Genomic DNA, 230,686 nt, shown 5'->3' with positions numbered 1-230,686 from the left:
GCTTGATTTAATTAAGCTAATGAAGGTGGCACCACGGGTTTCTCGTCCTTTTTATAGGAGAGAGACCCTTTTTTATTTTCAAAAAAATATGGGAAAAACAATGATGAAGAGTAGTAAGTATAAGAAAGATGTTAAAGAGAGTCGGTGGCTGGTGTGAACCGATACATTGATTATACCGAATGGACTTCTGAGTGTAGGCTTGAACAAGAAGTATGGCCTGACGGTATCCTCCGTTACCGGGATAGAGTATAATATTGTACTCGATAAGAGAGAGTGAAGCTTCACTCTAACCTGAGGTGGTACCGCGGTTTATGAATCGTCCTCTATTTGCAAATGATCATGCAGATAGGGGACTTTTTTTTATAGAATTTTAAAGCTGAGCATTTTTCAAAAGCATCTGACTAGGAGGATTTATGATGGAAAAAAGCATTTTGTTAATCGATGAAATCCAAGGAGATACACTGACACCCATTAGTATTTATCAAAGGTTATCTGGAAAAAAGAAATTCTTGCTCGAAAGCTCATTAAAACACGAAGATTCGGGAAGGTTTTCTATCATTGGCTGCGATCCAACCTTTGAAGTTATTGGGAAAGGATTGGAAACAACTATTCTGGAAGGGGAAAAGCGAGAAATAAGAAAAGGAAGAGCACTTGACTTAATCAGCGAATTTTTGCCTGAAAAAAAAGCGCCACTTCCCTTTCAACTGCCAGTTAATGCAGGAGCTTTTGGATATGTTGGGTATGACAATATCAGACTTTATGAAAACATTGGCCCAGAAGCAAAGGATGAAATCGGAATCCCAGATGTGCATCTTATGTTTTTTGAAGATTTAGTAATTTTTGATCATTTAGAACTTAAAGTTTATTTAATTGCTAGCCCATTAAAAGACACTACAACGGAAAAAGAGTTAAAGTTCCGCCTGCAGATAAGAAAGTTAGAGATTACAGCACCATTTAAAGAAGAATCACCTGAGGTAAAGTTAACTCCCTTTCAAGCGAGTATATCGAAAGAACAATTTATGGAGAAAGTGAAGAAAGCAAAGCATTATATTTTAGAAGGAGACATCTTTCAAGTAGTTCCTTCGCAGAGAATGACAGCTAAGATAGAAGGATCGCCCTTTTCTTATTATCGTAAACTGCGTATCAAAAATCAGTCCCCATATATGTATTTCTTTGATTTTGCAGATTATGCAGTGCTTGGAAGTTCGCCTGAGAGCTTGATTAAAACTATAAATGGCAACGTCATTACCAATCCTATTGCAGGTACAAGACCTAGAGGTAAGACGAAGGAAGAGGATGCTCAGTTAGAACAAGATTTACTGCTAGATGAAAAAGAATTAGCGGAACATAAAATGCTTGTTGATTTAGCAAGGAATGATGTTGGCAAAGTGAGTAATTTTGGCAGTGTTTCTGTTGATAAGTATATAAAAGTAGAAAAGTTTAAGCATGTTATGCACCTTGTATCAGAAGTTAGTGGAGATTTAAAGAAGGATTACTCATGTGTAGATGCCCTAATTGCTTGCTTGCCTGCAGGGACAGTGTCAGGTGCACCTAAAATTAGAGCAATGCAAATTATAAATGAATTAGAAGGAACAAAGCGAGGTATTTATTCCGGTGCTGTTGGCTATTTTTCCCAAAATGGGAATATGGACTTTGCTTTAGCTATCCGTACGATGGTTATTAAAGACAAAAAGGCATACATTCAAGCTGGTGCTGGAATTGTTCACGACTCCATCCCAGAAAAGGAATATGAAGAAACAATCCATAAATTAAAATTATTTTTGGAGGGACAACATGATTTTATTAGTCGATAATTATGATTCTTTTACGTATAACTTATTTCAATATTTAGGGGAGTTGGGAGAAGAGATAAAGGTTGTTCGAAATGATGAAATAACTATAGAGGAAATTCGGACATTAAATCCTCATGGCATTGTTTTGTCTCCTGGACCAGGCAGGCCAGAAAATGCAGGCATATTAATTGAACTTATCCAATCCCTTTATCGGGAATTTCCCATATTAGGGATTTGCTTAGGGCATCAGGCAATTGGTTATGCCTTCGGTTCAGAGATAGTGAAGGCAGTAAATGTCATGCATGGAAAAACATCGACATTACAAGTTACTGGTCACCCCTTTTTCCATGCTTTGGAGGAACCGATTGAGGTGATGCGTTATCACTCTCTTGTTATAAAAAAGGATACATTAACGAATGACTTTGAGGTTTTGGCTAGTTCAACTGATGACCATGAAATTATGGCGATCAAACATAAAGATTATCCCCTGTATGGCTATCAATTTCATCCAGAATCGGTCGGGACTGAGAGCGGGAAGCAATTATTGCAAAATTTTATCAATGAAACTCGAAAGGAAGTGCAGAGATGAAACACTATGTGGAGAAAATCATGGCGAATAAGTCATTAACCGAAACAGAAATGGAAGGAGCTGCGGATCTTCTTTTTTCTGATGACATTACCGATACAGAAATTGCTGCTTTTATGACCAGTTTAAAAATGAAGGGAGAAACAGTGGAAGAAATCGTGGGTATTGTAAAAGCCGTTCGTAAACAAACCTTGTCTTTTGCTGAACCAGTCAGTGGGTGTATCGATAATTGTGGTACAGGTGGAGACAAATCACAAAGCTTTAATATTAGCAGCACTTCGGCATTTGTGTTAGCTGGAGCTGGAATTCCTGTCGCTAAACACGGAAATCGCAGTATATCTAGTAAGACAGGAAGTGCGGATGTATTAGAAGAGCTTGGCATTAAGTTAAATGTTACTCCAGAACAAAATATGCAGCAATTAGAAGAAGTAGGAATCACTTTCTTATTCGCACAACATGTGCAGCCGAAAATGGGCAGAATAATGAAGGTTCGACGAGAATTAAAACTTCCAACTATATTTAATCTGATTGGTCCATTAACTAATCCAATTTCTTTAGAAAGCCAGGTGTTAGGAATATACAGAAGCGATTTATTACTTACTTTTGCGGAAAGCTTACGGAAACTTGGTAGAAAACGAGCGGTAGTATTAAATGGAGCAGGTGGAATGGATGAAGCTTCCCTACAAGGTAGTAATCAACTTGTCATTTTACAAGATGGAAGAATAGAGAAAACCATTCTTACTCCAGATGATGTTAATCTTCCCTATTATACAAATGATCAAATACGTGGAGGCGATGCAAAGGAAAATGCAGCACTTTTATTAAAAGTGTTAAAAGGAGAAAAAGGTGCTTATCGAGATACGATCCTGTTAAACGCAGGCATTGGCATTTATACAGCAGGAAGAGCGGAAAGTATTGGAGAGGGAGTACATTTAGCAAAGGAAAGCATTGATTCTGGAGCAGCACTTTATAAATTAAACCAATTAGTAGAGGTTAGTAAAGAATTGGAAGGGGCAGGGATTTAAGTGACAACCATATTAGATAAAATTATTACCAAAAAAAGAGAAACAATTGCTGATCTTTATGAGAGAAAGGAAGTACTGCATACGAAGAAGCATTCTTTTAAAAAAAGATCCTTTATAGAGAAATTGAAGGATGCGGAAAACTTAGCAATTATAGCTGAGTTTAAACGGGCGTCCCCATCAAAAGGGGATATAAATATCGATAAAGATCCTAAGGAACAGACGAAAATGTATGAAATATATGGTGCAGATGCCATTTCTGTTTTAACGGATACACCATTTTTCAAAGGAACATATGAGGATTTGGCGGAAGTAAGAGAAACAGTAAATCTGCCGATTCTCTGCAAGGATTTTATCGTCGATAAAATTCAAATTGATTTTGCGAAATATTATGGAGCGGACATTATCCTATTAATTGCTGCAGCTTTAAAAGATAAAGAACTTCATGAGTTATATACGTATGCAACAGATATTGGACTTGAAGTGTTATTAGAGGTTCATAATGAAGAAGAGTTAGAAAGAGCTTTAAAGACGAAGGCCGAATTAATTGGGGTCAACAATCGGAATTTAAAAACATTTGAAGTAACATTAGATACTACCGAGAAGCTGGCAGGAAAAATCAAAGAAAGTGGCAGGTATATGATTAGTGAAAGCGGCATCTCCACATATGCAGATATCCAAAAAGTTAGTGGTAGCGGAGCAAATGCTATTTTAGTTGGGGAAAGTTTTATGAAAGCAGCGGATCTTGAAACGAAAATGAAAGAAATGAAAGTGTCTATAAGGGCGGAGATAGAATGAATGTAAAAATTTGCGGAATTACGACAATAGAAGCAGCAGCATGTGCTGTTAGCTATGGTGCAAGTGCAATTGGTTTTGTATTTGCAAATAGTAAAAGAAAAATAAGTGAAAAACAGGCTAAGGATATTATCGCTACTCTTCCTAAAGACTTAATGAAGGTAGGCGTTTTTGTCAATGAGTCCAAAGAGAATATAATGAAAATTGTGAATGTTACAGGAATCAATGTAATTCAACTTCATGGTGATGAAACGGCAGAATTCGCAGCAAGTTTTTCCTTGCCAATCATTAAAGCATTTAGTATTTCCACGCCAGAGGATTTAAAACAAGTGGCAGCTTATCCTTGTGACTATGCACTACTTGATAGCCCGAGAGGAAAGTATCATGGCGGAAATGGAATAGCGTTTGATTGGAATTTGTTAAAGGGTTATGACTTTGGCAATAAGAAAGTTATTCTTGCCGGCGGGCTAAACGAAAATAATCTTACGGAAGCAATAGAAACCACCCATCCATTCATGGTCGATGTAAGCAGCGGCGTGGAGACAGATGGCGAGAAAGATTTAGAAAAAATAAGAGTATTTTTAGAATTAGCAAAAACTGTTCAAATTTAAGAAAAGAGGGAGCTTATTATGACAGAAACTTATGTTTATCCAGATCAAAGCGGCCATTTTGGAATGTATGGAGGAAGATATGTTCCGGAAACACTGATGCTGGCAGTAACAGAACTTGAAGCGGAATATAAAAAGGCACAAGAAGATCCCGCTTTTCATGAAGAATTAAATAATCTCTTAAAGGACTATGTAGGCAGAGAAACACCGCTATATTATGCAGAAAATCTTACAAAATATGCTGGCGGTGCAAAAATCTATTTGAAAAGAGAGGATCTAAATCATACTGGTGCTCATAAAATCAACAACTCTCTTGGACAGGCGCTCCTTGCAAAAAGAATGGGCAAAAAGAAGGTTGTCGCAGAAACAGGAGCTGGCCAGCATGGAGTAGCAACAGCGACAGCATGTGCTCTATTAAACTTAGAATGTACGATTTTCATGGGAGAAGAGGACATACGAAGACAGAAATTAAATGTCTTTCGAATGGAGTTGTTAGGCGCAAAGGTTGTTGGTGTTACATCTGGAAGTGCTACCTTAAAGGACGCATGTAATGAAGCTTTACGTTATTGGGTAACAAATGTGATAGATACTCATTATATTCTTGGATCTGTTATGGGACCACATCCATTTCCGATGATGGTACGTGACTTTCAAAGTGTTATTGGTAAAGAAGCGAAAAAACAATACATCGAAAAAATCGGCAGGCTACCTGAGGCGATTGTGGCATGTATCGGCGGCGGTAGTAATGCAATGGGAATCTTTTACCCATTTATTGAGGAGGAAAATGTTGCTTTATATGGAGTAGAGGCTTCAGGACATGGTCTTGATACAGATAAACATGCTGCGTCATTGTCGAAAGGAAAACCAGGTGTTTTGCATGGTTCTTATATGTACTTATTGCAAAACGAAGACGGTCAAATCCAAGAAGCACACTCTATTTCAGCTGGCTTAGATTATCCTGGGATTGGTCCTGAACATAGCTTCCTACATGATATCGGTCGTGCTATCTATGAATCTGTTACAGATGACGAAGCCTTCGAAGCACTTCAATTACTTTGTAAGGTTGAAGGGATTATCCCTGCTTTAGAAAGTGCACATGCCATCAGCTATGCAGTAAAACTGGCAGCGAAGATGAATAAAGAGGAAGGAATTATTGTTTGTTTATCTGGTAGAGGAGATAAGGATGTAAATACAGTTATGGAAAGAATGGGGGAGTAAGAGGATGATAACAATTGAAGCAGCCTTTAAAGCGGTACTTGATAAAGGGGATAAAGCGTTTGTTCCATATATCATGGCTGGAGATGGAGGACTGGAAACATTAAAGGAGAAAGTACTTTTCCTAGAAGAAGCAGGTGCAACAGCTATTGAACTTGGTATTCCATTTTCTGATCCAGTTGCGGATGGACCTATTATTCAAGCAGCAGGGATTCGTTCTCTTCAAGCGGGCACTACGCTTAAAGGTGTTTTAGAAACTATACAGTCATTTAGAGGGTTAACGAATATTCCGCTTGTTATCATGACTTATTTAAACCCTATTTTAGCCTATGGAGTAGAGAAATTTTTTCAGGATTGTGAAGAAGCAGCGATTAATGGATTAATCGTTCCTGATCTGCCTGTTGAAGAAGAAGTATTATTAGAAGAAGCAGCAGCAAAATATCGTGTGGAAATAATTCGATTAGTAACCTTAACAAGTCCCTTAGATCGTATCGAAAAAATTGCCAAAAAAGGAAATGGCTTTTTATATGCTGTAACTGTTACCGGAATAACGGGATCTCGCTCAAGCTTCCATAATCATTTAGGAGCCCATTTATTAAAGGTTAAGGAAGTTAGTCCTATCCCGGTTCTGGCTGGATTTGGAATTTCTTCTCCTGAACATGTTATGAGCATGACAGAATATTGTGATGGTGTCATTGTAGGAAGTAAAATTGTACAACTATTTTCAGAAAATAAATTAGAAGAAATAAAAGCGTTAATAGCTGCTAGTAAAAAAGGGAATACATTACCTGCTATTTAAGATTGGGACATATGTGTTTTATTTAGTGATAATAGTGAACAATATGAAAAAATTGCAAAATTCTTTATTTGTTTAGGATATAAAAGAAGGTTTTAGTGAGGGCTGCTGTTTATTTACCAGCAGCTTGAATACACTTCGTTTTCCGTTGGGCTAGCTGTTACCCTATCCCACAGGGAGTCTTGGTGTATTCAGGCTGCTCTATTTTTTTCCATTAAATAAATATTTTTGGGGATTTTTAATACTCTTTTGAGAAAAATTAGAAGAAAGTATTCTATATAAAACTGATAATTAGCTTTTAGCTTAATAAAGGGATTATATATTTTAATAGAATGGCTATTTCGCCTTGTTACAATTCTTTTTGAATAGTTGCTAAAAATATATAAGGTTCATTTCCGTATTTTTAAAAGTGCTCTTTACTTTTTGCATCTATCAATTTCGACAATCTTGTTTGCGAATATAAAAACTGGAATTCAACTACATATTATTCCCCAAATTTATATTTTGATATAATCGTTTATTTTCTTTGGTCAGCGCCTTGATCAGCGGGGAAACTGCATGTTGTTTAAAAGAAAATTCCGGAATAATATAGGAAAAATATCTGGTGATTGGTCTATTTTTTATCCGTAATATTTTTAGACTCCCCATGAAAATTTCTTTTTGAATAGCATATTTAGAGAGAATTGAAATGCCTAAATCAGCTTCGATTGATTCTTTAATAATCTGTATGCTCCCAAATGACCGAATCACCGGCGGGGAGAATGCCTGATCATGAAAAAACTGATTAATAATCTGCCTCGTTCCGGAATCCTCTTCTCTTAAAATCCAAGTTTCCTCATATAAATCGCTTAATTCCACAAATGTTTCATTTGCAAATCGATGATTTTTACTGACGATGATTACTAATTCATCTTCTTTAAAAGGTGTAATGGAGAGGTGAGGGTGTGTTTTTAAAGGACTATCAATGATGCCTAAATCAATTTCTCCACGTAATAGTTGATCAACAATACGGTTGGAATTTCTAATACTTATCATTGGTTTCTCTTGATTTTTGTTGATTCTTACATTTTTAGCCATTATTTTTGGCAGTAAATACTCTCCAAATGTAAAGCTTGAACCGATGGTGAGAGGACGGCTCTTTTTTTCGGAAAGGTGTTCTATTAAATCATTTACTTCTTTGTACTCCGATAAAATTTTCTTAGCATGAAAATAAAAGAGTTCGCCTGCTTTAGTGAGTTTTACATACTTATTCGTTCTGTCTAGGAAGGTAACATTATATTTTTTTTCCAAGGCTTTAATAGAAAGTGTTACTGCTGATTGCGTAATATGTAAGCTTTCTGCGGCTCTCGTAAAATTCAGTTTTTCAGCAACGGTTACAAAGGTTAAGAGATGATAATCCAAAAAAACACGCTCCTTTATAGAACATAGAATACATGATACATTAAGATACCATTTTTCAAGATTAGCTAATATTTAAAGGCAGTTCTTCTTTCTATCTATTATACTAAAAACTACTAAAGAAAAAAGAGTAATTAATGGAATAATCTAAAAATAAAGAATATTAACTAAATTAATTTTTTCCTTTTTTAAAAATAAAAATATGCAATCAGTCGTTACTCCTATTTTCCTATTCCTCTTTAATTATTTCGAAATGATAAATATTTTTCTTGTAGAAAAAGTAAATTGCTAATATAATCAATAATGATTCTCATTACGCTCGAATCTGGTAAAAGATTACATTGTTTACTATGGAAAAATCGAAGTAAAGGAAGAATAGTATCTTGCAACAATAAAAAAAGGGGAGAAAAACTAGTTATTTGGTAAAACGGTAATTAAAACGATAGGAGTGAAGGAGAAAGATTATGATAACACGCTTTTTTACATATTATAAGCCACATAAAAAATTATTTACGCTCGACTTCTCCAGTGCAATAGTGGTTGCTTTATTAGAGCTGGCATTTCCACTTGCCGTTTCTTGGTATATTGATGAACTTCTTCCAGAAGGAAATTGGAGTAGTATTTTATCTGTAGGTGTGGGTTTGCTGCTATTATATGGTATAAGTACTTTTCTTCAATACATTGTTAACTTTTGGGGACATAAATTAGGGATTAATATTGAAACAGATATGAGAGGTCAATTATTTACTCATGTGCAAAGACAATCCTTTTCGTTTTTTGATAATACGAAAACGGGACATATTATGAGTCGGATTACCAATGATTTATTTGATATTGGAGAACTGGCCCATCATGGACCAGAGGATTTATTTATTGCCATTATGACATTTGTCGGAGCATTTTGGATCATGCTTACGATTAATATTAAACTAGCACTTATCGTTATTTTTATTGTTCCAATTCTTGTTTGGTTAATTACATACTGTAACCGAAGCATGAACAAAGCTTGGGGACAAATGTATGGAGATATTGCAGATGTCAATGCAAGAGTGGAAGATAGTGTATCTGGTGTGCGTGTTGTACAATCATTTACAAATGAAGAATTTGAGATTTCACGATTTACAGTGAATAACCGAAGATTCCGTAAAGCCAAAATCGGTGCATATAAAGTAATGTCGATTACTTCTTCTTCGGTTTATATGTTAATGCGATTTTTCACATTAGTCGTGCTAGTATTTGGTGCATGGTTAACTTTTAATAATCAGATGAAAATTGGCGAATTAGTATCTTTTATCCTTTTTGTAAATATACTGCAAAAACCGATTGATAAGATTAGTGCGATTTTGGAACTCTATCCGAAAGGAATGGCAGGATTTAAACGGTTCTTGGAGTTGTTAGATACTGAACCAAAAATCCAAGATCGGGAAGATGCAATTGAAGTAGAATCATTAAAAGGAAATATCCATTTAAATGATGTATCCTTTAGTTATGATAAAAATCCTGTCTTGAAAAATATCAATCTTTCCATTGCTGCTGGTGAAACAATTGCTTTTGTAGGTCCATCCGGAGCCGGAAAGACAACTATTTGTTCATTAATACCACGTTTTTATGATGTAAATAGTGGTAGTATTAAAATTGATGGTATCGATATTCGTGATATGACAATGAGTTCATTAAGATCACAAATTGGAATCGTACAGCAAGATGTCTTTTTATTTACAGGTACGCTGAAAGAAAATATAGCGTATGGAAATTTACATGCTACAGATGAAGAAATTTACGAGGCAGTAAGAAGAGCGCATTTGGAAGAGTTAGTGCTTAAATTACCAGATGGCTATGAAACCCAAATTGGGGAAAGAGGATTAAAGCTTTCTGGTGGTCAAAAACAAAGGATTGCCATCGCTCGGATGTTCTTAAAGAACCCGCCAATTTTAATATTGGATGAAGCAACTTCTGCCCTTGATACAGAAACAGAATTAATTATTCAAAATTCTTTAAATGAACTAGCTAAAAATCGAACTACATTAATTATTGCTCATCGGCTTGCAACTATTCGTAATGCTGATCGCATTGTAGTAGTTACTGAAAATGGGATAGAAGAAGAAGGAAAGCATGATGAATTATTAGAGCGTAATGGTATTTTTGCTAACCTTCATCGCGTTCAATATCAACGATAATCGTATGAGGCTGGGACATAACTAGCCTCTAATAAAGAGAAAGGTGAATTTGAGGGGACTCAAATTCACCTTTCTCTATTTTTTCATGTTAATTCTTCTATTATCTTAGTTAATGGCAGTGAATTTTCTTAAATTCACTGCCATTAACGCGAGACCCATTTCGTTTTCCACCTTCGATTTTCCTCGTACAGAAAATCGAGTGAAACGCAAATTAGCCTTCAAGAATCCAAAAACTGGTTCCACATCGGTTTTGCGTTTTCGATAGATGGCACTCGTTTTCTCTTCTGAAAGCTTCGCTCTCACATATTCTTTTTGCTGTTCCCATTTTTTGTTCACCATTAGTTTTCGATTGTTTCCTTCTTTTGCCTTGGTACATGATGAGCGGAATGGGCATCCTGAACAGTCTTCGCACTCGTAGATTTTGAAACTCCTTTGGAAACCTGTAGCGTCCGTTCGGACAGAATGATATTGAAATTCTAAACGTTTCTGATTAGGGCATATATATGTATCGGTTTCTTGATCATATTCCCAGTTATCAGGATTAAATGTATTTTGTTTGTACTTTTTCTTTTGTTCCTTCAAAAACATGTTATATGTTATCAGTGCTTCTCGGTTTCTGTTTGAGAGAATATCACTAAAGTTTTGTTCACTACCATAACCTGCATCTGCAACAATATGTTTCGGTAACTCGAAATAATGTTGCTCTATCTCATCTAAAAATGGAATTAACGTACGTGTATCTGTTGGGTTTGGAAATAAACTATAAGCAAGCGCATATTGACCTTCCGTTGCGATTTGTACATTGTAACCAGCTTTCAATTGCCCGTTTTTCATATAATCATCTTTCATTCGCATAAATGTCGCATCTAGATCTGTTTTAGAATAGCTATTACGTGGTCCAAAGATTTTAAGATCCTGTTGGTACTTCCGTTTTCTCAAGACAAAATCAATCAACTGTTTACGCACTTGTTTCGGGTATTTTCGTTCACTTCGTAAGGCTTTTCGTTCAGTAACGTCTGAAGATGCTTCCATTTGTTTATCATATTCGGTCACTACTTCTTCTACTTTTTGAACCATTTGAGTGAGCTCTCCAAATGATAACTGTTCATCACTTTCCCGTTCAATTTGGGGGATGATTTCGTTCTCAAGCAACTCATTGTACAACTGGTTTGACTTATCGATTAAACTCTGATGAAATTTCTCAATCGCTTTCTTCCAGACAAACGTAAATTTATTCGCATTCGCTTCAATCTTTGTACCATCGATAAATATCGCTTCTTGATCGATCAGTTTTTCTTCAATCAATTGGCAGCGAAATTGGATAAAACATTGACGGATTAAATCTTTTACTTCTGGTTGAACACGAAATCGGTTAATTGTACGATAGCTTGGTTCATACCCTTGAGCTAACCACATCATACGGATACTGTCTTTTAATAGGGCCTCCATTTTACGCCCCGAAAAGACAGATTGAGTGTAGGCACATAGAATAATTTTAAGCATCATGCGTGGATGATAGGCAGGACAACCTTCATTTCGAAGAAATGGTTCAAACGCTTCTTGAGGGATACTTTCCACTAAATGATGGACATGGAAGGCAATATCATTATTTTGTAACTTTACTTCTAAATCTAAAGGTAAAACGATTTGATTCATGGTATAATCTTTAAACATAAGGACACTTCTTTCTGATTAGATTTTGTGTGGTAACTTAATTTTATCAGAAGTTGTCCTTATTTTTTATTGTAAATAAGCAAAACGGTGAAATTTTACTTGTCGTAAAATTTCACCGTTTTTTTCGTCTGAGAGGAGGGTTTTGTCCCAGCCTCTTTTTTTATGATTTGGTCACAACAAGAAGCATCCACAATTAAATAACACAAAAAACATAGTTTAGAAGGAAATGAAAAAATTATTGTTATTAATATCCAATATGCGATATATTGGATATAAGTTTTTTGATTAACAAAAATAAGGGAGGGTAACAATTGAGGCCAATCATTTTAGGGATATTTGCAGCTTTATTTTTTGCGTTTACTTTTGTAATAAATCAGTCTATGGAAATAGGAGGAGGAAGCTGGATTTGGAGTGCTTCTCTGCGTTATTTTTTTATGGTCCCGTTATTGCTCCTAATAGTTGGATGGAGAAGGAATTTAACAGCAGTATGGAAAGAATTAAGAAGGAATCCAGTTCCTTGGATCCTTTGGAGTACAGTAGGATTTGGCTTGTTTTATGGAGGTATTTGTTTGGCAGGGGCATATGGACCTGGTTGGCTGGTAGCAGGAACATGGCAGCTGACTATTATATCTGGAACATTGCTTGCTCCCTTTTTTTATGAGCAAAAAAGGGATAAAAACGGCAGTATTCAAAATATGAGAAGGAAAATTCCTTTTAAGAGCTTAACCTTTTCTATGTTAATTGTCTTAGGTATTATCATTATGCAGCTTGAATTTGCCGTATCCATTTCCTTGAAGAATGCATTATTTTGCCTTATTCCAATTCTTATTGCATCCTTTGCCTACCCACTAGGTAACCGGAAGATGATGGAGGTGTGTGATGGGAGATTAGATGTATTTCAAAGGGTATTAGGTATGACTGCAGCTAGTATTCCTTTTTGGGTTCTATTATCAGGTGTTGGCGCGTACACAGTAGGATTACCGAGTAAGCAGCAAGTGTTTCAGTCGGCCATAGTCGCCATATTTTCCGGGATAATTGCTACCATCTTATTTTTTGCCGCAACAGATTTAGTAAAAGACAATTTGATTAAATTAGGAGCGGTAGAGGCAACACAATCATTAGAAGTTTTATTTGCCTTAATAGGAGAAGTTCTATTTCTTTCTGCCCCCTTACCTAGTCATTTAAGTTTTTTTGGTATCTGTTTAGTTATGTTCGGAATGGTTTTACATAGTGTATATTCAAGTAAAAAAATACACATAAATAGAAGCATGGAAGCATCTTCATAAATGTTATGATCGTATGTTGAAGGAAAGGTAAAAATTTTGTTAAAATCCTAATGATTTTATGAAGTTTTGTTAGACTTATCGGAATTTTTTACTTTTTTATCCCCATTCGTTATACTATGTTAATGAGTAGGGAAGGTAAATTTAGAAGTTGATTATGTTAGTCAGAAGAAATGATTTGAATTTTGTTATTACGTTGATTGGCAAAAAATTTTAAGGATTATTGCAAACAGTTTATTTCGCATAGAATGAACAAGTTCTGTTTCAAAAATCTAAGTTATGGTAAAAAAAGATAAATATACAGCTTAAGAATGCGGAAATTCTGACAGTCGTGTTTTTTGGCTATCACTTCTAAAAATAATCATTAGGAGGAACAGCAAAATGACAAAGAGGTTAGAAGACAAAGAGATTAAATTAATCGCACTAGATATGGACGGTACTTTATTAGACGAAAAAGGAGAAATTCCAGAAGAAAATAAAAAAGCGATTAAAGAGGCTCATGAACAAGGACTGCATGTTGTATTAAGTACTGGTCGAACTATTGCAACATGTAGAGATCATGCAAAAAGTTTGTTATTAAACTCTTATCTAATAACAGTAAATGGTAGTGAAATATGGGATATGAATGGTAATTTAATCGAAAGAAATCTTGTTGATGCAAGCAATATCCAATGGATGTGGGAACTAGCACAACAGCATAAAGCGAAAATGTGGGCTGCTAGTTGTGAGAAAGTCTGGGTAGATGAAATGCCGGAAGACATCAATAAATCAGAATGGCTCAAATTTGGCTATCATATAGAAGATGATAAAGTTCGTGAACAAGTATTAACTAGCTTAAACGAGAAAAAATGCTTTGAAATCAGCAATTCTTCTCCAGTAAATATTGAGGTCAATGCGCTTGGTATAAATAAAGCAAAAGGACTTAAAAAAGTGTGTGAGCTTCTAGATATTACAATGGATCAAGTATTAGCGGCTGGAGACAGTTTAAATGATATTAGCATGATTAAAGAAGCAGGAATAGGCGTTGCCATGGGAAATGCACAAGATATAGTGAAACAGACAGCAGATGTTGTTACCTTGACGAATAATGATAATGGTGTCGCTTATGCTATCAGAAAATGGGCCTTAAAAAAAGAAATGGCTGGGATAAAAAAATAATCTCTTACTGATAAATAGAACAAAAAATTTTTGGCTATTCTTATAAATTTCAAAAAACGATTGAAACAATAGTGAAAACTGCTTATAATTAGAAAAAAGAAAATCGAACGAAGCGAAAGGATTAGTATGTGAGAACCTTTCATAAAAGAGAGTGAAGTTTATAAGCTGAAAGACTTCATAATGAAAGAACACAGAACCTGCCTTTCAAGTCCTGCTGCAGTAGGCGCATTTCTTGCGTTATCAGACAAAGTGGAATCAATTTGTATATTGGTTCAATTAAGGTGGTACCACGGAAAGCTCATTTTCGTCCTTTTATGAGGATGAAAATGAGCTTTTTTAATTGGGTGAATTCGGATTAACTTAGTACGGAGGAAATCAAATGGAGAAGAAAAGAATTGTTGTAAAAATCGGGAGCAGCTCTCTTACAGATACAAAAGGTGCAATCGATCAATCAAAGCTAAGTGACCATATCGCAAGCATTGCAAAATTAAGAGAATATGGTCATGAAGTACTTTTAGTATCTTCAGGAGCAGTGGCTGCGGGCTTTGGAAAACTCGGCTATCCTTCAAGACCGGTTACATTGAAAGGGAAACAGGCAGCAGCAGCAGTTGGTCAAAGCTTGCTAATTCAAAGCTATAATGAACAATTAAGTAAGTTTGGGATTGTTCCCGCTCAAGTATTACTAACAAGAAATGATTTTTCCAAACGTGATCGCTACCGAAATGCTTATTCTACATTAACGGAATTATTAGAAAGAAATATCTTACCAATTATAAATGAGAATGACACCGTATCTGTAGAAGAATTAACGTTTGGAGACAATGATATGTTGTCTGCCCTTGTTAGTGGACTTGTCCATGCCGATCAGTTAATGATTCTCACAGATATTAATGGCTTATATGACAAAAATCCAAAAGAAGATCCTTCAGCAAAACGGATTGATTATTTGCCTGAAATAACGGTGGAATGGAAGAATGCTGCTAAAGGATCTGGTTCAAAGATTGGAACTGGTGGCATGAAATCAAAGTTGATTGCTGCAGAAACAGCTAATTCCTTAGGAGTAAAGGTTTTTATTGGAAAAGGCGAGGGAGAGAAGAAGCTCATCGATATTATAGAGGGGAAAGGAGACGGAACCTATATTGGTTCAGATGCTTTATCATCTATTAACAATAATCGACAATGGATATCCCTCCATTCTACCGTTGAAGGCAGTCTCTATGTGGATGAAGGGGCAGAAATGGCCTTGCTAAATAAAGGTGGGAGCTTGCTGCCAGCTGGTATTTATAAAGTCGAAGGGCTCTTTGAAAAAGGAAATGTTGTCGAAGTCTATGGTGAAAAAGGAGTTATCGGAAAAGGGGAAGTACTCTATTCTTCAGAAGAGCTAAAAGCTATTATTACACAAAGAGCAGAAGAAAAAACAATGATAAAACATCCAAAAATCGAAGTTATTCATCGTGATAAATGGGTGAAATTATAAAAAGGAGAGATGGAAAATGGGCGAAGTATATCAAAAAGGTAAATTAGCAAAGAATGCAAGTTATCAATTATTAAATAAGACAACAGAACAGAAAAATGCAGCTTTATCCCTTATTAGCAAGCAATTAATAGAGGACCAAGATTTAATTATAAAAGCTAATAAAATAGATCTTGAAAACGGGAAAGAAAATGATCTATCTCTTTCTGTTTTAGATCGAATTATGCTCGATGAAAAACGGATTAATAATATGGCCTTAGCACTAAAAGAGTTAATTAAACTAAATGATCCAGTCGGTGTTGTGGTAGAAAAAATTGAAAAAGAAAACGGCTTAAAAATTATTAAGAAAACTGTGCCAATTGGCGTAATGGGAATGATTTATGAGGCGAGACCAAATGTAACGATTGATGCAGCAAGTCTTGCTCTGAAAACAGGGAATAGTATTATCTTAAGAGGAAGTTCATCTGCTAAGCAATCAAATCTGGCTCTTGTTGATACAATCCATCGTGCACTGGAGAAATCCGCAATTCCAAAAGAAGCCGTCCAGCTAATTGAAGATACAAGCAGAGAAACAGCGAAAGAACTATTTCATTTAAAAGAATTTTTAGATGTACTAATCCCTCGTGGCGGCAAAGGGTTAATTGATACGGTAGTAAAAGAAGCAACCGTTCCAGTTATTGAAACAGGTGCAGGCAATTGCCATTTATTTATTGATGAAACCGCAGAGTTGAAAATGGCACTTACGATTAGTTTGAACGGTAAAATACAGCGTCCATCTGTATGCAATGCCTTAGAGACTATTTTAATCGAAACCAAATGGTTTGCTCAATATGGATTAGCTCTTTTAGAAGCACTACATCAAAATGGTGTGGAGATTTATGGAGATGACACTGTCTGCACTACTTTTTCTTTTGCAAAAAAAGCGACAGAAGAAGATTGGTATACGGAATACTCTGCTTTGAAAGTAAGTATAAAAATAGTAGATGGAGTTACAGAAGCAATTAACCATATTAATACTTATGGTACTAAGCATTCAGAAGCGATTATTACTGAAAATATTGAAAATGCAGAAACTTTTTTATCTGGAGTAGATGCTGCAGCAGTCTATCATAATGCGAGTACAAGATTTACAGATGGATTTGAATTTGGGTATGGGGCGGAGATTGGAATCAGTACGCAAAAACTGCATGCTAGAGGTCCAATGGGATTAAATGCCTTAACATCCTTTAAATATTTTATTTATGGAGAAGGTCAAGTTAGAAATTAATTGCTGGCAGTTACACCAGGGTATGTCATAGTTCACGAAGATTGGATGATGTTATTGGAATATTTAAGTATTTTATTACCTATTTTTTTTATTTTTTCCGTTGGTTTCATTGGACAAAAGATGCTTCATATTGATATAAAATCTGTTTCGGCTGTATCTGTCTATTTGATGACGCCATTGTTGTCTTTTAGTGTTTTTTATGAAACAACTTTTACAATGGACTATTTGTATATGACACTGTACGCATTAACGTTAGTATTAAGTATTGTCGCGATTGTTTACATTATTGGATTTATTAGAGGTTATTCGGTAAGAAAGACATGCGGAATGATACTATCCTCGGCATTTATGAACAACGGTAATTATGGCACTCCGCTCGTTTTATTTGTTTTCGGAGAGCCAGGCTTGCACTATGCAGTAATCTTAATGGTTATTCAGCAATTAATTATGGTTACGATAGGTGTTTATTATGCAGCAAAAGGCTCTGTTGATGATGGAAATGGGAAAGATACTTTAAAAAAAGTATTAAAAGTACCAGTTATGTATGGGGCAATTCTAGGAGCAGTCTTGCATTCTCTTCATCTACCGATTGGAGCAACGATGCTTGAGGCAATTAAGCTAGTTGGCAATGCGGCCATTCCAACCGTCATGCTTGTTTTAGGAATACAACTTGCTAATGTCCGTATAAAAAATATTTCTTATCGCCCTCTATCTATTTCATTGTTACTTAAACTTATAGTTTCGCCAGTTATTGCATGGCTGCTGACGCTTATTTTGCCAGTAGATGAAATATTAAAGCAAATAATGATTCTGCTTGCTGGAATGCCAGCAGCAGCAAACACAACCCTTTATGCTGTCCAATATGGAACAGAACCTGATTTTGTATCAAGTGCAACCTTTTTTAGCACATTAGCTAGTTTAATAACATTGCCTGTTATTTTATCTCTAATATAATCATTCTTGTAAAATTGGCAGGGGATATTTTCCTGTTAAAGATCAGAGGTGGGTTATAAGTACTCCATTCTAAATTAGACCCGAAAATTATGCGAGTATCATAAATAATGGATACTCGCATAATTATTCGGGTTTTTTTATTCAGTATTTAGGGAATAGCGTTTTGAAAAAAGAAATCGAAGGAAGCGAACCAATTCTTTCGCTAAACAATAATTAGTGGCTAAATTAAGATTCCTAGTCTTTAAAGGCATAGACGGAGGAAAAAATTAGATTGGAGAGTCCTATTTTATATTGCATTATAGCGATAGGAACGATACAATACTAACAAAGTACATTTTATTTCTAGGTAGGTGAAAATATGTTCAATAGAGAGCTAGTAAAAGGAAGTACATCTTTAATACTTCTACAGCTGTTAGCAGAAAAAGAAATGTATGGATATGAACTTGTCAAAGAAATGGAAAAAAGAAGTGATTATTCTTTGCAAGTAAAAGAAGGGACTTTATATCCTGCTCTGCATAAATTAGAAAAACAGGAATATGTAGAATCTTTCTGGAAAGAATCAGAAAAAGGACCAGCAAGGAAATATTACCGAATTACCGATTCTGGTCAGCAAATATTGGAGCAAAAAACAACAGAATGGAAAAACTTTGTGCAAACGATTGATAAAGTGATTGGGAGAAAAGGAATATGATTTCTTCAAAAGAATCCTACATGAAACAGCTGCGGGATTTACTCCAAGATCATGAGCAATCAGAAGAAATATGCATGGAGTATGAGCTACATCTAGTAGACATGTTGGAAGATATTGCTTGCGAAAAACAATGTTCAGAAGAAGAAGCGTTAATTTTGGCAATCCAAAGATTAGGAACACCACTAGAGATTGCCGCCATGTATCAAGAAGAGTTAAACATGACTGCGAAAAAAACGCAATGGAATTTCTTTTTTGCTAATTTGTTTTTCTTTGTCGGCGGAATTAGTTTGACGGTCATTTATCATCGCTTATCCAATCCAACAATCAGTAAATTATGGTCACTCTTAACCAGTATTCCTTTTTTTCTTATTGTTCTTTACTTATTCTTTTGGCTTTTACTTGGATATGAAGTGGGAAAGGAATTTGGTCTTGGCGGAAAAAAACTTTTACTGAAGACATTTTGTATTTCTTTAGTTCCTAATCTATTACTTATGAGTTCCATTGTCTTTAAGATTATTCCGTTAACACTCTTTGATCCATTATTAACACCGGAATTTGTACTTATCTGTATTTCTTTTACGATAATGTTATATCCAATATGTTATCTCGCCTTTCGCTATGGAACAACAAGATCGGTATAAGTTGTTCTATTGTACACTACCTAGTATTACTGTGTAACGAAGTTCTATTTATTTTTTTGTTTAACTATATAGATTATCTATGTAAAGGAGGAAATAGCATGAACAAGAAAAATATTATTTATTTTATAGGCTGTTTTTTACTAGCAATTATTGCAGAAATAACGTTATTTACAGAGACAATTGGAATTTCGCTTAGTATTTTTGTTGTCGTTTTTTATGTTTATTATTTTTATTTAACGAGGAAACAAACGCATACACATCGTTTAATTGGTATATATTTATTTGTGTGCATATGGCTATTAACATTGTCTTTTGTTTTCATTGCTAATCCGTATTTTTATGCCTTAAATTTTATTGTTGTTTTTAGTTTAATCGGCTTTCATACAACGTTACTAACGAGTCCTTCTTTTCTTAGTTGGAGCAATAAAGATGTTTTCTTTTATTTAAAAAAGAAAGTATCTTCTTTTTTTAAATTAGGAAAATATTTAACCTTTCTTGTGCGGAAATCGGTAAAGAGACGTGCTGATGAAAGGAATTATGTCGCTATAAAAAGAATAGTATTAGGAATGGTTATTGTAACACCGATTTTAATGTTATTAATTTTCCTGCTTAGTTCCTCAGATCAGCATTTTAACAATATGATGGTAACCATAATCACCCGGCTTTTTTCATTTCATATAGATGGAATAAGTACATTGCTACGAATAGGTTTAATATTTATTTTTCTATTACTATTCATGAAGACAATTAGTAAAAGGTCGATTATTATTCCAAGCGAAAGAAAAGGAAAACAAGGAAGATGGGAGCAAGCAACTTTATTAACTATTTTACTTTTCATTAATGGGCTATATATATTTTATACCATCGTACAATTTCAATATTTTTTCAATGATGTATTAATGAAAGGTTTTACATATGCTACCTATGCGAGAAGAGGATTCTTTGAACTTATTATCGTGACAGTGATTAACATATCAATTATTTTGTTAGTAAATAGCTTTGCTAAACAACGCACTCTTTTCTTAAAAATAATTTTATCCTTTTTAATTGCTTTTAGCTTTATCATTCTTTTGTCTGCTCATTTACGATTGTCTTTATATGAACAGGCGTATGGTTATACGTATTTACGATTATTTTCTCATTCTTTTATTTTACTATTGGCGGTGTTTTTCTCATTCACATTGATAAAAATTTGGATGGAGAAAATTCAACTTATGCGTTTTTTCTTATTGCTCTCTTTGTTATATTACTGTGGCCTGAATGTTATGGACATCGATCGTATAATCGTTAGCAAAAATTTGCAGCGGTTTGAGGAAACAAATTTAATTGATTTTACCTATATAGATTCTCTATCTTATTCAGCTATTCCGGTTCTAGTAGATTATTACGAAAAAAATCCTGATATGAAGAGGGTAAAAGAATTATTGCTTGCAAAAAAGGAACGCCTTCAGCATACAGATCAAAAATGGCAGAGCTATAATATCGTGGAAGACCGTGCAAGAAAGTTGCTTAATACAATGGAGTTGGCTAAGAAAGTGCCTGAAAATCAAAAGGAGAAAAAATATCGATTAGAAGAATAATTTTTTTGACCCCGTATCTTTTTCGCTATCTGAAACGTTCTATATATAAACAGTCAAAGGAGGGATTTATCAATGAGGATGGAAATGCAAAATATAAAAATTCTGTATCAAAAACTCGATTCCTATTGTCGGTATCTTTCTTTAGATAAATGGGAACGAGAAGATTTAATTCAAGAAGCCCTTTTAAAAGCGATGGAAAATTATAAAGATAAAGATATTACGCCTGCTTTACTCAAAAAAATTGCTGATAATCAATTGATTGATAAATTAAGAAAAAAACAAGATATTATTGGTATCCCAGTAAAGGAACCAAAAGCAGAAGAAAAAAATTTAACCTCTCTGATGCTGGCTGAATTCCTAGCTGAAAAATTGACCTTTAAACAAGGGATAATTTATCTGCTCGTAGAGGGGTTTCAATTTCGCTTAAAAGAAGTTGGAGAATTATTAAATATAACAGAAACTGCTGTGAAATCAGTATTGTTCCGAGCCAGGAATCAAGTGAAAAAAGAAACGATAATCGTTAAAAATCAGCATGATGAAGATAAGGGAAACATGCAAAGGCTGTACTATGAGGTACTAAAGAGAGAAGATCCCGCTATTTTAATTAATTCAATCTATAAAAACATCCTTTTAGCTAAAGAAGAAAAAAAATATTTGTCTCAACAGCCAATGCTTATGGCCGCATAATAATCGAATACAGGAGGTTTATAACAAATGAGTACTATTCCTTATGTTATTGAACAATCAGCAAATGGAGAAAGGTCCTATGACATATATTCAAGACTTTTGAAGGATAGAATTATTATGCTTGGAGATGAAATCAATGACCAAGTTGCTAACAATATCGTGGCTCAGCTGCTATTTCTTGCAGCAGAAGATCCAGATAAAGATATTTCTATATATATCAATAGCCCTGGCGGTTCCACCTCTGCTGGTTTTGCTATTTATGATACGATGCACTATATTAAGCCGGATGTTCGGACTATTTGTACAGGAATGGCTGGATCCTTTGGTGCGTTATTACTTCTTGCCGGTACGAAAGGCAAAAGATATGCCTTACCGAATAGCGAAATTATGATTCATCAACCATTAGGTGGAACGAGAGGGCAGGCAACTGAAATTGAAATATCTGCGAAACGAATATTAAAACTAAAAGAACATATTAATCGTATTATGGCTGAGAAAACGGGTCAAACTTTTGAGAAAATAGCAAATGATACAGAAAGGGATTATTTTATGAGTGCTGAAGAAGCAAAAGAATATGGCATTGTCGATGAGATAATTTGCGTGAAATAAAAAGAGGCTGAGCAAAAGTATTCTAACCAAATATAAAACCGAACGAATATACGACTATCCTATTAGCATCGCCGTATATTCGTTCGGTTTTTGACTTATTAAAGAAGTCTTGCAGGAGACGCGTGCAGACTTTTGTTTCGCTTTTTACGGAATAATTATGACGAAGCCTGCTATTTTATTGTGCTCTCCGGGCAGGATCTAGGATATTCTCGCAGTTCACTTAAGATAGTACCTAGTCCAGTCTAATCTAATCCCATTTAGTTAAATAATTATTTCTTTTTCTACTAATATTATACCATTACTAACACTACTATTTATAGACTAGTTTTTTAATAAATTCCCACTATACTAATATTGTTGTACAAAAATCAAAATAATTAAGGAGTGCATTGGATGGATACTAAAATAAATGCTTTAGACAATGGACCGTTTTTTCATGGTACGAAAGCAGAACTGAAAATTGGCGATTTATTAGAACCTAATCACTTATCAAATTACCAAGATAAAAAATCGAACCATATATATTTTACTGCAACATTAAATGCTGCTAAATGGGGTGCTGAGTTAGCGAGGTCTACTTCAAAAGAACGAATATACATTGTAGAACCATTAGGTGATTTTGAAAATGACCCGAACGTAACGGACAAGAGATTTCCAGGAAACCCAACCCGCTCGTATCGTTCTAAATCCCCCGTGAAAATTATAGCTGAGTTAGGCGCATGGGAAAGACATTCTGATGAAGAAATAAATCATATGCTTGAATCTTTAAAAAAGTTAAGTGAAGAAGGAAAAAATGTAATATACGATTAATCCAAATTACGATAGGAAAATTAGCGTCTAGCTTCATTTCATGTATAATAGAAAGGGCATATGAAAATATTAGGTCGGAAAGTTAAAGGTGGCAAAATGGAAATCGTAACAGTACAAATTGAAACACCATTTGAGAAAAATTTACTAAATGGAAATCCCTTAATTTATAAAGAAGCTATAAATGCTAATACTTCTCTTGAGGAAGGGCAAATAATTGACGTTATAACAAAGAAAAACAAATTTATTGGCAGAGGATATTATGCTATTCAAAATAAAGGAATTGGCTGGATTTTAACAAGAGAAAGGAACATTCCCATTGATGGTGCTTTTTTTGAAAAGCGGCTAAAAAAAGCGATTGATAAAAGAGCAGCCTATTTTAAGGATCATGAAACGACTGCTTTTCGAATTTTTAATGGGGAAGGCGATGGTATTGGAGGATTTTCTGTTGATCTCTACCAAAATTATCTGTTAATCCAATGGTACAGTATTGGCATTTATAAATATAAAAGCTGGATTATTGAATCGTTGCAGCGATTATTAGAAATAGACGGAATCTATGAGAAAAAAAGATTCGACGATAATGGAACATATATGGAAGACGATGATTTTGTGGTTGGGAAAAAAGCTGATTTCCCCATTACTATTTTAGAAAATGGGATTAAATACGCAGTAAACTTGAATGAAGGGGCTATGACAGGAATCTTTTTAGATCAAAAAGATGTTCGCAAAACAATTCGAGATCAATATGCAAAAGGGAGAAATGTTCTAAATACTTTTTCTTATACAGGGGCTTTTTCGGTCGCGGCAGCTGTCGGTGGTAGTTTATCGACTACTAGTGTTGATTTGGCAAATCGAAGCAAGCAGAAAACAACAGATAATTTTCTGTTAAATGATATTGACTTATCAAATCAAAAAATTATCGTAGAAGATGTTTTTCACTATTTTAAATACGCAGTAAAGAAACAACTTAGCTTTGATATGGTCATTCTAGATCCTCCTAGCTTCGCACGTTCAAAAAAGCATACTTTTCGCGCAGCAAAAGACTATACTAATTTACTTAAAGAAGCAATTGCCATAACCAAAAATGGCGGAATTATTGTCGCTTCCACCAATTGTGCAACCTTTGATATGAAGAAGTTTAAGGGATTTATTGATGCTGCCTTTCATCATCAGAAAGAAACATATCAAATAGTCGAACAATTTGGTTTACCTGCCGATTTTGCGAATATTAATGAGGTAACAGAAAGTAATTATTTAAAAGTTGTTTTTATAAAAAAACTAAAATAATATCTTAAAATATTATTTTTCAAAGAAGGATTTTGCTTCTAATAGCAAAGTTCTTTTTTTATGAAAAAGAAGGGTTTACGTGGTTTAAAAACACTTGTAATCTTATAAAGAAAGATTCCTTTTTCTTGGCTATGCTTTGAATAAAATATTTTTGTTTAAAAGGAGAAACGGAAAATGACAATTAAAGCAATTATTTTTGATTTGGATGATACACTACTATGGGATAAAAAAAGTGTACAAGAAGCTTTTTTTAAAACATGTAAATTGGCAGAAGAGAAATATACTATTTCGGCTGTACGCTTAGAAGAAGCTGTGCGGAAGGAAGCCAGAGCTTTATATGAAGGTTATGATACATATGAATTTACGAAAATGATTGGGATTAATCCCTTTGAAGGACTTTGGGGAGAGTTTCTTGAAGAACATGCTTCTTTTCCAAAAATGAGAGAGCTCATCCGGTTTTACCGGAAAGATGCATGGACCAAAGGATTACTAGCACTTGGAATTGATGATCCTGAATTTGGCGAAGAATTAGCGGAAGCTTTTCCAGAAAATAGAAAGAAATCTCCTTTCGTATATGAAGAAACATTTTCTGTCCTTAATCAATTAAAGGGGAAATACTCATTGTTATTATTAACGAATGGATCACCTCATTTGCAAAATACAAAGCTATCTATTACACCTGAAATTTCTCCTTATTTTGATCATATTGTAATTTCTGGCGATTTTGGCAGAGGAAAGCCTGATCCTTCTATATTTGAGCATGCTGTTTCTTTAATAGGTGTAGACAAATCAGAATGCATAATGGTGGGAGATAATTTAATGACAGATATTTTAGGAGCTAATCGGGCGGGAATTAAGTCCGTTTGGATTAATCGCGAAAAGGCTGAAAAGCAAGATGTACTGCCCACATATGAAATACATCAGCTTGAAGAATTATTCGCTATATTAGATTAAGCAAGAAGAAAAGTCTGGTCATCATAGGAGACATTTTGCCACTTATGACGACTAGACTTTTTCATTTTTTGTTCTTTATTGTGATTGTTCGTTAGGTAATATATGTCTAAAGGGAACAGGTGAAGCCAAGATGACTGAAGTATTAATAGTGCCATAGGGAATTAAGCGATCGACCAAATTTCTCATTCCGTCTATTCCAGAAACAGCTGCTTTAATAATATAACTGACAGTACCGGTTACACGGTGGCATTCAATAATGTCTGCTTCTGTTTTAATAAATTCCTCAAATGCATGTGGTTCTTCTTTTAGTTCACTGATTTGAATGTATAAAAGCGTTTCTCTCCCCAACTTTGCAGGTGAAATTCGGGCGCTGAATTCTAAAATTATACCCTTTTCTTGCAATCTTAATAATCTTTCCGAAACACTCGGGCGACTCAAAGCTAACTTTTTGGATAAATCACTAACCGTAATTCTGGCATCTTCTTGTAAAATTTTTAGTAGTTGTATGTCAACCTTATCCATTTTAATGAATACTCCTTTTTGCAAAATGAATGTAATGATGCATATATTTATGCGAAATAGAGGAAGTACAAGGTAATTACATTCATATTGGTATGTAAAAACACTTCGATATATTCTATCATTATATATGTAAGAATTCCACCCTAAAATCACAAATTTTTAGGATTTCACCGATAAATCCTCTTTTATCTTCTACTTATCATGATTACTATAGGAGTGTGTTGCATTGAGAAAAATAATAGTAATGATGTTTGGTTGTTTAATTACATCATTTGGTCTGTATTTATTAAAAGGGTCAGCAATTGTTACTGGAGGAACAGCTGGACTCGCATTAAGTATCTCTTATTTATTACCTATTTCATTTTCAATCTTATTTACTTTAATAAATATCCCGTTTTATATTTTGTCTTACTTTAAAATGGGGAAGAAATTTACGATTTCAACCATTTTAGCTGTATCGTTAGTTACATTATTTTCCTATTTGTTATCCATCATTCTACCGCCATTCGCTCTATATCCTCTACTAGGATCTATCATTGGGGGCTTTATTATTGGAATAGGAACTATTATTTTGTTTATGAATGGTTCGTCTTTAGGGGGAGCCCAAATTCTGTCTATTACACTTCAAAAACAATTTAATTGGAATATGGGAAAAACAAATTTTATTTTTGATACAATTGTTATTTTAATTGGCTTGTACAGTGTAGGACTAATTAGAGGCTTATACAGTATTGTATCAGTATTTATAATTTCCTTTATGATGAGTACCTTCAAGGAAAAAATAGCTAATAGAAATACGAGTAAAACTAATATCGAAAAAGTTACATCTGTGGTTGAAACACAATCTGTTTAACCATAGGAACCCCTATACTCCACTCCATAATATTGAGGGGTGGAGTATAGGGGTTTTGTTTTAAATCCTAAAGGTGGAGTTAGAGGAATATAACTTACTTTTTAATAAAAAGGATATTCTTTACCCTCAATATTATTATAAGGAAAAATAATTGACAGTGATAATCATTTTCATTTAAAATGAAAACAAATAACGAAAAGATTAGGAAGGTGTAAGATATAATGAAAAATGATTTCATTGTTTTAGCTCCATTTCAATATATGATCGAATGTACCTGTCCTAGACCTGAACATACTTTCATTCTTGATTTACATAAAGGAGATATAATTACCGTTACTGAAGAAAAAAAATACGTTGATTCGCTTGGCTGGCTTTTACTTGTTATGGTAAATGACTATAGTTTCTTCATGTTCATAGATGAAATAGAAGAATTTATTGCGAATAAAAAGATCACTTCCTTAATGGATATGGAATTAAGAATGAATTATTTAGAATATAAAGTAAATGAATCGTTAGATGGCTTAAATAAAGAGCAGTTTGAGCTTTTTGCCAAGGAGCTTAATACTTTAAAATCCCTTCAAAATGAGCTTGCTCTGACTTGATTATATTGAATTTTAAGAGTAATCCATTTAGATATATTGGATTGCTTTTTTGTTTTTATAAACAGAAGGGAGACAATCTAGGGAATCTTTATAAAAGAGCAAAGGAGCTCTGCATAATAGAAACAGAAGAAAATGAATTAATTTGCTCATACAGTCTTGATTATTTGCAAACGTCCTTCCGGAAGATTACAATGGGATAGTATTATGAAGAAGGCAAATGTTTGCTTAGGAGGATTATTAGATGAAAGTCAAAATAAACAGACACGCTGTTAAAGTGCTTAATCAAATGTTAGAAAAAGCTGAAGAAGGAGAAATGATTCGGGTATACATAACAGAGAATCATGGAAACCATGCACATTACGATTTAAAATTGGACAAGAAGACGGAACATGATGAAGTGGTGCAGTCTGACAAAGATATTCCCATTTTATTAGATACGAGAGATGCAGATTTCTTGGATGGTGTATGGATTCAATATTTCCATGTTCCACAGCCAGGATTCACTATTTATAATCCATCAAAAGAACAACATCATCATTAAAAAACAGGAAGTGGAAACACTTCCTGTTTTTTAATATTTGCTTTTGTCCTCATTCTAAATGAGACATTTCCATACTGACTGTTATATGTTATAATTAACTCCTAAATGAAACCTGTTCTGTATTTAATCCGTCACTTTTAAGCGTAACAGAGCATTTAAGTTTACATATTTAGTTTTTTAGGTTATATACATTAATGACATAAATGATGAGAGAATCACGAAAAAATAATATTTAGGTCTCATGTATTCCCATAAGTCCAAAGAATAATTTACAAAAAAATCCAATAGATGCTTATTGTTGGATGATTAATATAAAAAATAGATGATTCCTTAAAGATCTATCTTATTTATCTATTAATTATCGATTTTTGTTAATGAATTTTTAAAAGAATAATGATAGGATTAATGGTAATAAAGTATTTATGTTAAAAAATTTAGATTAAGGGATGGTAATCTAATGACAACAACGATAAAAGGAAATGAGAGCAGTTTACCTTTACGAAAAGATGTCAAACACCTTGGAAATATTCTTGGTGAGGTACTTATCCACCATGGTGGCCAAGAATTATTAGACAAGGTAGAAATAATTCGTAAATTAGCAAAAGAACTGCGGGAAACAAATAATGAACATACATATAACCAATTAAAGTTCGAAATGGAAAGACTAGATAAGCCAGTTCGCAGACAAGTTATTCGAGCGTTTTCGAAATATTTTCATTTGGTGAATGTTGCTGAGTTAAATCATCGTATTCGTCGTAGAAGAGAATACCAACTAAGTCAAGAAAAAGGTGTACAGCCATATTCCATTGATCGTGCAATCATGGCATTTAAACAAAAGAATTTATCTGAAGAGACCATTCAAGAAGTGTTAAATACTCTTTCGTTAGAACTTATTATTACAGCGCATCCAACAGAATCAACAAAACGTACGATTTTAGAATCGCAAAAGAGAATTGCTAATATCTTAAAACAACTTGATAACCCAATGTTGACGAAGAAAGAGAGACAGCATTTAAATGATGATCTATTTGAAGAGATAACGATCATGTGGCAGACAGATGAATTACGGCAGGAACGTCCTACCGTAATGGATGAAGTTAGAAATGGTCTTTATTATTTTGAGCAAACATTATTTGATGTATTGCCAGAAATCCATCAAGAGGTTCAGGATGCTCTGGATGAAAACTATCCTAATTTCGAATGGAAAGTACCTAATTTCTTATGGTTTGGTTCTTGGATTGGTGGAGACAGAGATGGTAACCCAAATGTAACACCTGACGTTACATGGCAAACACTGCATAAGCAAAATGAATTAGTCATCCAAAAATACATTCATGCAGTAGATGAATTGATGAAGAGATTCAGTCATTCTACTAATCGTGTTAAGGTTAGTTCAAAGCTTATTCAGACGATTATGGAGGAAGAACAGCTATATCTTACACCAGAAAAGAAATGGCCAGTTGAAAAAGAAGTTTATCGCCGGAAATTTTCAATTATTTTAGAAAGATTAAAAGAATATGGCAAATCTGAAAAAGGTTATGTGAAGGCAGGAGAGTTACTTGATGATTTATATTTAATTCAAGAAAGCTTTGCCTTGCACCAACCGAAAGCTCATCAGCAAAAAGATTTACAAAAACTAATTCGACAAGTGCAATTGTTTGGTTTTCATTTAGCCACATTGGATATTCGTAATCATAGTGGTGAGCATGAGGCAGCTATAGACGAGATTCTGCGTAAAGTCGGCATAACAGATGATTATAAAAATTTACCAGAAAATGAAAAATTAGGAATTCTTGAATCTGTTTTGAATGATCCTCGTCCTATTCTGTTATTAAACGAAGATTATTCAAATGAAACACAGGAAATGATTAGCACCTTTAACATGATTAGAGAAGCACATAAGAAGTTTGGAGAACGAGCAATTAATGTTTATTTAATCAGTATGACACAGTCGCCAAGTGATATTCTTGAAGTACTTGTATTAGCAAAAGAAGCTGGAATTTATCGACTGCATGCGGATGGAACAGTAGAAAGTCACTTAAATGTAGCACCATTATTAGAGACAATTGATGATTTAATCGCCGGTCCTGAAATCATTGAAACATTATTCCGTATGCCGGTTTATCGTGAACATTTAAGACAACATAATGACCAGCAGGAAATCATGCTAGGATATTCTGATGGTAGTAAAGACGGTGGCACATTAACAGCAAACTGGAAATTATTTAAAGCTCAGCGTGAAATTCACGAAATGGCTAGTAACTATCAAATCGGCTTGAAATTTTTCCATGGTCGTGGCGGTTCACTTGGTCGCGGCGGTGGTCCGTTGAATAAGAGTATCCTATCTCAACCAGGTGAAACATTAGGGGATGGCGTGAAAATCACGGAACAAGGGGAAGTATTATCCTCGCGCTATTTATTAGAAGATATTGCTTTTAGAAGCTTAGAGCAAGCAACTTCTACGTTGCTTATGGCAATTGCTCATATTTCTAAGGATATTAGCGAACATAAAGAGGAGAGAAATCTTTGGGAAGATTGCATGGAAGAAATATCTGCTATTGCGCTTGCAAAATATCAATCATTGGTTTTTAATGATCCTGATTTTATGACTTATTTTAAAGAAGCAACGCCTTTAAATGAAATCGGAAATTTAAAAATTGGTTCACGGCCAATGAGCAGAAAAAATATGACAACTTTTGAAAATCTTCGTGCCATCCCATGGGTTTTTGCATGGACTCAAAGTAGACAGCTGCTTCCTGCTTGGTATGCTGCTGGTACTGGATTAACTGAGTTTGCTCAGCAAAAATCAGGTAATATTGAAATTTTAAAACAAATGTACGCAAAATGGCCATTCTTCCACTCGACGATTGATAATTTACAAATGGCATTAATGAAGGCAGATTTAACAACAGCAAGAGAATATTCTTCCCTTGTGGAAAATGAAGCCATTGGTAATCGTATTTATCAAAATATTAAAGAAGAGTATGATAAGACAAGAGCTATTTTATTAGAAATCACTGGTATAGAAGAATTACTTGATCACACACCTTCTATTCAAGAGTCTGTTTATAGAAGAAATCCATATGTAGATCCATTGAATTTCTTCCAAGTTGATTTAATTAAACAGCTTCGTGACCAAGAAGTTCCTGATAAGGAATTACTGAACCAAGTTCTTTTAACCATTAATGGCATCGCTGCTGGTTTACGTAATACAGGTTGAGTTAGGATAGCCTAAAAAAAGATGAGTCTAATTTTCAGACTATAGACAAACTCCTTGAATTTTGAGGTTTTGCCTATGGTCTTTTTTTGTGATCTCTTCTAATAGGGTGTTGATTTCCGCTACTGGGGTTCGCTTTCCTTGGGGCGAGCGCCGAGCCGCTTCGTATCATACGCTCCTGCAGTGTCTCGGACTTTCTCGCATCTCCCAAAGGAGTCACACCTCTTCCGCTCCAATCAACCTGGTTTCATCAAGTTAGTCTAGAATTTTAACTGCTCTGGTTTTAAAATATAGGTAGATATTTTTTAGAGGTGAAATCATGCTTTCCAAACATTCTTCTATTCAAAGAGATCAATTAGAAATGATTGCTTAGATTAACTTGTTCCACCAAATCACTTAGTTCACAAGATGGAGACTACGCTTGACGGCCAACTGGACTTGGGTGAGTCCGGTAACAACTTAAGAAGAGTATAAAGAATAGATTAAAATACAATAAAATAACGAAAAAAGACCATATAAGATAAAAGGGGATCAGAATGAAAACATTCTGATCCTCTTTTGTCTTAGTTTATAAATATACATTCTTTTAAATAAGAGTTGATTTCCGCTACTGGGGTTCGCTTTCCGTGGGGGTCGCGCTGAGCCACTTGCAGGGTCTCAGACTGTCTCGCATCTCCCAAAGGAGTCTCACCTCTTCCACTCCAATCAATGCATAATAATTCCATTTGCATTTTCTAAATTCCTTTTGTCAACAAGCTGAGAGGAGAAATCAATATTTCTCCTCGTTTTATTTCCAAAAATTATTTATATGATGCTAAAAAGTCTTCTACCTGCTCAGGTGTTTTGGCATTGGCGCTGTGTAAGTGACCAATTTTTTCGCCGTCTTTAAAAACTAACAGGCTGGGAATCCCCATGACATCATATTTTTCTGCTATTTCAGGAAGTTCATCTTTATTTAAACTATACCATTTTTTGTCATTGTTTGCTTCCATGATTTCCCCAATGAACATATCCATTCTTGTACAATCAGGGCACCAAGTGGTAAAAAACTTCACAATATTTGTATCTCCATTGTTAATAATTTCTTCAAATGTTTCTACTGTTTTAATTTCATTCATATCTTTAAGCTCCTCATTTAAAAATTCCTAATAACTATGAAAAGTTACTACAATTTTTATTATACACATGAAAGGTATTTCTTTCCTCCAAAATGCATTCTTTTCTTTAAGCATTTTATTTGCATTATAACGTTAGAAAGATAAGAATATACAAGGTAGGAGATGAAGGATGCAAACAATAGGATATTGCCATTATAATTTATATTTATGCAGTTATTTTTTGCCCCCTTTTTTCGTTATAATAAATGAAATGTTGTCATATGATAAAGAGGGTTCATTTTGCGGTTTCAAGTAAGAGGAGGTAACAAATGAGTTCGACAAAAATAAACATTTCACCAGTGGAAAATACGTACATACGCTTAATTTTAGCAATAGAGAATATGGATAAAGAGAAATTAGTAGATTTAGGTGATTCTTATTTACTAAAAGTCAATAAGAAAAATAAAAGCGGTAACGAACTTCACTTTTCCATGCTTTTTAACAAAAAGCTTATAAACAAAGTAGCAAGAAGTACGAATCCAACTGTAAATATTACAAAAAACAAAAATCTTATCTCTCTTGAAATCACTATTATGCTTGATTTAACAGAGCCAATAAAAGAAGAGAATTTTTTCTGGATAAAAAAAGAATTTGCCAGCACTCCAGCATTTGAAATCTCCTACAAGATGAATGAAGAATATTTTGATAAGAAAATATTACAACATCTGAACAAAGAAGCTACTGAGGAAAGTACAGAAGTGTAACAAAAAAGGATCAGTTTCCGTTTTAGGAGACTGATCCTTTTTGTTAAAGGAATGATTACTTATTCTTCGATTAATCCAAGCCATTTTAAGCCATTGTAAATACCTGAATCGGTAACAGATGTGGTTGTATGCTTAGCATAGGAAAACAACAACTCATGTGCATTCCCCATAGCGAATCCTTCTCCAACTACTTCGAGCATTTCTTTGTCATTTAGACCATCTCCAAAAGCAATAGAAGCTTCTTTCTCGATTCCTAATCTTTTTAAAATAAGGGAGACAGCAAACCCTTTATTTACTTTATCACTAATAACATCATAGGAATGTCTAAATCCATCGATATTAACTTGTGATAAGTGGATATCAGGAAAATCTTCGTATAGTGAAATATCTTCCTCTCTTAAATTGATAATAGTAATTCCTAGAATATTCGCTTTTTCATCTAGAGTAAAAGCTCTATTTTGCTTTAAATGGAATTTTTCACTAAATTGTTTTGTCATTTTCTCTTCAGGGTGGGAAAGTAAATTATGAGTATTTGTATATAAAATTAGTTCATTTCCCTTTTCATTGGCAATATCTAAGTATTTCGTGACCAAGTCAGGACTCATCGGTTGTCTAAAAACATCTTTTCCATTATGTATTGCATATGCGCCATTATAACCGATAAACGATTCTATGGCGAGTGTCTCTCCAATATGTGATATTTCATGTAGTGGTCTTCCAGTTGCTAAAAAGACCTCTAATCCTTTTTCTTTCATTAATTGCACTGCTTTTTTTGTGGAATCTTGGATCGTATCTTCTGGTGTTAAGATAGTTCCATCAATATCTAGGAACAAAACTTTATAAGTGATTGACATTTTTACCTCCATTAAATTTACATTTCTTCAATACCATACTACCATATAAAAAGGACAAATGAAAAAGAGTAACCAAAAAGGGAAATTATTTGGCTACTCTTTCAGTCAATTTTACATGTTATCCATTATTTAATATTTTCCTAAGTTTGTTATTGCCAAATTTTCCACCAGGATTTCCTTTTTTCTTGAGCAGCAGCGGCATGACGAAATGTTTGGACAAGCTCTTGGAAACTTCTTTCTCTTTGTTTAATTTCTTTATTCAGTTGTTCTCTTTCTAGCTGTAACGTTTCCATAAAATATTGATCATTTTCATTTAATTGTTCCACCGTTTTGTTTAGTTCTTCATTTGATTTCGAGAGATGCTCGATCATTGATTTAATTTCTTTTGTGGATGAAACATTAGATGTCCATTGTTTCGAGTAGGTTTTTCTTTCAGCTTTTGAAATTTGGGAAAGTTTTTTGATCTTCGTTTGAATTTCTTCATATTTAGTTGTGGTCGCTTCTGCGTTTTTATGTAAAAGTTCGGAAAATTCATCTAAATGTTCGGATGTTTGTGTCTGCGTTTCCTTAACTGAATTAGTAATATGGGAAATTGTTTCTTCATGGCCAGCTTTTATTTCCTTTGAAATTGTTTCTAATACTTCCGTTTTAATCCCATTTCTAATTTCATCTTTAACTTCTTCAAGAAAATCTTGTTTATAATTTTCCAAGGAAGAAAGTAATAGGCGAAAGTTTTGTTCTGTAATTTGTGATTTCGTCGTCTCAGCAGGTTCTAAAGCATCCTTTTTAGGAAGCAATTCGACGGCTGTGTTTTCGCTTTTTTCTTTTATTTCCGCAATCTCTGCTTTCTTAGGTCTGTTAATGAGCATTGTTAATGTTTCTTTTACTTCAGCTGTTTTTCGTTTCTCTTTATATAAATTTTTCACCTCATGAAGGAGGGTTATTTCTTTTTCGGTATAAATACGCGCCCCTGTTTTTGTTCTAGGTATCACGATAATTCCTTGAAATTCCTTTTCCCATTGTTTTAACATAGTTGGGGTTGTCGTCAGTTTTTTTGATGCTTCACCTATCGTATATGCTTTCATTTCTCTCTCTCCTTTTGAATAATCAAGGTAATTTGACCATCTTTACTATATGTATTTAGAGAAGGGGGAATTAATTTCCTGCAACAAGACAAAAGCTATCAAAACTTCTGATTAGTTGACAAATTTCCCACATTTTCTATTTTAGGAAACGATATTGTTAATTCCTTTTGTTAATTTCTGTGTAGGTATGTTCATTATTGTATAAACTAAGGCAAGCGAAAAGGTGTGCTCGGAGAAAAGGGGAGACTTAGAGATGAAAAAGAAATTCTTTGTTATTATTTGTATTACTTTTATCCTTTTTATACATGCCAACCCTATACTTACAAAAGCTACTGAAGAAAATCACAAGGAATCTATCTTTCCACTTCGAATTTTAGAGACAACGGATATTCATTCTTATCTTTTAGATTATAATTACGAAGAGAAAAAGAAAACGATTGAATATGGATACAATCGTGTTGCAAGTTTAATATTGCAGGCAAAAAAAGAACAAAGAAATACAATGCTGTTTGATGTGGGCGATGTGATAAAAGGGAGTCCGCTAGCTGAATATGTAGCAAATTCGCCGATGTTTTATTCTAGTGATATTCATCCAGCCTATAAGAGTATGAATTTAATGGGATATGACGCAGCAACGGTTGGGAATCATGAGTTCAATTTCGGATTGGATTTTTTGTTAAATACGCTAATAGGGGCTGATTTCCCCTATACGAATGCTAATATTTATGTTGATGATCATAATGGATATGAACAAGATGATATTCATTTTTTTCAACCTTATCTACTATTAGATAAAAAGTTAGTAAATGATCAAGGAAAAACGGAAAATATTAAGGTGGGTGTCATAGGATTAATTACTCCAATAACCCAGGTATGGGACAAGGAGCATTTGGAAGATAAACTTATCATAAAAAATATGCGAAAAACAGCGGAAGAAATTGTCCCTCAAATGAAAAAAGCAGGCGCAGATTTAATCATTGCTTTAGTACATGCCGGTTTATATTCTGATCAATATTGGCCAAAACAAGGGAATAATGTCAGAGATATTAGCAAAGTCAAAGGAATAGATGTTATTCTTTATGGTCACTCGCATGGTATCTTTCCAGTTAAAGGAGAAAAAGGGCCAAAAGGTGTTAACCATGAAAAAGGATTGATTAATGGAAAACCGACAGTCCAAGCAGGAAACTGGGGAAATCACCTTGGGATCATTGATTTAACGCTTCAGAAGAAAAAAGGAAAATGGGCAATAGTGGATTCAAAATCAACTGCAAAACCAATTATTAGGATTATAAAAAACAAGAAAATACCGATTGTTTCCCCAATGCCGCAAATGGAATATATTCTTTCACGATATCATCAAGATACATTAGAGTATGTAAACAGTAAGCAACTATTAAATCATTTTGATTAATATATTCACGGATGTTTCAATGTACAGGCAATAAAGTTGAAGGGAAGAATGGAACAGTTTTATAGTGTAGAGAGAAGGGGTTGGATATATGGGAAAAACATTACAGGAAATAAAATATTCCGTTCTTGATTTAGCACCGATTAGAGAAGGAAGCAATGCTGCTGAAAGTTTTAAAAATAGTTTAGAACTTATTCAACAATCTGAAAAGTGGGGATATAACCGCTATTGGGTAGCTGAACATCATAGTATGCCTGGGATTGCTAGTAGTGCTACTTCCGTATTAATTGGCTACTTAGCTGGGGGTACAAGCAAGATTAGAGTGGGGGCAGGCGGGATTATGTTACCGAATCATTCGCCTTTAGTTATTGCTGAGCAATTTGGTACATTAGAATCTATGTACCCCAATCGTATTGATTTAGGTCTTGGAAGGGCTCCTGGCAGTGATCAACTGACAGCAAGAGCATTAAGACGTTACCATCAAAGTGATGGAAGTGATTTTCCAGAATTGCTAGAGGAATTAAGAACGTATTTTAAACCATACGAAGAGACAAATTTACCAGTAAGGGCTATACCAGGGGAAGGGGAAACAATACCGATTTGGCTGTTAGGCTCCAGTGACTTTAGTGCTAGATTGGCTGCTCAACTTGGCCTGCCATTTGCATTTGCTAGCCATTTTTCACCAGACTATACGATTCCTGCACTTAATACTTATTTTCATTCATTCCGTCCATCAGAAACTTTAAAGAAGCCGTATGTGATGGTTGGAGTGAATATTATTGCAGCAGATACGGATGAAAGAGCGGCATATCTTGCTACGTCTTCACAACAGCAGTTTTTAAGTCTTATTCGGAACAAGCCGGCACAACTGCAGCCCCCGGTTTCCAATATGGAGGAAATGTGGAGTACTTATGAGAAAGCTATTGTTCACAAGCAATTGAAAGCATCTATTATCGGCTCCAAAGATACAGTTACTCAGAAACTACAAACATTTTTAGCGGAAACCCAAGCGGACGAAATAATAATCAACACACAAGTGTATTCTCAATCTGAACGTCTTCGTTCATATGAAATTGTAAAAAATATTTTAAAATAAAAGGCTGAAGCAAGTACAAAATGATATTATTTCATTTTGTACTTGTTTTTGTGTATGATAAAGCTATAGATATTTTTGTCAGTTGTAAATACTTGGAGGGAACTGTTGTGAAAACAACCATGAATTTGGTTAATCAAGAAAAGATCAAACAGATTTTAAAACAAATGGTCGATGATGCTTATGCTAATATAAAAGGTGAAGAGGTTTTACTTTGTATGGAATGTTGTGACGTAGATTTATATGTTGCGGCAGAGTCTTGTGAACCATTTATGGAGGCAGTGAAAGAAAATTTTGAACTAGATGATTTAGGTGAAATTATGGATAGAGAAGCATATCACATATTAATGAGAGAACTCGATGAATACTATGTGGATTTACATGTAAAGTCTGGTTATTATGATTATTTTCCAGCAGGTACTTATAAAGTCGATGGGAGAGAAGAGGAGTCAGAAACCAGTGTTCTAGCACCTAAGGGAGTATTTTATGCGCCGTTTGAAGACGCGGTAATTAAATAGATTCATTATAAATGGAAGGCCAGGGATTTTTTTAGAATTCCTGGCCTTTATGATGGAAGTATTGGTGATTTTTAATTCAATACTTATTCAAGAATGAATCTTATAAGCCTAGATTTATTAATTTGTATGCTTTTCAGCCACCTTTTTATGTTTATCCAATTCAGAAATAAAATGGGGCCATTTTAAAATACCATCATCTTTATCAAATTCGATAATCACATCAGATACGCCTTTTTCTGATAAAATTTGCTTTTCAATTCGTTGTCTTATTTTATCGACTTGCTCAACGGTTAATTTACTATCGATTTCGATACTTAGTTCTACGTGGAAATCTTCCCCTTCTTTGTAAACTGCTAGATCTTGGATATCACGTACATCAGGATCTTTAATCGCAATATTGCCAATTGTATCTTGCATTTCTAAATCTGCTTCCCCTATAGCACCTGCAGCGTTATCTAAAAAAACTCTCCCAACAACAATAAACATAAAAATGCCGATGATAATGGATACAATGCCTTCTGCTTGTTTAAAGTTTGTATATTCACTTACTATTACTGCCGCAATTGCTAATATTCCTCCTGCTGTTGCTACGGAATCTTCTAAAAATACTAACTTTGTTGCAGGCTTGGCAGATTTTAAATAGGCAATGCTGGCAGAAAACAATTGTAAACCTCTTGTTTTTAAACCCGCTGTTGCTACAATTTCTTTCATTGCTTTAATTAAAACGGTAAATTCTAAGCCTACAGATATGGAGAGGATAATGATAATGAGTAAAAAGCCTGTTGATTCTTGTGGCTTAAGAACATGATCAAGTCCTTCGCGAATTGTTTCATAAGCCATAATTCCAACGATTAAAACAGCAAATAATAAAACAATATTGACAAGTCTGCCAAATCCTCCGGGAAAGCGTTTTGTTGGAGCTTTTTTACTTAATGCAGATCCAATAAACACAAAAAATTGATTGGCTGCATCACCAAGGGAGTGCATGGTTTCTGCAAACATCGCCACATTACCGGTGAGAAAGTAAGCAACTCCTTTTAATAAGGAGATAACGGTATTTACTAAAGCAGCAAGCAGAGCCGAACGGTTTCCATTCTTTAATAATATTAAGAATTCCTTCATTCTATCTTATACCCTTCTTCCTTAGTAAAGGTCGTGTACAAATAAAAAGAGAACTTCCCGTTTCTAACCAGCCAAAATCTAAGTGGTTATATTGTAAGGGAAGCCTCTATTAACTTCTATTTGATACTGTTGAAAAACCTTGTTCACTCATTTTTTTCGTAAGTCTATGGTGTTATCAGACACTTGTTGAATATGTATGACTAAGAAGTAGTTAATCTGGTATTATTAAGCAGATGCGCTTTTTTCAACCGCACTGTTCCAATCAGGAAAATAATGGAGCGCATGGCGCATTAAATCCGGGTGGCTTTGTTTTATCTTCTTTTTATTCATATTCATGCCATTTGAGCGTAATTGTTGAATAGCCAACATTACTTCATCGGCAGTCATGCTAATATCCATGGACCTACCTCCTTTTAAATTTATTCATATTATTTACCAGATCAACAGGATTTATTCGATTTTTCCGTAAATATTTCTTGGGAAAGCGCAAAAAGTGCGCTATAAAGACAAAAGTTGACTTTTCTCCTTGGATAATGTCGAACCCGTTAAGGAAGGGTAACACTTCATTGTACGAATGACTATTCTTTCGCTATAATTGGGAGGGGAATGAGAAAATAGAAGGACGTGATTTTAAAAGTGGATAGCAAAAGGCTGTTTATGATTCTTCCTATCGTTGTACTAATGTTTAGTTTTTTAGGGATTAATAAAGTTTCTGCACATGCTTATATTACAAATTCAAACCCTAGTGAGAATGAAATATTAAAGACAGCGCCAGAGAAGGTATACATAGAGTTTAATGAAAAGATTCAAACTGGCTTTAAAATCTTAAATGTTTTAAATTCATCGGGTGAAAGAGTAGACAAGAAAAATGTAGTCATTAATCCTGATACAGAAAAATCAATGGAAGTTGATCTAAAGTCAGATTTACCGAATGATATATATACGGTAGAATGGAGGGTTGTATCTGCTGATGGCCATTCCGTTTCTGGGATGATTCCTTTCAGCATTGGAGAATTACCTGATGGTGCAGCTTTTCCAACTCAACAGGACAATGGTAATCTAGTGAGCTTTATAAGTACGATGATCAATAAAGGCTTTCTTTATATAGGTTTTTCTATCTATATGGGATTATTGTTATTCTATACAATTTGGTATAGAAATGAAAAATTATCTGCAAAGCTAGTAAAAAGAACGAAAAAAATATCCATTATTGCTGTCTTATTCCTTGCCATTAGTATTATTAGCTCATTAGTTATTCAAACACAAAGCTATGCTGGTGTGAGTCTATTAGCTAGTATAAAGCCAAGTAATTTAATGGAAACATTGACAAGTACGAAGGAAGGAATTATTTGGATTGTACAAATGATCCTTTTGGCTATTTTATTCCTTGCACAACGATTTATTTGGACAAAAGAAGCTTATTTAGAAAGAAAGCATTGGATAATTCCCGGATTAGCATTTATAGGCATCATGCTTTCAAAAGCATTTCTTGGTCATCCTTCCAGTTCGCCTTATGAGACAGTAGCTATCGTGCTTGATTTCTTTCACTTAATAGCAGCATCTATTTGGCTTGGCGGAATGATTGTCATTATTCTCTTTTTACGAGAAGGAATATTTTCTAAAGAAGGGGAAGGACATGATTTATATTGGGCAACTATGGAGAGGTATTCATTATGGGCCCTTATTACTGTTGCGGTTTTAGCCATTTCTGGCGCAATAAATGCCTCCTTATTAATTCCTGATTTTCAGTCATTAGTAAGTACGGCATATGGAAAGGTTTTGCTTATTAAAATTGGTTTACTTGTTTTAATGTTAATTTTTGGTGCATATCACCTTGTCAGCAGACTTCTATTAAGAAAGAAAGACTTTTATAAAAAATCAATAAAAATGGAAATTACACTTGGCATATTAATATTGCTTGTAACTACGGCGTTTACTCAAATACAGACACCAACCTTGCCTATCGACCTGCCGTTCTATGAAGAAGCAGAACTTGGTTATAATGAAAATATCAGTTTATCGATCACACCTAAGAAAACAGGTGTACAAAATCAGTATGAAGTATTTGTATTTGATAATAACCGCAAGCCAATCGATCCTGTGGAACAAATTACAATTAGTTTAAGACAAGGAGAGAAAGAAATGTCTTTTCCATTAACGAAGGAAAAGGAAGGACATTATTTTGCAGAAAATCTTCAGTTAAATCAGCCGGGTAAATGGGATGTAGAAATACATGTATTAACCGATAAATTAGAATCACTGGATTATTCTTACTCCATCGACATAAGATAAAGTTTCATGAAGAGGGAAATGGGAATAGGAAAAATATTTCTTGGGAAAGCGCATAATCAGACAGGATTTTTAGGAAAAAAAGTCGTATTATAGCGAATAATATAAAAAGCAATCGGATTTGGTAACAAACAAGTCCTCCATTATTGAGGACTTTCAGACTATAGGCAATTACCTTAAGTAATTATGAGGTTTGTCTATAGTCTTTTTTCTCAGCTGTTCCTTATTATGTGGCAGTTTTCTTATCGCGATGAATTTTCATGCCAATGCACGCGAAGGGAACTTTTTTTGATGACGGAATAATATAAACGATGTCCTAAAATACCAGCGATAAAAGTTAGGATGATGTCTTTTATTAAAGGTAGAGCCATCCAACTCCACATTAGCTGGTAAGTAAATCCTTCTGGTGCAGCATACCAAACTTTATAAGCCAAATACATCCAACTAGTCCCAATTATGTAATTAATAAATAATCCAATGAAGCCGCTAAAAATATAGAATGGAATGGTTTGTTTTTTTTCGATGAAGAAACCGACAAAAAATGCTGTCATAATAAAGGCTAAAATAAAGCCAAATGATGGTCTGGTGATTACCATAAGGCCGCCCGATATCCCTGCAAAGATGGGTATTCCGATAAGACCAACAAGCATATAAACAAACATTGCCACGCTTCCCAATCTTTTACCAAGAATCAGCCCTGCAAGAATAGAGAAGAAAGTCTGAAGAGTTACGGGAACACCTCCAATGATAAGAAAACTTGTAACATTTGCTCCCACCGCCATAAAAGCAACAAATAACGCAATCATTGTTATATCTATTGGCTTCCACTGTTTCAAAATGGCCACTCCCTTTTGTTTAATTTCTGTAATTAACTATACTTCTCTAATTGATTTGTGTCAACCTAGAATATAATTTAGTTAACATATAAAAATACATATATTTTGTTTCTCTGTTCATACTAGAAATAACAAGAAAGGAGATGTTTGCATGAAAAAATTAAAATATCCATTCATAAGCATCTTTTTGGTAAGCTTATTCCTAATGCAGCTTAGCAGTCCTTTACATGGTGGTGCGGAAGAGCTGCCTTCCTATGTAAAATGGGGGAGAATTGCCATAACAAAAACACAAGAAAAATATCCTAATAGTGAAGTTACTGATTATCTGCATGTAGGCAAGGAAGATAAGAAAGGAACTTCTGTGGAAAAGTTTAAGCTAATTGTAAACAAAGATCAAAAGGAAATTGGTGTATTTGTTCATTTAACTTTTGATACGCGCACAGAACGACTATTATCGGTAGATATGAAGGAAACAAAGCCTTAATTTTCGAAAAACTCTCTAAAATAATTGGTTTTAGAGAGTTTTTTTGTTTTAATAGAAGAAAGAGAGTAAAGGGGGAGAAAAGATGATAGGCAATATACAAAAGATCATGCGCTATCCAATAAAATCATTTACTGGAGAAAGCTTGGAAAAGGCACGGATTATGTCGTATGGAATATATGGCGATCGAAGTCATGCTTTTATCGATAGAGCGAATAATAAGCATTTAACCATTACGCAATACCCTAAAATGGTTACATATAAAGCGGGCTTTTCAGGAGAAGAGTCAATAGAAAAATATCCTAATTTAACTATAACTGCCAATGATGGCTCGGAATATATTTGGGGCGAAACGGCATTATTAGAAAGATTAGAACAAGAAACGAATCGGACATTAGATTCAATCGCCTATGCTCCAACCTTTGTTCCCTTTCCAGCAATTGAAGAAGATAATCTGTTATTAATTTCCACAAAAGCTCTATCAGAATTATCTACATCATTTGGTGAATCGATTGATGAGAGAAGATTCAGAGGAAATATTGTCTATGATCTCCAAGAAAGTGACCTAAACGAACAAGATTTACTAGGGAAACAAATTAAAATCGGTTCAGATGTAATTCTGGAGATTAATAAGTTTTGTGAAAGATGTATGATCATAACAGTAGATCCTGAAACAGGCACCCGACAGCCGAAGCTATTAAAACAGATTGTTAAAGAGCGAAATAACCATTTTGGTTTATATGCAAGTGTGATTAAGACTGGAATTATTCATATTGGTGATAAGATAGCTATTTTATAAAGATGGTGCAAACATAATACTTAATTTTGTATAGTTGAACATTCTGTTATTACAGTGCAAATATAAAAACTATTTGTTTTCATCATGCTTCCAATTAATCCATCGTGAGCAAGCCTTTCTGGTACCTCAGGAACAGAGTATTCCTCCCGCCGTTTCCTTCTGTTTTAAGGTTCTATTGATAATTGGATTAACAAGTTAGTAGAAATGGTATTAATATTCAATTCAATTTTTCTAATAAAACAGGGAAGATTTTGAAACTTAATTCCTAACCATACGTATGAATTTATGAATATATAGACAAGAGTATTTGTAAAGGATGGGATTTACATTGGTTAGGAAACAAAAAGCTTCATCATTTCTGGAAAAATATTGGGTATCTTCTATTGGTGTATTTGTATTGTCACAAATATTCTTTTTTTCATCAGAAGCAACAGGATGGATACTTAAATACAGAGATATGGATGGAACAATATTCGGGAAGCTTCTTGACAGTTTTATTATCACTGAATGGTTTAATTTCTATAAAACGCCACAGTATAATCTACTCACTGTCTTTTTTGGCGTCTTTTTTCTTGTGCCTGGAATAATTAGTGCGATAGTAAAGGTTTTTACTCGCAGTAAATAATAAATACCTTTGCTGATTAAGCTGTAATAATAGATATGTATGCAAGTGGGGTAACCAACAGCAATACCTGATGTCCATATTTAACTCTGCTGCTAGATCAAAGGCTTGCTTATAGAGAAGCAGTAGGATAGTGGAAGATGGAATTGAATAGAAGAATCTATTCAGGCAGTCAAGTTATAGTTATTAACCCAGAATAGGTACCCAAATTTTATAACGGGAAGTTAGAAGATGAAAATTAAAACAAGAAAAAGTAACAGTTTTTTAAAAGAAGTATTATTTGAGATAGTTGGGGAAGTAGTCTGGAACATTTTACTATTTATACCAAGGATGGCATTTCGCCTAATTAGTAGCATTTGGTAAAATGGTTAATTAGTGAATTGCCTGTTTTTTCAATTAGTTACAAATTAAAAAGGCTATAGGAGCTTGTCATCCACTTCCATTTCAGTTTTGTAGAAGACTGGCGAAAAACTAACAAATATAGCAGCAGAAGAGTAAAAAAGCACCCTATAGGTAGACATTAAAAAGTCTACCTAAGGGTGCTTTTTTATACATAGTAATATTTTCATTTAATCAAACGTTTGATTAAATGAAATAGTATCTTGCCGTTCCAATAAAGTTATGATATAGTTACCTAGGTAATTAATTTTAGATCGGAGAAAGCAATGAACACGACTCATGATTTATTCCATTCTATCCAGCAGCTCGCACGACAATTAACCAAACAATTAAATACAGCACTTGAGCCATTTGATATTTATAGCTCTGAATGGGCAATTTTGTATGTATTAAAAAAGAATGGTCCCCTTACTCAAAAGGAAATCGCCGATTATCTATCCATAGAACCCCCTCCAGTAACACGTACCATAAAGAAGCTCGTGGAGAAAAAATATGTTCTGCAAATAAAGGGAGAAGACAAGAGGACAAATAGAGTATTTCTAACAGATTTTGCTATACAGCAGTATGCGAAATGGGAAGCAGCTGTTCTGCTAGCAAATCAGGAGTTACTTAAACAATTGCCAATCGAATCTCAAAAGACTTTACAACATATAATTTTTGAATGGATTCATTCATTAGCAATCAAGGAGGAAAAGAAGTGATTAAAGAACCATTATGGACAAAGGGATTTATCCAAATATGGGTAAGTAACTTTTTTTTATTTATGACGTTTTATTTTTTACTAGTTTCATTACCAATCTATGCGATTCGAGAATTAAATGGAAAGCAGTCTACAGCAGGTTTAGTTGTTACGGTATTCATAATAACAGCTATTCTTATCCGGCCTGTAGCTGGTAACTTGATGCAGAAGTTTGGCAAAAAAGCCATATTTGTTACATCATTACTTATTTTCTTAGTGGCAGCGGTTTTTTATTTATTTAGTGATTCTATCACTAGTTTGCTCATCGTTCGCGCATTACACGGCATTGGATTTGGTATGGCTACAACCGCTACCGGGACAATTGTTGCAGACATTTTACCAAGCTCCAGAAGAGGAGAAGGTATGGGGTATTATTCAATGAGTATGAATTTAGCGATGGTAGTCGGTCCATTTATCGGACTCCAGGCAATTAACTCATGGGGAACTTCTACCTTGTTTATATTGGCGCTAATATTTGCTTTCTTTGCGATATTAACAGGTGGATTTATGAAACTGGACTCAGATATGGAAACAGAGAGAGTAGAACAAGAAGCGAAAGTGAAAGAGAAAAAAGGAATTCAATTTGATCGAATTATAGAGAGTACGGCAGTAAAAATTAGTATCGTAGCAGCCATATTCGGTCTTGTTTATTCATCGATTCTTTCTTTTGTTTCGGTTTATGCTGAAAACAAAGGATTTATAAGTGTTTCAGGATATTTCTTTGTGGTTTACGCTATCTTTATGCTAATAGCAAGACCTTTTGCTGGTAAATGGTTTGACCGCTATGGTGCAAATAAAATTGTTTATCCATGTATCGTACTATTTTCCATCGGGATGCTTGTCTTGGGGACTGCACAATCTGAATGGATGTTCTTATTATCTGCTGCATTAATTGGCTTAGGATATGGATCAATGTTCCCGTGTCTACAAACCATTGCGATTCAGAAAGCAGCACCACATCGAAGAGGTCTCGCAACAGCTACTTTTTTATCCATATTTGATATAGGAATAGGGTTTGGCTCCTATATTGTTGGAATTATTGGTGATGCTATTGGATTAAATTCTTTCTATTCATTAAGCAGCATTTATATTTTAATCGGCATTGCTGTTTATTACTATTTGCATGGTAAAACGATTAGAAATGAAAAGACAGTAACGAAGAAAGAACAATTAAATAGAGGTGCTTAAAAAAAGACTCTCCTTTAGAAATGAAATTTTTCTAAAAGGAGAGTCTTTGTTATTATTTTGCCTTTGTAACCACTTTTATAACAGATTTGCTGACATTACCAGATGTATCTTTTGCCGTAATAGTTAAAGAGGTTTTTTCTTTTTGCTTTTTAATTTTGATAGAAAAAGCTCCTTTTTTATTTGTTTTTCCTTCTGCTAATACTTTGTTGTTTCTTTTAATGATAATGGTTGCATTTTTTTCAGCAGTTCCTGTTACTTTTGTTGTTTTCGTCGTGATCGTATTTACTTTTGGCTTAGCAGGAGCTATTTTATCTGCTACTGTAATAGTCTTCGCTTTACTTATATTTTTCGCCTTATCTGTAGCTGTAACACTGATTTTAGTATTTTCTTTTTGCTTTTTAATTTTAATCGTATACTTTCCTTTTTTATCAGCAACTGCAGAACCGAGCTTCTTTTTGCCTGCTTTGGCAGTAACAGTAGAATTAGCTTCCGCGTTACCAGTGATTTTATCTGATTTATTACTGATTGTTCCAGTTATCGTTGGGATAGGAGGTGGTGTGTTATCCACAACTTTCACGGTTGCTGGTTTACTTGTATTTTTTGCACCATCTGCAGCTGTAACAGATACAATTGTATTAGCTTTCTGTTTTTTGATTTTAATAGCGAATTTCCCACTTTTATCGGCCGTTCCTTTACCGATCAATTTCCCCTTAACTTTTGCATTAATATTAGCAAAAGGTTCACTTGTTCCTTTCAGCAAACTATCATTATCGCCAACCTTTTGAACGGTTGGTGCATTTGGAGCTTTCGTGTCTCTTTGAACAGTTGTTCTGAGGGATGTATTTGCCGTTCCATTTTTGCTTGAAAGCTGGACATACATAAGCTTATCCGCTTTTTGTAAAGGTATTTCTACTGTAAACTTGCCATTTTTGTCTGCTGACGAAGAATAGGTTTTACTGCCAAGTTTTACACTTACTTTGCTTCCTTGTTCAGCTGTCCCGGTAAGTAATCGAGTACTATTATAAACAGGATTAATTTTTGCTTTTAATTTTAGAGCACTAAAAGCAGAAAATGCGTTTAATCGCCCCCAGCCAGATACTTTATCAAAACCGATGGGATTACTACTAGCGGGTAAATCATCTGGATATTCTTCCGAAAATTCATTTTCAGGATTGTCATTTTCCTTAAAAACAATAGATGTTGTTGTTTCAATTAAATATTTTTCTACCTCTTTAGGCTTTAGCTTCCCATTTAAAGAAAGCAATAATCCAGCCACAGCAGATACATGTGGCGTAGCCATCGAAGTACCACTGTATAATAAAAGATTTCCATTGGGAACAAGACTTGGAATGTTGGAACCTGGTGCAACAAGCTTAAGCTCTTTCCCATAACTTGAATAATCAGCAACGATATCTAAATCGTTCGAAGCTCCAACGGCCGTTACATATTTGGAAGAGCCCGGATAATCAAGTCCTTCATAACCATTATTTCCACTTGCTGCAATAATAGTGACATTTTTGCTGTTGGCATATTGAAGCATGGACTCTATTACTCTACTATAACCACCACCCAAACTCATGTTGATGACTTTTGCGCCATGATCTACCGCATATTTAATTCCTTTTGCAATTTGTTCCGTATCACCAGAGCCAGATGCATCTAATATTTTGACTGGCATAATTTTTGCGTTTGAATGGATGCCAGACATAGAATAGCCATTATTTATACCTGCTGCGATAATGCCGCTTACATGTGTACCATGATTATTGTCATCATATACATTGTCTGATTCGTTGATAAAATTATAACCCGCTGTGATTTTATTTTTTAAATCGGCTAAGGAAGCATCCACACCAGTATCTAAGACAGCAATTTTCATTTGTTTAACATCAGTAGATTGTTGAAGTTGATAAAGCTTTTCAAATTGAATATCAGCACCATTTTTCCCATTTGTTTGTGCTGTGTTTTTTAATGACCATTGGTAAGGTGCAGATACATCACTTGGCAAGGATAGTAAGGTATACTGTTGTACAGGCTCTATATACTCTACTTCATTTGCGTTTTGAATCTTGTTAATAAGGGTATTAGCACTCTTCGTTGTGTATTTTCCTTCATTCAATTCAAGGGTAAACATCCAGTCAGCAATTTTTTCGCTTCCTTCTAACCCTTTAATAGATTGAGCAGAAGTTTTACCCAAACTGTTTTTCAAAGAAGAAACTGTTTTACCAGATTTCATTTTTACAATATATTTATTATTTATCTCTTTGTTCGTTATACTTGAGCTGGAAGCTCCTAATAAAGTAAAAATGTCATCAAGCGTTTTTCCTTCTATATTAGATAACTCTACTTTGTTAGCGAGGGATGAAATCTTGGTTTGTAAAGCGGTAGGAGAAGCTTCTAAGGTGATTTCATATAAATTATTTATTGCTTTTGCTTCGTTTTTTCCAATTTTATAGGTGCTGCTTGTACCATTATCTAGCAGGTTAGTGAAAATCGGTTTTAGCGCTTTTAAATTTGTTAATACATCTTGTCTTAGCTGCTTATTAAATATCATTTTCGCCGATAAAAATGGCGATACTTGATAGTATAAAGAAGATAGTTTTTTCCCATTTGCCGTTGAAGACAAAATGGTATCTCTAATAGTACGTAATTGTGTAAGGATTGTTTGGCTGTCCTTTGACTCCTTGGTACTTAATTCAACTGGACATGCTTCTTCTGCTTCAACAGTAGGAGCTTGCTTTGTATCCGTTACTTTTAAGGAAAATTGACTATTCGGTTCAGGTACTTCCTCTTCTTCTATGTATTCCTCATCATCTACGTTGGAATAATACTCAACCTTAATATAGTACGGACCTTCCCAAGCAATCGGGAAGTAAATGACGCCCTTATTATCCATAAAGCTAACGGCGTTATATTGATCGAAGGTGTTGTCTGACATAGCATTATCTTTACTTGAATATACGCTAATATTCATTTCTTCCGTCGAATTTAATTCAACCTCTAGGTGAGTTGCTTTAGTCACGACAGATTTTGGATCGATCTTAAACCATTTAACATGTTCATCTGGCTGAAAGCTCGAGGATAACTCTTTTCCGATCGAAAGAGTAGCAGCTGAAATTTCTCCTTCTGATGCTAGGATCTCTTTTGATGGCATTGCGCTTAATACTAATGTCACCGTTAATAACAAAGCAAAAATTGTTTTCCATTTACACTTTTTCATAATTTCCCCCCTATAAGTGGTATATTACAAATCTATTAAATCACCTTTCTTCCTATTTGTCCTCATATTTTTTGTATTTTTAGAAAAAATTGTATGTTATCCCTTTTTCATTTAATAAAATCGGCAGCAGATCGATATTTTCGTTTTATGAAAATCAAACCCAATTTATGTGGGAGTATGATAGAATAGTCTAGTAAATATTGTAAAGAAGGAGTTCCAAATCATATGAACGAGCCATTATTTTTTAAACCAGTATTTAAAGAAAGAATTTGGGGCGGTACTGCACTGCGTAGCTTTGGATATGATATTCCGAGTGAAATAACAGGGGAGTGCTGGGCGTTTTCTGCACATCCACATGGTCAAAGTATAGTAAAGAACGGATCATTAGCGGGTAAAAACTTAGAAGAGTTATGGGAGAATCATCATGAGCTTTTTGGTAATATAGAAGGTGACCGTTTTCCGTTATTAACAAAAATATTAGATGCTAATCAAGATTTATCTGTACAAGTGCATCCAAATGATGACTATGCAAAAGTTCATGAAAATGGAGAACTTGGTAAAACGGAATGTTGGTATATTATTGACTGTCAAGAAGGAGCAGAAATCATTTTTGGGCATCACGCGAACACAAAAGATGAATTAACAACGATGATAGCTGAAAATAAATGGGATGAATTATTAAACAAGGTACCAGTGAAAAAAGGTGATTTCTTCTTTGTACCTAGCGGAACAATTCACGCTATCGGTGAAGGAATTATCATCCTTGAAACACAACAAAATTCTGACACAACATACCGTGTATATGATTATGATCGTACAGATAGCGACGGCAATAAGCGAGAGCTGCATATTGAACAGTCAATTAACGTTACAACTGTTCCACATCAATTAGCGGCAACTACTCCAGTTGTTGAACAACAAGGAAACATGGAGATTACTAAATTTGTTACATGTGATTATTTTACAGTAGAAAAATGGGTGTTGGACGGACAGTCTACTAGAAAACAAGACCAAGATTTTTTACTATGTAGCGTAATTGAAGGCTATGGATCTCTGCAAAAGGATGGCAAAGAATTCACTTTCCAAAAAGGGGATCATTTCTTACTGCCATATAAATTTGGTGAATTTGAATTGACTGGGAAAGCAGAACTGATTGTTTCCTATATCTAAAGCGAATTTCCAAAAATAAAAAAGAGTGTCATTTGGGTACTGATCTCCAAAAGTTAGAATAACAATACTAACTTTTATCGGTAACTACCTTTGCACTCTTTTTTATTTATTTTCGGATAATATGGAGTAATGGTGCTGTATTGTCCTTTTATATCAGCCGTTCCTAACCGAATGATCGAAAATATTACCCATAGAAGAGTCTCTGCTAGTTTAGCTCTAATGCTTATAAGAAGCTGTTAAGATTTCTACATATCTATTCGAATAGGTTTTCTTTTTTCATATTTGTAATATGCTGTAAAACCTGCTTTCTTTGCTAGATTAAGAGCTTGCATGAAATCTGCGCCAACATCGTCTTTTCTATGGGAATCAGAACCAATTGTAAGTATTTCGCCACCTAACTTTTTATATAATGCCAACACTTCTATAGAAGGTAATGATTCATTTAAGCTTGTTCGCCAGCCAGAAGTGTTAATTTCTAAACCGATGTTTCTTTTAATTGCTGTTGTTAAGATAGTAGTGATAATCTCCTGATAGTCAGGGAAGTGATAGATACCTCGTGTTGGATGGGCATATCGCTTCATTAAATCAAAATGAGCGAGGACATCAATATCTGCGTATGTAACTAATTCAAGAACCTCTTTAAAATAAGTAAGATAAATATCCTCATCAGGGTGAGCATTCATATATTTACGAAGTGTTAGCCCGTGTAAATTGTGAACAGAACCAAGAATATAATCAAAAGGAATTGGTGCTAACACTGTTTTATATTGTTCACGTAATAAATGGGGTTCACATAGTTCAATTCCTAATTTAATTATTAATTGATCCTGATAACTAATTCTACATTTGTTGATGTCTTCTAAATATGTTGGCCAATTCATATGACCGTAAGTCGGGGCATTCGGATTGACAGAAAAGTGTTCGGTAAAACAAATTTCATTTATCCCTTTTCTTATAGCATTTTCACAAATATCCATCATTATTGCTTTAGAATCAAATGAATGATTGGAATGGTGATGATAATCAATATAATACATAAGAATCTCCTTTAATTTGTCAGTCGATAATGAAACCCAGCCTGTTTATTTTATCATATTTTAATAACAAACTTGAAGTTGGAAAGAGGTTCTATTATTATATGATAAAAAAGATTTCAGATAATTCCTGTTTTAAACTTACTAAACAGGTAGGAATAATGTATAATAGATGTATGAAGGTTTAGGGGGAGGAAATGATGACCGAGGTAAGATCAATCAACTGGAAAGACGATACCATTGTTTTGTCTGTTGATTATCCAAAGAAAATACAGAATGAATATAAAGTAGTGATAATGTGCCATGGGTTAATTGGCAGTAGAATTGGCGTTGATCGCTTGTTTGTTAAGGCAAGTAATGTACTGACAGAATTGGGTTATTTAGTGATTCGTTTTGATTATAGGGGATGTGGCGAATCTAGTGGTGAGTATGGCAGCACAAAATTGTCTGATTTAATCGATCAGACAGAAGCCATTATTCAATTTGCTTATGAAAAATTCTCGATAATGGAACTTATTTTACTTGGCCATAGTTTGGGTGGAGCTGTCGCTGTATTGACAGCTATCAAAGATGCACGAGTCAGACGGTTAATTCAGTGGGCTGCTGTCGGGGATCCAGCGGTTGATATTAAACGAATATTTGGAGAAGAGAGATTGTCTGAATTAGCAGAAAGAGAAGTCGTTGATTTTTACGGCTATTCTTTTTATCAAACTTATTTCGATTCTTTAATAGATTATAATCCATTAAAGAGTTGTCATAAGTTTTCAGGAGATGTTCTTCTTGTGCACGGTACTGCTGATGAGGATATTCCTTATCACTATTTGAATAAATATAAAAATGAATATTTAACTAGAAATACAGGAACTGTTGAATCCGTATTTATTGAAGAGGGAATACATACTTTCTCATCTGGCAGCCAATTTATGAAGCTGATTAATGGAACGGTTGACTGGTTAGAAAGGAAATAATTAAAAACGCAAATGGATGAAGTAGATATCCGTTTGCGTTTTTTTAAGTGAAAATAATTATTTTGCTTATTTTAATGGAAATTTATAAGTGAATAACTTAAAATGTAAATAGATGAAATGAATTTGAGGGGATAATATGGCACAAGAGCAAAGATTAATGGACATTATTCAGTATTTAAATGTGCATGAAAAAATAACAGTGGAAGAAATTTGTTCCCTCTTTCATGTTTCCAGAGATACAGCTAGAAGAGATTTAGTAAAACTAGAAGAGGAACAAGTAATTATTCGAACAAGGGGTGGTGCGCTTTTACCAAAAATTCATCGCAAAGTAGATAATTATCATAATCGATTGAAAGCTGTATCAGAAGAAAAGAAAGCAATTGGAAAATTAGCTGCATCCTTTGTTCGAGAAAATGATCATATTATTTTAGACGCCTCCACCACTGTGCAGGCAATCGGAAGTTTTATTAATCAAGAATGTACAGTGATAACAAATTCTATCAATTTGGCGGATATTTTATCAGATAAGCAATTGCCGAAAATTCACTTATTAGGTGGAGTGATGCAAAAAGAACATCGCTATTTATACGGGAATTCTGTTATTCAACGATTAGATAAATATTATGTAGATAAAGTGTTTATTGGTATTGTCGGTATATCTGAAAAAGGACTAACAATTGTCGACGAAGAAGACGGTGATGTTAAAAAGAAGATGATGCAGCAAGCAAAGCAGGTTATTGTAGTTGGTGATAATAGCAAGATAGGCATTACTGACTTTTACCAATTCGCGAATCTTTCCGATATTGATCTCTTTATCACAGATAAAGAACCGGAAGAATGGTTTATTCAGTTATTAAAGGAAAATGGTGTGGAGTTATTAGTGGCAGACAGGAAGGATGGAGAAGGATGATTACATGTATTGTAACCGATTTAGATGGCACTCTTTTAAATCATGAAAGTAAGATTAGTCCAGAAAATGCAGCCAGTTTGAAAAGTGCACAAGAAAAAGGAATAGAAGTAATTGTAGCAACAGGTCGAAACTATCCAGATGTTATGGAGATTTTCAAAGAAACTGGATTAAAAACTTGGGTTATTGGCGCAAATGGTGCGACCATTCATGATCCAGAAGGAAACCTATTTGATCATCTTCCGATGGATAAGCCAAAAGCAATGAGTCTATTACAATGGTTAGATGAGAGAGATTACTATTATGAAGTTTTTAGCAGCGATTATCTTTACTCGCCACAGCGTGGTAGACAATTAATTGCAATTGAACTTGATCGTTTATGTACGGCAAATCCTCAAATTAGCAGAGAAGAGCTTGAAAAGCATGCGACTATTCAATTTTCGCAAACTGGATTTTCTTATATTGATAGCTATAAAGAAATAGAAAATCCTGCAATTGATGTCTATAATATTTTGGCATTTTCCTTTGATAAAGAGAAGCTAGACGCTGGATGGAAAACATTCGAAGATGATTCCGCCATCACTCTTGTTTCATCTGGAACCTATAATTTTGAATTTGAGCATAAGGATGCCTCCAAAGGAAACGCATTGACAAAACTAGCGAATCACTTAGGAATTCACTTAAAAGATGTGTTAGCAATGGGTGACAGTATGAATGATCTATCGATGTTAATCAAGGTGGGATATCCTGTAGCGATGGGAAATGCAAGGCAGGATGTAAAAGATGCTTCAATAGAGGTCGCTGAAACGAATGACCAGGATGGAGTCGCAAATACGATTAAGCGGATAGTATTGTCCTCGATTACTATATAATAGGAAAGCCGCATGGATATAAGTCTTAGAATTAAATAAAACCTAAACAATTATACGGAGAAGTCATTTATAATCTCTTATGATTGTTTAGGTTTTTTAATTTGGATAAAGAAAGCTTATGTCATTATTCACAGCTTGATTACACGGCCCTTTCCAAGGGAATAGCGCAAAAATTGCTTTCTGCCATTTGTCTGCAAGGTCTTAGGCGTTTTGCTGTGTCCTATGCATATCAGCAAGAAGGGTTTAAGAAACTTGTTTGAAAATTAGTTCGATACATTGAATTTTTATAGCGAATCTATTTTAATTTATCCATATTTTTTAATTACTGCTTTAATTACAATAGATCCTTCAACTGGGAGACGCCTATTTTGTAATGGTTTGATACTATTTTTTTTAACGAGAATGAGATATAATAAGTAGGTAGTAAAAAAATAGTATCTAGTACTAATAGCAGATGATATTATTTTTGATAGCGGTTTTTATCAGCGGAATATTTGGCCATTTTAAAAATCTTACATATAGTAATGCTACACATAAATATTAGTAATTTTTACATAAAGGAGAAAGAAAAAATGTATGCATTTACGAGCAGATTTGCAAATGTTGTCTTAAAAATTTTTGGAAGAACAAAGGTAATCAATAAAGATAAATTACCGCAAGATACTGGTTATGTGGTTGCATGTTCTCATATTGGCTGGGTGGATGTGGTTGCGCTTGGTACTTCTTTATTACCAAATGAAATTCACTTTATGGCAAAGAAAGAGTTATTTAATAAACCAAAAGCAGCTAAATTTTTGCATAGTATTAATGCTTTTCCAGTGGATCGAGAAAATCCAGGCCCAAGCAGTATAAAAACGCCAGTAAAACTATTAAAGGACAAGAAGATAGTAGGAATTTTTCCTAGTGGAACAAGAACTTCTGAGGATGTGCCATTAAAAAAGGGAGCTGCTACCATTGCAAACTTGGCGAGAGTGCCTATCGTTCCAGCAGCTTATAGTGGTCCAACAGATTTAAAGGGTCTTTTAAGGGGCAGGAAAATACATGTTATATTCGGTGATCCAATTTCCTTGAAAAAGGAAGATGGTACAAAAAAAGATCCAGCTGATATTACAAGGGAATTAAGCGATGTAATGGCACAATTACAAAATGAATTAGATAAAAGAGGCGGTAAGCAATGATGAATCTACAGAAAGTGAAGGATATACTAAGTCGGTATCCTCTGCCTTTAGTAGATGAAATATTAGAGTTAAAAGAAGGCAAAATGGCAGTTGGAGTAAAGCAAATTAACAAGGAAGATACATTTGCAACGGGACAAAATCCAAATAATCCGATTATGCCAGGTGTCCTTATAATTGAAGCGATTGCTCAAGTTACTGCAGTAGCTATTCATAGTGAAGAAAAACATAGGAATAAATTTGCCTTATTAGCAGGCATAAATCATTCCAAAATTCGTAAGCCTGTATTTCCTGGGGATGAGCTTTGTATGGAAGTAATGGTTGAAAAGGTGAAAAATAGCTTTGCTAAAGCAAGAGGTAAAGCAACAGTAGCTGGTGAATTGATTTGTGAAGCAGAGTTTCTTTTTTCCTTTCAATAAGCAATGCCAATACTTGGTCACTTTCTAGAAATGGACAATCTTTCTAGAAGGTGATTTTTAATTTTTATGGAAGACTAGATAGCTAATTATAGCAGTTTTCAACAGTTTCTATCAAAATTTTACGCATCCAAAATAATGAAGAAATTTATAAATCCTCCTTAAAATAATTACAATTCCCTATCAAATATTTCATAGATTACAAGACTATTTTCTAGTAAATAGACATATATCTATAAAGAGAAAGGGGATGTACCTATATGCAAACCTCCAAAACACGTACATTAATCCAATATTTGAACACAACAATATTAGGAATCATCCTAATGTTTATCCTTATTGCGGGAATCACGACCTCTATTTTTTCCTTTAAATTAACTTCTGATAATGTTGCCAATATCTTAAAATCTGTAAATACAACGGAAATTTATACAGAAATATTTCATAGTGAAAATCATCTTTTTCCAAAATCAGATGGAAAGGGACTTTCAATCGGAAATATTCTTTTTCAAATTGCCACTAATATTCGTTTAGATGACACGCGCACACTTTTAGGAAGAGAACTACCTGCTTTGACTTTTTTTCATACTGAAATAGTTGTCGCAGAAGAAGGGACAAGTCTTGCTAATCTTCCGTTTGAGTCAACACCATCCGAAGAGCTTATGAAAAATCCTAAAGAAGTAGATGAAGAAAAAGTGGAGAAGGAAGAAAAGCCTTCAGATAACAAAGCACCAGTTACTACTCCAAAAAATAAAACAGTGTTGGTCTACAATACTCATAATCTAGAAGCCTATCTACCACTTTTAAAGAATGCAAATGAAAATGAAGCAGTCAGCTCAGATGAACGGGCTAATGTAGTTGGATTAAGTAATAAATTAAGTAGTCTATTGCAAGATGAAGGGATTGGCGTGCAATTAGATAAAACAAATATTAACCAAAAGCTTCTTGATAGAGGCTGGAATTTCTTCTCATCTTATGCCGTTTCTAAAGAAGTGGTGGAGACAGCAGTTAGCGAAAATAAACATATAAACTATTTAATTGATATACACCGAGATTCAGCAAGGAAAAAAACTACTAGTGCTACGATTAATGGCAAAAACTATGCCAAATTACTATTTATTATAGGCAATGCGAATAAAGGATATGAAAAAAATCAAGAATTTGCCAAAAAGCTTCATGCTGAACTGCAAAAAAAATACCCTGGGATATCAAGAGGCGTATTCCTTAAGGGAAAAGAAGAAGGAAACGGAGTATACAATCAGAACTTTTCTGACCGTGCTATCCTACTTGAAGTAGGTGGGATAGACAATACGCAAGGAGAATTGAACCGCAGCATTGCAGCATTTGCTGACGTATTCTCAAAGGTGTATTGGGAAGAAAATGATGCGACACAGCAATAACGAAGAAAAAGCTGGACCACCTTTTATATTGGAGGTCCAGCTTTTTTCTATTTAACTATTGATTTTATTTTGCAAATATTGTTTATACCTTCTAAGTGCAGCTTCACTTGTTAAATGAAATTGGTGCATTACCTTCTCATCGCTCACTCCTAATGCTAGTTCTTTTAATATAGCAGCATTGCGAAAATTGACTGCAGAAATTTTACGTAAACCTGCTCTTCTTACTTCATCTTTAATCATTTCTTGAATAGCGCGGACAGACAGAGCTTTTGGTTTTTGTCGATCATAATCATATTGAAAAGAATAAGAAATATTGTTAAAGGCGACAAACACAGGATCATTAGAATAATATTTTGGTCGAAGGACTTCCGGAATGGAAAAGTAGTATGCTCGTAATTTTGTCAGAATATCACTTGGAATGGCGAGAAGGAACGGATCATCCTCTCTATGCAGAGTTAGTTCTCCTTGTGCTAAGTTTACATCTTTCATTTCAATACCATGTATATCGAGAGGTGTCAGGCCAAAAGTTTTTAATAAAGCCACAATTGTCCAATTTCTTGTCAGCAGATAGTTTCGAGCCGATTTTTTGGTTCCTTCAAAATCCTTTGTCAGCAGATTTTGCAATAATTTATTATATTCTTCACTTGTAATAAAATCTTTTGTAGTCAGGGAACGCAATGGGGCAGCTTCAGCTAGTTTATGAATTTCATGGGCACAAACACATTGATGGTACATCATTAGTCTGCTAAGGACAGATGCCAGACGGCGTATTGTTGCCTGTGACAGTTGCTTTTCCTTTAAATAATGAAAGTAAGCGCGAATGTCATCAGCTCCTAATGCCTTTATTGTTTCAAATTTAGTATTTTCCTTGTATGTAGAAAGCCAGCTGAAAAATTTCTTTAAATCAGATTCGTACTGTTTTAATGTAAGTTTGCTTCGTCCAGATTGATTTAAGTTCTCCATATAGTCAAGTGCATAATCAGGCAAGGTAATCATCATATATGTTCCATCCTTCTTATGAATTTTTTTCAAACTATCCGAAATGCAATAACCTCTCTTCTTATTTTGACATAGGTTAAAGAAGGAGAGAGAAAGGGGATAATTAAATTGATTAGAATTAAAGTTGGTGAGTCTGTCTACCAATATCATACTAAATTAGAACATTATTTTTCAAAAATTAAGCATAATATCATTGGCAATAATGTAACCTTTTCTACACCTTATGGAACGCAGCAGCTGCTATATGCGGATTGGACGGCAAGCGGCAGATTATATAAGACTATTGAAGAGAAGATTATCAATAAATTAGGTCCTTATGTTGCTAATACACATACGGAGTCAAATATTACAGGTACTTATATGACTAAGGCATATAAGGAAGCAAAGCGAATTATCAAAAAGCATGTTCATGCAGACGAAAATGACATTATTTTATTCGATGGATTTGGTATGACAGGGGTTGTTAATAAATTACAAAGAATAATAGGTTTAAAGAATAGCTGTGCATGTGCGAAAAAGGAGAAAATTGCTGTAGTATTTGTCACTCATATGGAACATCATTCTAATTATTTATCATGGCTGGAGACAAATGCAGATGTCATAATGATTAAGCCAAATGACAATGGGGATGTCAGCATGGAACATTTAGAATCTTTGCTAGAGCGATATAAGGACATCCCATTAAAAATAGGGGCATTTACAGCATGCTCTAATGTTACTGGAAGGAAAACAAATTACCACGAGCTGGCAAAAATAATGCATAAGTATAAAGGCTATTGCTTTGTTGACTTTGCGGCATCAGCTCCTTATGTAGAAATGAATATGCATCCTGATAATAAAGAGGAACGATTAGATGCTATTTATTTTTCACCTCATAAATTTCTAGGTGGACCGGGAACAAGCGGAGTGCTAGTGATGTCAAAGAAGCTTATTTATTCCAGTATACCGGATCAGCCAGGAGGGGGAACCGTTGATTTTACGAATGAGTGGGGAGATATCCTCTACAAAAAAGAGGATGAAGAACGGGAAGATGGGGGAACACCAGGATTTTTACAAGCGATTAAAATAGCGTTATGTATACAACTAAAAGAAGAAATGGGAATAGAAAGAATAGCGGCTAGAGAGAAGGAGTTAATTCAATTAGCTATGTCAGAACTGAAGAAAATCAATAGAGTTCGCATACTAGAAGGAGAAAATGAAGATAGGTTAGGCATTATCTCGTTTATTTGTGAAGATATTCATTATGATTTAGTCGTACAATTATTGAATGATCGCTTTGGTATACAAGTAAGGGGCGGCTGTTCGTGTGCTGGTCCATACGGACATTATTTACTACCAATTACAAAGGAATATTCCAAAGCAATAAGCAAAGAAATACAAGAAGGAGATTTTTCCCATAAACCAGGGTGGGTGCGAATATCCTTACATCCTACAATGAGCAACGCAGAAGTATATTATATAGTGGAAGCTATTAGAAAGATTCTAAAATACCACGATGAATGGGTAAGGGACTATGTAACAAAGCCTTTCTCTTGTGAATATCAATCATTAAGAAGAGATAAATTACAGGTGAAGGATTTGTTTACGATATAAGCGGCAGCAACGAGCGGCATACATTTACTTCACTCCCTTAATAAGGGAGTTTTTAGTAAGGGGATAAATAGTTTGAAAATTTCACAAAAAGAGTTTGACTACCAATATTTTCTTTTATATAATATGATTGATTAATCAATCATTTAATAAGTGGGGAATTCAAATGGCTAAACCAAGATCTGAACAAAAAAAAGAAGATATTTATCAAGCTGCTTTAAAGTTGTTTTCACATAACGGTTTTAGTAAAACAACCATTAAGGATATTGCTGCAGAAGCAGGTGTTAGTTTTGGAACAGTATTTACTTATTATGAAAATAAAGAAACTTTGTTTACAGAATGTGTAAATAGACCTCTCCAATTATTTAAGGAGATAATAAATGAAACCAAAAATGAACTTACTGATTTAACTGAAGAAAAACTTAAATATATCATTCGAAAACATCTGAATTTATTCATGGAGTCCGAAAAAGAACTTCGTATTGTGCAATATGTGATTGGGCAGCCAGATAGATTCGCTGAAATTCATGCATTAGATGAATTTGTCGAACTATTTTTAGTTTATATTCAAGAAATTGTTCATATAGGAATGGAAAAAGGCTTCTTGCCAAAAAGTAACTCCAAAGAGGTCGGGTATGGATATCTGGCTTTCCTAATGGGAGCTCGGTTAACCTATTCAGATCATGCGCATGCTATGTTTACAAGCACATTTACAAATCAAGCTTACCGTTTATTTGGTATGGAAGGGGAATATGCCGATGATAACATTTAGCCAATTACATATTTCCCTTCGTATCCGCATGTATTTGCAGTTTATTACTTCTTTAACATCAAGTGCAATCATCCCTTATATATCTGTTTATTTTAGCTCACTAATCGGAACAACGGTAACAGGAGTAATTGTCATCATAGTCATTCTCTCTGGTATAGTAGGCGCATTAATCGGCGGCTACTTGGCAGACAGAATCGGGAGAAGAAAAATGATGATAATAGCAGAAGCGGGCATAGGAATAACCTATCTTTTTATTGCAGTCTTTAATTCACCATGGATTAATCTACCATATATAAGCGCTGGTTTATTTATGATCAATTTATTTTTTAATGGCATGTTTTTCCCTGCATCTACAGCAATGATTCATGATTTAGTATTGGCAGAGCAACGGAAATTTGTTTTTACAGCGATGTATTGGCTAGCAAATTTAGCAACCGCACTTGGTACTATCACAGGAGCATTTTTCTTTATTGACTATCATTTCTATTTCTTCCTATTAGTTGGTATTGTGTCACTTGGATCAAGCTTAGTTACCTATGTATTTATTAAAGAATCTCTTATGAAAAATAAATTTTTAAGGAGCGACAATAAATCTAAATTTACTATTTGGTCTAATTATCTTCATGTCTGGAAAGACCGGACTTTTATGATTTACTTACTTTCCTGCTTCCTTATCTTCTCTCTTGAGAGCCACTTAACAAATTATATTGCCATTCATTTAAGAGATACAATGCAAGATACTAACCTTTTTGGAATCCTTCCTGTAAATGGTATCAATATGGTGGGAATTCTTCATGCGGAAAATACTATACTGGTAGTTTTTTGTGTAGGTATTGTTACATGGATGATGAAAAAAATATCGGACAATAAGCAATATTTTATAGGAATGTGTTTATTTGTGGTTAGTTTTTGTATCCTAACCTATATCTCGTCACCATTATGGCTTATTATGATGATGCTGTTTATTTCAATAGGCGAATTGATGTATGTTCCGATTAATCAAAGCATCCTTGCAGATTTAGTGAATGAAAATTACCGTAGCTCTTATTTAGCTCTGAATGGATTGATTGGTCAAGGACAGATGATAGTAGCTGGCTTAGCAATTACGATAAGCACCCAAATTTCTGCCTTAACGATGTCTTTAGGATTATTCTCATTTGGGATATTAGGTTTGTTATTAATGATTTATGTTGTTAAAAAGGAAACAAATTCTAAAAAACAAATAAACATAACCCAAACAGTTTAAAAATCTCATTATTGATGCTATAAACATTAACGTCTGAATTTTATTTATTTAAGGAAAACGTCTATTTATAAGGAGAATCTATGTTATAATAAATGTAATTTGATAAAAAGCAAACCACAAGGGGAGCGTAATGCTGAGAGTGATCAATCGATCTGACCCTTCGAACCTGTTAGTTAATTCTAACGTAGGAATGTGGGAAGAGTTTATATAGTATTGCTATATTATTCATTTCGCGCGTTAGTTCTCCTTTTGGTCTGCAGAAAAAGGAGATTTTTTTATGAAAAATATGAAATTAGTTGTCATGATAGAAGTGGCAATCATGGCGGCAATTGCACTTATCCTTGATTTATTGCCATCTATCCCAATATTTAATACTTCGATTTCTTTTGCCATGGTACCTATTTTTATCGTTGCATTTCGCTGGGGCTTTAAAGCTAGTGCAAGTGCAGGATTTTTATGGGGGCTACTGCAAATAGTTTTTGATTTACAAGCTTTAACATTCTGGCAAGTAATTTTAGAATATTTAGTTGCATTTGCTTGTATTGGTTTTGCTGGACTATTTGCTTCCTCAATTCAAAATGCTTTAAAAACGGAACAAAAAGGATTAGCGACTGGCTTAATTATTTTGGCAGTGGTTGTTGGTGGGTTTACTCGCTATATTTGGCATTTTATTGCAGGTGTAACTGTATGGGCAAAATTTGCACCAGAAGGTATGTCACCATTTATCAATTCCTTGATTGTAAACGGTGGTTCCTACTTAGGAGCAACTATTTTATGTTCGATTATTCTTGTTCTTTTAGTAGTTTCTGCTCCGCGTATTGTACTTGATCGACCTGTAAATGGTGTTTCTAAAAATTAAAGAGTACAAAAAGAAGACGTTCCTTTAGGAGCGTCTCAGACTGTCGACAAACTCCTAATTCGGTAATTAGGAGTTTGTCTTAGTTTATAAATATACATTCTTTTAAATAAGAGTTGATTTCCGTTGCAGGGGTTCGCTTTCCGTGGGGCTCGCGCTGAGCCGCTTCGGCCTAAAGGCCTGCAGGGTCTCAGACTGTCTCGCAGATCCCACAGGAGCATTCCTGTGGGATTAGTTTCTGTGGTATTGCACAAAAAAAGATCCTCCTTTATGATGCTTATATTGAGACCAATCAACACAGCGTCAGAAGGAGAATCTATTATGAATAATACCCGTAATCACCGTTTAAATCAAGTGTCTACTTCCACTTTAATCATTGGAATTGACATTGCTAAAAATACACACTATGCATGTGCGGTGGACGATCGAGGGGTTGAGTTAAGTACCTCTTTTTCTATCCACCAGTCTCATCATGGTTTTCATCAATTTTATCTCAAGCTTCAAAATCTAAAGGCAATTCATCAAAAGGATGATTTATTGATTGGATTCGAGCCTACTGGGCACTATTGGATGAATTTAGCTGCTTTTCTTACCCAAAATGATATTCGTTTTGTCATGGTCAATCCTCTACATGTGAATCGTTCCAAGGAGTTGGATGATAACTTACAAACGAAGAATGATAAGAAGGATGCGAGAGTCATTGCTAAACTAATAACCAATGGATACTTTAGTGATCCTCGTCAAATAGAAGGAATAGAAGCAGAGCTTAGAGAAGGTTCCTCTATTCGGTGGAATCTGAAAAAGGACATTTCGAAAGTGAAGAATCGTATCATTCGCTGGACGGATCGTTACTTTCCTGAATTTAAAGTAGCATTTAAAGATTTAGGGCTGAATGCATGTGCCATATTAAAACATACCCCTTTACCAGTAGACTTAATGGAAAAAGAAATCGAGGAGTTAGTCCTTTTATACTTGGAAAAGGAAAAACTAAAGTATCCAGCAAGACCTAAAATAGCACAACTAAAGAGAGTGGCGGTACAATCTATTGGATTAACAGAAGGCTCCAATATGGCTCGTATAGAAATTTACTCTTTAATTACTCAATACGAACTTCTGACAAAGCAATTAGAACAGGTAAATGAAAGTTTAAAGACACTAGCAGAGCAACAAGCGGAATATCATTATTTATTATCAATCCCTGGCATTGGGGAAACTACCGTTATAGATTTACTAGCAGAAGTGGGTTCTCTCAAGCATTATAAACATCCACGCCAACTTATTAAATTAGCGGGATTAACCTTACGAGAGAACTCTTCTGGAAAGATGATTGGACAAAAGCGAATCTCCAAAAGAGGGAGAAGAAAGCTGCGAGCCCTTCTCTATCGTGCTGTCTTGCCTTTGATTAGAAATAATGAAACCTTTTATGATTTATATCAGTATTATATCTCTAGAAAAGAAAACCCTTTGAAGAAGAAAGAAGCATTAGTCGTTCTATGTAATAAAATGTTAAAGATTTTTCATGGACTTTGTCAGCAAGAAGTACTGTTTGATAAGGAGCGAATGAGACAAGATCTCTCTATCCTCCAACCCAAATAAAAATCTATAAGACGGTTATATTCAAAAAGATGACAGGAAAGCTGGCTTTTAGAGAGACTTACGACTTAGAGTCCATACAGGAGCATGATGCCAGCCTCTGCCTTATGATGAGACCAAACGAAGGAATGTAAGCGCGCGACGCTAAGAGACATGGGAGGGTACGTCCTCATAAGAAGAGTAGAGATACCGGATGCATCTAATAGTGTATATTTGTCAATAAATCCCTATTGGCTCTAGCGTCGCGTCCACTTACTTACCAAATATTATAATTAATGGAATAGTTAGTTAAAATATGATTCAAAGAGTTTTCCTAAAAAAATATTGGACTAAAAAAATAACGCTGTAAACGTTGGTATATCAACTTTCCTCGAGGGAGTCTCACCCCTTTCACTCCAATCAATGCATAATAATTCCATTTGCATTTCCTAAATTCCTTTTGTCAACAAGCTGTGACGTTCCTTTAGGAGCGTCTTTTCTTATCATATGGTACAATATTCCAAAAGGGAAAATCAGATTTTTAATAATGAAAGATTGCAATACGCCAATGACCACTATAATATTTAAAAATTAGAAAAGTAGGTGTGTGAAAGTGATTAATTTAAAAAATGGGTTAGCTATTCAAATTCGTCCATATAAAGAAGATGATTTTCAATCGATTCATGAATTAAACAAACTCGAACACTGGACTAACTTAGTAGAGAATAAAGAAGATACTAAGTCTGCCTGGAATCATTCGAATGCTGCCTATGTCGCAACTCTTAATGATCAATTAATAGGCTATATTAGAGGTATTACCGATCGTTCGATTACTTTGTTTATTTGCGAATTACTCATTGATCCGAACTATAGAGGGATTGGTCTTGGGGAAGCACTCTTATACTATGTACATAGTAAATACCCCTCAACCAGAGTGGAAATGCTTGCTAGCAGTACTTCTAATACTTATTATGAAAGCAAAGGCTTCCGGTCATTTTATGGATATAGGAAAACCTTCCTTGAGTACAATAAATAAGGTATTGATAAGCATATTAGAAGGTACTTCCAGAAGTGAGGTGAGAATTGGTAATGAATAATAAGAGAAATTTTATATTCATCCTTTTATTCTTATTTTTTCCATTAATATTTTTGGTTAGTTCTTTCGGTTGGAGATATATCATGCTGCAGAAAGAACTAATCGTAGTTGCAACAGACTGTTTTGCTATTTTAGGTATTTACTATGTGATTATCAGTGTTTTCTTTTCTTTTTCTGTTAAAAAGATAAATTTAAAAGATTTAGAATAGAAAAAGACATAGGAGTAGAGAATCGAAAAAAGAATGGATGTATACCGTATTCCTGAACTAGTAATAACTTTATAGAACTTAAGTAAGGGAGCCATCCTTCCGTTTGGATGGTTCTATTTTTTGTCGAATTCTGTGTTAATATGAAACTATTATCATTCGAAAATCGTCTAGATTTTGATAGAATCCGTTTGCAGGGACTACTTCAAGGAGGTAAAAATGACAGAAATAAATTATTCATTTCAAAAAAAGCCAACAAAGAGAAAATTAATTGGCGGTATTATCATAGCGGCATTAATAGTCGCTATATCTTTCATTATGCTAATGTTTTACCCATTTGGCAATAAGGATAAGGTGGATTATTTCAAAGGGGAAAATCCTGTATTATTAAATGGAGAACAAGTCGGCAATGCCATTATAGACAAGGGGACGGTTTATTTGCCGCTAAATATTTGGCAGGAAAAAATAGATGAAAGTATCACTTTTGATGAGAATAGTAATTCCGTTATTGTAACGACTAAAGATAAAGTGATCCAATTTCCGTCCGATTCTGTTTCCTATTATGTAAATAATAAAAACACTAAACTTTCCTTTCATCCATTAAGAGATGAGAATGGAACAGTTTACTTGGCCTTAGATCCATTAGCAAGCTTTTATCCAATCCAATACACTTTAGTAGAGGCTGACCATGTGGTGCTTTTAGAGGAAAATGGACAAAAAAGAGCAAGTGGAATATTTACTACGAAAAAAGTTAGAAAGGATTTCACCAGATTGCGTTCAGAGGCTGCATTACGATCTCCTTACACAGGGGAATTAGCACCTGGTGAGCATGTAACAATTGAAAAAGATGTAGATGATTTTTATTTTGTAAGAAAAGCGAATGGAATTGCTGGGTTTGTAAAAAAGCAATATGTAGATAAAGGGAAATCAGAGGTTGTTGAAGTTGAATTAGAACAGAAAGAACCTAAATTGAAGAAGGTCAATGGACCAATCCAATTAACATGGGAAGCTGTTTATTCAAGAAATCCAGATACTTCAAAGATTTCAAAAATGCACGGTGTAAATGTTGTATCCCCAACTTGGTTTAAACTGAAGGGGAATGATGGTAATGTTAGTAATTTAGGCTCAAAAGCTTATGTTAATTGGGCGCATAAACAAGACTATCAAGTGTGGGGATTGTTTTCTAATGATTTTGATCCTGATAAAACCCACGAAGTATTCAAAGACTATCAGAAAAGGCAAACGGTGATTAGACAACTCTTAGTCTATAGTGAAATGTACGATTTAGATGGAATTAACATTGATATTGAAAATGTTCGGGAAGAAGATGGCAAATATATCACCCAATTTGTGAGAGAAGCTACACCTTATTTACATGATGCGGGTCTGACTGTGTCAATGGATATAACGTTTATAGCTGGCGGAAATTATTCAGCATTCTTACAGCGAGACCATTTAGCTGAGATTGTCGATTATCTTGTTGTAATGGCATATGATGAGCATTGGGCAACAAGCCCGAATCCTGGAAGTGTGGCAAGTTTTCCATGGGTTGAAGCAAATTTAGAAACATTACTTGACATTGTTCCAAATGATAAGCTTGTCCTCGGAGTACCATTATATGCGCGACTATGGGAAGAAAAAGAAAATGGAGAATTATCCTCTAAATCACTTTCGATGGAAAGTGTGGAGGAGTGGTTAAAAGAACATAAAGTTACTCCTACCTATGATGAAGCGAGCGGTCAAAATTATGGGGAATATTATGATAAAAAAACGAAATCAACCTTTAAAATTTGGCTGGAAGATGAATTATCTTTAACGAAGAGAGCAGAATTAGTCGAAAAGTATAACTTAGCTGGACTTGCGAGTTGGTCGCGTACCTTTGCTAATGAAGCAGCATGGTCTGCTTTATCTTTAGAGAAAAAAGAACAATAAGTAATGCTTAAAAACCACTTTCCCATACAAAGGAAAGTGGTTTTTGATAGCATTTTATATCTTAAATAAATTAACTATTGTTTGTAACTCTTCAGCTAATTTTGCAAGAGATAAGGAAGAAGAGGAAATTTCCTCCATAGAAGCAAGCTGTTGTTGGGTTGCTGCAGATATATTTTGTGTCCTATTTGCGGATTCAATCGCAACATCACTTACTTCGTAAATTGTATGGTTAATAATGTCTGTACCTTCTGTAAATTTCACTAAGGCTTTCGATATTTCTTCGATTTGACCAACTACATTCTTTACAGCTATTTCAATTTTTTGAAAAGAGTTTCCGGCAATCTGCACAATATCTAATCCAGATTGAACTTCGTTGGAAGCTTTTTTCATTGTTTCAATGGTTTGCTCAGTATCCTTTTGGATCATGTGGATTAGCTTCGCAATATTTTCGGTAGAGGCTGTTGATTCTTCTGCAAGTTTTCTTACTTCGTCGGCAACAACCGCAAATCCTTTTCCGTGCTCACCAGCTCTAGCAGCTTCGATAGCTGCATTTAAAGCTAACAGGTTTGTTTGGGCTGAGATTCCGGTAATAACATCCGTGATTTGGCCAATTTCGGTTGAACGTTCATTTAAAATGCTTATTGCATCTGAAAGACTATTAACGTTTAAGTATATCGAATTCATTTGCTTATTTACTTGTTGAATAGCTTCGTTGCCTTCTGTCGACACTTCAGATGCATGCTTAACGTTTTCAGACATTTTTTCCGTATGTGCAGCAATTGAATTTGTATGTTCCGAGATTGTTGTGATGACTTGATTGCTTTCTTTTACCTTCATTACTTGTGTTTCAGAGCCAGTTGCTAATTCTTGAATAGTCAGGCTTATATGCTCACTTGCACTGCTATTTTGTTCTGCACTTGCACTAAGTTCTTCCGATGCAGACGCTACATGCTGTGAGGATTCCTGAACAGTGCTAAATACATTTCGGAGTTTCTCCGTCATTCGGTTGAAAGAGGTAGTTAGTTCACCTATTTCATCTTTTGATTGATAGGTTCCTTTTACTGTAAAGTCTCCTTGTTCTGCTTTAAATAACAAATCTTTTATTTGTTTTACTGGTCTTACAATCATACGACTGATAATAAGACTAATAAATAATAAGAGAATGAGAGCAACAATACTAATGATAAAGACAAAAATAGTAATTTTTTGTACACTATCTAAGTTTTCTTTATAAGTAGCTTCTGCAGAAGAAGCTTTTAAGTTTTGAAGCGCTGTAAGAGTGTCATTTACTTTGATTCTATATTCCTCAACATCAGTTGTAAAAATACGGTAGGCTTCTTCATTTTTATTTTGTAAGGCAAGTGAGATAACATCTTTTCTTGCATCATTTAACTTTTGCATTTCTTCGTTATATACGGTAACAAGCTCTTTTTCCTCGCTTGTTAAGTTTTCTTTTAAAAATTCAGACAACAGCTGATCCGTTTCTTGAGATGTAGCTGTTAACTGATCATTTAATTGTTTGTTTTTGGCTGAATCAGTAGTAAGTAAGAGCTCTAAAGTGTAGCCATTACTAGCTCTTGTGTTAATTCTCATCTGCATAAGATTGGATATCGGTATTAAACTTTTCTCATACATTTCTTGTGAATCTTTTGCCATATCTTTAATGTAGTGCAATCCCGTGTATCCAATAGTTCCCAGAGAAAGGGCACTTACTAAAATAATGATAAAAAGTTTCTTGGTAATATTTAGATTTTTAGTAGTTTCAAGCAGATTTCTCCTTTAAGTTAAAATAATATTTACACTACTATATCGGCAGGGATAAGCAGTATATAAGTAACTTTTGAAAATATTTTTTTCGCTGGATGTTTCTACTTTTTTTTTCTAAAAAAACAAAGGAAAAAGGCTAGTAATAAATACCAATTTTGTTTTAAAAAGAAGCGATAATGAATTAAAAAATGGAAGCACATTGTTTTTAGAGTAACTATTTTGGAAGGGATAGAGGGAATTATAATGAATAATATTGCTTCAGTGTTCAATATAAAACAATGGAAAAGCGTGCTTTCTGGGAACCGATATAAGTCTTGCGAGCATTTATTAGAATGATAAGTGGGGAGATTTAAGGTATTATTTGAAAATGATCCCTGCAGATGTTTAGATATTGCTAAAAACTTTAGGTAGGAATAAATCTTTGTAAATAATGCAATTTTCTTTTGAAGTGTGGAAAAATTTGCTATTGTTATAGTGTATTCTATTATGCTTTCCATCGTTTTTTCTTCCCTCTTTGGGGAAATATACTAGAAATGAATTGGAAAAGGAGCGATTTTAATGACAATTGAAAATCCAAGTCGAGAAGAAATTGGAAAAATTTTAAAAAAAGCGAAAAAAATTGCGGTAGTTGGCTTAAGCGATAATCCTTCCAGAACATCCTATATGGTTTCAGAGGCAATGCAAAAGGCAGGATATGAAATTATCCCCGTAAATCCAACGGTGGACGAAGTGCTAGGTGTAAAAGCAGTTAAGCAATTAACAGATATCGAGGGACATGTTGATATTGTTAATGTATTTAGAAGATCGGAATTCTTACCAGAGGTTGCAGCTGACTTTGAAAAAATAGATGCAGATGTATTTTGGGCTCAATTGGGGCTTGTACATGAAGAAACATTTCATGATCTAACAGAAAAAGGCTATACGGTAATCATGGATCGCTGCATTAAAGTAGAACATGCGATGACAAAATAGGAAACGACAAAGCAGAATGGTTGTCACTAATCATTCTGCTTTGTCGTTTGTAATAGAATAGCATTTATCCTATAAAGACTGTTTGTTTGAGTGGTTAAAACGTTATCAATTTTAAAAAAAAGAAGACAGTATTTATAATCTTATTCGTTTTTCCATAGAATCTGTGTTAACATAATATAGATAAAAAGAGGAAATCCTCTTTAAAAAAATCTTTTGCTTTTGCCATTATTGGTATAATATTGGTTTTGTCGGGAAAAAATCGAAAGATAAAATGGAAATTGAACGTGAAAAATGAGAATATGTGCTACAATACGAAATGAGAACAAATGTTCTTAATCAGACAGGTATCAACAACTGTTTATTAAAATTCGATAATTTGAAAAAAGAAGGTTAGTAGAAAAAGCCTTCTTTTAAACTCGTCTAATAAAAAGCAGGGCTGTTTTAGAATTATTGTTAACGATAGAAATTAGCTTTATATAAGAAAGTGACAAAAATTCTTAACTGCCTAATAAACAATTTTCCGATAAATGTTTTGAATCTTAGAGGATAATTCGTTTTTTAGACGAATACATAAACAATTGTTCGACATGATACATAGAAAGATACTATGTCGGATTTGTAGAAGTGAAAGGGGTATGTCAGTGGCAAAAAATCAGCAAGCATTCGAATATAATGATGATGCCATTCAGGTGTTAGAAGGTTTAGAAGCTGTCAGAAAACGTCCAGGTATGTATATCGGGAGTACAGATTCTAGAGGTTTGCATCATCTTGTATATGAAATTGTAGATAACGCAGTCGATGAAGCACTGGCTGGATATGGAGATGCAATTATTGTAAAAATTCATCGCGACAATTCCATTAGTGTCAAAGATAGAGGACGTGGAATGCCGACTGGAATGCATAAGATTGGAAAGCCAACTCCTGAAGTTATCTTTACCATTCTTCATGCTGGAGGAAAATTTGGACAAGGCGGTTACAAAACAAGTGGCGGCTTACATGGTGTAGGTGCTTCTGTTGTGAACGCATTATCAGAATGGGTTGTTGTAAAGATCAAGCGCGATGGCTTTATTTATGAACAACGTTTTGAAAACGGCGGAAAACCTGTCACCACACTAGAAAAAGTCGGGAAAACAAATCAAACTGGAACAACGATTCACTTTAAGCCAGATCCAGCGATATTTTCAACAACCACTTATAATTATGAAACGCTTTGTGAACGATTAAGAGAATCTGCCTTTTTATTAAAAGGGCTAAGAATTGAAATTATCGATGAAAGAAATAATGAGCACGGTGTTTTCCATTATGAAAATGGAATAGAAGCATTTGTTGAATATTTAAATGAAGAGAAAGATACCTTGCATCCAGTCGTAAGTCTTGAAGGCGAAAGTAACGGGATTGAAGTGGAATATGCTTTTCAATTCAACGATGGCTATTCAGAGAATGTTTTGTCCTTTGTTAATAATGTCCGCACAAAGGATGGCGGGACACATGAAGCTGGGGCAAAAACAGCCATGACTCGTATGTTTAACGAATATGCGCGTAAAGTTAATCTTCTGAAAGAAAAGGATAAAAACTTGGATGGTTCCGATATCCGTGAAGGCTTATCTGCTATCGTTTCTGTACGTGTACCGGAAGATTTATTACAATTTGAAGGGCAGACAAAAGGAAAATTAGGGACAAGTGAGGCAAGATCAGCTGTGGATGCTGTTGTTTCTGAACACTTAGCCTATTTCTTTGAGGAAAATCCTGAAGTCAGCTCCCTTTTAATTAAAAAATCGATTAAAGCGGCACAAGCTAGAGAAGCTGCTCGAAAAGCAAGAGAAGAAGCAAGAAGCGGAAAAAAACGTAAACGTGGAGAGGCTGTTCTTTCTGGTAAGCTAACTCCTGCCCAATCGAAAAACCCACAAAGAAATGAATTATATTTAGTGGAAGGAGATTCTGCTGGTGGTTCCGCAAAACAAGGGCGAGATCGCCGCTTTCAAGCTGTTCTTCCATTGCGCGGAAAAGTAATTAATACAGAAAAAGCAAAGCTTGCAGATATCTTTAAAAACGAAGAGATAAACACAATTATTCATGCGATTGGAGCTGGAGTGGGAGCCGACTTTAAAGTAGAGGATTCAAACTATGATAAAGTCATCATCATGACAGATGCTGATACAGACGGTGCACATATTCAAGTACTTCTATTAACATTTTTCTATCGCTATATGAAACCTCTAGTGGAAGCAGGTAAAGTATATATCGCTTTACCTCCATTGTATAAGGTTAGTAAAGGTTCTGGAAAAAAAGAAGTCATTGAATACTCATGGAGTGATGATGACTTGCAAGATACCATTAAAAAAGTGGGGAAAGGCTATATTTTGCAAAGGTATAAAGGTCTTGGCGAGATGAATGCCGATCAACTTTGGGAAACAACGATGAATCCTGAAACAAGAACATTAATACGAGTTAAGATAGACGATCTGGCCCGTGCAGAGCGTCGTGTCACAACATTAATGGGTGATAAGGTTGAGCCACGTAGAAAATGGATTGAATCGAATGTTGCATTTGGATTAGAAGAAGAAGGCAATATTCTCGAAAATGAAAATATTATGGTCACTGAGGAGGAGAGTCCATCATGAGTTCATTAGAGCAATACCGTGATTTACCTTTAGAGGATGTTCTCGGTGATCGTTTTGGACGGTATAGTAAATACATTATTCAAGAACGGGCGTTACCGGATGCGAGAGATGGATTAAAGCCTGTTCAGCGTCGTATTCTTTATGCGATGCATGAAGAAGGAAATACACATGATAAACATTTCCGTAAATCAGCAAAAACAGTCGGGAATGTTATTGGTAATTACCATCCCCACGGCGATTCTTCTGTATATGATGCGATGGTAAGAATGAGTCAAGAATGGAAGGTACGTAATGTCCTAATTGAAATGCACGGAAATAACGGTAGTATTGACGGGGATCCGCCGGCAGCTATGCGTTATACAGAGGCTAGATTATCGGCTATTTCTGCAGAGTTACTCCGTGATATTGAAAAAAGAACAGTTGATTTCATTCCAAACTTTGATGATACATCCAATGAACCAACGGTATTACCAGCGAAATTTCCGAATTTGTTAGTGAATGGTTCTACAGGTATCTCGGCAGGATATGCAACAGATATACCACCACATCATTTGGGAGAAGTTATCGATGGTGTGATTGAGCGCATGGATTCACCAAATTGTACAGTGGAAGACGTTATGAAACATATAAAAGGTCCAGATTTTCCGACTGGTGGTATTATCCAAGGAGTAGAAGGCATTAAAAAGGCATATGAGACTGGTAAAGGGAAAATCATTGTTCGCGGGAAAACAGAAATTGAAACATTAAGAGGCGGCAAGCAGCAAATTGTCATTACCGAGGTTCCTTATGAGCTAAATAAAAGCAATCTTGTGAAAAAGATTGATGAATTGCGTTTGGATCGTAAAGTTGAAGGAATTGCAGAAGTAAGAGATGAAACGGATCGTACAGGATTGCGAATTGTAATTGAGTTAAAAAAAGAAGTAGATGCAAACGGAATTCTAAATTTCTTATTTAAAAATACCGATCTACAGATTACCTACAGCTTTAATATGGTTGCCATTCATAATAAACGTCCAAAGTTAATGGGAATTATCGCTTTACTTGATGCTTATATCGAGCATCAAAAAGAAACGATTAAACGACGTACTGAATTCGACTTGCAAAAAGCTAAAGATCGAGAGCATATTGTGGATGGATTAATTAAAGCATTATCTATTCTTGATGAGGTTATAGCAACGATCCGCGCATCAAAAGATAAACGAGATGCGAAAAATAACTTAATGGCTGCTTTTCAATTTACTGAGCCTCAAGCAGAAGCAATTGTGTCTTTACAGTTATACCGCTTAACCAATACAGATATAACGGCATTAGAAGCAGAGGCGGCAGAGTTGGCTAAAAAAATTGAAGAGTGGACGGCAATCCTAGCAAGTGAAAAGAAATTGCTTTCGGTTATTAAAAAAGAACTAAAAGACGTAAAAAAACGCTTTGTTAGTGAAAGACGTACATTAATACAAGATGAAATTGAAGAAATTAAAATCAATCTTGAAGTCTTAATAGCGAGTGAAGATGTAATTGTCACTGTAACGAAAGATGGATATATTAAGCGCACAAGCCAGCGTTCTTATGCAGCGAGCAATGGCCAAGATTTTGGCATGAAAGATACAGATAGAATACTTGCTAAGATAGATGTAAACACAACTGAAGTCTTGTTATTGTTTACAGACAAAGGCAATTATCTCTATTTACCGGTACACGAATTGCCAGATATACGCTGGAAGGATCTCGGTCAGCATATTTCCAATATTATACCAATTGACCGAGATGAATCGATTATTAAGGCGATGCCTATAAAAGATTTTGAACAAACTCAATATCTGCTTTTCTTTACGAAAAATGGTATGGCAAAGAAAACAGAGTTGATTAACTATAAAGCACAGCGTTACTCTAAACCATTAGTTGCTATTAACCTAAAAGGAGACGACGAAGTAGTAGATGTTTTCCTAACAAACGGTAAACAAGAAGTTTTAATAGCAACTCATATCGGCTATGCCTTACGATTCCATGAAGAAGAAATCAATATCGTTGGCGCAAGAGCAGCTGGTGTAAAAGGTATTAATCTTAAAGACAATGATTATGTTGTTGCTGGTAAAGTTATAACAAATCCTCAGCAGGAAAGCGTCGTTATTATTACGCAACGCGGTTCCATAAAAAAAATGAAACTCACTGAATTTGAGTTTTCTGGAAGAGCAAAACGAGGCTTGATTATGCTTCGAGAATTAAAAGCAAATCCACACCGAATTGTTGGGATGACAATAGCTGGGGCACAAGATACCATTTATATTCAAACCGAAAAAGGCGATATTGAATCGGTGAAAACAGCAGATCTTCGTTTTAATGATCGCTATTCAAATGGATCCTTTATTATCGATGAAACAGAAGCAGGTAAAATTGTTGAATTATGGGAAGAAAAAGTTAGCGATGAGCAAGTATAAATAATATTAGAATAAGAGGTTTCTGATTCGCAAGGTTAACCTGCGAATCGGGAACTTCTTTTTATAAATGAATAAGTTTTGGATATAGGAAAAAGCGATGAAAACCTCTATTGAAGAGAACGTAGGGGGAAAAAGTGTTCATCGAATGAAAGAAAACCACTTTTGCGAAGAATGCCGGTGAAAATAGCGTTCATCAAACAAATGAATACTACTTTTTATAATACCACTGAAAATAGCAGCCTTTATCCGAGCAACCCCCGCTTTTTTAATACGAAAATCAAGAACGATAGAGCTCATTTACCTTCTAATAATAGCGCTTTACTTTATGCAAAAATCTTCTATTAAATTTTCTTTTCCTTTCTTACATGATTTTACCAAAAAAAGGACACTCTAAAAGTAATAAGACAGAGGGAGGTTTTAGCATGAGAAGGGAAATGCTTGTTGCTTTATGTGCTTTCTTTTTGATGACTTTAACTGCTATTACTGGTGTATATGCAATGGAAAAAGAAGATAAAACAAACAAATTAATTTTGGAAGAAAAAATTGATATAACTAATGATGAGCAGGAAGAAATCGTGCAATTAAAAGGAGATGCATCCGATCAGCCTGAAAATAGTAATTTCTTTAAGGAATTTTCCCTGAAGGTAACGAAAGGAAAAGATAAGGGCGCCACTCTAACAGTGGAAGGCGGATTTGATCCTACATTACATATAATCGATATAAATGATGATCATCAGAAAGAAATATTACTTACTGTTTCTGCGAATGAAAGAGGGACAGAAAAAAACTTTTATTTCTTTCAACTGCAAGGCAATCATTTAATAGAATTGGAAAAACCAGAGTTGGCATCGGTTGAAAGTCAGTTTAAAGATGCCTATAAAGCTGAAATAAAAATAAACAAAGAAAAAACATATATTTTCGATTTGTATGATCGGAGAAACCATTATGAGAAACTAGGTCTTTACCATAAAGGAAGATTAAATGAACCAACTGAATTAATTCTATCCCCTTTCTCTGAATTAAAAGTAACACGATTTAACAATCAAACGGCGATGAAAGGGAAACAAAGAATTAGTGGACTGGCGACAGTTGATACGATTGGTTACTTGGAAACTTGGTGGATATGGAAAAAGGAAGAATGGGTATTAGAAAAAGTAAAAGTGAAGGAAATTAGTTATAAAGGAACGAATCACCAATAAACAAGAGATTCTTCATTTTAAGGAGAAATAAGTAGTATAATGAAAGTACTTATTTCTTTATGAAGGGATCGAAATTATGTCATTACTTTTCTTATGTTTAAGCGCTGTACTTGGAGGATGGGTGTTTCAAGTATGCCAGCTTCCCCTGTCTTGGCTGCTTGGCCCCATGTTCAGTACGATCCTTTATGTGCGGCTTGCCAAAATCTCTCCGAAATTACCTTTCTCATTTCGAGATATCGGACTCCTTGTTATTGGCTACCTCATTGGAAGACAATTTACCAGCCAGACACTTATTGAAATGGGGACCCATCTCCCCTCTATGCTTTTCATGACGGTTGTTATGCTTGCCTTTAGTATACTTCTCGCCTTTATAACCTCAAGATTAACGCATAGTAATTTAAAATCAACTGTTGCCGGCAGTATCCCAGGGGGACTATCTCAAATGGTGGCGATTAGTTCAGAAATAAAAGGAATTGATCTCACTGTCGTTACAGTTATTCAAATAAGTAGAATTTTATCTGTCATGATTCTCGTTCCACTCCTCGTATATAGTCCGATTTTGTATGGCAATCAAGGAGTGGCAGCGGTAACATCCACTAATGGAAGCCCGGGCTATCATTGGATCATTTTCTTGATCTTATTCTTTTGCTATTTAATTGCAAGCATAGTAAAAAAGTGGAAGTTTCCAGCGCCGTTTATGATTGGTCCGATGCTTCTTGTTGCAACTATATCGATTGCTGGGATGGATGTACCTGCAATTCCGACAACTCTTGCATGTGTGGCGCAAACATTGATAGGTATTGATCTAGGTTTACAAATTAAATTTGGTAATATCGAAAACAAAGCAAAGTTTTTAAGTGTGGTAACAGTAACTTCTGCCTTACTAGTCCTTTTTTCTTTAGTACTTGGCTATATTTTAGTAAGTGTAGATCAGGATATCTCATTATTGACTGCTTTTATTGGGTTAGCTCCAGGAGGAATGGCAGAAATGGCCGTACTTGGCCAATCTGTTCATGCTAACTTGCCGATTATCACAACGTATCAGCTATTTCGATTGTTGTTTATCTTATTCTGTGTCCCAATGATTATGAAATGGGGATTTCAGCGTGTAGAAAAAAGATTAGCAGAGCGAAAAGGTTAATTTCAGCAGAAGTAATTTGTGCAACAATCTAATTGCTACTTGTAATTTTAATATCCCCTAATCAATGAAAAGAAAAAGACGAATCATTATAATTAGTATAAAATAGGATAGAAGCAAGTGGTTTGAATATTCTTATAGGAAGGAGGGAGAAAAAATACCTGTTTTAATATGCTTTGGAGATAGTATTACCGCAGGGAGAGAAACTAGAAACGAACCTGTTTTGACAGCCATGCTGGCAGATACAATCGATCATTATGAAATAATCAATGCAGGAATAAATGGGAATAACACGGTTGATGCATTAAATAGAATTGAAGCAGATGTTATCCAGAAGCAGCCTGATTTAGTAACAATTTTATTTGGTGCAAATGATGCAGCCTTTCATAAGATGATTGACTTACCCACCTATCGAAAAAATATGAGGAGAATCGTCCAATTAATTGGTCCAGACAAAGCTATTCTGATTACGCCAGCTCCCGTCGATGAAACGTTGCAGTTTGCGAGGACAAATGAGGTTTTAGCAAGATATGCAAATGCAGTTAAGGAAGTTGCCACTGAAACAGGAGCATACTTTATTGATTTTTATACTGAAATGCTCTCTTTAGAAGATTATCAGAAGAAACTAAAAGGTATACATAATGATGGTCTTCATTTTGGGGAAGAAGGTTATGCTATTTTAGTAGATTTGCTTGTAAAAAAATTACATGAAATTTAGTAGGTGGAGATATGGCATATACAGGTTCATCTTTATACGATAAGGAACAATTTTTTGAAAGTTATCGGGCTAGAAGAAATCGAGAAACAAGCCCCAACAATAGTATAGAAAGCCCTATTTTGTATGAGCTATTAGGGGAAGTAGACGGTAAATCTGTCCTTGATTTAGGTTGTGGAGATGCTCGTTTTGGTATAGAACTGTTAGAAAAAGGTGCAGCATGCTATACAGGAATAGAAGGTTCAAAGAGAATGTTTGATGAAGCTTCCCATCTTTTAAATGGCACAACTGCTTCTGTTTACCATTCTACACTAGAGGATTGGAAATTTACCAATAGCAAAGTGGATATCGTTGTCTCACGCTTAGTATTTCACTATATTAAAGACTTACAGCCAATTTTTCAGGGTGTATATGATCAGTTAAATGATAATGGTAAGTTTATCTTTAGTGTGCAGCATCCTCTATGTCTTTCTACATTTGAAAGTTCCGTTTCCTCGAAAAAAAGAACGAATTGGATTGTCGATGATTACTTTTCCATGGGAGAAAGAATTGAGCGATGGATAGACGAGGAAGTAGTAAAATATCATCGCACGATAGAGGAGTATTTTCGACTGTTAAAAGAAGCAGGCTTTAAAATAACCGACTTACGGGAAGGAATGCCAAAACGAGAAAATTTTCTGCATAAAGAAGAATATGAAAGGCGAATGAGGATTACGCTTTTCTTGATAGTATCCTGTGAAAAATAAAGCAAAGGAAGGGAGTTTCAAATGAAGAAGGAATTGAGACTGTATTTTATCAGACATGGAGAGACTCAATATAATATCGAAAAGAGAATGCAAGGGTTTTGTGATTCTCCTTTAACAGAAAATGGGATTTTACAAGCAAGATCGGTTGGTGCTGGTTTATCAGATATACCTTTTGAGGCTGCTTATGCCAGTGATAGTCAGAGAGTGTTAGATACGGCAAAATTTGCTATTGGTAATAGAAATATTCAATTAACAAAAGATGCAAGATTAAAAGAAATGAATTTCGGAATGTTAGAAGCAATGCTGCAGACAGACATTATCGCACAGCATGGAGATATAGTGGAAAGACTCTTCTCCTTTACAGATATGGAAAGCAAAGTTCAAGATGGAGAATCCTTTACTGAATTATTAGCGCGGACAAGAGCGGCTGTTGACGATATTATTGCTAAGCATAAAGATACAGGCGGCAATATTTTGGTTTTCTCTCATGGTGTTACGATTGGATTTTTCATTAAATCTCTGCTAAATATGGCTGATTACCCACACCATGATAATTGCTGCGTTTCTGTAATTCACGTAAAAGATAGTCAAATAATGGTCGAAAAAGTAGCAGATCCCTCTTTCCGTGATAATGGAAAGATGTCTTTATCTTTAAATATTGAATAGATGCTTCCCCGACACTCATGAAAATCTTGTATAAAGGAGGTGGGGAAATAGTGAAAGCTACTCCTAATAAGATACATATCATTGGTTCTGTAGCTAGTGGAAAAACAACATTAGCAAAAGATTTATCAATGAAATTACAAATTCCCTATTATGAATTAGATAATGTTGTTTGGAAACGATCAGATAGTGGAGATATTAGAAGATCGGAAGAAGAGAGGAAAGCACATTTACTGTCCATCACCCAAACAGATAGATGGATTGTAGAAGGTGTTCATAGTGAGGAATGGGTAAGTGGCAGCTTTCAACAAGCAGACGTCATTGTTTTTTTGGACACCAATTATTCTAAGCGCACCTATCGTATCGTAAAACGATACGTTAAACAGAAGCTTGGTCAAGAAAAGGCCCATTATCAGCCAAACTTAACAATTTTTTTTAAAATGTTTAAATGGAATAAGCATTTCGAGCAAGTAGGTAAACCTTTTTTCTTTCATACATACAAACAGTATCAGAACAAAATTTTTGTGATAAAAAATGAAAATGAATTGTCAGACCTATTTAGAAAATAACGATTGACATTTTTTGAAGTTTTTCCTAAAATAACAGAAAGTTTAAATTAGTTAAATAAGATAAACACGATGATTAGGAGTATTAAGAAGTAAGTATGCTAGAGAGAGCTGTCGTTTGGTGAAAGATAGCGCATATCACTTCCCAACTCGCCTAGGAGTGGTTAGGTAGAAAGGTATATCTAGACGGTTGGCTCTCGTCATTGAGCTTAAGAAGGTTCGTTTTTCTAACGAATGAAGAAGAGTGGTACCACGATAAATCCTATCGTCTCTTTTAAGAGACAATAGGATTTTTTTATACTATTTTAGGGGGAAAGGGAAATGGAAACCAATTGTTTCATATGCGATAAACATAAAGGGATTATTAAAACAGCAGGAATACCAATCTATGAAAATGAATATGTTTATGTTGGTCATATTGACAGAAAAGGCAAGGGCAGTTACCTAGGACATCTTATGATCGATTTAAAAAGACATATTCCTACACTTGCTGAGATGACAAATGATGAAGCAAAGGCGTTTGGACTTATTATTTCAAGAGTCAGCAAGGCATTAAAGGAAACAGAAAACGCGGAACATATTTACGCTCTCGTCTCAGGAAATTCGGTTCCTCATCTTCACCTTCATCTAATTGCAAGATATCCCAATACTCCTGAAAGATATTGGGGACCAACGGAGTTATATGATTGGACCGAGGCTCCGATTGCAAACGAAGAGGAAATGAGCTCTTTATGTAAAAGAATAAAAAATTACTTAGCAAATGAAGTTTTTGAGGAAGCGTAATGGAATATAAATGGGTAGGTTCTGATAAGAATTATGTAGATGAAATTAATATCCTCCATCTAAGAAATAATTTAGTACTTGGACGCTTTGGAGGAAACTCCTCTGCAGGTCAATATAAAAATGAAGACGGCTGTTTCATTTGGATAGAACGCGAATGGGAGCTTGTCATCCTCTTGGATGCACATGATTCAGCACAAAGTGCAGAATTAGTAATAAAAAGTATAGCGACAAAGAAAGAGGAGATCAAAACAATTCTACAATTACCGTTAAAGAGAGTATTCCAAGAAATTACTTCCTTTTTCTTAAACCATTTCGCAAGCAAGGAGTTTCTGGAGCAAAGCATGATGATTCAAGGAGAAACTGCGTTCTTAATCGTTGTACGAAAAGAAAACTATTTATGGTGGTTATCAATTGGCGACTGTATACTTGCACTCAATCATCCAGAACTTTCAAGATTAGGAGAATACCAGCAAAATCACCGTAGCTTTTATGAATGGATTGGGCTAAACAGTAGTTTTCATCAAGAAGTACCTTCCTATAATCAGGGTGTGAAAGAATTAAGAAAGGGAAAAACACATATCTTTCTCACTACTGACGGACTGATTGAATGTCCCAACACGGATTATCATAGGATGGAATCCATTTTTCAAGCTTTTGATTCATTTTCCAATCAAGAGAGCGTCTATTATTTATTAAAGGAAATAAAAAAGAAAAATGTCCGTGACAGTACAACGATAATATCTTGGATTGTTCATAATAACAAAGAAGCTACGATGCCAAGTGATTTTGTAAAAGGAGTGAGATAAAGTTCAAGGCACTATAAGAATACATCTTATTTTTAATCAAATAAGATGTATTTTATTTTAAATATGTTATACTTATTATAGAGTATTAATTTAATAGTATAACATATTTAAAAAGGAGCGAAGTCTATGACAATATCAGTTGCAATTAATGGCTTTGGGAGAATTGGAAGAATGGTGCTTAGAAATGCTATTAATGATCAAAGTATACATATTACTGCTATTAATGCCAGTTATCCTTCTGAAACGATAGCACATTTAATAAAGTATGACACAATTCACGGGAAGTTTCCAGGTAAGGTTGTGGCTAAAGAACATTCGATTCTTATAAATGACCAAGAGATTCTATTAGTGAATAACCGTAATCCAGAAAAACTTCCGTGGCGTGAATTGGGAATCGATATCGTAGTAGAAGCTACTGGGAAATTTAACACGAGAGACAAAGCAGCAATGCATTTAAAAGCTGGTGCGCATAAAGTAGTGCTTACCGCTCCTGGTGTAAATGCTGATGCAACCATCGTCATGGGTGTGAATGATAGTATATTAAATATTGATAAACATCATGTTATTTCGAATGCATCATGTACGACCAATTGCTTAGGACCGGTTGCTAAGGTTATAGACGAACATTTTACGATAAAGAATGGATTAATGACAACGATTCACTCCTATACCAATGATCAAAACAATATAGATAATCCCCATCATGATTTACGGCGGGCAAGGTCATGTGGGCAAAATATTATTCCCACTTCGACTGGAGCAGCTAAGGCCTTAAAACAGATCCTTCCACATTTAGAAGGAAAACTTCATGGAATGGCGTTAAGAGTGCCAACACAAAATGTTTCTTTAGTCGATTTAGTCGTCGATTTAGAAAAAAATGTGACGAGTGAAGCTGTTAATCAAGCTTTTGAAGAGGCTTCAAACGGAAAACTGAAAGGGATTCTAAGCATTACAGAGGAACCTTTAGTATCTGTTGATTTTAATACAACAACCGAGTCTGCAACTATTGATGCTTTATCTACAATGGTCATCGGGCAAAATAAAGTGAAAATACTAGCTTGGTATGATAATGAATGGGGCTATTCTAATCGAGTGGTTGATTTGGTAAAGCTTGTTGGAAGCAAACTGCGTGTGAAAATGGATAGTCATGCTGTGTAAAAGATAGTTAATCGATGGCATAGATGCAGGAAGGTAATTATTATCTGACTGCATCTATTTTTTTGTTTCCTTCTTCATGATGCTTCTCTACCAGTAGTGCGATTTTTTTAATCTCCAAAAATTTTTTCTAATTTAGAAACTTTCTTACAGATTTGTCCGTATGAAAGAAGAATGAGATGGGGAGGGTGTGTAAATGTCTCTTTTAGAGGTAGAGATTCAATCAGCTGGATACGAGCAAAAGAAAGAAATTATTAGAGAAATTAATTTTACTATTGAAAAAGGAGAATTAGTTGGTTTAATTGGGCCAAATGGTGCTGGCAAAAGTACGACAATCAAAAGTTTATTAGGTTTAATCGAACATTTAGAAGGAACGGTTTCCTACATAGATGGGATAACTTATTCCTATTTACCAGAACGACCGATTTTCTATGATGAATTAACATTATGGGAACACCTAGATTTTGTTGCAGCAGTAGAGGGGCTAGAAGAAAAAGAATATAAGCAAAAGGCTAATGAGTTACTAAATATGTACAAGTTAGCGGAACACGCGCATGAAAACCCAACTAAATATTCAAAGGGAATGCAGCAGAAAGCGATGCTTATACTTGCGATGATTACAAATCCATCCTTATATATTATTGATGAACCGTTTATGGGACTTGACCCCAATGCCATGAAGCTTTTTCTCGGATCGATGGAAATAGAGCAAAACCGTGGTGCTGGCATATTAATGTCTACTCATGTATTAGATACAGCAGAAAAGATTTGTGATCGATTTCTTATGATCCATAATGGTCAGCTAGTGGCAAAAGGAACATTAGAGGAGATAAGGGAGCAATGTCAGTTACCTGATGGCTCTTTGTATGATTGTTTTCATTTGTTAGCAGAGGATCATGGTAATGAATAGTAGAAAGTTGTTTTTTTCACGTTTAATTAGCAATTGGCACTATCAATGGAAAGTACTTCGATCGATTGCTGATTGGACGGTAATTGTATATATCTTAGTCCCTCTAGGTGTTTTCTGTGGTGTTATCTATCGTTCTTGGTGGCTGGAGATACCTGTCTGGATACATAAGATCCCTTTTATTGTTCCTTTTTTCTGCCTTTACTTTCTGGCATGGATTGGCAATATTCGAACCCTTATTGTGGAAGCTGATAAAGTATTTTTAGTCAAACAGCTTCATTTGATTGGAAGGTTAAAAGCGCTGAGCTATTTCTATTCTCTGTTCTTTCAAACAATGGTGCTTGCAGCAGGTTTCTTATGCCTTCTACCATTTTTACTCCATTATTATTTGTTAAATTGGTCAGAAATCCTTGTCTTATTTGTCTATTTCACTGCTTTACAATCTTGCTTCATGTTATGGAAGTACCATATCCGAAAAATAGGTTCTATATGGGCAAAAAGCTTGCTGGTGGTTTTCTTGTTTCTTGTATTGAATTGGTTTAGTCAATGGATTTATCATATAGTGGATATGGGAATGACTATTCCAGTATATGCACTATCACTAATTATTCTCTTGTTGTCGATCTTCTTTAGTTTGACAGCTTTACGAAAGATTGCGTCCATTGATCTCCATATTGAATTAGAGCAAGAGCGTAAAACTAGCATGGTTCAGGCTATCTATTTAGCGGCTCCTGAAATAGAAAAACCGGTCATTATGAGAAGAAAGAAACCGCGTATTTTCAAAAACTCTAAACGGATCTTTCAAAAACGCACACCAATTAATGGCTTTATCGAATTATTTATTAAGATTGTTATACGTAATTCCAGTTATTTATATGGGTATTTGATGTTAATTAATAGTACTACAGGCGCCATGATTATAGTACCGCCGCTATGGTTAAAGATTCTTATTTTTGCAGGGTTTTCTATTATCATGCATGGGTGGCTTACTACCCTATGGAATAAAGTGTGCCACTACCATCCGTTGATGAAAAAATATATGGAAAGTGATGCTTATTATTCAGCAAGGAAAAAAGCTGTAAGCGGTATGCTAAGCCTTGCGTTAGTGCTGGTACTTTTTTTAACTTGTGTATTTGGGTTTGTTATTGGAAGGTAAGTCTATGCAATTTGTAAGGTGTTTCAGTTTATTAAAAAAAGGAGGTCATTAGATGGAACCGAAATGGTTACAATGGGCAAAACAACTTCAAGCAATCGCCCAAGCCGGATTAACCTATTCAAAGGATACTTATGATTTGGAAAGATTTGAAGATATCAGGAAGATCAGTTTAGAAATTATGTCGGAATATACCAAGGTGGATACAACATGTATTCGTGATCTTTTTGCAAATGAAACAGGGTATGCTACACCGAAAGTAGATATTAGGGCAGTAGTTTTTCAAGATAATAAAATACTAATGGTGAAAGAGAAGACAGATAACTCCTGGGCCTTGCCAGGAGGCTGGGGCGATATTGGCTTAACTCCAGCTGAAGTCGCAGTAAAAGAAGTACAAGAAGAATCAGGATTTGAGGTGAAAGCTGTAAAATTAATTGCGGTTATGGATAAGAAATGCCACCCGCATCCTCCATCTCCTTACCATGTATATAAAATGTTCATTCAGTGCGAGATTGTAGGAGGAGAGGCGCAGGAAGGAGTAGAAACTAGCTCTGTCGGTTTCTTTGCAAAAGATGATCTTCCGCCTTTATCCATTCCAAGAAATACTGAATCACAAATATTACTAGCCTTTAAACATATGGCTAATCCGTTGGAGCCTGTTTATTTTGATTGATTCTTTCTATTCTTTAGAATCAATTAGTTGAATTGTCATTTTTTTATCATTAAAATGGAATAGAAATGAAATAACTTTTGAGGGTGGATACTTATGAAGGAAAATGAAATACATACATTTCGTCAAGCAGACCACGAGATTGATCCTATTTTTTTAAATCGTTGGTCACCCCGTTCTTTTTTAGATAAAGAAGTTTCTGAAGAAGTCTTAATGCGCCTATTTGAGGCGGCTCGCTGGGCGCCTTCTGCAAATAATTTGCAGCCATGGCGTTTTATTGTTGCTCGAACAGCAGAGGAACGATCATTATTCCATTCTTTTATTTTTGAAAGAAATTTAGAGTGGTGTAAAAATGCACCGGTATTAGCAGTGCTTATTTCGGATAAACAAAATGGGATGAATGCCTTTGACAGCGGAACTGCATGGGGATTCTTATCCTTGCAGGCTATAAAAGAAGGTTTAAAAACACATGCTATTGGTGGATTTGATAAAGCAAAAGCTCGTGAAGTATTAAACATCCCAGAAGAATTTGATATTCAAGTAACTATTGCCATTGGTTATCAAGGGGAAAAAGAAGCGTTGCCGGAAGATTTTCAAGCAAGAGAAATTCCGTCTAGCCGCCGTCCGTTAGAGGAATCGATTTTGCAAGGTAAATATAAATAAGGAAAACAGACGCTTTGTATCATACAGGCGTCTGTTTTTTTCTAAAGTAAATGAATGTTGTATTCTCTTAATAAATCTTTAAGGGCTGGCCGTTCATTCCCGTCTCGACCAATTACATGGGTTGCGGTTATCAAGGAATTTAGCACTGCTTCCTCTGTAGCTTCTCCAACAGCTCTAAATGCAACATCGATATCCTCTTCATGAATGGCTGAGATGGGGACACTGGAATAAGGATTTTCGTGTGGTATTTTTGTTGCTGTAGAAAAACCAATGACTACTTCACCACTTCCAGTTGTGATAATCGAACCTGTTCGTGATAATCCTGTTACTGCGCGCTTAATTATTCGATTTAATTGTCTTTCCGAAACGGGAAGATCAGTAGCTACGATGATGATAACAGAGCCCTTGTCCTTATCTTTATTTGTCTGTGTAAGCTGTTTTTTGAGCTGTTGTCCAATTGGATTCCCCGCTATCACTAGATCACTCAGAGTACCAAAGTTGGTCAGTGCCAGTACTCCTATTGTATAGCTACCATGCTCCATATGTATTATGCGGGAAGAGGTTCCAATTCCACCTTTTAAAGAATAGCATAGCATGCCGCGGCCAGCACCAACTGATCCTTCATCAAATTCCGCAGAAGCATTAGCGATTGCCCCGAAAACATGGTCTTTCGTAATCTTTCTTGCTCTCACATCATTAAGAAACATATCGTTACACTCACACACAATGGGATTAACAGTACCTGTTGCTCTACCAATATCCTCGTTATGTTCTAGCATATATTCAATTAATGCATCAGCTGTCACACCGATACTTAATGTATTGGTTAAAAGAATAGGTGTTTCAATCGTTCCTAATTCTGTTATTTGCATTAAACCCATTGTTTTGCCAAACCCATTAATAACATGGCTTGCAGCGATTACCTTTTCTTTAAATATATTGCTTTGGTGGGGGATTATTGCGGTAACACCAGTCTGAGTGTCTTTATTATTTAATGTAGCATGGCCAACTGTGACACCTTCTACATCTGTAATGGCATTTCTTTTACCTGTTTCTAATTTTCCAATTATTATTCCATAATCTCGCAGCCTCTTTTGTCCATTCACTTTAAATAACCGCCTCTCCTTTTTATCCTTTTATTTTTTCAAAAATCAGTCAGTTAATCAAGTTTAAGATAATTTATCTCTCTATGATGAAATTCTTAAGTATAATAATAAGTAACTAGCTAGAATATAGCTTTAACGAAGGAGAGATAAAATGCAAACCGACCAATGGAAAATAGGGATATTTCTATTTAATGATGTGGAGGTATTAGATTTTGCTGGCCCGTTTGAAGTGTTTTCTGTTACAACAAGAGAGGATGGGTCTAAACCGTTTATAGTGCAGACTATTTCGGAAACGGGACAAATGATTCGAGCGAGAAATGGATTAAAGGTATATCCGGATTATAGTTTCCAAACGATGCCCAAGTTCGATCTTTTAATCATCCCAGGGGGACTAGGTGCAAGAGAACGAGAAGTACATAATAAAACGGTGATTAATTGGATTAAGGAACAAATGGGAGAGGTTCAATGGATGGCTTCTGTTTGTACGGGAGCGTTATTGCTTGCTGAAGCAGGGCTGCTTGATGGATTGAACGCGACAACACATTGGGCGAGCCTTACTAGGCTTGAGGAGGAATACCCACAAGTCAATGTGGTAAAGAAGGTGAAGTTTGTCGATGAAGGGCGCATTATTACATCAGGTGGCATCTCGGCAGGCATTAATATGTCCTTTCATCTTGTCAAACGTTTAGCAGGTGTGAAAATAGCGAAAGAAACAGCAAAAAGAATGGAATATGATGTGGAGCTTTCATAAAAACTGCTGTGCTTACACTGTAGTTTTTTATGAAACGAAAAATAAAGAAATTAGGAAAAGATTAATAATAGAACATATGTTCCGATACGGTGAAAAAGGCATAATACGGAATAAAACGGAAGAAAAATGAAAAAACATTTGACAAAAGTTAATGAAACGGAATAAGATGAATTTAGATTTTGATGGGAAAGGGAACAGTATGCTAGCGGAGGAAAGAAGAAAATTAATTTTAGAGATAATTTCAAGAGATGGGAAAGTTATTGCTAAAGATTTAGCAAGTAAATTTGAGATGTCTCTTGATTCCATTAGAAGAGACTTAACAATTATGGAAGAACAAGGAGTGCTGCAAAAAACATATGGTGGCGCCATTCTTTCTGAAGCAATACCTAAAGTAAGAACAATGCCGCAGCCATCAGCTATTCGATATGGAACGGCTGCCCCGCATGAAAATGCTATCTCCAAATTAGCAGCCTCTTATATTAAAGAAAATGATACTGTTTTTATTGGAGGAGCAGGTATACATTATGGAATGGTAAAATATTTGCCAACTGATTTCCCTTATACAATCGTTACAAATTCATTGAAAATTGCCGATCTTGTTAGAATGAAAGAAAATATAGCTTCTTATTTAATCGGAGGGAAATTAAGAGGATCTTCATCAAGTAGTATAATTGATTGTATTGCAATGGAAATGATGCGCAAATTTTCCTTGGATATTTGTTTTTTAACTGGAGGAGGAATTAATGCTAAAGGTATAAGTACCTCTACTCCTGAAGCAGCTGCATTTGCTCAGACAGTTGCCAGCGTTGCACAAAAAGTGGTCTGTTTAGCACCGCATGAAAAAATTGGTCATGAAATGTTTATGCAATCCGTACCAATCGAAGGAATTGATATCCTTCTCACAGATGTTGGTGCACCACAAAAAACGATTGATGAAATGAAAAAGAAACAACTAAAAATAAAATTTGCTGATTTACGTTGATTAGATAGATTGGAATAGGAGATTAAAATGAGATGGATGAATATAGAAGGACCTTCTAAACTGGAAGGATCCTTATCAGTACCTGGTTCGAAAAATAGTTCTTTGGCAATTCTAGCTGCTGCATGCTTAGCTAGTGAGCCTGTAACATTAAAGAACATCCCAAACATTGCTGATTTTAAAGTACTTCGTCAAATCGGAGAAGAAATAGGATGTATCATGGAGCGAGATAGCCGCGGGGATGTTTATATTGACCCTACTAAAATAGATAACCCGATAATTGAACCTGAAAAGTCAAGGAAGTTTAGAACAGCTTATTATTTCATTGGAGCATTACTTGCTAAATTCGGAAAAGTATCTCTTGGTTATCCAGGCGGGGATGATTTTGTAAGCAGACCCATTGATCAGCATATTAAGGCATTCGAGAAAATGGGGGCAACTTTTACATTTTATGAAGATTATTATGTGGTGGAGGCTCAAAAATTAAAAGGGGCAACTATCTATTTTGATACGATTACATCTGGTGCGACTATTAATAGCATGATAGCAGCAGTATTAGCTGAGGGAGAAACGATTTTATTAAATGCTGCCAGAGATCCTGAAGTAACAGATACTGCATTGTTTTTAAATAAAATGGGTGCGAGAATTATAGGTGCTGGTACGGATACAATCAAAATTAAAGGTGTTAAAAACTTGAATGGATGCAGCTATACCGTAATTCCCGACAGGCTAATTGCTGGAGCTTTTCTTATTTCATCAGGGATTACAGGTGGAACGATCACTGTAAACGATATTATCCCAGAACATCTTACATCTTGTCTCACGAAACTGGAAGAAATCGGTGTCGGTTTGGAAATAAAAGAAAATAATATTACGTCATTTCTAGATGGTAGATTAAAAGCGTCGAGGGTAAGAACTGCTATGTTTCCTGGATTTCCAACGGATTTGCAGCAGCCATTAACCGTTTTGTTAACACAAGCACAAGGGAAAAGTATACTTCGAGAAACAGTTTATCCGAACCGATTTAATCATGTATACCAATTAAACAAAATGGGTGCAGCTATTGAAGTATCAAATGGGATTGCCCATATTAAAGGAAAGTCTGCTTTACACGGGGCATTAGTTCATGCTTCAGATGTCCGTGCAGGTATTTGTCTAATGTTAGCTGGAGTAGTTGCAGAAGGGACGACAACAATTACGGGAATTGAACATATTGAAAGAGGATATGATGAGGCAGTAGCAGCTTTTAACAGCCTTGGGGCGAAAGTCTCTTTACATCATTCAGATGAAATTACAAATGATCTATTAATGATGCAAGAATTTGAAAAAATAATGAGATAATAGACTTTTTCCTATTTTGATAGATAAATAGGAAGAATTAACTGACCAAAAAAACAAAGGGGTCTTTGTATAGACATCTTTGGTTTTTTATGAATGATTTAGCCTGTATATTTCAATCTGCAACATCAAGGCACTTAATTCTTTTTAAAATATGAAAACAGTAGAAACTTTTCTATGGGATATTCGTATAGATAGGGGGAAATAAGAAATTTAGAAATTTTATTTCACCATATTTATCACTTAATTCTTTCTATTACAAAAAAAGTTATAATTAGAAAGATAGTCTATTAAAGGAGGATATATATTGAAAATTTCAGCAATTAAGCGTGAAGCAAGAGAATATTTGAAAGGAGAATGGGGGAAGGCAGTTGGACTCACATTCCTATATTTTATTTTAAGTGCAGGTGTTAATCTGTCGATTGAAATATACGCGAGCGGCGGATTTATGAATTGGATTTATCAAGATTATGCACCCCCGCAGGCGACGATACTAAATACTATTATTAGCCTTCTATTAATTCCTTTATCTATATCGATTGTATGGTTTTATCTTGACATTGTAAGAGAAAAAACCACAGAGATTTCTCAAGTTTTCACCATATATACAGACGTAAAAACAATGCTTAAACTAATTGGAACGTCTATTATGATTGGTATTTTTACTTTTTTATGGTCCTTATTATTATTAATTCCTGGTATTATTAAAGCACTAGCATATTCACAAACTTTTATGCTTTTAAAAGATCATCCAGAGTATTCAGTTTTCGAAGCAATTACGGAAAGCAGACGAAGAATGAAAGGCTATAAAGGAAAGTACTTTTTATTAAATTTAAGCTTTATAGGATGGGGCATTTTATGTTTATTCACATTAGGAATCGGTTTTCTATGGTTGGCACCATATATATATACATCTAATGCCACATTTTATCAGAATTTGATTGCTGACAATGAGAAAGAAACCATTTAATTTTTTTATAGACCAGAAAACACCATTCAACCTTGTGTTTTCTGGTTTTTTGATGGAAGCTGAATTTAATTTTTGAAGTTTTCTTCAATGAAAAATTATATTGAGCATATAAAAAACTAATAATAATTTTAAAATTATTAAGCAATTAAATTCAAGTGTCCATAAAGATACGATACAGTTAGTTAACAATAGATTGTGATAGATAATGATAAGGAATTTTTTTATTTTGTCTCACTATCTAGAGTATACTTTGTAATGAGATATGATTTGCTGAATTTTTAATTGCTGTGTATAATATATATTATGTAAACTAGAATAAAAAGTCATTATAACCTCCAATTCTATTCTTTAGTTTTATAAAAAATTGCTGAAATTTTTAATCCACTATTTCTTTTCAACTATTACCAATTATGCTAATACAACTAAATTATTTTAACGATCATTTGCAGCATCAATGCACTTATAATAACCACCAAAAGAGTTTTTGCTGCTTTTTGAGAAACTTTAGGCAATACGAGTAATCCAATCTGTGATCCAATAATAGAACCAACTGCCATACAAATGGCATAATACCAATTAATAAAACCGTTCTGATAATAAATAATAAATCCTCCTGTACAGCTGCCAAGAATAATAACTCTTGTCATTTGCACAGCTTTTATATAGGTGAAATTACTTTTTAAATAAAATAAAATACTAAATGTGGCGGATCCTGGTCCAAATCCCCCATCATATGCTGCAATAAGGAAAGGGATGTATAATCTTTTCTTTGTTGTTTTTTGTTGTTTTTGCTTTTTATCTTGTTGTATAGTAGCAGTCCATTGTTTATTTTTTATTGTTACTATTAAGGCAAAACAAAGTAATGCAAACGCAATGATATTCATCGTTTCTTCCTGTATATTTGTAGTTACTAGTGCTCCCCCTATTCCACCTAAAACAGCGATTAGGATAGTAATTAATAGAAAGTGGACACTTAGCTGTTTGTTTCTTATTAAATAGAAAACACTAGAAAGTGCCGCAATTCCTGAGGAAAACTTATTAGTAGCAATACTTGTTTGAATGGGAATACCTGTTAACATCATACCAGGAACGGTAATTAAGCCACCCCCTCCTGCTAATGTTCCAATAAAGGAAGCTCCTAGACCAATTAACATTAATGTAAATAGTTGATAATTCCCCTCTCTTCTTCCTAAATATGCTGTCGCTAGTCCGATTGATACTAGCATGATTAGAATAATACAGAAAAAGATTTTTTGTCGTGTTATTTGTTTCTGTTGTAGTTTGCTTTCTTCTTTGATCATCGGTAAGTTCATGATTATAGACTCCTTTTTACCATTTCTAATAAAAAGGTTATATAATTATAATAGATAAGTCTAATATATATTTCTTAAGGATGTATAAATATTATTTATAGGAGTGAAGATTAGTGAACCTTCATGCTCTTCGTATATTTATCACTGTTGCCTCTGCAAAAAGTGTTACAGATGCAGCAAGAGTTCTTTCTATTAGTCAGCCTGCTGTAACTATGCAAATCCGAAATTTAGAAAAAGAAACAGGATTGACATTAATTGAGTCTGCGGGAAGAGGAATTAAATTAACAAAGGAAGGAGAATTTTTATATAAGCAAGGGGAACGTTTATTTGATTTAGAAAGAGATATTGAGGGGAAAATAAACCAACTGAAAGCTGGAATACTAGATAATATCAAAATAGCATCCACATATTTACCGGCTAATTTTTTATTACCTTCTCTATTAGCAAAATTGAAAATAGATAATCCTTTACTCCATATAGAGTTATATAGTGGTAACTCAAACGAAGCGATTGAGAAATTACTCCGCTATAAAGTAGATTTAGCTCTTGTTGTAAAAGAACGGTGGGAGCAACCAGAATTGCATCTCACACACATAATGGATGTTGATTTTTGGTTCATCGTTCCGCGAAAGCATAAATTTTCTGGCAAAGAAATTTCATTTTCACAGTTGGTTCAAGAGCCATTTTTAGTAAGAGAAAACGGAAGCTCAACAAGAGACATGTTATATTCTTTGTGTAAAATTCATGGTGTGAATCACCCTCCTGTTGGATTGCAATTTCACGGCTTAAACGAATCTATTCATTCAGTTATTGCTGGTTATGGAGTCATGTTAGCTCCTTCTCTTGCAGTTAAGGAACATGTGCTTCGTAAGGAAGTAGGTGTGGTTAAGGTGAAAGGAGTTGAAATTAAACGGCCAATATTCCTTTGTAGACGCAATGAAAACGTAGAGCTTTCCCCTCTCGTTAATCAATTACTGTATGCACTAAACAATATGGATTATACGAACTAAAATTGGCATTTTTAGATGTTTGATGAGGTTAAGTATTTTAGCTTTTGCTTGAATACTTTTTGATTTCCAAGGAACGAGTGGTGAGATTCCTCTTTTTAATCTCATCATTGGAATCTCACCAGCTCTGCTAATTCCTTAGGAATCTAGATAGAAATATATATCATTAATAAATAGAAAATTAGTGGTTATTCGATATTTTAATCCTTATTTATCCCCCCTCTCTATTCATGTCTTATTAGTTTGCGGTTCTACTTTCTCAAAGTGATAAATCAATGTTTTGTAATCTTCCTTCACACGTGGAATGGTCACTCCTGCATAGTTAAGCTCACTGCCTGAATATAGTCTTCCGGTTGCTAAATCCTTATAGATTGCAAGATCTTCCAGATAATAAACAGGGAGATAGTTAACTGGCACAGCAGGCCGTGCTATCCCGTTAAAATAAACAATTATCGCTTCTTTTTCATTTTTAAACATCCAAGCACTTTCGAAATATTCTCCTGGCGCTTTCAATCGATAAAATTTTCCGAACTGAAAAAGCTTTCTCTGCTGTTTATAAAAAGAAATTTGGTTTTCTATTTCTCGTAGTTCCTCTTCCGCTGCTTCTGTTAAATCTAACTCGTATCCAAGATTGCCACTCATTGCAACCCTTCCCCTTGTTTCAAGTGAAGTGATCCTTCCCACCTGATGGTTAGGCACGCTAGAAACATGTGCTCCCATCATAATCGGAGGAAAAAGTAAACTATATCCATATTGAATTTTTGTCCTGCATAACGCATCTGTATTATCGCTTGTCCAAGTCTGGGCCATATAATGCATCATTCCAGGGTCAAATCTGCCCCCTCCGCTTGAGCAATTTTCAAATAGTACATTCGGAAATTGCTTTACTAATGTATCGAGGATTCGATATAAACCTAGTATATATCGATGACTAATCTCCCCCTGCTGATCTTTAGGAAAAGCGGTACTGCCAATATCGGTTAAATGTCGGTTCATATCCCATTTAATATAATCGATTTTGCCTGTTATTAAATATTTCGATAATACATTTATTAAAAACTCTTGTACTTCTGGATTAGATAAATCTAGGACTAACTGTCTTCTTCCTTCTATGGGCTTATATCCATGGGTATGGATAACCCAATCAGGGTGCGCTTTAAATAGCTCACTATTTGGGGAAATCATTTCTGGTTCGAACCATAAACCAAACTTCATTCCTTTATTTTTCACCGTCTCGGCTAAACCAGCTATCCCGTTTGGCAGTTTATCTTTATTCTCCATCCAATCACCAAGGGAAGAAGTATCGTCATTTCGTTTTCCAAACCAGCCATCATCTAATACAAACATTTCTATGCCTATTTGTGCTGCAGCCTCCGCTAATTTCTCACTTTTTTCTTCTGAGATATCAAAATAATTAGCTTCCCACGTATTTAATACAATTGGCCGCTCTTGATTTCGAAATGACTTAGGGCAAAGATACTGTTGATAAAGTGTATGGAAAGTATGACTCATCTCATTTAACCCATGATTAGAATAAACCATCACAGCTTCTGGGGTATCAAAGCTGCCCCCAGGTGAAAGCTTCCATGAAAAACCTTCCGTATTTATGCCAAGTTGTACACGTGCTGAACCATATTGTTCTACTTCGACTTGTGCTTGGAAATTCCCGCTATAAATGAGATGAAATGCACGTACTTCTCCGCTGAATTCATCTGTATTTGGATTTAAAAGTGCTAAAAACGGTTGATGCTGTGGACTGCTTACACCACGAGTACTTTCTATTTTTTGAATTCCATTTTGCAATTTCCTTCTACTTATGTTTGCTTCATTTGTATGAGATCCGTAAAGAGTTAATAAATCAAAAGTAGCTGCCGCGATATCTACTTGAAGACTTCCGGCATTATCAAGGAATACATCTTGTTGCCCGTGATTAAGAAAAGCCACATGTCTTGTTATAACCGGCAGTTGTTCATAAAGATGATAGTAAAGCTTCATTTCCAGCTGCTGAATATCATCATATAAAGTAATAATTAATGTCGTAACAGTAGTATCCTCTCCTTCTAATGTAGGTAAACCTTTCAGTGGCTGTTTCCCGGATAGGATATCAAATTTCTTAAAAATAAAATCAGTGCGTGTTTGATTGGTATGCGAACGTATTGTATAATTCGCGATTCGATGATCACCGCTTTGTTGTGTACTTGTTTCCAGAGGTAGTGCGTTTAAGCTAAACACTCTCTCTTCAGGAAACGGATTAGTGGCAAAGCCGCGATCTATCATTTGAAGCTGAGTGCTTCCATTAAAACTTTCTAGTCTTCTTCCCCAATATCGATGGCAGACATATTTATCTTTTTCTATGGAGAGGACATAACTTATTTGCTTGTTTTGTAAATGAAGTGTCTTTCCATCCTTTTCAAGAAATATAGGCAATGAAGTACCTCCTTGCATACGTTTTTCTATCTATACCAGTCTATTTCACTCATTAAATATTAAGGATCGAACATTATTTGCTTTCTGATTGTATTAAGGTTAAAGCTTTATCTCCTACCTTAATATCTGAATCCTTAATACTATTAATCTCTAAATATTCAAAAGAATTTGTGACAATCATCATCACGGTAGAATCAAACCCTGCTTCTTTGATTTTCGCCATATCAAATTCTCCTAGCAAGTCTCCTTTTTTCAACTTTTGACCTTGCTTTATATAGGTTTTAAACCCATCCCCTGCCATTTTTACTGTATCTATCCCGATATGCAGAAGAATTTCTGCACCTTTCTCTGATTGAATTCCATATGCATGGTTAGAATCACTAGTAACTGTCACAACTCCATCGATTGGAGCATAAATTTTTCCTAAACGCGGAATAATGGCAATTCCTTTTCCCATTGTACCAGAAGCGAAAACAGGATCATTTACACTCCTTAAATCAACCGCTTTCCCCTCAACTGGTGCCGTAATCTCTTCACTAAATGCTCTTTTTCTATTAATCGTAGTATCTGTTTCAGATGTTTCAGTACCTTGAGAATTAGAAGATGGAACATTCAATTTTTTTCGTCCATAAAGCATTGTAGCTGCAAAAGCGAGCACAAAACTAATAACAACTCCAATCATAAACATGGGAATTGCTTTTGGGCTGATAGCGATAAAGCCAATTATTCCTGCAGGACCTAAAGATACATTACGCACTCCAGTGAATCCCATAAATGCTGCTCCTATACCTGCTGCAACAAGGCCGATAAAGAATGGGAATTTAAGTTTTAAATTAACCCCAAATAATGCTGGCTCTGTTATTCCTAACATTGCTGAGAAAGAAGCTGAGGACGCTAATCCCTTTTGCTTTTGGTTTTTTGATAAGAAGAAGATCGCTAAACATGCTGCTCCTTGTGCTACGTTAGCAGCTGATGCGATTGGAAATAGAAAGCTTCCTCCTGTTTTTGCAATATCCGCTAGCAATTGTGTCTCTATTGCTGGGAAGGATTGATGCAATCCTGTTAATACAACTGCAGAATATCCCAATCCAAATAAACCATAACCAACTCCACCAAGTGTATTAATTAACCAGAGTAATCCATCTGTTAATTGATTGGAAACACCGCGTAATAATGGCCCAACAAATGCAAATGTGACAAAACCAGTAATAATTACGGAAAACAATGGTGTGAATGTAAAATCAACTGCATTGTTTAAATGCTTATGGAAGAACTTTTCAAGTGTTGCCAAAATCCAAGCTACTCCAATCACGGGTAATACTTGGCCTTGATAGCCGGCTTGAGCGATATGTAAGCCGAATACATCCCAATGTGGCATCTGCCCTGTAGCAACAGCTTCTGCTACCCCATAGCCATTTACCAGTTCAGGCATAACAAGCATCATCCCTGCTGCTGCTCCCAGATAAGGATTTCCGCCAAAACGTTTTGTTGCAGAAAAACCAATTAAAATTGGTAAGAAGGCAAATGGTGCAGAGGCCATTAAGTTGACGATTTCTGCAAAACCTTTAATACCGGGGACCATTTCAACAATAGATTTTGGCCCGAATAAACCTTCTCCTGTTAAGACATTATTTAAGGCCATTAGCAGCCCGCCTGCAACTAAAGCTGGAATTAGCGGAACGAAGATATCGGATAAGAGCTTTACTAATTTCATGACAGGATTCGTTTCCTTTTGTGCCGTTACTTCTTTTAAATCAGCTTTTGTTGCTTCACCAACACCAGTGATGCTGATTAATTCTTTATACACTTCATTTACGTCACCAGGACCAACGATAATTTGGAATTGACCATTCGCTTCAAATGTTCCTTTTAAATCTGGATCATCATCTAAAGCTGTTTGGTCAATCTTTTTTGTTTCTTTTACAACAAGTCTTAATCTAGTTGCACAGTGTGTAGCAGCAATTAAGTTATCTTCACCCAACGCTTTGGCTACACGTTCAGCTACTTCTCTGTGTTTCATGTGAATTCCCCTTTCTATTAAATCGCTTTCAAAACCTTTTGCACGATTAATTTAACATCGTTTTTATTTTATGTCAAACGTTTATCATAAAAATTTATTTGATTTAAATAATTATAATAAATGTAGTTAAATTAAACAGGAAAACGTTTGACATATTTTTGAGAACGTTTTAAAATGCCCTTAAGTACACTTATGAACTACAATGAAGGAGTTTTAATTACATGACAGATATTGTTAACAATTGGACACGAGATCTTAGATATAAACCCTATTCAGAATGGGACATTGACTATAAGAACGCTTTAAGTAAATCAGTGGAAAACTCCAAGTGGCGTACTGGGTATCATATTGAGCCCAAAACCGGTTTGTTAAATGATCCAAATGGCTTCTCATTCTTTAATGGGAAATGGCAGCTCTTTTTTCAGTACTATCCTTTCGGAGCTGTACATGGTTTAAAAAGCTGGTATCACTTAGAAAGCAAGGATTTAATACACTGGGAAGAAAATGGGATTGCCCTACAATCTGACAATAATTATGATTCACATGGGGTTTATTCAGGTTCAGCTTATCCCATTGATGAAGACAAGCTCTTCCTTTTTTATACTGGAAATGTTAGGGACAAAGATTGGAATCGATACAGCTTCCAAAATGGGGCTTTTATGTATAAAGACGGAACCATTCATAAATTTCCTAAACCATTGATTAACCAGCCAAATGAAACAACAGATCATTTTAGAGATCCGCAAATTTTTTGTTATCAAGATCAATTGTATATGATTATTGGTGCTCAAAAACAATCAGATAAAAAAGGGGCTATCTTTCTCTACAAAGCATTAGAAAATGATATTAAAAATTGGACATTGGTTAGCGAATTAGCATTTTCTGATCAAGAACTTGGCTTTATGATTGAATGTCCGAATCTTATTTTTATTGAGGAGGTACCTGTTCTCTTATTCTGTCCACAAGGAATATCTAAAAGAATTCAATCATATGAAAATATTTATCCGAATATGTATACCGTTGGAGAAGCGTTTGACCCGGTTAAGGCGGCAATCACTAAGACAACAAATTTGCAAAATCTAGATGAAGGCTTCGATGTCTATGCAACACAAGCATTTAATGCTCCTGATGGCAGGGCCCTTGCGATTAGTTGGATTGGATTACCGGAAATTAATTATCCGACAGATAAAGAAGGTTATCAAGGTTTATTAAGTTTAGTGAAGGAACTTACATTACAGGATGGGAAGCTAAAACAATATCCAGTTAAAGAAACAATTAAATTGCGTGAAATAGAGAATTCATTTTATGAGTCATTTGACGCGAAGACCAATCGATTTGAACTTGAAGTAAGCGTACCCGCAAATGAAATTGTGAAAATATTGCTCTTTTCAAATGTAGATAAAACCCGTTATTTAGCCTTTACACTCGATTCGGTAAATGGTAAAGTTTCTGTAGACAGAGAATATGCTGGCCAACGTTTTGCGCAAGAATATGGTTTCCAGCGAGAAGCATATGTTTCGAAGAATACAGAAATTAAAGTAAATATATTTGCTGATACCTCCGTTTTTGAGTGCTTTGTAAATGAAGGAGAACGAGTTATTACAGGGCGTGTTTTTCCAGATGAATCACAAACATTTATTTACCTGCATTCTAAACGTAATCTCAGCGGTACAATATGGAGACTAAATAATCAGAAGAGGTAAATTAAAATGGTTGCAAAATTAACCGATGTAGCCAAATTAGCTGGGGTGAGTCCTACGACGGTCAGCCGTGTTATTAATAAAAAAGGCTATCTATCAGAAAAAACAATTGCTAAGGTTCATGAAGCAATGAGAGAGCTTCATTACCAACCAAATAATCTTGCTCGCAGTTTGCAGGGGAAGTCCACAAAGCTAGTTGGATTAATTTTTCCTGCTTTGAATAATGTCTTCTATGCAGAATTGATTGATCATTTAGAACGAGAACTTTTCCGTGCGGGGTATAAAACAATCCAATGTAATAGCGAACATAATTCGGATAAAGAACGGGAGTACATTCAAATGCTCCAAGCAAATCAAGTAGAAGGAATCATTGCAGGTGCACATAATTTAAACCATGATGATTACACGAATATCAAGGCCCCTATTATAAGCTTTGACCGTTTCCTTGCACCTAATATTCCCATTGTAAGCAGTGATAACTATCAGGGCGGTGTTTTAGCGACACGCTCCTTGCTCAACCATGGTATCCAAAAAATAATCATGTTGACTGGAAGCAATGATGTTAAATCACCAACCTATTTACGGACAAAGGGCTATATAGATGAAATGAACAATGCTGGTTTACAACCAAGAATATTTTCCATAAACGGAAGTTTTACTCCCTTGAGAAAATCGGTGGAGATAGCTAAAATTCTTAAAACAGAGCAGCCAGAGGGAATCTTTTGTTCAGATGATATGAAAGCACTTTTAGTTATAAATGAAGCGGAAAAACTTGGTTTAACATCACCACAAGATTTTAAACTAGTCGGATATGATGGAACTTCCTTTATAGAGGATTATTTCCCTAAACTAACTACGGTGAAGCAGCCTCTCGGAGAATTGGCTAAGCTTTGTGTAGAGCTTCTTATTCAAAAAATAGACGGAGTAAATGATCAGGAAGACCGTTATGAAATCCCCGTAAAACTAATTAGCGGGCAAACAAGTTGATTTTCGCCTTGTTTGCCCGTTTGTTTTCTCATGTTTATGAATGTCTTGCTAAAACAAGTATTTATTTCTTAATTAAAAGCCCTCATTAATTAAGTCAGCTATTACTCCTGAAGCAGCTTTGCTTCCCTGGCTTGCAGCGTTTATCAACTGTGGTGGTGTTAATAGAGTATTATCTCCACTTGCGTATACTCCTTCTATATTTGTCCGCCCAAGAGCATCGGTTTCCACTCCACCCATCTTATTTAATATACATCCAAGTGATTCAGCAAAGGGAACGGCTTGTTGAAGTTCGGCTGTGACAAAACCACCTTCTCTATCGATCTCTTCCCCATTTTTAAAGATAATCTTTTGCAATTGTCCGTTATCGCCTTGCAGTCTGTCTATCTCATGTGCGATTACTTTAATATTTTTGTTATTTAGCGTGTCAAGTTGCTCATTCGTAAGTATCTTCTTGCCGTTTGTACAAACGATAATGTTTCTACTCCAATTAAAAAGCAATTTGGTTAAATGAAAAGTATGATCATTTTCTGCCAATACTGCTAAAGCTCGATCTTTAAGTTCCCAACCATCACAAAAAGGACAACTAAATATGCTTTTTCCATAAAAATGATGCAAGCCAGCAATATCGGGCAGAATATCAATCAGTCCAGTAGATAATATAATTTTCTTTGCCTGATAAGATTCATTTTGATCGGTAAAAATGGTGAAGTGTTTATTTACCTTTTTAATGTCTGTTACTCGCTGGCTTTTAAAGGATACATCGGGATATTTTTTTAATTCTTCTTTCCCAATTTGTTTAAATTGGGAAGGCTTAATACCGTCTCTTGTTATGAAGCCATGTGATTCTTGGGTAACGGAATTTCGAGGTTTATCGTCGTCGAATACGATCGTCTTCATTCGTGCTCTTCCAAGAACAAGTGAGGCATTTAAACCGGCGGGTCCTCCACCTATAACAATACAATCTAACAATGCTTATTCCTCCTTTTAATAACATATATTAAAGACTCTTAATATCCGTAATTAGACTAAAAATAAAGATGAGTTATCACCTTTATTTTTTACTTAGCATTATGTTCAATTTGATTAGCAATATCGCGTATATATTTTTGGCTTAAATGTTCACGCATCTTTGTTTCAGCCTCTAACATGACATTTTCAATTAAGCACTCGCCATTTTTTCTATTATCATGCTCTAATGAACAGCTAAACAAAGATGTGTTTCCCTCAATAGCCGTAATTACATCTAAAAAGGAAATTTCCTCGGCACGTTTTATAATACGATAACCACCATTAACACCTGGTGTTGATTCAATTAAGCCAGCTTTAACAAGTTTAGTTAAGATTTTCGATAGATATGTTGGAGATAAATCTTGGATTTTAGCTAATTGATCTACCCCTACAGCTTTCCCTTGTGATGCAAGTGTCAAATATACCATAGTGTGTAATGCATAATTCGTTGCTCTTGAATACTTCATAATACTACCTCTTTACGGATATATTAAAGATCTTTAATGTCTATAATTGATTATATAGAAAGAGAGAGAAGAAAACAAGTTTTAAAGGGAATTTCCTTTTATTAAGGAGAACTCCCTTCCTATTTACTGGTATGCCTCTATCCCTAGTAATTCATCGAGACCGACTATTTCAAAGTCTCTTTCCTGAATAGTTTCAATTATTTTTGGTAATGCCTTTGCAGTTTCTGTTTTTTCTGAATCTGAATGCATTAAAATAATATCGCCGTTTCGCAAATGATTGGTGACATTTCTAATAATATTCTCTGCCTCCATTTGTGACCAATCAAGTGTATCGATGGACCAAATGATAATAGAATATCCTTTTAGTTCGGCGTTTTTCATTAGCGTTTCATTTGTTTCTCCATATGGTGGGCGAATCATTGCAGGTTCTTTTCCAATTATCGATTGAAGAGTATTGCCTGCCCGTGTTATTTCCTCTAATTGTTGGTTCTTATCTAAACCAGATAAGTCAACATGATGATAGCTATGGCTCAAAACTAAATTCCCGTTTTTATAAGCATTTCTTACAACTTGCGGATGTTTTTCTGCTTCACTGCCGATAAAGAAAAAATTCCCTTTCACTTTATATTGCTGTAATATTTCAATGATTTTTGGGGTAATGATATCATCAGGACCATCATCAAAGGTTAAAGAAACTTTCTTTTCATTCCGCCCATTGATGTATACATTCGCATTATTATCTTGGAATTTCACAATCTCCCTCCTCCAGTTTTGCATCGTTTCCCATTGTTTATTGGTAAGTTGATTAGATTCGCCTTGGATAGTTAAGGCATATTTCTCTTGTATCCCTCTAACTTTGTGATAGATAGATAAATGGTCTATTCTGTTGGTTTTATTTAAAATTATAAACTTAAGCTGAACATCTTCACTAAGGTTATAGACAATTATTTGTTCACCGTTCCCTACTCTAATTTCTGCTGGTTCCCCTATTTTCTTTTTTAAATCCGATAGAGATAATCTATTTAATCGCTTTTTATTGGAACGAATATCATAAATATCGCCTTTTGCAGTATATCCAAATACGGTATCCTTATCCTTATAGATGGCATAGTACCCTTCTCCTACTTGATCTGTTTGATCCGGCTCCCCCCATTGGCTAATTACTTGTTCGATGGTACTTGTAAAGATATTAAAGGAACTTGTATCCGTCATGCCTCTATTTGCTGCTTCTACTAGAACAGTTATATAGTCAGCAGTTTGCTGCCTATTCTTTTGTTCTGGATTTATATGACTCTGCTTAAGATTTTCTGATTCTTTTTGTAACGGAGCACTACAGGCTACGATGAAAACACATTGTGATAGTGCGACCAAAAAAAGCAAAAGCTTTCTCTTCAGCTTCGTTCACTTCCTTTCTGCTTTCCTACTATTTAATGTAAAGGTTCGTGTATTCGTTTGCAATAATTAATAATTAATAGTAGTGATTCTCCCTTATTCTCATCTGATTTTAATAAATCTTCTTTATAATGATGACTTTCTGATTTTTACCAAAAAAGTAGGTGTTTAAAAAATGAATATGGAAACCTTATTACAGTTAAATACGATCTTTATCAGTATTATCATTGAGGCATTGCCCTTAATTCTAATTGGGGTTCTGATTTCGGGTATTATCGAAATTTTTGTCTCAGAGGAACTTATTGCAAAAATGATGCCGAAAAATCCAATCCTGGCCATTTTATTTGCTTCTTTAGTTGGAAGCATTATTCCTGCATGCGAATGTGGAATTATTCCTATTACAAGGCGGTTAATTTTAAAAGGTGTACCGGTTCCTGCCAGTATCGCCTTTATGCTTACCGGACCAATTATTAACCCAGTAGTTATGTTCTCGACGTATATTGCTTTCGGGAATAGCTGGAGAATGGTAATTCTTCGTTCTGTATTGGCGCTTGTTTGTTCTATTCTTATTGGACTTGCTCTGCATAAATCAGTAAAGCAATCGCCGCTGAAAAGTCATGTGATTGAACACGTGCACATTCACTCTTTTAAAGACCGAATCGAAGCTATGTTCAAGCATTCGATCGATGAATTTTTCTCTGTTGGAAAATACTTAGTTATTGGCTCGTTTATTGCTGCAGCAGTACAAACTTTAGTTAAGACTTCTACCCTTGTTTCAATAGGAAACGGTCAGGCTTCCTCTCATCTTGTTATGATGGGACTTGCGTACATATTAAGTCTTTGTTCCCAAGCAGATGCATTTGTTGCAGCGAGCTTTAGAAACAGCTTTTCTGAAGGATCTATTCTTGCTTTCCTTGTGTTTGGTCCTATGTTGGATATCAAAAATACATTGATGATGCTAAGCACATTTAAAGCTAAGTTTGTCATTCTATTAACTGGTCTAATTACAGTTTGCGTGTTTCTCGTAACAATTTTTCTATAAAGAGGTGAAAAAAACATGTTTCGAATATTCGTGTTAATAGGCTTAACTTATTTATTTCTACATTTACATGCAACTGGCGATATATCTAAATATATTAATATGAAATATGCTTATATTTCAGAGTCTGCTATCTATATATTTGTACTCTTTACAATTATATGTGTCTATAACTATGTAAAAAAGGATAAACATACACATGATGCATCGTGTAATCATTGTGGACATGATCATTCCCATGAAGAAAATAGCTGGTGGAAACGTGGATTTACGATTATAACATTGCTTATTCCTATTCTTACTGGTTTAATACTTCCAGTGGCTACCCTTGATTCGAATATTGTGGAGAAAAAGGGACTCTATTTCCCTGCATATGATGAAGGAGATGAATATAGTCAGCATCAATTCCTGCAGCCAAATACGAGTAGCTATTATGGCAAAGAAGGCTATGCAGAAGTGATGGATAAGGGCTTAGATAAAATAAAGAATCTCCCTGAAATTAAATTAGGGGAAGATAATTTTTTAAATGATTTGGAAACAATCTATAATTATCCAGGTCAATTTATGGATAGAAAAATTACGTTGACAGGATTTACTTACAAGGAAGAGGATTTAACCAATAATCAGCTGTTCCTGCTGCGCTTTGGGATTATCCATTGTATTGCTGATGCTGGTGTTTTTGGAATGCTTCTTGATATTCCGGATGAATTGAAAAGAGAGAATGATCAATGGCTCCAAGTAACAGGTAAGCTTGAAACAGTGTACTATCAACCATTTAAGAAAACCATTCCGATTCTTAAAGTTACAGATTGGAAGTCCATTAATCAGCCAGATGACCCTTATGTATATAGACAGTATTAAAAAAAGGAGAGAATGTTTGCTTATATGCAGCACTTCTCTCCTTTTTTTTATATATATTTTTCCATGCGAATATCATCCCACATTCTATCTTGATAATAAGTGAAGAATTTATTTTTGCCAATTTCTTGATATCCAAGCTTTTTATATAATTTATGTGCGTTTTTATTAAATTCAAATACGCCTAACTCAATCCTGTTAAACCCTTGTTTTTTGATCTGCTCTTCTAGATAGATTAATGATGTTGATCCGACACCTTTTCCTCTTGCAACTTCTTCGCCAATTGTAATAGCGATCCAAGCGGTCCCTTGTTCTTTCCTATATAGATGAATGGGATCAATCGTATAATTCATTTCTCCAACAAGAATATCATCTAAATAAATAGCATACATGTGGTAATTGGTTAATCGTTTTGTTATTTCCTCTTTTGTAACAAGTACGTAGTTTTCTAAATCCTCTTTATTTCTGCAAGGATGAATGAACGGGATAAGTCTTGGGTCATTTTCCCACTTATTTAAACAAGAAATTAATTGATCAGTTGGATTATCTATTTTTTTAAAGGAAATGTTCATATTTGGTTCCCTCGCCTTTGTTTATTCTTTTCTTATTATAAGCGAAGATTAAGCAAGTTTGTTTAAAAATATTTAAAATGAATGGAAGGTTTGTCTTTTTAATGACTAGCATGTTTACCGTTCTAAATTATTTCTTTTATCCATATTAATTTTAATATCCGAAAAAACTTCCTTTAAAGGAGTGTTATTGAATGATTACTGTCCATTATTTTGAAAATAGTACCAATGTATTGACCCAATTACGGCAAGACATACCGAATATTGATCTACCTGTAAAAATAAAAGGACGAAAAGGCAAAGTCCTATCCGTGAATCAATTAAAAGAAGAGGTATATCAAGTAAATGTGGAATTTGAAAAGGTGGTAAAAAAAGCCGTACTTGCAGTAGATAATAAAAAAAGAAAGCGTTAGATATTGTATAGGAGATATCATTTGTATGATGTCTTCTTTTTTATAATTTCGGTAACATTTTTTATAAAATACATAATTCGCAAGGGATAGACAAACGCTATTTAATAAATAGTTTTAAAGGGGAGTAGAAAATGCTAAGTAATAAAGTTAGTCGCGTAGCTTTAATTGGCGCTGGATTTGTTGGATCTAGCTATGCCTTTGCTTTAATGAATCAAGGAATTGTAGATGAATTATTATTAATTGATCTAAATAAGGACAAAGCATTTGGCGATGTGATGGATTTGAATCATGGCAAGGTATTTGCCCCTAATCCAATTAGTATTAAATATGGGGAATATAAAGATTGTGCTGAAATGGATTTAGTTGTCATATGTGCAGGAGCCAATCAAAAACCAGGAGAAACCCGTCTTGATTTAGTGGAAAAGAATTTAAAAATCTTTAAATCCATTGTCGAACAAGTAATGGCAAGTGGATTTCATGGAATATTTTTAGTTGCTACAAACCCAGTAGATATTCTAACCTATGCTACTTGGCGCTATAGTGGTTTGCCGAAAAATCAAGTCATTGGCTCTGGTACGATACTGGATACCGCAAGATTTCGCTATTTACTAGGAGATTATTTTAAAGTTGCTCCTACTAGCGTTCATGCCTATATTATTGGAGAACATGGGGACAGTGAACTTCCTGTCTACAGTGCGGCAGATGTTGCTGGTATTCCAGTTTATAAGTTAATGAAAAGAGCTGCTCATTATAAAATGGAAGATTTAGATAATATTTTTGTGAATGTTCGGGATGCGGCTTACAAGATCATTGAAGGAAAAGGTGCAACCTATTATGGGATTGCGATGGGACTTGTACGGATAACAAAAGCAATTTTAAGTAATGAAAATAGTGTATTAACGGTTTCTGCCTATTTGGATGGCCAATATGGGGAAAAGGATGTCTATATTGGTGTTCCCGCCGTTATAAATAGAGAGGGAATACGAGAAGTTATCGAGTTGGAATTAGCTTTAGATGAACAAGAAAAATTTCAGCAAAGTGCTGCTATTTTAAAAGATATTCTTAAGCCTCACTTTACCTAACACTCTAAGCCTTCTGTTTGCTGAAATGAAGAGATATTTCAATCCAAAAATAGCCCACACCCAAATTCTCTAATTTACATACTTTATAAAGTAAGTAAATTAGGAAAGGTGTGACAGAATGGATTGGAAGAAATACCTTCTTATAGCAGCTGCTACTTTCTTGATTCTTTTTTCTGGAATTGTTACTGTTTTGCTTTTTCAAACAAATAAAGTGGAAGCAGATAAAGAGCAAGGCAATTCACTCAATTCCGAGAGTAATGCCACAACAGAAAGCGCTCCAGGCAATATTAATATTTCAGTAACAAATAACATCCAGAATATAGTTGGTGGCGAATCTAAAGCAACAATTGAAAATAAGGTGAAAAATGACTTAGAAGATAAGGATGCTGCTATTGACAATAGCATTGATAATAAAACAGAAAAAGAAGCATCTGTCACTATTAATAATACTATTGAAAACTTGTTAAAAGGTCAGATAAATGGTACGACAAATAATAATATTACGAATAATATTCTCTCTAGTAACAAAGCAGAGCTAGCGAATAATATATTGAATGATTTAGATTTAAATGTGGATGTTAATGTCTCCAATGAAGTTAATACCAATGGAAAGAAAGAATCATCCAATAATGAAAATGGGGATACAAACAATAACGAGAATAATAAAGAAGATAATGGTAAGAAAGAAAACGACGGGAACGAATCAAACGGAAATAAGGACAACAAGGAAGAAACATCCTATTTATGGGGAATTGATTCTGCTAGTGAAACAACAGAGGATTTTCTTGCTTGTGTAAGAGATAACTTTGGAGATCCTAAAGTGATTGCGCGCTATCTAGGAACAAATGAAGGTGTTTCTCATGGCTTAACGGCAGATCAAGTCGATTTAATTCATTCCAATGAAGCGGATATCTTACTCATATATAATGGGTTTACAGACGCAACAGGATATGATAATGGTGTAAGTGAAGCAAAGAAGGCAATTGAGTTGGCTAAGGAGCTTGAAGCTCCAGATGGTGTCGCCATTTTTGCGGACATAGAACCCAATTATCCTGTGGATGCCGCCTTTATAGAAGGATGGTATGCCGAAGTTAGTAAATCTACCTATGAGCCTGCTATTTATGGTATTTTTGATAAAGATGAAGCGTTAACTGCTTCCTTTAATCAAGCTGTAAAAAACAAAGCGGAAATAAAAGATAATACATTTCTATGGTCTGCCTCTCCTAATATTGGGATAACTACAGAAGAAGATGCCCCCGAATTTAAAGTGGATGCACCGGAAGAGTCGCTTGCATATGGATGGCAATATGGTATTAATGATGAAACATGTAATATAGATACTAATCTATTTGACAGCAACCTGACAGATGTATTGTGGAAACATTAAAAAATGGACATCTTACTAACGAATAATTCGGAAAGTAAGATGTTCGTTTTTTAAATCTAGAAATTTGGAAATCACATAATAATTTTTCGAAGTCGCGTTATAGGAAGTTATAAGTGTCTGCCTCTCCATCCGCCATTGATTTCAAGTCGAAATCGCATGAAATCAGAGATAAGTCTGGCAGTCTTCCCTTCTTGATTTCGTTCTCTAGATTTTGATTGGACACAATGAAGTAATTTTTCGTCACAATAGCGACAAGAACCATATGTCTCTACACATTGATCATGCCTTTGGCAACAGGAGTCAACATAATTGATAGGTGCACCAGGACCACTGCAGCCGGGACCGCAATATCGATAACCGCCAGGCAGACATAGTTTAATCGTTTTCCTTCTTTTCTTTTGCATTCTCTGATTCTCCCTTCTATATAGATTATGAAGCTTGTAAAAAATAGCTTGGGAAATCAATCTAAAAAAAGAAAACTTCCATATGAAAAATTGTTTCATAAACAATAAAAGCTTGTCCAAAGGAATACTTCGGACAAGCTTTTATAAGTTAGCTTCGTTTTTTGAAGATAGTGGAAATAATTTCGTCGGTTGACATATCGCTTTTAATTTTAAACGATCCCAGCCTTAAGTATTCTGCTACGCCTTTTTTATCTACTTTTTGCGAGAATTGCAAGGCGGTTTCTTTAATGATTTTTTCATCATGTAAAATGCTTCCTACATCATAACTAGTCATACCACTTGAAACTGTAACAGTAACTGTTTTAACTTCCTCTTTTTTCTTATCTTCTTCTTTTTTGTCATCTTTCTTTTCTTCAGAAGTATTAGATTCAGATGCTTGTTTCTTTACATCATCTTCTTTTTTCTTTGCTTCTTCAGAAGTTTGTACAACATAACCACTGCTTGTTAAGATATCTTTCATTTCTTCAACAGTTGGCGTATTTGCTGCATCACTTGCTACTTTATCTACTTTTTGGACATTATTGTTTGTTTCAGCATTCGCTGTATCATCCTTCGTAGAAAAATAGACAATGCCGCTAACAGAAGTTGCTAAAAGAACTCCCGCTGCGAAACTTGTAATTATTGATGGCTTCATTGTAAAACACTTCTCCTTTCCTCTTTTCCAGTTAAGTAAGGAGCTAACATTTCTTCTACTTCAGCTTGAGTAAGCTTTTTTTGAGCTGCAATTGTTTCAACTGAATACTTACGTCTATGCAAGTCAAGCACTTCTCGTAAAACCATTCGGTCTTTAGAAGCTAGCTGAACGCCTGTTTGTTTTTCTAATATTTCTATGTCCAACTCAAGATGGCGTATTTGTTTTTGCAACTGTGCTATTTCTTCCATCACAGAAAGGTGAATTACATCTATTTCACGTTGCTCTGATTTTGACGTTTGTTTTGCTTTAATTACGGAAGTAATGAGCAAAATGGCTGCTGCAATAAACAATATGGCTAGTGTCCATTCCATTTTAAAGATCCTCCCTCTTTCAGAATCTAGTTTCCTAAGTATCTATTATACATTCTTTTTCATTATTTTTCGATGATATTCTACAAAATCCTTCAATAGTTAGATGAGTTGGGATAATTTTGCAACTTTTATTATATGAAAATAGTTGCAAACAGCCGTGTTGTCAATTGATTTTTCCAAGAATAATCGAAATTAATTAAGGATAGTTTTAATGTTGAGTCCTTATACCTATGAAGAAAAAGATTCAAAGACATTGCCTTTGAATTCAATTTTTTATTGTTTAGTAATTTGATAGCCGTTTTTTCCTGATTTTTTCATTTGATACATAATTTTATCAGCGTTTTGCATTAATGTTTCGATATCCCTCCCATGATATGGATAGATACTGATACCGATACTGCAAGAAATAGAATAAAGTTTATTGTCCATTCGAAGAGGATGATTAAAAATAGCAAGTAATCTCTTAGCGTAATTTTCTAATTCATGTTCTGTATTCATATCCTTAATGATAAGAATAAATTCATCTCCACCCAAACGACATAAAAAATCAGTTTCTCTTATTGAACCTTTCATTCTCGCTGCAAGGAGTTTTAATGCTCGATCACCGTATTTGTGCCCTAATGAATCATTTATTTGTTTAAAGTCATCAATGTCTATAAATAGTAAAGCAAATGAATGGCTTTCATTCTGGAATTCTATTAATTCAGACATGGTTTTATGAGTAACCTAATATCTCCTCAACAATTGAATTGGAATACGTAAATTGCCAATGTTCGTTTAATTGCCATATCCAGTCACTTACATGTTCAACAAGTATACGAAAAAAATCAAGAGATGGCGTATCATTTACATTCATGGTTATGTCCCCTACCAAAAATAATTATAGGCAAATAGGTATTTTCTGTATTTTCTTTTTTAAAATTATTATATCATTGTCAGTCTATTATTAAAAGATTTCCTCTTTTTCAAGAGAAGTATGGACTATTTCATTTTGTTTTTTGCCAAATATACAATTCTATTATAAATAGAAAAAAGTTTTCTAAAAATGTGGTACATGCTCTCCTTATTGAATACGTTAATTATAGACGTTTATATTAGGAGGATCTTTATGGATAGTATTTTATATTATATTGCCTTGGGTTTGTCTTTAGCAGCGCCGATAGGACCAGTGAATGCTGCTGTTATAAACAGAGGGCTTAGATATGGATTTCATCATGCGTGGGTTCTGTCGTTAGGTTCTCTCCTAGGTGATGTATTTTTTATCATTCTCGTATACTTTGGCGTAGCAAAATTGGCTAATATCCCAATTGTTCAAACTTTTCTTTGGTTGTTCGGTGCATTTGTCCTCATATATACAGGGATAGAAGGTATCATGACTAAAACTAGCACTATATCAAGGAGTGGTAAAGACAATAATTCTATGTTTCGGTCATTTGTTACTGGATTACTGATGAGTATTATGAATCCGCTATCGATTATCTTCTGGCTAGGAATATATGGATCTATTTTAGCCTCTACTATACATAATTTTAGTACAAGTACGGTACTTCTATACACGGGATGCATGTTATTTGGCGTAGCGATTTGGGATATTACCGTATCTGTACTGGCTAGTTTTTTCCGAAATGTCGTATCTGAACAGCTAATCACTATTGTTAGTAGAATTTCTGGACTTATTCTTATTCTATTTGGAGGATATTTTGGGATTCGGGGAATTCAGTTCTTTTTATAATTGCAGCTGTTTCTTTTATTCTCCAGCAGAATCAATTCCTTTACTATATAGAGAAAAGTTGTCTAAATAATAGACTATTTGAAATGAAAAGTGACTATTAGAAATGTCTCCTAACATTATATAAGGCAATTTTAGGATCATTTCTAATAGTGCACTACTTAAAGAGCTTTCGATTGAACCAAACCTTCTAATTGCTCTTGGATATTTTCTGTAACCATTCCTCCATGAAAGCAAACTATTTGTTTAATCGGATAAGCTAAAAGCTTTTTTAGGGATTGAATCGCAAGCTCCATATTTGGTGTGTTTACTGGATCTGGATGCTGTAATCGGCCATCTTCAGCAAGTAAGGCATCTCCAGCAACTAAAGTACCGGATCTTTTATGAAACAGGCTGATATGTCCTGGCGTATGTCCAGGTGTATGAATAATCTCTATACCTCCATCTATGTCTAATAGTTGGTTATCATGTAGAGAAGCAGTAACTTTTGCCTTTGGTGGATGGAGATAAATAAATTTAAATGGATCAGGAAGTGATTCCCATTCTTTTTCGCTAAAATTATCAGGATTTGCTTTTAATAAAGGTATATCCCCTTCAATAAAAGGTATATCTCCTTCATGTGCGTAAATTGTTAAATACTGCGTACAAGCGGTTAATATCTCTGGTAAGCTACCTATATGATCAATGTCTTGGTGTGTTAACAAAATTCCCGTTAAGTCCTCCAAGGATTTATTTGCTTTAGCCATCACTACATTTATATCTTCCATAAACCCAGGCATTCCTGTATCGATTAATAAGGTTTGTTTTTCATCCCATATAAGGGTTGGGTGAATGACAAAGGAATTTTTTTCAATCGTCAAGATCTCTATTCCTTTTAATTCTGCCATAATATTGTTCCCCATCTCTGATAGTTTTTTTATAAGTATAGCGTTTTCGTTTTAATTAGTAAAATATAAATTTGTAAGTATGGGGATGATGTTTAGATTTGAAATAGGCGAAGAAGTAAATAGGTTAAAAATCGAAGCGGCTCGGCGCTCGCTCCATGGTAAAAGAAGTGTTTTCAGTTTGCAGACGATTCCTCCAAACTCCTTTCTTAAAATAAAGAAAACCCAAACGATTACCGAAAATCCTCTTAGTATTCTCCGTATAATCGTTCGAGTTTATCTTGGTTGGAAAACTTAGTCCCAGCCGCTTTTTTTTCTTATTTCATTAATTTACAAATATTATTCGTAAATTCGACAGGATCTTCAATAGACAGACCTTCAATCAATAGGGCTTGATTATATAAAAGGTTTGTATAAAGAGCCACTTTATCTTTGTCCTTTTCATAAGCCTCTTTTAATGATTGGAAAATTTCATGATTTTTATTAATTTCTAACACTTTGTCTGCTTTGATATTTTGATTGTCCGGCATCATACTTAACACTTTTTCCATTTCAATCGAAACTTCCCCTTCTGCAGTTAAGCATACAGGATGTGATTTTAAGCGGGTAGACACTTTTACGTTTTTGACTTTGCCAGAGAGAATCTCCTTCATGTAATCAAACAACGCTTTGTTCTCTTCCGTTACTTCTTTTTCCTCTTTTTCTTCCTCTTGATCAAGTCCTAAATCTCCACTTGATACAGATTTAAATTCCTTCTCTTTATATGCTGCAATCATTTTTATCGCAAATTCATCAATATCATCTGTTAAATAAAGAATTTCAAAGCCTTTATCTGCTACTAATTCTGTTTGTGGAAGTTTTTCGATACGATCAATCGAGTCACCAGCTGCATAATAAATGAATTTTTGATCTTCTGGCATTCTTTCTACATATTCATCTAATGATACTAGTTTTTTCTCTTTAGATGAATAGAATAAGAGAAGATCCTGTAACATTTCTTTATTCATCCCGAAATCATTGTAGACTCCGAATTTGATTTGTCTTCCAAAGGAGTTATAGAAGGATTCATACTTTTCTCTTTCATCCTTTAAAAGGCTGAGGAGCTGGCTCTTAATTTTCTTTGTTAAGTTCTTTTCAATCCGTTTTAATTGACGATCATGCTGCAGCATTTCTCTTGAAATGTTAAGGGATAAATCTTCAGAATCAACCATCCCTTTGACAAAACTAAAGTAATCTGGCAGCAAGTCCGCGCATTTCTCCATAATTAAGACACCATTTGAATAGAGCTCTAGGCCTTTTTCATACTCTTTAGAATAATAATCAAACGGTGTTTTTTCAGGAATGTAAAGTATTGCATTATAACGAATTGCTCCGTCTACACTAACATGAATATGCTTCAATGGCTTATCATAGCCATAACGTTTTTCTTCATAGAAATTTTGATAGTCTTCTTCTGTTAACTCATTTTTATTCTTTTTCCAAATGGGAACCATACTGTTAATGACTTGTTCTTCGCTAACTTCTTCATACTCATTTTCTGTGCCTTCTTTTAGCTTACTTGTCGTTACATCCATTTTAATTGGGTAACGGATAAAGTCAGAGTATTTTTTAATAATCGATTTTAAACGATATTCTTCTAAAAATTCATCATACTGCTCTTCTTCTGCATTTTCTTTAATTGTAAGGATAATATCGGTACCGATTGTTGATTTCTCCGTTTCTTCAATGGTATAACCATCAGCACCTTTTGACATCCATTTATAAGCTGTATCACTATTCAGTGATTTAGTAATAACGGTTACTTCATCTGCGACCATAAACGCTGCATAGAAACCTACACCGAATTGCCCAATAATATCATGGCCATCCTTCGCTTCATTTTCCATTTTGAAAGCAAGGGAACCACTTTTAGCAATTGTACCTAAATTTGCTTCTAATTCTTCCTTTGTCATTCCAATACCAGTATCAGAAATGGTTAACGTACGGTTTTCTTTATTAGCAGTAATTTTAATAAAATAATTATCTTTTTCAAAATTAATAGAGTCATCTGTTAAAGCTTTATAATAAATTTTATCAATTGCATCACTAGCATTTGAAATTAACTCACGTAAGAATACTTCCCGCTGCGAATAGATGGAGTTGATCATCATTTCTAATAAACGTTTGGATTCCGCTTTAAATTCTTTCGTTTCGATCAATTTTCCTGCACCCTTTCTTCTTTATCTTATGTAATAATATTAGCACTTAAATGTGATGAGTGCTAATCTATTAATTAAATATCATATTTCATAAGGGATGTCAATTAATGTTATTATAGAGGAAAAGAATGATTGATGTGGTTGGCACATAAGAACTTTATGGAATATAATTGCCACTAAGGATTGTGAAATTGGTGGTTAACAGGCCTAAAAATACCAAAAAGGAGACACAATTTTAAATGTGTCTCCCATCAACTTAATAAGAACTTTTAGTAGCTACCTTTTTATCTACCATTCCACTTATTAATAAGGGTCAGCTTCATGGCTTTTCTTCACTGCATCTTTTGTTGCTTCATTGGCATCTATTGTTCCTTGCCCATATTTTGATTGACCTGCTTCACGCCCTGGAACATTATCCTTTGCCGTTTCTTTCATCTCTTTCATTTTCGTTTCGATGCCCTCTTTCACACGGCGGCCATAATCTTCATCTGCTTGTGTAAAGTGTTCAATCATCGCATCTTGAATTTTTTTATCACAGATTGCCAGTGCTTCCGATAGGTTTTTTATTAATTCTTCGCGCTCCCAATCTTCAAAGCTTCTGTATGTGTGACCAGCTTGTCCATAGTTATTAGGTCGGTCTATTGGTGCACTCATCGCCGCAGCATTATAGGTCGGCTGATGAGGTACCCGCTCTTCTTTCCCTGCCTCTTTAAAACCACCAAGCATAGATGGTTCATAGTTGATATGTGGGTTTTCCCCAGATTCTTTCGGATCACGTACATCCATTTGGCCGCGATGTTGATTTGTGCGCACAGGTGCTTTTGGTGCGTTTACTGGTACTTTCAGATAATTTGCACCAACACGATAGCGTTGAGTATCAGAGTAAGAGAAGGTGCGCCCTTGTAACATCTTATCGTCAGAAAAATCCATTCCATCTACAAGTACACCAGTACCGAAAGCAGCTTGCTCAATTTCGGTATGGAAATCGACCGGATTACGATCGAGGACCATACGCCCAACTGGCAACCATGGGAATTTATCTTCTGGCCAAAGCTTCGTATCATCGAGAGGATCAAAATCTAGTTCTGGATGATAATCATCCTCCATTATTTGCACGTAAAGCTCCCATTCTGGATAATCACCACGCTCGATTGCTTCATATAAGTCTTGTGTCGCATGGCCAACGTTCTTGGCTTGAATAGATTCTGCTTCCTCTTGCGTCAAATTGCGAATGCCTTGTTTTGGTTCCCAATGGTATTTTACTAATACTGCTTCACCTTGTTCATTTACCCATTTATAAGTGTTTACCCCAGAACCCTGCATATGACGATATGTAGCTGGAATACCCCATGGTGAGAAGAGGAAGGTTATCATATGTGTAGCCTCAGGAGTGCGGGAAACAAAATCAAACATACGTTGTGGGTTTGGTACGTTTGAAACTGGATCTGCTTTAAAGGCATGTATCATATCTGGAAACTTCATGGCATCACGAATAAAGAATATCTTAAGGTTATTTCCAACCAAATCCCAGTTTCCATCTTCAGTATACATTTTTACAGCAAATCCACGTGGATCGCGTGCTGTTTCAGGTGAATCCTTCGCCCCAGCAACAGTAGAAAAACGAACCATCAATGGTGTCTTCTTCCCTGCTCCGGAAAATACTTTTGCACGAGTATACTTTTCTACCGGCTCATTTCCTACTTTTCCGTAAGTTTCAAAATAACCAAATGCTCCAGAGCCTCGTGCATGTACGACACGCTCTGGCACTTCTTCACGATCAAAATGGGAGATCTTTTCAATAAAGTGGTAATTCTCAAGTGTAGCAGGGCCGCGATTCCCAATAGTACGGATGTTTTGGTTATCTAATACAGGATGTCCTTGTCTTGTTGTTAAGGTTTCTCGATCCTGATCTTGCCCCTTTTCATTATTCATATCTTTTTTCTCTGCCAAAAAAATAACCTCCTAGTATTTAGTCATTATTAGTTGTATCCAATATATGCTAATTCATGCTATTGGAAGTAAATGATGGGTATAACTATTTAAATAAATATTGGGGTTACTGTATTATTTTTTTACTATCCTTCCCAAAAAACTTACATGATACGAACAAAAGCATGAAATATTAAGTGTATTACATGCTTTTGTCTATTTACTTTTACCCATTAATTTCTTGGTTAACCTATTTATATACATGCAAATTCTGGTATAGGAATGAAAACATATTTTTAAAAGATATCAAATGGAAGAAATTTTTTTAAACTATGTAACTTGTTGTAAGTAACAAGGAAAGGAAATTAGATCAATATTGATAAGAGTTCTTCGGTTTGCTGGTTTTAATCGAGCGGATGACTTTATCTATTGGGTCAGACTTTTTCTAGAAAAAAGTGATTGTACTTCTTCTTTACATGCCTCCACCTTATGTACGTAAATAGTGTTACCAGAATAAGGTTGGATATGCACAAGAAAAAATAAAAAACCACATCCAAAATGCGGTTTTTAAAGATGGAGAGACATGCCAGGAGCGTCTTGTTCTCTTTCTATGAATCCTAATTTTTTATAAAAGGGATGTTTTCCTTTAGCCGAAAATAATTGAATGGATTGAATACCTGATTGTTGGCATTTAGATACAAGCTTTTCGATTATTTGCTTCCCCAATCCTTTGCCCTGCTCATTAGGATCAACCATTACATCACAAATTAATGCTTGATATACTCCATCTGATATCATACGACCAAAGGCGATAAGTTTTTTATCATTATCATTATAAATAGAAACAGAATACCAGCTGTTTTTTGCTGCTTCATACAACTGCTCCCTGGTATAGTTTCCTTTTTTGTTATTTAATAAACCGCTGTCCTCATGTAATTGAGCAAACTTTGTGAATGATGGCAGCTCTTCTGTTATAAAATATTTCATGGTTCTTTTCCCCTTTAATCGCCGAATCTTCATAATTATATTTATACATTATTATGAATTAATATTCAATTGTTTTTTATAAAAAAAGCATATCTTTTTCTGATATGCTTTAAGAGGTTATTAAGTATTTTTTTTTGCTTTTTTTCCTTGCCAAATTACCAAGATAAAATACCCAAACATGAAAACAAAGAAAATAATGGACGATGTTAAAGTCTTCATCTCTTCTGACATAGGCAAAGGTTTTACTAGAAGGTTTGGAAGATAGAGAATAACAGGGAAAAAGACAACCCATGATTTACTCCACCAAGCAAACCAACATAAATAAACAAAAGGAACAATTAAGAAAAGGAGTTGTTTAGTTACCGTATCAATCATGTATACTGGACCATAATTATTCCCGTAGAACATTAACACAAAAAACATTCCTATAATCAATAATTGTAAGGGAAATATTAAGGCAAATGCTTTTTTATTTGAGCTATTTCTTGATGAAATGTAACGAAATATGACAACGTACATCCCAAGCATGAAAACACTTATAAATAGAGAACCTAATCCAACTAATAAAGATAATTGATTTTCCCCTAAGATAATTTTCCCGATTAAGGTATAGGCAATTAAGCTAATAAATACATGTGGTAATAGTTTCCCCCATTCGATTAAATCCGTCTGCATTTCATTTGCTAAACTTTCCATATATGCTTTCGGGGAATTTCCTGTTATTTTCGATATATTCTTTCCATTTGCTTCTGCTTCTTGTAAATGATCGGTCAATTCTTCGACAATCTCTTTTATTTCCTTTTCTTTTTTTCCCGTTGTTAATAAATATAGATGTAAATTTTCCACAAAAGTTTCTGCTTCTTTCGATAATTTCACTTACTTCTCCTCCCTTATATCTTTTAATAACCAATGTACACTTGTTGCCAGTTCTGTCCACGTGTCAGCAAATTCATCTAAGACTTTAGCTCCTTTATCCGAAAGGGAATAATATTTGCGCTTTGGACCAGATGGAGATGCTTTTGTTTCTACTGTAACAAGCTCTTCCTTTTTCATACGTAAAAGTACAGGATAAATACTTCCTTCACTAATCATGGTAAATCCATAAGCTTCTAATTTTTCAATCATTTCATAGCCATAAATCTCTCCTTTTGAAATAATCGCAAGTAAACATCCTTCCAAAACTCCCTTTAACATCTGACTTTTTGACATGGACATATATCCTTTCTATTCAGGCTATATTGTTTAACAAGATAGCGGCTATATTGTATAGCAAGATTCTATCTTTAAACATATCTTACCATATAGTATTTTGCATTGCAAGATAGTTTTAAAAATTAGGCTCATCTTTTTCCAATTAGCTTTCATAGTGGACTTCCACTCGTTCATACAGTAAGGAGAAGGAGGTGGAGTAGTGAAAAAAGTTATTAAAATCTTGTTTTTACCCTTTCTGTTTTTAATTACTGCTTGTTCAGCCGATCCAGTTCGAGAGGATTTACTTGAATATGTAAATGAGGATATGAAAACAGCATTTGAATTAGAGGTAAAGGCTGTTTCTGCATACGATTCAGTTTCAGGTATTAATTATATGGATGATTGGACTATGTATGATACAATCCAAACGACCGTTATTCCCAATTATAATGAATTTATTAAAGAGTTGAATTCAGTACAAGTGGAAACAGAGGAATTAAGAGAAATTCATGAAATATATATCGAAGGCGCTGACACACAATACAATGCATTTGTGAAAATACTTACAGCGCTAGAAACACAGGATATCACACTTGTAGAAGAGGCAAATGCTATGCTGGAGGAAGCTCGTAAACTAATTCGACAATATATGAATGAACTAGATAAACTTGCGAAAGAGCATGAAGTGGAATGGGATGATAGTACAGTGAGTGAATCACTTTAATCCTTTACAAAAAGAAACTGAGCGGTAAAAACAAGGTTTTTGCCGCTCGGATATGTGTATTATTCTGGTTTAGACCCTTTATTCAATTGGTTATAGAAAAGAATTCCGCTTAATAGTAAAAGTACTCCGAAGCTAAATGTTTTAATATCTGCAGTTCCCGCAATAATTACCCATATAGAATAAATGGTTGCAATGATTCCAATAGCAAAGTCTACTCTTCTCGATTTCATGGAAGTATACGTTTCTCCTGAAATAACTAATTTTAATTGGAAGATTGACGAAATTAAATAAGGAACAAGATAGCTTAATGTGGCAATATAAATGATAAAGTCAAATGCCTGCGAAATACTTCTTGATACGGTGGAGAAAATAAACAATTGACCTAAAATATTGGTCACGACTAAAGAAAAGGTTGGAATACCTTTTTTATTTTCCTTTAAGAAAGCAGGAATAAAAATTCCTTGTTTAGCAGCAGCATAAGGTACTTCTGCACTTAACATAATCCATCCGATTGTAGAGCCAAATAAGCTGATTAATCCGATAGCTGCTAGTATTTTACCGGCAATTGGTCCTAGAACAGCTTCGATTGCATCGATTAAAGGCTTTTGCGAAGCGATTAATTCATTTTGAGAAAGGATTCCCATAACAAGTGTACTAATTCCAATATAGATTGCTAATGCAATTAATAGTCCAATAATGGTTGCTTTTTTAACATCTGACTGTTTTTTTGCACGTGAGGCAAAAACGACGGCAGACTCTACCCCGATAAATGCCCATAATGTTGTTATAGCTGCACTGTTGATTTGTCCGAATAGATCAACCGAATGACCTGCTGCATTAACTTTCGGTTCAGCAAAAGGAAGGATATTGCTTGTTTCAAATGCAAATAAAGCAATAATAATAAATAGCATAAAACCGATTACTTTTGCAGATGTAGCAAGTATATTTAATTTCCCGGCATTTTCTAGCCCGTTTAAAATGATCCAATGGGTTCCCCATAATAAAATGGTACAAACAAGGAAGGTTAACGCATTTCCCACGTAAAGGGTAAAAGAGCCAACATGGAATAATGCTGCTTCACTTGTTAGAATAGGGAAAAAAGTGGATAAATAGCCAGCAAAAGTAGTAATAATGGCAACATTACCAGCTAAATTTCCAATCCAATATCCCCATGTTGACATAAAACCAGATAAAGTAGATTTTTTGGATCCTCGTTTAAATAACTCTTTCGCATAAATTTGTGGTCCACCTGTTAATTTTGGTTTGCGTATGGCTAAATTTCCAAATACTAAGGCTGTGACTAACACACCAAATCCGGTTAATAACCATGCAAGAATAACGCCAGCTGGACTTGCAACTTCCGCTAATGAGCGTGGCAGCATAAATATTCCTGAGCCAACCATATTTCCAACGACTAAGGATATTAAGATCCCCAGTCCTAATTTTCCTTTTGTGTTCATATTTGTCTCCTTTATGATGTATTTTGCTCATGCTAGGACATAGGAGATTTACTTGAAGCCTTATATCTGTATACAATAAATTGTATTTTTATTATTTCCAAGGCATAAAAAAAACACACCTTTAAATGGTGTGAAATTCGAAAACACCATCAGATAACAGGATAGTTCATCATAGTAAGATCCTATGACAGTTCTGCACCTATTCGTATGCAGACCCAGCTACTATTATCAGAGAATAATAGTGCTTCGGCGATATTTCCTTTCAAAAGCAATCAATAAGCTCTCTGGCTTTCCCTCTTTTTACTAATAAAAATCGCGACCTCTACCTCATCTCGAGCTGATAAGGATTTTATTATGAAATTACATGTACTAGGTTACGAGATATGACCATCAATGTCAATGGATATATAAATAGAAGGAAATGTCGCTAAATTCGCAATTATGGTTCTTTCATCGTTTATCGTTTTAAGAGCTCTCTAAAAAACATTGTCAATTTTAAATTTTTCTAAACAAACAAGCTCTGCTTGAAAACAGAGCTTGTTTGTTTAGAAATGTGGAGTTTACGATGAAATATATAATTAAAATTAATCTATTACATCGTTCAAGTGTTTAATGAATCGTGAAAGTATCTTCATATGTCTCTCCCTCTTTCTGCCATTTTACAGTCATTTTATAAATATGCCCTCTTTCCGGACTATTCCCTAAATAAAATTCTGTAGCAAAAGGATGCAGAGTAGTGACTGACCCATCTATATCTGTTCCTTCCACAAAGGAATCAGTTTGTGCTAATATCTCATCGTTATCCGTATATGTTAATTCTTTTACTTCCACTTTTTGTTTATCTAATTGTTTTAATTTACCCTGCCAGCCTGTTGGCTCACTTGGGTCTATATTTTTCTTATAAGTATACTTCCACATGCCATTGTCTGACTTACCAGAAATGGAAAGAGTCGAAGCATATACATAAACACTGGAAAAAATAACAATAAGGAAGACTGAGCAGGTGATTAGAAACTTCTTCTTTTTCAAAAAATACTCTCCTTTTCATTTAATAAGTAATACAAGAACACTCCAATCAGAATTTCACGCAGCGGTGCTTTTCCCTAGTTCGAACTTTTAATTTACAATATTTGTATGCGCAAGCATATAAATACATTGTATCACCAATTTTTTCATAACTGAACATATAATAAGGAATATGTTAAAAACTCCAATTGCACTTTTTCAGCTTCTTCCCCGTAACAAATAATTCATACTTATTCTTATCTTAGTAAACAGTTGTAGTAAAAAGGAATATAAAAGACCACAGGCAAAGACCTTGAATTTAAAGGTGTTTGTCTATGGTCGGATGCTCTATTTTGAAACAGTGCTTACTTCTTTCTATTTATAAAGTTGTAATAATTGGTTTATCTTTTGTAATTATTACAGTGTGCTCGTACTGGGCAACATAGCTTTTTTCTTTGGTAGAGAATGTCCAGCCGTCATTTTCTTCATATACTTCCTCCGAACCGGTAGATATAAAAGGTTCAAAGGCAATAACCATTCCATCACGAAGCAATTCTGTGTCCCAAGAATCAAAATAATTTAGAATATGATCTGGTTTCTCGTGAAGAGATGTTCCAATACCGTGTCCTGTCAGGTTTTTAATTACCGTAAATCCGTTCTTTTTTGCTGTGTTGTATACGAATTTTCCAATTCGATTCTTCTTCGCACCTGGTTTGAAGCATTTAAGTCCTTCTTCAAAAGCTTCTTGCGCTACTTCACAGAGTTTAACAAGCTTAGGATCGCCATTTCCTACTACAATGGATTTTCCAGTATCAGCAAAATAGCCATTTTTGCTTGCGGAAACGTCAATATTAACTAAATCACCTTCTTGAATGACACGATCTCCTGGGATTCCATGTGCAACCTCATCATTTACAGATATACAAGTATACCCTGGAAAATCATACATATCTTGGGGAGCAGAAACCGCACCATGTTCGGCAAATAACTTTCCAGCTAGATTATCTAATTCTTTTGTAGTCACTCCTGGTACTGTATTTTTAATTAATTCCTCTCTGATAATGCTTACGATTTTCCCGATTTCTTTTAAACCGTTAATGTCTTGTTCACTTTTTACTATCATGTATATTCTCCTTGTTTATATCAGTTCTCGAATCTTTTTCGCGTATACTATTATATGCTAAATAAAGTACTAAGTAAAAGAAATTCCATTATTAACGCTAAATAAAAAAGAAGAACAGCGAGATGGTTTATTCTTTTTTTTACGGTCTCGATTATCTATATTTAGTTATTTATTGGATGTATTTACTAATATAGTGAAGTGATTCATTCGTTATAAATAAGTTTTCATTTTTCTAATTAAAATTACATATCATCGCTTTCTTTTACATAGCATGTACAAGAAAGGATGTGGGAGAGACGAATGTTCAGTGTCACCATCTTACTTAGCTATATCTTGCTAGGATTTACATTAGCTGCTCCGATTGGTCCAGTAAATTCCGCGAGAATTGACAAAGGAATAAAAAATGGTTTTTGGCATGCTTGGATAGTTGGTTTTGGATCCATGCTTGCAGATGGTGTTTTTATGATAATGGTGTACATAGGAATGGTTCATTTTCTTGAAATAGATATCATTCAAATATTTCTCTGGCTATTTGGGGGCTTTGTTTTGATTTATACGGGGATGGAAAGTATTGTAGGTGCCCAACATCTTAAATTGGATTCCCTTCGAGGAAAAGATTCTTTGTTTAAATGTTTTTTAACAGGATTTATCATGTCTATAACTAGTCCGTTATCTATTTTATTTTGGCTAGGTATATATGGCTCGATATTAGCAAAAACGGCCCAAGAAAATGGGACTAGTTCTTTATTGATCTACAGCAGTATGATTTTTCTTGGTCTTACTTTATGGGACTTGATTGTAGCTGCTTTAACTAATAGCTTTAGACGTTTTCTTACAATTGGAACTTTAAGAGGCATTTCCATTATTTCTGGTGCTTCCTTAGTTATATTTGGCGTGTACTTTGGTTATCAAGGAATGATGAAATTATTCTTTTCCTCATAAAAGATGGGGCATGCTGCGTAAAACAACATGCCCTATCTTTTTAATCAGCTAATCCCCATACGGAAACACTCTTCGCATCAACAGGAAATTCACCGTATCCATCTTCATCTATTGTCACGTGATCTTTTCTTGTGTTCGTAAAGTCAATCCATTCTTCTCCCCTTCGTGATTCACCAACAAACATTTTCTTGAATCCATCATCCTTATTGGATATGACAACAGCACAACCGGATTTTTCTATTTCAGCTTCTCCATGGCGAACCCAGCCAATTATATTTGGATTATCAAAATAGTCATCCTGTTTGCCGTAAGCTTTTTTCTTGCGAACATATAATAAGGGATCAATGGCTGCCTTTTTTCCTTCTATTGGCGCATCCCCGCCAATTCCAAAATAATCTCCGTAAAATATAGTTGGATAGCCGTCTTTTCGAAGTAAAATAAGGCTATAGGCAATTTGTTTGAACCAATCTTCTACCCATGATTCTAAAGATTCATTTGGCTGTGTATCATGATTATCAACAAATGTTACACAATTAAGAGGATTTTCTTTTACTAACGTTCCCTCGAAAATCGTTGATAAATCAAAGTTACTTCCTTCCATAGAAGCAGTGTGCAATTTATAGTGTAGCGGGACATCAAATAAATCGATTTTGTAATCCATTTGCTCTAAAAATTCCTGACATTCTTGCAGATCAGCTTTCCAAAATTCACCTACGAAATAAAAATCGTCTTTTTCTTTCAGCAAGGAAGTGGCGAATTTTTTTATAAAATCGTGGTTTATATGTTTTATGGCATCTAATCGATAGCCATCACAATTTAGTGTTTGGTAAAGCCATTTTCCCCATGAAATCATTTCATTTTGGACAAGCTCATTATTATAGTCAATGTTTGCAAACATTAAATAGTCATAATTTCCAAATTCATCATCGACGTTTGAATTCCACATTTTATTATCGCCCACAATGCGGAATACCCCTTCTTTTTTTGTTTTATTATCATAATCGGTTCCGTTAAAATGCTGGAAGTTCCACTTAAAGGATGAATAAGTATCTCCTCTTCCTGGAAAAGTGAATTTTGTCCATGCTTCGATATCATGTGGTTCTGATATCTCTTCTTCTCTATTTTCCGGATTCACTTCAATTGCTTTAAATGTTTCTTTCTCATCAGCTGCTGCTTTATGATTCATTACCACATCCACATAGACTTGGATTCCGACATTATGACATGCCTCAATAGCTTCCAGTAATTCTTTTTTCGTTCCATATTTTGTACGAATACTGCCCTTTTGATCAAATTCTCCTAAATCATATACATCGTAAACGCCATATCCATTGTCTTCATTGGAGGCAGCTTTCGTCACAGGTGGAATCCAAATGGAATCAATACCAGCTTCCTTTAATTCTCCTGCTTTTTCTTTTAATCGGTTCCAATGTTGACCATCTGCGTCTAAATGCCATTCGAAAAATTGCATCAATGTCTGATTTTCCATCTATCATTTCTCCTACTCCATAAAATTTGTAGCTTTTCTCACAATGAAAATTATTGAGAAGCTTTCATATGAAGTAATACTACCCAAAAATATTATTTTTCAAGCATAGTTGAAAAAGAGTATAAAAAGAATATTATAAAAAAAGTAAATATTTTCTATTCTTTATTTTTACTAAAATTTAATTACTATAGAATTATTAAATATAAAAAAAGTACTTCCAATATAAAGACTCATATAGTGAATATGCGGAATTATTTTTGATTTGAGTTGTTATTATTTTAGTCTTATTTTCAACGTTTCATCTTTTTTTGTCATTAGCATTTTACCTAGACCCTGGGTTCTCTATGATGGATGTATTACTAATTCAACAAATTTAAAACAATTGTATAGTTATTTTCATGCTGATTATTCTTTATCTACTTATATTCAAGACCAATTCTCGAAAAAAAGGCGATAACAGTAGAGAAATTGTCTATGCTTTCTTATCTTATTATGAATAAGTTGAAATTAAGAAAAGGAAAGGAGTGAATAGAATGTCAAGAAGAGATTATGACAGCGCTGGTAACCAAAGTTACTTTAAGGGTTCTTCTAAAAATAGAAGAAATAATGGCAGAACAGAGGTGAATGTTGATAACGATTTTGACTTAGATAATGATGTACGTGCGGATGCAGATTCAGATGCTGAAGCAGAAGTTAGAAATAAGAATACCAATACTGCTCGTGTTACAAACTCTGGGAACTCACGTGTAGATATCCGTTTGAATAGCAGAAGCAACGCACGTGTTAGAGCAGATCAAGAAACTGATCAAGATAATGATCAAGACCAAAACACAGATATCGATTTTGATTAAGTAATAGTGAAGTGGGGTACATAAGTACCCCACTATTTAAAGGATGATAATATGGTTAAAAAAAACAACAATTCTATTCGAAATGAAGAAAGATTAAGGTCCTGGGGTTTTTCTAAAACTTTTAATAGAATTAACAATGATAATGAATCGTTTAACACTATAAAAAGTAGTGGAAATTCAGATGTTGATTTGGCAGTTGAAGTAAATATTGATACGACAGCAATAGGCTTTGCTATTTTATGCTCCCTTCTTGCTACTGGGCAAATGACAGATATAGAATTTCAAAAGGCTGTAAAAACACTAGAAAAATTAACGAAAGAAAAAATGGGAAATTTTTATGGTAATAGTGTAAACGATGTGGCTAATGCAAAACTATATAATTTAAAAAGATTATAGAGCGGTGAGTTTACTTGGCTGCTCTATCCTACATAACCTATGAAATAGTTATGTCACTTTAAGTTTTGGCCTTACAGAAATGGACTGCATTTTCCTTATTGTTGATTGTTGAACTAAGAAGAGACATCGCTCTTTCGCTGGGATTATTATTGCTATTCACCTATACTTGGAGTCACGCCATGAAAGAACAAAGGAAGATTAACAATTATATGTTATCAAGGTACAAATTTATGGAATTACGAATGAATAGTAAGCGTTTAATAATTGAGTTGGACTGCCATTTTTTGGGCACAATCAACATTTTGAGGTGCTTTGACAGGTTTTAACTTTGAAAGGGTTTTTTCTCTAAATTATATGTCTACAACTTGTCTTATGTTTCTGAATATACTTATAAGTGAGAATAAGAAGTAGAGGTGATTTAAGTGAATAAAAGAGAGTTTGAAAATGTGTCAACTTGTCAAAGACTTGCGGATATTATCGGTGGTGAGGTTATTCAATCGACTCCAGTTTGTGTAATTATGCGGCTCAGAAGTGATATTCGAGCCACCATTTTAGGACGTCGCACTCTTTCCCCGCTAGCACTTCCATATATGTTGTCCTTTGAAAAAAATGGTCTTAATCTAGGTGAAACTGTGTTACTTCAAAAAGAAGTTAATCCAATGCTCGATGCATTACGGAAAAGAGGATTAATTGTAACAGCCTTTCATAACCATTGGCTGTTTGAAGAACCACGATTGATGTATATGCACTGGGAAAATGCAGGGATGAGTCCAGTTGAGTTTGCAAAAAACAGTTTTTCAGCTGCAAAGGAAGCTGGACTTTTCAAATAAGTAGCCATTTGTGATATTTTAGTAAATGCCACGGTTTTGTATATATTTTCCTCTTTCCATAAAAATATGCTTTTCGTATCATCATGGAAATACAGATAGTTTTCAAGTATAGCAAAGATTTGATCCTTAGATACAGGTTTATCTACATCTCTCCAATATTTTCGCAGCATGCCCACTTGCTTCATTTTTATCGGTATTTCCGTGTTGGTATATTCGTCTAACTGTTTAATTTGGCGAAAGCATTGTCCATTATCCTAGCTGATTTTTGGAATGAAAGTTCGAAAATCCCCATAGAAAGATAGTAGGAATAAAAATAGAAAAAAGCTTGCATATAAACTCCTTTTAATCGTTATACTATGATAACTAGCTTTGGTATTTTTCTCCTTTTGATTAATAGTTCCTTTGCGAATGGGAATAGGACTATTTATTATAAATGAACCTTTTTTTTCCTTATCGAAAGGAGGATAAATGGCATAAAAATGCCTTAATTTAAAAAAAACCTCACATTCAAATCTTGATTGTTTGAACGTGAGAAATTAGAATTTATTTATTTTTTAAAAACTCTGCTTTGATTTTTGCTAACAATTCTTTATTCGTAAGAATTTCTAAACCTGTAAGGGCCATTGACTTTGCACCTAAAATCATGGCATCTCTACCTTGATCAGACATAGCAGCTTCTCTAAATTCATGAGTATGACAAGCGTATGCCTCATTACAGATTTTTACATAGGGATGAATAGATGGTACCACCTGGCTTACATTGCCCATATCAAGTGATCCTGAACCATCCCGCTGCTCCTGTATTTCAGATGGTTCTACGCCTAAATCAACAAGTTGTTTTGTAAATAAATCAGATAAAGTTTGGTTGGTAATCATATCATCATAGGAGAATTCATAGAAACTAGATTTAACTGTAGCACCTGTTTGCAGGGCAGCTCCCTCTGCACATTGTTTCACTTTTTCTACTAATTTATTTACTTCTTCTCTTTTTCCTGCTCGGACATAAAACTGTGCAACAGCATAGTCAGGGACGATATTTGCCGCTTTTCCACCTTCTGTGATTACACCATGAATACGAGCATCAGACTTTATATGCTGTCTTAGAGCATTGATACTATTAAAGGTCTGTAATACAGCATCTAGTGCATTGATGCCTAAATGTGGGCTTGCTGCTGCATGAGCAGCTTTGCCAAAGAATTCAAATTGGATAGCGTCCATTGCAAGAGAATCGCCGCTCTTCATATAGCTATCTAATGGATGCACCATCATCGCTACATCTAGCTCTTCAAAAATTCCTGCCTCTGCCATTGTTACTTTGCCGCCTTTCGTTTCCTCAGCAGGCGTGCCGTAAACAATCACTTTTCCTCCTGTTTCGCTTAAAACTTTACTAAGACCAATTCCGGCAGCAATTCCCATAGTACCGATCAAATTATGTCCACATGCATGTCCAAGTTCAGGAAGTGCATCATATTCTGCCATAAAGCCGATAACTGGACCAGCTTTGCCGCTGTCAAAGGTTGCTTTAAAGGCAGTAGGTAAATCACAGATTCCTATTTCTACGTTAAAATCATGCTGTTTTAAGGTGTCAGTTAAAATTTCACATGCTTTAAATTCTTCATGGCCTAACTCAGGATTTTCTCCAATATAAATACTAATATCTTTAAATTTTGCTTCGTTTTCATTAATTGTATCTAGGATGATTTGTTTCATCATTTTCGCACCTTTCTATCTTTCTACAATAATAGTTTACCAATTTTTAAAAAAAAAGCTAGAAAAACATGTTTAAAAATAATATATAAAGTATAATTATGCAATGGAATCTACCATGTTTTTCCTAAATATGATGTTTGATAACTTAATGAAAAAACTGGCTTCGCTTTTATTTAAAAGACGTCGCCAGTTTTGTAATAAATCACTTTATATTTTTCCCATAAAAAATTTCATTCATTTCCTGTGTGAGTTTTGCTGTTATCAATATCCGATCTTCTTCAGATAATTCTTCTTCTTTGCAGCCAAATAAATAATTATTTAAATGGAATTGTTTTAACTTGCATTTTGTATGAAATATATTTTCTTGATAGATATTGGCATCAATCATATCAAATTGTGATTTTGTCTCTTCGGGAATATAGTTTTGAATGGAATTGATATCATGATCGATAAATAGTTTATGACCATGTATATCTCGGGTAAATCCTCTTACACGATAGTCCATTATCATAATGTCTGTGTCATAAGAGTGGATTAAATAGTTTAAAGCTTTTAATGGCGAAATTTCCCCGCACGTTGAAACATCAATATCAGCACGAAAGGTACTGATTCCTTCATCTGGATGATATTCAGGATATGTATGTACCGTTATATGACTTTTGTCGAGATGCATAACCACTGAGCCTGGAAGTGGTCCAGGAGATTCCTCAAATACTTCTTTTGAAGCTTCAGCAACTGGTCCCTCAGATACGAGCAGTGTTACGCTTGCTCCTTGTGGTTCATAGTCTTGCTTTGCAATATTTAGAACGTGTGCGCCAATAATATCGGAAACATTTTTCAAGATTTTCGTCAGACGCTCAGCGTTGTACTGCTCATCGATATATTGAAGATAAGCCTCTCGTTCCCTTTTTGTTCGAGTATAACAGATATCATACATATTGAAGCTCAATGACTTTGTTAAATTGTTAAAACCATGTAATTCTATACGCTGTTGAGGTGTTAAACTCATGTTTATCCCCCTTTTAAACAATTGGTACAATTATGTTACCCGAACAGATTGGGGAATAACCAAAAAATCACTAATCCTTCCTTTTTCCATAGAAGAATTAGTGATAAGTTTTATTAATAAAACATGCTTAAATCATATTTTTTTGCAAGGATTTCTAATAGTTTTAATCCTGCAACACTATTGCCTTTGTCGTCAAGCGCAGGACCAGAAATACCAATTCCAAAACGGGAAGGAACGGCCCCTAATATTCCGCCGGAGACACCACTTTTTGCAGGGATTCCGACTCGAACAGCAAATTCTCCAGAAGCATTATACATTCCGCATGTAACCATAAATGTTTTGCAAATGCGAGCTACATGTGCTGGCATTAACTGTTTGTTTGTGACAGGTTCCTTTCCATCTAAAGCAAATACGATTCCGATTCGCGCTAAATCTAAACAATTTACTTCGATAGAGCATTGCTTTGTATATAAATCTAATAATTCCTCCACATCTTCATTAATGATGCCATGTTGTTTCATAAAGAAACAAAGTGCTCTATTCAAATGAGATGTTTCAAACTCTGATTCAGCTACCTCCGCTGAATAACCAATATCACTATTTCCTGATAAGAGCTTAACAAATTCAATAATCTTCTGGAAGCGTTCATCCACGGAGTTCCCCTTTATCATATGGGTAACTGCAAGGGCACCTGCATTTATCATAGGATTTAACGGCTTCGACGGGTTACTCATTTCTAGTTTTACAATAGAATTAAATGGATCGCCAGTAGGCTCATAGCCAACTTTACTAAAAACGTACTCTTCTCCTGATTCAATTAGTGCTAATGCTAAAGTAATGACTTTTGAGATACTTTGTAAAGTAATTTTCTCATGAATGCAGCCTGCTGAATAACAAGTACCATCATGGTGGTAAATAGCTACAGATAAATCATCAGGATTTGCTTTGCTAAGAGCTGGGATATAATCAGCAACTTTCCCATTATGTGTATATTGTTTTGCTTCTAACAATATACTTTCTAATTCCTCATTAGATTGACAAGGCATTTTTTCACCAACTTTACGAAAAATTTTTACATCCCTTTTTATAAAATACAAAAAAGAATTTCTTAATAAGATTAGTATATCCTTAGAAACAAAAAATGAAAAAGGTTTCTGATTTATAGATAGAATTTTTCTAATTCAGATGAAGTCAATGGTTTGCTAAAGTAGTATCCTTGTACGATATCACATTGGTGGTTTATGAGAAAATCGATTTGATTTTTTGTTTCTACTCCCTCTGCAATGACAAGGAAATTCATATTATGACCCATATCGATAATGACTTTAGCTAAAGAGCCTTTGTGAATAGGATGACTGATATCATCAATAAACGTTTTATCAATTTTAATGGTATCAATAGGCAGTGATTTCAAATAACTTAACGAAGAATAACCTTGGCCGAAATCATCTATCGATATTTGAAAGCCAAGCTTTTTAATATTAGCTAATTCTATTTGGGCTAATTCAATATTTTGCATAATGCTTTCCGTTATCTCTAACTCGATTTTCTTTGGATCTATTTCTAATCTTACTATTTCTTTTTGTAGAAAAGAAATGAAATCAATGTATTGAAATTGTCGAGCAGAAATATTGATAGCAAGTTTTAAATCTTTTTTTCCTTCTCTTTCCCATTTCTTTTTCTGCGCAAATGCCTCCGTTATGACCCATTCTCCAATCGTTAATATTAAATTGGATTCTTCAGCAATTGGTATAAATTCATCTGGAGACAAATAGCCGTATACCGGGTGTTTCCAACGTAGGAGAGCTTCAACACCAAATATGCTGCCTGTATGGATATTTACTTGTGGCTGATAGTATAATTCTATTTCTTTATTTAAAATAGCTTTGCGTAGTGCCATCTCCAATTCCATCTTTCTTGCGCCTTTTTCTGCAATGGAAGCGGAGTAAAATTGAAAATTGTTTTTGCCGTGATCTTTGGCAACATACATGGCTGTATCAGCATTTTTTATTAATGATTCTTGATCTTTTCCATCTGATGGAAACATGCTGATGCCAATACTTGGTGTAACGAAGAATTCATCTTGTTTCACTACAATAGGATAAGAAAATTGGTTTATTATTTTTTGGGCAGTCTCAGCTGTTTCTAATTTTGTTTTGTTTTCTAATATGATTAAAAATTCATCTCCCCCGAGACGGGCAACAAAATCATTTTTGTCGATAGCTGATTGAAGGATAGTAGATACTTTTTGTAAAATGATATCTCCTGTTCCATGTCCTTTCGTATCATTTATCCGTTTAAATTGATCTAAGTCTAAAAATAATATGGACATTGCTTCCACTTCTTGGTTATAGAGTCGATCATTTAAATGATGCATACAACTGTTTCGATTCGGTAATTTTGTCAGCGTATCTATAAATGCTAATTCCTTAATTTTTAATTCCGCCTGTTTCCGGGATGTGATATCTCTTCCAACAATCAAAACAGCTTCTTGTCCTCCAAAAAGAATTGGCATGCAATTGATTTCTAAGAATACGTTTTCCGCTAAGTCTTTCGTTAATTCAACTTCCATCTCAACTACATTTTGATTTAATTTTTTGCTTTTTTTATATTGTCGAACGATATTTTGATAAGTGGCTTCAGAAAGTAAATCTTTTACTGCAAGCCCCTGTATGGAATTATAGTCTTTTCCTAACATTTTGATGCCAGCCTTATTTATATAATGAAACTTGTAATCAACTGTTACTGCAACAATGTCTGGTGATATGTCGACCAATTTACTAAATTTATCTTCATTTTCTTTGCTATCTGTTATATCAATTAACACGCTTGTAAACTCAGTCATCTCCCTAGTCGATTTGTCAAACACAGCGATGCCTCTATCCTTTATCCAGCGAATCTTCCCATCTGGTTTAATAATACGATAAGTGCTGACAACGACATCTTGATGGGTTAGAAGCTCCGCTCGTTCTACTAAAACCTCTTGATCAGCTGGATGGATAACGTCTTTCCACAAATTATGATTTTTATAAAATGCCTCTGATGAATAACCATAAATAGCTTCAATCCCTGCAGTGACCATTAATTTATTTGTTTTTAAATCATGAAACCAAATCGCAATATCCAAAGTGTCAAAAATTGACTGTAATTTTTTATTGCTTTGAGCAAATTCGCCGAGTATGTAGGTGAACTTTTTTATTAATTGATAAAAAACATATAATAAGCCACTAGTAATAATTAATTGCAGCAGAATAAACAGCTCTTTATTTATCGATGCAGCAAAGATGTTTAAAATCACAGATAAAAATACAAAAAAACAAATGGCCACCATCCATTTTGTTTCACTGTGTTTATAATCCATAGAAGAACTCCTTACTTTAATTGATCATATTTATGTCAATAAAATTTTTATTAAAACAAATATGTATGGAACAAAAATACTTTTCCCTTAATATCCATAATTCCATAAAGTTAAACTCTTGACAATAAAATTTTAAATATATGTTTACTTAGAATACACTTATTATGATTCGTTTATTATTTTTATTTTTGAAATCTATTTATGGGAGGAAGATAGTGAGGATATATGCAAGTGGAAATGGACATGGGAGTAAAACCAAATCAAAATCTTTTAATATTCACTTCCATTTTTAAATATAAGTCAGATGGAAATTCAATTTTCACACGAATAAAAAACCCAAACAATCATACGAAATAACTCAGCAAGATTCGTAGATTATTTGGGTATAGCTTTGACAGGAAAACTTAGTTTAAACCATTCTATCTTAATTTAGATTCGTTGATTCCACATGAAAGCGGGGCGTATTCCAGGTGTCAAACCATTTTTTTGTTGCAGCTATAATAATGATAACCCCTAATATTAGCATGATAATTGATAGTACGGCATTAAGCACATTATAACCTGACGCTTCTGGGTTTAAATAAACGTTTTTAACCATCCACACCCCAGCATAATTTACTGTTACAAATAAATATGCCATCGGTATGAGGCAGGTCAGCATATATCTACGTTTATCAGCCATTTTTAAAATAACGGTTGCTCCAACAATCAGCCCGATCGTTGCCATGAGCTGATTTGAGACACCAAATAGTGCCCATACCGAGCTAATATCTCCTGAGAATAAGAGATATCCCCACATTAAACATGCTAATGCACTTGCGAAAATAGAACCAGGCAGCCAATCCACTTTTTTTAATGGTTTGTAGAACTCACCAAGAAAATCTTGAATTAAATAGCGTGCAGTTCTCGTCCCTGCATCAATGGCTGTTAATATAAAGACAGCTTCAAACATAATCACAAATTGGAAGAAATAAGATGCTAGATGGGAGAACCAAGAAATTTCTGTGAAAATATATGACATTCCAACAGCTAAGGTAACTGCTCCTCCCGTTCTTCCTTCTAAATCAATGCCGATTTCACGACTTAGTTCTGGTAAGTTTATAACACTCATACCAAGTGTTCGAAATACTTCTGGGCTGGAATTTATTGCGAAATAATCTCCTGGATGAAGAGCAGTTGCAGCAATAAGGGCCATAATCCCTACTAAACATTCGACAAGCATCGCACCAAAACCAACGACTTTAATATCACTCCACTTATCAAGCATCTTTGGTGTTGTGCCAGAGCCGACAAAGGCATGAAATCCGGAAATAGCACCACATGCAATCGTAATGGAAATAAACGGCCATACTGGTCCTGCGATAACTGGTCCCCCTCCATTTACAAATTCCGTAAATGCAGGAAATTCAATAGCGGGGTTAATAATAAATACACCAATAATAAGGGCGATAAATACACCGATTTTCATAAAGCTACTTAAATAATCTCGCGGTGCCAATAACAGCCATACAGGTAGTGCAGCTGCAAAGAATGCATAAATAGGAAGAATAATAGCTAATGTTTTTGTATCAAGTGTTAACCAATTTCCCAGTACGGTATCTTGGATCATTGGTCCCACAAACACACCTATCATTAACAGAATAAATCCAATGGTTGTGCATAGTTTGAGATTACCTGTTTTCTTATAAAATATGCCTACTCCCATCGCAATCGGGATCGTGATCCCTACCGAAAATGTTCCCCATGGATTTCTCTCTAATGCATGTAGAACTACCATCGATAAACCAGCCATGGTAATGGTAATAATAAATAACATAGCAAGTCCTGTACAAAAACCTGCAACAGGGCCGAGTTCTTCCTTTGCTACTTCAGATAATGATTTGCCCTTTTTTCTCATACTCGCAAATAATACCACTGCATCATGGACAGCTCCTCCGATAACAGCCCCAATTAATAGCCAAATCAATCCAGGCAAATACCCGAACTGTGCAGCTAGAATAGGTCCTACAAGAGGACCGGCTGCCGCTATTGCTGCGAAATGATGTCCAAAGGTAACCCATTTATTGGTTGGTACATAGTCCTTTCCGTCATTTAGTTCATGTGCTGGGGTTTTTTCTTTATCGTTAAGCTTTAATACTTTTACTGCCATAAAAGTTCCGTATAAACGATAAGCAATCATTAAAATACAAGCAGATGCTATAACGATTGTAACCGCATTCATTTTTATCTACCTCCTTTAATGATTTTATTATAAAAAATGTAAAGGATAAAAAAACGTTTTCATGGTAAAATGCAAAGAAAATTAGCTGAAATGCAAAAATGACTGGATAAAATACAATATCCAGTCTGTATGATTATAAATGAAATTTACTTAAAATCCGAATAATTGTTTCACCTCTTTTGTATAGTTTCTACTTAAAGGCACTTTCTCGCCATTATTCATGCACAGTAAATACGTAGAGTTAAACCATGGTTCTATTTCACATATTTTTTCTTTATTAACTAAATAAGACCGATGTACTTTCATAATAGGACTATTTACTAACTTTTGCTCTAATTGTGTTAATGTAAAAGTAATGACCAATTCCTCTTCTTCTGTAATAAGTAATGTTTTACCATTTTGCGCACTTATATAGACGATTTTATCTAAATCAATAATCTTTATTTTGTCATTGGCTGTGACAGCTAACTTATTACTTTGAAGGGGCGATTTGTTTACGCTTTTTCCTATTGTTTCTTCTGTAGTTTGACTCCGCTTATTTTGCAGCTTTAAAATAGTTTGATTAATTCGTTCTTCTTCAAACGGTTTTAATATATAATCGACAGCATTTACGTCAAACGCTTGAAGTGCATATTCATCATATGCAGTTGCAAAGACAATTTCCGGACGATTTGCGGTGTGCTTTAACTGTTCCGCTAAATTCATTCCATTATCTTCTCCAAGTTGAATATCTAAGAAAATAACGTCTATTTTTTGATTATCAATTATGTACAGAGCTGTCTCCAAATCATCACACTCGGCCACTATCTCTATTTTGCTGCTTCTTTTCAAGAGATACTTTAATTCATCTCTTGCTAATGGTTCGTCTTCGACAATTAATGCTTTAATCATCTACTTCCCTCCATATACTTGGTTCCTTAGAAGGCAATGTAATCATCACCTTCGTTCCTCTATTCGTTTCACTTTCAATGGTGAATTTCCCTTTCTCCGCATATAACTTTTTCACTCGTTCCTGAATATTCCAAAGCGCCGTACCAGTTCCTGTACTGGAGGAAATATTTTTTTGGCCAATCATGTATAGAGTATCTTCACTCATTCCTTTCCCATCATCTTCTGTAATTAACACCATCCTATCTTTTTCTTTATATGCACATATTGTAATAGTCCCAACTGTACCTTTGGAAAAGCCATGACGAATGGAGTTTTCTACTAGGGGCTGTAATGTAAACGGCGGAATAAGGACCTTTTTTAGTTCGGGCTCTACAGACTCTTTTAAAATAAACTTATTAGGAAATCTCGCTTCTTCTAATGCTAAAAAGGCATGGACATGCTCTAATTCTTGACTTAAAGGAATCAGCATATTTTTAGATCCTTGTATGTTGCTGCGGAAATAAGTACATAATCGTTGGATCATCTGCCGCGCTTTTTCTCCATCTGTGCGAATTAGCGCAGAAATAGTGTTCATGCTGTTAAACAGAAAATGAGGATGAACTTGTGCTTGTAATGCTTTAATTTCAGCATCCTTCCATAACTTTTGTTGTAATTCTGCTTCTGCTAATTCAAGCTGTAAGGAAAATAACTTGCTTAACCCTTCTGCCAAAGTATATTCTACTAATTGAATGTTTTTGGGATTGGCAAAATATAATTTAAGGGTACCGACAGTTTTATTGTTTGCTTTCAATGGTAACAAAATGGCAGCGTGCAGCGGGCATGTTTGATTGCTGCATTGAATCTCGTCTTTCTTTTTCGCAATAAGAATATTCCCTTCCCTTAACACTTTTTCTGTTAATTTGGTAGAAGTTTTCTCTAATGGAATATGATGATCCCCGCCTAGCCCCTCATGTGCCAAAACAATGGATCTATTAGTTATGGATACTGCATCAGCGTTGGTAGCTTTTAACATAATTTTAGCAACCTGCTTGCTAGATTCAGGATTCAGTCCTTGACGTAAATAAGCAAGCGTAGATTGAGCAATATTTAAAGCAATATTGGTTTGTGCTGCTTTCGTTTTTTCTTCTTCTAACAGAATGTTTTGAATGATGTAGATAAAAATCAGCATTCCAAACCCATTAATGACAATCATTGGAAAAGCAATAATTTTGACGAGTTCGAATGCAAGCTCAAAAGGTGTTGCAATCAAAAGGATAAATACCATTTGAATAATTTCCATGGCGATGCCGATAATCACTGCTTTGCTTGCAGAATCCTGTTTAATGGAGTATTTCCTTCCAAGCAGCCCAGTCAATAATCCAGCAGCAATGGTAGATAATCCACAAGCAATTGCAGTGAATCCTCCTAATGTTAAGCGATGAAGGCCAGCTATTAATCCTACTCCAAGGCCAACTAATGGGCCGCCAATCATTCCGCCAATGGCTACCCCCATAATTCTTGTGTTAGCAATAGCGCTTGAAACATCTAATTCATGCTGCCATGTATGGGTGCTAATACTTCCTTTTAATATTTCGACTCCAGTATAATTACTAATTATTCCGAAGACGCCAAAGATAAGTATTAACGAGAGTTTATCGTGCCATTGTGATTCATGATGAATAATCGATCGGAAAATCTTTATTCTTGATAATAAGAAGGCAAAAATAACTAAAATACCGACTCGTTCAATCATTAGTGGAAGTAATTGGAGCAATTTATTTCCCCCTTCCTATTTTACTCAACATCATTATAGTAAATTCCTAGATTTATAGAAAGCCTTTTCAAGTATGTTGTTACGCTCTCTCTACATTTTCGTTTTGATCCCTTCCTGTGATATGATTATTTAATAGCAGTGAAAGGTTGGATGAAATTATGGCAGCAAAAAAATATTATGTTGTATGGAATGGTAGAAAAACAGGTATTTTCTCGACTTGGGCGGAATGTGAAAAGCAAATAAAAGGTTTTAAAGGTGCTTCTTTTAAATCTTTTCCAACTTTGGAGGAAGCAGAAAAAGCCTTTAAACAAGGTGGGAATATATCAAAATCAGCATCCAAAAGTACTTCCACTCAAAAACAATCTAATCAAACATTGGCGCCGATTGAGGAAAATAGCATTTCTGTTGATGCAGCTTGTAGTGGTAATCCTGGAATGATGGAATATCGAGGCGTTGATACGAAAACTGGAGAAGTAATTTTCCATTATGGTCCAGTATTCGGTACGAATAATATTGGCGAATTTTTAGGAATTGTACATGCATTAAGTCTTTTGCAAAAACAAGGCAAAAACACCACCATATACAGTGATAGTATGACGGCGTTAGCTTGGGTACGTAATAAAAAGGCAAATACAACATTAGTAAGAGATAAGCGTACAGAAGAATTGTGGCAATTAATTGAACGTGCCGAAAAATGGCTGAAGGAAAATAACTATTCAAATAAAATTCTAAAATGGGATACGAATAAGTATGGTGAAATCAAAGCAGACTTCGGTCGTAAGTAAGGCTGTTGTTAATAGATATAATAGATGATGGGAAGAACTTGGTGGTTTTCCAAGTTCTTTTTCTATTCTTCGTTAAATTAAAGTTTAAATAATATTATTTATGGTGAGATATTCTATTTAATTTACTAATTATTCACATTGGTCTGATAGTATTATAGAATAGATAGAGAAAGTAGCTAGTTTATAAAGTTACTTCCCGTTTGACGGGGATAAATGTTAATTTACATAGGAGTGAATTTTTTTGACAAAGAAGGTATATTTTAATCATGATGCCGGAATTGATGATCTAGTTTCTCTGTTTCTTCTATTACAAATGGATGAAGTAGACTTAATTGGTGTATCAGTTATTCCAGCAGATGGCTATTTAGAACCAGGTATCAGTGCAAGTAGAAAGATTATAGATCGATTCGGTCACGGACCAGTAGAAGTTGCCAGGTCTAATTCTCGCGGAGTTAATCCATTTCCGAAAGAATGGAGAATGCACACGTTTTATGTAGATGCCTTGCCGATTTTAAATGAAAGCGGTGAAGTAATTACCCCTGAAAGTGAACTTCCAGCACATGAACATTTAATTAAAACAGTAAGGGAAAATCCAGATAAAACAACACTCTTATTTACTGGACCGCTGACAGATTTAGCAAGAGCAATTGAAATTGCTCCAGATATTCAAGAAAAAATTGAAAAATTAGTCTGGATGGGCGGAACATTCTTAGAGGTTGGTAATGTACAGGAACCTGAACATGACGGGACTGCTGAATGGAATGCTTTTTGGGATCCTTGGGCAGTAGCAGCTGTTTGGGCTAGTGATTTACAGATCGAAATGGTGGCGTTAGAAAGTACAAATCAAGTTCCACTAACCATTTCTGTCCGCAATCATTGGGCTTCATTAAGAAAATTTACTGGAGTTGATTTTGTTGGTCAATGCTATGCTGCATGTCCCCCTCTTGTTCATGTAGAAACGAACTCTACCTATTATCTTTGGGATGTACTAACAACAGCAACAATTGGAAAAAAAGAGCTAGTTAAAATGAAAGAAGTTAAATCAATTGCTATAACAGAAGCGCCGTCCCAAGGGAGAACTTTAATAAGTGACACTGGCCGTCCTGTTTCTGTTGTATATGATGTAAAGAGAGATGACTTTTTCGCGTACATTACAGACTTAGCAAAATTGGCGAAAAATAATTTATAAAAAAATATCAGTTCCTATTTTTTTAAATAGGAACTGATATTTCAAAGCAGTCTTCTCAAAATTCAACCAACGTTTCCATTATCTTATCCTCGATCTCTTTTCCCTTATCTTCATCCGTTAGATGGTTTAATAAAATGGAAAAAATATATTTATTACCTGATTTGCTTTCCATGTAGCCAGATAATGAACTTACAGAGGTAAGAGTCCCCGTTTTAGCGAGTATTTTTCCTTTAGTATTCTCAGAATTCAATCGATGGCGCAGTGTTCCGCCAATCATTTTTTCTTCGTGACCTGATACAGGTAATGATTGACAAAATGTGGAGAACCATGGTTGTGCTTGTACTTCATATAAAAACAAACTTAAGTCGGTTGCTGAAATAAAATCTATTGGTGATATACCTGATCCATCACGGATAAGCATCTTAGTTGGATCAAGATGAAAAGCCGCTAATTCTTCTTCTAGAGCCTCGATCCCTTTTGCAAAGCTTCCTTCCCCTTTTTTGACTACTCCCAATTCCTTGATTAATGTCTCAGCAATTGTATTATTACTTAATTTCATTAAAGGAAGTAGTAATTCACGGAGAGGAATAGAAGAATGAGTAGAAAGGATAGAAGCGATTTGTGGTGTTCTTCCTTTTTTGACCACCCCTTTCCATTGTATTCCTTCTTTCTTTAATGCCTGTTGAAACACATCTAATGTATAGCTTGTAGGATCATCAACAGATACCCACTCTTTTTTTAAGGGAGTGTCAATTGGCAGGTTTCCTGTTATTGTTACTACTTTACTGTTATGTTCTCTGTTAACTTTTAAACTTGCAGCAGATTCTTTATCTGCTGTAATAGCATTATTGACAATTTTAATTTCGCTTGTTCTTGGCAAAGTATTGATTATTACTGGTTCATTTTTTTTCTTACCAGGTTTTATTTCAAGCAATACAGTCCCTGCGTCATATTCTTTATCTGGTGATAGTGTTAAAGCGGAAATTTGGGCCCCATAATAGGCAGCTTCATCACTCCATGCCAAATCACTTGAAAAAGGGATGTTGTCATACCAGGAGTCATCGCCTATTATGTCTCCATCTATATAACTAATCCCTTTTCTTTTAATTTCTTTAGAGAGTTTTTCTAAATCAGAAGCTAAAAGGCTTGTATCCCCATTCCCTTTTATGTATAAGTTTCCTTTTAAATGACCATCTTCTACTCTTCCATCTCCATAAATTTCCGTAATAAATTGATAGTCTTCTCCTAAAATGTTCAATGCTGCTGCTGAAGTTAGTAACTTCATATTAGAAGCAGGCGTTAGTCGCAAATCAGCCATATGTTCAAAAATAATTTTTCCTGTTTCTTGTTCGCGAATACTGATTCCTGCTAAACTTCCTTTTAGTTCTGGTTCTATATTTAACAGTGATTCAAGTGCCGTGGATAATGTTGCTTTTTTATGGTCTTCTGCTGCGAATACTTGCGGTGAAAATGTGTTAGGTGTGCTTCCAGACAAGAATATAGAGAATAACATTACTACTACTATTCCCTTTTTCCATAAAGTCATCTTCTCACTCCTTATATTTCTCCTTGATAAAAGTGCATTGAGTTGCTAAATGTATATTATCTCCAGGAATTGCAGAATTATCCGCATAATTAATTAAAACTGACAACCTGGACAATAAAAACACTTTTTAGAAGATACCTTTATAAATACTATTTTGTGCTGACACCTTGGACATATTTCACCTTCTCTATCATATACTTTGCAAAGCTCATCATATCCTCCGGTTTTTTTATCTCCTGCATAAAGGGGATGCTCCATATAGCCACCCATATTAGTAGCCGCTCTTAATATTTGCAGTATAGAATTATAGAGCTTTTTTTGCTCCATTTCTTTTAAATCCTCTAATTTTCGAGTTGGTAAGATTTGCGCATCAAAACAGATTTCATCGGAGTAACAATTGCCAATACCTGAGATAAAATGTTGATCGACTAATTTAAGCTTTATTGTCCCCTTCCTAGAGTTAATCATGTTTTGAAAGCTGTTTTCAGTAAAAAGAGGTTCAAAAGGATCTGGACCTAAGTCGTTCAGCCTTTCTTTACATTCTTCAAGAGTTAGTAAATGTAGATAACCTAATCGGAGTCCAATAAAATATAAGTGTTTTTCTCCAAATGTTAGTTGGATTTGAATGGTTCTATTTGGTTTTTCTTTTTCGGTTCCAAAAAACATCCATCCACCTAACATTAAATGCAATAGCAGAACCTTTTGATTGGATAAGTAAAAGAGTAGATGTTTCGCACACCTTTCCACGCGAAGAATAGTAGTATTCACTAATTGATTCTCAAAGGATTGTTTCGTAATATTAATGGACTTTTCTCGGTTAACGGTTATCGAGGTAATGGGATGAGTGGTAATCAGTTTATTCAATAAGATTTTATAGTTCTCCATTTCTGGCAATTCCGGCATTTGTTCATTCTCTCCTTTTTATTTCCTCCCTTATTTTTGCCAAGATCATAAAAACTATTTATGTCACTTTGTGATTAATATGTAAAGTTTGTAAATCCTTTTACAGTGGAGAAATTTTCCTTATATTCATGTGAATATAGTTCACTGGTAAAATTAGTCTTTAAAAAATTTTGCTAACTTATTAACTATTGTTACTAATAATTATCTTAGCCACTATAAGCATCATAAAGATATATTTTTCTTCTTGTGCCCACTTACATAAAGAGTTAATTAAACAAACCCAATAGCTTAATTAATTGTTTTCAATTTACTAGCTAGTTTACCTAGATAATTTAAGAGTCTATCGTAATCTCTTCATGGAGAAAATCTCCTAAATAATTGGTTAACAGAATGGATTACTTTATATGTTTTTAATGTCTGCAATAATTATCCTTGAATTTGTGAACGGTTTTATATTTAGGGTATGCCTCCGATAAAATTATCTATCACTATATAAAATATAATAATTTTTAGGTTTTTCTATGAAAGAAATGCACCCACTAGCTTAACAAGCAATAAAACATCTTCTCTGGTAAATAAAAGCAATCCATCTATGATGGACTGCTTACTTACTATTTTTTTATCAAGTCAAGATGCTCTTCTAAACGATCCCATGTTTCCTTAATTCCGTACTCCATTCCCATATCCAAGACAGATTTTAGTTCTTCAAGGGAAGCGTATTCTGCACGATTGGTGAGCTTTGTTTTCCCTTTCATTTCTTCAAATAATAAAGTGCTTCGAGTTGCAGGCATCCCCTCAACTTCATTGCCTTCTGCATCTGAAAAATAATCAATATAAACTATCTTTTTATCCTGAAGAATTTCTTGATATACTCCCTTTCCCCATGATTCGAAGCCAAAAAAGTCACCTTGATTCTCGTCGATACACTTCATACAATAATGCCAAACTCCATTTACTCGAAACTCAATATTACATACTGCTAAAATCCAACCACGAGGTCCCCACCACTTCTTGAGATGTTCCTCTTCTGAAAAAGCTTTAAATACAAGAGTTGCAGGTGCATTAAATTCATGTTCTAATACAAGTACATTTCCTTCTACCCTCGAGTTCATTTGAGCTGACATAAAAATCCTCCTGAAATTTTTAAGATTTTGATAGCCTCGTTGTGTTTCTCTAGCTAGTCAAGGTGCTTTCCACACTTAAATATAGATTCTAGAAAACATGTCAGTTTCCTTCTTCCTATAAACTGTCCGATAGTTACATAAAGTTTTTTTAATAAACTGGGTTTCACCTTTTAGCTATCTTTCTTAATTATGGTTTAATAAAGAAAACGTCTACTCCCTTAGTATTAAGGTTTTAGACGCTTAATATTGAAATTATTGACTCTAGGAATCATTAAATGATAAGACCTCCCTCCATTTTATAATTATGTAGAAAGGCTATTATCTTCTGTTATATATTTAATAGTATTTTTTCTAAATAAATCAACTAATACCCCCGCTTTTTCCTTCCTGCTCCTAATAATATATTTAGTTGCACATTATGCTTTACTTATGTAAATTTCATTTATGATAATACTTCTACTATCGTTTCTTTACCGAAATCACTATCCAGTAATAGTTGAATTAGTTTTTCAGCAGTCTCTAGAGGTGTTTGTAACTTTTCTTCCTTATATAATTGATTAAACAGTTCCACATATGGGAACTTCTCCTTTCTTGTTGACCGTATTTCAGTCTGTAATCTTGTATCAATTACACCTGGATAAACTGATGCAACTTTTACTGGAAATAATTCTTCTTTTTGTTCTAAATAAATACTTTTTGTAAACGAATCTAGCCCAGCTTTTGCTGTACTATAAGGACTTTGGGAAGGAAGCAAATATTTTGCAGAACCAGAAGAAATGTTTAAAACTCTTTTGTCTATTTTCCAACTTTTTGTAAACTTAATAAAATTAGATGTTAACAATATGGGAGCAATTAAGTTTACATTAATATTTTTTATAACATCTTCACTAATGGTTTCTTCAATCGGTCCAATCGGGGAAAGAATACCTGCATTATTGATTAAATAAATAGAGTCAATATTATCTGCATTAATACTACTAAATATCCTTTGAAAAAGAGAATCAATATCCGATAGATTATTAAGATCAAAAGTAAAGTTAATTACATTAACTAGTTTTAATCCTGAGTGGTAATTTAAATTTTCACTCATTCCTCTTGAAATACATATAACCTGATTATTCTCGTCATTTAACAATAACTTTGTCAATGATTCTCCAATACCTCTAGAAGTTCCCGTTATAATAAAATACCTCATTTAGTTGCCTCTCTTTCTAATATTTAATTACCTACATTTACATTTCTTCTACTAAATAACTGTTTCTTTACAAACTTCCTTGTAAACAATATCAAAGCCCATCATTATTCTCCTCGCTATATTTTCAATGACTAATGCTAGGATTTAACCATAACTATCAACACTAGAAAGTTTAATTACTCCTTCATCCCTCCCACTAATTAATTTATTTTTTTGTGAATGTGTAATATGATTTATATCAAGGAGGTTTTCTTGTGCAGCTAAAGTTAGTCAACATTTACTTCGATAAAAATGAGTCATATATTAAAGGGTTTGTTTTTAATGTACCAAACGAAAGAAATCTTGGTTTTAACAAAGTATATTTAGCGCAAAGTAGATTGTATTCCCATATCATCCGTAAGCACCCTGAGATTACAGAAGAAAAAATTACGAAGTTAATTGAAGATCCAGATTATATTTTATCGATTAAAGAAAAAGATAGAAGTAAGAAATACTACCATTTTAGAAGAAAATTTGATGATGTTGAATATACTGCAGTTGTTCTAAAAGGTTATCTGGGTCAAATTTCTAAGACGAAAGCTTATTTACTCTCAGCATACATACTCAAACAAGAAAAAAAAGATGCTTTACTAATGAATGATTATACGGTTGCCTACGATAAAGAGAATCTATTTAAATACCAGTTTGGGAAAGATAGGCATTTTGATGACCCAAATATGTTTAATTTTGACTTTGCAAAAGACTGATGCTAACATACTTCTATTTTTTAGGTATTATTATAAAAATTGTAGCTTTACTCAAGTTGAGTTGCAAGGACAAAAGTAAAATAAACACTTTTTTTATCTGTATTCAATTCTAACGTTATCGATTGATACATAAAAAGAGCCTTACAAATATTTCTAAGTGTTTCCCTTAAAAGACAGTGCTAAATCAGCACTGTCTTTATATTTCGACTTTAACAATGGCCGCTCACTTTTTATTGATGAAAGGCTATTTTCTAAGTGCATTATATCTAGGAAGTGAATCAGCTAAGGAAACTGCTAACACTTAAAAGCAAATAATTATCCACAACTTATCGGGACCAATTGTTTTATACCACCGAGAGATAATTGGAGACTATGAAGAAGAGAGAGGAATATTATCTTTAGAATTGAAACTTATCTAACCCATTAATCGTAGATATATTACTAATAGAAAAGGAAGAGGATTGCCTTGAAAATGACACTCTGGATTATAGTAGGAATTATTATTTTGTTAAGTTTCATGATAGGAATTGGAATTTATATGTTTAAGAAAGAAATCACCAAGAAGGAACCTGAATATATTTTTCAATTTATTAAAGAGAATGCAAAAAGTGAAAGAGTTTCACTTTCAATCAATTATAATAAACAAAAGTGGGTAGAAGTTAATCAAAATAAACAGTTACCTTTAGCAAGCACTGTTAAAATTATTATCGCCATGGAATATGCACGACAAGCAGCACAGGGGAAAATTGATCCGCTACAAGAAGTAAGTTTAGAGGAACTAAACACCTTTTATATTCCTAAAACCGATGGAGGAGCACATGATGCTTGGATTGCTAACCTAAACGATGGTAAAGAGACAAATAAAGTTCATTTAAGTGAAGTAGCTAAGGGAATGATTGCTTATAGCTCAAATGCAAATACCGAATACTTAATTAATGTGCTAGGGCTTCAAAACATCAATACTTTCCTAGAAAACTTAGGTATTTCAAATCATGAACCTTTGTATCCGATAGTAAGTGCATTGTTTATCCCTACCCAGCTAATGAATGAGCAAAAATTATCTAAACAAGAAATGCTAGAAGCAATGAAAAATATGGATATTTCTGAATATCGTAAAAGAGCGATGGATATACACAATAAATGGCTAAACCACCCACCAACTGCTGAAGAAAAAAAACAAATAGTGAAGAATTTAGACATGGATGTTCAAAGAATATGGTCCAATCGTTTACCACGATCAACTTCAGAGGATTATGTATATATTATGGAAAAACTAAATAACAAAACATATTTTGATGAAGATACATATAAATATCTTGATCCAGTAATGGAACAGTTAATGGAAAATCCAAACAATCGAGAATGGCTTGTTCATGCCGGGCAAAAGGGCGGATCTACAGCGTTTATTATTACAACGGCAATGTATGCTACAGATAAAGACGGTAACCAGACAGAATTGGCCTTTTTTGCCAATGATTTGACTTCATTAGAACAAACAAAACTATCTCGAAATTTGAATGGCTTTAAACTGAAATTTTTAAAAGACGCTGAATTTCGCACACTAATACAAAAAGAATTATCTATACTAGAAAGTCGAATTCCTTAATGTTGATAGGAATTCGACTTTCTAGATGGTAACTTACTGCGTATGATATCCTCATTTAGTTGCAGACCCTATTATGTTCCATTCCCCCTGCCGTTATCCAGATAGGCGCGTTTTGTTGTTTTCTTTAACATATTCTTCAAGAATTTTAGAATCTTCCAAAGTTAAATTTCTCTCAGATCCAATTTGTTTAAGAGAATCCTTAACCTGAATATATATTTCTAAAAACATTTTGATAATAATACATAAGATGCATCGATGTTATTGCAGGCACTCTCTTTATCGGATAAAACAAAAACCCATCGCTTAGCAGAAAGGTTAATTCTCCTATGCTATGGGGATGGATAACTCTTATACTTCGTTGACTCAGGGTTGTTTCTCAATCCGATAGCCAAGTGCTTCAATTGCATACTCAATGCCTTGTTCTAATGTTGCAAAGGTATGGATATCTTTTAAATCAACACCTGATTGGATAATTTGCACACTTAAATCTGGATTAATTCCTACGAGGACGCATTCCCCGCCAATTAATTCAATTGCCTTAACCAATTCTTGCAGTCGGAAAATAATAAACTGATCGAATTCGCTTATTCCCGTTAAATCAAGAAGTAAATAACTTGCTCGACGTTCGGAAAATTCCTGCAAACCTTTTTGCAGTAAATCTTCAAAACGCTCTTCATTAAATTTCCCAATTAGGGGAATGGCTAGGATGCCCTTCATAACAGGCATGACTGGTGTAGATAAATGTCTGATCAAAGTGGATAGCTCTTTCGTCCGATTCTCAACCATTGTTTCTAATTCTGTAATGTATTTTGTTTCTTTCCCTCTTGCTAGTTCATGGACACTTTGATGGGGAGTATGGTCAGAAACGAATATGTTTAATTCATCATATTCATCTCCCCTCGTTTGACTTTTAGTTAACTCATACCACATCTTCTCTTTAAATAGTCCGCTAAAAACACCTGCCCAATGACTCGGTAATAAAACAGCAGATTGGTTTGGATTTAAAGATTGGAAGATTCGGTGCTCCCATGAATTTTTCAAACGTACCGTTACCGTTTGCTTGTCTTTGTTAAACGCTGTTATCGTTACATTTCCCCAGCCCGCACTGGAATATATTTCACTATATTTCTTGATAATTTCTTCAATGGAAAAGCGATTTTGATAATAATCATTTACTAATAGCCCCATCCGGAAACCAGTTGTCTCAAAAACTGCGTTAGATGCATCAGGACCAGAAATTTCCATGATAGTACTTAAAAATATTTCAAATGCATTATCCCAAAATAAAAGAGCCGGTGCGCCATCAAAATGGAAAACACCGTTTTCGCTATTCCATGAAAATTCACTGGATTCGATCTGAATTTTTTGATTTGATTCTTTTGTCAAACCTCTCCCTCGCTTTCATACATTCGTAAATGTTTCTAATTCTATCTGGTATTAAAACAAAAAAGTACTATGCGGATAATTTTTCGTTTAAAGAAAATAAAAATAAATAAGCTAATTTTAACGCATCGCCGATTTGCATTTCTTTATGGAAGCCATTGATTTTTTCTAACGGGAAATTGACATCCCAAACTCCATCGTTACCATTGAACATTAAATGGAAAGACATATCATCTCCTATTAGTTGATTCTCCATAAATGCTCGAATTTCTTTTTCTGTTTTTTTAGGACTCTTTAATCCACATAAAACTTCATAGGTACCAAAAACAGAATCGACTTCTAAGGACATTGAATCGACAGAGACAATGTCAAATGCTTTTGTCTCTACATAGAGATAAATGTCTATATTTCTCTCTAAATAGTCTATAGTATCCTCAAGAATCCTCTCTTGAGCGTTTTCCTGCACAACTTCGTCTGTTTCTTTATTGGCAAGCTCCATATATAAATCAGAAAAGCGCTCAGCCGTCTGTTCCATCACCATATGATCGTCCGCAAGGCCTACTTTTCTAACATAATTCATTTCCTCTTCGAAAAGAACTACTTTTCCTTCGTTTTGTGATTTGCACTCTTCTATATACTTATTCATTTCGTTTTTTAACAATGGAATGAACTCCTTTCTCTATTCAATTGTTTCTTTTTTATATTTTTGTCTGGTGGAAAAACCACCTTTGGAAGGAAGAATTAGGGTAATACGTTTAAAATTCTCCCTTTAGATCCTTAAAAGAACCTTCAAGTAAATCGCTTGCCTTCTTTATCTATTTCCATTTCGCTTTTTAGGTTTCGCCCATTTTTTTGTTGGAGATTGGGTTGAATTTCCCCTATGTTTATTATTTGTTGAAAGTGGCTTACGCTTATTGTCACTCCCCTTTTTTTCTGATGGAGACGAACGAAAATCTTCGCCCTTATTTTTTGTATGGCTTTGTTTTTTGTAAGGTTTTTTAGCTGGTTGTGATTCTTCCCTTTTTTTAGTTGAATCTTTCTTTTTGGGTTGCTGTATTTTTTCAATTTTTATATCTAATTGATTCTCTATTGAATCTAACAATGGTCTATCATCAGATGAATAAAAGGTAACCGCATATCCTTCTGTACCAGCTCTTCCTGTTCTGCCGATTCGGTGGACATAAGACTCCGCATCTTGAGGAATATCATAATTATATACATGTGTAATTCCATCAATATCTAAGCCTCTTGCTGCTACATCTGTCGCAATTAACAATTGGAATTTTCCATCGCGAAATGCTTTCATTACTTGCTCTCTTTTTGTCTGCGATAAATCTCCGTGTAATTGGCCACAGCTAAATTTATTTGCAAGTAATACTTCGTATAATTTAGTTACACGACGTTTCGTACGGCAGAAAATGACTGCCATATACGGATTCGCTTCCTTCACTAAGGTCATTAATGTACCTTGCTTGGCACGATCAGTTGTATGTATACTAACTTGCTTAACGGTTTTTGCAGGTCCTTGTTTTGCTTCAACAGTAAAATAGTCGGCATTTTTCGTATATTTCTTCGCAAGCTTTTCGACTTCCTTTGAAATAGTCGCAGAAAATAGCATTGTTTGTCTTGATTCAGGAATACGTCGTATAATATAGCTAATCTCCTCTAAAAAGCCAATATGAAGCATTTGATCTGCTTCATCTAATACAAAATAGGAGATTTTGCTTAAGTCGATTGTTCCTCGTTTTATATGGTCAATTAATCTACCTGGTGTCGCTACGACTATGGAAACGTCTTTTTGTAAGACTTTCAATTGTTTTTCGACATCTTGTCCCCCATATACAGCAAGAACATTTATTGCTTCTTGTTTCATTTTCATGATTTCATTTGTTATTTGAATAGCAAGTTCTCTAGTTGGTGTTAAGATTAGAGTTTGAATATGATTTGCATCGATACTCATTTTTTCTAAAATCGGCAATATAAAAGCAAAAGTCTTTCCTGTACCTGTTTGTGCTTGTGCGATTACATCACTACCTTTAAGGAGCGGTGTAATAACCTTTGCTTGAATAGGGGTTGGCTGTTTTATTCCTTGTTTATGGAGTTTTTCTATGATTGTTGAAGACAATCCAATGTCTGTAAATGATTGCATGGATTTTACCTACTTTCCGTTCAAATATACGAATTCCATTTTCTTATTTTGGCTTTTTCTATCAAAATTATCAAGTGAAATCATCTTCTGCATAATGAAAAAGACTACAAGTAGAGAGGAAGATGCAAACTCTACCTATAGCCTGATACATGTATATTAATAGCGATTTAATTCTTTTATAATTTCTTCTAAAGCATTTTTGCTTTTGTTCTTTTCCATCTTTTCTGTCATACGTTGCTTGTTTTCTTGCATTTGTTTTAAGGTATGAAGAAAATGCTCTTTTGTTAATGATTCCTCTTCTATCATATAGGAGTAACCATTTTCCGTAAAGACCTTCCCATTTAATATTTGATCTCCTCTGCTTTGCTGTTTGGTTAATGGAATAATAAGCATAGGAATTTTTAAGGCAAGAAATTCAAAAATAGAATTAGATCCGCCTCTCGTAATAACGAATTCTGTAACTGCTAGGATATCAGCTAATTCATTATAGACATACTCAAATTGTTTGTATCCATTTATCCCTGCATGCTCTTCTGAAAGATTTCCTTTCCCACATAGATGCACAATTTGATAGGATTGTAATAATGTATCTAAATTATCTCGAACGATTTCATTTATTTTCTTGGCCCCTAAACTCCCCCCCATAATCGTAAGAATCGGCTTTTGACTAGTAAAACCAAGGAATAGTTTCCCTTTAGAGGCAGATCCAGTTAATATTTCTTTTCGAATTGGAGAACCGATTGCTTTGCTTTTTTCTTTTGGCAGATAATGTAAGGTTTCTTCAAAAGATGTAAAAATTTTTGAAGCAAAACGGACAGACAATTTATTGGCTAAACCTGGTGTTAGATCACTCTCATGCAGAATGACAGGAATTTTCAACTGGCGGGCTGCGATGACAACAGGTACAGATACAAATCCACCTTTTGAGAAAACAACATTTGGTTTGATTTTCTTTAAAATTTTTCTTGCGTCATAACAGCCTTTCATTACTTTGAATATATCTTTTATATTTTCTTTTGATAAATATCTTCTTAATTTACCACTCGAAATAGAATAATATGGAATGTCAATCTTTGCGATTAAGTCCTTTTCAATCCCCGCTTTACTGCCAATATACGAAATATCCCAGTACTGTTTATTTAATTCATTTATGATAGCGATATTAGGGGTAACATGGCCGGCAGATCCCCCGCCTGTAAACACAATTTTCTTCAAAGTAGATTCGACTCCTATTCTTCGTATCGATTTTCACAGCGAAAAAGCCAGAAGTTAGTATAGAGATCCCGGCCTTAACTAGTCTAATATATGATGGTTACACTAATTTCAGAATCTTTTCAATGGCGTATGCAACCCCATCCTCATTATTACTTTTCGTAACGTCGCTTGCTCTTTTTTTGATTTCTTCAGGAGCATTTTCCATGGCAAAAGATCTTGTTGATACTTCAAATTGTGTAATATCATTACCTCCGTCACCAAATGAGTAAATTTCATTAAAAGTAAGGTTCCGAAGATTTTCATATCGTCTAATCGCTTTCCCTTTTTGTGCATCAGTTGATGTGATTTCACAGTTGTTAGGAAAAGAAGAGGAAAACGAAATAGCCTCATATTTTCTAAGCGTTTCTTTAACGTGGTCGATTTTATCTAGCTGTGTTTCATCGACAACGGCGATTAACTTATAAATTTTTACATCCTTTAAATGCAGGATCGCCTCATAATCTTGTTGATCAAAGAGTGTTTGAATCTCATCCCATGATTTGCCGCGAAGCATTGGCAATGTTCCTGGAAATCCACCTTGATTCGTATAAACTAGAACTCCTACTTCCAAGTTTTGTAATACTTTAAGTAAAGTTTGATATAAATCAATGGAAATTTGTGTTTCATATAGTAGCTTTCCTTTTTCGTCGTACATCATGCTGCCATTTAAACAAAAAATGGGAAGTTCTAATTCTTTTACGCCGTCTACTTTAATAACATCTGCGTATTGACGTCCTGTATTTAAAATTACTTCTATATGTTGATCCTTTAATTTCTGAATAATCATTCGGTTTGCTTCAGATATTTGATGATGGTCATCTAGCAAGGTACCATCTAAATCTATTGATACGCATTTCATTATTCATTTTCCCCCTAGTAATTCCAACAATTGTTTCTTTCAATATTGTAGCATATTTGCATACTGCTTTGTCTTTTCCGTTTATCGTTTCGGTTAGCTATTACTTTTCTTTTCTACGTGTTTCTAATGGTTCTAGGATTGCCTCAATATCTGACCGCTTAGACTCTAAAAATGGTGGAAGTGCAAGAGATTCCCCTAAATGTTTTAGATCTTCGTCTGTTGCAAAACCAGGGCCATCTGTAGCAATTTCAAACAAGATTCCATTCGGATCTCTAAAATACAGTGATTTAAAATAAAAACGATCTACATATCCTGAGTTTTGGAAGCGAGCTTCATTCACCTTTTCAATCCAATAATAAAGTTCTTCCTCATTATCCGCTCGTAAAGCTACATGATGAACACCGCCTCTACCAAGGCGCTGCACTTTCAAATCATTTCGCTCCTCTAGATGAATCTCCGCCCCAGAGCCACCCTCACCTGTTTCGAATACCAGAATAGGTGGTTGATTCTCCATAGTGGATGGATACGAAGTTTTTAAGCGGAATCCAAGTAAATCAGTTAAAACGCTAATAGTTGCTTCTGGACGTCTTACCGTTAATTGTACTGGTCCAAGACCTGTAATCGCAAACTCTGCTGGTATAGAACTCTTTGCCCAAGGTATACCAGCCTTCACCCCATTATCGTTTTCATCAGATACTAAAAAGAACCGTTGTGTTTCAAAATCTCTAAATTCTAATGTTAATCTGCCTGCTCTCTCTAGGATTTCTCCGTGTTTAACATTGTATTCTTCGAACCGTTTTAGCCAAAATTCTAATGCTCTATCACATGGAACACGTAAAGAAGTAGCAGAAATACTGCTTACTCCTTCTCTATTAAGAGCCATATGGGGAATTTCAAAAAATGTTAGTTCTGTTCCTGGTCTGCCTTGCTCATCCCCATAAAATAAATGATAAACAGAGGGGTTATCTTGATTGACTGTTTTCTTTATCAGCCGTAGACCTAAAATATTTGTATAAAAAGAGTGATTTTCTTTTGCTTTTGCCGTCATCGCAGAAACGTGATGAATTCCTTTTAAATTCATTTGCGGTTTGCTCCTTCTAAATTATGTATAATGAAAAGGATTTAATTTTATTTTAACTGGATTGATATCTGCATACCAAAAAAGGGCATCTGTACCATAATTGTTTCCTGACATGATAGCATAATAAAGATGCCCTGTTCATTAAATTATATATCTATATCTAGTTGTACAGGACAATGATCGCTTCCCATTATATCACAATGAATAGTTACATCTTGGATTCGTTCCTTTAATAGGTTAGAAACGATAAAATAGTCAATACGCCAGCCAATATTTCTTTCTCTTACTTTCGCCATATAACTCCACCATGTGTAGACATCTGTTCTCTCTGGGTATAGATATCGAAAGCTATCAACAAACCCTAATTCAAGTAAGCTTGTCATTTCGTTTCTTTCTTCTGTTGTGAATCCCGAGTTTCCAATATTCGGCTTCGGATTTTTCAAATCTATCTCTTGGTGAGCCACATTTAAATCCCCACAATAAATAACAGGTTTAATAGCTTCTAATGATAATATATAGTTCTTTAGTTGTTTTTCCCATTCAACACGATAAGATAATCTGCTTAAATCTCGCTTTGAATTAGGGGTATATACATTCAGTAGGAAGAAGTCTTTAAATTCCAAGGTAATGGCTCTTCCTTCTACTTCCTCAAAGTCTTCCCCAATGCCATATTGAACAGAAAGGGGCTTTTTCTTTGTAAAAACGGCTGTTCCTGAATAGCCCTTTCTTTCTGCATAATTCCAAAACTGATGATAGCCTTCTAATTCAAGTTTAATTTGTCCTTCTTGTAACTTTGTCTCTTGAAGACAAAAGATATCTGCATCTATTTGCTGGAAAAAATCAAGAAAGCCTTTTTTAACACAAGCTCTTATTCCATTAACATTCCAAGTTACTAATTTCATGTAATTTACTCCTAACTATATCAATCTTCTAATTATTAAGGGTATCATGAAATAGCTATTCATTAAAGGATTATATCTTGGCAGAAAATGACGCTGTAGACCATCTCAAAATGTTAGAGAAAAATAAAAAGACAAATCGATTTTTCCTAATCATCTATAAATAGGAATGGAAAAATAATGATTTGTCTATTTTTAGTTTACATAACTTTATTATGATAAATTAAATTTCTTTTACTAAATTCTCTGTACTATACTGATAAAGAAGTTCCCTAATTCCCTGCCTTATTTCAGCCCCATACATTGGCATACCATGTCCTGTATATAAAGTCTGCGGGTCTAGCGCTAATAGCTTTTCTATTGATTGGAAGCTAGTATTTATATCTGGTGTAAAGTATGCTGGTGGGCCATGAATCTTTTTTTTCTGAGTTAAAACGGCAAATAATGACTCTTGTTTTACTGTAATCAGTGCATCCCCTGCTAGAAGCAGCCGATCTTTTTCTCTAAATAAGGAAATATGTCCTTCCGTGTGTCCTGGCGTATGAATCCATTTCCAGTCATCTAAATATGGTAAGGAACTAGTACTTGAAATAGGCCTGATACTGGAATGAAGATCAATGCCATCTCGCGGGTAAAATGGTGAAAGAAAGGACATCATCCCTTTTTCCCTTAATGGTGTAGGTGGAGGATATTTCTTCTTGCTTTCTAAATAGGGAATTTCTTTTTCATGTATATATACAGGAACATTCCATTTCTTAACGAGTGTTTGTAATGCGCCGATATGATCAAAATGAGCATGAGTTAGAATGATTGCTAATGGTTTCTTTCCCTTGAAAAGTTGATTTGTATTTTTCAAAATAAATGGCGCAGAATAAGGAACGCCTGTATCGATAAGTACCCACTCATCCTTCCTAGCTCCTAATCCAGCTATATATGCTATATTTGCAATTGCTGTACGATAGCCAAAAACATTTTCTGCAATTTTCATTTTTGTGCCTCCACTTTTTCTTTTAGTATGACCAATTCAATAAAAGAAACACCTTATTGAGATTATTTTTCCCTTTACTAGAAGTGCAAATATTGTACTTGAAAGAAAATATTTGATAATTAAAAGGAAAAGGTGTACGATACAGTTAATTAAATAGTTATGATTACACATTATGTGTGATCGCCTTCGGGGTCGGGTGAAATTCCCAACCGGCGGTGATGAGTGGACGTAAAACTCTAAGCCCGTGACCCGTTTTATAAGAGTTAAATTTATAAAACGGTGGATTTGGTGAGAAACCAAAGCCGACAGTAAAGTCTGGATGGGAGAAGGCAAATAACAATAAACAAAATGGTATGATTGATAGAATCAAAAGAATGAATGACTCACCTTTCTTTTTTTGTTTTTCTATAGATATATTTTGTTGTATTTGAGGTGCTGTAATAAGGGTATTCACAGCTGAAGTAATTTCTTCTAAATATACTGAAGCTTAGATGGATCTTTTTTCGAAAAGAATGGTGAATTGTCCATTGACAGCGTTATTTACAAACAACAATCTATAAAAAACAGCTATTCTATCGTCCACCACGTTTATTTAAGTATGTATTTGACCCCGTATATGTTTATTATACGGGGTTTTATTTTGTATTTTTTATGGATTTTAAGAGTATTTTTTTGTCACCATAAAAATGATTGACCCCTTGCTATTTAAGAGCTATAAATACAATCTGCAGAAAGGAGGAATTTCCATTGTTTACTGGATTAGTCGAAGAATTAGGCGTTGTAAAGCATAGTAAAAAGACGGGGCACACTATTTCTATAACGATTCAAGCAGAACAGATTCTCGAGGATATGAAAATTGGTGACAGCATTGCCGTAAATGGGGTTTGTCTAACAGTTACTGCCTTCCGTGATTGTTTGTTTACAGTCGATGTTATGCCAAACACGTTTAACGATACGACTTTAAGGCTTCTAAATAGTGGCACAATTGTTAATTTAGAACGAGCAATGGCTGCAAATGGAAGGTTTGGCGGGCACTTTGTGTCTGGGCATGTTGATTGTACGGGCATGATTATATCAACAAAAAAAATAGAAAATAGTACATTAGTTGAAATTCAGATACCAGAGGATCAAATATACCTCGTAATGGATAAAGGATCTATTACCATTGATGGAACGAGTTTAACGATTTTCCAAACGACTCCAACCTCTATTTTTGTATCACTCATCCCGCATACTTCCAAGGTAAGCGTGATTGGGAATAAACGAAAAGGTGAACTAGTGAATATCGAATTTGATCTTTTAGCTAAGTATTTTTATTCCTTTATGAATAGAGACAAAGATCCAGGTATAAAAAAAGACTCACCATTAACTGTTTCATTTTTAAGGGAAAATGGTTTTTAATCATAAATTTATTAACGAAAGGAAGAAAACGATGTTTGATTCCATAGAAGATGCATTAAACGATTTAAAAAAAGGCAAAGTGGTGATTGTTTGCGATGACGAAGATCGTGAAAATGAAGGAGATTTTATCGGCTTGGCAGATCATGTTACACCAGAAATGATCAATTTCATGGCAAAAGAGGGTCGCGGTCTAATCTGTGTCCCTATTCAACAAGCTTTAGCAGATAGACTACACCTCCCTCCTATGGTTACTAATAGTACTGATCCGAGAAGCACTGCCTTTACAATCAGTATCGACCATAAAGAGACAACAACAGGAATCAGTGCATATGAACGAGCTTTTACTATAAGCAAAATGGTCGATTCAGACGCTAAAGCTGATGACTTTACAAGACCTGGTCACATCTTTCCTCTCATCGCAAAGGATGGCGGTGTGCTAAATCGCAATGGACATACGGAAGCTGCTGTTGACTTAGCGATACTAGCAGGTGCTAATCCAGCTGGAGTGATTGTGGAAGTATTAAAGGAAGACGGAACAATGGCAAGAGTGAATGATTTAAAACAAATCGCTGAAGAATTTGCTTTGAAAATGATTACGATTCAAGATTTAATTCAATACCGACAAAATTTATTACAAAAGGTGGAATAAAGAATGAAACAAGTATTTGAAGGAAATTTAATTGGAACTGATTTAAAAATCGGGATTGTTGTATCCCGTTTTAATGAATTTATTACAACAAGACTTTTATCTGGAGCAGAAGATGCATTAAATCGACATGGCGTAAACGAGGATAATATTTCTGTTATGTGGGTGCCTGGTGTATATGAAATTCCCTTAGCAGCCAAAAAAATGGCCGCGTCTGGTAATTATGATGCTATTATTACATTAGGTACTGTTATTCGGGGGGCAACACCTCATTTTGACTACGTAAGCAATGAAGTAGCAAAAGGAGTAGCAAACGTTTCGTTAAGTACAGAAATACCTGTTATCTTTGGAGTTCTAACAACAGAAAACATCGAGCAAGCAATTGAACGAGCAGGTACAAAAGCTGGAAATAAAGGCTGGGAAGCTGCCGTTAATGCAATTGAAATGGGAAATTTATATAACCAATTAACTCAAGCTTAAAAAAAACACCAAAAAAACCTATAAACGAAGCTCTCTCGTTTATAGGTTTCTTTAGAAATACTATACTGGTAAATAAGTAAGCAGGATTCCCCCTAATGTACCTGTCATAACAACAATCCATGGCGGCATTTTCCAATAAACTAACATCGAAAATAAAATGGCTGCAAAAGCAAAATCACTCGCATCTGAGATACTACTTGTCCAAATAGGCTCGTAAAAAGCTGAGATTAGAATACCAACAACCGCTGCGTTTACCCCCATTAAGGCTCCTTGAATTTTTGGATTTTTTCTGAGGAAATTCCAGAATGGCAGTGTTCCTACAATTAATAAAAAGGCGGGCAAGAAGATGGCGAATGTCGCGAGTAGTCCCCCTGCCCACCCATTTAAGACGGTTCCGATATAGGCAGCAAAAGTAAATAATGGACCAGGAACTGCCTGGGTTGCACCATATCCAGCAAGGAATGCTTCTTCACTCAACCATCCACCTGGGACAAATTCACGCTCTAAAAGTGGCAATACTACATGTCCTCCTCCAAACACTAAAGAGCCAGATCGATAAAAACTATCAAACATAGCAATCCATTGGTATGAAAATATCTCGCGAATTATCGGTAAAAGAAACAGAAAGGAAAAAAATAAGATCAAAGAAACACTTGCTACTTGTCTTGAAATCGGAAAAGAAATATCACTATGATTTTGTTGTCTTCCTTGCTGCTTATAAAGAAAATAACTAATGATAGCTGATAAAATAATTACTCCTACCTGAGAAAAAACACTTTGCCATAAAAGAGTAATTACTAGTGCAAAAAGTGCAATCGTCTTTCTTTTTAGATCTGGAGTTAAGTTCTTTGCCATACCTAGTATCGCATGGGCCACAATGGCAGCAGCAACTATTTTTAGCCCATGTATCCAACCTGCATTCCCTATGTCTAATCCTTTTAGTATACTAGCAAAGATCATCAAAGCAATTACAGAAGGAAATGTAAATCCTAAAAAAGAAATAATCCCACCGAGGAGTCCTCCCCGTAAAATTCCTATCCCTATCCCCACCTGACTGCTTGCCGGACCAGGCATGAATTGACAAAGGGCTACTAAATCAGCATAGCTTTTCTCATCCATCCATTTCCTTCGACTTACATACTCATCGTAAAAATAGCCTAAATGTGCAATGGGTCCACCAAACGATGTCAATCCTAGCTTTGTAGAAATAAGGAAGATTTCTAAAAAATTTGTCCTATGCTTCGATTGTTGTCCTTTTTTCAATGATAAACCTCCCAATTAATTAGTAACCTTTATCATAAAGGACGAAGCTTATTTAACCAAGGATGGAAAAGAAAAATTTACATAAAATTTAGAAAAGCATTAAATGATTAAAAGAATGCTCCTTTATCACTTAACGCTTTAGTTAACATAATAAAATTATTGTAATTCCTCAATGGCTTTACTAACTGCAATTGTCAATTCTTCTGCGATTTCTTCTAGCTTTGGCTCCATAAGATTATTTGTTATAGTAGGAAATGTACCTGTTGAATTAATTTCTAAATAGCCTGTCATTTTCGTATAATTGGCATCCTTTACCTCTACCATAAAATAGCCATTTCCTGTAAAATGATCATTAATTCCTTCTAAGTCAAAGGTAACCTTTGTAGGTTCTTTCCACTCTAATATCGTTACTTTCATTTCTACTTTTTTCTTAAAAAGCCCCATATCAATTTTAAATTCCCAAGTTGATACTGTATCGTTGATGATTTCATGGTTCACATATCCTGGTACTAATGGTGCCCAGTTGTTCATGGAGCGAACAAAATCCCAAACTTTTTTTGCATTTGCATGGACGATAATTGAATGCTTTTTACTTGGCATCAAAAACACTTCCCTTATCTTTCATTGACAGACTTATTCTTGCTTTTATCGTCTTCCTTTTCCGTTCTAGCAAATATAAGAGGTTGTTTTTTACTATAACATCATGGATATATATATGCTGTCAATTGACCGATTATGAATCAGAATGCCAATCAGTTTACATAATAAAATTATGATAAACTCAAATGTATTCTGAAATTTCTAAGTCCATTGCTTTTTCTTTTTGCGAATCAGATACATGCGTATATTTCTGCGTTGTATTTAAATTAGTATGACCGAGCAGCTCTTGTACTGTTCGGATATCTCGTCCATCTCTAACTAAATGTGTCGCAAAACTATGTCGTAATTTATGACTAGAAATCCCTTTTTCTTTCCATTTTAATTCAGGATATTCTTTTCCCATTTGATCAATGATCCGCTCCGTTATTTCTTGAATACGTCTTCTGGAAATTCGCTTCCCTCTCCTTGAAATAAAGAGTGCATCTTCCTGTCCTTTCATGGGGAAAATCCTGTTTTCTTCTATATATAATTGTAATTCTTCCATTAACTTTTTCGGTAACGGAATATAGCGTGTTTTATTTCCCTTTCCCAGTACGTGAATTCCCCTGTTTTGATTAATGGACGACAGATTAAGAGAGTGTATTTCCATTACCCGTAATCCTGCAAACGCCATGAGTCCAAGGATGACTTTGTTCCGTCTTTGATGCTGCTTTTGGGATACCTTGCCAATCATCTCAAAAAATGATTTTAATTCGTCTTTTTCCAAGTAACTGGGTAGTTTTCCTTTTTGTTCTTTCGCGCTCTCCAAATCAAGGGCGGGATTTTTTTGGACAAGCTCATAATCTACTAAACATTTATAAAAAGAACGAATGGCAGTTAATCTTCTATTTCTCGAACTAGCAGAATTTGCGCGCTTAGTTTTTAGTTCGTTCATAAAAAGGGTAATCTGCAATTTTTTTACTGAAGTTAAGTCCATATATGCTTCTTTTTTCCGTGTAATAAATTCAAGGAATAAATAGATGTCCCGTAAATAATTTTCGATCGTAAATATACTGTAATCCTTATTATCCATTTCTGTTCGAAAAAGCGTTAACTCTTCTTCATACCAAGAAAGTAATGTCTCTTTTGCGATCATATGTATTGCCACCTAATCTATATAGTAATAATTCTAGTATACAATATTTCTTAAAAAACCGCACATAAGAGATATTATGCGCGGTAATGTTGAGAACTTAGTTAGAAGACATTTAAAACATGAATTACAGGTATTTGTTTAGATGCAAAATGCTAAATAAAAAAAGAACAGTACCTCTAAGTGTACTTGTTCTTCCTTTTCATTATAATTAAAATTCTCGCTTACTATAAAAGCTCAGAGAAATAAAATATGATATCACAAGAAGAATGATAAGTGGAATTAGCAGGATTAATCCCAGTTCTGCTTTTGATAATGTTGATAAACGAATCATCGTTTCTTGGATAAATTGATTATCTAGTTTTGCAAAATACTTCATTATACCAGTTGTTCCAAATACTATTACGAAAAGAAGAATAAAGTTAGCCAATTTGGCTTTTAAATAGCCAAATTTAAAAATCATAGGCAAAGAAATGGAAAAACATATTGTTACCATTATTGCTCCCCCTATGAGAATGATATAACTAAAAGGAATATCCAATGGAATGTGAAATAGTTTCACAAGCACATGGATGAGATAAAAGCCAATTGCTGCAAAAGCTGCATAAACATAGATGGACACATATTTTGATAATACAATGGTAGATAGTTTGATTGGAAGACTAATAAGAACTTTATCGCTGTTATTTTTATCTTCTAATGCACTAGCTCCTAGAAGGAGTTGATAAGTAATTGCTAGTATTCCAACCATTAATCCAACTTCTCCAAGACTGGAAAGAGAAACAGAAAAGAAACAGATTAATAATAGTGATAATGCTATTGATCTTTTTTGGATAAGAATGTCTTTTTTAATTAGATGATACATGCCCACCGCTCCTTCTTGTGTAAAACACCATAATATCTTCTAAAGTTGGCTTTTCATAGAAATAAGAATTTCCAAATTGCTTTCTTACTTCTTCTTTGTTTTTACATAATGCTTCAAAACCAAAATCATTACTCTTTAAACTGATTAAATTTTTATTATGGATAATCTGTGTGCTATCTTTTCCTTTAACCATGGTATATTCTTCTAAAAGCTCATCCTTCGTTTTACTTAAAATGATTTGTCCATTATTAATTAATGTAATATAATCGGCAATTTTATCTAAGTCTGATGTTATGTGAGTTGAAAAAAAGATTGCCTTGTTTTCGTCTTGTATTAATGTTTGCAGTACATCTAACAATTCAGTCCGAACTAGTGGATCTAAACCAGAAGTTGGTTCATCCATAATTAAGAGTTCAGCTTGATGAGAAAGGGCAATGGCTAATGAGAATTTCATTTTCATCCCTTTTGACAGCTCGTTGATTTTTTTATCCATAGGTAGCGAAAAATCTTTTACATATTTATTGAATGTACTTTCTTCCCATTGAGAATAAAATGGGCGGATGATATTCTTCATTTCTTTTATTGTTAACTCTTCATAAAAGTGATTGTCATCATAAACAAAGCCAATTCTCTCTTTAATTTTCATACTATGTTTTTCATTGTCTAAACCAAAGACTTTTATCATGCCGCTATCTTTTTTGATTAAATTCATGATTAGTTTGATTGTTGTGCTTTTTCCAGCTCCATTTGGACCAATAAACCCCATTATAAATCCTTTTTTTAAGGTAATATTAATCGTATCTAAAGAAAAACCTTGTCGGCTCTTGGATACATTGATAAGTTCTAATGTGTTTTCCACTGTGCTCATCCTTTATAAATAATTTTTAATATTTCTTGTAATTCTTCTAATGTTAACCCAATTAGTTTAGCTGTGCTGCTGGCTTCTGTTAAATGTTCTTCGATTGTTTTCAACTTGTTTTCACGAAGTATTTCTTTGTTTATTGCTGCAACATATGACCCTTTTCCAGCGACTGTAACAATAAAACCGTCTTTTTCAAGTTCATCATAGGCTCTTTTGGTTGTAATAACGCTAATTTTCAGTTCTTTTGCAAGACTTCTAATAGAAGGAAGAGATTGTGTTTCTTTTAGTTCACCTGCTACTATTTGCTCTTTTATTTGCTTTACTATTTGCAAATAAATAGGTTCCTCAGAGGAATTGGAGATAAAAATATTCATTAGAAACACCTTTCAACTGTTATATCTGTATATAGTCAGTATATACAGATATAACAGTAGTGTCAACCCTCATAATTAGACAAGTTTTTAATCTATCATAATAATATTATGTAAACAAATTATTTCTTCTATTTTTAGCATTTAGTATCTAAGATTATATACAAAACATGCAGGAACTACATGGGGAAAAAGTAATTTCACGCGTGAATCAATTTAAACAATTAGACCAACGTCGCGAGTCTCTTATTGAAGAGGCAATTATACTTTGCAAAACTGGAGAGTCTTTTTCAGTTAAACAAATAAATGAAGTTACAGAGCGAATAAACGAATTAGCAAGACATGGTGTCATTCAATTAGCGAAAATGTTACATAAGCAATGGTATGTGAATTTGTAAATCGTTCTAAATAAAAAAACAGTTCTGGACGTGAGCTCATATCCAAGACTGTTTTTTTTATTAATTAATAATTTTCCATAACAGGATAAAATCGAAAAACAGCTTTCCCGACAACAGCATCCTCTGATATACAACCAAGCTGTCTACTATCCATACTATTTTGCCTATTATCCCCTAATACAAATAGATGCCCTTTAGGTACTGTAACTTTAAGATTTTCCGTCAATCTCTGATTAGGAAGTAAATGCTTCTTTTTCTCTTGAAGATATGGTTCGTCATATTTTTCGCCATTAATATAAAGTGTATCATCATAAATTTCAATCGTATCATCAGGTAAGCCGATTACTCTTTTTATATAATCTTCTTTTTCTATTGGTGAATGAAAGACGATGGTATCAAAATGCTTGATTTGGCCAACTTTAGAGACAATCACTCTATCTTGATTTTCATATGTTGGCTGCATGGATTGTCCTATTACCTTAACAGGGGCAAAAATAAAGTTACGGCAAATAAACACAAATATTAATGCGCTAATAAGTGCAATAATCCACGACTTTAGCTCTCTTTGAAAAGCTGATTTCTTATTAATATTGCTTCCCTCTTTTCTCTTTAAAAAATAGTTGGTTCTATTTAGGTCACCATTTTATACATTAAAATATCATCTATATATTCATTTTCTGACAGTTTGATTTCTTTTATTTTGCGACCTTCTTCTATAAATCCCATACAAGTATATAAAGAAATAGCCCTAGTATTTGTTGAGAAAACACCTAAGCTATCTTTTTCAATCAGCGGATTTTCTTTTGCCCAAGCTAGTAGTGCTTTCATAAGTAATTTTCCTATTCCTTTACTTCTATACTTTTTACTTATCATCATCCCAAATGACCCTGTGTGATTAAGTCTTTGTCTATTTTTTGTTTGAAAGACAATAAAGCCAATTACTTTATTGGTTTCTTCCGCAATTAGGATAGTTTCTCTCTCATTATGCAATATTTTAGCGACCCATGCCTGCTGCTCTTCCAGTGTTTGATTATACTCTTCGATAGTAGTTATCAGATAATCTTCTTCGGCAATCACAGATTGCTGAATAGCAAAAATTGCTTCTGCATCTTCCAGTTTCGCATGGCGGATAAGATATTGATCTGCTGATTTCAATTTCTTTAGCCACTCCTTAATAAATATGAATGTGATGATATTAATAGATTAAACTCCCACTGAAGGAATTTAATTCCATTATAGCATAGCCACGATAAAATTACTCTGACCTGTTTTTCTTTTTTCTATATATAATCCAAGCTATTACAATAACTACAACTGGAATTAAAATTGGTGATAATCCAACAATCATCACGATGACACTTGAAAGGAAGGAAATTAACCCGTTAATCGTGCTCACGAATTGACTTTTTGCTTTTTCCCATGTATTTAAAGACTCTTTATCTTGAATAGAACCCACTTTTACTAACTCTTCTTCCAGTTGAATCGTGACAGTCGAATAGTCTACGTTATTTTTTAAGTATTTCATTCTCCCTAATATTTGTTCTTTTTCTGCCTGCACAGTTGCAAGATCATTTGATATTTTAAGAAGGTCTTCCGTTTTTTCTGCTTGTTCCATTAAAGCTAATAGCCTTTTTTCCACTGCTTCCTTAGCTTTTAGCCGGGATTCCAAATCAACATATTCTTCAGTCACATCGTTACCAGTGATACTCTTCTCTGTAACTTTAATACTTTTCTTTTCGATATCGTTTAAGTAGGTTTGGAAATGTTTTTGAGGAATTTTTACGATAATAGTCCCATTTATATAATCTGTGCCACTATCATAAATGGACGATTCCACTACATACCCGCCTAGCTCGGCTGCTTTTGACTGGATATGCTTCTCTACGTTGTGATAGTCTTTCACCTTTAAGGATAGATTCCCATTATAAATAACTAATCGGTCATTATTACTAATTGCTTGACCGCTATTTTCTTTTACCGTTTTACTATCTGTTGCGGGTATTTCTCCTATTTCATTCTGGGCATCGATGACATTGGAATCAGCCTTTTCATAATCTCTGCTATCCGCTGCTTTATCTTCGGAATTTTGTGAGCAGCCAGTTAATAATAATAGAAATAATAACGACCAATTTAATATAATTAGAAATTTTTTCATTTTTTTCCTCCTGCGTTTTGTTAATGATTAGACGGATAAGAAGAAATTAAGTTTCAGTTTAATTCCAATTTTTTATTATAAAACTCATTATTATGTTCATCTAAAAAAAGACCATTTTTTACACCAATTCAGTATTCTTTGTATACGATAATACAAATTTAGTTACAGGGATAAATCCATTTGATTATCATACAATGTTATAAAAGTGGTGGAAATAACGTTTATACGGAGGGATTCTTTGTGGAGTTAGACAGGCATATGGAAATGACTTTTCAAAACTTACAAGAGAAAAATATGACCTTTGATATCGTTTTTCAGCGTATCCTTGCTTTTATGTCTAGAAGTCCTTCGGGAAATTATCAATTAATGATTGGTACAGATTCACAAGTGCATACCAAACATACGAAGTTTATTACTGGAATAGTCATTATGAATAAAGGAAAAGGTGCTTGGGCCTGTATTAGAAAAGTGATCATACCAAGGAAGATTTTAAGACTGCATGAGAAAATCTCCTATGAGACAACACTAACAGAAGAGGTAGTTAGTCTGTTCACAGAGGATAGGAAAAACCAATTAATTGATGTTGTCCTCCCTTTTGTTTATCAAGGAGCAACTTTCTCGATAGAGGGACATATAGATATTGGAGCAGACAGAAGAAATAAAACAAGAGAATTTGTCAATGAAATGGTAACAAGAATGGAGTCAATAGGTATCGAACCAAAAATTAAGCCTGATTCATTTGTTGCTTCATCCTATGCTAATAAGTATACGAAATAATTAAATAAAAAAAACCTGTCCACAAACGGAACAGGTAAAATACATTTATTTTTCTTTTGAAGAAGCAACTTCTTCAGAAACCTTTTTATTTTTGTTAATAAAATGAATGATAAATGTGATAATAAACGCAGCAATTAGAATCCCAAAAAATACATAGTGATCTAATTCATATCCAAAAATGCTAGCAAACATCTTTACCGCGATTATCCCAATTAATACAAAGGCGGTATTCTCTAATTCTGGAACTTTTTCAATGAGAACTAAGAATAATTTGGCAACAGTTCTCATCATTAAAATACCGAGCATTCCACCAATCAGTAGAATCCAGATTTCATTTGAAACAGCCAAAGATGCTAATATGCTGTCAACCGAAAAGGCTAAATCCATTAATTCTACGGAGATAACAGTTGCCCAGAATACTCCGAACAATCTTATTGTCCAACTGTCTTTCTTCATCGCTGAGACATCTTCATCTTCCTCACCAAGCCAGAAATGCTTAATTACAATCCATGCTAAGTATGCTGCTCCAACTACTTTTATCCAGGTAAAATGGATTAAGTAAACACCAATTCCAATAAAGAAGAAACGGAAAAAATAGGCTCCGAATAAACCATATGTCAATGCTTTTTTTTGTTTATCTGGCGGTAAATGTTTTACCATTACTGCTAATACGAGCGCATTATCTGCTGATAATAAGCCTTCTAAAATGACTAACGATCCGATTAATCCCCATGATACTGGATCTGTTAATACTTCTGCCCACATCTTCCAATCAAAAAATGAAGCATAGGTTGATAATATCTGATGTAAAACGTCCACTTAATGAGCCTCCATTATTATATGTAATCATATGGAAGCTATTATACTCCTATCATTTTCAGATAGCAACTGTAATAAAGCAAAGAAGAAAAAATACCTTCTATTATTCTTCATAAATCATTTTTACTGTCATACCACCGTCTACCATAAGATTCGTTCCTGTAATAAAATCATTTTGCGGATTTGTGAGGAAAAGGCATGCTCTTGCAATATCCTCAGGTTTACCTACTCTTTTTGATAGATGCTGTTCATGATCGCTTTCTCGCAGATTTTCATAATCTTTCGTTTCGATCCAGCCTGGTGATATGCTGTTAACTGTTATATGTGCATCAGCTAAACTATTTGCCAAAGCATGAGTAATAGCCATAATTCCACCTTTGCTAGCACTATAGCTTTCTGTATTAGGTTCCGACATATAGGCTCTGCTAGATGACATGTTAATAATCGACCCTTTTGCGCCTTGAGTTCGCATGATTTTTGCGACTTCTCTTGAACAAAGAAACACGCTGCGGAGATTCGTATTTATCACATCATCCCATTCTTCTATCGTTAAATCGTAAAATGATTTAAAAATGCCTTTACCGGCGTTATTAATTAAGATATCAATCTTTCCAAATTTCGCTTGTGTTGTCTCAACCATTTGAATGATATCTGCTTCGTTTCGAACATCGGTTTTTATAAAAATTGCTCTCTCTTTTTGCTCTATAGAATCAAGTACATGTTTTCCTTGCTCTTCATCTATATCAGCTAGGATAACATAGGCATCTTCTTGCAAATAAGCTTTTGCAATTGCTTTGCCAATACCATTACTAGCGCCAGTTACAATGACAACTTTATCTTTGTACATTCTAATCACCAACCATTCATATAAAAAAGCAAGCCAATTTCTCAGCCTGCCTTGTTGTATTTATTCTTCAGTGATTTCCACTTTTTCCATAACATCGCCATTTTTCATTGCTTTTACAGCAGCAATACCGGACGTAACTTGTCCAAATACTGTATGAACACCATCTAAATGCGGTTGTGGCTCATGTACGATAAAGAATTGGCTTCCGCCTGTATCACGGCCAGCGTGTGCCATAGAAAGAGCTCCTTCCACATGTTTGTGAGGGTTTCCTTCTGTTTCACATTTGATTGTGTATCCAGGTCCTCCTGTTCCATTTCCATTTGGGTCGCCGCCTTGGCTGACGAAACCAGGAATTACACGGTGGAATGTTAAACCGTTATAGAAACCTTTTTTAATTAGTTCCACAAAGTTAGCTACTGTTCCAGGAGCTTCGTTTGGATATAATTCGAATTCAATTTTTTCACCATTTTGCATTAATATGTATCCTTTAGTTGCCATGATCAACATCTCCTTATTTCAAAATCAGCTTTTATCATATCATCTTTTCGGAAAGAAAGAAAATATTACGTTCCTTTTATCCATTATTCTTTTATTTTCTTTGGTTCTTCATAATCGATACCTTTTGTATCTACAGTAACTTGTTTCATTTTTATCTCTTCTACTGGTTTATCATTCTTATCTCTTTTTGAAGAGACTATTTTATCGACGACATCCATGCCTTCTATCACTTTCCCGAACGGGGCGTATTCTCCATCCAAATGAGGGGCGTCTGCAACCATAATGAAAAATTGTGACCCAGCAGAATCAGGCAGTTGAGATCTTGCCATGCTAATTACGCCTCTTTCGTGCTTTAAGTCATTTTCAAACCCATTCTCTGAAAATTCTCCTTTAATCGAATAGCCTGGCCCGCCTGTTCCATTCCCATTGGGATCGCCGCCTTGGATCATAAAATCAGGAATAATCCGATGAAAAATTAATCCATCATAAAAACCTTTATTCACTAATGATACGAAATTATTGACTGTATTAGGGGCTTTATCAGGATAAAGTTCTAATGTAATGGTCGAATTATCTTCCATCGTAATCGTTACAATAGGATAGTCGTCTGGTGAAATCACTTTTGCTTGTGTTGTATTTTCTTCTTTTGATGGCTCACTTTTCGTTGTGCCACAGCCTGACAGTAGTAAAAGAAGGACTAAACTCAAGAAAAATACTATACCACCTCTTTGTTTTCTACTCAAATAACATCATCTCCTCTGTATGGATTCTTTCCTATTTTAACGAAAACGTTTTTATTTGTACAATGAATAACTGATAATAGCTAAAGAAAGAGCATTATCCCAAATCTTCGGATAATGCTTTTTGTTCATGATATATATTTTAATAGATAACTAGCTAAATAAGGAGAATGTATACGCACTGCTAGTGACGGTGGAGTACTGCCATTCACTAATTCGGACGGCAAACCAAACCAAATAACTTTTTCATCAATAATAATGAAAGGAAACGGTATACCAGGAGCTGAACCTATACTCCCTCTATTAAGAAGCTGTTTCCATTGTTGTTTTAATATCTCGTTCTGTTTTGGAAAAGAGGCTATTATTGTATGGTTGGATCGTTTGATATCTTTTTCTAGTAATTCTACTCTTTGTGCGTGCGTCCAAAATAGCTTGGGATTCTTCTTTTGAATCCACTCGCCAATTTGTTGGTTGGTTACCACTTTATTAAACCTTTCTTGATGGTTGACAAGCTGTCGAATCGTTTTCTTCCTATCTATTTTTGTTTTTATATAATTTCTGTTTGCTATATGAATAAATTTCCCTTTTGCCCTGCTGATCGCCACATTTATTAACCGTTCGCTTTCTTTGCCGGTTAAAAGGATTCCAGGCTTCAAAAATGCCTCTCCTTCTACACTATCAAAGATGATTATATCTCTTTCGCTTCCTTGAAAACGATGGACTGTAGCGATAATAAGCCGTTTTTCTATGATGGCTTCTGGGAAAAATTCTGATGCCATTGCTTCCATTATTTCCGCCTGTGCTCGATATGGAGTAACGTAGCCGATACTCGTTGTTCCTTTTTCATTTAAAGCTTCATTTATAACTTGCAGAGCTAATAATAGATGGATATAATTCATACGTGATTTCGAAGCTCTCTCAAATGTGGCATATGCGCCAAATTGACTCGAATCTAATAAAATATTGGCCTCTCCTTGGAAAGGTAGTTTTTCTGCGATTGCTTTTCTGTTTCTTTCCACCTTCTTATGATCGCCTACCAGAGAATGATATATATATTTATTGGTAAATTGAGAGATGCTTGGATGCATCCTTCTTTGTTCGTTTAATAACAAAAGCTGAGGATGAAGCGATGAACTATGAACCGTTTCGGCAACGCCTGTCGCGTGGAATACGTCTTCTTTTAACCATTTATCTACTAAAGCATGACGGCTAGTTGCGATAGGAGGTAACTGTTTAAAATCTCCACAAATAATGATTCTTTTTGCTAGTGATGCAGAAAAAGCGACTTGTGGAATATATGCCATGCTCGCTTCATCTACTATTACTAAATCGTATTCATCTTCATAAATGGCTGGATCTGTGGCAGCTTTTACTATTGTCGTGCCAACAATTTTTGCTTTTTGTACAAATTGCAGTTCCCTTTTTCTGATTTTTTCCATCACATTTGCTAATTTCTCTTCCATCTCTAATAACTGAGCAGAATCTCTTGTTGTAAACGAATAAGAAAGGTCTTGTTTAAGTTTTAGTTTTTCTTCAAAAAAATACTGTTTTTGCTTGGCAAGATCCATATCCTTTTTATCTAATAAGGAACTTGTTGTAATTTTTTCTTGTTCAAGTGATGCATTATTGCTATTTCCCCCATAGCGAAGGATATCCCCTATTTTAAATCGGTCCTTTTCTTTAATCGTTGTCGTTATTTCCGTGAGTAGAACATCTACAGCCTGGTTACTTTGTGCTAAGAGTAAAATCCTCTTACCTTTCCAATAACGTTGTAGAGCAACTCTAGCTAATGTGTATGTTTTTCCTGTTCCAGGCGGCCCCCACACAAAGGAGACGGGGTTATATTTGCATCTTAAAGAGAGCTCATGAACATGATTTTTCAGTTGCTCACTTGGGTGCTTTGTTTCTTCACTAGGTTGCATTAATTTAACGATTCTACTAAGCTTACGTTTATTTTTTTTAATAGTATCAAAACGGATTTGCAGCTGTTCTAATAGCTCCCAAGGATCATGGGATAAATATGCTTCTGAGACATCCTCACCAATCGCCTTTTCCAAAATAATAAGAAGGCTCTTGCCATCTGCCGATAATACTCTCCCCCTTACAGCCTGACTCCCCCAGTGAATCATTACATTTGATCCAATTGGAACCTTTAGATTGCTGATGCTTTCAAAATAATACGTAAAGTCATTTTCTGTGTTTAGGCGAATTCCATTATATAAAGCAACTTTCGATTGCCCGTATTTTTTTAAATGATTGATCTCGATTTGTAGTGCTTGCTGCCATTGTTTAATGGTAGTGATAATGTTTGTCATTTTCTCCTTTAATTCCTTTTCTAAAAAAGTCGATTTTTCTATTATAGCATTTAAAAGAAAAGAAGAATAGAAACAGGGAAATCCAGTTCTATCCTTCTAGTTCTTTGCTATTCTTCGTTTGCTGTTCTATATATTCATCAATTTTTGCATCTAATCGTTCTAAACTCTTTATTGCCCTTTCCTTCGTTATCGTACGATAGTGATGATGTCCCCCAGGCTCCTCGTCCTTTTCATCAGCTAGTTTAACAATTTTTTGTAAGGGGGTTAAAATCACGGAACCACCAGGAATGAAACTATCTGTATGGAAAAGAACGGCTAAAGCTATTTCTTTTGCTTTAATTGGATTTTCTCCTAAGCGGATTAATAATTTATGTGCTCTTTCCGCCCCTTTTATTGGATGAATGTCATTTTGCCTATATAATTTATAATCCCATTTTCCATCTTTATACCACGTATAGTGTCCCATGTCATGTAAAAATCCGGCTTTAGCTGCATTATCGACATCGACATTTGATTCTTTTGCCATTTCAAAAGCATGATAAGCAACTGCCAGAGCATGAGCTAAACCTGAACGTTTAATATATTTTTGTGCAATATGATGATTATATATATCGAGAAGTTTAACGTCTCTCATCTCCGACACTTCCTTTCTTTATAAACAATCACACTCTATATTGAGAGAGCATTTGATAAACTTTATTTGCTTTATCCTACCCTTATTAAGCCGTTTAAAAAAGTATTTTTCCTATTATATTATATTTTTTGTAAAATGATAATAAAAAACACTTGAAATAGCTAAATGGCTTAGATTATAAGTCGGTTATGAATAATTTTATTGAAATTTTTGTTTTGAATTTTTATAATATTTTGAATGCGTAAAATTTGCTTCTTTTGTAAAAGAGATTTTATAGGTTAGATATTAGCGTATATAGAAAAAAAGATGTGATATCTCGCTAATCACATCTTTTTTCTCGTTTATGCATTTACAGTAGGTAAAATGGAGGCGCCCATTAAGTATTCGTCAACTTTTCTAGCAACTTCTCTGCCTTCGTTAATTGCCCATACGATCAAGCTTTGCCCTCTGCGTGCATCACCAGCCGCAAATACACCTTCCAAATTCGTTGTAAAATCGCCATATACCGCCGCAACTTTACGACTTGTAGTTTCCAGTCCGAAATGTTTTAGTACTGGTTGTTCAGGACCTTCAAAGCCGATCGCAATAAATACTAACTGTGCTGGCCAAACTTTTTCCGTACCAGGAATTTCTTTGAAAATAAACGTTCCATCTGCTTGCTTTATTTTTTCCATGGAAACAGTATGAAGCTCTTTTAGCTTTCCGTCGCTATCTTTTACCATTCTTTTTGTTTGAATTCCATATTGTCTTGGATCTTCACCAAACTTTTGTTCAGCTTCTTCGTAAGCATATTCTAATGTGAATACATTAGGCGCTGCCGGCCACATATTTTCACTTGAACGCATTATCCCAAGCTTTGGATGCTTCCCAAATTGAACTACACTTTTACAGTTCTGACGTAATGCAGTTGCTACACAATCTGCTCCTGTATCGCCGCCGCCGATAACGATGACATCTTTTCCTGCTGCATCGATGAAGTTTTTATCTTGAAAATTGGAATCTAGTAGACTTTTGGTAACACCTGTTAGATAGTCCATTGCAAAATGAACACCCTCTGCATCTCTGCCTTCCATAACTAAATCTCTTTGTTTCTGGGCACCAGTACATAGAATAACAGCATCATACTGTTCTCTTAATTCTGAAGCTGTTATATCTTTCCCTACTTCGGTATTGGTAATAAAATCAATCCCTTCTTGTGTAAGTAGTTTCACTCTTCTTTCCACATCTTTTTTGTCAATTTTCATATTGGGTATCCCATACATTAATAATCCGCCTGGTCTATCTGCACGTTCATACACAGTTACAGAATGGCCTGCTTGATTTAACTGATCTGCACTAGCTAGCCCTGCTGGTCCTGAACCAATAATGGCTACTTTTTTTCCTGTTCTCTTCGCAGGTATCCGCGGTTGGATCCAACCCTGTTCAAATCCCTTATCAATAATAGTGCGTTCAATATTTTTAATCGCAACAGCTGGATCTGAAATCGCTACAGTACAGGAACCTTCGCAAGGAGCTGGACAAGCACTTCCAGTGAATTCTGGGAAATTATTTGTTTTCAATAAACGATCTAATGCCTCTTTCCATCTTCCTCTATAAACTAAATCGTTCCATTCAGGGATTAAGTTATGGATTGGACAGCCGGATGTACTTCCCGCAATTTCCATCCCGATATGACAGAATGGTGTTGCACAGTCCATACATCTCGCCCCTTGTCTTTGTAGTACTTCATCAGAGAAAGGAGCAGAATACTTTTTGAAATCTTTTAGACGGGAAAGCGGATTTCTTTCTTCCGCTTCCTCCCGATTATATTCGATAAATCCAGTTGCTTTTCCCATTCTGTTCTCTCCTTTCTACTGCACTAATACGGTAATTTTATTTGCTTGTTTTTTTTTGTCTTGATTGGAATTATTCGCAAAAGCTTCCATTGCGGCATCTTCTTCTGATAAGCCATTTTCAAGTCCCTTTTGAATATTGGCAATCATTCGCTTATAATCTTTCGGTATAACTTTGACAAACCGTTGAACGAATTTATCCCAATTAACAAGTACCTGTTGACCTGCTAAACTACCTGTTAATTCAATATGCTTTTCAATAAGTCCTTTTATTCTCTCTATTTCTGCTCGTTCTTCTAATTGTTCAAAGATTATCATTTCCTTATTACACATTGCTTTAAATTGCTCTGCATCTTTCGGTAAAACATAGGCAACTCCACCTGACATACCTGCAGCAAAGTTCTTCCCTACTTCCCCTAAAATAACAACTTCTCCTCCAGTCATGTATTCTAAGCCATGATCACCAATACCTTCAACTACAACACTTGCACCACTGTTACGAACTGCAAATCTTTCTCCCGCTTTTCCGTTAATAAACGCTTCGCCGCTTGTCGCACCGTAAAATGCTACGTTTCCGATGATAACATTCTCATTCGCAACAATTGAATTGTCTGCGGGTATCTTTGCCACAATTCTACCTCCAGAGAGTCCCTTGCCAATATAATCATTTGCATCACCTGTTAAATACAGGCTCATGCCTTTGGGAATAAAAGCACCGAAGCTTTGACCTGCTGAACCTGTGAAATGTAAATTGATTGTATTGTCAGGAAGTCCTTCTTCGCCATATAGTTTCGATATTTCGCTACCAACAATTGTACCAGTTACACGATTAGTATTTTGGATACTATAATGCAAATGCAGCGCTTCTTTATTAATAATAGCTTTTTGAACTGCTGGAAGTATTTTTTGAATATCTAAACTTTCATCAATTTTATGATTTTGTGGTGTTTCAAACGTTCTTGGTCCATCGACTTGATATAATAGTTTCGATAAGTTTAAATCTTTTGCTTTCCAATGCGATTGCGCCTGTTTACTTACTTTTAGCACATCTGTTCTTCCAACCATTTCTTCTACTGTGCGGAATCCTAATTGTGCCATTAGTTCACGTACTTCCTCTGCAACAAAACGCATGAAATTGACAATATGATCTGGATCTCCAGCAAATTTATAGCGCAATTCTGGATTTTGGGTGGCGATACCCACTGGACATGTATCCAAATGACAAGCTCGCATCATCACACATCCCATTACAATAAGAGGAGCTGTAGCAAAGCCAAATTCCTCGGCTCCCATAAGAGCTGCAAGTACAACATCTTTTCCTGTCATCAGCTTACCATCTGTTTCTAAAACGACACGATTTCGTAAACCATTTAGCATCAGGGTCTGATGTGCCTCTGCTAAGCCTAATTCCCATGGCAGACCTGTGTGTTTAATACTTGTTTTTGGAGAAGCACCTGTACCTCCATCATATCCACTTACAACTATTACATCAGCAGCCCCCTTTGCAACACCAGCAGCGATGGTACCAATTCCGCCTTTTGAAACTAATTTTACTGAAATTCGCGCATCTCTATTGGCGTTTTTCAGGTCGTGAATGAGTTGTGCTAAATCCTCAATAGAATAAATATCATGATGCGGCGGTGGGGAAATTAATCCAACGCCTGGTGTAGAACCGCGAACTTCGGCAACCCATGGATATACTTTATTCCCTGGCAATTGACCTCCTTCACCCGGCTTTGCTCCTTGAGCCATTTTAATTTGTAATTCTTTCGCGTTTATTAAATAATGGCTCTTAACTCCAAAACGTCCAGAAGCTATCTGCTTAATATTACTTCTTCTGTTATCGCCATTTTCATCTATCATATATCGAGAAGGATCTTCTCCGCCTTCACCACTATTACTGCTGGCACCTAATCTGTTCATGGCAATCGCTAATGTTTCATGTGCTTCTTTACTTAAAGAACCGAAGGACATTGCACCTGTCTTAAATCGTTTTACGATAGATTCTACTGATTCCACTTCCTTAATATCGATAGGCTGTCGTGCTGAATCAAATGCAAATAAATTTCGTAAAAAACTCATGCTTTCTTCATTTGCAGCCTCAGAAAACTGTTTAAATAAGGAATAATCGCCTTTGCGGCATGCCCATTGTAAGGTGTGGATTGTTTTCGGATTAAAAGCATGATGTTCTCCGCCTTTTCTCCATTGAAACTCACTTCCAGAATCTAATGTGTCGTCCATCCCATCTTGATAACCTAATTCATGTCTTTTCGTTGCTTCTTCAGCAATAATCTCTAAACCAATACCGCCAAGCTGTGAAACAGTTCCAGTAAAATAACGGTCGATAACTTCTTCGCCGATACCGACAGCTTCAAAAATTTGTGCGCCTCGGTAGCTTTGGACAGTAGAAATACCCATTTTAGACATTACTTTTACAACACCTTCTGTAATGACTGTATTATATCTTGCTACTGCTTCTTCATAGGAAAGGGTCAGCACCCCATCTTTGATTGCTTGATTGTAGGTTGCGTATACTAAATAGGGATTAATTGCATCAGCTCCAAAACCTATTAAACTTGCAAAATGATGAACTTCCCTTACTTCACCAGACTCTACGATAATACTTGCTTTCGTCCGCAGACCTTTCTTAATTAAATCCTGATGTAAAGCACTGACAGCTAATAAAACGGGAATCGCTTTTTCTTCTCGTTTCATTGCACGGTCAGAAAGAATAAGTAAGGACACACCTTGTGCAATTGCTTCTTCTGCCTTTTGCACGAGCTGATTTAAACTGCTTTCTAAATCATCTGTAAACAAACTATCTAGTGTTCGTGCTGTAAATTCAGTAAATGTATGAGATCGTAATTGTTCTACATCACTATTTGATAATATTGGTGTTTTCAATTGGATTCTATGACAATTACTTGCATCAGGATGTAACAAATCACCTTCAGCACCTAACCAAGTTAAAGTTGATGTAACCAAATGTTCCCGAATAGCATCAATTGGAGGGTTAGTTACTTGTGCAAATAGTTGTTTAAAATAATTAAATAAAGATTGCGGCTTATTAGACAAGACAGCAAGCGGCGTATCATTTCCCATCGATCCAATCGGGTCTTTGCCCTCCAACACAACTGGAAGCAGATTTTTTTGGACATCTTCATACGTATAGCCAAATGCTTTCTGCCTTGCAAGTAAATCGGGAAAGTCTTCTGCTTTTTCTTCTGCATTCTCCTCTAGTCGAATAACTTCATCTAACCACTCATCATAAGGATGTGCCGAAGCAATAGTATTTTTTAATTCTTCGTCTGAAACAATACGGCCTTCTTCAAGATCAATTAATAGCATTTTCCCAGGACTTAAACGCTCTTTATAGAGAATATTCTCTTCTTCGACTGGAACAACTCCCACTTCTGAAGAAAAAACAATATAATTATCTTTCGTTACATAATATCTTGCTGGACGCAAACCATTACGATCCAATATAGCACCAATTTGTTTACCGTCCGTAAAGGTGATTGCCATTGGGCCATCCCATGGCTCCATTAAGCTACTATGATATTCATAAAAATCTCTTTTCGCCTTTGAAATATGGGGATTCTCAGTCCAAGGCTCTGGGATCATCATCATAGCTGCATGAGCAGGTGTGCGTCCAGATAAGATAAAGAATTCAAGTGCATTATCGAATACAGAAGAATCACTACCATTTGCATCTAATATCGGCAGTACCTTTTGCAAATCCTCTCCAAAAACTTCTGATACAAATTGCTGCTCTCTTGCTTTCATCCAGTTGAAATTTCCTCGTAATGTATTAATTTCTCCGTTATGAATTAAGTAACGGTTTGGATGTGCTCTTTCCCAGCTAGGAAAAGTATTTGTGCTAAAGCGGGAATGAACAATAGCAAATGCGGATACAAAAGCCGGATCCTGCACATCTAAATAAAAGCTTTCGACTTGGTCTGATGTGAGAAGTCCTTTATAAACAATGGTGCTAGATGACAAACTTGCGAAATAAAATTCTTTTTCTTCTGCTCTTCCCCAATTTTCAGCAAGTTTACGGATAATATATAATTTTCGCTCAAAAACTAATTTATCTTTGTTTTCTATGCTTGATTGAATGAATACTTGACGGACAATCGGACAACTTTCTTGTGCGACTTTTCCGATTTTTCTGAAATCTGTCGGTACAGTTCTCCAGCCAATAAGTTCTTGACCCATTTCTTTAATATATTCGTTAATTTTTGCTTCGATTATTTCTCTGTGAGGATCATCTTTGGAAAAAAAGATCATTCCTACCGCGTATTTACCGCTTTCGGGAAGATTGAATTCCTTAAGTTCTTTTCGAAAAAAGGTATCAGGTATTTGAACCATTAATCCAGCTCCGTCTCCTGTTAAAGGATCGCTTCCTTGTCCGCCGCGATGATCCAATTTACAAAGCATACTTAAACCTTTTTTCACAATGTCATGCGTCGCTTCCCCTTTTATATGAGCGTACAGTCCGATTCCACATGCATCATGTTCAAATTCCGGTCTATATAAGCCCTGTGCCTTTTCCATTTGGTTGTACGTCATTTCAACCACCCCTGTCAGATTTTCTAACAAATTTTTTTATTCAGATAATTTAATTATACTATACAAATTCATATGTACAATATATCATTTAGATAGAACTAATCTAAAAAAGAGATTATTATAAAGAAGGTCGGTAAAAATGGAACTTAGACAACTAAAATACTTTATTGAAGTAGCAGAAAGAGAGCATGTCTCAGAGGCTGCTGAACATCTTCATGTTGCCCAATCTGCTGTTAGTCGTCAAATTGCAAATTTAGAGGATGAATTAGGTGTTCAATTATTTGAACGAGAAGGAAGGAATGTCAAACTAACTCCGATTGGAAAGATTTTTTTAACTCACTCCCAATCAATCTTGAAATCAGTCGATCGAGCTGTAGAGCAAGTTAATGCCTATTTGGATCCTGAAAGAGGGTCGATTAAAATCGGCTTTCCAACTAGTCTTGCAAGCCACTTATTGCCGACTGTTATATCAGCATTTAAAGAAAAGCATCCAAATGTGAGGTTTCAATTACGGCAAGGATCTTATTACTTTTTAACCGAAGGCGTAAAAAATAGAGATATAGATTTAGCATTCTTAGGACCTGTACCAACAGATGACTTCTTATTAACAGGCAATATTTTATTTACAGAGAGAATCTTCGCATTATTACCAAGTAATCATATTTTGAGTGAAAGAAAATCACTTCGATTACGAGATCTGCGAAATGACGAATTTGTTTTATTTCCAGAAGGATATATATTGCAAAAAATTGCGATTGATGCATGTAAACAAGAAGGTTTTTTACCTAATATAAATGCTGAGGGTGAAGACTTAGATGCAATCAAAGGGTTAGTTTCCGCAGGAATGGGTGTAACTCTTCTTCCAGAGAGTACATTTTATGATACTGTTCCTAAATTTACAGTGAAGGTTCCTATTGAGGATCCAATTATTAGCCGGACAGTTGGTATCATCGTACCAAGTAATCGGGAATTGCCACCCTCTGTACAAACATTTCGCCGATTTATCATCGACTTTTTCACGATTCTAGAAAAATATCAGTAACTAAGAAGCAATAAGGGCCACACCTTTGCAAAAGGTAATGGCTTCTTATTGTTTTGTGAAAACTTTATTTTTTTAATACTTCCTTCACTAAGGAATGAAAAATCGTTAATGCATGATTAATTGGTTCAGGACTGGTCAAATCGACACCGGTTTTCTTCAGAAGTTCAAGAGGATAATCAGAACTTCCACTTTTTAAAAAGTCTAAGTAGTTCTCTGCATCTTCTTTCTTTCCTTCTAAAAGTTTATCGGCAATATTAATTGCAGAAGCAAAGCCAGTCGCATATTTATATACATAAAATGGACGGTAGAAATGCGGAATTCTTGCCCATCCATATTTCACTTGTTCGTCTATTACTAAAGAACTGCCATTGTATGCTTTAAATAGTTCTTCATAGGTTTGATTGAAAAAGTCCAAAGACAGTGGCAATCCTTTTTCCGCTTGTTCATGAACCGCTTTTTCAAACTCACTAAACATAACTTGTGTAAAGAAGGTTCCTTTAAAACTATCAATAAAATGATGTAATAAATGCTCGCGTTTTGTTTCATCATCTTCTATTTTTAACAAATGGCGAATTAATAAGACCTCATTAACAGTAGATGCTACTTCTGCAACAAAAATACTATATCCTGCACTTATTTGCGGCTGATGCTTACTACTAAAATAAGAGTGCATGCCGTGTCCGCATTCATGAGCTAAGGTGAATAAACTATCTAAATCATCTCTATGGTTCAGTAAAATATACGGATGAACGCTATATAAGCCTAAATTGTAAGCACCTGAACGTTTACCAGGCGTTTCACGTACATCAATGTATCGTTTTTCTTTAAAGGTTTTTAGCACACTTAAATATTCTTCACCAAGAGGCTTCAGCGCCTCCAGCATAATCTGAAAAGCATCATCATAGCTGATCTCTTCTTTAGCTGCCTCTCCAACTAATGGAACGCTTAAATCATAAGCATGAAGCTCATTAAGCCGCAGTCGTTTCTTACGAAAATTCATATAATCATCCATATAAGGTAAATTTTTTCTCGTCGTACTAATTAAATTATGGTAAACCTCAACAGGTACTTGGTCACCAAATAAGCTTTTTTCTAAGGCAGAAGGATAATTTCGAAGTTTTGCTGTTTTTACATTGTTTTTAACGGCGGCGCTAAAGGTCGCTGCTATTGTGTTTTTAAGACCGATATATGGCTTATAATACGCCAAATAAGCTTCTTTTCTAACATCTCGGTCCTCATCTTCTATTCTTTTTGCGTACATTCCTCTTGTTAATTCAATCTTTTCTCCATTATCTGTTGTTACTTCCCCGAAGGTTATATCTGCATTATTTATCATACCGAACACATTACTAGGAACAGATAGCGATTCTCCCAGTTCAGATAGTACCTCTTCTTTCTCCTTGCTTAATACATGTTTTTTATAGCGGAAAGATTCCAAGAGATCTTTTTCAAAATATGCTAAGCAATCTTCTTCTTGTATGTAAGTTTTCAATTCCTTTTCATCTAAGGATAATAAATATGGCATAAAAAAGGCAGTGGCACTACTATATTTTTGGCCGACTATACGAGCTTTTTCAATAAGACTTTGAGCATGTGTATTCCGCGTGTCTAAGTCTAAAAGAAGCATGGCGTATGCGTGGACTTTTCTATATATATAACTAACTTCCTCTGATAATGTTAGATACGCTAATAATGTTGTTCCATTCGTAATTTTTCCATTGAATTCTGAAAGAGCCGCTATTTTTTCTTTTACCGCATCTAAATCCTTTTCCCACTCAGCCTCTGTTTTGTATATATCAAGTAAATTCCATTTTTCACAATCAGCAACTTCTTCTCTTGTTTTATATGTTTGCATAAACTTCCTCCCATTCTTTCTGTTTCTATTTTACCCTTATTTATAAAAGTCTTATCATTTCTTTTAAAATAGAAGAGATTTTATGTATATGCAATAATGATACATAGCAGAAGGCTTTTATGTAAAGCAGAAAAGACTAATACGACCCTTTGATCAATCTCTAATTTAGCTTTGCGCTAATTAATAAGCACCATTGGCTTTTTTTTACAGTTTCAACAGCAATGCTAATTTCAGCACACAAAGATTCCGTATGCTAAAATTAGACAATAAAACTACTATTCTTTAAAAAAGCTTGTCAGTATCATCTATATGTGTTATATTTATCAAGCGATGAGCTATATTGAATAAGTCAATAAACGTTATTGCGCTATGTGGAGCGTAGTTTATTGCCTCAATACGTAGGACACATTTTATGTGTCCCTTACACTGCTGATAAACCTATGTTTATCAGCAGTTTTTATATGGTTAAACGATAAGTTGATAGAACGAAAATAGCTATCCTTTTTCAGGAAAAGACCTCGCTGCATCTCTTCTCAGAAATATAGCGAGGTTTTCTCCTCTAGGATAGCGGTTATGATTATATTGTTTATTTTATAGTAGTTATTTTGCAGTTAATTGATTTAATTCTTCTGTTAAACGATAAAATAATTCTTTGTCACCAGCAATTAATGTTTCATCGATTTGTCTTTTTAGTGTAGCTTTTCGAAAGTCATAAAGGGCCTTTTCCAATACCATTTCTGCAAATAAAGAATCCACAACATTTCCTACAGACTGTTTTGGTGCATTTAATAAATATTTTTCCATTTGAATCAACCCCTTGTTCTTTTTTATAGTATAGCAGTAATATTCTGATAATTCAAATACTTTTTCAAGGTAATTTAACCCATTTAAGATGTTTTTGTTTAACCCCTAACTATTAACTTTATTAACTTTATTAACTTTATTTATTTACTTCCCACTAAAGAAATTTATAAACATAAAAAGGAACAATTCAAGGTTTTGTTTCGCTATCTTATCATCAATTTGATATTGGCTATTTCTCTATTTTCATGTATTCTGTAAAGAGGTTATGAAAGGGGAAATACAGATGAGCTATAAAATGATCGTATTAGATATGGATGATACTTTATTAACAGATGACCATATTATTTCAGAAGCAACCAAAACTGCTTTAATGCTTGCACAAGAAAAAGGTGTAAAAGTAGTTCTCGCTTCTGGAAGACCAACATATGCAATGCTGGACGCGGCAAAAGAATTAAGACTTGCGGAATATGGCAGTTTTATTCTTTCATTCAACGGAGCAAAAATAACTAACTGTCAAACAAACGAAGAAGTATTCAGCAGTACACTTTCTCCCGAAACAGTTCATCAGCTATTTGATTTGAGCCAGAGAGAAAACATTTGGATTCATACTTATATGAATGACGAAATTATTACGCAAGAAAATAATCCTTTTACTGAAATCGAAGGAAAACTTACAGGCTTGCCGATAAAAACAGTTGCGGATTTCAAGCAGACCGTTTCGACTCCTGTTGTAAAAGTATTAATGGTGAAAGAAGAAAATTATCTTAAAGAGGTAGAAGCAAGGCTGCAAAAAGAATTAGCTAATGATTTAAGTGTCATGCGCTCTAAGCCATACTTCCTTGAATTTACTGAATTAGGTGTTACTAAAGGGACAAGCTTAGCGATACTTATTGAAAAACTTGGTATCTCTAGAGAAGAAGTGATTGCAATAGGTGATAGTTATAACGATGTTGCCATGATTGAATTTGCTGGCCTTGGAGTTGCTATGGGAAATGCGCCAGATGATGTGAAGCAGCTTGCAGATTACGTAACTGATACAAATAACAACGATGGTATAGCAAAGGTGATTGATACGTTTATTTTAGAGCCCTTGATTACGAAATCTGTTTAATAATTTATTTTATTCGCATTATAATAAAGATAAAGCTTCGATTATAAATCGAAGCTTTATCTCTTTTAAGTTTTCCGTTATTATTCCTTTAAAAATTTACTGGTTCATTCTTCTTCATCCGGCTCATTAAACACCTTGATTGTTTTAAAAGCTAAATTCACTTTAAAATGAAGATTCCAATTACTACGAAGGATTTCAATCTCATGGTCTTGAACAGAAACACATAAGACAACGTCCCCATCCCAATCCATTAAAACATATTCATTTTGATTAGAGAAAAGTTTATAATCTTTATGTGCTATTAAATTCCATCCAAAATTTAGCGTGTGGCTTTTATTCACCATTAAGATACTCCTTTATTTTCCTCGCAAAAGGAATTATTTCACTTCAACAGCCCATCCAAATGGATCTTCTTGTCTTCCATTTTGAATATCTGTAATTGTATTATATAATTTGGATGCTAACTCCCCTGTTTCTCCATTATTTAAAATGATTTTTTCCTCGTTCCAGAAGAACTCACCAATCGGAGAGATAACAGCAGCTGTTCCTGTACCAAATGCTTCTTCTAATTGCCCATTTTTATGTGCTTCAAAGATTTCAGCAATAGTTATTTTTCTTTCTGTTACAGGAATATTCCAATATTGCAGCAACTCCATAACACTGCTTCTGGTTACCCCTTCTAGTATGCTTCCATTTAATTCAGGGGTATATACTTCCCCATTAATTTTAAAGAAAACATTCATAGCTCCAACTTCTTCAATATATTTCTTTTCTACGCCATCTAACCAAAGAACTTGGGAATATCCTCTTTCATTTGCAATTTGTTGTGCTTTTAAGCTTGCTGCATAGTTTCCAGCTGTTTTAGCAGATCCTGTACCACCTGCAACTGCACGAACATATTCATTTTCCACAAAGATTTTAACCGGTTTAACTCCCTCTTTATAATACGAACCAACAGGAGATAAAATGATCATAAATTTATAGCTAATTGATGCAGCAACTCCTAAGAAGGGCTGTGTGGAAATGATAAATGGTCTTATGTATAAAGAAGTACCTTCCCCTTTTGGAATCCACTCTCTATCAATATTAATTAATTGTGTTAAAGCATTTAGAGCAAACTCTTCATCTATTTCTGGAATACAAAGTCTGTCATTTGATTTATTTAAACGCTCCATATTTTTCTTCGGTCTGAATAAAAGCACTTTACCTTCTTCTGTTAAGTATGCCTTCATGCCTTCGAAAACTGCTTGGCCATAGTGGAAAACAACAGAAGCAGGATCTAAAGTAATTGGTTGATAGGGCAAAATTTGAGCATCATGCCATCCTTTGTCTACTGTATAATCCATCATAAACATATGATCTGTAAATACTTTACCAAATACTAATGTAGAAGGATCTGGTTTCGGCTTTTTTTCTTTTGCTAAAGTCACAGTGATTGTTTGATCTGTCACGTTTCCATTCTCCTCATCTTAAATATTATTTCTATTTATTATAACGCAAACTTACTATAGTGAAAGTAATTTTGATAAAAAGATGTGAAATTTTTTCCTAATAATTATTTACAGCACAAAAAAACAACCAATATCTACAAAATTATTTGTAAATTTGATTGCAATGTTTAATTCCAATGTTTTGTGTCTTCTAAAAGTTCATCAATTTCTATGTCGATTAAATTCCATGTAGATATTTCCTGCTCTAAATCGGCTGTGTTTGTTAAAATCTCATCAATGTCGGTTCTAATTAAATGCATAGTGCCTCCTTTAAAACCGTCTTAAATCTGTCTAGAGTGCTTATAAGTAAAATTTTCCAAATAGAAACGGCTATATTCATTATAACAGTTTATAGCGTTAACATATAATAAAGATGCTTTACAAATTGATTACACAGTCTAGACAAACCAATTAGGACGTAATGGCATGGTATAATAATTAAATAGGATAAAAAGTGAAAAACAATCTATCTCAATATACCCAGATAAAATAGTTTTAAACCTAATTTTTTTGGTTATAATTAGAAGACTATTGGAGGTTACTATCAATGATTAGACTATTAAAATGGGTTATTACCATTCTCCTTATATATGGAGCATATAATTTTTATTTTAAAGACAATGGACATAATGCTGAAGAAAGCAAACCTTCTAGTTCCATGGAAAATCGCATAAATCAAGATTCGATCACTTCCTTTTTCCAATCCTTTACTGATGAGTTTGAAAACATAAAATCCTTTTTTAAAAATGCAGAGGATATATTACCTGACTGGAATATTGAAGGAAATACTGAAGATACTGAAGAAATTGATAAACCAGAATTAGTTACACCGCAAGACCATCCTTTTTCGATTCATAATATATCTCTCGGCGATGATAAAAAGTCGGTTGAAAAGTCACTGGGATCACCAAAACGGGAAACAATCAATGAATACGGCATCTCTTGGTATGCCTATCATCAAAATTATCACAATTTTGTTATGGTAGGCTATGATGAACATAATCAAGTAGAAGCCTTATATACCAATCAAGATTTAATTGCTTCAACAAATGGGATTAAAAAAGGAACAAAGAAAGAAGTTGTCTTAAAAACATTAGGAAAACCGTTAACAGAGATAAGAAAAGGACTTGTTTTTTATAAAATGGCAGAGGACAGAGATTACGAAGTATTCAGACTTGATGACTCATATGTAACAGTATTCTTTGATAAACATGAAAATAACAGCGTTACTGCTCTACAAATTGTCAGCTCTTCTTTGGAAGAAAATCGCAAGGATTTTTATGTGGAAGGAAACGAGAACTTAAAAGAAGGCTTTGAATATCAATTATTTGATTTAACCAATGCCAGTCGTGTCAATAACCATTTAAAACCGCTGACTTGGGATGAGGCAGTTCGTGATACAGCTCGAAAACATAGTTTGGATATGGCAGAAAATAATTATTTCAGCCACACTAATCTGGAGGGTGAATCTCCATTTGATCGCATGCTGAACGATGGCATCCGTTACACTATAGCCGGGGAGAATTTGGCTTATGGCCAAAACAGCAGTATATTTGCTCACGAAGGCTTAATGAATTCAATGGGCCATCGGGAAAATATCCTGCAAAAAGATTTCGCCTCACTCGGCGTTGGGGTTGCCTTTAACAATAAATCCCAACCATATTATACCGAAAACTTCGTGACAGAATAAAAAATGAGGCTGGAAAATTGATTCCAGCCTCGTTTTTATGATTAGTAAACTTTATAATTACACAATTAAATTACCAATCATCCAAATTAAGAAAAAACTAATAACTATCGATAAATTAGCAGCAGTTCCAACAAAACGTTGGTTATATTTAAACTCCACACTATACGGTAAAACGCTTGATGCCATTGGCAAGATTAAGCAGATTAAAATGGTATAACGAAACATATCTTCTGCTGGCCATAAAAAATATGCTAGCACGCCTAAAAAAAGACCTGTCCCGTACCGTATTCCGAGTACCCTTCCAATCCCTTTCCAGTGATTCTTATCAAAAGAAAAGTTCAAATAAATACCGAGAAGCAATAAAGAGAGTGGCATATTCGCCTTCGATATTGTAGATGTCACATCAATTATCTGATGGGGTATCTCGAAACCTACAATACTAATGAAGAAAATAAATACATAGGTCATCAGCGGGATAGACCGTCCCAGCTTCCCTACCACTTGCTTCGCTGAAAGTACGGACCCTTCTTGTGAATAATAGCTACCAATTAAATAACTAATTCCGAAAGTAACAATGGCATTTCCGATATCGAACATACCAAAATATTTTATCCCTTCAGCCCCCCATATACCTTGCACCAAAGGATATGCAAAGATACCAATGTTAAATCCAGGAATCAGCATGCCTAACATGCCTTTTTGCTTATTCGCTTCATTTCGGAAAAGAAATAGTCCAATTATGGAAATAAGAACACCATAGAATAAACCAAGAAATACCAATATTAACAAAGATTTTTCAATTATAACATTATGTAAGGTGGTGATGATTAAACAAGGTAAAGTAATATTGAAAATGATCCTTGCAAGACCTTCGCCATCTTTTTCTTTAATAATATTTCTTTGTTTAAAGAAATATCCAATGCCAATAATAATCACGGAATACAAAAACTGCGTATTAAAATTTTCCATTCTCTAAATTCCCCTACCTAAGCTACAAATTTCCAATGAACCTACTATACTACTTATCCGTATACTTGGAAAGACTAAGATATAGAAAAAAGACTTATTACGTTTGAGAAGATTTAAGATGTAACAAACGTGATAAGTCCTATTTAAATACTATTAGAAGCTATTACTTTCTGTCGCCGATCTATTCATTTCTTCTAATCTACGAATATCTATACGAATAAGCAAGGAAACTGCCAGAGATATAATAAACATACAAGAGAAAACAAGCAATGTTCCTTGATAGCTTCCTGTTGTATCGCGAATCCATGATACAATGCTAGGTCCAGCAACACCTGCAGCAGACCAAGCTGTAAGAATATAACCATGAATTGCCCCTAACTGTTTTGTACCGAATATATCTCCAATATAAGCTGGGATTGACGCGAATCCACCGCCATAGCAAGACATAATAATAAATACAATAATGGAAAAGGCAATATAATGATGTAAATGTGGTAATGCAAAGAATGCTACTACTTGGATAGCAAAAAATAAAGTATATACATTGGGTCTGCCAATATAGTCAGAAATTGCAGCCCAGGCAATTCTTCCAATTCCATTAAATACACCCATAATCCCAACTAGTGTTGCTGCACCTGCAACTGACATGCCGGCCAATTCCTGCCCCATGGGCGAAGCAACAGCAAGAATAGCAATCCCACAAGTAATGTTAATAAATAACATAATCCACAACGCCCAAAATCGTTTCGTTTTTACGGCTTCATTTGCTGTTAATTGTGATAAATCTTTCTTCCCTTTTCCATTTCCAGCTTCAACTGATTGCTGAAAACCTTTTGGCATAAATCCTTTTGGCGGTGCTTCTAAATATTGTGCTGAAACAAATATGATAACAAAATAAACAGCTGCAAGAATATAAAATGTATTAGCTATACCAGCTGTATTAATTAAATAATTCATAACTGGACTGCTGATCATCGCAGCAAAACCGAATCCCATAATCGCTAATCCAGTTGCCAAGCCTCTGCGATCCGGGAACCACTTAACCAATGTTGAAACAGGAGTAATATAACCGACTCCTAATCCAATCCCCCCAAATATTCCATAGGTAATGTAAAGAAGCGGTAAAGATTCGATGCTTATTGCAAAACCAGCACCAGCCATCCCCAAACCGAACATACAAGCGGACAACATACCAGAAGTTCGCGGTCCGTATTTTTCAACAAAATGCCCTAAAAAGGCAGCAGATAATCCTAAAAATAAAATAGCAATACTAAAAGTCCAGGAAATGCTCGTTAATGTCCAATTAAACTGTGACTCAAGCGGCTTTGTAAACACACTCCATGCGTATACAGATCCGATTGAAATATGAATACCGACTGCAGATAAAGCAATAAGCCAACGATTTTTTGTTTTCATTGTAAGACCCCTATTGTGTTTATTTATAAATTATCACTAATTGCATTTTCTAATTAGCTAGAATAGGTGATGGAAAGTGGCGCAACAGCTTTTCTTACCCCTTCTAACGCTAATTCAACCGTTTCATTTGTATGCAATATTACTGCCATTCTTCGCCCCTCTGTCGTCTTTGGTTTTCCAAAAATGCGTATTTGAGTATTTTCAAATGATAACGTTTCTTCTATCCCCTGAATTAAGTAGTCGTTACTTTCTTCAGTTGCTTTTAATGTTTTACTAGCACCTGGGCTATGCAGCTTCACTCCTGTAACTGGATATCCTAGAATGGCTCTAACATGTAAAGCAAATTCAGATAAGTCTTGAGTAATCATTGTTACCATTCCAGTATCATGAGGGCGAGGTGAGACTTCACTAAAATAAACTCCATTTTCTGTTAAAAATAACTCCACACCAAAAATTCCATAACCACCCAGACTATCTGTAATTTTCTTAGCAATCATTTCTGCCTCATTTAATTGCTCAGCAGACATGAAATGCGGCTGCCATGATTCTATATAATCTCCGTCTTTTTGGGTATGTCCAATTGGGGGACAAAAGATTGTGCCATTAACTGAACGAACGGTTAAAAGTGTAATCTCTGATTCAAATGCAATAAACTCTTCTACTATGACTCTTGTTTTCTTCCCTCTTCCTCCATCAACAGCTTCTTTCCAGCAAGATTCTATTCCATCTATGCTTCGGCAAATACTTTGACCTTTCCCAGAAGAGCTCATGACTGGCTTTATTACACACGGAAAGCCTATATTCTGTACAGCATCTTTCAATTCCGAAATGTTATTGGCAAAGGCATATTTTGCTGTCGGTATGTTCAACGTTTCACTTGCTAATCTTCTAATACCTTCGCGATCCATCGTTAAATAGGTGGCCTTAGCAGTTGGAACTACCGAATACCCCTCTTCTTCCAGCTCCACTAGCGCACTAGTAGCAATCGCCTCAATTTCAGGAACAATAAGATCCGGTTTTTCTTTTTCAATTATTGCTTTTAATTGATTACCATCAAGCATATCTATTGTATATGAGCGGTGGGCAGCATGACTAGCTGGTGCATGATCATAACGATCGACTGCGATTGTTTCTAGTCCCAGCCGCTGCGCTTCGATAATCACCTCTTTACCCAATTCTCCTGAACCTAATAACATAATCTTTCTTGCTTGTGAAGTATTTGGTGCTCCTAACACGATTGCCAATCCCCCTAAACAATTAATTATTCCTTTATTCTGCATAATATCGTAAAAAGCTCTTCTATTCAAGTCTTTTTTTCTCTATTTCCGAACGTTTATTAAGTTAGATTATTAATAATTCGTATTTTGTTGTGGTTACGGAAAAATTAATTGTCGATAAGGGAAGGTGCATTTAAGGAAGATGAACGCTGCTTTTTGTGAAAGAGATGATATAAGTGGTTTTCATTCTCCAGATGAACGTCACTTTTTATGGAAAAGATGGCATAAGTGGTTTTCATTCAACAAATGAACGCCACTTTTTATGGAAAAGATGGCATAAGTGGTTTTCATTCAACAAATGAACGTCACTTTTTATGGAAAAGATGGCATAAGTGGTTTTCATTCAACAAATGAACGCCACTTTTTGCGGAAAAGATGATATAAGTGGTTTTCATCGGCCAAATAAATACTTTCTATACAAAAGGAAACAAAACAATCCATGATTAGAGGTTTTTCCTCCTCAATCATGGTTAATTACAGACACTGAATTCTCCTGTATTCTCATAAATAAATTGTGAAAGTCTTGCTATCTATTAAGAGTTGAATAAACTATTTCTCCTTTGCAAATAGTTGCTTTCACTTTCCCCCTAAACGTTTTGCCTATATAAGGGCTTATTTTATGCTTATAATACAGATCTTCCTTTTGGAGTGTATAGGTTTCATTTAAATCAACAATAGCTATATCTGCATCACTTCCATTTGTGATACTTCCTTTTTGTGGATAGAGCCCGAAACGTTTAGCTGGGTTTGTACTTGTTATTTTTGCGATAATCGGAAGAGAAATTCCTCGTTTCCAATAGCCTTCTTCTAATAAAACAGACAGTGTCGTTTGACAGCCGGCAATCCCACCCCATGCTTCTAATAAATTGCCATTTTTCATGGATGGAAGCGATGGTGAATGATCTGATCCAATCATATCAATTTCCTCTCGTTTGATTGCTTCCCACAAGTCATCTACTTCGTTATCAGAGCGTAGCGGTGGAGCGCATTTTGCGACGGCTCCTAATTCTTCTAAGTCATCGATTGTTAATGATAAATAATGAGGACATGTTTCAACGCTTATGTCCAGCCCCCGCCGCTTTGCGACAATTATTGGTTCCAATACTTTAGAACTTGTGATGTGAACGATGTGCACCTTACATCTAGTGGCTTCGGCATATGCAATGATCCGCTGAACAGCCTCCACTTCCGAAAAGATAGGTCTTGCATTGGAAAAAGCAAGGCCTATATTAGTCTGTTGATGGATGATTTCCTTGCTTAAAAACTCTGTAATCGTATCACTTTCTGCATGAACGGCTAAGATACTATGTAAAGCTGCGATTTTTTTCATCGCTTGATATAAAGTGCGGTCATCAGCGCTTTGAAAATCTTCTATCCCGCTATTCGACATAAATGCTTTAAAACCAATGACACCACATTTTACTAATTTTTCAATCTCATTATAATTACCAGGAACAATTCCTCCCCATAAACGGTAATCAATAACTGATTTTTTCTTAGCTAGCCTTTCTTTTTGCTGGAAACCATATTCTGTTATTGTAGGTGGATGACTATTAAGAGGCATATCAAAAAATAACGTTCCTCCACCAGCAGCTAAGCTTTTGCTGCCTGATTCAAGCCCTTCCCAGTCACTTCTTCCCGGCTCGTTAAAATGGACATGTGAATCGATAACCCCTGGAAATAGATATAGACCATCCGCATTGTAAGTTTTTGTAGCATTATTTCCATTAATGCCTGAACCAACTATCGCTATTTTTCCATTCTTCACTCCAACATCTGCTTTATAGACTGTTTCCTCATTTACAAGGAATCCATTTTGAATGATTAAATCTAAATCCTCCAAGTCATCAGCTCCCCCGATAGGTTTGATATCCCCAGCCAGATAATAATAAAGGGATATGATAATGCAGTTGGGTTTCATCTGTATAAAAACGAATAGGAATCGTCGTAAAAAATGGGTGTTGTTCTTTTGAATGACCAAAATACTCTTGTATATAAAATACTAATTCAAATTCTCCTGTCTCTATTTTTTCTAATAGGATAGTGTCGACTCTGCCGTCTTGATTGGTTATTCCGCTTGCTAAAAAAATTCTTTCTGAATCTTGCAATCTCCAAAGCTCAACTTTGATCCCTTTTCCTGGTTTCCCATTGGATAAATCTAATACATGAGTTGTTATGCCCGTTTTCATAGTCTATGCACCTTGTCCTTCTGTTTCTAATTCGACTATTTCCTCTAATCGGTATTTCGATATGGCAAATATCTCGATTAATGCAGTTTGAAATTCCTCTTCCTTTGTGTGGTTGATGCGTTCTTTCATGGACTGATAAATGGAATCCTTTGTATGACCTTTGACAGCTAAGATAAACGGAAAGCCGAATTTTTCAGAATAGGCTTTATTTAAGGCTGCAAATTGCATGAATTCTTGCTGCGATAATTGATTCAAGCCAGCACCCTTTTGTTCCTTACTCGAAGAGGAAGTCATTTGTAACTTCGCGCCTAAATCTGGATGTGCTCGGATTAAATCAAGCTGATCTTCAATTGGTGCTTCTGTTACTGCCTGTACCATTAGTTGATAGAGGGTATTTAAGCTTGGAAAAGGGTGATATTTCCATGTTTTATTGGCAATCCACGGACTATGCTCAAACACCCAGCCGATCTTTTCAATGAATTCCTGTCGATTCATTTGATTAATTTCTGCTATCGTATACATTTATTGATCCCTGCCCTTCCCTTTTATTAGTTAACAACGCAACAGCTCTTAAAATTCCTTCATATCCTGTACAGCGACAAAGGTTTCCAGATAATGCAGCCAGTACTTCCTCTCTAGAGGGCTGTTCGTTTTCATCTAGTAAACTTTTTAATGCCATTACCATTCCAGGAGTACAGTAACCACACTGTAGTGCGCCTGCCTCTAAAAATGCTTCTTGAATAGGATGAAGGTTTTTCTCTGCTAAGCTTTCGATCGTTAAGATTTCAGCATTTTCCAATTGATATGCCATTACTAAACAGGAATTCACCAGCTTTCCGTTCATAATGACTGAGCAGGCACCACACCTGCCAGCCTCACAAGCTATTTTCGTCCCAGTAAGAGATAAAACATCCCGAAGGATATCAACAAGGCGAAATGTTGGAGGAAGACTTAGCGTTAAAGATTCTCCATTTACCTTAAAAGTGGTTTTTTCCATAATTTTTTTTGTATCCATATGCCCCCTCCTATTCTCGTAAACCTTGTCGTTCCAGTGCTTGCAATAGTATATCCGCTTTCACTGGAAGTTGATTAAGCCATATTCCTGCAGCGTCATGAATGGCGGAAATGATAGCTGGAGCAACAGCAACTGTGCCAATTTCGCCAACCCCTCTTGGCCCATAGTCATCTCCAGGGACTAATTCTTCTATTGCAGTAACAGTTGTCTCTATCGGGATGTCTAATATCGTTGGGATAAGATACGTATCAAAATTTTCATTCATATAGCGGCCATTTTCCATAACTGCATCCTCCATAATCGTAAATCCTAACCCCATATTAGCTCCCCCTTCAATTTGCCCTAAATATCCCATTGGGTTCACTACAGGTCCAGCTGAAATAACATGATCCATCCTAGTTACTGCTACGCTTCCAGATAACAAATCTATTTCGACCTCGGCTGCTACACCGGCAAAAGTATATAAAAAATGACCACCATCAATAGAGTTTGGGGTAGTAGGAAAGTGGTAGCTTACTGAAACAGTTGGCAGCTCTTCACATGATTCTGCTAACTGTTTATATGGAAGAATAAGCGCTGGTTCCTCGTTCTCTTCTGCGTTTTTCCAAATGCCATTTTTACCAAGAAATAAGCTTTCTTTCGGACATTTAGTTTGTTTTTCTGCCAATGTAAGTAGTTTTTCGCTAAATGGACCTTTTAATTTATTGATACCAAGCCACACCATATTTGTTGCTCGTGAGGCAGTAGAAGAGCCAGAGTGGGGAACTTTAGCCGTATCGCCAATAGTAATTTCGATATCACTAGGTTCGCAAAGAAAGGTATCTGCCATAATCATATCAATGGTTGGAATTAATCCTTGCCCACATTCTTCAAATCCAAAAGATACCTCTATTTTCCCAGCACTGTTTAAAGCCAGTCGGGCACCAGAAGCATCTGCTCTTCCATATCCCAATCCCCCTCCATGCATGGTAATACTATATCCCCTTCCTTTTATTTTCTTATCTCCATTCATAGGATTTGTGACCAAGTCCTTTTGAAGAATTGCTGACTTGGTAATTTCAGTAAGGACAGCATAAGCGCCATTTGTTGGAACAATAGGCTGGTCCACCGGACCAAAATCTTCTGTCTTACGTAAATTAGTGAAGCGTAATTTGGTTGAATCTATTCTGGCTTTTTCTGCTAATCTTTCAATTTGCGTTTCTAATGCAAAGGTGATTTGATTGCCGCCAAATCCTCTGAATTCACCGGCAACACCGTTATTTGTATAAACAGAGTAGCCTTTAACATCTATATTTTCGATTATATATGGTCCAGCACTATGCTCTACAGCAAAGTCAAGTACTGCAGGTCCTAAAGTAGCATATGCACCAGTATCTGCAGTAATCTTTACTTGGTGGGCGATTATTTTTCCAGATACGTCAGCACCTGTCTTCATATAGATTTTCATTGGATGTCTTTTTAAACCGGCCTTAATCGATATTCTTCTTGATTGATGTATTTTCACTGGCCGCTGTGTTTTTAATGCCAGCAAGCTGATATATGGTTGAACATTTAATTCGTCCTTCCCTCCAAAGGAGCCTCCAATCGGGCTAGAAATAATCCGGATTTTTTCCAGTGGGAGTGCTAAAATTCGAGAAAGCTGCAGCTGATCTTTAAAACCATGCTGGGTTGGTGCATAAATGGTAATGCCTCCTGCTTCATCTGGTACAGCTACACCCCCTTCCGTTTCCATATAAGCATGCATTTGTCTTGGTGTCTGATACGTTCCTTCTATGATCCATTCGCACTTATTAAAGGCTTCTTCTATATTACTTTCTCCCTTCTTAAAAGCAGCCTGATGAAGGAGATTTCCTTCTTTATGCAGCCTGATTGCAGTGTCTTTTAAGGCTTCATCTGGATCTGTGATTATCTGCAATGGCTGATATTTTACTTTAATTAAAGAAATGGCTTGTTGTGCAATTTCCTTTGTTCTAGCCGCAACAGCGGCAATTGCGTCGCCTACATATCTGACTTTCTCTTCACAAAAGACCGGCTGATCCTGTATAACAATCCCAAAGCCATTTAAGCCTGGTACATCCTTATAAGTGATAACAGCAAAAACCCCAGCAAGCTCTTCTGCTTCTTTAGTATCGATTGATTCAATTTCTGCATGAGGATATTCACTTCTAAGAACGATTCCATAAAGCATATTAGGAAACGTTAAGTCAGTTAAATACTTAAGTTTTCCAGTCACCTTAGGCACACCGTCTCTTCTTATTTTCCAACGACTACCAGCGCTTTCGTTATCAAGGATCATCTAAACAACTCCCTTCTTTTTCTATTAAAGTAATTCTTTCATATTAGCAATTATTACGTTTGCTGCGACTTTTTTGCGATACGCTTCTGTTATAAAGGGATCTGTATAAGATAGGAAGTCTTCCTGAATGACTTTAGAGATTCGGGACCAATCAATAGGACTCTGCGAGCGGGTAATCTCCCTTTCTGTGCTTGTAAGACGAGTCGGAATGTGACTGCCTCCGCCAATCGCAATTTTTATGGTCTTTATATTTTTTTCTTCAAATTCTAGATACCCTGCAATCGATATAATTGCAGCTGTAAAACTGGCCCGTCTACCAATCTTTCTAAAAAAAGAATATGTTTCTAGCTTTCGTGCTGCTATTGGTATGAGTACTTTTGTTAACAATTCGGATGATGGCCGCTTTTTTGATGCCAGCCAATCCTTTAATGTGATTAAGTAGGTCTCCTTGCCATTAAAAAAAGTTAATAGTGCCTCCAAAACTAATAAAGCAGGAATGCTATCACCAATTTTGCTGCATATATTTCCGCCAATTGTTCCTCTGTTACGAATTGCAGGAGCCGCTATTTTCTCACAGGCCTCTACTATAAGCGGAGCCTTTTCTTGCATTAATACGCTGGTTAAACATTCAGAAATAGACATGCCTGCACCAATCTGCAAAAAGAATTGGCCATCTAGTTCTACTTCTGAGATTCCTTTTAACTCCATTAATTTTTCTGTACTAATAAGGTGGTTTGGTTTGTCCTGACCTGCTTCCCAATTTACTTGAAGGATTGTTCCACCGGAGATAAAGGCATAATTTGATTCATTCCATTTATTAATAGCAGATAAGGTGGTAGGTATTTCCACAGTAGTCGGATAATTGAGAGTTGAAACATGCATGTTATTCCCTCCTTTTCAGCACTTTTTCATAATCATTTTTTGTATCAATATCAATAAAATATTCTTCTTCAGAAAATTCAATCTTTTCCCCATGCATAATGCCATCTTGCAATAATTTTCTAGCTCCTATATCTCCTTCTAAGTAGTTTATATCTGATATCGCGCTCGGATGGAATAAAATCGGCGGATTGTAAACCCCCTTATGCATGCTTGCTACATATTTATATGGAGGAAGTAATGGAGTAGTCACGATTTTATCAATCATTTCATGGGTAATAAAAGGCTGATCTGCTAAACATACAAGAATCTTTTCTGCCTGTTGCTCGATAGCTGCTTTAAAACCTTTTTTTAAAGAATATGATTGCCCTAGAGACGCTTCGTCACAAGTAATTACTTTCCCTTTTTTTCCATTCAAAAAGAGTTTATTAGCAGGTGTTATCCAGTTTAAGTGATCGCCTGGTTGAACGATAACAAAAACATAATCAACAAATGGCGAGGTAAGCAACACAGATAATCCATGATTACCAACTGTTTCATTCCGAAGAGGAAGGGACAGTTTATGTTCTCCCATCCTCTTGCTATTCCCCGCAGCTAAATATAAGGCTGTAATCATCCTATTTTACCTACAAGAGAATTCTTTTCATTTTTAATTTTAATTAATTGTGCTGTTATACTAATGGCGATTTCTTCTGGGCTTTCTGAATGAATAGATATTCCGACTGGATAGTGGATCCAATCTGGCTTTATTTTTTCTGCCAATAATTTTTCCGACCTCTTTTTGGAGCCTAATAACCCAAAGAATTTTACCCTTCGTTCCAAAAGTAAATGTACAAATTCTTGATCTTTACTAAAGCTGTGTGTCATCAATAGTACATAATCATCTTCTGAGGGTTTTATTGCGGCCAGCACCTGAGTCGGAGAACCTATTTGATATTCTTTTGCGTCTGGGAAATTATCTGCTGAACAAATAGCTTCTCGCCAATCAGATAAGATGACATAAAACCCGGCTTTGCTAGCAAAAGAGACAACTGGTTTGACATCTGGTCCTGCTCCATAGATAATTAATCTTGGTTGAGGAGAGAGAGCTTGGGTAAATATATACTTATTGTCAGTATCCAAAAAAGAAGTAGATGCAACATTTGTTTCTGTTTTTGTTTGTGGGCTGACCGTATTAACAAGGAAATTATCTAATTTATGAAAACTCTTAATAAGTTTGACACTTTCTCCTTTTTGCATATGTGATTTTAATTGCTGAAAAACTTTGCTTGTTGCCGGCGTGACCGGTTCAACCATAATATAAATTTTCCCATCACATCCAATGCCTTGCCCCCATGTCAAATCATCTTCTGAACGCAGATCGTATTCCATTAAAAAAGCTTTAGCTTTTTGCTGCATTTCGATTCTTGCGAGTAAATCCTGCTCTACACATCCGCCTGTTAATAATCCCTTTTCTTTTCCGGCATCCGTGATGAACATCATAGTTCCTTCTTTCCGGTAGGCTGTTCCTTCCACCTTCACAATTGTCGCTAAATAACTGTTTTTTTCTGTTGCAATAACCGCATCAATAACAGCATAATGATCGGAAGACACGCTAACTCCCCCATTCCAATCAAATTTTTAGTCGAATCGAAAATCATTGTTACTTTTTATAACATTAGATGTTATTACATCATATTAATTCCTTCCTTTTTATATGTCATTGGACTAATTAAATAATAATCTAAGTGGTAATTAGATAGATTGAACAAATTATCTAAAAATTAAAAAAATGAATATTATAATTCAAAATATTTGTATTCGTTTTTTACTAGCATAATATATTTACATTTTCTTGATTATCAACTATAATGCTCATATCTTGGATTAAAAAATTCTTCTTTTCGTCTTTCTTATTTATTCTTTTATTTAATTAAATGAGGTGGACTATGAATAAAGAAATTATTAAATTTATTAGGAAAAATTATGAAATGACACAGAGAGATTTTGCCCGTGTTTTAAATTGCAGCTTTGCATTAATTGCTTTAGTGGAAGTCGGAAAGCGAAGAGTTAGTAAAGATTTAGAAAATAAGATTAGACAAACGTTTAACATTGACGATCAAGATATCGCCTCCATTACATCCATAATATCAGAAATAAGTAAAGGAATTCCTCCGTTTATGTAGTTTCTAGAAGAAAATAGCAAGAACATACAGATCCCTTGTGTTATGCTTTATGTAGATACTTTCTATTTTCTTCTATTTAAAATTATCCTCTGCACCCTTTTTTCTCTTTCCCAATAGAATAAAGAAGGAGAAAGGAGGGGGAAAATGCCTACAAAGGAACACCACAGCAACTCTTCAAAAGTTTATCTTCCCAAACTTTCTGCTGAAAGTTTAAATAATCAATCCCATTTCCAACACAATTATTTACAGGAATATCTATTTAAACAGCACAAACAAAATGAGCAATTAATGACATTATGGTATAAATTTTAGGAAGATTTGATTGAGAAACAGAAGAAGCATCTTCAGCATTTTAACGAAATCGATTCAAAATTAGAACTTAATGATTCAGCTACAAAGGAGCTTTTAACTAAAATTACTGATTTAGATAATGAAACATCCACAATAGAAGCACAACTTGACACTCTTATCTTGCTAGCAGAAGAGCAAAAAGAATTAACAAGGGAAGAATCTCTGCGGCAAACAGCTCTATTTGACCAGTTAACCTTTCAAGAGAAAGATATTTCGATGATTTCTAATAAAATGGAAGAATTTAATCAGCTTGCTGCAGACGTGAAAACAAAAATCACGGAAACTGAAACCAACTATCAACATATTGCAGAAAAGTTGGATTTACACGAAATATTTCAGCAAACCTTATTAGAAAGCATGAAAGAAACAACTGGGAGTGTCAATAAAATCAGTCGGCAGCTCGACCATCTTAAAGAAGTTATCTTTGAAAGAGTACATTATTTAGCGGAAAAAATAGAAAACAATATAAAAAGCATCTCGCAGCCAATTCAGCGATTCTTCGTTTCTTCTAAAAAAGATGAGACGATAAAAAAATAAAATGGTAATTTTTTATACACAAATAAAAAACCTAAACAATTATACGAAGTTGCTAGTAAAAACATTCGTATAATCGTCTAGGTTTATTTTTTTTGCTGGAATACTTTCAAGCGTTTAACTTAATCAAGGATTTTTACAGAAACTTGTTTTCTTCCCCACTCTAATGCTTTCGCTTGAGATGGAACAAATACATCAATTTTCTTCCCTTTAATCGCTCCGCCTGTGTCTCCGGCAATTGCAGTACCATATCCTTCCACATAGACCTTAGAGCCTAGAGGAATTACGTTAGGATCAACTGAAATAACCTTTTTATCTGGATTATCCTTTAAATTAATTCCGGTTGCTGTAACACCAGAGCATCCTTCACAATTTGCTGTATATGCTGTCGCGGTTACTGTGATTTCTTTTGCTGCTGAATTTGTACTTTCAGCCTTTACTGTATTATCTGCTTTAACTGCTTTGTTTAGTGGCTTTGATTCTGGTGCGTTTTGTTCAGAACCTTCTTTGGAAACAATCAATACGTCATCCTTATGTATTGTATCACTATTCAGCTTATTCCATTCCTTTAGCTGATCTACAGTTGTATTATATTTTTGAGATATCTTCCATAGATTATCTCCCGCTTTTACTGTGTATTTCTTTACATCTTCAATAGTAAGTGTATCACCCGCCTTAATGATATCACTATCTAAATCATTCCATCTTTTTATATCATCAACACTTACCTTTTTTTCTTGTGAAATAGACCAAAGAGTATCTCCTTTTTCTACTTTCATTTCTTCTGCACCTACAAACGGAGCAGCTGTAGTTAGTATTGATGCACAAGTTAGAATAGAAAAGATTTTTTTCATTTTTATACCTCCTAGAATAGCTCCAGTTGAGCTAACAGGTATAATCTTAACATGAAAAACGCCAAAAAAAAGAACAGGCAGTTGTTAATTCGATTACGTATATGACAATCCAATAACAAACACAATACGAATCGTCAGAATAATCTATAAACTAATACCTGTTTTCTTTTCAAACATAGTTTTTAATGAACGGAAGGCAAGGTTATGTGGAAGCTTGTACCTTTATTTATTTCACTGTCTACATATACTTTCCCATTTAAATTCTCAATTATTTTGAAACTGACCATTAATCCAAGTCCATTGCCTTCTTTTTTTGTTGTAAAAAATGGTTCACCTATTTTTTTTAATTGCTCTTTTGACATACCGATTCCGCTGTCTTTGATTATAATCGAAATATCTTCCTTTCCTTTTTTTACGCTTATATCAATAGAGCCCCCGTCAGGCATAGCTTCGACAGCGTTTTTTATAAAATTCAAGAAAACCTGTTTTAATTTATTCTCGTCACATTCTACAAAAGGATTCGGCTCTTCGTAAAATCGATTCAATTGAATTTTATTTTTTCGCAGCTGATAATCTAAAATAGAAAGAACATTATCGATAATAGGTAGTAGCGGTTTTTTCTCTAACACAGAAACAGTCGGCTTAGAAAGAAGCATGAATTCCTCTACAATAGAGTTTACTCTTTCAATCTCATCTAAAATAATCTCAAAGTATTCCTGTCGATCTTTCTCGGTTTCATCCATACTCAAAAATTCCGCATATCCTTTTATAGAAGTTAATGGGTTACGGATCTCATGAGCAACACCAGCTGCTAATTGACCAATCGCTGCTAATTTATCTTGTCGATGAAGAACTTCTTCTGTGCGTTTCTTTTCCGTAATATCATTTCTTATAGCTAAATACTGATAAGGCTTATTATTTTTATCTAAAAAAGGGACAATAGTTGTATCGACCCAATAATAAGAGCCATCTTTCCTTTTATTTCGGATTTCCCCCTTCCAGATTTCCCCTTTTTCAATTGTTTGCCAAACATTTCGGAAAAAATCTTTTGAGTGATAGCCAGAATTTACAATACGATGCGTTTTCCCGATTAATTCCTGCCTACTATATCCGGATATCTCACAAAATTTAGAATTAACATTTGTAATAATCCCTCTTTTATCTGTAAAAGCAATAATACTTGATTGTTCTAATGCATAGGTAATGTCACTTACTTCACGTACAGACTCTTCCAGTTGATGCTGAACCATTTTTTGCTCTGTAATGTCCCGTCTGATTGCAACATACTGATAAGGTGCCCCCTCCTTATTTAAAAAAGGGACTATTACGGTATCAACCCAATATAGCGTACCATCCTTTGCTTTATTGAGTATCTCCCCTTTCCATATCTCCCCTCTTTTAATCGTGTTCCATAATTTTCGAAAAAACTCAGGCGAATGATGACCCGAATTCAAAATACGATGATTTTGTCCTAACAGTTCTTCACGACTATACTTCGAGACTTCCACGAATTTATCGTTTACATATGTAATCATTCCATTATCATCAGTAAAAGCCACGATTGCAGACTCATCAAGTGCAAGCTGCATATCTCTTACATTGATTGCTCCTACATCCATTCGTTCTCGAATTAAGGTACTAGTTCCAATTAATCCGCCTAACACTAATACAGATACAAATAACGCAATGTAAATAATGAAGCTGCTTTGATAGGAATCTCTCACAACGGACACTTCTGGTGCGCTTACATCACTTAAGAGAATAAAATGACTAATCATACATACTCCCGTCATTAATAAACTACATACAGGCCGTACCCATTTTTTTAAAGTGGCAGAAATTGTAACAGGATAAAATGATAACCATATTGAAATAAAAAATACTATAAATAACAATAAAAAACTGATAAATAATTGCGGAATTTGATAATATACTGTACTGCCGATTGAATAAAAACCAATGATGGATATTGATAATAAAGAAAGACTAAAAAAGAAAGCAGATACATAGATTCTTCTTTTCTTTTTTTCCTTATCTAATAGCGCATAAAATGCCATACCACTAAAACATATGCCAACTACCATTGATAAGATAGTGATAGGGATATTATAATTAGCAGTTGCATACACATTTTTAATCATCATATCAATAAAACTTAAAATCCAAAAACCAAAGCCTATCGTAAATGTGCTTGCTAAAAACAAAAATCTACTATTTTTCTCTCCATTTTTCACTAATTGAAATAAATCAAACGAAGAATAGCATGCCATATATACGATTAGGATACTAATAAAAATTAATATGGAGTTATACAAACAAAAAATCCTCCTAATCTATTTTTTGCATTCTATTTGATTGTAAATCAAATAAAACAGATAAGAAAGCATTTTTGTATAAATCATACACTAAACGGCCACATAATCATTCGTTCTTTGGAGAGATTGAATAGCGGGATATGGAGGGACATGAATATTCTATGAAGAAAGTCGAAGAGTTTTCCAAATAAGGAGATGGGATAGGAAATCTCCACGACTAATCCCAACAATATTAAGTAAATTTATAAAGCTGTCGTGATTTACGAGTTAATTACTGATTTGAGGAAGCTCTCTCATTTCTGCAGTTGTCTGATCTCCACATAGAGGACAAAGTAGATCATCTGTAGCATAATCCTTTCTCATCCACCCGTTACACGAATTACATGCATATACTTCCATACTCATTAACACTTCTTCTGGTTTTTCTTCCGCTCCTTTTCGATTAAAAAACATATGAGCAAGCCCCCTTTTTAAATTATTATGGCCAGCACCGCCAGTAATTATGTGTGTAAACCAAAACATTTAAAGAAATTAAACACCTATTACTTTTTCCAAGCCATAATGGGAATTAGCACATTGACCATTAATAATCTATAATGCTAAAGAAACTGAGCAAATATTTTTTTCAAATCTGTAACTAAGTGTAATTGTTATGGTATTATGATGAAAAATGAACGCGAAGGAGCAAAAAATGTCTACAAAATTGTTTTATTCAACTCCATATGAAACAAAATGGACAACCGCAATAAAGAAAGTTATCGAAACGAATGATCAAATTTATGTACTTTTAAAAGAAACAGCTTTTTATCCAGAAGGCGGAGGGCAGCCAGCAGATACTGGATTCATTGATGGGATTCGTGTTCTAGATGTACAGATGAAAGATAATCAAATTTATCATCTTATGGAAAGAAAACCAGAAAATAAACTGGTATCATGTGAATTAGATTGGGATAGACGGTATGATCATATGCAGCAGCACACTGCTCAGCACATGTTATCAGCTGTTTTGGAAGAATTATTTCAAATTACTACAGTTAGCTTTCATTTAGGAAAAGAGTACACAACAATTGATATAGATACAGCTGATCTAACAAAAGAACAAATAACTCAACTAGAAAACTCCTGTAATTCCTATATCATGAAAAACTTAGAAATCAAAACACATATTATCACTCATGAACAAGTGAGCAAATTTCCTTTAAGAAAGCTGCCGAAAGTAACTGGCGATATAAGAATCGTAGAAATCGATGATTGGGATTTTTCTGCATGTGCTGGAACACATGTAGGCAGAACCGGAGAACTAGGCGTCTTTAAAATATTTAAAACTGAAAAACATCGTGGTCAAACTAGGGTTTTCTTTTTAAGTGGGTGGAGAGCCATTCGTGACTATCAAACAGCACAATCTATATTAGATAACTTAGGAACGTTTTTTAAAACAAACAAACTGCAGCTTGAAGATCGTGTAAATAAACTGGAATTAGAGAAAAAGGGATTAACTAAAGAATTAGAAACACTAAAGAGAGAAAATATAGCGTTTTTAGCAGAACAAATGCTTTCGACACAAATGGAAAAAGTAATCTTCCTTTCATTTGCAGACAAAACAATCAAAGATTTATCTATTCTTGCCAAATACCTCTTGCAAAGATCTAGCTGCATTATTCTCCTTAGTTCGGAAATAGATAAAAAAATACTATTACAGCATAATGGTGATTATCCTTTTCATTGCGGCAAGTTTCTTAAGGAAACAATCCAAAGATATGAAGGGAAAGGCGGGGGAAATGAACTTCAGGCACAAGGGACGTTCCCTACCGTTCCACAATTAAATGCCTGCATAAAGGAAATAAGAGAAAGATTAGTAGAGAGTATGTAAAAAACAAAAACCGTCCCTAAGATAATGGCTCTGCCAATAAATCGAGGACGGTTTTTGTTAATTCCGTATTTGTTGGTTTCTTTTTTCTAGCATGATCACCACTTTAATCATAAAATAACTAATCTCGTCTGGAAGTTCTTCTTTAATGGGCTTTAATTTATCCTTGCCCACTTTTTGAATTGCTTCCACTATTTTCATTTTGTCTTCTGGCATTAGAAATTTTGTCCAATCAATCTCTATTTCTTCTTCTCCACAGCGAAGCAGATGGTTTTCTACCGTTTGAACATTTAATTGTCTTTCTTTTGCGATTTCCTTAATGGATAATCCGCTTTCCCATAACTCCAATGTATGGAGATGAGAGTTCTCTACATATTTTTTCGCTTTTTTGTCTATTTCCGTATTTATTTCGGAAGAATGAATTTCTTTCCTGCCAGCTGAATATGCCTCTTCTTTTTGAAATGCTAAAATATGTTCAATGATTACATCTCCATATTTTTGCAGCTTATGGTCTCCTATTCCTTTTATCTCTCGGAAATCTTCATGCGATGTAGGCATAACCATCGAGATATTTCGCAGTGTTTGGTCGGAAAATACCACAAATGGAGGAACATTTTCTTCCTCTGCCAATTGTTTGCGAATCCCCCTCAAATAATCAAATAGTGCGTTATTTTCACTAACTTTTATTGTCTCTATTTGTTCTTTCCGGACCACTCTAATTTTTCCTAAAAGAACTTCTTTTCCTTTGCTGGAAACCTTTAATATTGGCATCGTTCCTGTACTAACATCTATATATTGTTCAGAAATAAGAAACTCAATAAAATCACTGATTTCTTTAGCTGATTGCTCTTTCATAAGGCCATATGTTTTGATTTTATTTAATTGAAACTCCATTAATTTTTTGTTTTTTGAACCTGTTAATACTTGGGCAACCATTGTTTTCCCGAATCTTTCCCCCATTCTTATCATGCACGACAGTACTTTTTGTGCTTCCACGGTAACATCGATTACCGTCCTTTCATCTGTACAGTTCGAACATTGTCCACATTTCTCCGTATGTTCTTCACCAAAATAATGCAAAATATATTCTTGAAGACAATCTTCAGTATGACAAAAATTTATCATGGATTGTAATTTATCGAGATCTTGCTTCTGTTTATCTGGATCGTTTATTGTCTGATCAATGAGAAAACGCTGAATCCGAATATCTTGTGCTGAATATAACAATATGCACTTACTCTGTAGACCATCACGTCCTGCTCTTCCCGCTTCTTGGTAATAACCCTCCATGTTTTTCGGAAGCTGATAATGAATGACATACCTAATATTACTTTTATCAATCCCCATACCAAATGCATTTGTGGCAATCATAATGGAAACATCATCTTTTATAAATGCTTGCTGTTCAGTCTCTCTTTGCCCATCGTTCATACCGCCATGATATTTCGCAACTGAATAGCCTTTTTTTGCTAATCTTTCATGCAGTTTTTCCACCTCTTGTCTAGTCGCTGCATAAATAATCCCAGATTCCTCTTTATTTTTCTTTAAAAAGGATTCAAGAAACTTCCCTTTATCTTGCCCTTTAATAATGGAAAAAGATAAATTATCACGAGCAAATCCTGTCTTAATTGTATTTTCCCTTGGAATATTTAATAAAAGACAAATATCTTCATGCACTTTAGGTGTAGCCGTTGCTGTTAACGCAGCGACAAGAGGTCTTTCCGCTAATTTATTAATGAGAAAGCCAATCTTTGCATAGCTTGGACGAAAATCGTGACCCCATTGTGAAATACAATGAGCTTCATCTACTGCAATAAAAGAAATAGAAACTTCTTTTAATAATTCCGTAAAATAATCTGCTTCAAGACGTTCTGGTGCAATATAAAGTAATTTATAATGACCGTTTTTTATTTCACAGATCCTTTCCTGTACTTCCTCATTATGTAACGTACTATTAATGTAAGTCGCTGGAATTCCAACTTCTGTTAGTGCATCTACTTGATCTTTCATTAAAGAAATTAATGGGGATATAACTATCGTCAGTCCTGGAAAAATCATCGCGGGCACCTGATAGCAAATTGATTTTCCGCCGCCAGTCGGCATAATTCCTGCAACATTTTCCCCATTTAATAATAGACGAATAATATCTTCTTGTCCTTTTCTAAAATGGTCATATCCAAAGTACTCTTTTAAAATACTACGTGCTTTATCCATCATTACCTAAATCTCCCCACTTTTATCCGAACATATTCTTAAAATATTGTAACACTAATCGGATGAATTTTGAACGTAGCATTGTCATTACAAGTGCCTGTCCAATTAGATGCGTAATAACACTTTATTAGTACAGCAATAAGTAACTTGCTAATTCTCATATAGAGGTATTAGCAAGTTATCAATTATGCTAAGCTACACTCTGCTAACAACATGAACCGAAAGCAGAGGATCAGCCTTTAATTAAATTTATAGCCAAGCTGCTCCTACGATGATTAATAAAATGAAAAGTACTACGATTAAGACAAACCCACTGCCAAATCCAAATCCTCCGCAAGGAGCTACTGGTGCAGCAACCGGGGCCGCATAACCGCATCCACAATTATCGTATCCAAATCCTCCGTAACCCATTTTATAAAACACTCCTTTTTTTCTATCTTTATTCCTATCAGAAGCCGACGTAACAAGAACCTACAATTATTAATAAAATGAATAGCACTACTAGTAGAGCAAAACCTCCACCAAAACCAGCTGTATGGCCACCACTCATTTATTCCACCTCCCTCATACACATAAGCATCATATGAGTCTAGAGTTTGTCCTGTTTGGGCGTTTGAAGAAAAAGCTGAAAATTTATTAAAGTATGTAGACAGATTCCTTTCAGAAAGAAATCTGCCTTTAATAATTGTTTAAAAGAAAGGAATAAAGGCCAATGCTGCGATTAACCCTAAAGATACTCCTATTGCGGCTGCACCAAATCCCCAGCCCCAACCCCAGCCCCAGCCGGGTCTATTACCACGTCTATAACCATATCCGAATCCACCATGGTTTCTCCGATTTCCCCCTATTGGTCGAATATACACTTTATTAGGAGTGACTCTTTCAATGATTCCAGTATGAACCTCACCACTATGGGTACGGATTCTTACACATCTTCCAACACCTTTTGAACACTGATTATAAAAATTCTTAGCAGACATTTATCACACCTCCAACCATTCATCCCTATTATCCTATGTACAAGTCTAAAAAAAGAATGGACAACTATCATAAGAGAAGAGCGGATATTTTTGACTGATTATTTCATTAAGATTAAATCAGAAAAAAATCCTTCCTTTACGATTTACCTGAGCTGGAACAAATCGAGAAATTGCATATTCCAAAATAGAAATACCAATAATTTAAAATAACTTCTAAATGTGTAGATTTTAAAATAATTGGGTAGGAATAAGAAAAAAGGAGATTTCATATGTTAGTTGCAGCAATGTGGGGGGCAGTAGCAAGTCTTTCCTTACTCGCGGGATCTATCGCCGCTTTATTTTTATCGATACCTAAAAGGATTATTGCTTATTTTATGGCTTTGGGTACTGGTATATTAATAGGGGCCTCTTCTTTCGAGCTTTTAATCAAATCCGTACATACAAGTGGAATCGCAGCAACTGCTATTACTTTTTTAACTGGAGCGGGTTTATTTACCTTAATTGAAATATTTCTCTATAAAAAGGGCGGGTCCAATCGAAAACGATCACATAAAAATCCAGAAGGACATTCGGGACTAGCTATTTATATTGGCACTCTGATGGATGCAATACCAGAATCAATGATTATAGGATTAAGTCTATTAATAACACAGAAGGTGGACATGCTCTTCTTAATTGCCATTTTCATCAGTAATTTTCCTGAGTCCCTATCTTCAACGGTGGGTCTAAAAAAAGACAACTATTCAAACAAGAAAATTTTATTTTTATGGAGCAGTGTCATCCTTATTTCCGCGATAAGCAGCTCAGTGGGATATTTATTTTTAGAAAATGCATCAGCAGTAATGCTTTCTGGGATTCAGTCATTTGGTGCTGGTGGATTAATTGCAATGGTTTGCTCCACTATGCTTCCCGAAGCTTTTGAGCAAGGAGGACCAACAGTTGGTTTTGTTACATGTATGGGATTAATCTTCTCTCTAAGCATGAGTCATCTAGGATAGAAACTGAAACTGTCGAAATAAGATTTCGACAGTTTTCTGGTCACTAAAAATGGTTGTTACTTTGCTAATGACTTAGGTGTAGTAACACGTAAAGAGGATTCATTCGTTTTTCTTTTTTTCTTAGGAAAAATATAGAGGTTTAATGCGCCAACAAAGAATGCTCCGCCAACGATATTACCGATTGTAACAGGTATTAAGTTATGTAAAGCATTAGCCAATGTGATTGTCTCTGGATGTGGTACGATGAGTGCAATGGAGAAAAGCGCCATATTAGCAACACTATGCTCATAACCAGAAATCATAAAGGCGAAGACAATTAATAATGTTGCAATTATTTTTCCGACATCCCCCTTCACATTCATAGGTATCCAAATTGCCAAACAAACCAACCAGTTACAAAGGATGCCTCGAACAAACAATTCAACTGTTGTTGCACTCATTTTTGAATTAGCAACATCCATAAGCCAAGTTGTTTTAGGAACTAAGCTAAACAAGCCTGAGTAATAGATTAGCAAAGCAAAAAATAATGCTCCAACTAAGTTGCCAAAATACGTACTAACCCAATTATAAATAGTATCTTTCCAACTAGTTGCTCCTGACAAAGTACTCATTGCAAAAGCCATTGTATTTCCTGTAAATAATTCCCCGCCGCCATACGAAATAAGGACTAGCGCCAACCCGAAAAATAAACTAGTCATCATGTACGTAGCAGGAGAATGAATATCGAAAAATGGTTGTGCTAAACGATAACACAGCATTAAAGCAAAACCAATATATATTCCTGCTAAAATGGCTTTTACAAAATAGCGAAAGAAAGAATCGTCGAGTGTTTCTTTCTTCTTCAATGCATAATTAATTGCCTTATCAACTGGGTGAATTTCCATTGCAATACCTTCCTTTCTGTATAACATTATTATACAAAAGGAAAAGTTAATTACTTTGTGAAAAAATGAACAATTTTTAACAATTAGGTAAATGAGAAAATATCGTCTCCTCATTTACAAAAATAAATTTATAATATGTACTATTCAAATAGAAATAAGCTTATAAACTCACTGTGTCGTAGTCGATAATTTACTATTCTGTTGAATTGCTACTGAAAACTGCGATCTTGGCTTTGTAAAGCTAATTTTTATACCAGATTTTTTCATTTTATTAACTAAATCAACTAGCTGTTTTTTAGCCATCCTATACGACTCCTTTATTTCTTAATAATTTTAGTGTACTAGAAATTTATGAAAAAAATATGAACAAATCATAAATAATTTTAGACGATCGATTATTAATTTAGAAACATATTAAAACACTTTCATCTCTACTTCTTAATAAATTCTCTTTATTAGTAGAAAACCCTTTAATTTATGATATTTTTTTACCCTTTGTTTCTATTATCGTAAACATTTTTTCATTTTTCTATCGGGCATTTTTCATATTTTTGATTCTTTTAAGCATAAATGTATTCATTAAAACTAGCTTATCTTTCTATAGATAATTATTTATTTTGGAATAGGGAAACTTTCATCAAAAAAAGTCTTCCAAAGAAAGATTTATTTAAAATAATTCGCGCTCTGATAGTAAAAATGATATAATTTTAAGGATATTGGAGTTTGGAGGATTTTTAAATGATAACAGTAACGAATGTAGGTCTTCGATATGGTGATCGCAAATTATTTGAAGATGTTAATATTAAATTTACACCAGGTAATTGCTACGGTCTAATCGGAGCAAACGGTGCAGGAAAATCTACTTTCCTAAAAATACTATCCGGAGAAATAGAAGCTCAATCAGGCAATGTTTCTTTAGGACCTGGAGAAAGACTTGCTGTTTTAAAGCAGAATCACTTTGAATATGAGGAACATGAAGTATTAAAAGTGGTAATAATGGGTCATGCAAGATTATATGAAGTAATGCAAGAGAAAGATGCTATTTACATGAAAGAAAATTTCACAGATGAAGATGGCATGAAAGCCGCAGAGCTTGAAGGAGAATTCGCCGAATTAAACGGATGGGAAGCAGAATCTGAAGCAGCGATTCTTTTAAAAGGATTAGGCATTGGTGAGGAGCTTCATTATAAAACAATGGCGGAATTAAACGGTTCCGATAAAGTGAAAGTGTTATTAGCGCAAGCACTTTTCGGTGAACCTGATGTTCTTTTACTAGATGAGCCTACTAACCATCTGGATATTAACGCAATTAAGTGGCTGGAGGAATTTTTAATTAACTTTGACAATACTGTCATCGTTGTGTCCCATGACAGACATTTCTTAAACAAGGTTTGTACACATATCGCAGACTTAGACTATAGCAGAATCCAAATCTATGTGGGTAACTATGATTTTTGGTATGAATCCAGTCAATTAGCTTCTAGAATGGCAAATGATGCAAACAAAAAGAAAGAAGAAAAAATAAAGGAGCTTCAAAACTTTATTGCTCGCTTTAGCGCAAATGCTTCTAAGTCGAAACAGGCTACTTCCCGAAAGAAATTACTTGATAAAATTTCGTTAGATGACATTAAACCTTCATCACGAAAATATCCATATGTTGCATTTACTCCTGAACGTGAAATTGGTAATGACTTATTAAGAGTCGAAAACCTAACAAAAACCATTGATGGAGTTAAAATTCTTGATAATGTAAGCTTTATTATGAATAAAGATGATAAAATTGCCCTTGTTGGTCCAAATGAAATTGCTAAGACTACCCTATTTCGTATTTTAGCGGGCGAAATGGAGCCAGATAGCGGCACTTACAAATGGGGAGTTACTACTTCTCAAAGTTATTTCCCAGCCGAAAACTCGGAGTATTTTAAAAACGATGACGAAACTCTAGTAGACTGGCTTCGTCAATATTCTCCAAATGATCAAACAGAAAGCTTCTTAAGAGGATTTTTAGGTCGCATGTTATTTTCTGGAGAAGAAGTATTGAAAAAACCTAGCGTTTTATCAGGTGGAGAAAAAGTTCGTTGTATGTTATCTAAAATGATGCTGAGTGGCGCAAATGTTCTACTTTTAGATGAACCTACTAACCATTTAGATTTAGAATCCATCACAGCTTTAAATAATGGATTAATCAACTTTAAAGGTTCATTAATTTTCACTTCTCATGACCATCAGTTTGTATCAACAATTGCTAATCGTATTCTTGAGATTACACCGCAAGGACTTGTTGATAAGCAAATGAATTACGATGAATATTTAGAAGATGAAGCATTACAAAAAAATATTGCAAATATGTACAAATAAAAAAACCGGGATTCCCCGGTTTTTTTAACGTTTAATTGCCTTTTTTCTCATCACATAGATCAAATAAATGGCGAACGGAATAATGAAGACTATTCCTGGAAAAGAAGATTTTTTCTCATCTCTTCCAGCTTCATTCGGAATATTTTTTTTAAATGTTTCCTCTGCGGGCTTAGTTTTTGCTAATTGTACTGATTGAACAATATAGCCGTTATCATTTTCTATCATGAAAATACCGGTTGAGCTAACCTCTTCCTTCCCTTTTGTGCGTGGAACTGTTATGTTAACTTCCTCTGATGTTTCATAAGTGTTCCCATTAGCAAAAAATGATTTTCCTGCTGGAAGTATCTTATGCGTATATTGGTTAAAGCCATAATCCATTAGTGCTTCCGTATCATTATATACATCCTGCTTATATGTTCCTTTTAAAACGATAGCAATTAAACCTAACTCCCCATTCTCTGCGGTAGTAGCCAAAGTTTGTTTCGATTCGTCTACATAGCCAGTTTTTCCGCCAGTCACTTTGTCATATGGCCGACTCCCGTTTACCATTTGATGATGGCTTACTAATGTAGTATCCCAAGACAAACCATCCCACTTTAATTCATCTGTACCAAATATTTCTCTAAATGTTTCATTTTTCATGGCGTACTGGGTGATTAATGCTAAATCGTTTGCAGTTGTGTAATGATCTTTATCAAATAAACCATTTGGATTTTTGAAATGGGTGGAATGAACATTTACTTTTTCCTTTAAATACTTATTTATACTTGTTTCAAAATCACTAACCGTACCATCTAGATATTCAGCGATAGCTATTGCGGCATCATTTCCAGAGTTAATTAACATTCCATCAAGTAAATGTCTCAGTGTTACTTGCTCACCTTTTTCTAAATAAACTTTTGTCCCTTCCGTTGAATACGCATTCTCACTTACCGTCACAATATCATCTAATTTTCCATTTTCAATCGCATAAATAGCAGTCGCTATTTTTGTTAAACTGGCCGGATACATTTTTTTATACCCATTCTTTTCATATAATACTGCTCCAGTATCACTATCTAATAAGAAAGCTGCCTCACTTATTAATTCAGGTTCCCTATTATCTTCAGCATTACTTATAGCAGGAAAGCAAAATAATAGTAATACGAAACAAAATACAATGCTCGTTTCTTTCATTTTCCCTCACCTATTATTTTCTATGTTTTAAATACCATGACTATTGTACCAAATAATTGAGAATAATAAAGGTCAATCGGGATTTTGTCACAAAAATGAAACGCTTTTGTATTTTTTTTATCATTATACAAGTATACCTTTATTGCTAAACATATAGATTATTCACTTGATAAGCCCTTTAGATAGGCTGCCGCATTTTTCTTTATATTTTTTACAATTTCTAATAAGAATAGAAAAGCTGCCAATAAAAATGGTAAAAGATAATATCCAACCCTATATAAAAAAAGGACTATTAACATTTGTTCTGATTCAATCCCTAAAGATTCTATTCCCCATAAGAATACTAATTCAAAAGAACCCATCCCTCCAGGTATCATACTGATTATTCCAGTACACGCAGCAACTAAGAAAAGCAAGAAAAAATCCCCAATAGATACTGGCAATGCTATTATTTTGGCAATAAAATATAAATATGCAAATAAAAATATCCATTCTAATAGAGAAACAATGATTAAACCAACTATCTGATTTTTGTTAAAAACAAAGTTATGCTGTTTTGCTTTCTGATAACTTACTAGCAGCACTGGAAAGATTAATCCCACTACTATAATAGCTGCAAATATCCAAATATGATCTTCCATTAAATTCAGTCTTTTACTATAAAGAATAGCAATCCAAGACAATAAGCTAATCCCAGATAAATAAAATATTGTTACAATAGCAATCCCTTTAAACAGTTTTTTTCGGTCTGTTTCATATCGTTTATAAAAGAAATTTCGTAAGGCAATACCTATTAAACCACCAAAACCAATTAAATTTGAAAAAGAATTACTAATAAACGAGTATTTACTTACTTTTACAATAGGAACAGGCTTCTTTAAATGTCTTACAAGAAAAAAATCATAAAAAAACATGGGAAGAATCGCAACGAATCCCCCTATTGCAATGTAAAACAAACTATGAAAGGGTATAGTCTGTAAATATTCATATAATTGGTTTATATCTGCTGATACAATCATGTTTTTAATTTCTCTTAAAACGATGATAAATATAACAATCGGCAGTAATATCTTCACTATATTAATTAAGATTTCTTTTTTTCTGATTGACATATTTACCACCTCATACATTTCTTTTGCTTATGTTAATTCTAGTAATAGAGACCTAAAATTAATCTTACCTTATATATGGAAGAAAAGAAACGGAACTTTCTTCAAAAAATTTTTATTTAAATAGCTTTTTTACTATCCAATAGTATGGTCAAAATGAATATCAATATTCTATTGCATGGAAAACTTCTCCACTTCCTTTCTCTATGCTCCATGATGAAAACTCCCCCTATTGTATAACAGTATAATAAAAACAACATAAATATATATAACAGATGTAAAGTTTTTTCTTAGCCTTTTTCTTCTATCTCTTTAAAGTAACTTCTAGGAACCATTGATATTATTGAAGTTCACATATAAGACACAGAATATTCGCGAGATGTACACATTTATTGTGATTGTTCTCACATATTATCTGTTATAGTTAAAACAGAAAGAAAAAAGCTTTCTGTTATATATTTTTATTAAATCATGAGGTGATTATAATGGAAAAAGTTGAAACAACTACTTATTGGGAAGGCTTTAAAAATGGATCATGGCAGAAAGAAGTAAATGTTCGTGATTTCATCCTGAAAAACTTTAAACCATATTATGGAGATTCTGCTTTCTTAGCAGGTCCTACATTAGAAACAACACAATTATGGGAACAAGTAATGGAATTAAGTAAATTAGAAAGAGAACGAGGCGGCGTTTACGATTTAGATACTGACATCGTGTCTACCATTACTTCTCACGGTCCTGGGTACTTAGATAAATCAAAAGAAAAAATTGTCGGAGTACAAACAGATGAGCCTTTCAAACGTTCTTTCCAACCTAACGGTGGTATTAGAATGGCTGTTCAAGCTTGTGAATCATACGGCTATAAAGCGGATGAAGAATTAGTAAAATTCTTTACTGAACATCGTAAAACCCATAACGCAGGAGTTTTTGATGCATATACAGACGAAATGAGATTAGCTAGAAAAGCTGCCATCATTACAGGTCTTCCTGATGCTTATGGTCGCGGAAGAATTATTGGTGACTATCGTCGCGTTGCACTTTATGGTGTTGATTTCTTAATTAATGAAAAACAAAAAGATAAAAAAGCAACTAGTTCTGTTATGACAGAAGAAACAATTCGTTTAAGAGAAGAGCTTTCTGAACAAATTCGTGCTCTACATGAATTAAAAGAATTAGGTGCAAGCTATGGATTTGATTTATCAAGACCAGCAGCAAATGCCCAAGAAGCATTCCAATGGGTTTATCTTGCCTACCTTGCAGCAATAAAAGAACAAAATGGAGCTGCAATGAGCTTAGGCCGTGTATCTACCTTCTTAGATATTTATGTAGAAAGAGACTTAGAAAATGGTACATTAACAGAAAAAGAAGTACAAGAAATTGTGGATCACTTTATCATGAAGCTACGCCTTGTAAAATTTGCTCGTACACCTGACTATAATGAATTATTCAGCGGTGACCCTACTTGGGTAACAGAATCAATTGGTGGTATGGCTAATGACGGAAGACCTTTAGTAACAAAGAACTCATTCCGTTTCCTTCATACTTTAGATAACTTAGGACCTGCACCAGAGCCTAATTTAACTGTGCTATGGTCTACACAGTTACCAGATAACTTTAAGAAATTCTGTGCGCAAATGTCGATTCAAACAAGTGCGATCCAATATGAAAATGATGATATTATGAAACCTCAATGGGGCGATGATTACGGAATTGCATGTTGTGTTTCAGCAATGGAAATTGGTAAGCAGATGCAGTTCTTTGGAGCTCGTGCTAACCTTGCAAAATGTTTATTATACGCGATTAATGGTGGTAAAGATGAGAAGTTAAAAATTCAGGTTGGACCTAAATTTGAACCAATCACTTCTGAATACCTAGACTATAAAGAAGTTACCGAAAAATTTGATAATATGATGGAATGGTTAGCGGGCCTTTATATCAACACATTAAACGTTATCCATTATATGCATGACAAATATAGCTACGAAAGAATTGAAATGGCTCTTCATGATACAGAGATTCTTCGTACAATGGCTACAGGTATTGCCGGATTAAGCGTAGTTACTGACTCATTAAGTGCAATTAAACATGGAAAAGTTAAAGTTATTAGAGACGAAAACGGTCTTGCTGTAGATTTTGAAACGGAAGGAGATTTCCCGAAATATGGTAACAACGACGATGCGGTTGATAGTATTGCAGTTGAGATAGTTGAAAGCTTTATGAAAAAATTACGTAAGCATCAAACATATCGTAATTCTATGCATACTATGTCTATCTTAACCATCACTTCTAATGTTGTATATGGTAAGAAAACAGGTAATACTCCAGACGGACGTCGTGCAGGAGAACCTTTTGCTCCAGGAGCCAACCCTATGCATGGTCGTGACACAAAAGGAACTTTAGCATCCCTATCTTCTGTTGCTAAGTTACCTTACGATTATTCATTAGATGGTATTTCCAATACATTCTCTATTGTTCCAAAAGCTTTAGGCAAGGAAGATGATATTCGGGCAAATAACTTAGTATCTATTTTAGATGGGTATGCAACAAAAGCTGGGCACCACTTAAATGTTAACGTATTTAATAGAGAAACATTGTTAGATGCAATGGAACATCCAGAATTATATCCACAATTAACCATTCGTGTATCTGGATATGCAGTTAACTTTATCAAATTAACTCGTGAACAACAACAAGACGTTATTAGTCGTACCTTCCATGAGTCAATGTAATTCTTAAAGACTGGGCTGAGGGATTTTCTTGTTCCCTCTCCCCTTCTTCTTACAGTGCTACTATACTGGATTGCGGGTTTATTATAAGGAGGAAATAATCATGAACGGCAATATACATTCAATAGAAACATTTGGAACAGTAGATGGCCCAGGTATTCGCTATGTAGTATTTACACAAGGCTGCTTACTCCGCTGCCAATTTTGTCATAATGCTGACACTTGGGAAATTGGTACTGGAAAGCAAATGTCTGTTATGGACATTATCAATGATTTAAAAACATACCTTCCTTTTATCGAACCATCCGGTGGAGGTATTACTGTAAGTGGCGGGGAACCATTATTACAAATACCATTTTTAATAGAACTATTTAAAGAGTGTAAGAAACTTGGTATTCATACCACAATTGACTCTTCTGGTGGTTGTTATTCAAAAGCCCCTTCTTTCCAAACACAATTAGATGAGTTGATGCAATATACTGATTTAGTTTTGCTTGATTTAAAACATATTGACCGTAAAAAGCATATTAAATTGACTGGCATGGGAAATGATCATATTTTAGATTTTGCTGCCTATTTATCTAATAAGAAAGTCCCTATATGGGTTAGACATGTATTAGTACCCACAATTAATGATACAGAAGAAGATTTAACGAGATTAAGTGATTTCATTGCTACACTTGAAAATGTAGAAAAAATTGATATACTCCCTTATCATAAATTAGGTGTATATAAATGGGAGAATCTTGGATTAGAATATCCTTTAAAAGGCATCGAACCACCTACACAAGAATCAGTTGATTTTGCGGCTGCTATTTTAAATAGAACAATGTAAAAGTTTTAAAAACAAAGATAAGAGGCATAAATTTACTATGTGATATCTATGCCTCTTACTAGCTATTATCCTATTTAAGCATCACGATTAGCATATGGCGGATATGGTGGTTTAGGTGGTTTGTGTGGACAACATGACTTCTTCTTGCAGCCTACAGATAATTCTGATTCAAAGGATATAGGGATATTTAATAGTGTAACTTCTACGTCTAAACCTAGAATTTTAAGCATTTTATCTCCCTCCTATATTTTTTTCGTACAAAATTTTGTTAAACAACATTTACATATTTTGTACTTACATTATAGAGTATGTTCATTCCTGGTACATGTTTGTGCTGTGTCATTAATTTAAGAGAGAATATTGCCAATAAAAAGAGACCGAATAAACGATTATCGGTCTCTTCTTCTTTTCTACTATTCTTTCCACCATTCATCAAACATTGATGCAGGTACTTGTCTCTTATGCTCTGTCAATAAATAACGAGCTTCAATCTTTTCTGCAACAGCTTGTGTAACTTCTTTTCCTTCTAAATAATCATCTAATTCATCATAAGTGATACCAAGTTCGGTTTCATCAGCTTGTCCTGGTTTATTATCTAATAAATCGGCAGTTGGCACCTTCAGATATAGAGCCTCTTCTGCATTCAGCTCTTTTAATAATTGCTTTCCTTGTCTTTTTGATAATCCTGTTAACGGTAGAACATCTGCACCGCCATCTCCATACTTTGTAAAGAATCCTGTAACAGCTTCTGCAGCATGATCAGTACCTATCACTAGTAAATTTTCTTGTCCGCCAATTGCATATTGCGCAATCATCCGCATTCTAGCTTTTACATTCCCTTTATGGTAATCAGCTAATGGAGTTTCACTCATGTTATCATAAACAGTCTTCACGTCATCTACAGGAGTTTTAATATTAAATACATATTCCTTATCCGCTTTTATAAATTCCATTGCACGTTTTGCATCTACTTCATCTGCTTGAACTCCATATGGCAATCTTACCGCTACAAAAGTTGCGTTATAGCCTTCCGCTCGTAATTCTTCTACTGCTAATTGTGCCAGTCTTCCTGCTAATGATGAATCTTGTCCACCACTAATCCCTAAAACAAATCCTTTTGCTTTCGCTTTCTTAGCGTAATCCTTTAAAAATTGGACTCTTTTTTCAATTTCTTGTTTTGGATTAATTTCAGGTTGTACGTTTAAATCCTTCATAATTTTTTCTTGTAGCTGACGCATGCTTTTTCCTCCTCATTTGCGTTTTTGAATTGTTACTTTTACCTTTTCTATATGACTCATTTTATTTTCCCAGCATAAAGGGCTTAAATCTACAGGATATTCCTCAGGATTTAAGGAACGCTTATATTCATCCCAAAGTATTTCTAAACTTTGCTCTGAATACTTTTGAATGCTGACGATATCTGGGGTTGCATATATTAACTTACCATCCTTAAAAATATCTTGATGGATATCTACTGCATTAAAATTAGTCACGAATTTGCTGATATACGTGTGGGTTGGATGAAACATTTTTAAGCGTTCTTCGTTTTCAGGATGTTCGGATTCTAAACAGATATAATCCCCTTCAGATTTGCCATTTATATCATTTATAATTCGATATACCCTTTTTAATCCAGGAGTAGTCACTTTTTCTGGATTTCCGCTAATTTTAATCGTATCTTGCATATTGCCTTCTTTATCTTCAATAGAAACGAGCTTATATACGCCGCCAAGTGCTGGCTGATCATATGCTGTAATTAATTTGGTTCCAATTCCCCAAATATCTATTTTTGCGCCTTGTGCTTTTAAGTTAATAATCGTGTATTCATCTAGATCATTGCTTGCAACAATTTTAGTATCATAGAAGCCGGCTTCATCTAGCATTTTTCTTGCTTCTTTTGATAAATAAGCTAAATCACCGCTATCCAGTCGAATCCCTCGGAAATTTATGCTATCGCCTAATTCCTTTGCAACGCGAATAGCATTAGGAACTCCAGAACGCAAAGTATCATATGTGTCTACTAAAAATACGCAATCCTTATGTCTTCGTGCGTATTTATGAAAAGCTATATACTCATCATGATAGGCTTGAATCATGGAATGGGCATGCGTTCCAGAAATCGGAATACCGAATAATTTACCTGCTCTGACATTTGAGGTGGAATTAAAGCCACCGATAAAAGCAGCTCTTGTCCCCCATAATGCTGCATCAAGTTCATGTGCACGTCTGCTTCCAAACTCCATTACGATTCCATCACCAATTACATTTTTAATTCTAGAAGCTTTTGTTGCAATTAATGTTTGGTAATTCACAATATTTAAGATAGCTGTTTCAACAATTTGTGCTTGGGCAAGTGGTGCTTCAATTCTCATTAAAGGTTCATTTGCAAAAACCACTTCTCCTTCTGCTGCTGACCTTAGACTTCCAGTAAAACGGAGATCTTTCAAATAAGCTAGGAAATCTTCCTTAAACCCTTCTTGTCTTAAGTATTCAATATCCCCTTCAGAAAATTGCAGATTCTCTAGGTATTGAATCACTCGTTCTAAACCAGCGAAAACAGCGTAGCCATTATTAAAAGGCAATTTTCTAAAATATACTTCAAAAACAGCATTCTTTTCAGCAATGCCATCCTCCCAGTATGTTTCAGCCATATTAATTTGATATAAGTCCGTATGTAACATTAAACTGTCATCTTTAAAATTAAAACTCATTATAGTCCTCCTGCAACCCCTAAACGACTAAAGGATAGTAGCCCCTAGTACATTTTTAAAATGTTCCAATGCCCACTGATGGCCGATTTCATTAAATGAAGCAACGGCATTTTCATATATATGAATATTATAACCAAGATTATAAGCATCTACAGCAGTATGCAGCACACATATATCTGTACAAACGCCAACTAGATAAATATCTTTAATGGATCTCTCTTGCAATTTTATATGTAAATCAGTGCCTGCAAAAGCACTGTATCTAGTTTTATCCATCCAATACACATTGGTTAAATCTTTGTGATCTTCATAAGTTTTTTGAAGTGTTCCATATAAATCTCTTCCTCTTGTGCCAGCAATATTATGAGGTGGAAAAAGCTTTGACTCTGGATGATATGGATCATTTAATGTATGCAAATCAATTGCAAACACGGTTAAATCATCATTATCGATAAAATTCTTCGTAATGTTGACTATTTCATTCTCAATGGCAATGCCTGGTTCACCACATGGTAAATTGCCCTCCACGAAGTCAAAAGTGTAATCAATATTAATTAGAGCTTTCATTAAATCCCCCCTTAATTTCTACAGAACTTATTAAAAACATCCTATAAGAAAACACCTTGATTTATATTTAAACTATCCTTTATTATACCATTCATTTTATTTTTTCCTATTGTAAATACTTAATTCTTCCTGATTTTATTCAAATTGTTTCTCTAGAAGGGAACTATGTTTTATCATTCAACATTTAAAAATGTCATAAAATATCCTTATTATCTGTAATATTGACCTTTATCCCTAGTTGTTAATTGCTTTTCCACACTAGTTTAGATATAATTTTATTTGTTCACTAATAATGAGGTGTATAAATGATTGATTTATTATTAGACTTAACGTTTTTTCCCAGTTATCAAACGGTTTACTATACATTTTTAGTAGGTCTAGTACTGAAATATTTATGGGATTGGAACATTAAGACAACGGTTCAGCAAGAATTCTTTGCAACGGATGAAAAGTTGTCATTAGATGTTTCTATCACAACAATAAATATGAATGTTCAAAAATATAATACTCCTATTTTGCACTGGATTGTTAAAAATATCCGTAAAAGAATAGAGAGTTCCCATGATGATCCTGAGAAACCAATTACCTCCTTTGTTAGCTAGTATTTAATTAACAATTTGGAGGAATTACAATGAAAATATTATCAAAAAATACATTACTAATCATGCTATTAGGTTTATCAACTATTCTACTGAGTGCTTGTTCCTCATCAGCAAGTGGAAATAATGATGGGTTTTTCCATAAAATATTTGTTGAGCCTTTTACGGCAATTATTCACGGAACAGCAGATGTATTTGCTGGAAGCTACGGCCTTGCGATTATTCTGATCACTTTAGTAATTCGACTTGTCTTAATGCCTTTAATGCTGAAGCAATATAAAAAACAACAATTAATGAAATCAAAAATGGATACAATTAAACCTGAAATGGAAGCAATTCAGAAAAAGATTAAGGCCACTAAAGATCAAAAAGAACAGCAAAAACTGCAAATGGAAATGATGGATCTTTACAAAAAAAATAATATTAACCCACTTAATATTGGATGTTTACCAATGCTGATTCAAATGCCGATTTTAATGGGATTCTATTATGCAATACGTGGTTCTCAAGAAATAGCTAGCCACTCCTTTTTATGGTTTAATTTAGGACAGTCAGATTTAATTCTAACCGCGTTAGCAGGTATTGTTTATTATTTACAATTTAGAGTATCGCAAAGTACCATGACACAAGAACAACAAAAGCAAATGAGTAAAATAGGATTGATTTCTCCTATTATGATTGTAATAGTGTCTTTAAATGCTCCAGCAGCTCTACCACTATATTGGACAGTCGGTGGAACTTTCCTTATCTTCCAATCTTTAATCGGCAGAAAGCTATATCCGCCCCAACCTAATAATAAAAAGATAGCGGCAGATAAATAAGAATAAAGGACAAATTTTACGTAAAGAGCACTTGGCTACATGTAAAATTTGTCCTTTTTTAAATAGACATTTTGTTTAGAAATAGAGACCAAATTTCCATCCTGCAAAGCAAAATAAAATCCCGCCTAAAAAGGTCCCCAAAATATAAAAGAAAAAACCTCCTTTTTTCTTTTCTCGACATAATGTTACTGCCTCAACAGCAAAAGTAGAGAATGTTGTAAATGCTCCTAAAAAACCAATTGCTAAAATAAAATAGGCATTGACATTCACACCCATTCCTACAATTAATCCTAGTAGAAACGATCCGATTATATTGACAATCATGGTCGGAATAGGGATAGACGATGCCATTATTTTTTTTAGTTCATTTATAAAAAAATAACGAGAAATAGCGCCAATAAAACCGCCAACTCCAATTAACAAAAGATTACTAACCATTTGATTTACTCCATTTTCTTTCTCCAATTTTCATTCCTAAATACGCAAAACTAATTCCAAATACGGCACTACCAACAACATAACTAATAGCGGGCACAGGACTACCTGCAATTAGCAATTGAACAGTATCCAGACTGAGTGTTGATAAAGTAGTAAAAGAACCAATCATGCCTGTTCCAATGGCTGCAGTATATTCTGATTTTAACTTTTGTTTTTTTATAATGGCGCTGGTAAACCAGCCTAATATAAAGGAACCAGCAATATTAATTCCCAATGTTTGCAGGGGAAAATCATAGTCAAAAGGAATTTGACCTACAATAAATCGCAAAATGCTCCCTATCACCCCGCCAATACCAACAAATATATAACTCATAATTATTCATTCCTTTATTTAATAAAATCAATTCAGGATTATGATACAAAAAAGATGTCTAATGAAAAGAATAGGTATGATTTTCAAAGGAATTCTTTCTATCATTTCATTCCTATAAACCTCATAGCTTTTCTATCATAAAAGACATCTTATCTTTCTTATATTGTTTGAAAATAATCTTTGTAAAAACCGCCAACTTTACCAGAGTTATCTACAACAAAGTAAAATTCCTCTGTCTCATTCTTTACTTCATACTCTTTTCCTACTGTTAACACTCTATTAACAATGTATTTGTTTGCATCTGTATGTATACATTTTACTTTTTTAACAGATGGTTTCTTTTCCCAGTTTTCATGTATCATTTTATTGCTCCTTTCATCTAGTACTATCCTAGTATAAAGGGAAACCGATACATAGTGCAACAGGTTCTGTTATGAAACTAAATTCTGTTGTTCCTTTTCCATCCACTTAATCCTATTTCTTTCAAATGTAAACCATTTTCCTGTGTCTACTTGTAAAAAAGTCATGTAGCATATGCCATTAATCCAATCCATGCGTTTGAAATCCATTGCATAATAGAATGTATGATTATATTTGATGACATAAATGTTTTTATGTTCTTGAATATACATATTATGACCTTCCTTCTATGATGTAGTTAGTATTCTATACCACAGGAAAACTACCTCTTAAACCAAAATAATTATTATATTAATGTAACATTTTATTTAATTTCTATCTTGGTATACTTTCCTTCTTCCTCCTGTGATTTCCTTTTTGAGCCTTATCGATTTATGGAAAATACAGGTAAATACTTCCGAGTTTTTTCTTCTTGATGAACAGTAACGATCTTTCGTTTACATAAATTATTATTACCACTTGGGTAATAGTCTTCAAATTATTCTAAAATCAGTAAATCTATACGTGGTACACGTATAATTCTCAATACACTTGTTTTTGATCATCAATATTGAATATCGATAATTGATGTTTCCATCAAATAATTTTTTATGTACCCGAGCATCATCTGTCAGATATTGATAGATTCCTACCATGTAATGATATATTATTCTTTTAGCAAAGACCCGTAGATAAAGGATTTGTACTGTGCTTTGCATCCAGAAAAATTCCTTTGAAATTGGTTCAAATCAACACTTTTTGTACGATTTCAAATACTATTCTATTATAAAAAGATACAGGGAGTTCCCGATAATAGAAACTCCCTGTATCTATATTTAGCGAAGTAATTAAGCCTCAAACAATAGCGACTCAGGATCTTCTAGTAGATCTTTTATTCTTGCTAGGAATGTAACTGCTTCTTTTCCATCAATGATGCGGTGATCATAAGACAGAGCCAAATACATCATTGGTCTATTTTCCATTCTCTCAGCATCGATTGCCACAGGACGCAGCTGGATTTTATGCATTCCAAGTATACCGACCTGTGGTCCGTTAAGAATTGGAGTAGATAACAAAGATCCAAAAACACCGCCGTTTGTAATAGTAAATGTCCCACCCTGTAAATCGCTTAATGATAGTTTATTACTTCTTGCTTTACTTGCAAAGTCTAAAATTTCACTTTCTATTTCAGCGAAGTTTTTCCGGTCAGCGTCTCTTAAGACTGGTACAACAAGCCCTTCATCTGTTGATACAGCAATACCGATATCATAGTATTTTTTTAAGACAATTTGGTCACCTTGGATTTCTGCATTTAATAATGGCGCTTTCTTTAGAGCTGCTACGACAGCTTTAGTAAAGAAAGACATAAAGCCAAGCTTCACATCATTCTCTTTTTGAAATGCATCTTTTCTACGATTTCTTAAGGCCATAATATTAGTCATATCAACTTCATTAAAAGTAGTTAGCATTGCCGTATTTTGTTTAACCTCTAATAATCGATTAGCGATTGTTTGTCTTCTTCTTGTCATTCTCACTCTTTCCACTCGATTATCTGATTCTACAGCAGGTGCTGCCTTTTCAACTTTCGGTGTTTGTACTGATTGTGCTGAAACTGATGCAGCCGCCTTTTGATCATGTGCTGCAACATCTTGCGCTCTTACTCTTCCTAATGGATCATTCGTTTGGACTGCTGTTAAATCGATTCCTCTCTCTCTTGCCAGCTTGCGAGCAGCTGGTGAAGCAATAGGATGTTGTTTATTAACTTGTTCTTCTTTTTGTTCCTTTGGCTCCTCTGTAGTTTGAGCTTCTGTTTCAATCTTTTCAGCTTTTTTTTCTTCAACTGCCTGTGGTTCTTCAGGAGCTCCTTCTGCGCTGACTATAGCAATTGTTTCTCCGACTTGAACCGTATCTCCTTCATTTGCTTTTAATTCTTTAATGATTCCACTTTCCTCAGAAATAATTTCCACATTTACTTTATCTGTTTCCAATTCAACAATATAGTCGCCCTTTTCCACATATTCCCCTGTTTTCTTTAACCATTGGGCTACAGTTCCTTCGGTAATTGATTCAGCTAATTCTGGTACCTTAATCTCTGCCATTTTAATTTTCCCCCTCAATTCATTCCATAGTCAATGCTTCATTTACGATTCTTGCTTGATCTTTTCGATGAACAATTGGATCCCCTTCAGCAGGACTAGATCTTCTTCTTCTACCGACATATTGTAAGGAAATAGAATCGGAAATTAGTTTTCTAATTCTTGGCTCCATAAAGCTCCATGCTCCCATATTCTTTGGCTCCTCTTGAACCCATACTACCTCTTTTAAATTTGGGTAGCGTTGAATAATTTCAGTTAGCCTCTCTTCTGGGAAAGGGTAAATTTCTTCAACTCTTGCAAGGTGGATTGCTTCTGCATTTTCAAGCTTTTTATGTGCTTGATATAAGTCAATGGAAATTTTACCGGTAGAAAGAACTAATCGCGTAACAGCATTGTCATTTTGTCCTGTGTTATCTACTTCTAAAACAGAATGAAACGCACCTTCACTAAATTCTAGTCCGTTAGAAGCAACATCAGCATTACGCAGCAAGCTCTTTGGTGTCATAATAACTAAAGGTCGTACTTCTTCTTTATTTAGAATTGCTGCCTGTCTTCTTAAAATATGAAAGTATTGTGCAGATGATGATAAATTTGCAACCGTCCAGTTATTTTCAGCTGCTAAGATTAAGAATCGCTCCAATCTTGCACTGGAATGTTCTGGTCCCTGACCTTCATATCCATGTGGTAAAAGCATTACTAAACCAGATTTCTGTCCCCATTTAGCTCTGCCAGCTGCAATGAATTGATCAAACATTACTTGTGCTGCATTAGCAAAATCACCAAATTGCGCTTCCCATAATACAAGTGTTTCAGGAGCATGAACATTGTAACCGTACTCAAATCCTAGTACAGAACCTTCCGATAACGGACTGTTATGAACAGCAAATGACGCTTTCGCTTTAGATAAGGTATGCAAAGGTGAATACTGCTTCCCTGTTACATAGTCATGTAAAATAATATTACGATGAGCAAATGTACCACGTTCAGAATCCTGCCCTGAAAGTCTGATTGGTGTACCGTCTTCTAAAATCGTTGCAAAAGCCAATGTTTCCGCTAAAGACCAATCAATTTTCCCTTCCCCTTCTAGAGCATCATTTCTCCGCTTTAAAACTTTTCCTAATTTATCAAAAACTTGAAATTGAGAAGGATAGGAAAGTAACTCACTATTTATTTGTTTTAATTGCTCAATTGGAACAGATGTTTTAACTTTCGGCAATTGACGCTCCACCGAATTAGGTGGGTTGGTAATATCCGGATCTTCATTTTTCTTTGGTACTCTATCATGTGCTTCTTTAAGTTTTCTTGTAACCTCTTCTTTCAACGCTTGAATATCTTCTTCATTTATCACATTTTCGGCAACTAGCTTTTCACCGTACAGCTTTGTAATGGTTGGATGTTCGTGAATTAACTTGTACATTAATGGATTTGTCGTCATTGGTTCATCCATTTCATTGTGACCATATCTTCTATAACCAATTAAATCGATTAAAAAGTCCTTCTTAAACTTCTCTCTATATTCGATAGCTAGTTTTGCAGCTTTTATACAAGCTTCTGGGTCATCTGCATTCACGTGAATAATAGGAATCTCAAATCCCTTTGCAAGATCACTAGCATATCTAGTAGATCTCGAATCACTAGATTCTGTTGTAAATCCAATTGTGTTATTAGCGATAATATGAATTGTTCCACCTGTTCGATAACCCTTTAACCCTGTTAAATTTAAAGTCTCAGAAACAATTCCTTGCCCAGGAAAAGCTGCATCTCCGTGGATTAAAATAGCTAGTGATTTATTAGAATCTTCCGCTGGAAAGCCAGGTTTTGTTCTATCATCCTGTGAAGCTCTTGTAAATCCTTCTACTACTGCACCTACAAACTCCAGATGACTTGGATTGTTTGCAAGAGTGAGCCGGACATTTGAAACATTATTTGATTTAATTTGTCGATCCAAGCCTAAATGGTATTTTACATCCCCAGTCCAGCCAAAGCTAATACCGATTGATCCTTCTGATGGTACTAACTGTTTATTAGGAGCATGCTGAAATTCTGCAAATATCATTTCATAAGGCTTCTCTAATACATGGGCTAACACATTTAATCGACCTCTATGCGCCATTCCTATATTAATATTTTGAGCACCATTTAATACTGATTCAGATATAATCTTATCTATCATTGGTACCATTGTATCGAGACCTTCAATCGAAAATCTCTTTTGACCGACATATGTTCTATGTAAAAAATTTTCGAATTCTTCAACTTCTATTACCCTTTTTAAAAGCTTTCTTTTTAACTCTTTATGACAGGCGGGTTTTAAGCTTCCTGACTCTACTTTAGACTGTAGCCAGTTTTTTTCTTTAATATCATTAACATGATAGTATTCAAATGCAATGGTCTTTGTATAAATCTCTTTTAAATATTGAACCGCTTCATAGCCATTTATTATATGATTAGGAGCATCTGGACAAATTAAACGAGCTGGAATTTTTTCTAAATCTTCTTTCGTTAAATCAAAACGAGCTAAATCAAATA

General features: G+C 34.7%; 213 protein-coding genes, 1 pseudogene, 3 riboswitches and 3 other annotated features (2 of these 220 running past the window's edge). Of the genes and pseudogenes, 106 read left to right on the top strand and 108 right to left on the bottom strand.

What is annotated here, in order from left to right:
• Positions 1-53 (top strand) — a binding site (T-box leader); it begins 196 nt to the left of the window's first position.
• 38 nt (positions 54-91) lie between these two features.
• Positions 92-327, top strand: a binding site (T-box leader).
• Positions 328-416: 89 nt separating this feature from the next.
• Genes trpE through trpA form a run of 7 tightly spaced genes read left to right on the top strand, consistent with a single transcriptional unit; the run spans position 417 to position 6,818 of the window.
• Complete coding sequence (gene trpE, locus NSQ92_RS11285; RefSeq protein ID WP_095320909.1) at positions 417-1,814, top strand: anthranilate synthase component I; 1,398 nt, start codon at positions 417-419, stop codon at positions 1,812-1,814.
• Positions 1,795-2,382, top strand: a complete 588-nt coding sequence (locus NSQ92_RS11280; protein ID WP_095257220.1) for an anthranilate synthase component II — start codon at positions 1,795-1,797, stop codon at positions 2,380-2,382. Before trpE ends, NSQ92_RS11280 begins: the two co-directional genes overlap by 20 nt.
• Entirely contained in the window at positions 2,379-3,404 is a 1,026-nt protein-coding gene (gene trpD, locus NSQ92_RS11275) for an anthranilate phosphoribosyltransferase (protein WP_095320908.1), read from the top strand. The genes NSQ92_RS11280 and trpD overlap by 4 nt, the downstream gene beginning before the upstream one ends.
• Positions 3,405-4,199, top strand: a complete 795-nt coding sequence (gene trpC, locus NSQ92_RS11270; RefSeq protein ID WP_144546364.1) for an indole-3-glycerol phosphate synthase TrpC — start codon at positions 3,405-3,407, stop codon at positions 4,197-4,199. It begins immediately after the preceding gene.
• Complete coding sequence (locus NSQ92_RS11265; RefSeq protein ID WP_047940590.1) at positions 4,196-4,807, top strand: phosphoribosylanthranilate isomerase; 612 nt, start codon at positions 4,196-4,198, stop codon at positions 4,805-4,807. The genes trpC and NSQ92_RS11265 overlap by 4 nt, the downstream gene beginning before the upstream one ends.
• A gap of 18 nt (positions 4,808-4,825) precedes the next feature.
• A complete protein-coding gene (gene trpB, locus NSQ92_RS11260; RefSeq protein WP_095257224.1) occupies positions 4,826-6,022 on the top strand; it encodes a tryptophan synthase subunit beta in 1,197 nt (398 codons plus the stop codon).
• 4 nt (positions 6,023-6,026) lie between these two features.
• Positions 6,027-6,818, top strand: coding sequence for a tryptophan synthase subunit alpha (gene trpA / locus NSQ92_RS11255; RefSeq protein WP_144546366.1), 792 nt, complete (start codon positions 6,027-6,029; stop codon positions 6,816-6,818).
• 474 nt (positions 6,819-7,292) lie between these two features.
• Here the strand turns inward: trpA and NSQ92_RS11250 are convergent, their stop codons facing one another.
• Complete coding sequence (locus tag NSQ92_RS11250; RefSeq protein WP_047940593.1) at positions 7,293-8,216, bottom strand: LysR family transcriptional regulator; 924 nt, start codon at positions 8,214-8,216, stop codon at positions 7,293-7,295.
• Positions 8,217-8,677: 461 nt separating this feature from the next.
• Between NSQ92_RS11250 and NSQ92_RS11245 the strand changes: the two genes are divergently transcribed.
• Positions 8,678-10,390 (top strand): ABC transporter ATP-binding protein, encoded by a 1,713-nt coding sequence (locus NSQ92_RS11245; RefSeq protein WP_095257227.1) that lies wholly within the window; start codon positions 8,678-8,680, stop codon positions 10,388-10,390.
• 105 nt (positions 10,391-10,495) lie between these two features.
• Here the strand turns inward: NSQ92_RS11245 and NSQ92_RS11240 are convergent, their stop codons facing one another.
• Positions 10,496-12,064 (bottom strand): IS1182 family transposase, encoded by a 1,569-nt coding sequence (locus NSQ92_RS11240; RefSeq protein ID WP_341152358.1) that lies wholly within the window; start codon positions 12,062-12,064, stop codon positions 10,496-10,498.
• A gap of 311 nt (positions 12,065-12,375) precedes the next feature.
• On the opposite strand from NSQ92_RS11240, the gene NSQ92_RS11235 reads away from it, so the two are divergent.
• From NSQ92_RS11235 to NSQ92_RS11175, 13 genes are all read left to right on the top strand, one after another.
• Positions 12,376-13,350, top strand: coding sequence for a DMT family transporter (locus tag NSQ92_RS11235; protein WP_047940595.1), 975 nt, complete (start codon positions 12,376-12,378; stop codon positions 13,348-13,350).
• Between the two features lie 378 nt (positions 13,351-13,728).
• Positions 13,729-14,505, top strand: coding sequence for a Cof-type HAD-IIB family hydrolase (locus tag NSQ92_RS11230; RefSeq protein WP_095320905.1), 777 nt, complete (start codon positions 13,729-13,731; stop codon positions 14,503-14,505).
• A gap of 379 nt (positions 14,506-14,884) precedes the next feature.
• Positions 14,885-15,982, top strand: coding sequence for a glutamate 5-kinase (gene proB / locus NSQ92_RS11225; RefSeq protein WP_047940597.1), 1,098 nt, complete (start codon positions 14,885-14,887; stop codon positions 15,980-15,982).
• Positions 15,983-15,998: 16 nt separating this feature from the next.
• Positions 15,999-17,246, top strand: coding sequence for a glutamate-5-semialdehyde dehydrogenase (locus NSQ92_RS11220; protein WP_341152786.1), 1,248 nt, complete (start codon positions 15,999-16,001; stop codon positions 17,244-17,246).
• Between the two features lie 54 nt (positions 17,247-17,300).
• Positions 17,301-18,200, top strand: coding sequence for an AEC family transporter (locus NSQ92_RS11215; RefSeq protein ID WP_047940716.1), 900 nt, complete (start codon positions 17,301-17,303; stop codon positions 18,198-18,200).
• Between the two features lie 358 nt (positions 18,201-18,558).
• The gene (locus NSQ92_RS11210) at positions 18,559-18,891 is read left to right on the top strand and encodes a PadR family transcriptional regulator (protein WP_047940599.1); all 333 of its coding nucleotides are present in this window, start codon (positions 18,559-18,561) and stop codon (positions 18,889-18,891) included.
• A complete protein-coding gene (locus tag NSQ92_RS11205) occupies positions 18,888-19,532 on the top strand; it encodes a hypothetical protein (protein ID WP_251687355.1) in 645 nt (214 codons plus the stop codon). Before NSQ92_RS11210 ends, NSQ92_RS11205 begins: the two co-directional genes overlap by 4 nt.
• Positions 19,533-19,630: 98 nt before the next feature.
• Complete coding sequence (locus NSQ92_RS11200; RefSeq protein ID WP_186440653.1) at positions 19,631-21,112, top strand: DUF4153 domain-containing protein; 1,482 nt, start codon at positions 19,631-19,633, stop codon at positions 21,110-21,112.
• 72 nt (positions 21,113-21,184) lie between these two features.
• Positions 21,185-21,799: a sigma factor gene (locus tag NSQ92_RS11195; RefSeq protein WP_341152785.1), complete on the top strand. Its 615-nt coding sequence runs from the start codon at positions 21,185-21,187 to the stop codon at positions 21,797-21,799.
• A 27-nt stretch (positions 21,800-21,826) separates the two neighbouring features.
• Positions 21,827-22,408, top strand: a complete 582-nt coding sequence (clpP, locus tag NSQ92_RS11190; RefSeq protein WP_144546378.1) for an ATP-dependent Clp endopeptidase proteolytic subunit ClpP — start codon at positions 21,827-21,829, stop codon at positions 22,406-22,408.
• Positions 22,409-22,801: 393 nt separating this feature from the next.
• On the top strand, positions 22,802-23,218 hold the full coding sequence (gene arr, locus NSQ92_RS11185) for an NAD(+)--rifampin ADP-ribosyltransferase (RefSeq protein ID WP_047940604.1): 417 nt from the start codon (positions 22,802-22,804) through the stop codon (positions 23,216-23,218).
• Positions 23,219-23,314: 96 nt separating this feature from the next.
• Positions 23,315-24,505, top strand: coding sequence for a class I SAM-dependent rRNA methyltransferase (locus tag NSQ92_RS11180; RefSeq protein ID WP_047940605.1), 1,191 nt, complete (start codon positions 23,315-23,317; stop codon positions 24,503-24,505).
• Between the two features lie 174 nt (positions 24,506-24,679).
• Complete coding sequence (locus NSQ92_RS11175; protein WP_047940606.1) at positions 24,680-25,459, top strand: HAD family hydrolase; 780 nt, start codon at positions 24,680-24,682, stop codon at positions 25,457-25,459.
• A gap of 75 nt (positions 25,460-25,534) precedes the next feature.
• On the opposite strand, the gene NSQ92_RS11170 is transcribed toward NSQ92_RS11175, so the two are convergent.
• Complete coding sequence (locus NSQ92_RS11170) at positions 25,535-25,981, bottom strand: Lrp/AsnC family transcriptional regulator (RefSeq protein WP_047940607.1); 447 nt, start codon at positions 25,979-25,981, stop codon at positions 25,535-25,537.
• A 226-nt stretch (positions 25,982-26,207) separates the two neighbouring features.
• Between NSQ92_RS11170 and NSQ92_RS11165 the strand changes: the two genes are divergently transcribed.
• From NSQ92_RS11165 to ppc, 4 genes are all read left to right on the top strand, one after another.
• Positions 26,208-26,834, top strand: coding sequence for a YitT family protein (locus NSQ92_RS11165; protein ID WP_047940608.1), 627 nt, complete (start codon positions 26,208-26,210; stop codon positions 26,832-26,834).
• Positions 26,835-27,055: 221 nt separating this feature from the next.
• Positions 27,056-27,436 carry a hypothetical protein gene (locus NSQ92_RS11160; protein WP_047940609.1) on the top strand — a complete coding sequence of 127 codons (381 nt, stop codon included), beginning with the start codon at positions 27,056-27,058 and terminating at the stop codon, positions 27,434-27,436.
• Positions 27,437-27,677: 241 nt separating this feature from the next.
• Complete coding sequence (locus NSQ92_RS11155; RefSeq protein ID WP_061796239.1) at positions 27,678-27,977, top strand: heme biosynthesis protein HemY; 300 nt, start codon at positions 27,678-27,680, stop codon at positions 27,975-27,977.
• Positions 27,978-28,434: 457 nt separating this feature from the next.
• A complete protein-coding gene (gene ppc, locus NSQ92_RS11150; RefSeq protein WP_341117834.1) occupies positions 28,435-31,197 on the top strand; it encodes a phosphoenolpyruvate carboxylase in 2,763 nt (920 codons plus the stop codon).
• Positions 31,198-31,994: 797 nt separating this feature from the next.
• Here the strand turns inward: ppc and NSQ92_RS11145 are convergent.
• Positions 31,995-32,312, bottom strand: coding sequence for a thioredoxin family protein (locus NSQ92_RS11145; protein WP_047940612.1), 318 nt, complete (start codon positions 32,310-32,312; stop codon positions 31,995-31,997).
• A gap of 308 nt (positions 32,313-32,620) precedes the next feature.
• Here NSQ92_RS11145 and NSQ92_RS11140 point away from each other — a divergent pair, with 308 nt between their 5' ends.
• Positions 32,621-33,055 (top strand): hypothetical protein, encoded by a 435-nt coding sequence (locus NSQ92_RS11140; RefSeq protein WP_047940613.1) that lies wholly within the window; start codon positions 32,621-32,623, stop codon positions 33,053-33,055.
• A gap of 59 nt (positions 33,056-33,114) precedes the next feature.
• Here the strand turns inward: NSQ92_RS11140 and NSQ92_RS11135 are convergent, their stop codons facing one another.
• Positions 33,115-33,909 carry an HAD family hydrolase gene (locus tag NSQ92_RS11135; RefSeq protein ID WP_341132577.1) on the bottom strand — a complete coding sequence of 265 codons (795 nt, stop codon included), beginning with the start codon at positions 33,907-33,909 and terminating at the stop codon, positions 33,115-33,117.
• Between the two features lie 149 nt (positions 33,910-34,058).
• Positions 34,059-34,994 (bottom strand): MerR family transcriptional regulator, encoded by a 936-nt coding sequence (locus NSQ92_RS11130; protein ID WP_061796236.1) that lies wholly within the window; start codon positions 34,992-34,994, stop codon positions 34,059-34,061.
• 253 nt (positions 34,995-35,247) lie between these two features.
• Here NSQ92_RS11130 and NSQ92_RS11125 point away from each other — a divergent pair, with 253 nt between their 5' ends.
• The 3 genes from NSQ92_RS11125 (at position 35,248) to NSQ92_RS11115 (ending at position 38,013) form a co-directional block, all read left to right on the top strand.
• Positions 35,248-36,405 (top strand): metallophosphoesterase, encoded by a 1,158-nt coding sequence (locus tag NSQ92_RS11125; protein ID WP_053215576.1) that lies wholly within the window; start codon positions 35,248-35,250, stop codon positions 36,403-36,405.
• An 88-nt stretch (positions 36,406-36,493) separates the two neighbouring features.
• Positions 36,494-37,498: an LLM class flavin-dependent oxidoreductase gene (locus tag NSQ92_RS11120; RefSeq protein ID WP_047940615.1), complete on the top strand. Its 1,005-nt coding sequence runs from the start codon at positions 36,494-36,496 to the stop codon at positions 37,496-37,498.
• A gap of 107 nt (positions 37,499-37,605) precedes the next feature.
• Positions 37,606-38,013: a hypothetical protein gene (locus NSQ92_RS11115; protein WP_047940616.1), complete on the top strand. Its 408-nt coding sequence runs from the start codon at positions 37,606-37,608 to the stop codon at positions 38,011-38,013.
• Positions 38,014-38,130: 117 nt separating this feature from the next.
• Here NSQ92_RS11115 and NSQ92_RS11110 read toward each other — a convergent pair whose 3' ends face one another.
• Positions 38,131-39,135 (bottom strand): cation diffusion facilitator family transporter, encoded by a 1,005-nt coding sequence (locus tag NSQ92_RS11110; protein WP_047940617.1) that lies wholly within the window; start codon positions 39,133-39,135, stop codon positions 38,131-38,133.
• Positions 39,136-39,360: 225 nt separating this feature from the next.
• Positions 39,361-39,534 carry a hypothetical protein gene (locus tag NSQ92_RS11105; protein ID WP_162837569.1) on the bottom strand — a complete coding sequence of 58 codons (174 nt, stop codon included), beginning with the start codon at positions 39,532-39,534 and terminating at the stop codon, positions 39,361-39,363.
• A 225-nt stretch (positions 39,535-39,759) separates the two neighbouring features.
• Between NSQ92_RS11105 and NSQ92_RS11100 the strand changes: the two genes are divergently transcribed.
• On the top strand, positions 39,760-41,427 hold the full coding sequence (locus tag NSQ92_RS11100) for a copper resistance CopC/CopD family protein (RefSeq protein WP_047940618.1): 1,668 nt from the start codon (positions 39,760-39,762) through the stop codon (positions 41,425-41,427).
• 239 nt (positions 41,428-41,666) lie between these two features.
• Here NSQ92_RS11100 and NSQ92_RS11095 read toward each other — a convergent pair whose 3' ends face one another.
• On the bottom strand, positions 41,667-42,260 hold the full coding sequence (locus tag NSQ92_RS11095; RefSeq protein WP_235844418.1) for a biotin transporter BioY: 594 nt from the start codon (positions 42,258-42,260) through the stop codon (positions 41,667-41,669).
• Between the two features lie 151 nt (positions 42,261-42,411).
• On the opposite strand from NSQ92_RS11095, the gene NSQ92_RS11090 reads away from it, so the two are divergent.
• From NSQ92_RS11090 to NSQ92_RS11070, 5 genes are all read left to right on the top strand, one after another.
• On the top strand, positions 42,412-42,744 hold the full coding sequence (locus NSQ92_RS11090; protein WP_061796231.1) for a DUF3889 domain-containing protein: 333 nt from the start codon (positions 42,412-42,414) through the stop codon (positions 42,742-42,744).
• Between the two features lie 82 nt (positions 42,745-42,826).
• The gene (locus NSQ92_RS11085; RefSeq protein WP_047940620.1) at positions 42,827-43,540 is read left to right on the top strand and encodes an MOSC domain-containing protein; all 714 of its coding nucleotides are present in this window, start codon (positions 42,827-42,829) and stop codon (positions 43,538-43,540) included.
• A 328-nt stretch (positions 43,541-43,868) separates the two neighbouring features.
• Positions 43,869-44,165, top strand: coding sequence for a YfzA family protein (locus tag NSQ92_RS11080; protein ID WP_095257239.1), 297 nt, complete (start codon positions 43,869-43,871; stop codon positions 44,163-44,165).
• A 662-nt stretch (positions 44,166-44,827) separates the two neighbouring features.
• Entirely contained in the window at positions 44,828-45,262 is a 435-nt protein-coding gene (locus tag NSQ92_RS11075) for a MarR family winged helix-turn-helix transcriptional regulator (protein WP_047940622.1), read from the top strand.
• Complete coding sequence (locus NSQ92_RS11070; RefSeq protein WP_328282906.1) at positions 45,259-46,488, top strand: MFS transporter; 1,230 nt, start codon at positions 45,259-45,261, stop codon at positions 46,486-46,488. The genes NSQ92_RS11075 and NSQ92_RS11070 overlap by 4 nt, the downstream gene beginning before the upstream one ends.
• Before the next feature lie 52 nt (positions 46,489-46,540).
• Here NSQ92_RS11070 and NSQ92_RS11065 read toward each other — a convergent pair whose 3' ends face one another.
• Positions 46,541-49,708 (bottom strand): S8 family peptidase, encoded by a 3,168-nt coding sequence (locus tag NSQ92_RS11065; RefSeq protein ID WP_341152784.1) that lies wholly within the window; start codon positions 49,706-49,708, stop codon positions 46,541-46,543.
• A 225-nt stretch (positions 49,709-49,933) separates the two neighbouring features.
• Between NSQ92_RS11065 and manA the strand changes: the two genes are divergently transcribed.
• Positions 49,934-50,878: a mannose-6-phosphate isomerase, class I gene (gene manA, locus NSQ92_RS11060; RefSeq protein ID WP_341132573.1), complete on the top strand. Its 945-nt coding sequence runs from the start codon at positions 49,934-49,936 to the stop codon at positions 50,876-50,878.
• 245 nt (positions 50,879-51,123) lie between these two features.
• On the opposite strand, the gene NSQ92_RS11055 is transcribed toward manA, so the two are convergent.
• Positions 51,124-51,915 (bottom strand): histidinol-phosphatase HisJ family protein, encoded by a 792-nt coding sequence (locus NSQ92_RS11055; protein ID WP_095320899.1) that lies wholly within the window; start codon positions 51,913-51,915, stop codon positions 51,124-51,126.
• 194 nt (positions 51,916-52,109) lie between these two features.
• On the opposite strand from NSQ92_RS11055, the gene NSQ92_RS11050 reads away from it, so the two are divergent.
• The 6 genes from NSQ92_RS11050 to spoIIP all read left to right on the top strand — a co-directional run bounded on the left by NSQ92_RS11050 (position 52,110) and on the right by spoIIP (position 57,650).
• Entirely contained in the window at positions 52,110-52,880 is a 771-nt protein-coding gene (locus tag NSQ92_RS11050) for an alpha/beta hydrolase family protein (protein WP_235844417.1), read from the top strand.
• A 136-nt stretch (positions 52,881-53,016) separates the two neighbouring features.
• Positions 53,017-53,790: a DeoR/GlpR family DNA-binding transcription regulator gene (locus tag NSQ92_RS11045; RefSeq protein WP_047940628.1), complete on the top strand. Its 774-nt coding sequence runs from the start codon at positions 53,017-53,019 to the stop codon at positions 53,788-53,790.
• Positions 53,787-54,659 carry an HAD family hydrolase gene (locus NSQ92_RS11040; RefSeq protein WP_341152783.1) on the top strand — a complete coding sequence of 291 codons (873 nt, stop codon included), beginning with the start codon at positions 53,787-53,789 and terminating at the stop codon, positions 54,657-54,659. The genes NSQ92_RS11045 and NSQ92_RS11040 overlap by 4 nt, the downstream gene beginning before the upstream one ends.
• Positions 54,660-55,231: 572 nt before the next feature.
• On the top strand, positions 55,232-55,837 hold the full coding sequence (locus tag NSQ92_RS11035; RefSeq protein WP_047940630.1) for a lysophospholipid acyltransferase family protein: 606 nt from the start codon (positions 55,232-55,234) through the stop codon (positions 55,835-55,837).
• Positions 55,834-56,253 carry a 3-hydroxyacyl-ACP dehydratase FabZ gene (gene fabZ / locus NSQ92_RS11030; protein WP_047940631.1) on the top strand — a complete coding sequence of 140 codons (420 nt, stop codon included), beginning with the start codon at positions 55,834-55,836 and terminating at the stop codon, positions 56,251-56,253. Before NSQ92_RS11035 ends, fabZ begins: the two co-directional genes overlap by 4 nt.
• Positions 56,254-56,510: 257 nt before the next feature.
• Complete coding sequence (gene spoIIP, locus NSQ92_RS11025; protein WP_047940632.1) at positions 56,511-57,650, top strand: stage II sporulation protein P; 1,140 nt, start codon at positions 56,511-56,513, stop codon at positions 57,648-57,650.
• Between the two features lie 51 nt (positions 57,651-57,701).
• On the opposite strand, the gene NSQ92_RS11020 is transcribed toward spoIIP, so the two are convergent.
• Positions 57,702-58,649: a tyrosine-type recombinase/integrase gene (locus NSQ92_RS11020; protein WP_179290004.1), complete on the bottom strand. Its 948-nt coding sequence runs from the start codon at positions 58,647-58,649 to the stop codon at positions 57,702-57,704.
• Between the two features lie 108 nt (positions 58,650-58,757).
• Between NSQ92_RS11020 and NSQ92_RS11015 the strand changes: the two genes are divergently transcribed.
• From NSQ92_RS11015 to NSQ92_RS10980, 8 genes are all read left to right on the top strand, one after another.
• Complete coding sequence (locus NSQ92_RS11015; RefSeq protein ID WP_341132570.1) at positions 58,758-60,242, top strand: aminotransferase class V-fold PLP-dependent enzyme; 1,485 nt, start codon at positions 58,758-58,760, stop codon at positions 60,240-60,242.
• A gap of 163 nt (positions 60,243-60,405) precedes the next feature.
• The gene (locus tag NSQ92_RS11010; protein WP_341132569.1) at positions 60,406-61,011 is read left to right on the top strand and encodes a TetR/AcrR family transcriptional regulator; all 606 of its coding nucleotides are present in this window, start codon (positions 60,406-60,408) and stop codon (positions 61,009-61,011) included.
• Positions 60,998-62,257 carry an MFS transporter gene (locus NSQ92_RS11005; protein WP_341132568.1) on the top strand — a complete coding sequence of 420 codons (1,260 nt, stop codon included), beginning with the start codon at positions 60,998-61,000 and terminating at the stop codon, positions 62,255-62,257. Before NSQ92_RS11010 ends, NSQ92_RS11005 begins: the two co-directional genes overlap by 14 nt.
• 109 nt (positions 62,258-62,366) lie before the next feature.
• Positions 62,367-62,465: riboswitch (TPP riboswitch) on the top strand.
• Between the two features lie 69 nt (positions 62,466-62,534).
• Entirely contained in the window at positions 62,535-63,116 is a 582-nt protein-coding gene (gene thiT, locus NSQ92_RS11000) for an energy-coupled thiamine transporter ThiT (RefSeq protein WP_047940637.1), read from the top strand.
• Between the two features lie 318 nt (positions 63,117-63,434).
• Entirely contained in the window at positions 63,435-64,709 is a 1,275-nt protein-coding gene (locus tag NSQ92_RS10995; RefSeq protein ID WP_047945042.1) for an IS110 family transposase, read from the top strand.
• 589 nt (positions 64,710-65,298) lie between these two features.
• Complete coding sequence (locus NSQ92_RS10990) at positions 65,299-65,721, top strand: GNAT family N-acetyltransferase (RefSeq protein WP_095257250.1); 423 nt, start codon at positions 65,299-65,301, stop codon at positions 65,719-65,721.
• Positions 65,722-65,864: 143 nt separating this feature from the next.
• Positions 65,865-65,990 carry a hypothetical protein gene (locus NSQ92_RS10985; protein ID WP_268874776.1) on the top strand — a complete coding sequence of 42 codons (126 nt, stop codon included), beginning with the start codon at positions 65,865-65,867 and terminating at the stop codon, positions 65,988-65,990.
• A gap of 216 nt (positions 65,991-66,206) precedes the next feature.
• Positions 66,207-67,919 carry a glycosyl hydrolase family 18 protein gene (locus tag NSQ92_RS10980; protein ID WP_341152782.1) on the top strand — a complete coding sequence of 571 codons (1,713 nt, stop codon included), beginning with the start codon at positions 66,207-66,209 and terminating at the stop codon, positions 67,917-67,919.
• 54 nt (positions 67,920-67,973) lie between these two features.
• Here the strand turns inward: NSQ92_RS10980 and NSQ92_RS10975 are convergent, their stop codons facing one another.
• Positions 67,974-69,662, bottom strand: coding sequence for a methyl-accepting chemotaxis protein (locus tag NSQ92_RS10975; RefSeq protein WP_268874787.1), 1,689 nt, complete (start codon positions 69,660-69,662; stop codon positions 67,974-67,976).
• Positions 69,663-70,244: 582 nt separating this feature from the next.
• On the opposite strand from NSQ92_RS10975, the gene NSQ92_RS10970 reads away from it, so the two are divergent.
• The 16 genes from NSQ92_RS10970 (at position 70,245) to NSQ92_RS10895 (ending at position 86,875) form a co-directional block, all read left to right on the top strand.
• Positions 70,245-70,658 (top strand): CoA-binding protein, encoded by a 414-nt coding sequence (locus NSQ92_RS10970; RefSeq protein WP_061796204.1) that lies wholly within the window; start codon positions 70,245-70,247, stop codon positions 70,656-70,658.
• A 641-nt stretch (positions 70,659-71,299) separates the two neighbouring features.
• Positions 71,300-73,279: a DNA topoisomerase IV subunit B gene (gene parE / locus NSQ92_RS10965; RefSeq protein ID WP_047940642.1), complete on the top strand. Its 1,980-nt coding sequence runs from the start codon at positions 71,300-71,302 to the stop codon at positions 73,277-73,279.
• Positions 73,276-75,711 carry a DNA topoisomerase IV subunit A gene (gene parC, locus NSQ92_RS10960; protein WP_144579998.1) on the top strand — a complete coding sequence of 812 codons (2,436 nt, stop codon included), beginning with the start codon at positions 73,276-73,278 and terminating at the stop codon, positions 75,709-75,711. The genes parE and parC overlap by 4 nt, the downstream gene beginning before the upstream one ends.
• Before the next feature lie 422 nt (positions 75,712-76,133).
• A complete protein-coding gene (locus tag NSQ92_RS10955; RefSeq protein WP_047940644.1) occupies positions 76,134-76,910 on the top strand; it encodes a hypothetical protein in 777 nt (258 codons plus the stop codon).
• Positions 76,911-76,986: 76 nt separating this feature from the next.
• Positions 76,987-78,051 carry an AbrB family transcriptional regulator gene (locus NSQ92_RS10950; protein ID WP_082138233.1) on the top strand — a complete coding sequence of 355 codons (1,065 nt, stop codon included), beginning with the start codon at positions 76,987-76,989 and terminating at the stop codon, positions 78,049-78,051.
• Positions 78,052-78,205: 154 nt separating this feature from the next.
• Positions 78,206-78,766, top strand: coding sequence for an SGNH/GDSL hydrolase family protein (locus tag NSQ92_RS10945; protein ID WP_047940646.1), 561 nt, complete (start codon positions 78,206-78,208; stop codon positions 78,764-78,766).
• Positions 78,767-78,777: 11 nt separating this feature from the next.
• The gene (locus NSQ92_RS10940) at positions 78,778-79,509 is read left to right on the top strand and encodes a class I SAM-dependent DNA methyltransferase (protein WP_341152781.1); all 732 of its coding nucleotides are present in this window, start codon (positions 78,778-78,780) and stop codon (positions 79,507-79,509) included.
• Between the two features lie 21 nt (positions 79,510-79,530).
• A complete protein-coding gene (locus tag NSQ92_RS10935) occupies positions 79,531-80,175 on the top strand; it encodes a histidine phosphatase family protein (protein ID WP_053215577.1) in 645 nt (214 codons plus the stop codon).
• Between the two features lie 47 nt (positions 80,176-80,222).
• On the top strand, positions 80,223-80,741 hold the full coding sequence (locus NSQ92_RS10930) for a DNA topology modulation protein FlaR (protein WP_047940720.1): 519 nt from the start codon (positions 80,223-80,225) through the stop codon (positions 80,739-80,741).
• Between the two features lie 60 nt (positions 80,742-80,801).
• Positions 80,802-81,014 (top strand) — a binding site (T-box leader).
• Positions 81,015-81,059: 45 nt separating this feature from the next.
• On the top strand, positions 81,060-81,521 hold the full coding sequence (locus NSQ92_RS10925; protein ID WP_047940648.1) for an HIT family protein: 462 nt from the start codon (positions 81,060-81,062) through the stop codon (positions 81,519-81,521).
• Positions 81,521-82,327, top strand: a complete 807-nt coding sequence (locus NSQ92_RS10920; protein ID WP_047940649.1) for a protein phosphatase 2C domain-containing protein — start codon at positions 81,521-81,523, stop codon at positions 82,325-82,327. The genes NSQ92_RS10925 and NSQ92_RS10920 overlap by 1 nt, the downstream gene beginning before the upstream one ends.
• Positions 82,328-82,453: 126 nt before the next feature.
• A complete protein-coding gene (locus NSQ92_RS10915; RefSeq protein WP_144546128.1) occupies positions 82,454-83,485 on the top strand; it encodes a glyceraldehyde-3-phosphate dehydrogenase in 1,032 nt (343 codons plus the stop codon).
• A gap of 193 nt (positions 83,486-83,678) precedes the next feature.
• Positions 83,679-84,392, top strand: a complete 714-nt coding sequence (locus NSQ92_RS10910) for an ABC transporter ATP-binding protein (protein WP_095320129.1) — start codon at positions 83,679-83,681, stop codon at positions 84,390-84,392.
• On the top strand, positions 84,385-85,545 hold the full coding sequence (locus NSQ92_RS10905; RefSeq protein ID WP_172866374.1) for an ABC transporter permease: 1,161 nt from the start codon (positions 84,385-84,387) through the stop codon (positions 85,543-85,545). Before NSQ92_RS10910 ends, NSQ92_RS10905 begins: the two co-directional genes overlap by 8 nt.
• 52 nt (positions 85,546-85,597) lie before the next feature.
• A complete protein-coding gene (locus NSQ92_RS10900) occupies positions 85,598-86,215 on the top strand; it encodes an NUDIX hydrolase (RefSeq protein WP_095320127.1) in 618 nt (205 codons plus the stop codon).
• Between the two features lie 93 nt (positions 86,216-86,308).
• Entirely contained in the window at positions 86,309-86,875 is a 567-nt protein-coding gene (locus NSQ92_RS10895; protein ID WP_047940654.1) for a nitroreductase family protein, read from the top strand.
• A 41-nt stretch (positions 86,876-86,916) separates the two neighbouring features.
• Here the strand turns inward: NSQ92_RS10895 and NSQ92_RS10890 are convergent, their stop codons facing one another.
• On the bottom strand, positions 86,917-87,981 hold the full coding sequence (locus tag NSQ92_RS10890; protein ID WP_341152780.1) for a DmpA family aminopeptidase: 1,065 nt from the start codon (positions 87,979-87,981) through the stop codon (positions 86,917-86,919).
• A gap of 151 nt (positions 87,982-88,132) precedes the next feature.
• Here NSQ92_RS10890 and NSQ92_RS10885 point away from each other — a divergent pair, with 151 nt between their 5' ends.
• The 4 genes from NSQ92_RS10885 (at position 88,133) to NSQ92_RS10870 (ending at position 92,019) form a co-directional block, all read left to right on the top strand.
• Positions 88,133-88,732 carry a DJ-1/PfpI family protein gene (locus tag NSQ92_RS10885; protein WP_144580011.1) on the top strand — a complete coding sequence of 200 codons (600 nt, stop codon included), beginning with the start codon at positions 88,133-88,135 and terminating at the stop codon, positions 88,730-88,732.
• Between the two features lie 166 nt (positions 88,733-88,898).
• Positions 88,899-89,714, top strand: coding sequence for a DeoR/GlpR family DNA-binding transcription regulator (locus NSQ92_RS10880; RefSeq protein ID WP_235844416.1), 816 nt, complete (start codon positions 88,899-88,901; stop codon positions 89,712-89,714).
• Between the two features lie 27 nt (positions 89,715-89,741).
• Positions 89,742-91,052: a UDP-N-acetylglucosamine 1-carboxyvinyltransferase gene (murA, locus tag NSQ92_RS10875; protein WP_047940657.1), complete on the top strand. Its 1,311-nt coding sequence runs from the start codon at positions 89,742-89,744 to the stop codon at positions 91,050-91,052.
• 304 nt (positions 91,053-91,356) lie between these two features.
• Positions 91,357-92,019: a DUF975 family protein gene (locus NSQ92_RS10870; protein WP_095257263.1), complete on the top strand. Its 663-nt coding sequence runs from the start codon at positions 91,357-91,359 to the stop codon at positions 92,017-92,019.
• A 422-nt stretch (positions 92,020-92,441) separates the two neighbouring features.
• On the opposite strand, the gene NSQ92_RS10865 is transcribed toward NSQ92_RS10870, so the two are convergent.
• Positions 92,442-93,332 carry a TSUP family transporter gene (locus NSQ92_RS10865; protein WP_163186846.1) on the bottom strand — a complete coding sequence of 297 codons (891 nt, stop codon included), beginning with the start codon at positions 93,330-93,332 and terminating at the stop codon, positions 92,442-92,444.
• A 113-nt stretch (positions 93,333-93,445) separates the two neighbouring features.
• Here NSQ92_RS10865 and NSQ92_RS10860 point away from each other — a divergent pair, with 113 nt between their 5' ends.
• On the top strand, positions 93,446-94,342 hold the full coding sequence (locus NSQ92_RS10860) for a LysR family transcriptional regulator (protein WP_341152779.1): 897 nt from the start codon (positions 93,446-93,448) through the stop codon (positions 94,340-94,342).
• Positions 94,343-94,567: 225 nt separating this feature from the next.
• Here the strand turns inward: NSQ92_RS10860 and NSQ92_RS10855 are convergent, their stop codons facing one another.
• Positions 94,568-96,766 (bottom strand): alpha-galactosidase, encoded by a 2,199-nt coding sequence (locus NSQ92_RS10855; protein WP_341152778.1) that lies wholly within the window; start codon positions 96,764-96,766, stop codon positions 94,568-94,570.
• 73 nt (positions 96,767-96,839) lie between these two features.
• Positions 96,840-98,786, bottom strand: coding sequence for a sucrose-specific PTS transporter subunit IIBC (locus NSQ92_RS10850; protein WP_341152777.1), 1,947 nt, complete (start codon positions 98,784-98,786; stop codon positions 96,840-96,842).
• A 221-nt stretch (positions 98,787-99,007) separates the two neighbouring features.
• Between NSQ92_RS10850 and NSQ92_RS10845 the strand changes: the two genes are divergently transcribed.
• Together NSQ92_RS10845 and NSQ92_RS10840 are read left to right on the top strand one after the other, a co-directional pair.
• Entirely contained in the window at positions 99,008-100,489 is a 1,482-nt protein-coding gene (locus tag NSQ92_RS10845; protein ID WP_061796158.1) for a sucrose-6-phosphate hydrolase, read from the top strand.
• A 6-nt stretch (positions 100,490-100,495) separates the two neighbouring features.
• Entirely contained in the window at positions 100,496-101,473 is a 978-nt protein-coding gene (locus NSQ92_RS10840; RefSeq protein WP_047940663.1) for a LacI family DNA-binding transcriptional regulator, read from the top strand.
• A gap of 72 nt (positions 101,474-101,545) precedes the next feature.
• On the opposite strand, the gene NSQ92_RS10835 is transcribed toward NSQ92_RS10840, so the two are convergent.
• The 3 genes from NSQ92_RS10835 to NSQ92_RS10825 all read right to left on the bottom strand — a co-directional run bounded on the left by NSQ92_RS10835 (position 101,546) and on the right by NSQ92_RS10825 (position 104,328).
• Complete coding sequence (locus NSQ92_RS10835) at positions 101,546-102,442, bottom strand: NAD(P)/FAD-dependent oxidoreductase (RefSeq protein ID WP_047940664.1); 897 nt, start codon at positions 102,440-102,442, stop codon at positions 101,546-101,548.
• Between the two features lie 89 nt (positions 102,443-102,531).
• Positions 102,532-102,948, bottom strand: a complete 417-nt coding sequence (locus tag NSQ92_RS10830; protein ID WP_341132557.1) for an RrF2 family transcriptional regulator — start codon at positions 102,946-102,948, stop codon at positions 102,532-102,534.
• Positions 102,949-103,071: 123 nt separating this feature from the next.
• Positions 103,072-104,328: a polysaccharide deacetylase family protein gene (locus tag NSQ92_RS10825; RefSeq protein WP_341152776.1), complete on the bottom strand. Its 1,257-nt coding sequence runs from the start codon at positions 104,326-104,328 to the stop codon at positions 103,072-103,074.
• Positions 104,329-104,515: 187 nt separating this feature from the next.
• On the opposite strand from NSQ92_RS10825, the gene NSQ92_RS10820 reads away from it, so the two are divergent.
• The gene (locus NSQ92_RS10820) at positions 104,516-105,382 is read left to right on the top strand and encodes a permease (RefSeq protein WP_341152775.1); all 867 of its coding nucleotides are present in this window, start codon (positions 104,516-104,518) and stop codon (positions 105,380-105,382) included.
• Positions 105,383-105,397: 15 nt separating this feature from the next.
• Complete coding sequence (locus NSQ92_RS10815; RefSeq protein ID WP_341152774.1) at positions 105,398-106,240, top strand: TIGR03943 family putative permease subunit; 843 nt, start codon at positions 105,398-105,400, stop codon at positions 106,238-106,240.
• 47 nt (positions 106,241-106,287) lie between these two features.
• Here NSQ92_RS10815 and NSQ92_RS10810 read toward each other — a convergent pair whose 3' ends face one another.
• Positions 106,288-106,809 carry a GNAT family N-acetyltransferase gene (locus tag NSQ92_RS10810; protein ID WP_047940668.1) on the bottom strand — a complete coding sequence of 174 codons (522 nt, stop codon included), beginning with the start codon at positions 106,807-106,809 and terminating at the stop codon, positions 106,288-106,290.
• A gap of 191 nt (positions 106,810-107,000) precedes the next feature.
• Here NSQ92_RS10810 and NSQ92_RS10805 point away from each other — a divergent pair, with 191 nt between their 5' ends.
• From NSQ92_RS10805 to NSQ92_RS10795, 3 genes are all read left to right on the top strand, one after another.
• Positions 107,001-107,219, top strand: coding sequence for a hypothetical protein (locus NSQ92_RS10805; protein WP_341132555.1), 219 nt, complete (start codon positions 107,001-107,003; stop codon positions 107,217-107,219).
• Between the two features lie 131 nt (positions 107,220-107,350).
• Positions 107,351-108,301, top strand: a complete 951-nt coding sequence (locus NSQ92_RS10800) for an L-lactate dehydrogenase (RefSeq protein ID WP_047940670.1) — start codon at positions 107,351-107,353, stop codon at positions 108,299-108,301.
• Between the two features lie 118 nt (positions 108,302-108,419).
• On the top strand, positions 108,420-109,688 hold the full coding sequence (locus tag NSQ92_RS10795; RefSeq protein ID WP_341132554.1) for a glycoside hydrolase domain-containing protein: 1,269 nt from the start codon (positions 108,420-108,422) through the stop codon (positions 109,686-109,688).
• Between the two features lie 107 nt (positions 109,689-109,795).
• On the opposite strand, the gene NSQ92_RS10790 is transcribed toward NSQ92_RS10795, so the two are convergent.
• The 4 genes from NSQ92_RS10790 to NSQ92_RS10775 form a co-directional block, all read right to left on the bottom strand.
• Complete coding sequence (locus NSQ92_RS10790) at positions 109,796-110,092, bottom strand: Parvovirus coat protein VP1-like protein (protein WP_095320116.1); 297 nt, start codon at positions 110,090-110,092, stop codon at positions 109,796-109,798.
• A 148-nt stretch (positions 110,093-110,240) separates the two neighbouring features.
• Positions 110,241-110,786 carry a hypothetical protein gene (locus tag NSQ92_RS10785; RefSeq protein ID WP_047940672.1) on the bottom strand — a complete coding sequence of 182 codons (546 nt, stop codon included), beginning with the start codon at positions 110,784-110,786 and terminating at the stop codon, positions 110,241-110,243.
• Positions 110,783-111,157: a hypothetical protein gene (locus tag NSQ92_RS10780; RefSeq protein ID WP_047940673.1), complete on the bottom strand. Its 375-nt coding sequence runs from the start codon at positions 111,155-111,157 to the stop codon at positions 110,783-110,785. The genes NSQ92_RS10785 and NSQ92_RS10780 overlap by 4 nt, the downstream gene beginning before the upstream one ends.
• Positions 111,158-111,430: 273 nt before the next feature.
• Positions 111,431-111,868 (bottom strand): diguanylate cyclase domain-containing protein, encoded by a 438-nt coding sequence (locus NSQ92_RS10775; protein WP_053215580.1) that lies wholly within the window; start codon positions 111,866-111,868, stop codon positions 111,431-111,433.
• 397 nt (positions 111,869-112,265) lie between these two features.
• On the opposite strand from NSQ92_RS10775, the gene NSQ92_RS10770 reads away from it, so the two are divergent.
• Positions 112,266-112,889 carry a LysE family translocator gene (locus tag NSQ92_RS10770; RefSeq protein WP_047940676.1) on the top strand — a complete coding sequence of 208 codons (624 nt, stop codon included), beginning with the start codon at positions 112,266-112,268 and terminating at the stop codon, positions 112,887-112,889.
• A 158-nt stretch (positions 112,890-113,047) separates the two neighbouring features.
• Here NSQ92_RS10770 and NSQ92_RS10765 read toward each other — a convergent pair whose 3' ends face one another.
• From NSQ92_RS10765 to NSQ92_RS10740, 6 genes are all read right to left on the bottom strand, one after another.
• Positions 113,048-113,773 (bottom strand): MBL fold metallo-hydrolase, encoded by a 726-nt coding sequence (locus NSQ92_RS10765; RefSeq protein WP_047940677.1) that lies wholly within the window; start codon positions 113,771-113,773, stop codon positions 113,048-113,050.
• 314 nt (positions 113,774-114,087) lie between these two features.
• Entirely contained in the window at positions 114,088-115,965 is a 1,878-nt protein-coding gene (htpG, locus tag NSQ92_RS10760; RefSeq protein ID WP_082138447.1) for a molecular chaperone HtpG, read from the bottom strand.
• A gap of 306 nt (positions 115,966-116,271) precedes the next feature.
• On the bottom strand, positions 116,272-117,900 hold the full coding sequence (locus NSQ92_RS10755) for a catalase (RefSeq protein ID WP_235850031.1): 1,629 nt from the start codon (positions 117,898-117,900) through the stop codon (positions 116,272-116,274).
• Positions 117,901-118,464: 564 nt separating this feature from the next.
• Positions 118,465-118,884 (bottom strand): GNAT family N-acetyltransferase, encoded by a 420-nt coding sequence (locus tag NSQ92_RS10750; RefSeq protein ID WP_061796118.1) that lies wholly within the window; start codon positions 118,882-118,884, stop codon positions 118,465-118,467.
• Positions 118,885-119,004: 120 nt separating this feature from the next.
• The gene (locus tag NSQ92_RS10745; protein WP_341132553.1) at positions 119,005-119,760 is read right to left on the bottom strand and encodes a DUF1129 family protein; all 756 of its coding nucleotides are present in this window, start codon (positions 119,758-119,760) and stop codon (positions 119,005-119,007) included.
• The gene (locus NSQ92_RS10740) at positions 119,761-120,093 is read right to left on the bottom strand and encodes a PadR family transcriptional regulator (protein WP_047944618.1); all 333 of its coding nucleotides are present in this window, start codon (positions 120,091-120,093) and stop codon (positions 119,761-119,763) included.
• 202 nt (positions 120,094-120,295) lie between these two features.
• Here NSQ92_RS10740 and NSQ92_RS10735 point away from each other — a divergent pair, with 202 nt between their 5' ends.
• A complete protein-coding gene (locus tag NSQ92_RS10735; RefSeq protein WP_095257272.1) occupies positions 120,296-120,799 on the top strand; it encodes a hypothetical protein in 504 nt (167 codons plus the stop codon).
• 59 nt (positions 120,800-120,858) lie between these two features.
• On the opposite strand, the gene NSQ92_RS10730 is transcribed toward NSQ92_RS10735, so the two are convergent.
• The 3 genes from NSQ92_RS10730 to map form a co-directional block, all read right to left on the bottom strand.
• Complete coding sequence (locus NSQ92_RS10730) at positions 120,859-122,259, bottom strand: amino acid permease (protein WP_047944620.1); 1,401 nt, start codon at positions 122,257-122,259, stop codon at positions 120,859-120,861.
• A 154-nt stretch (positions 122,260-122,413) separates the two neighbouring features.
• A riboswitch (Lysine riboswitch) is annotated at positions 122,414-122,592 on the bottom strand.
• A 276-nt stretch (positions 122,593-122,868) separates the two neighbouring features.
• Entirely contained in the window at positions 122,869-123,288 is a 420-nt protein-coding gene (locus NSQ92_RS10725; RefSeq protein WP_341152773.1) for a hypothetical protein, read from the bottom strand.
• A gap of 355 nt (positions 123,289-123,643) precedes the next feature.
• Positions 123,644-124,387, bottom strand: coding sequence for a type I methionyl aminopeptidase (gene map, locus NSQ92_RS10720; protein WP_047944622.1), 744 nt, complete (start codon positions 124,385-124,387; stop codon positions 123,644-123,646).
• A 300-nt stretch (positions 124,388-124,687) separates the two neighbouring features.
• Here map and NSQ92_RS10715 point away from each other — a divergent pair, with 300 nt between their 5' ends.
• Positions 124,688-125,329, top strand: a complete 642-nt coding sequence (locus NSQ92_RS10715; RefSeq protein ID WP_095257273.1) for a LysE family transporter — start codon at positions 124,688-124,690, stop codon at positions 125,327-125,329.
• A 40-nt stretch (positions 125,330-125,369) separates the two neighbouring features.
• Here NSQ92_RS10715 and NSQ92_RS10710 read toward each other — a convergent pair whose 3' ends face one another.
• Complete coding sequence (locus NSQ92_RS10710) at positions 125,370-126,818, bottom strand: alpha-amylase (protein WP_047944624.1); 1,449 nt, start codon at positions 126,816-126,818, stop codon at positions 125,370-125,372.
• A 533-nt stretch (positions 126,819-127,351) separates the two neighbouring features.
• Here NSQ92_RS10710 and NSQ92_RS10705 point away from each other — a divergent pair.
• The 3 genes from NSQ92_RS10705 to NSQ92_RS10695 all read left to right on the top strand — a co-directional run bounded on the left by NSQ92_RS10705 (position 127,352) and on the right by NSQ92_RS10695 (position 128,895).
• Positions 127,352-127,669, top strand: a complete 318-nt coding sequence (locus NSQ92_RS10705) for a hypothetical protein (protein ID WP_053215806.1) — start codon at positions 127,352-127,354, stop codon at positions 127,667-127,669.
• A 51-nt stretch (positions 127,670-127,720) separates the two neighbouring features.
• On the top strand, positions 127,721-128,065 hold the full coding sequence (locus tag NSQ92_RS10700) for a hypothetical protein (RefSeq protein ID WP_235844415.1): 345 nt from the start codon (positions 127,721-127,723) through the stop codon (positions 128,063-128,065).
• A 422-nt stretch (positions 128,066-128,487) separates the two neighbouring features.
• Positions 128,488-128,895, top strand: a complete 408-nt coding sequence (locus NSQ92_RS10695; RefSeq protein ID WP_369987995.1) for a DUF1259 domain-containing protein — start codon at positions 128,488-128,490, stop codon at positions 128,893-128,895.
• A gap of 543 nt (positions 128,896-129,438) precedes the next feature.
• Here NSQ92_RS10695 and NSQ92_RS10690 read toward each other — a convergent pair.
• The 7 genes from NSQ92_RS10690 to NSQ92_RS10660 form a co-directional block, all read right to left on the bottom strand.
• Entirely contained in the window at positions 129,439-130,605 is a 1,167-nt protein-coding gene (locus NSQ92_RS10690; RefSeq protein ID WP_445669269.1) for a M20 family metallopeptidase, read from the bottom strand.
• A gap of 202 nt (positions 130,606-130,807) precedes the next feature.
• Positions 130,808-131,614, bottom strand: a complete 807-nt coding sequence (gene speD / locus NSQ92_RS10685; RefSeq protein WP_095320106.1) for an adenosylmethionine decarboxylase — start codon at positions 131,612-131,614, stop codon at positions 130,808-130,810.
• Positions 131,615-131,727: 113 nt separating this feature from the next.
• On the bottom strand, positions 131,728-132,660 hold the full coding sequence (gene glsA / locus NSQ92_RS10680; protein WP_341152771.1) for a glutaminase A: 933 nt from the start codon (positions 132,658-132,660) through the stop codon (positions 131,728-131,730).
• A 113-nt stretch (positions 132,661-132,773) separates the two neighbouring features.
• Positions 132,774-134,975 carry a sensor domain-containing protein gene (locus tag NSQ92_RS10675; RefSeq protein WP_341152770.1) on the bottom strand — a complete coding sequence of 734 codons (2,202 nt, stop codon included), beginning with the start codon at positions 134,973-134,975 and terminating at the stop codon, positions 132,774-132,776.
• Positions 134,976-135,399: 424 nt separating this feature from the next.
• The gene (gene cstA / locus NSQ92_RS10670) at positions 135,400-137,196 is read right to left on the bottom strand and encodes a carbon starvation protein CstA (RefSeq protein ID WP_341152769.1); all 1,797 of its coding nucleotides are present in this window, start codon (positions 137,194-137,196) and stop codon (positions 135,400-135,402) included.
• A gap of 150 nt (positions 137,197-137,346) precedes the next feature.
• Positions 137,347-138,087, bottom strand: a complete 741-nt coding sequence (locus tag NSQ92_RS10665; RefSeq protein ID WP_047944629.1) for a LytR/AlgR family response regulator transcription factor — start codon at positions 138,085-138,087, stop codon at positions 137,347-137,349.
• Positions 138,080-139,840 (bottom strand): sensor histidine kinase, encoded by a 1,761-nt coding sequence (locus NSQ92_RS10660; protein ID WP_095257278.1) that lies wholly within the window; start codon positions 139,838-139,840, stop codon positions 138,080-138,082. Before NSQ92_RS10660 ends, NSQ92_RS10665 begins: the two co-directional genes overlap by 8 nt.
• A gap of 158 nt (positions 139,841-139,998) precedes the next feature.
• Here NSQ92_RS10660 and NSQ92_RS10655 point away from each other — a divergent pair, with 158 nt between their 5' ends.
• Positions 139,999-140,625 carry a ribonuclease H1 domain-containing protein gene (locus tag NSQ92_RS10655; RefSeq protein WP_095320102.1) on the top strand — a complete coding sequence of 209 codons (627 nt, stop codon included), beginning with the start codon at positions 139,999-140,001 and terminating at the stop codon, positions 140,623-140,625.
• Positions 140,626-140,866: 241 nt separating this feature from the next.
• Positions 140,867-141,814: a nucleoside hydrolase gene (locus NSQ92_RS10650; protein WP_047944631.1), complete on the top strand. Its 948-nt coding sequence runs from the start codon at positions 140,867-140,869 to the stop codon at positions 141,812-141,814.
• A 55-nt stretch (positions 141,815-141,869) separates the two neighbouring features.
• Here NSQ92_RS10650 and dacB read toward each other — a convergent pair whose 3' ends face one another.
• The 4 genes from dacB to NSQ92_RS10630 form a co-directional block, all read right to left on the bottom strand.
• Positions 141,870-143,360 (bottom strand): D-alanyl-D-alanine carboxypeptidase/D-alanyl-D-alanine endopeptidase, encoded by a 1,491-nt coding sequence (gene dacB, locus NSQ92_RS10645; protein ID WP_341152768.1) that lies wholly within the window; start codon positions 143,358-143,360, stop codon positions 141,870-141,872.
• Between the two features lie 93 nt (positions 143,361-143,453).
• Complete coding sequence (locus tag NSQ92_RS10640; RefSeq protein ID WP_341152767.1) at positions 143,454-144,263, bottom strand: Fpg/Nei family DNA glycosylase; 810 nt, start codon at positions 144,261-144,263, stop codon at positions 143,454-143,456.
• Positions 144,264-144,874: 611 nt separating this feature from the next.
• Positions 144,875-145,387, bottom strand: a complete 513-nt coding sequence (locus NSQ92_RS10635) for an SRPBCC domain-containing protein (protein ID WP_251687285.1) — start codon at positions 145,385-145,387, stop codon at positions 144,875-144,877.
• A 442-nt stretch (positions 145,388-145,829) separates the two neighbouring features.
• On the bottom strand, positions 145,830-146,582 hold the full coding sequence (locus tag NSQ92_RS10630) for a (S)-benzoin forming benzil reductase (protein ID WP_095321535.1): 753 nt from the start codon (positions 146,580-146,582) through the stop codon (positions 145,830-145,832).
• 254 nt (positions 146,583-146,836) lie between these two features.
• Here NSQ92_RS10630 and NSQ92_RS10625 point away from each other — a divergent pair, with 254 nt between their 5' ends.
• On the top strand, positions 146,837-147,328 hold the full coding sequence (locus NSQ92_RS10625) for a hypothetical protein (RefSeq protein WP_095257283.1): 492 nt from the start codon (positions 146,837-146,839) through the stop codon (positions 147,326-147,328).
• A 472-nt stretch (positions 147,329-147,800) separates the two neighbouring features.
• Complete coding sequence (locus tag NSQ92_RS10620) at positions 147,801-148,934, top strand: serine hydrolase (RefSeq protein ID WP_328589339.1); 1,134 nt, start codon at positions 147,801-147,803, stop codon at positions 148,932-148,934.
• Positions 148,935-149,297: 363 nt separating this feature from the next.
• Here NSQ92_RS10620 and NSQ92_RS10615 read toward each other — a convergent pair whose 3' ends face one another.
• The 8 genes from NSQ92_RS10615 to NSQ92_RS10580 all read right to left on the bottom strand — a co-directional run bounded on the left by NSQ92_RS10615 (position 149,298) and on the right by NSQ92_RS10580 (position 157,547).
• Positions 149,298-150,320, bottom strand: coding sequence for an STAS domain-containing protein (locus tag NSQ92_RS10615; protein ID WP_053215738.1), 1,023 nt, complete (start codon positions 150,318-150,320; stop codon positions 149,298-149,300).
• A 67-nt stretch (positions 150,321-150,387) separates the two neighbouring features.
• A complete protein-coding gene (locus NSQ92_RS10610; protein ID WP_341132544.1) occupies positions 150,388-150,978 on the bottom strand; it encodes a branched-chain amino acid aminotransferase in 591 nt (196 codons plus the stop codon).
• A 150-nt stretch (positions 150,979-151,128) separates the two neighbouring features.
• Entirely contained in the window at positions 151,129-152,466 is a 1,338-nt protein-coding gene (locus NSQ92_RS10605; RefSeq protein ID WP_251687283.1) for a DEAD/DEAH box helicase, read from the bottom strand.
• 156 nt (positions 152,467-152,622) lie between these two features.
• Positions 152,623-153,681, bottom strand: coding sequence for an undecaprenyldiphospho-muramoylpentapeptide beta-N-acetylglucosaminyltransferase (locus tag NSQ92_RS10600; protein WP_341152766.1), 1,059 nt, complete (start codon positions 153,679-153,681; stop codon positions 152,623-152,625).
• Positions 153,682-153,778: 97 nt separating this feature from the next.
• On the bottom strand, positions 153,779-154,579 hold the full coding sequence (locus NSQ92_RS10595) for an HAD family hydrolase (RefSeq protein WP_341152765.1): 801 nt from the start codon (positions 154,577-154,579) through the stop codon (positions 153,779-153,781).
• Positions 154,580-154,679: 100 nt separating this feature from the next.
• Complete coding sequence (locus NSQ92_RS10590; protein ID WP_341152764.1) at positions 154,680-155,660, bottom strand: ring-cleaving dioxygenase; 981 nt, start codon at positions 155,658-155,660, stop codon at positions 154,680-154,682.
• A gap of 146 nt (positions 155,661-155,806) precedes the next feature.
• The gene (locus tag NSQ92_RS10585) at positions 155,807-156,562 is read right to left on the bottom strand and encodes an exodeoxyribonuclease III (protein ID WP_095321531.1); all 756 of its coding nucleotides are present in this window, start codon (positions 156,560-156,562) and stop codon (positions 155,807-155,809) included.
• Positions 156,563-156,782: 220 nt separating this feature from the next.
• Entirely contained in the window at positions 156,783-157,547 is a 765-nt protein-coding gene (locus NSQ92_RS10580) for an MBL fold metallo-hydrolase (RefSeq protein ID WP_095320094.1), read from the bottom strand.
• A gap of 178 nt (positions 157,548-157,725) precedes the next feature.
• A riboswitch (FMN riboswitch) is annotated at positions 157,726-157,882 on the top strand.
• 412 nt (positions 157,883-158,294) lie between these two features.
• Here NSQ92_RS10580 and ribE point away from each other — a divergent pair.
• The 3 genes and pseudogenes from ribE (at position 158,295) to ribH (ending at position 160,074) form a co-directional block, all read left to right on the top strand.
• A complete protein-coding gene (ribE, locus tag NSQ92_RS10575; RefSeq protein ID WP_061798814.1) occupies positions 158,295-158,948 on the top strand; it encodes a riboflavin synthase in 654 nt (217 codons plus the stop codon).
• Positions 158,949-158,979: 31 nt separating this feature from the next.
• Positions 158,980-159,570, top strand: a pseudogene (ribB, locus tag NSQ92_RS10570) (3,4-dihydroxy-2-butanone-4-phosphate synthase); the annotation flags it as partial.
• A 30-nt stretch (positions 159,571-159,600) separates the two neighbouring features.
• On the top strand, positions 159,601-160,074 hold the full coding sequence (gene ribH / locus NSQ92_RS10565; RefSeq protein WP_095257294.1) for a 6,7-dimethyl-8-ribityllumazine synthase: 474 nt from the start codon (positions 159,601-159,603) through the stop codon (positions 160,072-160,074).
• Between the two features lie 60 nt (positions 160,075-160,134).
• On the opposite strand, the gene chrA is transcribed toward ribH, so the two are convergent.
• The 6 genes from chrA to NSQ92_RS10535 form a co-directional block, all read right to left on the bottom strand.
• Positions 160,135-161,337 (bottom strand): chromate efflux transporter, encoded by a 1,203-nt coding sequence (gene chrA / locus NSQ92_RS10560; RefSeq protein WP_341152763.1) that lies wholly within the window; start codon positions 161,335-161,337, stop codon positions 160,135-160,137.
• Between the two features lie 156 nt (positions 161,338-161,493).
• The gene (locus NSQ92_RS10555) at positions 161,494-161,937 is read right to left on the bottom strand and encodes a CoxG family protein (RefSeq protein WP_095321527.1); all 444 of its coding nucleotides are present in this window, start codon (positions 161,935-161,937) and stop codon (positions 161,494-161,496) included.
• A gap of 181 nt (positions 161,938-162,118) precedes the next feature.
• A complete protein-coding gene (locus NSQ92_RS10550; RefSeq protein WP_047943452.1) occupies positions 162,119-163,072 on the bottom strand; it encodes a tyrosine-type recombinase/integrase in 954 nt (317 codons plus the stop codon).
• A 208-nt stretch (positions 163,073-163,280) separates the two neighbouring features.
• Positions 163,281-163,934 (bottom strand): ABC-2 transporter permease, encoded by a 654-nt coding sequence (locus tag NSQ92_RS10545; RefSeq protein ID WP_341152762.1) that lies wholly within the window; start codon positions 163,932-163,934, stop codon positions 163,281-163,283.
• Positions 163,918-164,802, bottom strand: a complete 885-nt coding sequence (locus NSQ92_RS10540; RefSeq protein ID WP_222426204.1) for an ABC transporter ATP-binding protein — start codon at positions 164,800-164,802, stop codon at positions 163,918-163,920. Before NSQ92_RS10540 ends, NSQ92_RS10545 begins: the two co-directional genes overlap by 17 nt.
• Positions 164,799-165,170, bottom strand: coding sequence for a GntR family transcriptional regulator (locus tag NSQ92_RS10535; protein ID WP_047943449.1), 372 nt, complete (start codon positions 165,168-165,170; stop codon positions 164,799-164,801). Before NSQ92_RS10535 ends, NSQ92_RS10540 begins: the two co-directional genes overlap by 4 nt.
• 167 nt (positions 165,171-165,337) lie before the next feature.
• On the opposite strand from NSQ92_RS10535, the gene NSQ92_RS10530 reads away from it, so the two are divergent.
• The gene (locus tag NSQ92_RS10530) at positions 165,338-165,565 is read left to right on the top strand and encodes a DUF2533 family protein (protein ID WP_095257297.1); all 228 of its coding nucleotides are present in this window, start codon (positions 165,338-165,340) and stop codon (positions 165,563-165,565) included.
• A gap of 64 nt (positions 165,566-165,629) precedes the next feature.
• On the opposite strand, the gene lepB is transcribed toward NSQ92_RS10530, so the two are convergent.
• The 3 genes from lepB to NSQ92_RS10515 form a co-directional block, all read right to left on the bottom strand.
• Positions 165,630-166,109, bottom strand: a complete 480-nt coding sequence (lepB, locus tag NSQ92_RS10525; protein ID WP_328282909.1) for a signal peptidase I — start codon at positions 166,107-166,109, stop codon at positions 165,630-165,632.
• 86 nt (positions 166,110-166,195) lie between these two features.
• The gene (locus tag NSQ92_RS10520; protein WP_341152761.1) at positions 166,196-166,720 is read right to left on the bottom strand and encodes a GNAT family N-acetyltransferase; all 525 of its coding nucleotides are present in this window, start codon (positions 166,718-166,720) and stop codon (positions 166,196-166,198) included.
• A 100-nt stretch (positions 166,721-166,820) separates the two neighbouring features.
• Positions 166,821-167,720 carry a DUF4349 domain-containing protein gene (locus tag NSQ92_RS10515; protein WP_047943446.1) on the bottom strand — a complete coding sequence of 300 codons (900 nt, stop codon included), beginning with the start codon at positions 167,718-167,720 and terminating at the stop codon, positions 166,821-166,823.
• Between the two features lie 258 nt (positions 167,721-167,978).
• Here NSQ92_RS10515 and NSQ92_RS10510 point away from each other — a divergent pair, with 258 nt between their 5' ends.
• On the top strand, positions 167,979-168,497 hold the full coding sequence (locus NSQ92_RS10510) for a ribonuclease H-like YkuK family protein (RefSeq protein ID WP_144580168.1): 519 nt from the start codon (positions 167,979-167,981) through the stop codon (positions 168,495-168,497).
• Positions 168,498-168,542: 45 nt separating this feature from the next.
• Here NSQ92_RS10510 and NSQ92_RS10505 read toward each other — a convergent pair whose 3' ends face one another.
• From NSQ92_RS10505 to gltB, 8 genes are all read right to left on the bottom strand, one after another.
• On the bottom strand, positions 168,543-169,316 hold the full coding sequence (locus tag NSQ92_RS10505) for a TerC family protein (RefSeq protein WP_341152760.1): 774 nt from the start codon (positions 169,314-169,316) through the stop codon (positions 168,543-168,545).
• Positions 169,317-169,419: 103 nt separating this feature from the next.
• Complete coding sequence (locus NSQ92_RS10500; protein ID WP_047943444.1) at positions 169,420-170,163, bottom strand: SDR family NAD(P)-dependent oxidoreductase; 744 nt, start codon at positions 170,161-170,163, stop codon at positions 169,420-169,422.
• A 60-nt stretch (positions 170,164-170,223) separates the two neighbouring features.
• Complete coding sequence (locus NSQ92_RS10495) at positions 170,224-170,661, bottom strand: peptidylprolyl isomerase (RefSeq protein WP_047943443.1); 438 nt, start codon at positions 170,659-170,661, stop codon at positions 170,224-170,226.
• A gap of 83 nt (positions 170,662-170,744) precedes the next feature.
• A complete protein-coding gene (locus NSQ92_RS10490; protein ID WP_047943442.1) occupies positions 170,745-171,404 on the bottom strand; it encodes a peptidylprolyl isomerase in 660 nt (219 codons plus the stop codon).
• A 125-nt stretch (positions 171,405-171,529) separates the two neighbouring features.
• Positions 171,530-173,716: an AAA domain-containing protein gene (locus tag NSQ92_RS10485; protein ID WP_341132535.1), complete on the bottom strand. Its 2,187-nt coding sequence runs from the start codon at positions 173,714-173,716 to the stop codon at positions 171,530-171,532.
• A gap of 88 nt (positions 173,717-173,804) precedes the next feature.
• Complete coding sequence (locus tag NSQ92_RS10480) at positions 173,805-174,350, bottom strand: HD domain-containing protein (RefSeq protein WP_341132534.1); 546 nt, start codon at positions 174,348-174,350, stop codon at positions 173,805-173,807.
• 341 nt (positions 174,351-174,691) lie between these two features.
• Positions 174,692-176,185, bottom strand: coding sequence for a glutamate synthase small subunit (gene gltD / locus NSQ92_RS10475; RefSeq protein WP_061798832.1), 1,494 nt, complete (start codon positions 176,183-176,185; stop codon positions 174,692-174,694).
• A 15-nt stretch (positions 176,186-176,200) separates the two neighbouring features.
• Positions 176,201-180,754 carry a glutamate synthase large subunit gene (gene gltB, locus NSQ92_RS10470; protein ID WP_341152759.1) on the bottom strand — a complete coding sequence of 1,518 codons (4,554 nt, stop codon included), beginning with the start codon at positions 180,752-180,754 and terminating at the stop codon, positions 176,201-176,203.
• 139 nt (positions 180,755-180,893) lie between these two features.
• Between gltB and NSQ92_RS10465 the strand changes: the two genes are divergently transcribed.
• A complete protein-coding gene (locus NSQ92_RS10465) occupies positions 180,894-181,796 on the top strand; it encodes a LysR family transcriptional regulator (protein ID WP_047943437.1) in 903 nt (300 codons plus the stop codon).
• Between the two features lie 64 nt (positions 181,797-181,860).
• Here the strand turns inward: NSQ92_RS10465 and pepF are convergent, their stop codons facing one another.
• The gene (gene pepF, locus NSQ92_RS10460) at positions 181,861-183,651 is read right to left on the bottom strand and encodes an oligoendopeptidase F (RefSeq protein ID WP_341152758.1); all 1,791 of its coding nucleotides are present in this window, start codon (positions 183,649-183,651) and stop codon (positions 181,861-181,863) included.
• Positions 183,652-184,251: 600 nt separating this feature from the next.
• Positions 184,252-184,455 (bottom strand): IDEAL domain-containing protein, encoded by a 204-nt coding sequence (locus NSQ92_RS10455; protein WP_047943435.1) that lies wholly within the window; start codon positions 184,453-184,455, stop codon positions 184,252-184,254.
• A gap of 283 nt (positions 184,456-184,738) precedes the next feature.
• On the opposite strand from NSQ92_RS10455, the gene NSQ92_RS10450 reads away from it, so the two are divergent.
• Positions 184,739-185,566: a Cof-type HAD-IIB family hydrolase gene (locus tag NSQ92_RS10450; RefSeq protein WP_047943434.1), complete on the top strand. Its 828-nt coding sequence runs from the start codon at positions 184,739-184,741 to the stop codon at positions 185,564-185,566.
• Between the two features lie 104 nt (positions 185,567-185,670).
• On the opposite strand, the gene NSQ92_RS10445 is transcribed toward NSQ92_RS10450, so the two are convergent.
• The 3 genes from NSQ92_RS10445 to NSQ92_RS10435 all read right to left on the bottom strand — a co-directional run bounded on the left by NSQ92_RS10445 (position 185,671) and on the right by NSQ92_RS10435 (position 187,316).
• Complete coding sequence (locus NSQ92_RS10445) at positions 185,671-185,910, bottom strand: hypothetical protein (protein WP_047943433.1); 240 nt, start codon at positions 185,908-185,910, stop codon at positions 185,671-185,673.
• Positions 185,911-185,943: 33 nt separating this feature from the next.
• Positions 185,944-187,017 (bottom strand): branched-chain amino acid aminotransferase, encoded by a 1,074-nt coding sequence (locus tag NSQ92_RS10440; protein ID WP_047943432.1) that lies wholly within the window; start codon positions 187,015-187,017, stop codon positions 185,944-185,946.
• Between the two features lie 167 nt (positions 187,018-187,184).
• Positions 187,185-187,316, bottom strand: coding sequence for a hypothetical protein (locus NSQ92_RS10435; RefSeq protein ID WP_268874827.1), 132 nt, complete (start codon positions 187,314-187,316; stop codon positions 187,185-187,187).
• Positions 187,317-187,603: 287 nt separating this feature from the next.
• Here NSQ92_RS10435 and NSQ92_RS10430 point away from each other — a divergent pair, with 287 nt between their 5' ends.
• Positions 187,604-188,746: a CAP domain-containing protein gene (locus NSQ92_RS10430; protein WP_341152757.1), complete on the top strand. Its 1,143-nt coding sequence runs from the start codon at positions 187,604-187,606 to the stop codon at positions 188,744-188,746.
• Between the two features lie 57 nt (positions 188,747-188,803).
• Here the strand turns inward: NSQ92_RS10430 and NSQ92_RS10425 are convergent, their stop codons facing one another.
• From NSQ92_RS10425 to NSQ92_RS10375, 11 genes are all read right to left on the bottom strand, one after another.
• Positions 188,804-189,715, bottom strand: coding sequence for an AEC family transporter (locus tag NSQ92_RS10425; RefSeq protein ID WP_341152756.1), 912 nt, complete (start codon positions 189,713-189,715; stop codon positions 188,804-188,806).
• Positions 189,716-189,868: 153 nt separating this feature from the next.
• Positions 189,869-191,131 carry an L-lactate MFS transporter gene (locus NSQ92_RS10420; protein WP_047943429.1) on the bottom strand — a complete coding sequence of 421 codons (1,263 nt, stop codon included), beginning with the start codon at positions 191,129-191,131 and terminating at the stop codon, positions 189,869-189,871.
• 53 nt (positions 191,132-191,184) lie between these two features.
• Positions 191,185-192,366: a formate-dependent phosphoribosylglycinamide formyltransferase gene (purT, locus tag NSQ92_RS10415; protein ID WP_341152918.1), complete on the bottom strand. Its 1,182-nt coding sequence runs from the start codon at positions 192,364-192,366 to the stop codon at positions 191,185-191,187.
• Between the two features lie 568 nt (positions 192,367-192,934).
• Positions 192,935-194,251, bottom strand: a complete 1,317-nt coding sequence (locus NSQ92_RS10410; RefSeq protein WP_047943427.1) for an allantoinase — start codon at positions 194,249-194,251, stop codon at positions 192,935-192,937.
• Between the two features lie 4 nt (positions 194,252-194,255).
• On the bottom strand, positions 194,256-194,597 hold the full coding sequence (gene uraH / locus NSQ92_RS10405) for a hydroxyisourate hydrolase (protein ID WP_061798850.1): 342 nt from the start codon (positions 194,595-194,597) through the stop codon (positions 194,256-194,258).
• 3 nt (positions 194,598-194,600) lie between these two features.
• Complete coding sequence (uraD, locus tag NSQ92_RS10400; protein WP_047943425.1) at positions 194,601-195,119, bottom strand: 2-oxo-4-hydroxy-4-carboxy-5-ureidoimidazoline decarboxylase; 519 nt, start codon at positions 195,117-195,119, stop codon at positions 194,601-194,603.
• Complete coding sequence (locus NSQ92_RS10395; RefSeq protein ID WP_047943424.1) at positions 195,097-195,612, bottom strand: (2Fe-2S)-binding protein; 516 nt, start codon at positions 195,610-195,612, stop codon at positions 195,097-195,099. The genes uraD and NSQ92_RS10395 overlap by 23 nt, the downstream gene beginning before the upstream one ends.
• 10 nt (positions 195,613-195,622) lie before the next feature.
• Positions 195,623-197,908, bottom strand: coding sequence for a xanthine dehydrogenase subunit D (gene pucD / locus NSQ92_RS10390; RefSeq protein ID WP_341152755.1), 2,286 nt, complete (start codon positions 197,906-197,908; stop codon positions 195,623-195,625).
• 24 nt (positions 197,909-197,932) lie between these two features.
• Positions 197,933-198,790, bottom strand: coding sequence for an FAD binding domain-containing protein (locus NSQ92_RS10385; protein WP_047943422.1), 858 nt, complete (start codon positions 198,788-198,790; stop codon positions 197,933-197,935).
• A 1-nt stretch (position 198,791) separates the two neighbouring features.
• The gene (locus NSQ92_RS10380; RefSeq protein ID WP_047943421.1) at positions 198,792-199,403 is read right to left on the bottom strand and encodes a nucleotidyltransferase family protein; all 612 of its coding nucleotides are present in this window, start codon (positions 199,401-199,403) and stop codon (positions 198,792-198,794) included.
• Positions 199,400-200,380 carry an XdhC family protein gene (locus NSQ92_RS10375; protein ID WP_047943420.1) on the bottom strand — a complete coding sequence of 327 codons (981 nt, stop codon included), beginning with the start codon at positions 200,378-200,380 and terminating at the stop codon, positions 199,400-199,402. The genes NSQ92_RS10380 and NSQ92_RS10375 overlap by 4 nt, the downstream gene beginning before the upstream one ends.
• 377 nt (positions 200,381-200,757) lie before the next feature.
• Between NSQ92_RS10375 and NSQ92_RS10370 the strand changes: the two genes are divergently transcribed.
• The 3 genes from NSQ92_RS10370 (at position 200,758) to NSQ92_RS10360 (ending at position 201,840) form a co-directional block, all read left to right on the top strand.
• Positions 200,758-200,952: a helix-turn-helix domain-containing protein gene (locus NSQ92_RS10370; protein WP_235973392.1), complete on the top strand. Its 195-nt coding sequence runs from the start codon at positions 200,758-200,760 to the stop codon at positions 200,950-200,952.
• A gap of 144 nt (positions 200,953-201,096) precedes the next feature.
• The gene (locus NSQ92_RS10365; protein ID WP_341152754.1) at positions 201,097-201,264 is read left to right on the top strand and encodes a hypothetical protein; all 168 of its coding nucleotides are present in this window, start codon (positions 201,097-201,099) and stop codon (positions 201,262-201,264) included.
• A 6-nt stretch (positions 201,265-201,270) separates the two neighbouring features.
• The gene (locus NSQ92_RS10360; RefSeq protein ID WP_341152753.1) at positions 201,271-201,840 is read left to right on the top strand and encodes a hypothetical protein; all 570 of its coding nucleotides are present in this window, start codon (positions 201,271-201,273) and stop codon (positions 201,838-201,840) included.
• A 119-nt stretch (positions 201,841-201,959) separates the two neighbouring features.
• On the opposite strand, the gene NSQ92_RS10355 is transcribed toward NSQ92_RS10360, so the two are convergent.
• The 3 genes from NSQ92_RS10355 to NSQ92_RS10345 all read right to left on the bottom strand — a co-directional run bounded on the left by NSQ92_RS10355 (position 201,960) and on the right by NSQ92_RS10345 (position 205,459).
• Positions 201,960-202,691 carry a 3D domain-containing protein gene (locus tag NSQ92_RS10355; protein WP_061798853.1) on the bottom strand — a complete coding sequence of 244 codons (732 nt, stop codon included), beginning with the start codon at positions 202,689-202,691 and terminating at the stop codon, positions 201,960-201,962.
• A 182-nt stretch (positions 202,692-202,873) separates the two neighbouring features.
• Positions 202,874-205,006, bottom strand: a complete 2,133-nt coding sequence (locus NSQ92_RS10350) for a PAS domain S-box protein (RefSeq protein ID WP_235844490.1) — start codon at positions 205,004-205,006, stop codon at positions 202,874-202,876.
• A 267-nt stretch (positions 205,007-205,273) separates the two neighbouring features.
• Entirely contained in the window at positions 205,274-205,459 is a 186-nt protein-coding gene (locus tag NSQ92_RS10345; protein ID WP_047943415.1) for a cold-inducible protein YdjO-related protein, read from the bottom strand.
• 238 nt (positions 205,460-205,697) lie between these two features.
• Between NSQ92_RS10345 and NSQ92_RS10340 the strand changes: the two genes are divergently transcribed.
• Positions 205,698-206,876: an alanyl-tRNA editing protein gene (locus NSQ92_RS10340; protein ID WP_341152752.1), complete on the top strand. Its 1,179-nt coding sequence runs from the start codon at positions 205,698-205,700 to the stop codon at positions 206,874-206,876.
• Between the two features lie 57 nt (positions 206,877-206,933).
• Here the strand turns inward: NSQ92_RS10340 and recQ are convergent, their stop codons facing one another.
• The 4 genes from recQ to NSQ92_RS10320 all read right to left on the bottom strand — a co-directional run bounded on the left by recQ (position 206,934) and on the right by NSQ92_RS10320 (position 210,067).
• The gene (gene recQ / locus NSQ92_RS10335) at positions 206,934-209,090 is read right to left on the bottom strand and encodes a DNA helicase RecQ (protein WP_341152751.1); all 2,157 of its coding nucleotides are present in this window, start codon (positions 209,088-209,090) and stop codon (positions 206,934-206,936) included.
• Positions 209,091-209,336: 246 nt separating this feature from the next.
• Positions 209,337-209,498 (bottom strand): YjcZ family sporulation protein, encoded by a 162-nt coding sequence (locus NSQ92_RS26825; protein ID WP_082138379.1) that lies wholly within the window; start codon positions 209,496-209,498, stop codon positions 209,337-209,339.
• 37 nt (positions 209,499-209,535) lie between these two features.
• On the bottom strand, positions 209,536-209,637 hold the full coding sequence (locus NSQ92_RS10325; protein WP_082138378.1) for a YjcZ family sporulation protein: 102 nt from the start codon (positions 209,635-209,637) through the stop codon (positions 209,536-209,538).
• 139 nt (positions 209,638-209,776) lie between these two features.
• A complete protein-coding gene (locus tag NSQ92_RS10320; RefSeq protein WP_047943412.1) occupies positions 209,777-210,067 on the bottom strand; it encodes a hypothetical protein in 291 nt (96 codons plus the stop codon).
• 269 nt (positions 210,068-210,336) lie between these two features.
• Here NSQ92_RS10320 and NSQ92_RS10315 point away from each other — a divergent pair, with 269 nt between their 5' ends.
• Positions 210,337-211,065 (top strand): ZIP family metal transporter, encoded by a 729-nt coding sequence (locus NSQ92_RS10315; RefSeq protein WP_061798858.1) that lies wholly within the window; start codon positions 210,337-210,339, stop codon positions 211,063-211,065.
• A 56-nt stretch (positions 211,066-211,121) separates the two neighbouring features.
• Here NSQ92_RS10315 and NSQ92_RS10310 read toward each other — a convergent pair whose 3' ends face one another.
• Positions 211,122-211,949, bottom strand: a complete 828-nt coding sequence (locus tag NSQ92_RS10310; RefSeq protein WP_047943410.1) for a formate/nitrite transporter family protein — start codon at positions 211,947-211,949, stop codon at positions 211,122-211,124.
• Between the two features lie 168 nt (positions 211,950-212,117).
• Positions 212,118-212,252, bottom strand: coding sequence for a hypothetical protein (locus NSQ92_RS10305; protein WP_268874828.1), 135 nt, complete (start codon positions 212,250-212,252; stop codon positions 212,118-212,120).
• Positions 212,253-212,687: 435 nt separating this feature from the next.
• Between NSQ92_RS10305 and NSQ92_RS10300 the strand changes: the two genes are divergently transcribed.
• Positions 212,688-214,307: an ABC-F family ATP-binding cassette domain-containing protein gene (locus tag NSQ92_RS10300; protein WP_047943409.1), complete on the top strand. Its 1,620-nt coding sequence runs from the start codon at positions 212,688-212,690 to the stop codon at positions 214,305-214,307.
• Positions 214,308-214,331: 24 nt separating this feature from the next.
• On the opposite strand, the gene NSQ92_RS10295 is transcribed toward NSQ92_RS10300, so the two are convergent.
• A complete protein-coding gene (locus NSQ92_RS10295) occupies positions 214,332-215,483 on the bottom strand; it encodes a D-alanyl-D-alanine carboxypeptidase family protein (protein WP_341152750.1) in 1,152 nt (383 codons plus the stop codon).
• Positions 215,484-215,641: 158 nt separating this feature from the next.
• A complete protein-coding gene (locus tag NSQ92_RS10290) occupies positions 215,642-216,595 on the bottom strand; it encodes a lysylphosphatidylglycerol synthase domain-containing protein (protein WP_053215737.1) in 954 nt (317 codons plus the stop codon).
• Positions 216,596-217,077: 482 nt separating this feature from the next.
• Here NSQ92_RS10290 and pflB point away from each other — a divergent pair, with 482 nt between their 5' ends.
• Complete coding sequence (pflB, locus tag NSQ92_RS10285) at positions 217,078-219,321, top strand: formate C-acetyltransferase (RefSeq protein ID WP_047943407.1); 2,244 nt, start codon at positions 217,078-217,080, stop codon at positions 219,319-219,321.
• Between the two features lie 100 nt (positions 219,322-219,421).
• Positions 219,422-220,153: a pyruvate formate-lyase-activating protein gene (gene pflA / locus NSQ92_RS10280; RefSeq protein WP_047943406.1), complete on the top strand. Its 732-nt coding sequence runs from the start codon at positions 219,422-219,424 to the stop codon at positions 220,151-220,153.
• 74 nt (positions 220,154-220,227) lie between these two features.
• Here the strand turns inward: pflA and NSQ92_RS10275 are convergent, their stop codons facing one another.
• The 4 genes from NSQ92_RS10275 to NSQ92_RS10260 all read right to left on the bottom strand — a co-directional run bounded on the left by NSQ92_RS10275 (position 220,228) and on the right by NSQ92_RS10260 (position 223,431).
• Positions 220,228-220,383 carry a hypothetical protein gene (locus tag NSQ92_RS10275; RefSeq protein WP_341132524.1) on the bottom strand — a complete coding sequence of 52 codons (156 nt, stop codon included), beginning with the start codon at positions 220,381-220,383 and terminating at the stop codon, positions 220,228-220,230.
• 183 nt (positions 220,384-220,566) lie between these two features.
• The gene (gene nadE, locus NSQ92_RS10270) at positions 220,567-221,391 is read right to left on the bottom strand and encodes an ammonia-dependent NAD(+) synthetase (RefSeq protein WP_047943404.1); all 825 of its coding nucleotides are present in this window, start codon (positions 221,389-221,391) and stop codon (positions 220,567-220,569) included.
• Positions 221,392-221,403: 12 nt separating this feature from the next.
• Positions 221,404-222,864, bottom strand: a complete 1,461-nt coding sequence (locus NSQ92_RS10265) for a nicotinate phosphoribosyltransferase (protein WP_144547203.1) — start codon at positions 222,862-222,864, stop codon at positions 221,404-221,406.
• 27 nt (positions 222,865-222,891) lie between these two features.
• Positions 222,892-223,431 carry a cysteine hydrolase family protein gene (locus tag NSQ92_RS10260; protein WP_047943402.1) on the bottom strand — a complete coding sequence of 180 codons (540 nt, stop codon included), beginning with the start codon at positions 223,429-223,431 and terminating at the stop codon, positions 222,892-222,894.
• Between the two features lie 305 nt (positions 223,432-223,736).
• Here NSQ92_RS10260 and NSQ92_RS10255 point away from each other — a divergent pair, with 305 nt between their 5' ends.
• Entirely contained in the window at positions 223,737-224,033 is a 297-nt protein-coding gene (locus tag NSQ92_RS10255) for a hypothetical protein (protein WP_061798868.1), read from the top strand.
• A gap of 29 nt (positions 224,034-224,062) precedes the next feature.
• Complete coding sequence (gene yidC, locus NSQ92_RS10250; protein ID WP_061798870.1) at positions 224,063-224,851, top strand: membrane protein insertase YidC; 789 nt, start codon at positions 224,063-224,065, stop codon at positions 224,849-224,851.
• Positions 224,852-224,926: 75 nt separating this feature from the next.
• On the opposite strand, the gene NSQ92_RS10245 is transcribed toward yidC, so the two are convergent.
• The 6 genes from NSQ92_RS10245 to NSQ92_RS10220 all read right to left on the bottom strand — a co-directional run.
• Positions 224,927-225,289 carry a fluoride efflux transporter FluC gene (locus NSQ92_RS10245; RefSeq protein WP_095257323.1) on the bottom strand — a complete coding sequence of 121 codons (363 nt, stop codon included), beginning with the start codon at positions 225,287-225,289 and terminating at the stop codon, positions 224,927-224,929.
• Positions 225,282-225,662, bottom strand: a complete 381-nt coding sequence (locus tag NSQ92_RS10240; protein ID WP_061798874.1) for a fluoride efflux transporter FluC — start codon at positions 225,660-225,662, stop codon at positions 225,282-225,284. Before NSQ92_RS10240 ends, NSQ92_RS10245 begins: the two co-directional genes overlap by 8 nt.
• 158 nt (positions 225,663-225,820) lie before the next feature.
• The gene (locus tag NSQ92_RS10235; RefSeq protein ID WP_047943398.1) at positions 225,821-226,024 is read right to left on the bottom strand and encodes a DUF6501 family protein; all 204 of its coding nucleotides are present in this window, start codon (positions 226,022-226,024) and stop codon (positions 225,821-225,823) included.
• Positions 226,025-226,093: 69 nt separating this feature from the next.
• Entirely contained in the window at positions 226,094-226,294 is a 201-nt protein-coding gene (locus NSQ92_RS10230) for a hypothetical protein (RefSeq protein WP_047943397.1), read from the bottom strand.
• Between the two features lie 615 nt (positions 226,295-226,909).
• A complete protein-coding gene (gene odhB, locus NSQ92_RS10225) occupies positions 226,910-228,160 on the bottom strand; it encodes a 2-oxoglutarate dehydrogenase complex dihydrolipoyllysine-residue succinyltransferase (RefSeq protein WP_061798876.1) in 1,251 nt (416 codons plus the stop codon).
• 19 nt (positions 228,161-228,179) lie between these two features.
• Positions 228,180-230,686, bottom strand: the 3' portion of a protein-coding gene (locus NSQ92_RS10220; protein WP_251687248.1) for a 2-oxoglutarate dehydrogenase E1 component. Its footprint extends 316 nt past the window's final position; 2,507 of the gene's 2,823 nt are visible here — the last part of the coding sequence; its start codon lies off the right edge, out of view; it ends in the stop codon at positions 228,180-228,182.

Origin of the sequence: Niallia sp. FSL M8-0099, assembly GCF_038006945.1 — a bacterium.
GTDB lineage: Bacteria > Bacillota > Bacilli > Bacillales > Cytobacillaceae > Niallia > Niallia circulans.
The sequence above is the reverse complement of the archived record's forward strand: the minus strand, read 5'-3'. Positions and strand labels throughout refer to the sequence as shown.

Bases quoted from the DNA above. Each gene is read 5' to 3' on its own strand.
- trpE (WP_095320909.1), top strand. From the start codon at position 417: ATGGAAAAAAGCATTTTGTTAATCGATGAAATCCAAGGAGATACACTG.
- NSQ92_RS11280 (WP_095257220.1), top strand. From the start codon at position 1,795: ATGATTTTATTAGTCGATAATTATGATTCTTTTACGTATAACTTATTT.
- trpD (WP_095320908.1), top strand. From the start codon at position 2,379: ATGAAACACTATGTGGAGAAAATCATGGCGAATAAGTCATTAACCGAA.
- NSQ92_RS11265 (WP_047940590.1), top strand. From the start codon at position 4,196: ATGAATGTAAAAATTTGCGGAATTACGACAATAGAAGCAGCAGCATGT.
- trpB (WP_095257224.1), top strand. From the start codon at position 4,826: ATGACAGAAACTTATGTTTATCCAGATCAAAGCGGCCATTTTGGAATG.
- trpA (WP_144546366.1), top strand. From the start codon at position 6,027: ATGATAACAATTGAAGCAGCCTTTAAAGCGGTACTTGATAAAGGGGAT.
- NSQ92_RS11245 (WP_095257227.1), top strand. From the start codon at position 8,678: ATGATAACACGCTTTTTTACATATTATAAGCCACATAAAAAATTATTT.
- NSQ92_RS11240 (WP_341152358.1), bottom strand. From the start codon at position 12,064: ATGTTTAAAGATTATACCATGAATCAAATCGTTTTACCTTTAGATTTA.
- NSQ92_RS11230 (WP_095320905.1), top strand. From the start codon at position 13,729: ATGACAAAGAGGTTAGAAGACAAAGAGATTAAATTAATCGCACTAGAT.
- proB (WP_047940597.1), top strand. From the start codon at position 14,885: ATGGAGAAGAAAAGAATTGTTGTAAAAATCGGGAGCAGCTCTCTTACA.
- NSQ92_RS11220 (WP_341152786.1), top strand. From the start codon at position 15,999: ATGGGCGAAGTATATCAAAAAGGTAAATTAGCAAAGAATGCAAGTTAT.
- NSQ92_RS11210 (WP_047940599.1), top strand. From the start codon at position 18,559: ATGTTCAATAGAGAGCTAGTAAAAGGAAGTACATCTTTAATACTTCTA.
- NSQ92_RS11205 (WP_251687355.1), top strand. From the start codon at position 18,888: ATGATTTCTTCAAAAGAATCCTACATGAAACAGCTGCGGGATTTACTC.
- NSQ92_RS11200 (WP_186440653.1), top strand. From the start codon at position 19,631: ATGAACAAGAAAAATATTATTTATTTTATAGGCTGTTTTTTACTAGCA.
- NSQ92_RS11195 (WP_341152785.1), top strand. From the start codon at position 21,185: ATGAGGATGGAAATGCAAAATATAAAAATTCTGTATCAAAAACTCGAT.
- clpP (WP_144546378.1), top strand. From the start codon at position 21,827: ATGAGTACTATTCCTTATGTTATTGAACAATCAGCAAATGGAGAAAGG.
- arr (WP_047940604.1), top strand. From the start codon at position 22,802: ATGGATACTAAAATAAATGCTTTAGACAATGGACCGTTTTTTCATGGT.
- NSQ92_RS11180 (WP_047940605.1), top strand. From the start codon at position 23,315: ATGGAAATCGTAACAGTACAAATTGAAACACCATTTGAGAAAAATTTA.
- NSQ92_RS11175 (WP_047940606.1), top strand. From the start codon at position 24,680: ATGACAATTAAAGCAATTATTTTTGATTTGGATGATACACTACTATGG.
- NSQ92_RS11170 (WP_047940607.1), bottom strand. From the start codon at position 25,981: ATGGATAAGGTTGACATACAACTACTAAAAATTTTACAAGAAGATGCC.
- NSQ92_RS11160 (WP_047940609.1), top strand. From the start codon at position 27,056: ATGAAAAATGATTTCATTGTTTTAGCTCCATTTCAATATATGATCGAA.
- NSQ92_RS11155 (WP_061796239.1), top strand. From the start codon at position 27,678: ATGAAAGTCAAAATAAACAGACACGCTGTTAAAGTGCTTAATCAAATG.
- ppc (WP_341117834.1), top strand. From the start codon at position 28,435: ATGACAACAACGATAAAAGGAAATGAGAGCAGTTTACCTTTACGAAAA.
- NSQ92_RS11145 (WP_047940612.1), bottom strand. From the start codon at position 32,312: ATGAATGAAATTAAAACAGTAGAAACATTTGAAGAAATTATTAACAAT.
- NSQ92_RS11140 (WP_047940613.1), top strand. From the start codon at position 32,621: ATGAGTTCGACAAAAATAAACATTTCACCAGTGGAAAATACGTACATA.
- NSQ92_RS11135 (WP_341132577.1), bottom strand. From the start codon at position 33,909: ATGTCAATCACTTATAAAGTTTTGTTCCTAGATATTGATGGAACTATC.
- NSQ92_RS11130 (WP_061796236.1), bottom strand. From the start codon at position 34,994: ATGAAAGCATATACGATAGGTGAAGCATCAAAAAAACTGACGACAACC.
- NSQ92_RS11125 (WP_053215576.1), top strand. From the start codon at position 35,248: ATGAAAAAGAAATTCTTTGTTATTATTTGTATTACTTTTATCCTTTTT.
- NSQ92_RS11120 (WP_047940615.1), top strand. From the start codon at position 36,494: ATGGGAAAAACATTACAGGAAATAAAATATTCCGTTCTTGATTTAGCA.
- NSQ92_RS11110 (WP_047940617.1), bottom strand. From the start codon at position 39,135: ATGAAGGAATTCTTAATATTATTAAAGAATGGAAACCGTTCGGCTCTG.
- NSQ92_RS11105 (WP_162837569.1), bottom strand. From the start codon at position 39,534: ATGGATATTAGCATGACTGCCGATGAAGTAATGTTGGCTATTCAACAA.
- NSQ92_RS11090 (WP_061796231.1), top strand. From the start codon at position 42,412: ATGAAAAAATTAAAATATCCATTCATAAGCATCTTTTTGGTAAGCTTA.
- NSQ92_RS11085 (WP_047940620.1), top strand. From the start codon at position 42,827: ATGATAGGCAATATACAAAAGATCATGCGCTATCCAATAAAATCATTT.
- NSQ92_RS11075 (WP_047940622.1), top strand. From the start codon at position 44,828: ATGAACACGACTCATGATTTATTCCATTCTATCCAGCAGCTCGCACGA.
- NSQ92_RS11065 (WP_341152784.1), bottom strand. From the start codon at position 49,708: ATGAAAAAGTGTAAATGGAAAACAATTTTTGCTTTGTTATTAACGGTG.
- manA (WP_341132573.1), top strand. From the start codon at position 49,934: ATGAACGAGCCATTATTTTTTAAACCAGTATTTAAAGAAAGAATTTGG.
- NSQ92_RS11055 (WP_095320899.1), bottom strand. From the start codon at position 51,915: ATGTATTATATTGATTATCATCACCATTCCAATCATTCATTTGATTCT.
- NSQ92_RS11050 (WP_235844417.1), top strand. From the start codon at position 52,110: ATGATGACCGAGGTAAGATCAATCAACTGGAAAGACGATACCATTGTT.
- NSQ92_RS11045 (WP_047940628.1), top strand. From the start codon at position 53,017: ATGGCACAAGAGCAAAGATTAATGGACATTATTCAGTATTTAAATGTG.
- NSQ92_RS11040 (WP_341152783.1), top strand. From the start codon at position 53,787: ATGATTACATGTATTGTAACCGATTTAGATGGCACTCTTTTAAATCAT.
- NSQ92_RS11035 (WP_047940630.1), top strand. From the start codon at position 55,232: ATGTATGCATTTACGAGCAGATTTGCAAATGTTGTCTTAAAAATTTTT.
- fabZ (WP_047940631.1), top strand. From the start codon at position 55,834: ATGATGAATCTACAGAAAGTGAAGGATATACTAAGTCGGTATCCTCTG.
- spoIIP (WP_047940632.1), top strand. From the start codon at position 56,511: ATGCAAACCTCCAAAACACGTACATTAATCCAATATTTGAACACAACA.
- NSQ92_RS11020 (WP_179290004.1), bottom strand. From the start codon at position 58,649: ATGATGATTACCTTGCCTGATTATGCACTTGACTATATGGAGAACTTA.
- NSQ92_RS11010 (WP_341132569.1), top strand. From the start codon at position 60,406: ATGGCTAAACCAAGATCTGAACAAAAAAAAGAAGATATTTATCAAGCT.
- NSQ92_RS11005 (WP_341132568.1), top strand. From the start codon at position 60,998: ATGATAACATTTAGCCAATTACATATTTCCCTTCGTATCCGCATGTAT.
- thiT (WP_047940637.1), top strand. From the start codon at position 62,535: ATGAAAAATATGAAATTAGTTGTCATGATAGAAGTGGCAATCATGGCG.
- NSQ92_RS10995 (WP_047945042.1), top strand. From the start codon at position 63,435: ATGAATAATACCCGTAATCACCGTTTAAATCAAGTGTCTACTTCCACT.
- NSQ92_RS10985 (WP_268874776.1), top strand. From the start codon at position 65,865: ATGCTGCAGAAAGAACTAATCGTAGTTGCAACAGACTGTTTTGCTATT.
- NSQ92_RS10980 (WP_341152782.1), top strand. From the start codon at position 66,207: ATGACAGAAATAAATTATTCATTTCAAAAAAAGCCAACAAAGAGAAAA.
- NSQ92_RS10970 (WP_061796204.1), top strand. From the start codon at position 70,245: ATGACAATTGAAAATCCAAGTCGAGAAGAAATTGGAAAAATTTTAAAA.
- parC (WP_144579998.1), top strand. From the start codon at position 73,276: ATGAGTTCATTAGAGCAATACCGTGATTTACCTTTAGAGGATGTTCTC.
- NSQ92_RS10955 (WP_047940644.1), top strand. From the start codon at position 76,134: ATGAGAAGGGAAATGCTTGTTGCTTTATGTGCTTTCTTTTTGATGACT.
- NSQ92_RS10950 (WP_082138233.1), top strand. From the start codon at position 76,987: ATGTCATTACTTTTCTTATGTTTAAGCGCTGTACTTGGAGGATGGGTG.
- NSQ92_RS10940 (WP_341152781.1), top strand. From the start codon at position 78,778: ATGGCATATACAGGTTCATCTTTATACGATAAGGAACAATTTTTTGAA.
- NSQ92_RS10935 (WP_053215577.1), top strand. From the start codon at position 79,531: ATGAAGAAGGAATTGAGACTGTATTTTATCAGACATGGAGAGACTCAA.
- NSQ92_RS10925 (WP_047940648.1), top strand. From the start codon at position 81,060: ATGGAAACCAATTGTTTCATATGCGATAAACATAAAGGGATTATTAAA.
- NSQ92_RS10920 (WP_047940649.1), top strand. From the start codon at position 81,521: ATGGAATATAAATGGGTAGGTTCTGATAAGAATTATGTAGATGAAATT.
- NSQ92_RS10915 (WP_144546128.1), top strand. From the start codon at position 82,454: ATGACAATATCAGTTGCAATTAATGGCTTTGGGAGAATTGGAAGAATG.
- NSQ92_RS10910 (WP_095320129.1), top strand. From the start codon at position 83,679: ATGTCTCTTTTAGAGGTAGAGATTCAATCAGCTGGATACGAGCAAAAG.
- NSQ92_RS10905 (WP_172866374.1), top strand. From the start codon at position 84,385: ATGAATAGTAGAAAGTTGTTTTTTTCACGTTTAATTAGCAATTGGCAC.
- NSQ92_RS10900 (WP_095320127.1), top strand. From the start codon at position 85,598: ATGGAACCGAAATGGTTACAATGGGCAAAACAACTTCAAGCAATCGCC.
- NSQ92_RS10895 (WP_047940654.1), top strand. From the start codon at position 86,309: ATGAAGGAAAATGAAATACATACATTTCGTCAAGCAGACCACGAGATT.
- NSQ92_RS10885 (WP_144580011.1), top strand. From the start codon at position 88,133: ATGCAAACCGACCAATGGAAAATAGGGATATTTCTATTTAATGATGTG.
- NSQ92_RS10880 (WP_235844416.1), top strand. From the start codon at position 88,899: ATGAATTTAGATTTTGATGGGAAAGGGAACAGTATGCTAGCGGAGGAA.
- murA (WP_047940657.1), top strand. From the start codon at position 89,742: ATGAGATGGATGAATATAGAAGGACCTTCTAAACTGGAAGGATCCTTA.
- NSQ92_RS10865 (WP_163186846.1), bottom strand. From the start codon at position 93,332: ATGAACTTACCGATGATCAAAGAAGAAAGCAAACTACAACAGAAACAA.
- NSQ92_RS10850 (WP_341152777.1), bottom strand. From the start codon at position 98,786: ATGAAACACAGAGAAGTAGCTGAACGTGTAGCCAAAGCGTTGGGTGAA.
- NSQ92_RS10845 (WP_061796158.1), top strand. From the start codon at position 99,008: ATGACAGATATTGTTAACAATTGGACACGAGATCTTAGATATAAACCC.
- NSQ92_RS10840 (WP_047940663.1), top strand. From the start codon at position 100,496: ATGGTTGCAAAATTAACCGATGTAGCCAAATTAGCTGGGGTGAGTCCT.
- NSQ92_RS10830 (WP_341132557.1), bottom strand. From the start codon at position 102,948: ATGAAGTATTCAAGAGCAACGAATTATGCATTACACACTATGGTATAT.
- NSQ92_RS10820 (WP_341152775.1), top strand. From the start codon at position 104,516: ATGAATATGGAAACCTTATTACAGTTAAATACGATCTTTATCAGTATT.
- NSQ92_RS10815 (WP_341152774.1), top strand. From the start codon at position 105,398: ATGTTTCGAATATTCGTGTTAATAGGCTTAACTTATTTATTTCTACAT.
- NSQ92_RS10810 (WP_047940668.1), bottom strand. From the start codon at position 106,809: ATGAACATTTCCTTTAAAAAAATAGATAATCCAACTGATCAATTAATT.
- NSQ92_RS10805 (WP_341132555.1), top strand. From the start codon at position 107,001: ATGATTACTGTCCATTATTTTGAAAATAGTACCAATGTATTGACCCAA.
- NSQ92_RS10800 (WP_047940670.1), top strand. From the start codon at position 107,351: ATGCTAAGTAATAAAGTTAGTCGCGTAGCTTTAATTGGCGCTGGATTT.
- NSQ92_RS10795 (WP_341132554.1), top strand. From the start codon at position 108,420: ATGGATTGGAAGAAATACCTTCTTATAGCAGCTGCTACTTTCTTGATT.
- NSQ92_RS10790 (WP_095320116.1), bottom strand. From the start codon at position 110,092: ATGCAAAAGAAAAGAAGGAAAACGATTAAACTATGTCTGCCTGGCGGT.
- NSQ92_RS10785 (WP_047940672.1), bottom strand. From the start codon at position 110,786: ATGAAGCCATCAATAATTACAAGTTTCGCAGCGGGAGTTCTTTTAGCA.
- NSQ92_RS10780 (WP_047940673.1), bottom strand. From the start codon at position 111,157: ATGGAATGGACACTAGCCATATTGTTTATTGCAGCAGCCATTTTGCTC.
- NSQ92_RS10775 (WP_053215580.1), bottom strand. From the start codon at position 111,868: ATGTCTGAATTAATAGAATTCCAGAATGAAAGCCATTCATTTGCTTTA.
- NSQ92_RS10770 (WP_047940676.1), top strand. From the start codon at position 112,266: ATGGATAGTATTTTATATTATATTGCCTTGGGTTTGTCTTTAGCAGCG.
- NSQ92_RS10765 (WP_047940677.1), bottom strand. From the start codon at position 113,773: ATGGCAGAATTAAAAGGAATAGAGATCTTGACGATTGAAAAAAATTCC.
- NSQ92_RS10755 (WP_235850031.1), bottom strand. From the start codon at position 117,900: ATGAATAATGAAAAGGGGCAAGATCAGGATCGAGAAACCTTAACAACA.
- NSQ92_RS10750 (WP_061796118.1), bottom strand. From the start codon at position 118,884: ATGAAATATTTTATAACAGAAGAGCTGCCATCATTCACAAAGTTTGCT.
- NSQ92_RS10740 (WP_047944618.1), bottom strand. From the start codon at position 120,093: ATGTCAAAAAGTCAGATGTTAAAGGGAGTTTTGGAAGGATGTTTACTT.
- NSQ92_RS10730 (WP_047944620.1), bottom strand. From the start codon at position 122,259: ATGAACACAAAAGGAAAATTAGGACTGGGGATCTTAATATCCTTAGTC.
- map (WP_047944622.1), bottom strand. From the start codon at position 124,387: ATGATAGTAAAAAGTGAACAAGACATTAACGGTTTAAAAGAAATCGGG.
- NSQ92_RS10715 (WP_095257273.1), top strand. From the start codon at position 124,688: ATGTTCAGTGTCACCATCTTACTTAGCTATATCTTGCTAGGATTTACA.
- NSQ92_RS10710 (WP_047944624.1), bottom strand. From the start codon at position 126,818: ATGGAAAATCAGACATTGATGCAATTTTTCGAATGGCATTTAGACGCA.
- NSQ92_RS10705 (WP_053215806.1), top strand. From the start codon at position 127,352: ATGTCAAGAAGAGATTATGACAGCGCTGGTAACCAAAGTTACTTTAAG.
- NSQ92_RS10700 (WP_235844415.1), top strand. From the start codon at position 127,721: ATGGTTAAAAAAAACAACAATTCTATTCGAAATGAAGAAAGATTAAGG.
- NSQ92_RS10690 (WP_445669269.1), bottom strand. From the start codon at position 130,605: ATGAAACAAATCATCCTAGATACAATTAATGAAAACGAAGCAAAATTT.
- speD (WP_095320106.1), bottom strand. From the start codon at position 131,614: ATGAGTTTAACACCTCAACAGCGTATAGAATTACATGGTTTTAACAAT.
- glsA (WP_341152771.1), bottom strand. From the start codon at position 132,660: ATGCCTTGTCAATCTAATGAGGAATTAGAAAGTATATTGTTAGAAGCA.
- NSQ92_RS10675 (WP_341152770.1), bottom strand. From the start codon at position 134,975: ATGGATTATAAACACAGTGAAACAAAATGGATGGTGGCCATTTGTTTT.
- cstA (WP_341152769.1), bottom strand. From the start codon at position 137,196: ATGAATGCGGTTACAATCGTTATAGCATCTGCTTGTATTTTAATGATT.
- NSQ92_RS10665 (WP_047944629.1), bottom strand. From the start codon at position 138,087: ATGATTAAAGCATTAATTGTCGAAGACGAACCATTAGCAAGAGATGAA.
- NSQ92_RS10655 (WP_095320102.1), top strand. From the start codon at position 139,999: ATGGCAGCAAAAAAATATTATGTTGTATGGAATGGTAGAAAAACAGGT.
- dacB (WP_341152768.1), bottom strand. From the start codon at position 143,360: ATGACTTTATGGAAAAAGGGAATAGTAGTAGTAATGTTATTCTCTATA.
- NSQ92_RS10640 (WP_341152767.1), bottom strand. From the start codon at position 144,263: ATGCCGGAATTGCCAGAAATGGAGAACTATAAAATCTTATTGAATAAA.
- NSQ92_RS10635 (WP_251687285.1), bottom strand. From the start codon at position 145,387: ATGTCAGCTCAAATGAACTCGAGGGTAGAAGGAAATGTACTTGTATTA.
- NSQ92_RS10630 (WP_095321535.1), bottom strand. From the start codon at position 146,582: ATGAGGTATTTTATTATAACGGGAACTTCTAGAGGTATTGGAGAATCA.
- NSQ92_RS10620 (WP_328589339.1), top strand. From the start codon at position 147,801: ATGACACTCTGGATTATAGTAGGAATTATTATTTTGTTAAGTTTCATG.
- NSQ92_RS10605 (WP_251687283.1), bottom strand. From the start codon at position 152,466: ATGCAATCATTTACAGACATTGGATTGTCTTCAACAATCATAGAAAAA.
- NSQ92_RS10595 (WP_341152765.1), bottom strand. From the start codon at position 154,579: ATGAAATGCGTATCAATAGATTTAGATGGTACCTTGCTAGATGACCAT.
- NSQ92_RS10590 (WP_341152764.1), bottom strand. From the start codon at position 155,660: ATGAATTTAAAAGGAATTCATCACGTTTCTGCGATGACGGCAAAAGCA.
- NSQ92_RS10585 (WP_095321531.1), bottom strand. From the start codon at position 156,562: ATGAAATTAGTAACTTGGAATGTTAATGGAATAAGAGCTTGTGTTAAA.
- NSQ92_RS10580 (WP_095320094.1), bottom strand. From the start codon at position 157,547: ATGAAAATTGCAGAAAATGTTTTTGGCTATCGTACAGCAATTGCAAAT.
- ribH (WP_095257294.1), top strand. From the start codon at position 159,601: ATGAAACAAGTATTTGAAGGAAATTTAATTGGAACTGATTTAAAAATC.
- NSQ92_RS10555 (WP_095321527.1), bottom strand. From the start codon at position 161,937: ATGCCAAGTAAAAAGCATTCAATTATCGTCCATGCAAATGCAAAAAAA.
- NSQ92_RS10550 (WP_047943452.1), bottom strand. From the start codon at position 163,072: ATGATCGCAAAAGAGACATTACTTTCTTGGTATGAAGAAGAGTTAACG.
- NSQ92_RS10545 (WP_341152762.1), bottom strand. From the start codon at position 163,934: ATGTATCATCTAATTAAAAAAGACATTCTTATCCAAAAAAGATCAATA.
- NSQ92_RS10540 (WP_222426204.1), bottom strand. From the start codon at position 164,802: ATGAGCACAGTGGAAAACACATTAGAACTTATCAATGTATCCAAGAGC.
- NSQ92_RS10535 (WP_047943449.1), bottom strand. From the start codon at position 165,170: ATGAATATTTTTATCTCCAATTCCTCTGAGGAACCTATTTATTTGCAA.
- NSQ92_RS10530 (WP_095257297.1), top strand. From the start codon at position 165,338: ATGCAGGAACTACATGGGGAAAAAGTAATTTCACGCGTGAATCAATTT.
- NSQ92_RS10515 (WP_047943446.1), bottom strand. From the start codon at position 167,720: ATGAAAAAATTTCTAATTATATTAAATTGGTCGTTATTATTTCTATTA.
- NSQ92_RS10510 (WP_144580168.1), top strand. From the start codon at position 167,979: ATGGAAATGACTTTTCAAAACTTACAAGAGAAAAATATGACCTTTGAT.
- NSQ92_RS10500 (WP_047943444.1), bottom strand. From the start codon at position 170,163: ATGTACAAAGATAAAGTTGTCATTGTAACTGGCGCTAGTAATGGTATT.
- NSQ92_RS10495 (WP_047943443.1), bottom strand. From the start codon at position 170,661: ATGGCAACTAAAGGATACATATTAATGCAAAATGGTGAAAAAATTGAA.
- NSQ92_RS10485 (WP_341132535.1), bottom strand. From the start codon at position 173,716: ATGACAAACATTATCACTACCATTAAACAATGGCAGCAAGCACTACAA.
- NSQ92_RS10480 (WP_341132534.1), bottom strand. From the start codon at position 174,350: ATGAGAGACGTTAAACTTCTCGATATATATAATCATCATATTGCACAA.
- gltD (WP_061798832.1), bottom strand. From the start codon at position 176,185: ATGGGAAAAGCAACTGGATTTATCGAATATAATCGGGAGGAAGCGGAA.
- gltB (WP_341152759.1), bottom strand. From the start codon at position 180,754: ATGACGTACAACCAAATGGAAAAGGCACAGGGCTTATATAGACCGGAA.
- NSQ92_RS10465 (WP_047943437.1), top strand. From the start codon at position 180,894: ATGGAACTTAGACAACTAAAATACTTTATTGAAGTAGCAGAAAGAGAG.
- pepF (WP_341152758.1), bottom strand. From the start codon at position 183,651: ATGCAAACATATAAAACAAGAGAAGAAGTTGCTGATTGTGAAAAATGG.
- NSQ92_RS10455 (WP_047943435.1), bottom strand. From the start codon at position 184,455: ATGGAAAAATATTTATTAAATGCACCAAAACAGTCTGTAGGAAATGTT.
- NSQ92_RS10450 (WP_047943434.1), top strand. From the start codon at position 184,739: ATGAGCTATAAAATGATCGTATTAGATATGGATGATACTTTATTAACA.
- NSQ92_RS10445 (WP_047943433.1), bottom strand. From the start codon at position 185,910: ATGGTGAATAAAAGCCACACGCTAAATTTTGGATGGAATTTAATAGCA.
- NSQ92_RS10435 (WP_268874827.1), bottom strand. From the start codon at position 187,316: ATGCATTTAATTAGAACCGACATTGATGAGATTTTAACAAACACAGCC.
- NSQ92_RS10430 (WP_341152757.1), top strand. From the start codon at position 187,604: ATGATTAGACTATTAAAATGGGTTATTACCATTCTCCTTATATATGGA.
- NSQ92_RS10425 (WP_341152756.1), bottom strand. From the start codon at position 189,715: ATGGAAAATTTTAATACGCAGTTTTTGTATTCCGTGATTATTATTGGC.
- NSQ92_RS10420 (WP_047943429.1), bottom strand. From the start codon at position 191,131: ATGAAAACAAAAAATCGTTGGCTTATTGCTTTATCTGCAGTCGGTATT.
- uraH (WP_061798850.1), bottom strand. From the start codon at position 194,597: ATGAAAACGGGCATAACAACTCATGTATTAGATTTATCCAATGGGAAA.
- uraD (WP_047943425.1), bottom strand. From the start codon at position 195,119: ATGTATACGATAGCAGAAATTAATCAAATGAATCGACAGGAATTCATT.
- NSQ92_RS10395 (WP_047943424.1), bottom strand. From the start codon at position 195,612: ATGGATACAAAAAAAATTATGGAAAAAACCACTTTTAAGGTAAATGGA.
- pucD (WP_341152755.1), bottom strand. From the start codon at position 197,908: ATGATCCTTGATAACGAAAGCGCTGGTAGTCGTTGGAAAATAAGAAGA.
- NSQ92_RS10385 (WP_047943422.1), bottom strand. From the start codon at position 198,790: ATGCATGTTTCAACTCTCAATTATCCGACTACTGTGGAAATACCTACC.
- NSQ92_RS10380 (WP_047943421.1), bottom strand. From the start codon at position 199,403: ATGATTACAGCCTTATATTTAGCTGCGGGGAATAGCAAGAGGATGGGA.
- NSQ92_RS10370 (WP_235973392.1), top strand. From the start codon at position 200,758: ATGACACAGAGAGATTTTGCCCGTGTTTTAAATTGCAGCTTTGCATTA.
- NSQ92_RS10365 (WP_341152754.1), top strand. From the start codon at position 201,097: ATGCCTACAAAGGAACACCACAGCAACTCTTCAAAAGTTTATCTTCCC.
- NSQ92_RS10355 (WP_061798853.1), bottom strand. From the start codon at position 202,691: ATGAAAAAAATCTTTTCTATTCTAACTTGTGCATCAATACTAACTACA.
- NSQ92_RS10345 (WP_047943415.1), bottom strand. From the start codon at position 205,459: ATGTTTTTTAATCGAAAAGGAGCGGAAGAAAAACCAGAAGAAGTGTTA.
- NSQ92_RS10340 (WP_341152752.1), top strand. From the start codon at position 205,698: ATGTCTACAAAATTGTTTTATTCAACTCCATATGAAACAAAATGGACA.
- recQ (WP_341152751.1), bottom strand. From the start codon at position 209,090: ATGATGGATAAAGCACGTAGTATTTTAAAAGAGTACTTTGGATATGAC.
- NSQ92_RS26825 (WP_082138379.1), bottom strand. From the start codon at position 209,498: ATGGGTTACGGAGGATTTGGATACGATAATTGTGGATGCGGTTATGCG.
- NSQ92_RS10325 (WP_082138378.1), bottom strand. From the start codon at position 209,637: ATGAGTGGTGGCCATACAGCTGGTTTTGGTGGAGGTTTTGCTCTACTA.
- NSQ92_RS10320 (WP_047943412.1), bottom strand. From the start codon at position 210,067: ATGTCTGCTAAGAATTTTTATAATCAGTGTTCAAAAGGTGTTGGAAGA.
- NSQ92_RS10315 (WP_061798858.1), top strand. From the start codon at position 210,337: ATGTTAGTTGCAGCAATGTGGGGGGCAGTAGCAAGTCTTTCCTTACTC.
- NSQ92_RS10310 (WP_047943410.1), bottom strand. From the start codon at position 211,949: ATGGAAATTCACCCAGTTGATAAGGCAATTAATTATGCATTGAAGAAG.
- NSQ92_RS10305 (WP_268874828.1), bottom strand. From the start codon at position 212,252: ATGGCTAAAAAACAGCTAGTTGATTTAGTTAATAAAATGAAAAAATCT.
- NSQ92_RS10300 (WP_047943409.1), top strand. From the start codon at position 212,688: ATGATAACAGTAACGAATGTAGGTCTTCGATATGGTGATCGCAAATTA.
- NSQ92_RS10295 (WP_341152750.1), bottom strand. From the start codon at position 215,483: ATGAAAGAAACGAGCATTGTATTTTGTTTCGTATTACTATTATTTTGC.
- NSQ92_RS10290 (WP_053215737.1), bottom strand. From the start codon at position 216,595: ATGTCAATCAGAAAAAAAGAAATCTTAATTAATATAGTGAAGATATTA.
- pflB (WP_047943407.1), top strand. From the start codon at position 217,078: ATGGAAAAAGTTGAAACAACTACTTATTGGGAAGGCTTTAAAAATGGA.
- pflA (WP_047943406.1), top strand. From the start codon at position 219,422: ATGAACGGCAATATACATTCAATAGAAACATTTGGAACAGTAGATGGC.
- NSQ92_RS10275 (WP_341132524.1), bottom strand. From the start codon at position 220,383: ATGCTTAAAATTCTAGGTTTAGACGTAGAAGTTACACTATTAAATATC.
- nadE (WP_047943404.1), bottom strand. From the start codon at position 221,391: ATGCGTCAGCTACAAGAAAAAATTATGAAGGATTTAAACGTACAACCT.
- NSQ92_RS10265 (WP_144547203.1), bottom strand. From the start codon at position 222,864: ATGAGTTTTAATTTTAAAGATGACAGTTTAATGTTACATACGGACTTA.
- NSQ92_RS10260 (WP_047943402.1), bottom strand. From the start codon at position 223,431: ATGAAAGCTCTAATTAATATTGATTACACTTTTGACTTCGTGGAGGGC.
- NSQ92_RS10255 (WP_061798868.1), top strand. From the start codon at position 223,737: ATGATTGATTTATTATTAGACTTAACGTTTTTTCCCAGTTATCAAACG.
- yidC (WP_061798870.1), top strand. From the start codon at position 224,063: ATGAAAATATTATCAAAAAATACATTACTAATCATGCTATTAGGTTTA.
- NSQ92_RS10245 (WP_095257323.1), bottom strand. From the start codon at position 225,289: ATGGTTAGTAATCTTTTGTTAATTGGAGTTGGCGGTTTTATTGGCGCT.
- NSQ92_RS10240 (WP_061798874.1), bottom strand. From the start codon at position 225,662: ATGAGTTATATATTTGTTGGTATTGGCGGGGTGATAGGGAGCATTTTG.
- NSQ92_RS10235 (WP_047943398.1), bottom strand. From the start codon at position 226,024: ATGATACATGAAAACTGGGAAAAGAAACCATCTGTTAAAAAAGTAAAA.
- NSQ92_RS10230 (WP_047943397.1), bottom strand. From the start codon at position 226,294: ATGTATATTCAAGAACATAAAAACATTTATGTCATCAAATATAATCAT.
- odhB (WP_061798876.1), bottom strand. From the start codon at position 228,160: ATGGCAGAGATTAAGGTACCAGAATTAGCTGAATCAATTACCGAAGGA.